This is a genomic window from Xylophilus sp. PBN-3R, assembly GCF_057747805.1.
Map to the genome: position 1 here is coordinate 2335670 of NZ_CM173225.1, position 230686 is coordinate 2566355.

Here is a 230686-nt window from a genome sequence, read left to right on the forward strand (position 1 = left end):
CGACGATGAGTAATGCGAGCGTGCGCCGTTTGATGACGGCGGCGGCGGTGGCTGCTGCGGTGGTGCGTGCTGTTTCGACTTGCCTGGACATCGTTGATCGCCTCGACGTTTTGTCTGCCGCGCAGATCATAGGTGCGGCCTCGTCGAGCTTCTGTTCCGCCCGGTATCGGCACTGCCTGTATCTGGTGGACACTTTCTCCGCGTGCCACGATTCCGGCCACGACCAAACGGAGCAGACATGTCTTGTGATGAACGATTCGACGCGGAAGCAGCCGCCCTGGGTTATCGCTTCGATGGAGAAATAAAGATCGGCGGCAATTACGTGCCGGTCATCCGCGACGGCCCGCTCGTTTATGTCAGCGGCCAGATTCCGCGTGTCGGCGATACGGTGGTCTTCACCGGTGCCGCGGGGTCTGGTGCCACGCTGGAAATGGCCCGCACCGCCGCCAGGGTCTGCGTGATGCGTGCCCTCGCCCTGCTCAAAACTTCTGCCGGCGCGCTGGAAAACATCCAGGCCGTTCCCAGGATCAACGTGTATGTGCAGTCCGCGCCTGCTTTCACCCAGCAGAGCGAGGTGGCGGACGCGGCGTCGGACCTGTTGATCCGGGTGTTGGGGCCGTTGGCGGCGCATACACGGACTTCGGTCGGAGTGGCCCAGTTGCCGAAGAACGCGACGGTCGAGGTCGACATGGTGGTGCGGGTGGTGTGAAGCCAGCACCGTGACATGCCCGGCAATGCACTCAACAAGGTGCGTTTCGATTCTTCGCCGGGCACGACATATGCAGCGGATGGCGACAGCGCCAATGCCTGTTCAGCTCCACCCCCCCGCTGCGCAAAGCACGGGCAGAACTCAAATGCCCGGCAGCATCCAGTCCTCGGCGCGGGCGAACACGCCGTGGCCGCCGAGTTTGCGGAGCGCTACGTCGGACACCCAGCCGATGCGGTCCAGCGTGCGCCGCAACATCTGCAGGCGGTCGACCATGTCGTCGTCGTCCACGTCGTGGATCAGGTTGGGCCGGTCGCGGGACAGGCGGATGCCCGTGCTGGCGAGGACGCAGACTTCATGCAGCAAGGTGCGCAAATCGTCCGTGGCGGTCGGGCCGTCGGGGTCGAAGCTGGGGATGAAATTCGCCGGGTCCGGCGCTGCTGCGGGGGCGGACGGATGGGCTGACCGCTGGGACTCTGGGAACTCGGTGGACGTCGGTTTCATGCTGGCCTCCTGATCGTTGGCACTGCGATGGGAAACCACCGTCATTTCATCGGGAGGATGAAGTGGCGGCGGCTCGAACAGGTTGGCGTACCGCGAGTTTCCGTGGAAAGAACGGCAGGGCGTGAGCCCTCCCATCCGAGCCGCCATAAGCGAATCGAATGAAAAGGCCGCAGTCATGCGGTCGAAGCAGGGTCCGCGGCCTAAGCCACGAAAACTCATCAGGACGCCAATCCTGTTCGCGCGTTTCCGCGCGAGGACGTAATGTAATCGCGATGGAAAAATCAAACAATCCTGACCGAGGCAAAGCACCGATGGACGCACGCCCCGAAAGCAATCAGCGAAGTTAAAAAATTCCAATATCAAATTTCGATTGACTCAGCAATTACCTACAGCTCAGCCGGCAACTTCGCTTGCCTGACATATATAAACAATTGATCTAAAAACCCCCGAGACAATTTGAGCCTCCCTGTTGCAAGTGAGATCAAAACTCGGGGAGAGCTTCGCCGACGCCCCAACTTCCAACCATCAACTAAAGCCTGAATTCTCAAACCAATAAGGTTGTTGCACTCCTCGTCCACCGAGTAATTTAATGAAGTGCCAAAGCTCAATTATTCAATCCAACTCAAATTGAAAATTCGATTGTTTTGCTCGGACGTGCGAGCACCTTTCGATACGTCTTCATTTAATGACGGGCGGACGACAGCTTCATCGCAGATGTGTGTCGCCAAGACCAGGAATTTGGCAAGCAACAATTGAGGCCACCTGGGTTATCGAGTTTCACGTCGCAACCAAGAGCGAACGGCCCTCAACTCATCGACACCGCCTGCACCACAGACCCGCCCGCAGGCACGTCATGCGTCAGCCACACATTCCCGCCGATCGAAGCGCCCTTCCCCAGCGTGACGTTCCCCAGCACCGTCGCCCCGGCGTAGATCACCACGTCGTCCTCCACCGTCGGGTGCCGTTGCAGCCCTTTCAGCAAGGTTCCGTCTTCCGATTTGGGGAACCGCCGCGCGCCGAGCGTCACGGCCTGGTAGATGCGCACCCGCTCGCCGATGACGGCGGTCTCGCCGATCACCACACCCGTTCCGTGATCGATGAAAAAACTCCCGCCGATCCTTGCGCCCGGATGGATGTCGATCCCCGTCCGGCTATGCGCCTGCTCGGCCGCGATGCGCGCCAGCAGCGGCAACCCGAGCCGGTACAGCTCATGCGCCAGGCGGTGGTGAATGATGGCCAGCACGCCGGGGTAGCACAGCAGCACTTCGTCCACGCTGCGGGCGGCGGGGTCGCCTTCGTAGGCGGCCAGCACGTCGGTGTCCAGCAGGCGGCGGATGTCGGGCAGCGCGTCGGCAAACGTGCGCAATGCTTCGGTGGCCTGGGCTTCCACCGCCTCGAAGGCGGTGCCGCTGAATCGGAGTTCGAGCCTCGCCTGGCACAGCAGCGTGTGCAGGGCGGCGTCGAGGGTGTGGCCGACGTAGTAGTCCTCGTTTTCCTGCCGGAGGTCCGGCGGGCCGAGGCGCATCGGGAACAAGGCCTTGCGGATCTTGTCGATGGCTTCGCCGACGGCGTCGGGCGAAGGGAATTCCCTGGCCCCGGTTTCGCGGGGCCGCGATTGCGACGCCCGCCACTCGTTTCTCGCATCGTGCAGTCCCTGCACGATGGCGGCCATGCGCAGCGTGGGCATCGCTTCTTGTCGCTCGTTGGGCTTAGAAGCCCGGCAGCACTGCGCCGTTGAATTCGGTCTCGATGTACTTGCGGATTTCCGGCGACTGGTAGGCCTTCACCAGCTTGCCGACCCAGGGCTGGTTCTTGTCCTGTTCACGCACGGCGATGATGTTGATGTACGGGCTCTTGGCGCCTTCGCGGGCGATGGGGTCCTTCACCGGGTCCAGGCCGCCGCTCTTGGCGAAGTTGGTGTTGATGCCGGCGGCGTCCAGGTCGCCCAGGGTGCGGGGCAGCTGGGCGGCGTCGACTTCGACGAACTTGAACTTGTGCGGGTTGTCGGTCACGTCCAGCGGGCTGACGGTGACGCCGGCTTCGGGGCGGACCTTGATGTAGCCCTGGTCTTGCAGCAGCAGCAGCACACGGGCGCCGTTGGTGGGGTCGTTGGGCAGGCCGACACGGGCGCCGTCCTTCAGCTCTTTCAGGCTCTTGACCTTCTTGGAGTAGATGCCCATGGGGAAGTTGATGGTCTGGCCGACGGACACCAGCTTGTAGCCGCGGTCCTTCACCTGCACGTCCAGGTAAGGCTTGTGCTGGTAGCTGTTGGCGTCCAGGTCGCCAGCGGCCAGGGCGGCGTTGGGTTGCACGTAGTCGCTGAATTCGACGATCTGGAGCTTCAGGCCGTCCTTCTCGGCGACCTTCTTGACCTGTTCCATGATCTGGGCGTGCGGGCCGGCGGTGACGCCGATCTTGATGGCCTTGTCTTGCGCCTGGGCGATGCCGGTGGCCAGCAGGGTGGACAGCACGGCGGCGGTGAGGATGTTTCTGCGTTGCATGGATGAAGACTCTCGTTTTGGGTTGAGAAGGAAACTCGGAAAAATATGGGAACCGGTGCCGGCGCGGCTCAACGGTGACGAAGGCGGCGAACGGCCCAGTCGCCAAAACTCTGCACGGCCTGCACGAAGAAGATCAGCACGACGACGACGGCCAGCATCACTTCGGGCAGAAAACGCTGGTAGCCGTAACGGATGCCCAGGTCGCCCAGGCCGCCGCCGCCGATGGCACCAGCCATGGCGGAGTAACCCGTCAGGCTGACCAGGGTGATGGTCAGCGCGGCCACGATGCCGGGGAAGGCTTCGGGCAGCAGCACTTTCCAGACGATCTGCCAGGTGCTGGCGCCCATGGCCAGCGCGGCCTCGACGACCCCGTCGTCGACTTCACGCAGCGCCACTTCGACCAGCCGGGCGACGAAGGGCGTGGCGGCGATGGTCAGCGGCACGATGGCCGCGCCGGTGCCGATGGACGATCCGGCCAGCAGGCGGGTCAGCGGAATGATGGCGACCAGCAAAATGATGAAGGGCGTGGATCGCACCGCATTGACGATCCAGCCGGTGATGCTGTTGGCGACCGGGTTGGCCAGCAGCGCGCCCTGGTCGGACAGGCGCAGGTACACGCCCAGCGGTATGCCGAACAACGCACCGAGCACGCCCGAGACGCCGACCATGATGATGGTTTCCCAAAGGGAGAACGCGAAGATCTCCATGAACTGCTGGGTGAACAGGACACTGCCGCTCATGCTGCGACCTCCTCGATGCGAACGCCGGCGGCGACCAATGTTTGATGGGCCGCCGCAAGCGATGCCGCGTCGCCGCGCAGCAGCGTGGTGAGGGATGCGAAAGACACACCCTGGATTTCATCGACCTGACCGTGGACGATGTTGACATCCACGCCGAAGCGCCGGGTGAGGTCGGACAGCACCGATTGTTCGGCGTCTTCGCCCAGGAAGGCCAGGCGCAGCAGCCTGGCTTCGCCGGGATGGGCCGCCATGACGGCCCGCACGCGGGCGGTGACCGGCTCCGGCAGCGCTTGCGGAACGACGTCTTCGACCAGGCTCTTGGTGATGTCCTGGCGCGGCTGCAAAAAGATTTCGGATACATCGGCCAGCTCGACCACCCTGCCCGCATCCAGCACGGCGGCGCGATGCGCCAGTTGCTTGATGACCTGCATCTGGTGGGTGATGAGGATGATGGTCAGGCCGAAGTCGGCGTTGATCTGGCGCAGCAACGCCAGGATGGAGCGCGCGGTTTCCGGATCCAGTGCGGACGTCGCTTCATCGCACAGGAGGACTTTGGGTTTGCTGGCCAGGGCGCGGGCGATGCCGACGCGCTGACGCTGGCCGCCGCTGAGTTGTGCGGGATAACGGTCGCCGAGATGGCCCAGGCCGACCAGGTCCAGCAGCTCGCCGACGCGGCGCTTGATGTCGGCCTTGGGTGTGCCGACCAGTTCCAGCGGCAGGGCCACGTTGGCGGACACGGTGCGGGAATCGAGCAGGTTGAAATGCTGGAACACCATGCCGATGTCGCGGCGGGCTGCCCGCAACTGGTCGTCGGGCAGGGCCAGCATGTCGCGGCCGGCCACGAGCACACGTCCGGCGCTGGGACGGGCCAGCAGGTTGACGGTGCGGACCAGCGAGCTTTTACCGGCGCCGCTCTTGCCGATGATGCCGAAGACCTGCGCCTGGGGAATGTCCAGGTCGATGTCTTTCAGCGCGTGTACCAGGCCTTTGGCGGACGGGTAATGAACGCTGACGTTCTGCAGGGCGACAGCGGGGACGGGCGCGCTGGAAGATGAGGATTCGGGGGAGCTAGGTAGCGCGGACACGGGGGGCCTTATGCAAGTCGGGTGACTTTGCGAGGCGGCTATTTTAAGAAATCCTTCTTAAAAGGAAAAAGACTTAATTTTCTGTTGCTAGTGGCGGAAAACGTATAAGAAACCCCGGCAGGTTAACAATTGCCTTCGTTGTAACCATATGCTGGAATCGTCATGCGCTGCTCTTGGCGCGCTTCGAATCAAAACATCATGAAGAACTTCGTTTTCGCCACTGCCCTGGGCCTGGTTCTCGCTGCCGGAGCGCATGCGGCGGAACCGTCGGCACAGCAGAACCTGATGGGCACCTGCAACACCGAAGCCACCGGCAAGAAGGGTGACGAGCGCAAGGCCTTCATGAAGGACTGCCTGTCCAACGGCAAGAAACGCCAGCAGGAAAAAATGAAGATGTGCAACACCGACGCGACCGGCAAGAAGGGCGATGAGCGCAAGGCGTTCATGTCAAGCTGCCTGAAGAAGTAGGTCAGTCGGGCTTGCGGCCGGTGATCATCGCCAGCAGCAGGTTTTCGCGGTGGCGCAGGCTGGTGAAGACGACGCCGGCCACATGCAGCGGCAGCAGCGCCACGACCGTCCAGGCCAGGGTCTTGTGGGTAGTCTCGACCCAGGCCACGCCGAAAAATTCGTCGGTGGTGAACATCCATCCGGTAGCGCAGGTAGCCAGCACGCACGCCCACAGCGCCAGGGCCATCCATCCGCCGAGGGGGTTGTGGCCGACGTGCCGTTCTTCGGTGCCGCGCAGCAGGCGGCGGGCATATGCGGCAGTGGCGGCCGCGCCTTTCACAAAATCCGTGAATCGCGCGTGGCGGCTGCCGATGAAACCCCAGGCCAGCCGCACCACGACCAGTGCGGCAATGCCGTAGCCGACCTTCTCATGCCAACCGCCAGCATGGTCGAGCGTCCACCAGGCGGCGGCGATGCCGGCCGCAACGCCCCAGTGGACGATCCGGACCAGGGGATCCCAGACCTTCATCTGCTGAAATCGCCGGTATCAGCTCTGCGGGACTTCGTGGACTTTCTCGAAGCTCTTGGGGTGAAAGAACACCTCGGCGCGCGCGCCCTTGTCGTCGAAGCCGTAGACCTCGTAGCAGTTGTTGTAGGTCTTGACCTGGCGGACCTTCCAGCCCTTGCCTTCGAGAAACTTCTGCAGTTCCATCTGGCCGCGCCATTCGGTCTTGGGCGTGTCGGGCGTGCAGGTGATGTTGCCGTGCTGGGCGAAGGCGGCGGCGGATGCCAGCGTCAGGACGGCGGCGGCGATCAGGCGGGTCTGGAATTTCATTGGATGTTGGTGCGGCGTGGCGTCGGTCAGACGTCAAGCCACATTCTCAGGAGGTTGTGATAAGTCGAGGTGAGGCCGATCACCGAAGGATCGCCCTCCCCCAGGCTGGCGCCGCTGCGCAGGCGGCGCAGGTGGTTGTCCATATCGAACAGCAGGCGGCGTTGTTCGTCGCTGCGCACCATGCTCTGGATCCAGAAATAGCTGGCGATGCGATGGCCGCGGGTGACGGGTTCGACCCGATGCACGCTGGTGCCGGGGTACAGCACCAGGTCGCCAGCGGCCAGCTTGACGCGCTGTTCGCCATAGGTGTCCTCGATCATCAGTTCGCCGCCGTCGTATTCGTCGGGATCCGAGAGGAACAGCGTGCAGGAGATGTCGGTGCGCACCCGGCCGCCGTTGCGCATGTAGCGCACGGCGCTGTCGACATGGTTGCCGAACGCGTTCGAACTACCGCCGTAGCGGTTGAAAAGCGGGGGCGACACTTGCTTGGGAAGCGCCGCCGAAAAGAAGACCGAATGGCGTTCCAGCCCCTGCAGCAGCAGCTGCTGAACGGCCCGGGTGGCGTCGCAATCCTCGGGCAGCTGCTCGTTGTTCTTGGCCTGCGCCGACTGGCTGCCCGCGGTGATCCGGCCGTCGCCCCAGGGGGCGGTGGAGAGGATTTCACGGGCGCGGGCCACTTCGGCCGGCGTCAGGACATTTTGAACGTGGAGCAGCATGGTCCGAGGATAAGAGACGCCTTGCCGTCAGCCTTGCGCTGGGTCAGAAACGCATGCCGACGGTGGCGAGCACCTGGCGCTTGGGGCCCAGGATGGAGAAGCCGGGGTACAGCTGGTCGCCGTAGGCCTTGTTGCTCAGGTTGCTGACATTGAGCTGGGCATACAGGTCGGGCGTGAACTTGTACTCGGCCATGGCGTCGAAAACCATGTAGCCGGGTGCGCGTGCGGTGGCCTGTGCGGCACCGGTCGTGCCGGCAAGAGCGTTGTTGGTGCTGGCGCCATGGCCGCCGAGTGCAACTCGGAACTTGCCGTCGATCTGGTAGCTGAGCCACACCGCACCGGAACGCTTGGGCGTCAGGCCCACACGCTGGCCGACCGATGCCTGCGAACCGGCAGCCGAACCGGCCTTGTCGATGACGGCATCCGGGATCCAGGTGAGCGAGGTGTAGATCTCCAGCTTGGGCGTAATGCGGCCGACCACGTCGATTTCGACGCCGGTGGAATGGCGCTGGCCCGACAGGGTGTAGGCGATGTTGCCGAAGTCGGCATCGGTGGTGCGTTCGTTGTATTTCTCGCTGCGGAAGATCGCGCCACGGGTCGACAGCTTGCCGTCCAGCCAGTCCAGCTTGGCACCGATCTCGATGTTGCGGCTCTTCTCCGGCGGAGTGTTGGCGTTCTGCGCGTTGGTGAAGCGATAGGTATCGGCCGCCGTGGTGAACGACGTGCCGTACGAGATGTGATACGACTGGGTGCTGGTCGGCTGGAACAGCACGCCGCCACGGTAGGACCAGGGCGAGAAGTCGAAGCCGTTCGATGCGGTGGCGGTGCGCACGGTCGGTTGCGCAGCGTTGCCGTAGGTATAGGACTCGTAGTTGCCGTCGAACTTGTCGTAGCGCACGCCGCCCAGCAGTTTCCACATCGGCGCGATCTGGATCAGGTCTTGTGCGTAGAGGCCGAGCGCCTTGGCCTTGTAGCCTTCGCTCGGGCGGTAGCTCGGCAGCACGTTCAGGCGGGTGCCGTCGTCGTCGTTGCCGACGGTGGTGGAGCCCTTGGCATAGTTGGTGCCGACGGTGCCGAACCCGCCGAAACGGATGGCTTCTTCATGCGACGCATCGATGCCGGCCAGCACTTCGTGGCGCATGCCCCAGACGTCCAGGCTCTTGCTGTAATCGCTCTGCACGTAGGTGCTTTTGAAGCGGTCCTTGCGGGGGGCCAGGCCGACGCGCGTCAGGATGGTGTTGTCGCCGAAGTTGTTGATGGTGGTCGGCTGGCCGTTGGTGGTGCCGATGCGCAGCTGCGACAACCAGGTCTTGCGTTCGAAGACGCCGCTGCGGAACTGGGTGCGCAATTCGCTGCCGTCGTTGAACAGGTGTTTCCAGTTGCCGTGCACGTAGGTGGCGTTGCCGTCGGCGTAGTCCGACTGGGTGCCGTAGAAGGCGCCGGCCTTGACCGGTGGGACGCTGCCGCCCAGGTAGCCGATGCCCGACGGTGGCACGTTGTTGTTGTTCAGGTAGAAGGCGCCGAGGGTGAATTCGTCGGCGGTGCCCAGGCCCCAGCTGTAGGTGGGTGCGATGCCGTTCTTGTCGATGCCCGCGCCGGCGTTGTCGGCGGTGTTGTACATGGCGTTGATCCGAAGCGCGCTGGTTTCGGACAGGCGCTTGTTGAAATCGACGGTGGTGCGCAGGTAACCCAGGGTTCCGGCGCTCACGGTGACGTCGGACTGGTCGGCCAGCAGCGGCTTCTTGGCCACCTGGTTGACCACGCCGCCGGTGGAGCCGCGGCCGAACAGCATGGATGCCGAGCCGCGCATGACTTCGATGCGTTCCACGTTGAAGGTGTCGCGGTCGTATTGCGACGGGTCGCGCATTCCGTCGATCATCAGGTCGCCGGTAGTGGCGATGGGGAAACCGCGCAGGCGGATGTCGGCGTCGGTGCCGTTTTCGGTCGCGGCGAAGGTGATGCCGGCGGTGTAGTGCAGCGCGTCCTTCAGCGTGTCGAGCTTGATGTCGTCGATCAGCTTTTCGGTGATGACGGTGACCGACTGGGGAATGTCGCGCAGTTCCTGCGTGCCCTTGCCGATGCTGGTTTTCTTGGTCAGCAGCGAATCCTTGCCCTGCACGTCGGCCGTGTCGGTCACGGTGACGGGTGTCAGGGTTCCGGCGACCGGCGCGGTCTGCGCCCAGCCGCTGACAGACGCGGCCAGCATCATTGCGCCTAGCGGCAGCAGTGCGTGTTCCGATGCGGATTGGGTAGCCAGCTTGTCAACGGGCTGCGCGATGGTTTTCGCCATGAAAGAAATTCCCCTCGTGTTTTTGATGAACACGTCCCCCCGGGGAGTCCCTCCCCCTGCCTTGGACGCGGGGCGGATTCTAAAAGCGGATGAGAACTAGTCTCAATACTTTATTTGCGAAGGCGATATATTTGTAAGAAAAATGCAACACCACATGCATGCCTTGGCTTGCGAAGGGCTTAACGTCCGGACGCTGGTTGCAGCCGGGCGCCGGTGTATGCGTTGAAACGCCGTGTCAACGGCAGTTCGACCCATCGGTACACCAGCGCACCCACCAGCACACAGAACACCGTTGCCGCCAGACAGAAAATCGCATTCGACGCCGGCAGTCCATCCAGGCCGGCCCGCCGCCAGCCCTGTGCGAACGCCGACAGCGCGATGGGGTGCGAAAGGTAAAGGCTGAACGAAACATCGCCCAGCCGCCGCAGCGCCGGCCACTGTGGCAGACCGCCGGATCGCTCCAGCCACAAGGCGCCGCAGACGATGGCTGCGGCAGGCAGGCCGCCCGCGACGGCGGATGGCAACGGCGGCAACAGGAACTCCTGCAGCGCAAGAGCGGCAAAACCCAAGCCGATCAGCAGCCGGCCCGGGCCGGCCGAACGATTCGCCGCCGACGCCCGGCGCCACCATGCAGCGATCGCCATGCCGAAGACGAACTCCAGCATCAGCGACGCATCCCGCAGCGGCTGCACGTCGGTGCGGGCGAAGACCGGATAGTTCACCAGCACCAGCGCCACGATCGCCACCGTGGTCGCGCCGAAACGCCACCGCGACGGCAGCGCCAGCGCCGCGCCGTATACCAGGTAGAAAAGCATCTCGTAATTGAGGGTCCATCCGACCAGCAGGACCGGCTCCATCCGTCCGGCAGCACTGGGCGTGAAGACGAAGAAGTACGAGGCGACGACGTTCACCCAATCCAGCTGAACCGACTGCATGAGCCGGGGGGCCAGCACCAGCACGGCGACCACCACGCTGGTCAGCAACCAGTACAGCGGCACGATACGCACGATGCGGCGGCGGTAGAACTCCAGCGGTGCCTGCTGCCGGCCGGCCGTGGTGAACCACATCAGGAAACCGCTCAGCACGAAGAAGATGTCCACCCCGCTCGCCGCCCAGTCGGGCCAGTAACCGTGGTAATCCATGCGCTGCAACTGCACGGAAAGGTGGACGCACACCACCATGAGGGCGGCGATTCCACGCAGATACTGGAGGCTGATCAGGGGCATCGGCGGAGCTTAGCTCAGGCCTCCCGTCATTTGCCCTGCCGGCGCAACACGCTGCCGGCGTGCACGTCCCGCGTTTCACCGCGTCGGCAGGCGAGCCTGCCGTTGACATAGACCGATTCGATGCCGGCGCTGACCCGGGTCGGCCGGGCGAAGGTGGCGCGGTCGGCGACCGCGTGCTCGTCGAACACCACCAGGTCGGCGGCAAAGCCGACATCCGCCAGTCCTCGCCCGACCAGCCCGAAATGACGCGCGCTGAGCCCGGTCATCTTGTGCACCGCCGTCTCCAGCGAAAACAGCCGCAGGTCGCGCACGTAATGGCCCAGTACCCGCGGAAAACTGCCCCACAGGCGCGGATGCGGAACAGCATCGTGCGCCAGGCCGTCCGAGCCGACCATGGCCAGCGGATGCGAGAGGATGCGACTGACGTCGGTCTGGCTCATGGCGAAATACACCGCTCCCGCCGGAGCCAGTCTTTCCGCCAGTTCGACCGGGTCGCAGCCACGCTCCTTGGCCAGTTCGAAAAGCGAGCGGCCGGCCACCGACGGATCGCTGCGCGACCAGGTCACCAGCACGTCGTCCGACTGCCGCACACGCGAAGCCAGCAGCATGGTCGACGAAGCGTTGTAGGGATAGCAATCCAGGCACACGCCCTGCCCTTCGGCGGCCTTCTCGATCAGCGCCAGCGTCTCGGCGGACCGTCCGTGGTTCGCGCGGCCCACCAGTTTGTGGTGTGACAGCACGGTGTCGATCTTCAAGGCCCGGCCGATGGCCAGCGCCTCGCGCAGGGCGTCGTCTATGCCGTCGGCCTCGTCGCGGATGTGCATGCTGACGACGCCGCCGAAGTCGCTGAGCGGCGCACCGACGGCGATGACTTCGTCCGCTCCGGCAGCCCGGGCCGGCGGGTAATACAGGCCGGTGGACATACCGAAGGCGCCGGCCCGCAAGGCCTCGGCCAGGTCTGCCGCCATGCGGGCGCATTCTTCTGCAGTGGCGCTGCGGTCGAGCCGGTCCATGTGGCGCACCCGCAGCGTCGAATGGCCGACCAGGCAGGCGGCATTGGTCGCCGGCCCTGCCTGCTGCAGGGCATCGAGGTAGTCGCCGAAACGGTCGAAACGCCAACTGTCCTCGCCCAGCAGGTCGAGCGGTGCGGGCGGCGTGGTGGCGCTGACCAGCGGCGCCAGGCTGATGCCGCAGTTACCGGTCACCACCGTGGTGACACCTTGCGAAAGCTTGGGGTGCGCGCCTTGGGGGGCGTCGAGCAGCAGCCGGTCGTCGTGGGTGTGCACGTCGATGAAACCGGGTGCGACGATGAGGCCGCGGGCGTCTTCATGCTGGCGCGCCGGCTGGCCGGCAAGATCGCCGATCGCGGCGATGCGGCCGCCGGACACCGCCACATCGGCACGACGGCGGTGGCCGCCGCTACCGTCTATCAGCGTGCCGCCTCCGATGATCAGGTCGAACATGCGGCGTCCCTCAACCGACCTGGGCGCCGGAACGCTTGACGACCGCCGCCCAGACCGGGGTTTCCCGGGCGGCCCGCTCGAACAGCGCTTCCGGCGGGCCCTGCGTGGTTTCGAAACCGATCGCGGCATATTTGTCCCGGATGGCCGGCTGGGCCAGGGCAGCGTTGACGGCGGTATTGAGCTGCTGGACGACGGCCTTCGGCGTGGCGGCCGGCACCACCAGCCCGCCCCAGGCCACCACGTCGTAGCCGGCCACGCCGGACTCGGCGACGGTCGGGATGTCCGGGAACAGCGGGCTGCGCCTGGCGCCTGTGACCGCCAGCACCTTCAGCCGGCCCGCCTGGATGTGCGGCGCGATGGAACTCAGGTTGTCGAACATCAGGTCGACCTGGCCGCCCATCAGGTCCTGGATGGCCTGCGGGCTGCCCCGATACGGCACGTGGACCATGAAGGTGCCGGTCATGCTCTTGAACAGCTCGCCGCCCAGGTGGCCGGTGGTGCCGCTGCCGGCTGATCCCATGCTCAGCACGCCCGGCCTGGCCTTGGCCAGCGCGATCAGTTCCCGCACCGAGTTCACGCCCAGGTCCTTGCGAACCACCAGTGCGTTCTGCACGAACCCGAGCAGGCAGATCGGCGCCAGTTGTTTCTCGGGGTCGTACGGCAGCTTGCTGAAAAGCGCCTTGTTGATGGCTAGGGTGCCGACGTTGGCGTAAGCCATGGTGTAGCCGTCGGCAGGGGCATGGGCGATGTCGCTCATGCCGATATTGCCGCTGGCGCCCGGCTTGTTGTCGACGATGAAGGCCTGGCCCAGGCTGCGCGCCAGCTCGCCGGTGATGACACGGCAGATGGCGTCGGGCGACCCACCGGCGGCCGACGGTACGACCAGGCGTATCGCCCGTTCGGGATAGCCCGCCGCCCGCGAGAGCAGCGGCAGCGCGGCCATGGCGGTAGCCGGAACGGCGCGCAGCAGATGGCGGCGCGACAGCGGTGATGTGACGAACTGGCGGGTCATGGCGGAAGTCCTTTTCATCGGGCGGGAGTGGTTGGATGGCGGGATGATCTGGCGTCGGACAGCGCTTGGACAAACCACGATTTTTGGGATTACCATGTGGTTTCCTCATGCGCCATAACGGCCTTCCTGGATCGTTATAGAAGTCTTGATGCACCGAACGTGTGCTTTTCTCATGCACCAATATGTTTAGGGCGCCGTCCACCATGTCGTTGCTGTGCCTGGAGGCCAGCGCGCGGCTGCGATCGTTCACCGCTGCAGCGCAAGAGTTGCACCTGACGCAGGGCGCGGTCAGCCGACAGATACAGGCGCTCGAAGAACGGCTCGACGTGAAACTCTTCACCCGCCGTCGCGAGGCATTGGCACTGACCGATGCCGGGCGTTATTACCTGGGAGAAGTGGCCCCCCTGCTGCAGCGGCTCGAGCGAGCCACGGCCAACGTGATGGCGCTGAAGGGCCGCGGCGGATCGCTGTCGCTTTCGGTAGGTGCATCGCTGGGTGCGTATTGGCTGATCCCGCGACTGCCAGACTTCACCCGCGCCCATGCAGAAATAACGCTCAACCTCGGCACACGGGTCGGCCCGGTCGATTTCGGTGCCATGCCGGTCGATGCGTCGCTGGAGTTCGGCGACGGTCGGCGTCCGGGCCTGCATTCGGACTTCATCCTGCCGCTGGAGCTCTCGCCGTATGCATCCCCGCAATGGGTGGTGCAACACGGTGCACGGGTCGATGCCGCGACACCCAAGGCCGCACTCATCCAGCACAGCACCGTGCCCGACGTGTGGAACGAATGGTTCGAACAGAACGGCATCGCCGACGCTGCCGGCAGTGATGGACCGCGCTACGAAATCATGTCGATGGCACTGAATGCCGCCGTCGCCGGCATGGGTGTTGTGCTGCTGCCGCCTTACATGGGCGACGACATGGTGGCAGGCGGAAGGCTTCAGCGCCTTTCGGAGCAACTGTGGCGGTCGAGCAAGGGCTATTACCTCACCTATCCGGAAGAGTCGGCGCAGATGAAATCGCTGCAGACCTTTCGTACCTGGCTGCTGGCGCAGGGACGCCTGCCGACCGGCGCCTGACGGCCTTCAACAAACTGTATCAAGCAGGCCTAGCCTCGCGCGCGACCACACCCACAACAGAAAGCCCGCGATGACAACCCTTACGTTCCCGTTGCCTTGCCTTGAAGTTCATCACACCAGGGTCAGCCGATCATCGCCTTCAGCTCGGCCACTTCGGCGCGCAGTGCCTCGTTCTCGGCGGTGAGTTCTTCGACCCGGCGGCGCAGGCCGAGCACCATGCCCGCCGCCTGGTCTTCCGCGGCAGCGGTATCGCTGTGTGCCATGCCTTCTTCGGAACCGTCATCGCGCGGCTTGCGTTTGGCGTCACGCACCCTCTTGGCGGCCTGCTTGAGTTCGTCCTTGCCGCCGGTCGCCGCTGCCACCTGCTCTTCCGGGGGCAGGCTGCAAATGGCGGCGGCCGTGTTGATCGACACCGCGCCGGAACGAACGGCGGCGACAAGTTCCGGCGCGGCCTGTTTCTGGATCTTCTCGATGGCGGCGACCTGGGCGCTACTCAGGCGTGCGGCCTTGGCGACGGCCTGGCGGCTGTCGAGTGCGGGCGCCGCGGGAACCGGGACGACGACGGGGTTGATGACGGCTTCAGTGCCCCCACCGTCCCACGGGGCTTCGTTGCTGGCAGCCGAAGCCGGTGTATCGAGGACCGGCGCGGGCGCGGCCTTGCGGTCGGATTCGATCTGCTTGCGGCGCAAGGCGAGCACGCCACGCTGGAAGTCCGAGACACTGCGTCGTCCCAGGTGCTGGTCGATCATCCACAGGTGCACATCTTCGATGCTCTTGAACCGGGTGTTCTGCACCGTGTTGAACGGCAGGCCGTGTTTCACGCAGATGCCGTAACGGTTGTGGCCGTCGATCAGCAGATCGCCCCACAGCACCAGGGAGTCACGGCAACCTTCTGCCAGCAGGCTGCGTTCGAGGGCGGCGTGTTCGTCCTCGGTCAACGGGTCGATATAGGCTTTGAGTTCTTCGTTGACAACGATATTCATGGGAGCAGCAGGCAAATAGGCGCGAAAGGGGCGGCATTCTATCCACCCGCCGTATCCGCCAGGCGATGCATCGCCCGAATATCAAATCGGGTCGAGACCGAATTCCTCGCGGGTGACCGGCTCGCGGAAAAACACGCTCAATGTCATCGCGTCGAGGTTGCCGTAGTTCAGGCCTTCCTGCATTTCACCGTCCCGGAATTCGAAGCGCTTGTTATAGCTGGTGTATTGCTCTTCGAGGTTGAAGAACCACCGGTGGTCGTCATAGTCGGTGTCCTGGAACGGACCCATCTCGGTATACATGTGCCCCTGCGCCGGGGTACCGAAACGAATCGACAGCTCGGCGATGCGGCGTGCACATTCGGCCATCAGGTCGTCGTCTTCCCAGTCGAGATCACACTCGAAGGCCTTGCGTCCGCAGGTGCGGTCTTCCGGCACGAATTCCGTCCAGATCCAGTTGGTCATGTGACCTCCAAACGATGATGTTGCAAATTTTGACATACGTAAAATCTTCGTTTGTAGGGCGCAGCCGACTCCCATCGCGGGCGCAGTCCCTCGAAATGCAGCGCTGACGGCCGTGGAACGAAATGCGAAATGGCCCCACCATGAACCCATGAACCACGATGAAGCCCGTTCCCTGCCTTTCCGACTCGATGCCCTGGTGCTGGTGTGCAAGGCCTGCGGCAAACGCAGCAGCGGTCCGGCGAGGAGTGGAAAACCCAAGAAAGTCGCAGCGGCATTCAAGGATGCGGGCAAGGCCGCACGCCTGAAGACACGTGTGGTGATGACCAGTTGCATGGGCTTGTGCCCCAAGAACGCCACGGCGGTGGTGGTGACGGGAGACAAGCGAGGCACCGCACAATTCGCGGTGGAAGACCGGCAGCAGGTCGAAAACCTGCTGCCGAGGAAAGCAGGGGAACCGAACGGGGATTAATCGACGCTGGCGCCGGACTCTTTCACCACCTTGGCCCATTTGGTGGTTTCGGAGCGGATGTAGGCGGCGAACTTATCCGGGGTCTCGCCGACCGGCACTCCACCCTGGTCCATGATTTTCTTCTTGAGGTCGGTGGTTTCCATGGCCTTCAGCAAGGCATCGTCGATGCGCTTGATCACGGCCGGCGGGGTGTTGGCGGGTGCCAGCAAACCGAACCATGAACCTGCATCGAAGCCGGGCACTCCGCTTTCGGAAACCGTTGGCACGTCCGGCAGTTCAGGTGATCGGGCAAGTGTGGTGATGGCGATCGGCCGCAGCTTGCCGGCGCGGACGAAGGCGATCGACGACGGCAGGTTGTCGAACATGATGCTGGTCTGTCCGGCGATCAGGTCGGCGAGAGCGGGTGCGCTGCCCTTATAGGGAATGTGCTGCATCTTCACCCCCGTGAGCACCTTGAACAGTTCGCCGGCCAGGTGGATCGAAGTGCCGTTGCCGGACGACGCGAAGGTGAGTTTGTCCGGGTTGGCCTTGGCATAGGCAATCAGTTCGGGCACGGTCTTGAACGGCTGGGAAGTGTTGGCGACCAGCAGGTTCGGCACGTTGGCCACACGCGAGATCGGCGCGAAGTCCTTGATATGGTCATAGGGCATCTTCTTGTAGAGCGATGCATTGATGGCGTGGGTGCCGACCGTTCCCATCACCAGGGTGTAGCCGTCGGCCGGCGCCCGCGCCACCGCCTGCGAACCGATGTTTCCGCCAGCGCCCGGGCGGTTGTCGATGATCACCGGCTGACCCAGTTCCTTCGACAGTTCCAGGCCTGCGAGGCGGGCCACGATGTCGGTGGTGCCGCCAGCGGGGAACGGCACGATGATGGTGATCGGCCGGCTGGGCCAGGTTTCCTGGGCCGTTGCGGCACCGCCCGGAAACATGGAACCCAACATCACCAGCGTGGCAGCGGCGGTGAAGGAGATGGCTGAAAGCGCCTTGCGACGCGGCAGGCTTGAATGGAAAGGCATGGCTTGACTCCGTAGGTTTTATGCAGCGGACTTTTCGGCTCCGCACCCGTCGGATTATGGTGAGCCATGCCGCTTCGATAGGCCGGACTTCCCCCCGTATTTGCCCTGAGCACGCCATGCGTCGGTCGATCGATCCTCGGCAGGATCGGCCAAAACGTGTTTAATTGTTAACGCAAACCGACGAGAACCTGACTCCCGGCACCAATTTGGGATCATGTTCGAAGATACTTAGGTTTGTTTCTGTTTAAAACATCTGCGGGGGTTTGTGTATGGTTTTGCTTCGGTTGATCGCCCTTCTGATCCTGGTGGTCTACGGTTACGTTGCCGGTGTCGGTTCAACTACACCGGCCGGTACCGCCGAGACGATCATCTTCTATCTGGCACTGCTCGGCCTCTACCTGTTACCGGCCTATGAAGCCAACCGTCGCAAACATCCCAGTTTCCTACCCATCGCATTGATCGACGTCTTGCTGGGCTGGACGGTGATCGGATGGATCGGCGCCTATGTCTGGGCTCTGCGCATGCCCGACCCTGTGGTGGCCGAAGAAGAAAACGTGGACAGCCCCTACTCCGTGGTCGATGAACCTGCTTCGCGTTATCCGGCGAATTCGACGGCGGAAGCTCTGCGCGAACTGGCCCGCCTGCATGAAGAAGGCGCCATCAACGAAGAGGAATTCGCGGCTGCCAAGGCCCGTGTGGTCGCACCGCGCTGACGGTCAGGCCGGGCCGCAGGGCCCGGAACCTTGCCCGAACGCAGAAGAAGACGTTCCCGAACGGGCAATAAAAAAGCCGCTGAAGACTCAGCGGCTTTTTACTTGTTTGGTGCCCAGGAGAGGACTCGAACCTCCACGATGTTACTCGCTAGTACCTGAAACTAGTGCGTCTACCAATTCCGCCACCTGGGCATTTCAGGGAAGACACGATTCTATACCGAAAAAAACACCGCTTTCAAACCATGCCGATGTGATCCGCAAATTTCTTCAGCCGGGCCGAGAAGTGCTTTTGGCGATGGTGAACAACATAAAAACGCCGGCTGAGGCGGGGCAAGCTCGTCTGCAGCACCGCCAGCCGACCCAGTGTCACCAGGTCCTGCACCGCACAGGCCGACAGGCAGGCCAGGCCCATGCCTTCGGCGGCTGCCTGCTTGATGGCCTCGGTACTTCCGAACTGCAATGAGCTTTCCAGGTGATGCAGGTGCGGCAGCAACGCGTGCTCGACCGCCTCGCGCGTGCCGGAGCCGGGTTCGCGCTGCAACCACCTGGCAGCATGCAAGGCCGCAAGCGGCACACGTCCTTGCGTGCGGATCGGATGCGACGCAGCGCACACGATGACCAGGTCGTCGTCGCGCCACGGCACCACACGCAGCTCCGGCTCGTGACACGGGCCTTCGATCAGGCCGAGGTCCACCTCCAGCCGCGCCACGGATGCGGCGACCTCGCGTGTGTTGCCGATATCGACCTCGATGGCGGTAGCCGGCGAGTCGCGCTGGTAACTGGCCACCAGCGACGGCAGAAGGTAATTGCCGATGGTCGTGCTGGCGGCCACACGCAGGCGCGTGCTGGCCAAGTCCGCACCACCGAACAGGTTTTCCAGCTCTTGCGCCGCGCCCAGCAAGCCGCGCGCCTGGGACAGCACGGCCCTTCCGCTGTCGTTCAGCAGCAGCCGTTTTCCGATGCGGTCGAACAGTTGCGCACCAAGCAGTGTCTCGAGTTCTTTCAGCGCGCCGCTGGTCGCCGATTGCGACAGGGCGATCTGCTCACCCGCCGCACTGGTGCTGCCGGTGTCGGCGACGGCAACGAAGATGGTCAGTTGTCTGAGAGTCAGGCGCATGGACCTGATTATCGGTTTCTCAGGTCGATTTGATCCAGACAATCTGTTTGTCGGATATAGCCGTCTGGCTCACAGTCGCGGCATAAGCTTATTCAAAAAAGAATGCGCCACGCCATGCATGCCGTCCCCGTCCCCTCGCCCGCCTTTGACGCCAACGTGTTCCAGAGACTGCTGCCCGGGCTGCTCATGACCGGCGCCATCGCCGCGCTGTCGATCTGGGCAGCGCAGACCGGCTGGCTGCAGACACGCGGCATCAGCGCGCTGACCCTGGCCATCGTGCTGGGCATGGTGGCGGGCAACAGCGTCCATGGCCGGGTGGCGAACACGGCCGCACCGGGTGTGCAGTTTTGCAAGGCCCGCCTGCTGCGGCTGGGCATCGTGCTGTACGGGCTGCGGCTGACCTTCCAGGACATCGGCGATGTCGGCTGGTCGGGCGTGGCGATCGATGCGCTGGTGTTGTGCAGCACTTTCGGCCTGGCGTGTTTCATCGGGATCCGGGTTTTCGGGCTGGATCGCAATACCGCCATGCTGATCGGTGCCGGCAGTTCCATCTGCGGCGCGGCTGCGGTCATGGCCGCCGAGCCGGTGGTGCGCGGCCGGGCGGAACAGGTGATGGTGGCGGTGGCGACAGTGGTGGTTTTCGGCACGCTGGCCATGTTCCTCTACCCGGTGTTATGGCAGCTGAATCAGCAACACCATCTGGTGCCCATGTCCGAACAGGCGTTCGGCGTCTTCACCGGTTCGACCGTCCACGAAGTGGCCCAGGTGGTGGCGGCCGGGCGGGCGGTGGGCGAACACACGGGCGACACGGCGGTCATTGCGAAGATGGTCCGGGTGATGATGCTGGCACCTTTCCTGCTGCTGCTGTCGGCCTGGATCGCCCGCCATCGCAGTGCCGACCACCTTCCGGGCACCTCCGGCGGCGGGATTGCCATTCCCTGGTTCGCCCTGGGTTTCGTCGCGGTCGCCGGCCTGAACTCGCTGGCGCTGCTGCCGAAGGTCGTGGTGCATGCCGTCACCGAGATCGACACGGTGCTGCTGGCCATGGCCATGGCCGGCCTCGGCCTGACCACACAGGTCTCGGCCATCCGAAAGGCCGGCGTGAAACCGCTCGCACTGGCCGCCGTACTGTTCGCCTGGCTGGTCGGCGGCGGGCTGCTCATCAACTTCGGCGTGACGGCCCTGCTCGGCTGAACAGATCGGCGGCGCCGGTCAGCGGGCTTCGAACTGCCGGTGCACCGATTCGGCCACGTGCAGGAGCTCCTGCCGGCTGTCGCCTGACGAAATGGCGTAGCCGAAGTCCCTGTCCACCCAATAGAACACGTTGACCGCGCCGTCCTTCCCGAAACGGAAAGCCGTCTCCCGCCCCGCGTCCTCCCGGGTGACATACAGCGTCAGCCGCTGCCCCTGGGCCGAGCCGAACATGAACTGCGCCACCGGCCCCTTGCCGCCCGGCAGCAGCCGACCGCCCATCAGCGTGTAGCCCAGCGCATGCAGGTCCGGCACTCGCACCGCGCTGCCCAGGCGTTTGGTCAGCCAGGTGACCAGCGCCTGTTCCTGGTCGGCGCCCACCTCGACCGGCCGCCTGGCGTCCGGTGTGTAGACCACATGCGCCACCGCGGCGCGCTGGGCAAAACCGGTCAGGCGGGTGCTGCTGCCGGACAAGGCAAACCTCACGGCCCCACCGTCGACCGCGCCGCGCATCCACCAGGCCGATCCGCCACTGATGACGGCGACGGCCAGGCCGGCGGCCAGCGCACGCCAGGGCCAGGCCCGGTGCGCGGCAGTGGCGCCGAGCGGTATCTGCAGCGGCAGCGGTTCCGCCAGCACCGGGTCGAGCCAGTCCTTCAGCGCGGCGTTCTGCACCTTCCAGTCCTCGACCTGCTGGCGGACTTCGGGATTGGCCTGAAGAAAGGCCAGCACCTCGACTTGCCGCTCGGCCGGCAGCTGACCGTCGACGTAGGCATGCAGTTCGGCTTCGGACAGGGGCGGTGATGTGGAGGGGCGTGGGTCGTCCATGTCATTTGATCCTGCGCAGGGCGGTTGCCGCGGTCGCCTGTGGCACGCGACCCTGCAGTTCGTGGCGCAGCTTTTCGCGCGCCCTGGCCAGCCGCGACATCACCGTGCCGATGGGCACGCCCAGCACCAGGGCTGCTTCGGCATAAGGCATTTCCTCGACCGCCACCAGCAGCAGCACCTCGCGCTGTTCGGCAGGCAACCGCTGCAGGGCGCGGTCGAGGTCGCGGACCTCGATGGCGTCGGACTGTTCGGCGCGCTGCGCGATTTCGGGCAGGTTTTCACCCGCGCTGTCTTCCGGCCGGGCGCGCCGCGAACGGGTGCCGTCGATGAAGTGGTTATGCATGATCCCGAACATCCAGGCGCGGATCTCGCCACGTTTCTGCCAGAGCGAAAACCGGCTCCAGGCGCGTTCGAGCGTGTCCTGCACCAGGTCGTCGGCCAGTGCGTTGTCGGCCAGCAGTCCGCGTGCATAACGCCGCAGGCTGGGGATGCAGGCAACGATGGCGGCTTCGTCCTGGGCGCGCATTGGAGGGTGGTCGTGGGCAGACGTCGGGCGACACCTGGACGGCGTCGGGTTTGTGCAGCATAGACGCGCCGGCCCGCCGGTTTATTCCGCCAGCGGTGGAAAATCGCCGCCATGCAAAGACTCCCCTTCGCCTACATCGCCAAATGGCTGCTGCTCGCCTGCATCGTCGCGGCCTGCGCGGGCACGGCATCGGCGTTCTTTCTTTGGGCGCTCGATGCCGTTACCGCCACCCGCGAGGCGCACCGGCGGATCGTCTGGCTGCTGCCCCTGGCGGGATTCGCCGTCGGCTGGATCTACTGGAAGCTGGGCAGACTGGTGGAGGCCGGCAACAACCTGCTGATCGACGAAATCCACGACCCGAAGAAAATGATTCCGCTGCGGATGGTGCCGCTGGTGCTGGGCGGCACGCTGGTGTCGCACCTGTTCGGCGCGTCGGTCGGCCGCGAAGGCACTGCCGTCCAGATGGGCGGTGCGCTGGCCGACCAGCTCAGCCGCATTCCGCGCCTGTTGCCTGGCGACCGCCGCATCCTGCTGATGGCCGGCATCAGCGCCGGTTTTGCCTCGGTCTTCGGCACGCCGCTGGCTGGCGCCATCTTCGGGCTGGAGGTGCTGGCCATCGGGCGGCTGCGGTCCGACGCCTTGTTTCCGTGTGTCGTCGCTGCCATCGTGGCCGACCAGGTGGGCCTGGCCTGGGGTGTGCATCACACCCATTACACGGTGCTGGAAGTGACGCCGGTCGGATGGTGGAGCGTGACCGCCGTGCTGATCGCCGGCGCGCTGTTCGGCCTGGTCGGCCTGCTGTTCGCACGGGCCACACACGCCACCGGCGCAATGATGAAACGGGCGATCAAATACCCGCCGTTGCGGCCCCTGCTCGGCGGCCTGGTGATCGCGGTGGCGGCCTGGGGGCTGAATGGCTACCGTTACATCGGCATCGGCATCCCGACCATCGTCGAATCGTTCCAGCAGCCTGTCGCCGCCTGGGACTGGCTGGGCAAGCTGGCCTTCACCGTGGTGTCGCTGGGCACCGGATTCAAGGGCGGCGAAGTGACGCCGCTGTTCTACATCGGCGCCACGCTGGGCAACGCGCTGGCGCCGCTGCTGCACCTGCCGTTCCCGATGCTGGCGGCCATCGGTTTCGTAGCGGTATTCGCCGGGGCGGCCAACACCCCCGTCGCCACCATCGTGATGGCGGTCGAGTTATTCGGCACGGCCATCGGCCCGCTGGCGGCCATCGGCTGTCTGGCGGCGTACCTGTGTTCAGGCCATTCCGGCATCTACCGGGCGCAGCGCATCGACGGCAGCAAGTGGCGTGCCGATCAGCCGGAGCCGCCGCCGCCCAGCACGCGGTAGAGCGTCACCCGGTTGTCCAGTGCGGTCAGCCGGGTGGTGATGAGCGTCTGCTGCGCGCTGTAAAGCGTCCGCTGCGAATCGAGCGCGGTCAGGAAAGTGTCGATGCCGCTGGTGTAGCGGGCGTTGGCCAGGCGGTAGCTGTCGGCCGCCGCATCGACCAGGGCCGACTGCGCGGACAGCTGCTCGGCCATGGTGCCGCTGCGAGCCAGGGCGTCGGCGGTTTCCTGGAATGCCGTCTGCACCGCCAGTTCGTAGGTCGACACATACAGCGACTGCTGCGCCTGCGTGTAAGCCAGGTTGGCCTTGTTCGCACCACCGTCGAAGATAGGCAGCGTGACTGCCGGCGCCAGCGACCACACCGTCGCCGCGCCTCCGCTGAACAGCGATGCCAGCGCGGTGCTGGCAACGCCGCCCGCCGCCGTCAACGACAGCCTGGGGAAAAACGCGGCCCGCGCCGCGCCGATGTTGGCGTTGGCCGACCGCAGCTGATGCTCGGCCTGCAGCACGTCAGGCCGCGCCAGCAGCACATCGGACGACAGTCCCGCCGGCACGTCTGCCAGCACCACGCCGTCTGTCGCGGGCAATGCAGCCGGCAGCAAGGCATCGGCCACCGGCGAGCCGGTCAGGAGTTCGAGTGCATTGCGGTCCTGCGCAATGGCCGTGGTGGTGCTGGCCAGGTCGGCGCGGGACTGCTGGTAGACGGTCTCTGCCTGCCGTACATCGACCCGGGACGAGACGCCCGAATCCAGCCGTTTTTGCGTGACGGTCATCGAGCGCCGGGCGCTTTGGAGCGTCTGCTCCGCCAGCGCCAGCCTGCTGCGGTCCGCGCCCAGCGCCAGCCAGGCACTGGCGGTTTCGGCAATCAGGCTGATGCGGGCGGCGCGGCCGGCTTCCTCGGTGGCGAGATAGGTTTCCAGCGCAACATCCGACAGGCTGCGCACCCGGCCGAACAGGTCGACCTCGTACGAACTGACGCTGAGACTGGCGCTGGCGGTCTGGGCCTGCACCGCACCGCCTCCCGTGGCGGCGGTGCGGGCCCTTGTGCCGCTGACACCGGCATTGACCGTCGGCAGCAAGGCGGCCCGCTGCACCCGGTACAGGGCACGTGCCGACTCGATGTCGGCGACCGTCTTGCGCAGGTCGCGGCTGTTGGCCAGCGCCTGGGCGATGACCTGGCGCAAGCGGTCGTCCAGCACGAACTGCTGCCACGGGATGTCCGCCGCCGGCGTGGCGGCCGCTGCCACCGGCGCATACGCCGCGCCGGTGGGCCACGCATGCGGCACTGGCGCTGCAGGGCGCTCGTAGGTCGGGGCCATAGAACTGCAGGCGCCGAGCGACAAGGCCAGAAAAGCAGCCAGCGAAGAAACGATCGGTTGGTTTTTCATGGCTGGGTCGCCTCCGCATTGGTGTTGTCTTTCGCCTCGTGGCTCTTCGGCCCACCGAACATCTTGCGCACCAGCACAAAGAACAGCGGCACAAAAAAGATCGCCAGAACCGTGGCGGTAACGGTGCCGCCCACGATGCCGGTGCCGATGGAAATGCGGCTGTTGGCACCCGCACCGCTCGACAGCGCCAGCGGCATCACACCCGCGATGAAGGCAAGCGAGGTCATCAGGATGGGCCGCAGCCGCAGCCGTGCGCCCTCGATGGCCGAAGCCACCAGTTCCTTGCCGCCCAGGTAGGCGGCCTCGGCAAACTCCACGATCAGGATCGCGTTCTTGGCGGACAGCCCGACGGTCGTCAGCAGCGCCACCTGGAAGTACACATCGTTTTCCAGCCCGCGCAGCGTGGCGGCTGCCACCGAGCCGACCACGCCGAGCGGAATCACCAGCAGCACCGACAAAGGCACCGACCAGCTTTCATACAACGCCGCCAGGCACAGGAACACCACCAGCACTGAAATGGCGTACAGCCTGGCGGTCTGGCCGCTGGCCAGCCGTTCCTGGTAACTCAGGCCGCTCCAGGCGAATCCGGTGCCGGCCGGCAGCGCCTTGGCCAGGGTTTCCATTTCGTCCATCGCCTTGCCGGAGCTCACGCCATCACTGCCGGAGCCTTGCAAGGTGTAGCTGGCCAATCCGTTGTAGCGCGCGAGGCTTTCGGGGCCGTAGGTCCACTGAGTGGTGGCGAAGGCCGAGAACGGCGTCATGCCGCCCGCGTCGCCGCGCACCCGCCAGTCGTCGATGTCTTCCGGCCGCGAACGGAACGGTGCGTCGGCCTGCACGTAGACCTTCTTCACCCGCGCACGGTCGATGAAGTCGTTGACATAGGCTCCGGCCCAGGCAGAACTGAGCGTGGCGTTGATGTCGGCCAGCGACAGGCCGAAGGAAAACGCCTTGGCCTGGTCGACGTTCACCTTCAGCTGCGGCGTGTCTTCCAGGCCGCCGTTGCGCACGGCACTCAGTTGGTCGTCCTTGCCGGCATTGGCCAGCAGCTGGTCGCGAAGGGATTTCAGCGTGGCGCGGTCGGTGCCGGCCTTGGCCTGCAGCTGGAATTCGAATCCGTTGGACTGCCCCAGGCCCTGGATGGCCGGCGGATTGAGCGCGAAGACCTGCGCGTCTCGCACCTTGGACAAGGCTCCTGTCGAACGGGCCGAAATGGTGTCGGCGCGGTTGTCGACACCCGAGCGTTCGGACCAGTCCTTCAGCGACACGAAGGCCATGCCGGCGTTCTGCCCGCTGCCGGCGAAGTTGAAGCCCGCAATGGTGAATACGGCTTCGGTGTTGGCCTTCTCGTTGACCAGGAACTGGTTCTCCACCGACTTGGCCACCTCGAGCGTGCGGGCCACCGAAGCACCGACCGGCAGCGTGTATTGCACCATCGCCTCGCCCTGGTCTTCATTGGGCAGAAACCCCGACGGCAGCCGCAAGAACAGCACCGCCAGCGCCGCCACGATCAACCCGTAGAACAGCATCCAGCGCAGCGGCGTCTTGAGGATACGGGTGACACGACCCTCGTAGCGATGCAGCAGGCGGTCGAAGCTGCGGTTGAACCAGCCGGCAAAACCGCGCTGGCCGGCATCCTGCCCGTGTGGCTCGAGCAGCGTGGCGCACAGGGCCGGCGTCAGCGTGAGCGCGATGACCACTGACAACGCCATCGAAGCCACGATGGTGATCGAGAACTGCCGGTAGATGACACCGGTCGAACCAGCGAAGAAGGCCATCGGCAAGAACACCGCCGACAGCACCGTGGCGATGCCCACCAGCGCGCCGGTGATCTCGCCCATCGACTGGATGGTGGCGTCGCGCGGCGAAAGCTTCTCTTCGCGCATCAGGCGTTCGACGTTTTCGACCACCACGATGGCGTCGTCCACCAGCAGGCCGATGGACAGCACCACGCCGAACATCGTCAGCGTGTTGATGGAATAACCGAACAGCGACAGCACACCGAAAGTGCCCAGCAACACCACCGGCACGGCGATCGCCGGGATCAGCGTGGCACGCCAGTTCTGCAAGAACACGAACATCACCACGACCACCAGCGCGATGGCCTCGAACAGCGTCTTGACCACTTCCTCGATAGAGATGCGGATGAACTTGGTGCTGTCTTTGGGGTAGGCGACCTGGTAGCCGTCCGGCATGCCGCGCTGCAGGTCGGTGACCACCGCCTTGACCCGGGTCGCGGTCGAAAGCGCGTTGGCGCCGGGTGCCAGTTGCACCGCCACACCCGATGCCGGATGGCCGTTCAGCCGGGTGACGTTGTCATAACTTTCGCTGCCCAGTTCGACCCGGGCGACATCACGCAGCAGCACCGTGGCGCCGCTGGTGCCGTGTTTGACGACCACCTGCTCGAACTGCGCCGGTGTCTGCAGCTTGGACTGCGCGGTGACAGTGGCATTGAGCTGCTGCGCGCCCACCGTCGGAAGCCCGCCGATCTTGCCGGCCGACACCTGGGTGTTCTGCGCCTCGATGGCGCTCTGCACGTCCGAAGGCATCAAGCTGTAGGCGGCGAGTTTGTTGGGGTCCAGCCAGATGCGCATGGCGTACTGCGAACCGAAAACCTGCACGCCACCCACGCCGTCGACCCGCGCGATGGGATCCTGCAGGTTGCTCACCAGGTAGTCGGAAATGTCGGTGGCGCTGGCCTTGTCGTTGATGTCGTAGAGGGCGGCGATCAGCAGGAAATCGGTCTGCGACTTGGTGACGGTGACACCCAGCGTCTGAACCGCCTGCGGCAGCCGGGTCAGCGCCTGCTGCACCTTGTTCTGTACCTGCACCTGGGCGGTGTCGGGGTTGGTGCCCTGCTGGAAGGTGACGCTGATGCTGGCACTGCCGGCCGAACTGCTGGTCGACGAGAAATACAGCAGGCCGTCGAGCCCGGTGAGCTGCTGCTCCAGGATCTGGGTGACGCTGTTCTCGACCGTTTCAGCCGAGGCACCCGTGTAGGTGGCCGAAATACGCACCGTGGGCGGCGCCACGTTGGGATATTGCGCGACCGGCAACGAGAAGATCGACATCGCGCCGGCCAGCATGACGACGATGGCGATGACCCAGGCAAAGATGGGCCGGTCGACGAAAAAACGGGCGAGCATGGATCAGCGCTCCGTGGTCGTCTTGACCGGTGCGGCCGGTGCGGAAGGCGCCGGCATCGCAGCCCTGGCGCCGGTGAACTCGACCGGTTGCACCCTATCGCCCGCCCTGACCTTGCTGCTGCCTTCCACCACCAGCCGGTCGCCAGCCGCCAGTCCGTCGCTGACCAGCCACTGGTCGCCGATGGATCGCTGGGTGGTGACCGTCACGCTGCGGACCTTGTCCCCGTCACCCACCACCAGGGCGGTTGCCTGGCCCTTGGGGTCGCGGCTGATGCCCTGCTGCGGCGCCAGCAGCGCCTGCGGATCGACCGCCTGGTCGAGCACCGCCCGCACATACATGCCCGGCAGCAGCGTGCCGTCGGGGTTGGGGAATTCGGCCCGCAGCGTGACCGAGCCTGTGGCTTCGTCCACCGCCACTTCGCTGAACTTGAGTTTGCCGGTGCGGGCATAGGCCGAGCCGTCTTCCAGCTTCAGTTTCACCGCCGTGCTGCCGGGCAGCACACCGTCGGCCGACAGCAGCTTGCGCAGGCGCAGCAGCGAGGCGCTGGACTGGGTCAGGTCGACATAGATCGGGTCCAGCGCGCGGATGGTGGCCAGGGCGTCGGTCTGGCTGGCGGTGACCAACGCGCCCGGCGTCACGCTCGACTTGCCGATGCGCCCGGAAATCGGCGCCCGCACCTGGGTGTATTCGAGGTTGATGCGGGCGCTGGCCAGAGCCGCCTTCTGCAGCGCGACCGCCGCCAGCGTCTGCTGGTAGGTGCTGTGGGCGTCGTCGGCATCCTGTCGCGCCACACCCTCGATCTTCAGCAGGTCGGCATAACGTTCGTCCTTCAATCGCGCAGCCGAGACCGCCGCCTGCGCGTTGGCCAGCGATGCGGCCGCCTGGTCCGCCGCCGCCTGGTAGCTCGCCGGGTCGATGACATACAGCACCTGGCCGGCGTGCACCAATGCGCCTTCCTCGAACCTGCGGGCCTTCACGATGCCGGAGACCTGCGGTCGGACATCGCTGGACAGCGATGCCGTGGTGCGGCCGGCCAGTTCGGTGGTCAGTGCCACCGACTGCGCCTTCAAGGTGGTCACGCCCACTTCGACCGGGCCGCGCACGGGCGGTTTTTCATCCTTGCCGCAGGCCGCCAGCAGAAAGCCGGTGCAGGCCAGGGAAACCATGAGACGGGTGCGCCGCTGTGCGCACTTGTGTGTATCGTTCATACCGATTTACTTTTTGGGTGTGAACGTTCATTCTCACTTATCGTTGACATTGTCAAAATTTCGGCAGGGTAAAGACCGTGAAAAAATCTGACATCCCGAGGGTCGACAAGGCAGCCGGGCCGCGCCCCGCCAAGGCCGAGCGCGACGAACTGCGCCGCGCCGAGATCGTGGCGGCGGCCCGCCGCTGCGTGGTGCGGCACGGCTTCCACGCCGCCAGCATGGCCGAGATCGCCGGCGAGGCACGCATGAGCGTCGGGCAGATCTACCGCTACTTCGCCAACAAGGAAGCCATCGTCCACGCCATCGTCGAACGCATCGTTTCGCAGCGCCTGGCCTGGATCGCCGGCACCGCGCGGCAGGTCGATCTGCCGCTGTTGCTGGCCCAGCGCATGTTCGCCGACGAGGCAGTCGAAAAAGAAGATCACGCGTTGCTGCTGGAAGTGACCGCCGAAGCCACCCGCAACCCGGTGGTGGCCGAAATCGTCCGGACCGCCGACCGGCGGCTGCACGAGCAGGCGGTCGAAGCGGTACGGCAGGACCATCCGAAGCTGACGGACGCCGAGATATCGACCCGCGTGGAGTTCATGGCCGTGCTGGCCGAAGGCACCGCCTTCCGCCGTGTCACCGAGCAGCCGGCCGACCCGCTGCTGCTGGCAGCGCTTTATCGCGAGGTCATCGAGCGCCTGTTGCCGGGCAAAATGCCGCCCGTTCGCCGAATCCGGAAAAAGCCATGAGCATCTTCGAAGCCTTTCTCGCCGCCCCTGACAGCCTGGACGTTTTCGACGACCGCCCCTTCGTGGCCGCCATGCTGGCCTTCGAATCCGCGCTGGCGGACGCCCAGCGGGCCGAAGGGCTGGTGCCTGCCGAAGCGGCTGCCGCCATCGCCCGTGTCTGCGCCGACACCGACCGTTTCGACGTCGCCGCCATCGTCGGCGACAGCGGTCGGGCCGGCAGCGTCGCCATTCCGCTGATCAAGGCCCTGAAGGATGCGGTGAAGGCCGAAGCACCGGCCGCCCTGCCCTTCGTGCACCTCGGCAGCACCAGCCAGGACGTGATCGACACCGCCATGGCGCTGCTGATCCGCCGCGCCGTCGAACTGGTGGCAGCCGACCTGAAGACTGCTGCGCTCGCAACCCTGGCGCTGGCCGACCGCCATGCCGCCACCCCGATGCTGGCCCGCACGCTGATGCAGCCAGCCTCGGTCACCAGCTTCGGATTCAAGGCAGCCGGCTGGGCTGCACCGCTGGTGCGTTGCCATACCGGCCTGCTGGCGGCAGCCGATGCCGCGCTGCAGGTGCAGCTGGGCGGCGCGGTCGGCACGTTGGCGCAGATGGCGGGCAAGGGGCCGGCGGTCGCGCGGCGCATGGCCGGCGCGCTGGGCCTGACCGTGCCGGCCGCGCCGTGGCACACCCAGCGCGACCGCTGGGTGCTGCTGGGTTGCGAACTGGGAGTCATCGCCGGATCGCTCGGCAAGATCGCCGGCGACATCGCGCTGATGAGCCAGTTCGAACTGGGCGAGGTGTCCGAACCCAGCGAGGAAGGCCGCGGCGGTTCGTCCGCCATGCCGCACAAGCAGAACCCGGTCGCGTCGATGGTCGCGCTCTCGGCTGCGCACCGCGTACCGCCGCTGGTCTGCACCCTGATGGCGACGATGCCGCAGCCCCATGAACGCGCGCTCGGCCCCTGGCAGGCCGAATTGGCCACCTGGCCTGCCCTGGTGCTGGCGGTGCACGGCAGCGTGCGCGCCATGGCCGGGGCGCTGCAGGGACTGGTGGTGGATGCCGGGCGCATGCGGTCCAACATCGACGCCCTGCGCGATCGCATTCCGGCGTCGGCCGCGGACGAATGGTTCGCGCCGGCGCTCGCCGAAAACGCCGGGGCCATGGCCCTGGAACAGGTCGCGCGCCTGCGGACCGAACTAGGCTGAAAAACCATTCAATCGAAGGGACTAGACATGACAGACAAACAAGCCATCCCCACCGCCTACGAAGCCGGCCTGCTCAACCGGCGCCGTGTTCTGGGCGATGCCTGGGTCGACAAGTCGCTGGCCAACCGCAGCACCTTCAGCGCGGAGTTCCAGGAAATGATCACGGTCCACGCCTGGAACGACATCTGGGGCCGGCCCGCGCTGGGCGACAGGACCCGCCGGTTCATGGTGTTGTCGATGATGCTGGGTATCCATGCCTACGAAGAGTTCGCCATGCATGTGCGCGCTGCGATCGACGGCCCGGAAGACTCGCGCCTGACGCCCGACGACATCAAGGAAGTGATCCAGATGGCCGCCATCTACTGCGGCGTGCCGGTGGCCAACCATGCATTTGGCATTGCCAGCAGCATCCTGCGCGAGAAGGGCCTGCTGGAGCCGTATCAGCCCTGAGCCACCGGCCGCCGCCGCGGCCTGGGCGGTGCCGCTTCTGCACGCAGCAGCACCGACAGCGCGTCGACCGCCACCGACGCCGCGCCTTCCCGCCGCCGCAGAAGGCCGACCGCTTCTTCGGTGCCGGCGCTATCCAGCCGCAGTCGCATCAGGCTGCCGTTGGCCAGGTCGTCCTGCACCGCCCCGATGGGCGTAACCCAGACCGCGTCCGACCGCAACACCATGCCGCGCGCCACTGTCATGTCGAGCGTCTGTGTCACCGCTTCGGGCATCGCCAGACCGTGCGCCACCACCAGGCTTTCGGTGTTGTGTCGTGGCACCGTGCCCTCGGGGTACACCACCCATCCGTGCTGCAGCACCACCTTCAGTCCCGGCCGCCGGCCCGCCAGCGCATGGCCGGCGCGAACCACGAACACCAGCGGTTCGATGCGGAGCAACTCGAAACTCAAGGCTTCCATCAGGCTCGGGTCGCTCATGCGGCCGACCACCAGGTCGAGCGCACCGGCACGCAGGTCGTCGAGCAGGCTGTCGTTGGCGCCGACCCGCACGTCCAGCTGCAGGCCCGGCAACTGATCGCGCAGCTTGACCAGCGCTGCCGGCAACAACGACTGAGCCGCGCTGGGCAGGCTGCCGACCCGCAGCCGCTGCGAACCGCCCGCCACCGCAGGCCTGAAAGCCGCTGCCGCAAGCTCGACCGAGGCCAGCATCTGCAAAGCGTGGGCCAGCAGTCTTTCGCCTGCCACCGTCAGCCCGCGAATGCCGCGCCGGCCGCTGTCGGCTCGCTCCACCAGCGGCTCGCCGGCCAGCGTTTCCAGTTCGGCCAGGATGCGCGACACCGCCGGCTGGCTGATCGCCAGCCGCTCGGCCGCGCGAGCCAGGTGACGCTCCTGCGCAATGGCCACCAGGCAACGCATGTGGCGCAGTTGCAGGCCACGGGAAAAAGCGTCAGGAACAGGCTTGTTCATCAATTACCAGAACGTATTGAAATCAGCAGATTCCTCAATTTACAGCATGGAGATGCCGCCTTAGAGTGCCGCCCATGAACACGATGACAGACCCACTGAAAGCCGCCGAACCGACACTGTCGCCGCGCGACTGGCCCAGCCATCCGCAGCACATCTACACGGGCTACGCCAGCACCGCCAAACGCGGGCCGACCCAGCCGCTGGTGCCCCTTAAGGCAGCCATGGGCGAGATGCGCCAGCCGGTCTACGGCAACGGCGACATCGGTGCGCTGGACCACGACCTGACTCGCAACGCACAACGCAACGGCCAGCCCATGGGCGAACGCATGGTGCTTGCCGGCCAGGTGCTGGACGACCGCCGCCGCCCGGTGCGCAACACCCTCGTCGAGATCTGGCAGGCCAATGCCGCCGGCCGCTACGTGCACAAGGGAGACCAGCACGACGCGCCGCTGGACCCCAACTTCCTGGGTGCCGGCCGCTGCCTGACGGACGACGAAGGCCGCTATCGCTTTTTGACCATCAAGCCCGGCGCATATCCGTGGGGCAACCATCCCAACGCCTGGCGGCCGCAGCACATCCACCTGTCGCTGTTCGGTGAGCATTTCGGTAGCCGGCTGGTCACCCAGATGTATTTCCCGGGCGATCCGCTGATGCAGTACGACCCGATGATCAACGGCACGCCCGAACATGCCCGGAAACGCCTGGTATCCGACTTCGACCTGAACCTGACCGAGGAAAACTACGCGCTCGGCTACCGTTTCGACATCGTGCTGCGTGGCGCCGAAGAAACCCCTTTCGAGAACCGCTGAAATGATGCACGGACAAGAAACCAACTTCGGCCAGACTCCTTCCCAGACGGTCGGCCCCTACTTCGCCTACGGCCTCACGGCCGTGCAGTACGCCTACGACTTCGGCCAGGTGTTCGATTCGGTGCTGGCGCTGGACGACGCCCGCGGCGAACGCATCCGCCTCGAAGGGCGGGTGTTCGACGGCGACGGCAAGACCGTTTTCGATGCACTGATCGAGATCAGCCAGCCCGATGGCGAAGGCACTTATCCCGACACGGTCGCCGATGCGCAGCGCCTGGGTTTCCGTGCCTTCGGCCGCTGCGGCACCGGCACCGATGCCGGGCACCGCTTCCACTTCAAGACGGTCAAGCCTGGAGCGGAAGCCGCCGGATCCGCTCCGCACATCAACCTCGTCGTCACCATGCGCGGCCTGCTGGTGAATGCCTTCACCCGCGTGTACTTCGACGACGAAACCGCAGCCAATGCCGCCGACCCGGTGCTGGCCAGCGTGCCCGCGGCCCGGCGCGACACACTCGTCGCGCGCCGCACCCGGCGCGGCGGCGAAGTGGTCTACGTCTTCGACATCCACATGCAGGGCGCCAAGGAGACCGTCTTCTTCGACCTTTAATTTCCGATATCACGCTCAATCTCGGCGACTTCCCATAAAAAATCCGGAGACAACACCCATGACGAATTCCCTCGGCCGCCGCGCCATCCTTCAGGCCGGCCTCGGCCTTGCCGCCACTGGCGCAACGCCCTTCGCTGCTTCTTCCGCTTTCGCGCAGGACCCTGCCTTCCCCACCCGCCCGGTGCGTCTGATCAACCCGTTCCCGGTGGGCGGCGGCCCCGACGGCACGGCACGCCTGGTGGCAGACCGCCTGAGCCGCACCTGGGGCCAGCCGGTGGTGGTCGAGAACCGCCCGGGCGGCAACGGTTTCATCGCCATCGACGCATTCAAGCGCGGTGCAAAAGACGGCCACGACATGATCCAGCTGGACAACGTGCACCTGGCCGCCTACCCCGCGCTGTTCAAGAAGCTGCCCTATGACGTGGCAACCGACTTCGATCCCCTGCTGCCGCTGTTCCGTACCTATTTCTTCGTCACGGTGCCGTCCACCAGCCCATACAAGACCATGGGCGACCTGATCGCCGACGCCAAGGCCAACCCCGGCAAGCTCAACTACGGCTCATGGTCGGTCGGCAACCCGGTTCACCTGGGCTCCGAGCTGCTGGAGGCACGCACCGGCACCGACATGGAACACGTCATCTACAAGGAGACCACGCAGCTCTACACCGCCGTGGCCAACGGCGAGCTGTCGTTTGCCCTGGGCAGCAGCGGCACCGCCGGCCCGCTGTACAAGGCCGGCAAGATCCGCCTGCTGGCCGTGGCCGCGCCGCGCCGGGTGGCAGGATTCGAGTCGGTGCCGACGGTGGCCGAATCGGGCGGCCCGAGCGACTTCGAGGTCATCGGGTGGAACGCCATCGCGGTGCCGCGCGGCCTGCCCGCTCCGGTCACCGACAAGATCCGCCGTGACATCGCCGCCGCGCTGGCGACACCCGAGACCAAGGAGAAGTTCGCCAGCTTCGGCTATGAGCCCTTCCCGGTCAGCCGAGAAGAATTCGCGCGTTTTCTGCAGAACGAACAGAAACGCTTCGGCGATGTGATCCGCAACGCGAAGCTGTCGCTCGACTGACTTCCCCAAGCAGCTTCAAAAGGCCGCTGGTTCGTTGCAGCGGCCCTTTTCTGCAGGTTGAAGAGCACATGGTCGCGAGACCACGAATTCGTCCTACATGATTTCGACCACCGGGGTCTTCTCCCGGTCTCGCGGGCTCGGGATACTTCAGCGCATGAGCTCCCACGACTGGTCCTACACCGTTCACCATGATTTCCAGCATGCCGGCGGCCCGGATGGTGCTTCGTTGGTACCTGCCACGCCACTTGCCCGTTGGTCGGCCGGCCAGACCGGCAACGTCGCCCGCCGGCACGAACGTGCGCGGTACGCCGGACAGGCGGCGGCGGTGTTGTTGGGGGTGGTCGGCGTCTGCTCCGCCATCGCGCAGTTCGTCTTTGGCTGAAATTTTTCCCGCTTTGGTTTCAGGAACCGCCGCTGCCCCAGCAGCGACCCATCTGGCCTGGAACCACGCTGTCGAACTGACGTGTCACCCGTCCGTCCTGAACCTGCATCTCCGACACATCCATATCGAGCATGGTCTCGATCAACGGGCCGTCCGGCTCTCGTGAAAAACCAAGCTTGAGTCCCCGGTCGCGCACGATGGACGCCAGCAGGACCTGGAAATCGGCGTCCACACCTTGCCGGTATTGAAGCGATCCGCCGTGGGCCGGCCCTGCCGGCAGCGGCTGTTTTATCCGCATGCCATTGACGGGTTGAACCGAGATACGAGCCGGCGCGTACCCGGCCGCTCCAGGCCGCAGGCCGTCATACAAAACGCCACTCCATCCATAGAACCCGCCTTGCTCGTTTTGCGACGCCGAGAAACTGCCCTTCAACTGGATCGCTCGACCGTTCGACGGGTCGCGGGCGATCACCAGGAATTCAAAACCGCAGCGCCGCACCACGTGTTCCTGTTCGGTAGGAAGGTTGCGCACATACACCGTGCCCCTGACCTTTTCGAGCATCGACGACTCGTCGTTCGCCGGCTGGGCAAACGAAAGTGCGGGCGCTATCAGCAACGCGCCGAATAGAGGTTTGACGAGGTCGCTCCGGAGGTGAATTTGCACGTGTGTCGATGAGATGACCATCAGCCCGATGGTCGCGCGCCCAGACGAACCCACGCAACATTTGTTACAAAATTAAACAATCATCCTCATGTCCATAGGAAGCCGCTTCGGCGCTCGCCCGACTTATCCAGCGAACTTGTGGAGAACTCTGTTGAAAGCCCGGTTGGAAACGTCCGGAATCCGCGCCGGCATTGGCTCCGGACACGATGCCCACGAAAATGGCACCGGCCTTCACCTGCCCTGCTCGCCAACCTGACGCCCACCGCTGGCGGAGAAAAGCGCGCGCACCAGGTCCGACTGGGTGAGGATGCCGACCAGTCGGCGCTCTTCGTCGATTACCGGAATATGGTGATGCCCGACCTGCGAGAACAGTGGCACCAGGTCGGCGACCGGGCGTGAGAGGCTGGCCACCCTCACTTCCCGCGTCATGATTTGCCCCACCACTTCAGGCTGTTCCGAATGCAGCAACCCGCTGCGCTGCACCAGTGACCTGATCCTTTCCCTCAGTCCTTCCGGCTGCGCTACGCCGGCATGGCGGAGAAAGTCGGCCATCGAAACGATGCCGACGATGCGCCGAGAACGGTCGGTCACCGGCAGCGCCTTGATGTGCCGGGCCTGCATCAGCGCCCATGCTTCGTCGAGCCCGGTGCCGAACTGCACGGCCAGCGGATCGGGCGTCATCACGTCGACGCAACGCAGACTTCCGAATCGCCGCTCGTAGGCTGCGGCCTCGGCCCGCTGCAGCAGCTGTTCCAGGTCACCACGGCTGACGTCCAGCATCTGGTCGTAGTGCGCCAGAGCCATATCGAGGTCGGCGGCGGTGAAACGCGACCGATCGCTGGCTCCCGTGGCCGGCAAGTGCGGATAGGCGCGGCCGGTCAGGCGGTTGCATGCGACGCCGGCCAGCAGCATCAGTACCGAATTGAGCAGCACCGGAAACAGCACGAAGGACAGGCCGACACCGCCCATCGCGCACAGCAGGGCCGCGGCGCCGCCCGGCGGATGCAGGCAGCGCAAACGGAACATCAGCCCGATGGCCACGGCCACCGCTACCGCCCCGGCCCATGCGGGGTCGGGAATCAACATCGCAGACAAGGCGCCCACCAGGGCCGACAAGGTATTGCCGCCCACCACAGGCCAGGGCTGGGCCAGCGGACTGGACGGCACGGCGAACACCAGCACGGCGCTGGCGCCCATCGGAGCCACCAGCCAGGGCGCCCCACCCGCCGGCGCCATCCAGCGGCACAGCAGGCCGGTGACCAACACACCGAGGCCGGCACCCAGCAGGGCCCTCCAGCGTTCGCGGCGATTCACCGTCATTGGTGCGGGCCACCAGGACCTTGCCATTTCCAGCCACTGCCATGGCCGGCCGCTACCATCGTCTTTCGTGTTCGATGCCAAGACCTGTCTCCGCTGCATGCCCATGGGGCCGTTTTTCGATGCCGGGATTGTCCCCCTCGATCCAGCGCGTACGCAGGACCGAAAGTTCGGCGCGCCGGCCGGACCGGACGACAGGCTCGCACCCCCCACCTAAGGAGGATGCGCGGAGCGGGAAGGTCTCCTAACCTTGCCCGGGGTGCTGCACGGCGCCGCCCGCTCTCCGGCCTGCGCAAGCTGCAGGCCGCCTGTCATCCGTTCCCATTCAAGAGGAATCGCATCATGTCCAACCCCAAGCTCGAAGTCCTGACTCCACGCAACAGCCAGCTGATCTTCATCGACCACCAGCCGCAGATGGCTTTCGGTGTGCAGTCGATGGACCGCCAGGCCATGAAGAACAACGTGGTCGGCCTGGCCAAGGCTGCCAAGGTCTTCAACGTTCCCACCACCATCACTACCGTGGAAAGCGAGTCCTTCTCCGGCTACACCTACCCGGAACTGCTCGATGTCTTCCCCGGGCACAAGGTGCTGGAACGCAGTTCGATGAACTCGTGGGACGATCAGAAAGTGCGCGACAGCCTGGCCGCCAACGGCCGCAAGAAAGTCGTCGTCGCCGGACTGTGGACCGAGGTCTGCAACACCACCTTCTCGCTGTGCGCCATGCTCGAAGGCGACTACGAGATCTACATGGTGGCCGACGCCTCCGGCGGCACCTCCAAGGAAGCCCACGACTACTCCATGCAACGCATGATCCAGGCCGGCGTCGTGCCCGTGACCTGGCAGCAGGTGCTGCTGGAATGGCAGCGTGACTGGAAGAACCGCGAGACCTACAACGACGTGATGGCCATCGCCAAGGAACACTCCGGCGCCTACGGCATGGGCGTGGACTACGCCTACACCATGGTTCACAAGGCACCGCAGCGCACGTCCACCCAGCATGAGGTGCTGGCACCGGTGCACGCCCCGGTCGCGGGCTGATCGGCGAGGCACCCTCCGGGGTGCCCGAACCAGGAAGGAAGACCCTTGACCGTGCTTTCCCTGATCGCCGTCGTGGACGACGACAGTTCGGTGCGTATGGCCCTAGGCCGGCTGCTGCGCTCGGCCGGCCTGCAGGTTCAGATGTACGGCAGCGGTGACGAATTGCTGGCCGACCCCCGCCTGGCCGCCGTCGACTGCGTGGTGAGCGATATCCGCATGCCGGGCTTCACCGGCTTCGAACTGTTCGGCGCCCTGCGATCACGCGGATTGCAGACGCCGCTGATCCTCATGACAGCCTTTGCCAAGGACGGCGACGAACAGCGCGCCCGGCTTGCCGGCAGCGCGTGTTTTCTGCAGAAACCGTTCACCGAGGCAGAGCTGATGCACTGCATCGAGGAATCGCTGGCGCGGCGCCGGCGATCGGGCTGACAGGGCCTGGGCCCGCCTCCCCCTTCCGGGCGATGGCGGCGCACCCCGCATGCGCCGCCGCCAGGCGCCGATAGCGGACATCATTTCTGCCGCGTACCCGATACGACAGCCCTCCAATCTCCTAGGAAAACCACATGAAGAATTCTGCACTGATCCTGTCCCTGGCCGCCCTGCTGACCGCCGGCACCGCGTTCGCCCAAACCGCCGGAACCACCGGCGACGGCGAAAAAGGCGCAGGTACCGCCGCGGCCGGCAAGAAGGCCAGCAAGGCCGACCGCGCAGCCGCACGCAAGCAGCGCAGCACCGACATGGCCGCAGCCAACAAGGCCGGCGAACTGAAGGTCTACGGCGAGACCCGTGTGCCGGCGAACGCCCGGTAGGAAACGGCCGGGGTGGCCGCTGCGCGGCCACCTTGAATACCATGGCGGTTTTCTCCCTAGACCGCCACACCCATGTCGCTGCAGACCGCCCTCGACGATCACCTGGCCGGCAGGCTCGAGCAGGCAGCCCGCGCCTATGTCGCTGCGCTGGCTGAAGACCCCGCCCAACCCGTCGCCCTCCACTACCTGGGCATCTACCTGCACCAGGTCGGGCGGCACGAGGAAGCCACGGAGAAACTGCGTCGAGCCTCTGCCCTGAGGCCCGACAACGCCGACTGGCACAACGATTTCGGCAACGTGCTGTTTGCGCTGGAACGTTTTGACGAAGCCTCGCGTTGTTATGCCGAGGCCGCGCGATTGCTGCCCGACGACCACGCCGTCTGGACCAGCCTGGGCACCGCCCACCTCGAAACCGGCCGCATCGCAGAGGCCCGGGCCGCACTGGAACAGGCGGTGCGACTGTCTCCCGACTACATCCCCGCCATGCAGCAGCTGGCACGACTGCACACCGCCACCGGCGACAACCTGGCGGCCTCGCGCTGGCAATGCCGGGTTTTCGTGCTGCCGCCTCTGGAAGGCAAGTCTCACGAGATGCTGGGCAAGGCCTTCTACATCCTCGAACGTTATGCCGAGGCCGCCCAGTCCTATCGGCAATGGCTTCAGCAGTCGCCCGGCAACCCCATCGCCCAGCACTTGCTGGCGGCCTGCGCGCAATTCGGCATCCCTGTGCGCGCGGCCGACCGTTATGTGGAAGCCCATTTCGACGCCTTCGCCGAGATGTTCGATGCCAACCTGGTGGAAAGCCTGTCGTACCGCGGCCCGCAACTGATAGGCGAAGGCCTGGCGCTCATCGCCGCGCCGGCTCGCCAGTTCGACGCGGTCGACCTGGGTTGTGGCACCGGGCTCTGTGGACCGGTGCTGGAGCCCTACTGCCACCGAATCGTAGGACTGGACCTGTCCGCCAGGATGCTCGAGAGAGCCGCCGCCCGAGGCAGTTATTCGGAACTGCACAAGACCGAAATCGGTGCCTGGCTCCAACGCAACCCGGCCTGCTGCGACCTGGTCGTGGCCGCCGACACCCTGATTTACGTAGGCGCACTGGGAACGCTGCTCGGCCAAGTCGCCCGGGCGTTGCGCGATGACGGCCATTTCGTCTTCACCATCGAACGCGCGCTGCCGGAGGATGCCGTGGCCGAAGGTTTCGGCCTGCATGCCAGTGGGCGTTACCGCCATCGGCAACAAGACGTCGAGAGACTGCTGCAGTTGAACGGCCTGTCCGACCTGCACTGCAGCCCGCATCCCTTGCGGACCGAAATCGGCGAGCCGGTGGCCGGGCTGCTGTTTGTTGCACAAAAACGGGCGAACGTCTGAGGCCGCGAAACAGAGGCGCAGAAACGGCGGGCAAAGGTGTGCGCGGACACTCACATTCCGCCTGATGCGAACGCACCACCCTCGAACCCACTAAACGCTTGGATGGTCTCGCGTCCACATCCGAAAATCCGGCTCCATGCCGAACCCTCAATGGCCCGATGCCCAAACGCCGTCACGTGCCACCCGGCGACGTATCCGGTTGCGCCAGGATTTCGAGGATTCGGTTGTGGCCAGCGATCTCGATGAGGAGGATGTTTCGTTGCAGCCGGCATTGGCGCCGGCAGCGCCGCGCGTGGTGGCAGCGGTTCCGCTCGACTCGCATTTCCGGCGTGAGCAACTGTTGCGCACGCTGGCTCTCCCACCTGCGGTCCGCCCGCCACCGAACGTCAGCCGACCGGAACTGTGGGCCGAGGCCGAACAGGACAACCCAGGCCTGCTGTCACGTATTTTCCGCATGGTCGCCATCGCCGCCACGATCGTGGTCTGCGGCCTGGTGCTGACCAAGGGCCTGGCCGAGATGGTCTGGGAATTCGTCGGCCACTAGGGCCGGCGCCTCTGCGGCTAGTCGAAAAGACCGGGCTGTACCGATCGGCAGGACAGGATGTCGCCCACGCGGATCACCCCGCCCTGCAGCACCCGGGATGTCATGCCGCCATGGCCGCGCAGCGCGTTGTAGGCGCCCGGCCCCAGCAGTTCTTCCATCTTCGAGCAGGGCTCGCACGGCCCGGTCAATTCGAGCACCACGTCGGCGCCGATGGACAGGTGCAACGGAGCGTCCTTGAACAGTGCCCGGGCCGCCATCAGGTTCAGGCCTGACACCAGCAGATTGCGCCGCAGCAGCGATCCGTCGAGCGACGGGCGGCGCAGAAAACCGGCCACGGCCGGCAGATGTTCGGCCTGGATCAGCGTGACCTGCCGTTTGCCGCCCACCGTCACCGCCTGCATGCTCCGGTCGCCCTCCAACCCCTTGCCCGCCACGGCCAGCACCGACGCCACGGACACCGTCGGCACACGCCGCGCCGGCCGCAGCCAGATGGCCTCCAGCCGGCCCTTGAAAGGAAATTGAGCCGTCAGCTCACGCAGGTTGCCCGCGCCAGGAGAAAACGCCATGACCGTTCAGGTCTGCGGTGGCAGAGCCGAGCCGGGCTGAGGCACCTCGGCGTCGGCCTTCGGTGTCTCCACCGGCTCGGGCGGCTTGGCCGGAAACTGCCCGGCGGACCGCAGGCGCACGAGCGTTTCGAACAGCAAGGCGCTCTTGACCGCGTAGCTCTGGCGCGGCGAAGACACCGCACCGCTGGCCGCGAAGATCAGCCGCTCGTTCTCGACGCTTTCGAGGAAGACCTTGGGCGGCGGCTCGCTCAGCACGCCGTCATGCGACTGGAAGACCGCCAGCATGATGTCGCGCACCTTCATCACGTCGGCATCCAGCGCCATCGGCAACTTGAAGGACACCTGGCCCAGCGGATTGGCCAGCGTCACGTTGCGGACGATCTTGGTGATGAATTCCGAGTTGGGCACGATCACCGTGGACCGGTCGCCCATCTGGATCTCGGTGGCCCGCACATTGATGCGGCGGATGTCGCCCTCGACACCCGACAGCGATACCCAGTCGCCCACCTTCACAGGCCGCTCGGCCAGCAGAATCAGGCCCGACACGAAGTTGGACACCACTGCCTGCAGGCCGAAACCGATGCCCACCGACAAGGCACTGGCCACCCACGCGATACGTTCGAGTCCCAGCCCGATCGCCGATAGCGCGAAGGCCAGCGCGGCCACCGTGCCTACGAATCCCAACAGCGATGTGGCGGAGTCGCGCATGGCGACATCCAGGCCGGTGGTCGGCAGGTAACGGTCACGCAGCCAGCGCTGCAGCAGCCGCACACCCACGGTGGCAGCGATGAAGACAAAGATCGCCTGCAGCACCGCGGCCGGCTGCAGCCGCAGTTCGCCGATGGCCAGGCCGTCGCGCAGTTGCCCGGCGCGCTGCAGCAATTCGTCGGGTCCCTGGCCGAAAGGCGCCATCACCAGCACCAGGCCGAACAGCACCACCGCCAGTCGCGACACCGCCGACAGCAGCACACCTGCCTGGGCGCGCACACGCAGACCCGGGTCCTCGGCCATGGCGGCTGCACCGCCGACTGGGGTGAATGCAGCGGTGAAGGCGTCGTCCAGCAGAGCCGCCAGCAGGTATGCCACGGCACCCACCGTGCCGCTCCAGACGATCTGCTTCACCATGAAACCACCCAGCGCCACGAAACCCACCAACAGGCAGATCACACTCACGCCGAGCACCAGCGCGATGGCCCCCAGCGCGACGCTGGTCCAGGGCAGGCGCGCCAGGTGCTGCGCGGGTTTGGCCGGCAGCGCGGGTGCGTCCTTCACCGCAGCGGCCGCGGTCACGGTCACGGCAGATGCTGCGTCGGCCAGTCGTTCTGCATGGCGTACCCGGCGCACCCGGATCAGGATCGACACCAGCACCAGCGCCAGCACCAGGGTGTAGATGCTGTCGAGCGCCACCGTGGTGGCGAGTGCGCCGTTGGCCAGCACCGCCAGCTGCTCGAGTTCCCAGCCGATGACGATCACCACCGCCAGGATCAGCGGATGCCGGCGCAGCGACAGTGCCATCGCGTCGGAGAGGGGCGGCAAACGCCAGGACGGTTTGTGGGCGGCCAACAGCGCACGGCCCAGGCCCCACAGGAAAGCCGCGAAACACACCATGCCGACGGTACGTGCCATGAGGCTGTCCAGCGCTTCGCTCGGGGTGCTGCCCCAGCCGATCCCCAGCCGGATCAGGTGCGCCACGACACCAGGCACGACGATCGCCAGCAGCGCCCGCAAAAGCGCCAGCAGGGAACGGCGGAGCCGCCCTGGCGGCACCCGGCTCGACGCGAAACGCAGCAACTTGCGGCCGGCCCATTGCTGGAGGAAGAACAGGCCCATGGCCAGCGCCGCGAAACCCACCCACACCGTCCAGGGCGTGGTGGATGCAGTGGCGGCAATGGTCCGGCCGATGACCTGCACACGCACCCAGTCGCGCGGCACGCCCAACCGCAGTTCCTGCCAGAAGGGTGCGGCCAGCATCGACGAAGTGCGTTCGCCGATCTGCGCATTGAACTGCGACCGGCGCCGCACGGCCACCGCGTCGGCCGCCTGCGCACTTTCGACCGACAGCAGGCGCGCCAGCTTGACTTGCGAGTCGAGTTGCTTGCGCTGCTTTTCGAGCGACGCACGCTGCGATGCGATGTCGGGCGCTTCGGTGGCGCCGGCCGCGGGCGCCGGCCCGAGTTCGGCCAGGCGCGCGGTGACGTTGGACAGCGCGGGGTCGAGCGCGGTAGCCGCCTGTTCCGCCGCGGCCTGGGTCTCCAGCGCCCCGGTCCTCAGGGTGGCCAGCGTTGCATCCGCTATCTCGGCATCGCTGCCGATCTGCTTCTGGATGGCGGTGAGCTGGTCGCGCGCGGTGTCCAGGGAGGCCGCAGCCGCAGCCGTGTCGTCGCTCGGCGATGCAGCGAAACACAGGCTTGCGCCCAGCAGGGCGACGGTGCAGGCAAGTTTGCGCAGGAATCTATGGGTCAAGGCAGGCGGGCCGGGTGGCGTTCAGGAAAAGTGAAGCATTGTCACCATAGGAGTTGACTGGGTGCGTATCAGGATGAAGTCCGACGCGGGACCACCCATTAACCTGGCTAGCATCCGACACCACGGCACCCCGCCGTGGCCGATTACAGCCAGAGCCCCCAACGGGCCATTCCATGAAATCCAACGCCGTAGAACAAAAAACATTCATCCTGCTGCTGATCGGCGTCACGCTGGCCTTCGGCTGGATCCTCTTTCCCTATTACGGCGCAGTCTTCTGGGGGGCCATCCTCGCGATGTTGTTCCGCCCGGTCTTCCGCTGGTTGCGAAAGCGTTTCAAGGGGCGTGAAAACCTTGCCGCGCTTGCCACGCTGAGCCTGATCCTGGTGATCGTGATCCTGCCGACCGCGCTCATCACCGCCTCGCTGGTGCAAGAGGCGACCACGCTATACGCCAAACTGCAGTCGGGCCAGATCAACATCGGCAGCTACCTGCAAGAGATATTCGATCACTTGCCCCAATGGGCCATGCGCCTGCTGGACCGCTTCGGCGTCGGCGACATGGGCGCCCTGCAGGCCAAGGTGATGGACCTGGTGAACCAGGGCGGCCGCAACCTCACCGCGTCTGCCATCAATTTCGGCCAGAACACCTTCGACTTCCTGGTGGGCTTCACGGTGATGATGTATCTGCTGTTCTTCCTGATCCGGGACGGCGGCGAACTGTCCGTGATGATCCGCGACGCGATTCCCCTCGAAGAACGCCACAAGGGCAAACTGCTCGGCAAGTTCACCACCGTGATCCGCGCCACCGTCAAGGGAAACATCGCGGTCGCCGTGGCGCAGGGTCTGATCGGCGGCGTCACCTTCATCGTGATGGGCATCCACGGCGCGGTTCTGTGGGGCGTGCTGATGGCCTTCCTGTCGCTTTTGCCCGCAGTCGGTGCGGCCATCGTCTGGGCGCCGGTGGCCCTCTATTTCCTGGCGACCGGCGCGATCGTCAAGGCCCTGATTCTCATCTTCGTCGGTGTATTCGTCATCGGACTGGTGGACAACATCCTGCGTCCGCTGCTCGTCGGCAAGGACACCAAACTGCCTGACTACATCGTGCTGATTTCCACCCTGGGAGGCATGGCGCTGTTCGGGCTCAACGGCTTTGTCATCGGCCCGGTGATCGCGGCCATGTTCATTGCGGTCTGGGACATCTTCGCCACCGCCCGGGACGACGCACGCTCCAATCCGCCGGCAGCGGTGACCGTCGTCCCACCGGTCGAGGAACGGGAATCCGCGCCACGGCTTCCCTGACAGTCGCTGACCTTTGTTAACGGCGCGCTACAATTTGCGCCGCTCGTCCCGGCGGTCCCGGGGCGAGACCGCTAGGGGTGTTGCATCGGACGGGCCAACCGCCAGGATCCGATGCGACTGAGAGAGTCCCTTGGAACCTGATTGAGGTAATCCTCGCGCAGGGAAAGCGTGTGCCACAGACCGCCCTGCGCCCTGCCCCCTCTTCATCGATTGCCGGACAGTGCCGTTGCGGGCCGTTTGCGGTCGCCTGCCGTCCCTGCCACACGTTTGTTCGAAGGCACGACGATGGCAGTTTTTTCACTTGATTTCTTTCCGCGGGCTCCGTTGGCCCATGCGTCCCTGGCTTTCCTGGCGCTCGCCGCCCACGCCGCCCAAGCGCAAGGTCCGGCGCCCGCCGAAACGCTCGACGCGGTGACCGTCAATGCTTCGCGCAGCGCGCCGCAGGCCGACGTGACCGGCTTCGGCGAAATTCCGCTGAGCGAAGTCCCGATCTCGGCCACCGTGGTTGATCAGCAGATGCTGCAGACCAGCGGCGCTCGACGCCTGGCCGACCTGACCCGTTTCGATTCGTCCATCAGCGACGCCTACGATTCCCCGGGTTACTGGGACTTCGTCAGCATCCGGGGTTTCGTGCTGGACAACCGCTTCAACTACCGCCGCGAAGGCTTGCCGATCAGCGCCGAAACCGCAATCCCTCTGGACAACAAGGAGCGGGTGGAAATCCTGAAAGGCACCAGCGGCATCCAGGCAGGCACCAGCGCGCCCGGTGGCCTGGTCAACTATGTCGTCAAGCGGCCTGGCGACCGGGACATCCGCGAAGTGCGGGTGGAAGCCACATCTCGCGCCAGCCTGCTGGGGGCCGCCGACATCAGCAGCCGTTTCGGCGAAAACCGCCAGTTCGGCCTGCGCCTGAACGTCGCCCAGGAACGCCTGCGGCCGCAACTGCGCAACCTGGACGGCGAACGCAGCCTCGCCGCGCTGGCCGGCGACTGGCGCATCGGCGGCGACTCGGTACTGGAAGCCGAACTGGAATGGAGCCACAAGTCGCAGCCCAGCCAGCAGGCCTTCAGCCTGCTGGGCAACAAGCTGCCGGCGCCGGTCGATCCGCGCCTGAACCTGAACAACCAGCCCTGGTCGCAGCCGTCGGTCTTCGACGCGCTGACCGGGACCGTGCGCTACACCAAGGCCATCGGCACCGACTGGCGCTGGAGCGCACAAGTGGGCCAGCAGCGCCTGAAGAGCCAGGACCGGCTGGCCTATGCCTTCGGCTGCGGCAAGGAAGGCAACTACGACCGCTTCTGCTCCGACGGAACCTATGACCTGTACGACTTCCGCAGCGAAAATGAACGGCGGGTTCAACAGGCAGCCAACCTGGCCGTGGCCGGAAAACTGCTCACCGGCGCCGTGCGGCACGACCTGAGCGTGGGCCTCACCGCCAGCCGGGTGCGCAACCGTTTTCAGGACCAGGCCTACAACTATGTCGGCGAAGGGAATGTGACCGGCACCGCCGTCACCACCGCCGACCCGACGCTGACCGACAGCAATACCAACCGCGACGAACACACGCTCGAGCTGTCGCTGCAGGACGCGGTGCGCTGGAACGAGCGTTTCACCACCTGGCTCGGCGTGCGGCAAACCCATCTTTCGCGCGAAAGCGTACGCACGGACGGCAGCCGCCCCACCCGCTACGACCAGGACCTGACCACGCCCTGGGTCGCCGCCAGCTACGCATTCATGCCCGGCCGACTGGTCTACGCCAGCTACGGTCAGGGCGTCGAATCGCAGATCGTGCCCAACAAGGTTTCGCAGTACGCCAACGCCGGCCAGGCGCTGCCGGTGCTCAAGTCTCGCCAATGGGAACTCGGCCTGAAGGGCACAGAGCGCGGCTGGTCGTGGCAGACCGCGTATTTCCGCATCCTGCGGCCGGTGACCAACCTGGACGCCTGCGCCAACCTGGGCATCAGCCCCTGCACCGGCGCCAACGACGGCGAAGCCGAACACCAGGGCCTGGAAGCCAGTGGCCAATGGACACAGGGTCCGTGGCGGCTGATGGGCGGCGTGACCGTGATCGACGCCAAGCGCCGCAACAGCATCCAGGACCCGAGCCTGAACGGCAGACATCCGACCAACGTGCCCAAACAGACGGTGCGCGCCCAGGCCGGCTGGAAGGTGCCGGGCATGGAAGGTCTGGAGCTGAGCGGCGGACTGTCATATGAGGGCCGCCGCGACGTCACCGCCGACAACAGCATCGAGCTGCCGAGCTGGACACGCCTCGACGCCGGCCTGCGTTTTGACCAGCGAACTGCCGGCGGAACCACCGTCACCTGGACCGCCAGCGTGGACAACCTCGCCGACCGCCGCTACTGGCGCGAGTCGCCTTCCCAGTACGGCCATGTGTACCTTTTCCCGGGTGCGGCAAGAACTTTTCGCATCGGAATGCGAGCGTCTTTCTAACCGGCGTTTTTTCTGTATATAATTTGAGGCTGTTCTGTTCCTCGATAGCTCAGTTGGTAGAGCGCCGGACTGTTAATCCGTAGGTCCCTGGTTCGAGCCCAGGTCGAGGAGCCACAAAACATGATCACGCTGTCAGGCAATGCCTGGCAGCCGCCGCCCGTCCATCGAAACGGGCAGGTGTGCCGCTTACGTTCCTCGATAGCTCAGTCGGTAGAGCGCCGGACTGTTAATCCGTAGGTCCCTGGTTCGAGCCCAGGTCGAGGAGCCACTCTCAAGGCCGCCCAGTCGCGATCCGCAGGATCGCCGACTCGGCGGCTTTTTCTTTGCCATTGAAAATGGCCCTCGCCTTCGGGGCCTGCGGGCTTCAGCAGCGGACCAGCGCCTGCCGAACCTGCTCGTCGGCCTTGCCCTCGGGCGCAAACCAAGAAAGCAGCATCAGCATGCCGATGGCACGGGCGGGGGTGTTGTTGACCACCTTTTCGCCCAGCACGCCGTAGACGGCCGGAAGCGCCTTGTCACGCAAAGCGAGCAGCATGGCGCTGGTCTTCTGGCCCTTGAGGAAATCGCGCATGGGTGCGATCTGGTCGGGAACGAAGACGCCGATTTCGGCGCCATAACGCAGGGCCTGCGCAATGAACGCAGAACCCATTCTGGAATGGTTCAATGGCGAATAGGAACCGTCATAAAAAGCGACCCAGCGCCGATAATCCAGTTGCGTTTCTTTGCCATATTGCCTTGCGCGCCAATATCCCCAAGCGCACAAAACAGCGGAACCAGCGATAACAATCTCCACTCCAGCCTCGTTTCCATGATTCGTTGATGTCGGCGAATTATGCCTTGGCCGGTCCCTCGAGGCGAGAGGGTTTTCTAAGATGTCGCCGGGCAGACACATACCCGCCGGCAAACAGCCGATAACGTCGATTTCCCTGGAATTTCAAAGGTTTTTTGTGGTGATCCACCCGATCGATCCCGGACCGCACGGTTTCCGGGATTATGTCCAATTAATCTTTTGGCATTATCTGGCCAACGACGAATCCACCGGCAATCGTTTCCGTCATTTGCAAATTCAAAACGATTCCAAACATCCGCATGAATTCGACGGAACATGAAACGCACCCCGGCGTTTCAATCCAACGATTTCCCTTCATGCAGATATCCCGCCTGTTTCTCGGCTTGTCACTGGCCGTCCTGCCCTTCGCCGTTTTTTCCCAAACCTCAAAACCGGTGGAGGGCGGCACCCTGACCTATGCGCTGGCCGCAGAACCGGCGCGCCTGGTGTCGTTCCTCGACACCAACACCGATGCACGCAACATCAGCGGCAAGATCACCGAAGGCCTGCTGCGCTACGACGCGGCCTTCCAGCCACAGGGCTTGCTGGCCACCAGCTGGCAGGTCAGCGCCGACGGCCTCACCTACACCTTCAGGCTGCGGCCCGGTGTCAAGTGGCACGACGGCCGCGATTTCACCGCCGAAGACGTCCGGTTCTCGCTCCTGACCCAGAAGAAACAGGGGGCGCGCGGCCGCATCACGCTGGCCAACCTGGAACGCGTCGACATACCCGACCCTCTCACCGCCGTGCTTGTGCTGAGCAAACCGTCGCCCTTCCTGATCCGGTCTTTCTCGTCGGCCGAACTGCCCATCGTGCCGGCGCACCGCTACCGCGATGTCGAGCCGCTTGCCAGCGTCAACAGCAATGCGCCCATCGGCACGGGCCCGTTCATCTTCGAGCAGTGGGTGCGTGGCAGCCACGTGCTGCTGAAGAAGAACCCGGACTACTGGCGCAAGGGTTTCCCGCACCTCGACCGCCTCGTGTTGAAGTTCACGCGCGACCCGGCGGCCCTGGCCGCCGCCATCGAGACCGGCGAAGTGGATGCCGCCCTCGGCGTCGGCCTGGCCGAACTCGACCGGCTGTCCGCGCTGCCCAACCTCAGGGTCGACAACACCTACGACGCCTTCCTGAACAACGCCCTGTTCCTGGAGTTCAACGTCGACAGCCCGATCCTCGCCAAACCCCAGGTACGCCACGCCATCGCCCAGGCCATCGACCGCAACTTCATCCGCGACTCCGTCTACTACAAACGTGCCGAAGTCGTGAATTCTCCAGTGCCACGGGTGCTGGCCGACTACTACGACGACAGCACCTTCCGCTACCCGTTCGACATCGCCGCCGCCAACCGTCTGCTCGACGAAGCCGGACTGCCCAAGGGCGCCGACGGACAGCGTTTCGGACTTCGCCTGAGTTTCCTGCCGGGCCAGCAATTCAAGCGCAGCAGCGAATACGTTCGCATCGCGCTGGCACGTATCGGCATCCGGGTCACGGTGCTGGACGGCGACGCACCGGCCTTCCTGAAACGGGTCTACACCCATCGCGATTTCGACATCAACCTGAACGGACTAGGCCGGCTGTTCGACCCGACCGTCGGCGTCCAGCGTATCTACTGGGGCGACGGCGTTCGAAATCCGCTGATCTGGGTGAACGCCGCCCACTACGACAACCCGCAGGTCGACACGCTGTTCCGCCAGGCGGCCACGGAGCAGGACGCCGGCAAACGTGCTGCGCAGTTCAAGGAAATCCAGCAGATCGTCGGCCGCGACCTGCCGGTTCTTCCGATCGTCACCGTGCAGTCGGCGCTGGTCTACAGCAGCCGTGCACACCAGCTGACCAACAGCATCGACCTCGCCGGAGGAGACCTGTCGGACGCCTGGATCGAACCACGCAAGTGACCGGCAAACATCGCCATGACAACAGACGACACACCCGAAGCCAGCTACATCGAAACACTCGATGCCCTCAGTTTTGCCAGCGCCCGAGAACAGGCCGAAGCATTGGCCGACGGCCGGGTTTCGGCAGCCGAGCTGCTGGAACACACGCTTGCCCGCATCGCACGATTCAATCCGGCCATCAATGCCATCGTCCATTTCGACGCCGAAGCTGCCCGCGCCGCGGCAAGGGTCGCCGATGCAGCGCTGGCCCGCGGTGAACGTCGTCCCTTGCTGGGCGTGCCGATCACCGTCAAGGAATCGTTCGACGCCGCCGGCCTGGTCACCAGCGGCGGCGATCCGGCCCATGCCGACAACCGTCCCGCGCAGGACTCGCCCGCCGTGGCCGGCCTGCGCGAGGCCGGCGCCATCATTCTCGGCAAGAGCAATGTTCCGCTGGCCAACGCCGACCTGCAGAGCTACAACGCGGTATACGGCGTCAGCCGCAACCCTTGGGATCTGCGGCGCACGCCGGGAGGTTCTTCCGGTGGATCGGCGGCGGCGTTGGCTGCAGGCCTGGTGGCCCTGGAACTCGGCACCGACATCGGTGGATCGATCCGCATACCCGCTCACTTCAACGGCGTGTACGGCCACAAGACATCGGCCGGGCTGATCACCCTGCGCGGCACCGGTGCGCCCGGCGGCCGCATCGCCGACCGCGACCTGACCGTCGCGGGGCCGCTCGCGCGCAGTGCCGGCGACCTGGAACTGGCGCTCGAACTGTTGATCAACCGCGAGCCGCTGGCCGCCAAGGCGTGGAAGGCAACGCTGCCACCGGCACGGCACACCGCATTGAAGGATTTCCGGGTTCTGCTGCTCGATCAGTGGCCGGGTACCGCCCGAAGCCGGCACGAATCACAGGTGATCGGACGGGTCGCCGAACGCCTGGCCACGCAAGGCACGAAGGTGGCACGGCTGGCCGATCTGCCGGCCGGACCGCTGCCGGATCTGGAATTGCAGCACCGCGTCTACCGCAGCCTGCAGGGTTCGTCGCTGGCCAAGCCGCCGGCACTGAGCGACGCGGCTCAGGCCAGGCTGGCCGCGCTGGCACCCGACGACGACAGCGCCGACGCCGCATGGCTGCGGGCATCGACCCTGCCGCATACCGAATGGCTGCGTTTCAACGAGACCCGCTTCCAGCTCCGTCATCAGTGGGAACGGTTCTTCGAACACTTCGATGTGGTCGTCACACCCGTCGCTCCCCTGCCCGCGTTCGAACACCAGCACGGCCTGCCGAAGGATGCGCGGCTGTTCCCGGCGGCTTTCGACGGCGGTGAGCGGCAGCTGAGTTTCCTGGAATTGTTCTATTGGGCCGGCCTGCCGGTCTTGCCCGGTCTGCCGGCCACCAGCTTTCCGGTCGGACTCGACGAAACCGGCCTGCCGATCAGCGCACAGGCGATGGGGCCTTACCTGGAAGACCGCAGCACCATCGCCTTCGCGGGTCTGCTCGAAGCGATCTACGGCGGTTATGTGGCGCCGCCCGGTTACCGGTGGACCGACCGGGCAGCCGACTCAAAAACGGGCGCCGGTTGAAACGCGCACCATGTTCTGCGCGGTGAAGTTCACCTTCGGGTCCAGCGCCGCCTTGACGAACCAGCGCTGCCATTCGTAGTTGAAAGACACGCCGGCACGGCGGACGAAACGGTCGTCCACCGTGCCCTGCTTGGCAAGGAGGTCCACCGTGAAACGTTCGCCGTCGGACAATTCGTTGCGCCAGATGAGGTGCAGGTTCTGCTGGTCCGGATTCAGCCGGTTGTCGCGCACGAGTTGCAGCACCACGCTGTCGGCGTCGTCCCATCGGTAGCCGCCGTAAAGGGTGATCGAGTCGTTGGGATCGAAGTTCAGGTTGGCGTAGTTGCGCAGGTTGGTACGGCCCAGACCGCCACCTGCAAACCAGGTGGTGCCGGTCTCCGCCGCCAGGCTGCCACCGACAAAGCCGCCGGACGCCACCTGCAGCGAAGGCAGCAGCCTGACCGACCCCACGCCGTAGACCGCATCCCAGCCCGCGCGCGGCTGCGAAAAACCCATCGCCGGAGAACGGTAGTAACCGAGCCACACATGGTTGCCGCCGCCATAGCCGTAACGCAGATTCACGTCGAGGCCTGGGCCGGCAGGCAGACCGCCGCCCGACACGTTGTAGATGCCGGTCGACAGTTTGAAGGGTGTGTCGTCCGCCGATGCGGCCGGTGGCACGATGGTGGCGCCGGGGATGTCGGCCGTGGCTGCGCAGACAGTCTGGCAACAGGCGGCCGCCAGAAGCCCGGCAGCGGCAGCGGCGATGGCGGAACGGCTCGGCACTGGCAATCAGGCCGTCAACAGCTTGCGGCTCGGAGCCGGCACTGCCACCGGTGTCGCCAACCGCGCCGCGACGGATTCCTCGGTGCGGAAATGGTCGATGAGTTCACCCAGCCGAACCGTCAATTCCCGCAGGCCTTCGGCAGCGGCGGCCGATTCTTCGACCAGCGCCGAGTTCTGCTGCGTCATGCGGTCGAGCTCCTTCACCGAACCGCCGACCTGGGCGATCTCGTCGTCCTGCTGGGCCGAGCTGGACCGGATCTCGGCAATGGCGCCGGTCACCCGGTCGACGCTCTCGACGATGCGCTGCATGCCGTTGCCGGCCTCGCGCACCAGGCTGGAGCCGACGTCCACCTGTTCGATGGACGATGCGATGAGGCCACGAATTTCCTTGGCTGCCGCCGCCGAGCGCTGTGCCAGCGAACGCACTTCGCTGGCCACGACGGCAAAACCACGGCCCTGTTCGCCCGCGCGCGCGGCTTCGACGGCGGCATTCAGGGCGAGGATGTTGGTCTGGAAAGCCAGGCCGTCGATCACGCCGGTGATGTCGCCGATGCGTTTGGACGCCGACGAGATACCGTCCATGGTGGAGACGACCTTGGACACCGCAGCGCCGCCTTCGGCCGCGGCATCGGATGCGGAACTGGCCAGCGACGTGGCACGCTCGGCCGCCTTGGCCGACTGGTGCACGGCCTGCGTCAGTGTGTCGAGCACGGCGGCGGCGCTCTGCAGATTGCTGGCGGTGGTTTCGGTGCGGCGCGACAGGTCCTGGTTGCCCGCGGCGATTTCGCCCGCCGAAGTGCGGATGGAATCCGATGCGTCGCGGATGCCGCCGACGATCTCGCGCAGCCGGGTTTGCATCAGGCCGATGGACTGGAGCATGCGGCCGACTTCGTCGCCACGGTCGGAAGCCGCGACAGACGAGAGGTCGCCGCCCGCGATGTTTTCGGCGGCACGCACCGCCTGGCCCAGCGGCACGGTGATGGAACGGGTGGTGCGCACCGCGATCACCACGCTGAGCAGCACGGCGGCCAGCGCGAACACCGCCAGCGCGGTCAGGCCCTGCCGGCGTGCGGTGCGGGCTTCTTCATAGGCGGTCTCGCCGCGCTGCTGCTGCATCTCGATGAGCGCGATGACGGACTGGTTCCATTCCTCGATGCGGGGCCGGATCTTTTCGGTGATGAGCTGGGTGGCTTCGGGTGCGGCGCCGTCCATGCCGAGCTTGGCGGCGTCGAGCACCAGGGGCACGGTGCCGACCTGCGAAGCCTTGATCCTGCGCAACTGGGCGATCTCGGCTTCGGCCGGGCCTTCCTGCTGGGCCAGCTTGCCGTCCAGTTCCTTGCTCAGGCCGTCGTAGGCCTTGAGCGCGCCGTTGATGCGGGCCATTTCGGCATCGAGTTCGGGCAGGGTCTGCAGCAGCGCCATGTTTCGGATGCCGACCGACACGTCTCCCAGGTGCTGCAGCATCTGTGTGGCGGTGCGGGTGTTGCGGTTGCCCACTTCCACGATGGACTGCATGGCGGCCTGCAGACGCATCTGCTGCCAGCTGACAAGTGCCACGACGCCCAGCAGCAGCAGGCAGACGATGGCGTAACCGGAACCCAGGCGTGCGCCCAGTGACGAAGATCGAATCATGTTTTCCCTCTGACCCTGAAGGCTGCCCGCCGCACGCGAAAATGTCGGCTCGGTCAGCACCCGGATGAAGTCAGTACAAGCACAGGTCGTGCCGAGCGCTCAAAACCGCCGATGCTGCCATGAAAGCGTGACGTTTTGTCCGCCAGAAACCACAACACAACACTCCATGTCCCTTTCCCGCCTGCGCACCGAATGGTGTCCCAGCGTTCCGCGCGAACTGATGGCCGGCGCCGTCGCAACCTTCGCGCTGATCCCTGAAGTCATCGCCTTTTCTTTCGTCGCCGGCGTCGATCCGGCGGTCGGGCTGTTCGCCTCGTTTGTCATCGGCATCGTGATCGCCTTCACCGGCGGCCGGCCGGCGATGGTGTCTGCCGCGGCCGGCTCTGTCGCCCTGGTGGCGGCACCGCTGGTGCACGCCCACGGCTTGCCCTATCTGCTGGCGGCAGGGATGCTGGCAGGCGTGGTGCAGATCGCCTTCGGCCTGCTGCGGCTGGGCGTGCTGATGCGTTTCGTGTCGAGCTCGGTGCGCACCGGTTTCGTCAATGCGCTGGCGGTGCTGATCTTCTCGGCGCAACTGCCGCATCTTCAGGCCGATCATGGCGCCAACACCGCGACCTGGGCGTTGCTGACGCTGGGGTTGGTGATCATCTACCTGCTGCCGCGCCTGACCCGGATGGTGCCGTCGCCGCTGATCTGCATCGTGGCGCTGACGCTGCTGGCCCAATGGCTGCACCTGCCGGTGAACACCGTCGCAGACCTGGGGCATTTACCGGATGCGCTGCCCGCCTTCGGCTGGCCCGCCGTGCCTCTGGACCTGGAAACCCTGCGCCTGATCGCCCTGCCCGCCTGCGCCATCGCCATGGTGGGCCTGCTCGAATCCATGATGACCGCCAGCGTGGTGGACGAACTGACCGACACCCCCAGTTCGCGCAACCGCGAATGTTCGGGCCTGGGCATCGCCAACGTGGCGGCCAGCCTGTTCGGCGGCATCGCCGGCTGCGGAATGATCGGCCAGACCGTCGGCAACGTGCGCTACGGCGGCCGTGGCCGACTGTCCACGCTGTTCGCCGGCGCCTTCCTGCTCATCCTGATGGTGTTGCTCAAGCCCTGGGTGGCGATGGTGCCGGTGGCGGCGCTGGTGGCCATCATGGTGATGGTGTCGGCATCGACCTTCGACTGGCGTTCGCTGCGCGCCCTGGTGCGCCACCCGCGCACTTCGAGCGTGGTGATGCTGGCGACGGTGCAGATCACCCTGGTGACCGACAACCTGGCGGCCGGCGTTGCGGTCGGTGTGCTGCTGAGCGGAGTGTTCTTCACCTTCAAGGTGTCCCAATTGCTGGCGGTGCAGGTGTACGACGAAGGCGATTCGCTGCGCTACGAGGTGGCCGGTCAGGTCTTTTTCGCATCGGCGGAAATCTTCGTCGATGCGTTCGACATCCGCGATGTGAAGCAGCGGCCGGTGACCATCGACGTATCGCGCGCCCACTTCTGGGACATCACCGCCATCGCCGCGCTGCAAAAGGTGTCGGACCGGCTGAGCAAACATGGCAGCGTGGTCGAGATCGTCGGGCTGAACGAGGCGAGCGCCGGCCTGATGCTCAGGCGAAACAACGCGCCTGCCGAAAATTCGGCCGGCTGAACCCTTTTCGCGACTGCTGGCAGAGGCGATGCCGCGTTTTCCGGTGCGGCCCGGGTCCGGCGTCACGATGCCGGCCTCCAGCACCAACTGGCCGGACCTACTTCACCTGGGGCTTGCCCAGCTTGCGCGCCAATGTCCGCCGGTGCATGCCCAGCCGGCGGGCGGTCTCGGAGATGTTGAAGCCGGTCTCGGCCAGGGTCTGGTGGATACGTTCCCATTCCAGGGTCTTGATGGAGGTCGAGCGGTTGCTCACCTCCACCTCGGCATTGCCCTCGGCCCGGCCGAACGCGGCCTCGATGTCGTCGGTGTTCGACGGCTTGGCCAGGTAATGGCAGGCACCCAGCTTGATGGCCTCCACGGCCGTCCCGATGCTGGCGAAACCGGTCAGGACGACGATGAGCATCTCGTCGTCGTGCGCATGCAGCGCCTGCACGCAGGCCAGGCCCGATGCATCGCCGTTCAGCTTGAGATCGACCACCGCATAACCGGGCGAATGTCCGGCCAGCAGGGCGATGGTTTCTTCCAGGCTGGCGGCATGCAGCACCTTGTAGCCGCGCCGCTCGAACGAACGCCCCAGGGTGCGCGCAAAGGCGGCGTCGTCCTCGACGATCAGCAGCTGGCGGTCGTCCTCGTCGTCTTCGATTTCCATCGCGATATTTTCAGCCGACACGTCCTTCGCCCTCCTTCAGGGTGATCGCCGCCAGCGGCAGCGTGATGACCACCACGGCGCCGCCCTGTGGCTGGTTGCCCGCCATGACATGGCCGCCAAGGGTGCGCGCCACGCTGACCGCCAGAAAAAGGCCCAGCCCTCCGCCGGATCGGCCCTTGGTGGTGTTGTACGGCTTGCCGAGTTGCGCCAGCACCCTGGGCTGGAAGCCGGGCCCGGCGTCGGTCACGGTGAGCTTGAGGCTCCCGGCATCCAGCACCGCCTCGAGTGCAACCCGGCCAGGCGATGCCTCCAGGGCATTGTCGAGTACGTTGCAGACCATCTGCTTGAAGGCGGTGTCGGACACCATGGGCAGGTCGTGGTCGAGCCGGTTGTCGTAATCGAAACCGGTGACCGCGCGGGTGTCGCGCCACTCTGCCACCAGGTCGTCGATGAAGGTGTTGATGGTGGTTTGCTGCGACGACTCGCCACGCGCCTCGCCGGCCGCCAGCAATATGCCGCTGAGGATGGTTTTGCAGCGCTGCACCTGCACCTGCATTTCGCCGACCTCCTGGAGCAGTTCGGGGTCGTCCTTGAAAGCCGGCATGCGGCGCCAGTCACCGAGGATCACCGCTAGAGTGGCCAGCGGCGTGCCGAGTTCGTGCGCCGCGCCGCTGGCCAGCAGGCCGATCCGCACCACGTGTTCCTGCTCGATGGCGCGGTCGCGCAGGCCGGCCAGATGCGAATCGCGATCGCGCAGGTTGCGACCGATGCGGCTGATGAAGATCACCAGGAGCCCGGCATTCAGGACAAAACACACCAGCATGCCCTGGATGTAGGGGCTGTACAGGCCGCGGTCGTGGTCCGGCGGCAAGGCCAGCGGCCGGCCGAACAGGGCCAGCCCGCCGACACAGACCATCGTGACGACGACCATGGTCCACACCGACCACGGCTTGAGCAACACCGCCGCGAGCGTGACCTGCAGCAGGTACAGAAAGGTGAAGGGGTTGGTCGCGCCGCCGCTCAGGTAGAGCTGCACGGTGAGCATGCCGACATCCACCAGCAGGGCCAGAAACAGTTCGTCGTTGGTGACCTCGCCGCGCGAACGCCATCGCCAGTGGCTGGCCAGATTGAACACCACCAGAAAAGCCACCACCGCCGCCATGTGCGCCAGCGGCAACCGGATGCCGTACAACAGGTGCGCGGCCCCGATGGTGATCACTTGGCCGAACACCGCGATCCAGCGCAACTGGATCAGCTGATGCATGTTGGCCAGCCCGGTCGCCTCTTCGAGGCTGTCCAGCCCCGCAGCGGGTGCGGGGTGCAGGACGGGGCTGGTCGGTGATGTCATCGGCCGGTTTTCAACGCGTGCGGCGTGCCCGCTTTTCCTCGCGCAGCCAGATGCCGGCGCCGATCAAGGTCAACAGCGCCATGCCGAACCACGTGAGCGCATAGACCAGATGGCTGTTGTGGAAAGAGACCACGGTCAGCCCGCCGATGGGCGCGGTCGGCACCGCCCAGGCACCGGCGTCGGCGTCGATGAAATACGGGGCGACACGCAATTCATTGCGCGCTGCGGCAATGGCCGCGACGTCCCGCGAGAACCAGCGGTCGCCGGCGGGATCGTTGCTACGCAGAAAGCCGCCGCCGGGCTCGCTCAGGCGCAGCAGGCCGGTCACGCTGACCAGGCCTTGTGGCACGGCACCGCCATGGGCGGTCAACAGCCGGTTCTCGGCTGGCACGAAACCACGGTTGACCAGCACGCTGTTGCCGTCTGCCAGGCGCAGCGGTGTCATCACCCAGAAACCCGAACCCTTTTCGGTGACGGCCTGCACCAGGGTTTCCTTGTCGTGCAGAAACTCGCCGGAAAGGCTGACATGGCGGTATTCGTCGGCGGCCGCGGTGACAGAAAACCAGCTGTCTGGCCCGGGGGCCGGCGTGGCGGGCGCATGCACCCGCTCTTCGACCCGCTCGATCAGCGCCAGCTTCCAGGTGCGGCGCTGCACCTGCCAACTGCCCAGCAGGATGAACGCCACGAAAGCCGCTAAAAAAAACACCGCCAGCGAGGCGGTGACGAGGTTGGAGCGCGGAGCGCGCACGCTCCGCGGATTCGACTCAATGGCCATCAGGGCATGTTCTTCATGTCGTGGGCACTGACCGGCATCATGTTGGCGTTCATGTGGAACATGACCCACAACGAACCGCTCAGCGTGATCGCGACCACCACGATGGTGAAGATCAGCGCCAGCATGTTCCAGCCGCCTTCCGAGCGGGCGTTCATGTGCAGGAAATACACCATGTGAACGACGATCTGCACCGCGGCAAAACCCAGCAGCACGATGGACGTGGTGTGCGAATCGTCGAAGAACTTGGTCATCACCAGCCAGAACGGAATGGCGGTCAGGATCACCGACAGGATGAAACCGATGGCATAACCCTTGAAGGTGCTTTCGGCGTGGCCGCCACCGTCGTGGCCGTGGTCGTCGTGGCCGCCATGGTCGCCGTACAGCGCGTGGCCGTGTTCGTCGATCATGCTGTCCGCGGGGCGGACGTGCTGCCCGTGGGCGAAATGGTTTTCCGTGTAGGCGCTCATGCCAGCGATCCCATCAGGTAGACAAAGGTGAAGACGCCGATCCAGACGACGTCCAGAAAGTGCCAGAACATCGACAGGCACATCACGCGGCGCTTGTTCTCGCGGGTCAGGCCGTGTTTGCCGACCTGGAACATCAGCACCACCAGCCAGACCAGGCCGAAGGTGACGTGCAGGCCGTGGGTTCCGACCAGGCCGAAGAAGGCCGACAGGAAAGCACTGCGTTGCGGGCCGGCGCCTTCGTGGATCAGGTGAGCGAACTCATACAGTTCGGTGCCCAGGAAGGCCAGGCCGAACAGGCCCGTGATGCCCAGCCAGAGGATGGTTCCCCGAATCTTCTTCTGCTGCATCTGCAGCACGGCGAAACCGTAGGTGATCGATGAGAACAGCAGCATCGCCGTGTTGAACGCCACCAGCGGCAGTTCGAACAGGTCCGCACCGGAAGGGCCTGCCGCGTAGCTGCGGCCCAGCACACCGTACACCGCGAACAGGCAGGCGAAGATGAGGCAATCGCTCATCAGGTAGAGCCAGAAGCCCAGCAGCGTGCCATTCTCGACGTGCTGCTCTTCCTTCAGATAGAAGACGGGCTTGGCGCCCGAATCCGACGGGCCGATATGGGCGCCGTGAGCGCCGTGGTTTGCAGTGATCTCAGACATGGGCAGCCAGCAGTCGGGTACGTTCGGCTTCCACGCGGACGACGTCGTCCGCAGAGATGTGGTAGTCGCGCTTGTAGTTGAAGGTATGCACGATGACCGTGACGATCACCGCCACGAAGGCGACGATTGCCAGCAGCCACATGTGCCAGATGGCGGCGAAACCGAACACCGTGGACATGCCGGCCAGCGTGATGCCGGCCCAGGTGTTCTTGGGCATGTGGATGGCGATGAAACCTTCCAGCGGACGGACGTAGCCACGCTTCTTCATGTCCCACCAGGCGTCGTTGTCGTGCACCACCGGGGTGAAGGCGAAGTTATAGGCAGGCGGAGGCGATGCGGTCGACCATTCCAGCGTGCGGCCGCCCCAGGGGTCGCCGGTGGTGTCACGCAGCTTGGCGCGGTCCTTGTAGGTCATGACGAACTGCAGCAGCATGGCGCCGATGCCACCGGCGATCAGCACCGCACCGAAGGCGGCCAGCACGAACCAGATACGCAGCGACGGATCTTCGAAGTGGCTCATGCGGCGGGTCACGCCCATCAGGCCGAGAACGTACAGCGGCATGAAGGCGAAGTAGAAGCCGACGAACCACAGCCAGAAGGAAACCTTGCCCCAGAACTCGTTGAGTTTGTAGCCGGTCGCCTTGGGGAACCAGTAATTGATGCCGGCGAAGACGCCGAACACCACGCCGCCGATGATCACGTTGTGGAAGTGGGCGATCAGGAACAGGCTGTTGTGCAGCACGAAGTCGGCCGGGGGAACGGCCAGCAGCACGCCGGTCATGCCGCCGATGGTGAACGTGACCATGAAGCCGACCGTCCACAGCATGGGCAGCTCGAAGCGGATGCGACCGCGGTACATGGTGAACAGCCAGTTGAAGATCTTTGCCCCGGTCGGGATCGAGATGATCATCGTGGTGATGCCGAAGAACGAGTTGACGCTCGCACCGCTGCCCATGGTGAAGAAGTGATGCAGCCACACCAGGTACGACAGGATGGTGATCACGACGGTGGCGTACACCATCGAGGCATAGCCGAAGATGCGCTTGCTGCTGAAGGTGGCGACGATCTCGGAGAACACGCCGAACACCGGCAGCACCAGGATGTACACCTCGGGGTGGCCCCAGATCCAGATCAGGTTGACGTACATCATGGCGTTGCCGCCGAGGTCGTTCGAAAAGAAGTTGGTGCCGACGTAACGGTCCAGCGACAGCAGCGCCAGCACGGCGGTCAGCACCGGGAAGGCGAACACGATCAGCACGTTGGTGCAGACGGCGGTCCAGGTGAAGATGGGCATCTTCATGAGGGTCATGCCGGGAGCGCGCATCTTGACGATGGTCACGAGCAGGTTGACGCCGGACAGCAATGTCCCGATACCCGCTATCTGCAATGACCAGATGTAGTAGTCGACTCCCACGTCGGGGCTGTAGGCGATGCCGGACAGCGGCGGATAGGCCAGCCAGCCGGTACGGGCGAATTCGCCGACGAACAGCGAAGCCATCACCAGCACCGCGCCGCTGACCGTCATCCAGAAGCTGAAGTTGTTCAGGAACGGGAAGGCCACGTCGCGGGCGCCGATCTGCATCGGCACCACGAAGTTCATCAGGCCGGTCACGAAGGGCATGGCCACGAAGAAAATCATGATCACGCCGTGGGCGGTGAACACCTGGTCGTAATGGTGCGGCGGCAGGAAACCGTTGGCATCACCGAACGACAGCGCCTGCTGGGCCCGCATCATCAGCGCGTCGGCGAAGCCGCGCAGCAGCATGATGATGCCGAGGATCATGTACATGATCCCGATCTTCTTGTGGTCGATGCTGGTGAACCACTCGCGCCACAGGTAGCCCCAGACCTTGAAGTACGTCAGCGCGGCCAGCAGCGCAAGGCCGCCGAGCATCACGCCGATGAACGTGATCAGCAGGATCGGTTCATGGAAAGGAATCGCCTCCCAGGAGAGGCGGCCGAAGATGAGCTTCGTTATGTCTAGGTGTTCGAACATCGTGGGTCCGGATGCGGCTTCGCGAGAAACAGGAAAAAACTGCGGTCGGCGCTGGGCTCGGCTTACAGCGGCTGGGGGGCCAGTGCGGCGCCAGCCGGGTCGGCTGCGGTGCACATCGAGGCGACATAGGTGCGGGCAGGTTTGCCCATCACCCCGCTGACCAGCGGCGGCATCGCCACCGAACCGGCCAGATTGGAAGCACCCGGCAGGCTCAGGCCGCCGTTGGCGTCGATGGCCATCATGTCTTTCATGCACATGCGGTTGGCTTCGACGCAGCGGTTGACGATCGCGTCGAACAGGTCGGGCGCCACGGAGGCGTAGTGGCGCACCGGGTCACGTTCGCTGGGACGTTCGAGTTCGAGATAGCCGGGGCGGTCCAGCGATTCCTTCGAAGTCTTGGCGGTCGCCACCCATTTGTCGAAGTCCGCCGTGCTGAGGCCGTGGAACTTGAAGCGCATGTGGGAGAAACCCGCGCCGCTGTAGTTGGCGGAGAAACCTTCGAACTCGCCGGGCGCGTTGATCACGGCGTGCAGCTTGGTTTCCATGCCCGGCATGGCGTAGATCTGGCCGGCCAGCGCGGGAACGAAGAACGAGTTCATGACGTTCGATGCGCTGATGCGGAAGGTGATCGGGCGATCGACCGGCGCTGCCAGTTCATTGACGGTGGCGATGCCTTGTTCCGGATAGATGAACAGCCATTTCCAGTCCAGTGCCACGACATCGACTTCCAGCGGCTTGGTGCCGGTGGGCACGCCGCGGCCGGCATCGATGCGGTCGAGCGGGCGATACGGGTCCAGCGTGTGGGTGCTGATCCACGTGATGGCGCCCAGCGCGATGATGATCGCCAGGGGAGCCGACCAGATGATCAGCTCGAGGCCGGTCGAATGGTCCCAGTCCGGCTCGTATTGCGCGTCCTTGTTGGTGTGGCGGTAGCGGTACGCGAAAACCAGGGTCAACACGATCACCGGGATGATGATGAGCAGCATCAGTCCGGTGGAGATGAGGATCAGGTCGCGCTGTTGCATCGCGATATCGCCGGAGGGCTTCATGACCACGGCGTTGCAGCCGGCCAGCAAGGCGACGGCCGACACCAGGATCAGTGCACTGAGTTTTTTGAGGAATGGCATGCCGGACTAGGGGAAAAGAGGCTTTGCTAGGGAAAACACCGGGAATTTACAACGGAATGTTATCTGACGGCTATTGGACGTTTTGTCCTATACCGGGTTTGCCCTCCTGAACCGCATGCTCCGGGAGGTATAGCCTGTATTAAAACTTCGAAAAGAGGAGCGCGATGTCCACCATCACGATGCCCGCAGGGGCCCACCATGAACCATCGTCCACACAGATGGAGCGCGACCTCCAGAACCGCCATGACGACCACGACGGCATCGCACCAGGCGAGATCGCCATCGGCGTGGTGATAGGACGCACATCCGAATATTTCGACTTCTTCGTCTATGCCATCGCCTCGGTGCTGGTGTTCCCGGTGGTGTTCTTTCCTTTCGAGGCGCGGCTCGAAGGCACCTTGTGGGCTTTTGTCATCTTTTCTTTTGCCTTCATTGCGCGCCCTTTCGGCACCCTGGGTTTCATGGCGCTGCAGAAACGTTTCGGCCGCGGCACCAAACTGACCGTGGCCCTGTTCTTGCTGGGCATCTCGACGGCGGGCATGGCATTTTTGCCTGGTTACACCAGTCTGGGCTTTACTTCGATCGTGCTGCTGGCGGTGTTCCGTTTCGTGCAGGGTATCGCCCTCGGCGGCGCGTGGGACGGCCTGCCCTCCCTGCTGGCCTTGAACGCACCCAAGGAAAAACGCGGCTGGTACGCAATGCTCGGCCAGCTGGGAGCGCCCATCGGCTTCTTGATTGCGGCCGCCCTGTTCGTCTTCCTGCACGCCAACCTGGGTCCGAAGGATTTCTTCGAATGGGGATGGCGTTACCCGTTTTATGTGGCTTTCGCCATCAACGTGGTTGCGCTGTTCGCCCGCCTGCGCCTGGTGGTGACCGAGGAATACACCAAGCTGCTGGAAGAACGTGAACTCGAACCCACCAAGGCCGGCGAGATGTTCCGCACCCAGGGCTACAACGTTTTCATAGGCGCCTTTGCCGCACTGGCCAGTTATGCGCTGTTCCACCTGATCACCGTGTTCCCGCTGTCGTGGATCACGCTGTATTCGGACCAGACCGTGAACGAGGTGCTGTCCATCCAGATCGTCGGCGCCATGCTTGCGATTCCGAGCGTCATCGCTTCGGGCATGATCGCCGACCGTTTCGGCCGCCGCAACACGCTGGGTGCGCTGGCAGTCGCCATCGCGATCTTCAGCTTCTTCACGCCGATGGGCCTGGGCGGCGGGCGCATCGCGCAGGACGCCTTCATCCTGGTCGGTTTTGTGCTGCTCGGCCTCTCGTATGGCCAGGCAGCCGGCGCGGTGACCGCCAATTTCGCGGCCCAATACCGCTACACCGGTGCCGCGCTGACTTCCGACCTGGCCTGGTTGATCGGTGCCGCTTTCGCACCGTTGATCGCTCTCGGTCTGTCGGCTCACTTCGGCCTGGTGTTCACCACGGTTTATCTGCTGTCCGGCGCCCTCGCCACCCTGGCAGTGCTGGCGCTGAACCGCCGGCTTGAAATCAGGGACTGAGCGTCCAGGTCCCGGCCCGGTAATCCGGGGCTCTCGCAAGAGGGCCCCGGATTTTTTCTGGCCGGTCAATCCTGGCGTCTGGCCAGCGAACGATCGTCCATCAGTGCCTCGATGGCACCGACTTCCCGCCTCAGCAGATCCGCCAGCGAAGAGCGCCGCGGTTGCTGCATCCGCGAGTTGATGGCCGCCACCGAGATGACCGCATCGACCCCGCCCTGGCCGCCCCTGATTCCGACGGCCAGCGCCGACATTTCAGGCAGCACCAGTCCTTCGCTGAATCCGTAGCCGTTTTCACGGGTGGTGGCGATCCAGTTCCTGATCGACACGCTGTCGAAACGCGGCCACCGCTTGAGCGCCTCTTCGTGCCGCACGAGGTTGCGTTCGACATCGTCGTCACGCATCGCCGCCAGCAGGACCAGGCCATTCGCGCCCAGGCCAAGCGGCCGCACGTCCCCCACGTTCAGGGTGAGCGTCTTGATCGGGAAAGCCCCTTCGCGCCGCCCCACGCAAACGGCGAAGTCGCCGCTGCGCGCCGTCAGGAACACGGTGTCGCCGGTCTCTTCGGCCAGCCGTTCAAGGCTGGCGGTGGCCGCGGGAATCACATCGAAACGCACGGACGCCGCCTGGCCCATGCTGTAAAGCTTGAAGGCCGGGTAGAACAGCCTGTGCACGTTGTCGTAGTCGATCAGGCCGGAGGTGCGCAGCCCGCCGAGCAGGCGGTGGGCCGTAGGTTTGCTCAGGCCGACGGTAGCCGACAGCGCGCCCAGCGCAATGCCGGACACCGCATGGCCGACGACTGCGTCCAGGAGGTCAAGGGCCCGGTCCAGGCTCTGGGTGGGCGAGCCGATGGAGGTGACATCCTTCCGGTGGACGACCGCTAAACGTGCGTTGTCTGACATGGTGCGAGAACAGTGCTAGAAAAAGTAACAACCATCCTCTCACTTCGTCAGTCCGTCAGAAATGGTCCATTCGGATGCATCTCCACCGTACGCCGATTCGTCCGGGAGCCGGCCTCAGTCGACCGTGATGTTGTTGGCCTTCACCAGCGCGGCCCACTTGCCGATCTGCGAGGTCAGGAAAGACTTGAACTCGGCCGGTGAGTTGCCGACCGGCTCGATACCCAGTTCCAGCAGGCGCTTGCGGGTCTCCGGCTGCTTCAGGGCGTCCCGCACCGCGGCAGAAACCTTGTCGATCACCGGCTGGGGTGTGCCGGCGGGTGCGAAGAATCCGTTCCATTCCTGAAGTTCGAATTCCTTGTACCCGCTCTCCTTGACCGTCGGCACATCGGGCAGTGCAGACATGCGGGTGGTGCCGGTGGTGGCCAGGGCGCGCAGCTTGCCGGCCTTGACGTACGACAGGCCCGATACCGGGTTGGCGAAGTACGCCGAGACCTGGCCCGCGAGCAGGTCGGTAATGGCCGGCGCGCCGCCCTTGTAGGGCACGTGCACCCATTCGATCTTCGCGTCGCGCTTGAGCATTTCGGCAGCAAGGTGGGCCGCCCCACCGGCGCCGTAGGACGCATAGTTCAACTGGCCGGGATGGGCGCGGGCATAGTCGACCAGCTCCTTCAGGGACTTGTACGGAGCCGCCTCCGGAACCACCAGGATGTTGGGCATGTTGATGGCCTGCGAAACCGGCACCAGGTCCTTCACCGGGTCGAAAGGCAGCTTGCGCAGCACCGCGTTGACGGCATACGGGAATGCGTCGAACAGGAAGGTATAGCCGTCCGCAGGAGACTGGATAACCGCCTGCGCAGCCAGCACGCCGCTGGCGCCGGGGCGGTTCTCCACGATGATCGGCTGGCCCAGCAGCTGCGACAGCGGCTGCGCCAGCAGGCGGGCATTGGCATCGGCACCGCCGCCGGCCGCATAGGGCACCACGATGCGGATGGGCTTGTTCGGATAGGCCTGCGCCGAAACGCCGAACGAGGCCAGCGCCAGGCATGCGCCCGACACCGCCACGGCCAGCAGCCGGCGGCGTCCGCCAAGGCGGGATTGGTAAGGTCGGTCCATATTCTTATCTCCTTCTGTTGATGAAACTTCAATTTCTCCAGACGCTTTCCGCCGTCCTGCGGCACGGCTCCTTCGTGGCCGCGGCCAAGGAGGTCAGCTTGACCGCCAGCGCCGTCAGCCTGCAGATGCGGCAGCTGGAAGACTATTTCGGCCAGCCGCTGTTCGACCGTTCGGCGCGCCAGGTCAGGCCGACGCCTTTTGCCCTGGAGATCGCCGACACACTCAATCAGACCGTCGACACGCTGGAAGCCCTGCGCAGCCGCAAGGGTGTGGCCGTCACTGGCCGCATCCGGCTGGCGACTGTCGAATCGGTTCAGGTGGCCATGCTGCCCGGCGTACTGCAAAAGCTGCGCGAGCGGGCGCCCGGCCTGGAGATCGCCATCTCCAAGGGTCTGTCTTCGCCCCTGATCGACGATGTGAAGGCCGGCCGCGTGGACGCCGCAGTGCTGGTGCAGCCGCAGTCCGGCGGGTCCAGCCGGCTGAGCTGGTTTCCGCTGGCGCGCGAGGTGATGGTGATGATCGCGCCGCCCACCGCGCGCCTGGCGCCACCGGCCGAGTTGCTGCGCCGTTATGACTGGATCCGCATGGACCCGGCCACCACCGGCGGCCGCATCGCCGCGCAATATGTGCAGCGCATCGCGCCACGCCTGCGCTGGGCCTTCGACCTGCCGGGCACCGAGGCCATCGCGGCCATGGTTTCGGCCGGCCTGGGGGTTTCGGTGGTGCCGACGCTGCGCAGCGAACTGCTGGTCGCCTATCCGATGCTGCAGGTGCCGCTGGGACGCGGCGCACCGCAGCGGCAACTGGCCATGGTCTGCCGGCCGGCCGATGCCGACAGCCGGCTGATGCAGGTGGTTCTGGAAGCGTTTCAAGGGGCGGCGCAAAAGCGGTACGGCGAGGACGCGATCACGCCTCAGAAACCGTAAAGCGCGGCAGCGTTGTCGACCAGGATGCGGCGGCACAATGCGCCGTCGCCGATACGTTCGGCCCATTCGTCGAGCATGGCGGCGTCATCCGGCTTGACTGTCTTTTCGGTGGGATGGGGCCAGTCGCTGCCCCACAACAGGCGCTGCGGCGCGCGTTTCGCCCAGGCCCGCACCACATCCCCCCGGCTGTCCGGCCGGCCCGGATCGAGATAGGTGCCGGACAACTTCACCCACGCCCGCCCGGCATCCAACATTCCGGCCACGATGCCGAAGGCCGCATGCGCAGCGCCTTCCGGATGCGGCAGCCGCGCCATGTGGTCAAACACAACGGTGCAGGGCAGCCGTTCGATGAGGGCTGTTTGTTCCACGATCTGGTCGGCACGCCAGTGCAACTGCACATGCCAGCCGAGCGGCGCGATGCGGCGGGCCAGCGGCTCGACCATGTCGAAGCTGGTGACCGAAGTCTGAGGGTCGAACAGGGTGAAACGAATGCCCCGTATGCCACCCTCGTCCAGTTCACGCAGCGTGGCGTCGGAAACATCCGGGTGCAGCACCGCGACGCCGCGGGTGTGGTCCCTGCCCAGCTGTTCGATGGCGTCCAGCGTCACCGCGTTGTCGGTACCGTAGACGGTGGGCGTGACCACTACCGTGCGACGTGTGCCCAGCCGTTGCTGCAGCTTCCGGTAGTCCGCGGCGCTGGCGTCGGCCAGAGCCCGCGACGGGTCGCCGATGTTGGCAAAACGGTGGTCGTAGATGTGGATGTGTGCATCGCAGGCATCGGCGGGCGTGCAGAAGCGCGGCTTTTCCGTGCCGGCGGAATGCGGGACGTTGGTCATTCGGCCTGCCCTTTGGCGGCCTCGGCCCGCAGCTCGGCACCGTGCTGGTCCATGGTCGGCGCGGCGAACGGCAGCGGCCCGGGCGTGCGGTCGAAGGCGATGGCCCGCGTAAAACCGCGGTAGCTGCCCAGAACCGGATGTTCGAAGGTCGTGATCAGGTCTTCGGCCTGGTTCTGTTCGAAATCGAACATGTCTTCGACCGTGCGGGCCGCGGCGCAGGGCACCTCTTCGCCGAACAGGGTTTCCCATTCGAGGGCCGACCTCTGCGCCAGCGCGGCATGCAGGCGCGGCACGATTTCGTCCCTGTGTTCAGCACGCTTGCGCACCGAGTCGTAGCGGTCGGTGGCCAGCAGTTCGTCCAGGCCGGTCTTCTCGCAAAGGGCGCGCCAGAAATGCGCGGTGTTGGCCGAGATGTACAGGTGCCCTTCGCGCGTCGGATGGATGCCGGTGATGCCGCCGGAACGCATGTCGCGGCCCACCTCGCGCGGCTCGTTTTCGGCCCACACCAGGCGCGCCGACTGCATCGCCAGGGCCGAGCGCAGCAGCGAAACGCCAACCTGCTGGCCGCGCCCGCTCTTCTCGCGCTCGTACAGGGCAGACGACACGCCGGCCGCCACCATCGACGCAGCGTAATAGTCGACCACCGAGCCATAGAGGATCTGCGGCGCCTTGCCGGCCGGCGCCTGCATGGCGCACATGCCGGTCATCGTCTGCAGCACCTGGTCGTAGCCGGCCTTTTCGCGCAGCGGGCCGGTATCGCCGTAACCCGTGACGGCGCAGTAGATGAGCCGCGGATTGACCGCGGAAAGGCTCTCGTAGTCGATGCCCAGCCGTGGCGGCACGCTGGGGCGGAAGTTGTGCACCAGCACGTCGGCCTTGCGCACCAGGTCCTTCAGCACCTGCAGGTCTTCCGGTTTCTTCAGGTCGAGCACCAGGCCGCGCTTGCTGCGGTTGACACCGATGAAGGCGCGGCTTTCGTCGGCCAGCGTGGATGGATATTTGCGCAGGTTGTCGCCGACCGGCGGTTCGATCTTGATGACGTCCGCCCCCTGGTCGGCCAGCAATGCACAGCCGTACGGACCGGCGATGTAGGCGCTGAGGTCGAGCACCCGGACACCGGCGAGCGGGCCTTTTGCGGGATTTGGAATGGTTTCTTGCATGAGAGTGTCGGATTGAGGAGTTCAGGCGCTCGCCAGGCCCAGCTTCACCGCCGTATCGACGATGGCGCGTGCGCGTTTCAGGAACGGCGCGTCGATCATCCGGCCGTCCACCACCCAGGCTCCGATCGCGTTCGACTCGGCGGCCCTGGCGGCATCGACCACCTTCAGAGCATGCGCGATCTCCTCGTCGCTCGGCCTGAACGCGGCATTGGCCAGCGCGATCTGGCTGGGATGGATGCAACTCTTGCCCAGGAAACCGAGGCGGCGTGCCATGCCGGCTTCGGCGGTGTAGCCATCGGTATCGCGCACATCGGCGAATGCGCCGTCGTAGGCGAACACACCGGCCTCGCCGGCCGCCATGCGGATGGCGAACATCACCTGGCGCACCGTGTCGGGGTCGCGGCGGGCGATGCCCAGCGGCTCGAACAGATCGCCCAGTCCCATCTGCAGGCCGGCCACCCGCGGGTGTGCGCCGGCCAGGGCCGCGGCGTTGCGCAGCGCACGCGGGGTTTCGATGTTGAGCAGCAGGCCGACCGGCTGTGTGATGGCGTTGTCCCGCTCGGCCTTTTCGAGTGCGGCCACGGCCGCCAGCACGTCGTCGCTTGTCTCGGGTTTGGGCAGGTTCAGCAGGTCCAGTCCCGGCCGCACCACCGCCGCCAGGTCAGGGACGAAGTGCGGGGTGTCGAGCGGATTCACCCGCACTATCAGCACCTTGCCGCGTTTGATCGCCGGGTCTGAAGCCCGGGCCAGGAAGTCACCCAGCAGCTGGCGCGCCTCGGCCTTGCGGGGCTCGGCCACCGCGTCTTCCAGGTCGAACGACAGCGCATCGGCCTCGCCGGCCAGTGCCTTGTCGAACAGTTCCGGGCGCGAACCGGGCACGAAAAGTTTGCTTCGCATGGGACATGTCTCCTTCGATGGGCGCCAGTGTCCACTGCCGACCGCCAGCCGAGCAAAAGAAAACCTTGCCTTTCGATTGCTGAAACATCATCGATTCTCGGCAGCAGCCTGCCTACTATCGGCATCCAACAAGGAGACAACAGCGCCATGCCCGAAAACCGCCTGCCCAAATTCCGTCTTGCCTCTCGCCGCGCACTGATCTGCGCCGCATTGGGTGCAGCCGCCCTGCCCCCGGCATTTGCCCAGGGCGCCTCCTACCCCAACCGGCCGGTCACGCTGATCGTCGGCAGCGCCGCAGGCGGCTCGAACGACGTATTCGCCCGCGCCATCGGCAAACGGCTGCAGGACGCGCTGGGCCAGCCTTTCCTGGTGGACAACCGCCCGTCCGGCGGCGGCATCATCGCCAACAACATCGTGGCCCGCGCACCGGCCGACGGCTATCAGCTGGTGGTGGTTTCATCGACCTTCACCACCGGCGCGGCCATCCGAAACAACCTGCAGTACGACGCTATCAAGGACTTCAAGCCGGTGGCCATGCTGGCCCGCGGTCCGCTGCTGGTCACGGTCAACAAGGACACGCCTTACAAGTCCATCCAGGACCTGGTGGCCGCCGCCAAGGCCAACCCGAGCAAGCTGAACTACGGCAGCTCGGGCGCCGGCAGCATCAACCAGTTCGCGACCGAAATCTTCGCGGACGCTTCGGACACCAGGCTGACCCACGTGCCCTACAAGGGCATGGGCCCGGCCGTCACCGACCTGCTGGGAGGCCAGATCGACATGCTGGTGGCCAGCGCGCCGTCCATCCTGTCGCAGGTCAAGGCGGGCAAGGTGCGCGCCCTGGCGGTCACCACGGCGCAGCGTTCGCCGGTCGCGCCCGACCTGCCCTCGCTGGAACAGTCCGGCTACAAGGGTAGCGCGGTCGACCTGTGGTGGGGTGTGCTGGCGCCGGCCGCCACGCCGCAGCCGGTGATCGACAAGCTGAATGCCGAGATCAACAAAATCATCCAGTCGGAAGACATGAAGGCCTTCTTCCTGAAGGAAGGCGCCGAGCCGCTGGTCATGAAACCGGCCGAGTTCGGCAGCTACCTGTCGAACGAGATCACGCGCTGGAAGGCGGTTGCCAAGAAAGCCGACATCCAGGCAGATTGATGACAAGCCGCAGCGCTACGCCGAACCGCACGGATCTGCGGGACGGCAGTGGCGACGGCGGCCGGTCCGACCCAGCATGCGGCTTTTCAGACCGAAGGCCGTCATGTCGTTTCCCGCTTATTTCAAGAACCCGTTCACGCCGGAGACCAAGGGCGCCGCCGTTCCGGATCACCAGGTCACCTACACGGCGACGACGACCCACCAGGCTGCGGCCTCGCGTCAGGGCATGCCGCCGGAAGACGTCACCGACGGCCAGCCCGCCACCTACGGCTATGCCAACGCATCCGCCATGAACTGGAAGGCCGACATGCCCGAAATGGCGCCGGCCTGGGCAGCCATCCAGATGCTGTCGGACGCCGCGGTCCTGAATTCCGACTTCGGTGCCATCGATGCGCGCAACGAGCTGATGGCGTTTTTCGGCATCAAGCGCGCAGAGATCGACCGCATGCGCGGAGCGGACGGCGCCCCCCGCGAGCAGCAGAGAACCATCGACGCGATGAGTGCCTTCGCGGCATCCCCCAACCCCGATCCAGCCTTGCTGGACGGCCGCAATCCTCCCTTCAACCTGATGAACGTACTGGCGATGATCGATCAGGGAAACGTCAGCGGATGCAGCGCCTTCCTGGCGCCTGTCATGACACTCCTGGTTTTGCGCAAGGCGGGCGCAGGCAGTCGCTACGACGCGGCGGTCCTCGCGCAACATTCATCTGCCTTCGCGCCCTTGAAGCAGTCGTTCGCCAACTCGGGCGATGCCCAATATGCCGCTACCCAGGCCCGGCGGCATGAATTCCTGAAGAGCTCCGCCGACTGCCAGGACATCTACCGCCAGCTGCACCCCACCCGCACGCCTGCCGGTGCCGGTCACCTCGCCGAACCGGTGCAACAGGCCCTGGCCCAACTGGCCGACGCCTATCGCCGGGACATGGGCGTGCAGCAGAAGGGAGAAATCGTCGACACGCTGGAGTCGGTTTTCGGAGTGCGCACCGAGTCTCCCGAGGACGTCTCGCGAACGTTGGAGCAACTGCTGATGTGGTACGAGAACCCTACCGGCAACAACGCTCCGCCGCCGCCAGCACTGTTGATGGGCCTGGTATCCCCTCTGGGCTGGTACGCATACCAGGACGAGAAATGCCTGCGTGAGGGACGTATCGTCAAACATACGCTCACCGGCCACCCAGCCCTTCCGGACGCGCTGTGCGCAGCGCTGATGCACTACCTGCCCGCACGGCCGCCATCGTTGAGCCTGATCGGCACCGAGGTGCCGCCCGCTCCGCTAGCCGGCCACGGCGGACCCGCGGCAACGCAGCTCCACCAGCTGCTGGCATCGGCCCCCCGGCCCGGTCCGCGTCGGCTGGCCCAACTGATCGAACGCGCCATCGCCCTGAGCGGTCCGCCGTGGATCGAACGAATCAAGAACAATCACCTGGCGGCGCCGGCGATGAGCGCCGAGTTGCAGCAAGGCGTCGCCGACCCGGTGCAACGTGAAGCCTTCGACCAGGCGCTGACGGCACTGACCGATGTCATGCAGCAGGTGGTGTCCGGTTCCGACCCGCTGTCGCGCGCCTTCATGCTCGACCTCTACCGTGCGCTGGGTGTGGCAGCGTCCGATTCCAGCCGCGCCGCGCGCCTGAACACCGTGTTCTTCAAGCATCCTGAAATCAGCGCCGCGAGTGCCCAGCAACTGACCGAACAGTTCGCGCAACGCATGGTCGCCCACGGATACAGCGAAGCGCAATCGACCGCATTGCAGGCAACCGCCCGCCAGTTGCGGCCTCACTGGAACGACAGCGCGAACACCCATCTGCGGGTGCGGCAGGCGCATGAAAAATCACTCGATGCAGTGCTGGAACAGGAGATCGCCAAGGCCGCCAGAAAGCCTGCCGATCACCCCTGTCGGCTGGGATTGGCTTCTGCGGCGCAGATGCTCGAATCGCTGATCACCCGACATGGCCTGAGCGACGAATTGCTCGGGAAACTGGGCCGCGACCTCCGCCAGCTTCAGCTGTACGGCAGTGTCACCACCCGGACCCAGATGGAATCCAGGTACGGCGAACTGCTGCACCAACCCAACGGCTCGCTTGCCGGCGTGACGATGGCGGCGGCGATCCGAAAACTCTGCAGCGCCATTTCCACACATCTCGCCCAGGCGCCGGTCAGTATTGCCGACGCGGTGTCTACCGCTTTCGCAGCATACGGCGGTGGCTCGCTGCCGACACCGGAGCTCCATCAGCTGCTGCGGTATTTCTGGCGCCTGGACGGAACCATTTCCGCCGGCACGGCGACGGCGTCCCTGTGCGAATTTCTGGACAAACTCAAGGACCAGCGCTGCATTTCCGGGGCCGGTGACATCGACATCTCGAAGGTCTGCGAATTCAACAATGCGAGCCGTGAAGCCATCGTCGGGGCGCTGACCGAACGTGTACCGGGTTTCGGTGTCATGTACGCCAACGCCCTGGAAGGCACAACCGGACAGGACTATGAGGCGGTGGTGGCGACGATGCAGGCGGCGCTGGACGGCTGGCACATGCCCGAGCGCAGCTACTGATACCTCGACGACCGCGGTCAGCCGACCCAGCGACGGGCGTTGTGGAACAGGTGCATCCAGGGGCTGGACTGCGACACGTCGCCACCAGTCCAGCTCATCTGGATGTTGCGCGTCACACGTTCCGGATGCGGCATCAGCGCGGTGAAGCGGCCATCCGGCGTCGTCACGCCGGTCAGGCCGCCGGCGCTGCCGTTCGGGTTGAACGGGTACTGCTCGGTCGGCTGGCCGGTGTGGTCCACATAACGCATGGCGCCGATGGCCTGGGCCGCATCGCCACGGTGCGCGAAGTTGGCATAACCCTCGCCGTGCGCCACCGCGATCGGCAGGCGCCAGCCTTCCATGCCCTGCAGGAAGATGCTGGGCGACTTCAGCACTTCGACCATCGCCAGGCGGGCCTCGAAACGCTCGCTCTGGTTGGTGGTGAACCGCGGCCAGGCAGATGCGCCCGGAATGATGTCGGCCAGTTCGGCAAACATCTGGCAACCGTTGCAGATGCCCAGGCCGAAAGTGTCGGCACGGCCGAAGAAGGCTGCGAACTGCGCCGCCAGTTCGGCGTGGAAGGTGATGCTGCGGGCCCAGCCGATGCCGGCGCCCAGCGTGTCGCCATAGCTGAAACCACCGCAGGCCACGACGCCCTTGAAGTCTTCGAGCTTTGCACGGCCGGTCTGAAGGTCGGTCATGTGGACGTCGACCGATTCGAAGCCGGCGGTGTCGAAGGCATAGGCCATTTCGACATGCGAATTGACGCCCTGCTCGCGCAGGATGGCGACACGCGGACGCGCCAGGCCGACCACTGCCGGAGCTTGCGGCATCACCGACGCATCGGCAGGCACCGACCAGTGAAGGCCTGTGTCTTCGGCCACGCCAGCGGCAGCGTGCTCGCTGTCTGCGCAGACCGGGTTGTCGCGCTCGCGGTTGATCTGCCAGCTGACGCTGTCCCACACCTGCTGCAGGTCGAACAGGCTGGCACTGAACACCGACCTGGTGTCGCGCCAGATTTCCAGCTTGCCCTTGCCTGCTTCGATGGAAGAGCTGGCGGGGCGGGTCTTGCCGACGAAGTGGCTGTGCTTGGACAAACCGAAGCTGCGCAGGGTCTGCATGACCTCGTTGCGCTCGGAGGTGCGCACCTGCAGCAGCACGCCCAGTTCTTCGTTGAACAGCGCCTTGAGCGTGAGTTCCTCGCGGCGGGCCGAAACCTGCTGCGACCAGTTCTTGGCGTCGCCGTATTCGGCGCGGCTGTCGGAAATGCCATCGCCTTCGGTGACCAGCATGTCGACATTGAGCGACACGCCGACATGGCCGGCGAAGGCCATTTCGGCAGCGGCCGCGAACAGGCCGCCGTCGCTGCGGTCGTGATACGCCAGGATGCGGCCCTGCGCACGCAACGTATTGACCGCATCGACCAGGCGCACCAGGTCCTGTGCGTCGTCCAGGTCGGGCACCTGGTCGCCGCTCTGTTCCAGCACCTGCGCCAGGATCGAACCCGCCATGCGGTGTTTGCCGCGGCCCAGGTCGATCAGCACCAGCGTGGTGTCTTCGGTAGTGGCGTCCAGTTGCGGTGTGAGGGTATTGCGCACATCGGCCAGGGTGGCGAAGGCGGTGACGATCAGGCTGACCGGCGAACTGACTTTCTTGGCTTCGCCGGATTCATCCTTCCATTGCGTGCGCATCGACAGCGAATCCTTGCCGACCGGGATCGAAATGCCCAGTGCCGGGCAGAGTTCCATGCCGACGGCCTGCACGGTGGCATATAGCGCTGCGTCTTCGCCGGGTTCGCCGCAAGCCGCCATCCAGTTGGCGGACAGCTTGACGCGCGGCAGCTCGATGGGCGCAGCCAGCAGGTTGGTGATGGCCTCGGCCACCGCCATGCGGCCCGACGCAGGGGCATCCAGCGCGGCCAGGGGCGTGCGTTCGCCCATGCTCATCGCCTCGCCCGCGAAACCGGCGTAGTCGGCCAGCGTGACGGCGCAATCGGCCACCGGCACCTGCCACGGGCCGACCATCTGGTCGCGGTGGGTCAGACCACCGACCGTGCGGTCGCCGATGGTGATCAGGAAACGTTTCGACGCGACGGTCGGGTGCGACAGCACCGCGATGGCGGTCTGCTGCAGGTCGACGCCGGTGAGTTCCAGCGGCTTGAACTGGCGGGGTTGTGTCCTGACGTCACGGTGCATCTTGGGCGGCTTGCCCAGCAGCACGTTCATCGGCATGTCGACCGGTGGTTTTGCTGCGTCTTGCGCATCGGCGAGCACCAGCTGGCGCTCTTCGGTGGCCACGCCGACGACCGAGAACGGGCAACGCTCGCGTTCGCAGAAGGCCTTGAAGGTTTCCAGCGATTCCGGCGCGATGGCCATCACGTAACGCTCCTGGCTTTCGTTGCACCAGATCTCTTTCGGAGCCAGGCCGGATTCTTCCAGCGGCACGTCGCGCAGGCCGAAACGAGCACCACGGCCGGCGTCGTTGGTCAGTTCGGGAAAGGCGTTCGACAGGCCGCCGGCGCCGACGTCGTGGATCGCCAGGATCGGGTTCTTTTCGCCCAGCATCCAGCAGTGGTTGATGACCTCCTGGGCCCGGCGTTCGATTTCGGGGTTGCCGCGCTGCACCGAATCGAAGTCGAGCTCGGCGGCGTTGGCGCCGGTCGCCATCGAGCTGGCCGCGCTTCCGCCCATGCCGATCCGCATGCCCGGGCCGCCCAGCTGGATCAGTAGAGAACCGGCCGGGAATTCGATCTTCTTGGTCTGCGATGCGTCGATGCTTCCGAGGCCGCCCGCGATCATGATCGGCTTGTGATAACCGCGGCGGATGCTGTCGGCGTCGCTGGTGATGGTCTGCTCGTATTCACGGAAATAACCCAGCAGGTTGGGACGACCGAACTCGTTGTTGAAAGCGGCACCGCCCAATGGGCCCTCGGTCATGATCTGCAGCGGGCTGGCGATGTGTTCGGGTTTGCCGTAGGCGCCTTCTTCGGGCCAGAGCCTGGACACGGTGAAGCCGGTCAGGCCGGCCTTGGGTTTGCTGCCGCGGCCGGTGGCGCCTTCGTCGCGGATCTCGCCGCCCGCGCCGGTCGATGCGCCCGGGAAAGGTGAGATGGCGGTCGGATGGTTATGTGTCTCGACCTTCATCAGCACGTGCTGAAGCGAGGTGCGGCGTTCATATGCCGGAGACCTGTCGTTCGACTGACCCGAAGCCACGAACAGTTCGCGTTCCTGGCCTTCCATCACCGAGGCGTTATCCGAATAGGCGATCACCGTATGCTGCGGCGCCAGCTTGTGGGTGTTGCGGATCATGCCGAACAGGCTGTTCGCCTGGGCCACGCCGTCGATAGTGAATTCGGCGTTGAAGATCTTGTGGCGGCAGTGTTCGCTGTTGGCTTGCGCGAACATCATCAGCTCGACGTCGGTCGGATTGCGGCCGAGTTTGGTGAAGGCATCGACCAGGTAGTCGATTTCGTCTTCGGCGAGCGCCAGCCCGAACTGCCTGTTGGCGGCCACCAGCGCGGCGCGTCCGCCGGCCAGCACATCGACCTGCTCCATGGCGGCGGCTTCGATCTCGGTGAACAGCGCCTGTGCGGCGGCGCGGGTCGGCACCACCGATTCGGTCATGCGGTCGTGCAGCAAGGCGGCCACGGCCTGCAACTGTGCGGCGTCCAGCGAGGCGCTACCCAGCAGCGGCGCCTTCAGGGCGATGCGGTATTCGACGATCCGTTCGACCCGGCGCACGGCCAGGCCGCAGTTGTGGGCGATGTCGGTGGCCTTGGAAGCCCAGGGCGACACGGTGCCGAAACGTGGGGTGACGACTACCAGCGCGCCGTCGTCAGGGCCTGCGTAAGGCTCGCCGTAGGTCAGCAGCGCGGCCAGTTGTTGCTGCTGGGCGGCATCGGGCGCCGCATCGGACGCCACCAGGTGCACGAAACGTGCGGCGATCGCGGTGATGCGTGGATGCACGGCCTGGAGTTGCGGCAGCAGTTGGCGGGCGCGGAAGTCGCTGACGGCGTTGCCGCCTTCGAAGAAGCTGATGTGCTGAGTCACTGTGTGTCGCTTGGTGTGCGCGTGAGGATCGCGTTGGCGGCCGGCCCGTCCGCTGACTGGGGGCGGGCCCGAAAGCCGGCGATTTTACCCATAGCCGCGGTGCGCCCACCGCCCGCGTGGCTGGCGGCCCGCAAGCACGATGGGATAATTCTGTCCATGAGCATCAACATCAAGAGTCCCGAACAGATCGAGGCCATGCGCTACGCCTGCCGCCTGGCGTCGGAAGTGCTGGACTACCTCACGCCGCACATCCAGGTCGGCGTGACGACCAAGGAAATCGACCGGCTGGCCGCCGAATACATGCGTGACGTGCAAGGCACCGTGTCGGCCACCATCGGCTATGCGCCCCCCGGTTATCCGCCCTACCCGGCCCACCTCTGCACCTCCCTCAACAACGTGGTTTGCCACGGCATTCCCAATGAGAAGCCGCTGAAGAAGGGAGACATCATGAACGTGGATGTCACCGTCATCACCAAGGACGGCTGGTACGGCGACAACAGCCGGATGTACCTGCTGGGCGAATGCACCAATGCCGCAAAACGCCTGGTGCAGACCACCTACGAAGCCATGTGGCTCGGCATCCTGCAAGTGAAACCCGGCGCACGGCTGGGCGACATCGGCAACGCCATCCAGAAGTTCGCCGAGGGCAAGGGCTACACCGTGGTGCGCGAATTCTGCGGCCACGGCATCGGCCAGAAGTTCCACGAAGAACCCCAGGTGCTGCACTACGGGCGCCCGGGCACGCTCGAGGAACTCAAGCCCGGCATGATCTTCACCATCGAACCGATGATCAACGCCGGCAAGCGCGACATCAAGGAGTCGGGCAACGACGGCTGGACCATCGTCACCAGGGACCGCAGCCTGACAGCCCAGTGGGAACACACCGTGCTGGTGACAGAAACCGGCTACGAAGTCCTCACCCTGTCGGCGGGCAGCCTCGCACCGCCAGACTTCGTGACTGCCGCTCCGGTCGCCGCCGCCGCCTGATCCTTTCCAAAGCACCGCCGCCGATGTCCGCAACGCCCTCCCTGACCACCGTCACCCCGGACTTCGCGGCGCTTCGCGATGCCTATCGTCGCGACAAGGCGGCCTTGCTCGAAAAGGAAGCCACCGGCAATTCGGTGCGCCGCACCCAGCCGCTGCTGCGCAAGCTGGCGTTGCTGGCAGACGAGCTGCTGACCCAGCTCTGGAGCCGCGCCGGACTGCCCGAAGACTTCGCCTTGCTGGCCGTCGGCGGCTACGGCCGGGGCGAGCTGTTTCCCGGCTCTGACATCGACGTGCTGGTGTTGTGCCCCGACAAGACCGACTGCCACGCCGAAGTCACCGTCAGGCAGAAGATCGAAAGTTTCATCGGAAGCTGTTGGGACGCTGGCCTGGACATCGGTTCCAGCGTGCGGACCACCGCCGAATGTGTGGCCGAATCGTCGCGCGACATCACCGTGCAGACGGCCTTGCTGGAATCACGCCGCATCGCCGGCAATGCGCGGCTGTTCCATCGTTTCCGCCGCGACTTCCGCGAGGCGCTCGACCCGCGCGCCTTCTTCAGCGCCAAGATGCTCGAACTGCGCCAGCGTCACCACAAGTTCCAGGACACGCCTTATGCGCTGGAACCCAACTGCAAGGAATCGCCCGGCGGGCTGCGCGACCTGCAGACCATTCTCTGGGTGGCGCGCGCCGCCGGTTATGGCGAAAACTGGGATGCCCTGGCGCACAACGGGCTGGCCACCGCTCTGGAGGTCAGCCACATCAAACGCAACGAGGCGCTGCTCAACCTGATCCGCATGCGTCTGCACCTCATCGCCCATCGCCGGGAAGACCGGCTGGTGTTCGACCTGCAGACGGCGGTGGCCGAATCCTTCGGTTATCGCTCGCAGGCACCCGACGGATCGCGCCTTGCCATGCGCGCCAGCGAAGCACTGATGCGCCGTTATTACTGGGCGGCCAAGGCAGTCACCCAGGTGGTGCAGATCCTGCTGCTGAATATCGGCGAACGGCTCAACCCGACCAGCCACGCGCTGATCCCCATCAATGAACGTTTCTTCGAAAAAGGCGGCATGGTCGAGGTGGCGAGCGACGACCTGTACCAGCGCGAACCGCATGCCATCCTCGAGACATTCCTGGTGTACGAAGCCGGCGAGGGCCTGCGGGGCTTGTCGGCCCGCACCCTGCGTGCGCTATACAACGCACGCAACCACATGGATGCGTCGTTTCGCCGCGACCCGGTCAACCGCAAGCAGTTCCTGAGCATCCTGCAGCAGCCCAAGGGCCTGACCCATGCGGTGCGCCTGATGAACGACACCTCGGTCCTGGGCCGTTACCTGCGGGTGTTCCGCAACATCGTCGGGCAAATGCAGCACGACCTGTTCCACGTCTACACGGTGGACCAGCACATCCTCATGGTGCTGCGCAACATGCGGCGGTTCTTCCTGCCGGAACACGCACACGAATATCCGTTCTGCTCGCAACTGGCCGCCGGCTGGGACAAGCCCTGGGTGCTGTACGTTGCCGCGCTGTTCCACGACATCGCCAAAGGCCGCGGCGGCGACCATTCCGAGCTGGGGGCGCGCGACGTCGCGTCGTTCTGCAAGGAACACGGCATCAACGAGGAAGACACCGAGCTGATCAAGTTCCTGGTGGCCGAACACCTGTCGATGAGCCACACCGCGCAGAAGGCCGACCTGAGCGACCCCGCGGTCATCGCTTCCTTCGCGCAGCGGGTCGGCAACGAGCGTTACCTCACCGCTCTCTACCTGCTGACGGTGGCCGACATCCGCGGCACCAGCCCCAAGGTCTGGAACGCCTGGAAAGGCAAGCTGCTGGAAGACCTCTATCGCTACACCCTGCGCACGCTCGGTGGTCGCGCGCCCGACCCAGACGCCGAGATCGAAGCCCGCAAACGCGAGGCGCAGGTCATGCTGGCCCTGCACGCCGAGCCCTTCGAAGGCCACCGCAATCTGTGGAACACGCTGGACGTGAGTTACTTCATGCGCCACGACGCCGGGGACATCGCCTGGCATGCACGCCAGCTGTCGCGCCATGTCGAGGCAGCAAAACCTGTTGCAAAGGGCGATCCGGCCGATGCCCGGCCGGCCACCTTCGAACGCGCCATCGTCCGCGCCCGCCTGTCACCCCTGGGCGAAGGCCTGCAGGTGCTGGTCTACACACCCGACGCGCCCGACCTGTTCGCCCGCCTCTGCGGATACTTCGACCAAGCGGGGTTCAGCATCCTCGATGCCAAGGTGCACACCGCCAGCAACGGCTATGCGCTGGACACCTTCCAGGTAGTGACCGATGACATGCAGGACCACTACCGCGAGCTGGTCACCATGGTCGAGACCGACCTGGTGCAGGCCTTGCAGCAAGGCGGCCCGCTGCCGCCGGTGGCGCGCGGCCGGGTGTCTCGCCGGGTACGCAGTTTTCCGGTGGCGCCGCGGGTGGACATGCGCCCCGACGACCGTGCCCAGCGCTGGCTGCTGACCGTGTCGGCCAGCGACCGCATCGGCCTGCTGTATTCCATCGCGCGTGTGCTGGCGCATCACAAGCTCAACCTGCAGTTCGCCAAGGTCAGCACGCTCGGCGAACGGGTGGAAGACACCTTCTTGCTGGAAGGTGCGGCGCTGCAGAGCAACCGTTCGCAGGTGGAAATCGAAAAGGAACTGCTGGCCGCGCTGGCCCAGTAAGGGCGGCGCGGGTGAGGCGTTCTTCAGCTGCTGGCCAGCCGCTGTTCCACCCAGCGGCCGTAACGCGAAAGACCGAAACACAGCAGCCAGTAGACGAAACCGATGAATAGGTAGCCTTCCAGGTAGAAGGCCCGCCACACCGGATCGCCGCCCAGCGCCAGACCCAGCGCGCCGGTCAGTTCGAACAGGCCGACCACCGTCACCAGCGAGGTGTCCTTCAGCGTGCCGATCACCACGTTGACAATGGCCGGCACCGTCAGCCGCAAGGCCTGCGGCAGCACGATGTCGCGCTGCACCGCCCAGCGCGAGAACCCCAGCGCCATGGCCGCATCGACCTGCCCGCGCGGGACCGCCTGCAGGCCGCCGCGGATCACCTCGGCCAGATAGGCGGCCACGAACAGCACCAGGCCGATCAGCACCCGCATCAGCACGTCCGGACGCCAGCCTGCAGGCCACAACAACGGCAACAGGAAGGATGCGGTGAACAGCACCGAGATCAGAGGCACGCCACGCACCAGTTCGACATAACTGGCCGCCAGGGTGCGAACCGCCGGCCAGCGCGAACGCCGGCCCAGTGCCAGCAGCAGGGCCAGCGGAAACGCGAGCGCCAGCCCGGCCACCGCCAGGCCGATGGTCAGCGGCAGGCCACCCCATTGCGCCGTCGGCACGACCTGCAGGCCCCAGAGGCCGCCCCGCATCAGCACGCCGCCGATGGTTACCACCACCAGCCACGCCAGGGCCAGCCAGGGTTTCCAGGCACGCGGCCAAGCGCTCAGCAAGGTGACCGCGGCCAGCAGCGCGGCCGCCACGGCGGGGCGCCATTGCTCGGCATAGGGATAACGGCCGAACACGATGGGCCGCCACTTTTCGGCGACCACGCCCCAGCAGGCACCGGTCGCCGCACGACAGGCTTCGGCATCTGCGCGGAACACTGCATCCGCCACGCCCCAGCGCAGCAGATGGCAGGTCACCCAGACACCCAGCATTCCCACCAACGCCGTGGCCGCCAGGCGCAGCGGGCTGCCGAACAGGTCGGCACGCAGACCGGCGCGGTTCATGCCCAGCCCCGCAGTGCCACGCGGCGGTTGTAGAGATTCATGCCCAGCGATATCAGCAAGGAAAGGCAAAGATAGACCGCCATCACCACTGCAATGCATTCGAAGGGGCGGCCGGTCGCGTTCAGGGAAGTGTTGGCGACGGAGACCAGTTCGGGGTAGCCGATGGCCACCGCCAGCGAAGAATTCTTGACCAGGCTCAGCACCTGGCTGGTCAGAGCGGGCACGATCAGCCGCATGGCCTGCGGCAACACCACCAGCCGCATGACCTGGTACGGGGAGAGGCCCATCGCACGCGCCGCCAGCACCTGGCCGTTGCCGACCGACTCGATGCCGGCCCGCACGATCTCGGCCACGAATGACGCGGTATACAAACCCAGTGCAAGGGTGATGGACAGATATTCCGGGCTGAGCGCCGCGCCGCCGGACACACCGAACAGCGTGCGCTCCGGGTATTCGAGCGACCATCCGCCGTCGATATGAACCGGCCACGGCATCGAGAGGCCAGCCTTGCCCAGCGATACGCCGGGCAATACCTGGATGGCGTTTTCCGGATCGGGCAGCAGATGCGTCAGCGCGAAGTACAGCAGCAGCAGCTGCACCAGCAGCGGCACGTTGCGCAGCGTCTGCACATACAGCGAGGCCAGGCCGCGCACCAGCGAATGTCGAGTGAGCCGGCCGATGCCCAGCAAAGTGCCCAGCAGCACAGCGATGACGGTGGCCGGCACCGCCGCGCGGATGGTGTTCACCAGCCCGGCCAGGAACGCCTTCCAGAAGGGCTGTGTCGAATCGAAGTCCAGCCAGCCTTCGGAAATCTCGAAACCCGCTGCATCACGCAGGAAATCGAACCCGGCGTGCACGCCGCGCGCGCGAAGTGTCGAGAAGGCATGCTGGAGAAGAGAACCGACCGCCAGGGCGATGACGGCCAGGATGACGGCCTGCAACAGCAGGGACGCATGTCGGCGAAAAAAGCTCATGGGGCAGGATCATGACCCAGATGCGGCGCACGACTGCAACCGTCAGGATGCGGTGCATCTGGCGATGGCAGCGCTGATCAGCATGTTGCGCGCCATGCCGGTGAGGTCGCCCGCGGCGCCACCGAAGGTTTCCGGCACGCAGGTATCCAGAACCGCGCTGGCGATGGCCCTCTTCTTTTCGCCTTCTTTTTCCTGCCCGAAGCCGGCGTGATTAACCAGTTTGCCGACCAGCCGGTTTTCCAGTTCATCCATCACGATGACCCGGAAAAGAGACCAGAGTTTGTCGATGTAGGCCATTCGCAGTTCGTCACTTTCGCGGCATTCCAGCAGTGGCCGTATCGGATTATTGACATTGACATATAAACCGCTCGCGCAGCGGGTCGGGTAATGCGGATGGTTGAACTGAGCCTGCGTCTGGAAAGCCATGTTGCGATTGGCCGGATTGCTTCTCAACAAATACATGTGGTGCAGATTCAATGCCGTGGACGGGCTGTTGCCGACCAGGTAGAGGCCCCAATAAAATGACTTGTTCCTGATCAGGCCCGCCACTTGCGGCTCCAACAGACTCTGCTGTTGTTTAACCGCCTTGGCGATAGCCGATGGCAGCAGAAAGTTCTGCGCATGTTTCAGCCCGACTTCCCGGACATTGCCGGTGGTCGCATCCAGCTGCAGCATGCTGGCCCTGCCGATCGACGGGACACACGCCAGCAGATTCGCCATGGGCGGGGGCGTATCCAGCTTGCCGCATGCCCAGTCCAGAACCGCCTGCATCGTCGCGTCCACTTCCGTGGCGGTGACATTTTCCGGCGGAATGGCCAGATAATCCGAAATGGCATCAGCGAGCGAAGTCTTCAAAGGCAAACGCCATTCCGGATTGATCTCCACCACCAGGTCAGCCATTTGCTCCAGGGTAAGCCTGGACAACTTTTTCATGGCCACCGCATCCGAATCGCCTTGAAGTTCACGAACCATTGTCAGGGTACGTTGATTACCAGGGCACTGCAGCCCATTGTTTTCGAATAACGAAGCATTCTGCTGAACCGCGCCGGAGTGCTGCAACCGTGCCAGTGTCCGACGGGCCAGCTCCTTCACATGTGCCAGGTGGTCGGCCTCGCTGCGGACCACACCGATAGCCGAACGTGAAAATTGATATTCCGCGCTGCATTTCAACCGGCATTGCTGCACACGGTGGACGAGCGGTGCCGCATCGACAACCATCCCGCTGTTTTGCTGCCGTTTGAAATCGGCCAGTGCGGTCAGGCAGGCGATGATGTTCTTTCGCACGAAATATCTCTCATGCGGCTCGAATAAGTCTTTCAGCCTGAATGCCTCGATCAGCATGGCGGGTGTGATGACCGAAGATCGATTGCTGGCATCGATCACCCTGGACGGATTTTCCAGGGTCTTGCCGGCCAAACCCAATACCATCGCGGCACCGGGGGTTTCGATCGTGGAGGGATTCAGGAAACGGCGGACATCGATCATCGACACGCCGCCCGCCCACGTTTTATCTTGCGGGCCTATATTGAAATAGGCTTCCATCCGCGGCAAGGCGGCGATAGCGTTATCGAATGAAAACAGATCCTCCATCTTTTCGACGATATCGCCGAATTCCCGTTGATCGGCACTCGCGGCGGCGGCATTTTGGAGTGAGGTGGAATCCACATGGGCATCGATATTTCCAACTCCGAAATCCTGTGGATGCGAGCCGATTTCGAAGTCCATCAATTGGCCGACCAAACCGCCGCTGCCAGCCACGTCATGACCACCGAAATTCTGGATTGCCGCCGGCAGGTTATGGCCGCCGAAATCGATGACCGGCGCTAGCGCGGCTTCCGAATAAGCGACCGCCGGATCGAATCCACCCCAGTTGTATGCATCGAACATCGTCATGCCCCTTGAAAATCGCCATTCTCCGGCGACGGGGCATGCCGGAAAGGCTGAACCGCGAAGGATTCGAGCCGATCCGAAGCGACGAGAAAAACAGGCCCGCCTGCGGATTACCTCACCGGCAATGCATACATCAGGCCGCCCTGGTTCCACAAACGATTAGCGCCACGCGGGAGTTTCAGTTCGGATTTACTGCCGACATTACGTTCAAACATCTCGCCGTAATTGCCGACCGCCTTCACCGCCTTGTATGACCAGTCCCTGGGCAGACCCAGCAGCTTGCCCATGTCGTCGCCGGTGCCGAGCAGGCGCATCTGCGCGGGGTCCTTGCTGCTGCCTTTCAGGCTATCGACATTGGCCTGCGTGATGCCGGCTTCTTCCGCCTCGATCAGCGCATTGGGCACCCACTTGACGATCGCGAACCATTCGTCGTCGCCGCGCCGTACCAGCGGAGCCAACGGCTCCTTGGAGATCAGTTCGGGCAGCACGATGTAGTCGTCCGGGTTCGGTGCTTCCTTGTTGCGCAGGGCGGCCAGGGCCGACGCGTCGGTGGTGAAAGCCTGGCAACGCCCTGCGAAGAAGGCCTTGTAGGAAGCCTCGAAACTTTCGAACACCAGCGTCTTGACCGGTATGTTCTGCGCCCGCGACCAGTCGGCCACGTTCTTCTCGTTGGTCGTTCCCGACTGGGTGCACACGGTGGCGCCCTTCAACTGTTTTGCACTGGTCACCTTGAACTTCTTCGCGACCAGGAAACCCTGGCCGTCGTAGTAAGTGATGGTGGTGAAGTGGAAACCCAGCGACGCATCACGTGTGAGGTTCCAGGTGGTGTTGCGCGCCAGGATGTCGATCTCGCCGGACTGCAGCGCAGCGAAGCGCTGCTGCGCATTCAGCGGCACATATTCAACCTTGTCGCCATCACCCAGCACCGCGGCAGCCACGGCTCGGCAGGTGTCGGCATCCAGGCCCGACCAGTGGCCCTTGGCATCGGGCGCCGAAAAACCGGCCAGGCCGGTAGTGACACCGCACTTGACGGTGCCCCGCTGCTTGACGGTATCGAGCGTCTTGCCGGCCAATGCCGGCGTCGACAGGACGGCCGCCGCCAGTGCGACGGCAACCAGGGCGAATTGTTTGAATTTGATGGTCATCTTTGTGCAAGGTTGGCGAGTGGTCAGTCGTCGGTCGCCGGGTCAAGGCCCGGAAACAACACCTCGGTGAATCCGAAACGGGTGAAGTCCCGCACCCGCATCGGGTACAGCACACCGATCAGGTGGTCGCATTCATGCTGCACCACGCGGGCGTGGAAACCATCGACGGTGCGGTCGATGGGCTGGCCTTCGGGGTCGAAGCCGGTGTAGCGGATGCGTTGATGGCGTGGCACCACGCCGCGCAGGCCTGGTACCGAAAGGCAGCCTTCCCAGCCCTCTTCCATCTCCTCGTCGAGCGGGGTGATGACCGGATTGATCAGCACGGTGCGGGGCACCACGGGGGCGTCGGGATAACGGGGAATCGGCTCGCCGCTGCCGAAGATCACCAGTTGCAGGTCGACGCCGATCTGAGGGGCAGCCAGGCCCGCGCCCTGCACTGCCGCCATGGTCTCGAACATGTCGGCGATGAGCGTCTGCAATTCCGCAGTGCCGAACCGGGTGACCGGCTGGGCGACCCGTAGCAGCCGCGGATCGCCCATCTTGAGGATTTCACGAATGGTCATGGAGCCAATTATGGCTCCCGACAACGGGCAACCTAAGACCGATCCGCGCGCCGTTGGTCGTCGTCGCGACGTTGCTGCGCAGCCTCGTCGTCGTCTTCTCGCCGTTGCTGCTTTACATCGTCGGCCCTGGACTGCGCAGCCCTGGTGTCTTCCTGGCGCAGGGTGTCGTCTCGCAAGGCTGTGGCCTGGGAAAGCTCTTTTGTATCGTGGGCCCTGAAAAGGGCCTGCCTTTGAAACAAGTCCTGCTGGAGTCGCTGCATCCGGACCGCGTCCTGATGGCCGGCCGGAGCCGGGTCTGGTTCCGGTTGCGACATGCCGGACAGATCAGCCGATGCAAACCTCCCGGCGTCGTAAGACGGAAACCCGCGGGCAAAATCACCGCCGGCAAGGTGCTGCTCGAATTGGTCTAGATGCCCCGGGCCAGGCATGCCGACCCACAGGCTCTCGAGCTGCCGGATATTGATTGCCATGTTGCGGCTCACCATGCGGTCGATGAGGCCTGAAAGCATGTGAGGCTGATGAAGCAGGAATTGTGCGCCGGGGTTTCCGCGCTCACCCATGGACATCAGCCGCTGAAGCGACATGTGCTGCCGCCGCAGGTCCCTCATTTCGGCGATCAGGTGCTGGATCGCCGACATCATCTGCGCCAGCTGCCCGCTGGAATCCGACGCTGGACGGCCGGCATCGAGCGTGGGGACGAAGGCATAGGCGCCGTGCCGTTGCTCCTGTTCGCCATGCTGTTCCTGCGGACCTGGCGGGTTCTGCTGCATGTACTGGTACATCGACTGCAGGTCCTGATAGTCATAGGACCGGCCGCCGGCACATGCCGAATGCGGGTTGCTGCCGCGCCGCCGGACCGCATCCCGGGCACGGGCGACCCAGCCGCCGTTCGACAGGAAAATTCGCGCGGCGTGTTGTACCTGCGGGCTGTACAGGCTGTCGCTGTTGCAGGCCATCATGACCAGTTCGGCACCCTGGACGACGCCGCCTTGGCGATATCCGGCCACTCCCGAAAGGATGTCGATGCTGCGTAGCAGCTCGACATGGCCGGGTGCCTGCGCTGAAGGTGTCTGACCGGACGGCGTGGCCAGCGGGATGACAGCGCCGGTGGTGCCGGCAGGGCCGGCGGGCTGACGATTTGGAAACATAAAAGCCCTTCAAGTCGGATGGTTCCAAGTTAAAGGGCTCGTCAGGCCAGATGCCCGTTCAAAACGAAGCCAGGTGCGTGGCTTGCGAAGCTTGAGCGGTCCGGGAAATTCCGGGGTTCAGCGCCAATAACGGCCGCCACCACCCCACCGACCGTAGTACCCGACCGAAGGCGACACCACGACAGGGGCCGGTGCGTAATAACCGCCACCGCCGTAGCCGGCTCCGTATCCCGGGTATGCCGGTGCGACCACACAACCGGAGAGCAGCAGGACGGCAGCGCCCGAGGCGGCAGCGATGGCGAGACGAAAAATGGAACGCATGGCGGGATCTCCAGGTATGAATGCCTATTCAACGCCTGTTGGAGCGGCAACGACGACAGGCAATCCCTGAAAGCAGTTAACGCGGGGTAAAGCGCGGCAACAAAAAACGGTCGGCGAACCGGGTTCAGGGCGCGGCCAGCAACTGCCGAAGTCCGTCCTCGTCCAGCACGGTCAGGCCCAGGGCCTGGGCCTTCTCCAGCTTGCTGCCGGCGTCGGCGCCTGCCACTACGTAGTCGGTCTTCCTGCTGACCGAACCGGCTACCTTCGCGCCGGCCGCCTCCAGCAGGTCCTTCGCTTCATCCCGGCTCAAGGCGGGCAAGGTGCCGGTCAATACCACCGTCTTGCCGGCCAACGGCAACTGGGCGCGGGGCGCGGGTGCGCCCTCTTCCCAGGTGACGCCGGCGGCGCGTAGCTGCTCCACCACTTCGCGGTTGTGCGGCTGGGCGAAGAAAGTGTGGATCGACGCCGCCACGATGGGCCCGACATCCGGAACCTCCAGCAGTTGCTCCACGCTGGCGTCCATGATGCTGTCGAGCAGACCGAAATGCCGCGCCAGATCCTTGGCAGTGGCTTCCCCCACGTTGCGGATACCGAGGCCGAACAAAAAGCGCTGCAAGGTGGTGTGCTTGGATTTCTCCAACGCGGCCACGATGTTCTGCGCCGACTTGTCGGCCATGCGCTCCAGCGCGGACAGCTTGGCCACGCCGAGCTTATACAGCTCGGGCAGAGTCCGGATGATGCCGGCGTCCACCAGTTGTTCGACCAGCTTGTCGCCCAGTCCCTCGATGTCCATCGCACGGCGCGCGGCGAAATGCAGCAGCGCTTCCTTGCGTTGCGCCGGGCAGAACAGGCCGCCGCTGCAGCGGTGGTTGGCCTCGCCCTTGGGCCGCACCACCTCGCTGCCGCAGATCGGGCAGGTGGCCGGCATGTGGAAGTTGGGCACGTAGGCCGCACGCGGGCCGGGCACACGGCCGACCACTTCGGGAATCACGTCGCCAGCACGGCGGACGATGACCGTGTCGCCCACCCGCACCTGCTTCTTGCGGATCTCGAACAGGTTGTGCAGCGTGGCATTGGTGACGGTGACGCCGCCGACGAACACCGGCGCCAGCCGCGCGACCGGAGTGAGTTTGCCGGTGCGGCCGACCTGGATGTCGATGCCGCCCATGGTGGTCATCTGCTCCTGCGCCGGGTACTTGTGGGCCACCGCCCAGCGTGGCTCACGCGACTTGAAACCGAGTTGCTGCTGCATCGCGCGGTCGTTGACCTTGTAGACCACGCCGTCGATGTCGAAGGGCAGCGCGTCACGTTTCGCAGCGATGGACTGGTGATAGTCCGACAGGCCATCGGCCCCGCACACCACCGCGCTGTCGGCATTGACCGAAACCCCCATGGCACCCAGCGCGGCCAGGCTGGCGGCGTGGGTCGCGGGAAGTTCCCAACCCTGGATTTCGCCGAAGCCATATGCGAAGAAAGACAGCGGCCGTTGTTTGGCGATGTTGGAGTCCAGTTGCCGCACCACACCGGCCGCTGCGTTGCGCGGGTTGACGAAGGTCTTTCCGCCGGCCTCGCGCTGGCGTTCGTTCAGGGCGTCGAAATCGTCGCGCCGCATGAAGACCTCGCCTCGCACTTCCAGCACCGACGCCGGGCAGTTACGCAGGCGTTTCGGGATGGCCTTGATGGTGCGGATGGTGTGGGTCACTTCTTCGCCGGTTTCGCCGTCGCCGCGGGTGGCGGCGCGCACCAGCAGGCCGCCTTCATAACGCAGGTTGATGGCCAGGCCGTCGAACTTGAGCTCGGCGGTGTATTCGACCTGCGGGGCGTCCTGCGTCAGGCCCAGCAACTTGCGCACCGATGCATCGAACTTGCGCGCGCCTTCCGGTGTGGTATCGGTCTCGGTGTGGATCGACAGCATCGGCAGCACATGGCGCACCGGATTCAGGCCCTCAAGAACCGCACCGATCACCCGCTGCGTCGGCGAATCGGGCGACAGCAGGTCGGGATGCTCGGCCTCCAGTGCCTGAAGGCGCTGGAATACACGGTCGTATTCGGCGTCGGGCACGGTGGGCGTGTCCAGCACGTAGTACTGGTGCGCCCAGTCGTTCAATTGCCGGCGCAACGCTGCGACTTCATCCGCCGGCAGCGGCGTTTCCTTCGAATGTGCCAAGTCTTTCACCCGAACAGGCGCCGGGCCTGGATCGAGCCGGCCGACAGATCACGCCCATCCAGCGTGTCATACAGTTTTTCAAGATCGAGCCCGATGGCGTCGAGGGACTCTTCGCGCAGCGGCTGGCCGTTCTGGTCGGTCACCACGCCGTCCATCGAGGCGGCCAGCAGCAGGCCGACTTCACGCAGGCGCATGAAGGGCTGTTCGGCACGCTGCACCTGCGAGACATCCAGGCTCAATGCCACTTCGCGGATGGCCGACTGTGCCGGGTCGTCCGCCAGCGCGGCCTGGGTGTCGAAGGCCAGCGACAGGATGGCCGGCATGCCCGCAGTCGAAGCCGGCAAGGCCATGCGGCCGGGGATGGTGCCGGCCACGAACCCCAGGCGCGCGGCGTTCTGCTGGATGTAGCCCGGACTCCATGCGGCGCCGCGGGCGCGCAGGACGAAGGCCAGTTGTGCATCGTGGTCGCTGGCGAACTGGTCGAGTTCGCGGGCGCGCGCCACTTCGTCACGCATGTCCGGAAAGTCGGCCGCCGCATTGATGGTGTCGGCAAAGGCCTGCGCCTTCACCACGAATTCCGAATATTCGATGTCGTTCAGCGCGCCGGTGCGGTTGGCCAGTTGCACCCCGGCCTGGAAGGCCCGGTAGCGCTGGCCGGCGACCGGAGTTTCCCACTGGCCGGTCGCATCGTTGCGGCCTTCGATGGCGAAGGGTTTGCTGCCGGCACGGCGGGTCGGCGGCATGGCGGCCAGCGCGGCGTCGCCCGACACGGCGCCGTCGAGCGCCATCGGCACGATGCTGTCGATCAGCGCATCCAGGCCCGGGCGCCGCTCCGGCGTCGGCAAGGCCATCGACTGCAGCCCGGGTTCGCCGCCGTCACCTTCGAGCCGGCCGCTGCCGTCAAAACCGGGCTCCTGGCGGACGGCCGGATCGCCGGACTCCACCGCCTGGGCCGGATCCGCCTGCTTGGGCGAATTGCGGCGATTGGTCCAGGCGCTGTGGCCGATGATGGCCAGCAGCACCACGGCGCCGGCGATGGCAAGGCTCATCTGCAAAGTGCTCATGCTCGAATGAATGCTTTCGTTATGTTGGCGATGGGAGGCGCATCAGACGGTCGCCATGGTGAGGGCGGACTCCATGTCCACCGCCACGATGCGTGACACGCCCTGCTCCTGCATGGTGACGCCGATCAGCTGTTCGGCCATTTCCATCGCTATCTTGTTATGGCTGATGAAAAGAAACTGTGTCTCTTTGCTCATGCTGGCGACCAGCTTGGCATATCGCTCGGTATTGGCGTCGTCCAGCGGCGCATCGACTTCGTCGAGCAGGCAGAACGGCGCGGGGTTCAGCTGGAAGATGGCGAACACCAGCGCGATCGCGGTCAGGGCCTTTTCGCCGCCGGACAGCAGATGGATGGTCTGGTTCTTCTTGCCGGGCGGCTGGGCCATCACCTGCACGCCGGCGTCCAGCACCTCGTCGCCGGTCATCGTCAGCTTGGCGTTGCCGCCGCCGAACAGTTCGGGGAACATGCGGCCGAAGTGGCCGTTGACTACGTTGAAGGTGCCGACCAGCAGCTCGCGGGTTTCGCCGTCGATTTTCTTGATGGCGTCTTCGAGTGTGGTCATCGCGTCGACCAGATCGGCCGTCTGCGCATCCAAAAATGTCTTGCGTTCGCGTGCGACGCCCAGTTCTTCCAGCGCCGCCAGGTTGACCGCGCCCAGCGCCGCGATTTCGCGGCTGCCGCGGTCGATCTCGCCCTGCAGGCCCTGGATGCGCACGTTGCCTGCGACGACCGAAGCCCCGACGGCCTCCAGGTCGGCGCCGGCGTCCGCCAGGAACTGGCTGTATTGCTCCAGGCCCAGGCGGGCGGCCTGTTCCTTCAGCTGGAATTCGGTGATGCGCTGGCGCAGCGGGTCGAGTGCGCGTTCCAGCTGCAGGCGGCGTTCGTCGCTGGCCCGCAATTTGGTGGTCAGGTCGTCGTACTCGCTGCGCTGGGCGGCCAGGGCGGCTTCACGCTCGCTCTTCAGATCCAGCGCCTGCTGCAGGCCACCTTGCGCCGCCGCGTCGGACAGGCGCACCAGTTCTTCACGCGCCCTGAAGTCCTCGTCGGCCAGCGCGGTCGCCTGCTGGGCCGAGGTGTCGATGGCGCGACCCAGTTCGGCCCGCCGTGATTCGAGGGTGCGGCGGGCGAAAGCGGCCTCTTGCGCCCGACGTTCGAGGCTGCGCTGCTGTTCACGGGCTTCGGTCAGACGGCGTTCGGCCTCGATCACCTTTTCGTCGAGCGCAGCGTGGCGTTCCTGCGTATCGGCCAGTTGCATGTCGAGTTCTTCGAAACGCGCCTCGGCCATCACCCGGCGTTCCTGCAATTCGTCCAGCTGACCATCGACTTCGGCCAGGTCGCCGGAAATCTGCTCGGCCCGCGCCCGGGTCTGTTCTGCCAATTGCGACAGGCGCAGGGTTTCGACCTGCAATTCATGTGCCCTGCCCCGGCCTTCGGTGGCGTCGCGCCGGGCTGCCACCAGGCTCTGGCTGGCTTCGGTGTACTGGGCCTCCGCGCGGATAGACGCTGCGCGCGCCTCTTCGGCGATGAAGGACTGGGCGCGCAACTGCTTGTCCAGATTCTCGATTTCCTGGGCCCTTGCCAGCAGGCCGGCCTGCTGAGAATCGGGCGCGTAGAAACTCACGCCGTGGGCGGTGACGGCATGGCCGCCCTGCACAAAAATGCTTTCGCCCGCGGCCAGTTGGCTGCGCAACGACAGCGCGGTGTCCAGGCTGTCGGCGGTGTAGCAGCCGGACAGCCAGTCGGCGAACAGGGCCCGCTGGCCGGCGTCCGACAGACGCAGCTGGTCGGCCAGCCGTGGCAGCGTCGCCGTCGGTTCGGGCAGGCCGGCCAGCGGCGGGCTATAGAAAGCCAGTCGGGCCGGCGGTGCATCGGAAGCAAAGGCTCGCACTGTTTCGAGTCGCGAAACTTCCAGCGCGCCCATTCGTTCGCGCAACACGGCTTCCAACGCGTTTTCCCAGCCGGGCGTGACCTGTATCCGGGTCCACAAGGCGGCGAGGCCATCCAGACCGTGGCGCGCGAGCCAGGGTTGCAACTTGCCGTCGGTGCGGACTTTTTCCTGCAACGCCCGCAGCGCCTCGGCACGCGCCGACAGGTCGGACTGGCGCGCCGATTCGCCGTTCAGCTGCTGCTGGCGGGCACGGCGTTCGTCGTCCAGGCGCGGCAGGTTGTCCTGCAGGTCCTGCAGCCGGGCTTCGGCTTCGGATGCGTTTTCTTCCGCGGCGGCCAGTTGCTCCTGCAGATTGGCCAGCCGCTGTTCGTCGGGTGCTGCCAGCGCATTGCGGTCGGCGGCCAGCCGTTCGCGGCGACCACCCAGTTGACGGGATTGTTCTTCGATGCTGCGCTGCTCGGCAGCCAGCACCTGGATCTGCTGCTGCACCTGCGTGACTGCGCCGCGCTGCGCGCCGGCCCGCTGCTGCGACTGGCGCAGCACGTCTTCCAGGTCGGGCAGGCGCATCGCCTGTTCTTCGACCTGGGCGGCCAGCAATTCGGCCTGCTCATCGGCGGTTTCGCCTTCCGCCAGCAGGTTCTCGAGCTCGACCGTCGCGTCTTCGCGCCGGGTGTTCCACATGGCCAGCTGTTCGGCCAGTGCGACCAGCCGTGCCTGCACCCGTTGCCGGCCTTCGATGACGAAACGGATCTCGGCTTCGAGCTTGCCGACCTCGGCGCTGGCTTCGTACAACGAGCCCTGCGCACGGTTGACCTGGTCGCCGGCGGCGTAATGCGCCTGCCGCACGGTTTCGAGGTCGGCTTCGACATGGCGCAGGTCGGCCACGCGGGATTCGAGATCGTTCATCGCCTGCTGGGCGTCGGCATGGATACGCGCCTGTTCGGTCTCGCTTTCGGCGCGTTTCAGAAACCACAGCTGATGCTGGCGCAGGGTGACGTCGGCATTCAGGGTGTTGTAGCGCTGGGCCACCTCCGCCTGCTTTTCGAGCTTTTCGAGGTTGCTGTTCAGCTCGCGCAGGATGTCTTCGACGCGGGTCAGGTTCTCGCGCGTGTCGGAAAGCCGGTTTTCGGTCTCGCGGCGGCGTTCCTTGTATTTGGATACTCCCGCCGCCTCTTCGAGGAACAGCCGCAGTTCTTCGGGCCGCGACTCGATGATCCGGCTGATGGTGCCCTGGCCGATGATGGCGTAGGCACGCGGGCCCAGGCCGGTGCCCAGGAACACATCCTGCACGTCGCGGCGGCGCACCGGCTGGTTGTTGATGAAATAGCTGCTGGTTCCGTCGCGGGTCAGCACGCGTTTGACGGCGATCTCTGGGAAACGCGCCCAGGATCCGCCTGCGCGGTGGTCTTCGTTCGAGAAGGTGAGCTCGACACTGGCCCGGCTGGACTGCTTTCGGGTGGTCGTGCCGCTGAAGATCACGTCCTGCATCGACTCGCCGCGCAGTTCGCTGGCCTTGGATTCGCCCAGCACCCAGCGCACCGCATCCATGATGTTGGACTTGCCGCAACCGTTCGGCCCCACCACGCCCACCAGCTGGCCGGGCAGCAGGAAGTTGGTGGGTTCGGCAAAGGACTTGAAGCCCGAAAGCTTGATGGAGTTGAGGCGCACGGCAGAGGGAGAAAACAGCGCTGCGCAGGCAGGCGAACGGGGTTGCGATGATACCGGGCCAGGCGTGGTTCGGACCGGGGAGCATGGCTTCGCCTGGTCCCGTCGGGTGACGGGGGCACTGGCTAGATTGGCCTGTCACTCCCGACAAACGTCTCACATCCACGAAGGCCTTCCCATGCTCAAGCCTGCCAGCACCGCCATCCAGGGTGCGCCATCCACGCCCTTCATGCCCCGCCCGGACGAGACCGGACGTCGCAACGCCTCGATGTATGCGATGGATACAGGCCAGACGCTCCTCGACGGGCTTCCGGCCTCCGGCAGCTGGAGCGAGGGAGTGGTGATGCGGTATTACGCCGCGTGCACCGTAGACGACTCGAATACCGGCCCCGGTTCGTCGGTCGATGTGGCAATGTTGCACAGACGCCTGGCCGAATGGCACGCCGGCCGCACCCAGGACCCGACGCAGCTCGGCGATCAGCAGATGGTTCAGGACCTCCAGTCGGCACTGATCGCCGCCGTGACGATCGGCATGGCCCACAGCGTCGAGATGATGCTGCTGGCTTTTTCGAATCATCCGCTGGTGCGCGTGTGTGCGGTGTCGCATCCCTACGTGCTGGCCACCTTCATGGAAAGCGTTCTGAAGCGCCTGGCCGGCGTCGAAGACCCTGACCCGCAGAACCGCACCGGCATCCGCTACCAGGAAAAGATCATCGCAGCGCTGCTCAACTGGAATTCGGTCCAGCCCGCGCTCGACACCGTGGTGAAGACACCGCTGGCGCGCTGCCTGAAAGTGCTGGCCACAGCGGTGATCAGCGCGGTGCGTGACGGTGCGGAGCGGTCCGAAACCCGGTCACTGCTGCAAGACCTGCCGGCGGACGCCCCACCCGGCCCGACCAAACTCACCGCGAGCGAAACCCTGTTCATCAACTGCCTGATGTGCTGGCTGCGCAATGTCGGCGTGGACCTGGTCCGCCAGGTGGTGCGCAGCGGTGGCGACGCCGCCCTGCCTGCCACCGGACCGGTGGCGCAGAGCACGATCGAACGGTTCGTGCGGCCGGTCTTCCTGGGACAGCAGGTGCCGGGCGGTCTGCCCGCCACGGCCATCTCGGTGCAACCGGCCCTGGCAGCGGCTGTAAGTCCGACAAAACCTGGCGGGCTGCAGGGATCCCGCACGGATGAAATCCTGCAGCAGTCGCACGACCTTTTCTGAAGCCTTTGCCGAAGCCTGTCCGAGGCCCCTCAGCGCAGGCGGTAACGCAGCTTGCGGCCGCCGGTCACCGTCGAATCCAGCGCCAGCCACTGCCCGTCCGCGCCATACCAAAGCTCCAGCGGGCTGTCCGGGCCGGCCAGTTTCCAGCGTTTGGCAGGCACGGTTTCGCCGCGGGCCTGAACCGGCTGGTCGGCCAATGGCGAGACCGCCACCGTGACGTATTCGCCAGTCTGCACATTGAGCAGCCGGGGCTGCGACAACATGGCCGGATTCCAGTAACCGAAACCCATCACGCAGCCCGGATAGCTGGCCACCCCGCGCGACGAGGTCACCCGCAGGCCGGCACCGTCGACGGGCTCGGCATCCACGTTCAGGACGGTTCCGTCGTCTTCGGTGCGGGCGCGCACGTTCTCCAGGCATCCGTTGCGCCAGACTTCGTCTGCCTCGTGGCGATAGCGGTAGGCGGTGAAACCCAGCACTTTCACATCGAAGCGTGCCCGGCTGCGAACCGCCGTGCGATCACCCTGGGTGCTGACGGCGAAACGATGTTCGCCGATCGGCTTGCCATCCAGCGACACGTCGAAAACCCATTCGCGGACCGTCTCTGCAGCAGTTGCCGTGCATGCCGCCGCCACCGAAAAGGCCAAAATGCCGGCCTTCATCACCGCCCCTTCGACGAACGTACCGGACCCGGGAAAAAAGCATTGGTGCGCGCAATGTAATCACGGTATTTGGGCCGGCGTTCGCCGATGTCGTGTTCCAGCAGCGAGACGCCCGACACCTTCAGCAGCAGCACCGTCATGACGATCGGCGACACCAGAGCCCACAGGCCGCCCCAGCCCGCACCCCCCAGGCCCAGCAGGAAGATGCCCCACCAGGTGCAGCATTCACCGAAGTAGTTGGGATGGCGCGAATACCGCCACAAGCCCTTGTCCATCACCTGCCCCTTGTGCGCGGGATCGGCCAGGAACCGGCTGAGTTGCGCGTCCGAAACCGACTCGAACACGATTCCGAAAGCCGCCAGCGCAATGCCGAGCAAGTCCATCAGGCCGAAAGGCCGGGGCTCCGAAAAAGCGGCGAACAGGGGCGCCGCAACCGCCCACGCCAGCACCGCCTGCAGGGCGAAGACCAGATACAGGCTCTTGAAGGCGAAGTTAGGCTGGTTGCGAGCTCGGATGGCCTGGTAACGCCGGTCTTCCCCATGCCCCCAGTTGCGGCGGGTGACATGCCAGGCCAGGCGTATCGCCCAGGCGAGCAGCAGCGGAATCACCCAGCCGGCGCGTGGCATCGCGTCGGGCAGCAAGGCCGCATACACCACGCCCGGCGCGGCGATCATCGGGCCCCAGCTGCGGTCGACCAGGCTCACATCGCTGCGCACCAGGCTGGCCAGCCAGGTCAGGAATGACAACAGCGCCGCTGCCGCCAGACCCCAGAGGGCGATCTGAAAACCGCTCATGGGTTGTGCCCGTCGCTGGCGCGTTTTTCGAAGAGGTAGTGCGACACCCACCATTGCTGCCCGCGGTCATAACCGAACAGTTCGGCCACCGCCATGAAGAACACGCGCCAGCGCTGCCGCCACAATTCGGCATCGTCGCCATACGCAGCCTGCAGGACCGGCGTCAGCTCATCACGCGCGGCGTCCATGTTGGCCAGCCAGGCATTGGATGTCCGTTCGTAATGGGTGCCGTCCCAGCGCCAGCGGCGCACCAGCTGCAGGTCGTCCTGGAACTGGGCTGCCATGTCGTCGCTGGGCATCATTCCGCCCGAGAAAAAATAGCGGCTCATCCAGTCCGTCTCGTCCTTTTCGACGAAGGCGTAAGGCACCGAGCGGTGGGCGAAAACATGCATGAAGAACCGCCCTCCCGGCACCAGCCAACGCGCCACCCGGCCGAACAGTTCGGGCCAGTTGCGCATGTGTTCGAACATCTCGACCGACACGATGCGGTCGTATCGCTGTTCGGTATCGAACACATTCATGTCGCGGGTCAGCACGGTGACGTTGCACAGGCCGCGCTTCTGCACCTCGCTCTCGATATACGCACGCTGAGACGCCGAATTCGACACTGCGGTGATCAGCGAACCCGGATACTTCTCTGCCATCCAGAGGGTGAGCGAACCCCAGCCGCAACCCAGTTCGAGAATGCGCTGGCCGTGTGCCAATCCGGCTCTGTCGCAGGTGGCCTCGAGTGCGACACCCTCGGCCTGCTCCAACGACATCACGCCTTGCGGCCACCAGCATCCGCTGTATTTTCGGTTGGGCCCGAGGACGGCACCGAAGAAGGCGGCGGGCACCTCGTAATGCTGTTCGTTGGCCTTTTCAGGCACCAGCGCCAGTGGCGCGCGACGCACTTCGTCGAAGAAGGCCGTAGCGCGCTCAGCCGCCTTTTCAGCGTCGCCGACCTCGATCTCTTGGAGACGTTCGCCCAGCAATCGGCGAATGCCGGCACGGACCACCGAATCGGGCAGCTTGCCCTGCTCAGTCCAACGAATGCCCAAATCGGCGATGAAACCCATCCGCTCGCTCCCGGTTAACTGTATCTACCGGTAGCTTACGCAGCACTTCGTGTTTCGGATGTGGGACATCGGCGCGCAAGGCACGCCAGACGCGCCGGATTCAAGCCGCGGGTCTGCCTTTCAGCATCACCGGTTTGCTGTGCCAGATCTCGTCGGTGTACTGCGCGATGGTCCGGTCGGAAGAAAACGGCCCCATGCCAGCCACGTTGAGGATGGCCTTGCGGATCCAGGCCTCGGGTTCGCGATAGAGGGCATCGACCCTGTCCTGCGCTTCGACATAGGCGCCGAAGTCGGCCAGCAGCAGGTACTTGTCGCCCCATTCCACCAGGGTGTCGAAGATCTGCTGGTAACGCGACGGCTCGTCCGGCGAGAAAACCCCGTCGCGGATGGCGTCCAGCACCCGCTTCAGAACCGGGTTGCCGTTGTAGAGGGTGCGCGGCTGGTAACCCGCGGTGCGCAAGGCTTCGACCTCCGGCGTGGTGTTGCCGAAGATGAAGATGTTGTCCATGCCCACGCTCTGGCTCATCTCGACGTTGGCGCCGTCGAGCGTGCCGATGGTGAGCGCGCCGTTGAGCGCCAGCTTCATGTTGCCGGTGCCCGAAGCCTCGGTGCCGGCGGTGGAAATCTGCTCCGACAGATCTGCCGCTGGGATGATGATCTCGGCCAGGCTCACGCTGTAGTTGGGCATGAAGACCACCTGCAGCCGGCCCCTCAGGCGTTCGTCGTTGTTGACGACGGTCGCCACGTCGTTGATGAGACGGATCACCAGCTTGGCCATCGCGTAGGCCGATGCCGCCTTGCCGGCGAACACCACCACACGCGGCACATGGTCGCCTTCGGGGTCGTCCAGGATCTGCTGGTATCGCGCCACGACATGCAGAAGGTTGAGCAATTGGCGTTTGTATTCGTGGATGCGTTTGACCTGCACGTCGAACAGCGCGTCGACGTTCAGTTCGAGCCCCATGTGTTTCTGCACCCAGGCGGCCAGACGCTGTTTGTTCTGGCGTTTGGTCCGGCCGAAGGCCGATGCGAAAGCCGGTTGAGTGGCCATCGGCTTGAGGGCTTCCAGCTGCGACAGGTCACGGCGCCAGCCGCGGCCGATGCGCTGGTCCAGCAGCGCGGCCAGCGGCGGGTTGGCCTGCGCCAGCCAGCGGCGCGGCGTCACGCCGTTGGTCTTGTTGTTGAAACGTTCGGGGAACACCCGGGCGAAGTCCGAGAAGATGGACTGCACCATCAGGTCGGAATGAAGAGCCGAAACACCGTTGACCGAATGGCTGACCAGCACCGCGATATAGGCCATGCGCACCCGGCGTTCGCCACCTTCGTCGATCAGCGACAGCCGGCGCATCAACTCGGTGTCGTGGCCGTGTTCGTGGGCCACCGTGGTGAGGAACTTCGCGTTCATGTCGAAGATGATCTGCAGGTGGCGCGGAAGGATCCGGCCCATCATGTGCACCGGCCAGGTCTCCAGCGCCTCGTGCATCAGCGTGTGGTTGGTGTAGCTGAAGATGCGCTGGCAGTTGCCCCATGCGGTGTCCCAGTCCAGGCCATGTTCGTCCAGCAGCAGCCGCATCATCTCCGGCACCGCCAGCACCGGGTGGGTGTCGTTCAGGTGGATGCTGATCTTCTCGGACAGCGCGTCGAAGTTGTCGTGGGTGCGCAGGTAGCGGTGGATCAGGTCCTGGCAGCTGGCCGAACAGAAGAAGTATTCCTGGTGGAGCCGCAACTCGCGACCCGACTCGGTGGAGTCGTCCGGGTAGAGCACCCGCGACACGTTCTCGGACAGGTTCTTGCGTTCGACCGCCTCGCGGTAACTGCCGCGGTTGAATGCGCCGAGGTCGATCTCTTCCGTTGCCTTGGCCGACCACAGGCGCAGCGTGTTGGTGGCTTCTGTGCCGTAGCCGGGCACGATGCTGTCGTACGCCATGGCCAGAACGTCGTGTGTGTCGACCCAGCTGGCACTGCCGAAGTCCTGGCGGTCTTCCACCCGGCCGCCGAATCGCACCCGCCACACGACTTCCGGCCGCTGGAATTCCCAGGGGTAGCCGTGGGTCAGCCAATAATCGGGCGTCTCGACCTGCTGGCCCTCGCGGATGGCCTGCTTGAACATGCCGTATTCATAACGGATGCCATAACCGAAACCGGGTACCGCCAGCGTGGCCATCGAATCCAGGAAACAGGCCGCCAGCCGGCCCAGGCCGCCGTTACCGAGCGCCGCGTCGGGCTCCAGGTCGGACAGCTGGTCCAGGTCGACACCGAAATCGGCCAGTGCCTGGCGCATGGTGTCCTGCATCTCGAGCGCCAACAGCGCATTGGTGAAAGTGCGGCCGATCAGGAATTCCATCGACAGGTAATACACCCGCTTGACGTCCTGTTCGTACTGGGCGCGGGTGGTCGCCATCCAACGCTCGACCAACTGGTCGCGCACCGCGAGTTGCACCGCATGCAACCAGTCTTCGGGTTTGGCCGCGGCCGGATCCTTGCCGACCGCATAGATCAGCTTGTTGGCAATGGCGCGTTTGAAGTCCGCGACTCCGTGATCGGGGTGGTCGTATTCGAAACTCTTGAGACCGGTACGGAAAGGCATGGGCGTGCTCGCTGCGAGTGGCTGAAAAACAGGGGCGATCTTGCTACAGACGGCGGGACGATGCGATCGCCCGAAGGCATGCATCAAACGTGCCTGCCGCTGCGCAGAAAGACTGTCAGCCCATCTTCGGCTGGCCGTTCGAAGCGGTCAGCCCACCATCCACCGGCAGGTTCACTCCGGTGATGAAACTCGCGTCGTCGCTCGCCAGGAAAGCGATGGCCGCGGCTACTTCGCGCGGCTCGCAGGGCCGGCCCAGGGCGATGCGCTCGTCGAATCTGGAGACCAGCGCCTTGTCTTCCTGCATGTCGTCCGTCATGGGCGTGCGGGTGAAACTGGGACACACCGCATTGACCCGCACGCCGGCCAGCCCGTGGTCCAGCGCCATCGACCGGGTCAGGTTGACGATGGCACCCTTCGAAGCGTTGTAGGCAACCGCGGCCCAATCCCCGCCCAGGCCGGACACCGATGCGGTGTTGACGATGCTGCCCCTGGTCTTCAGCAGTTCCGGCAAGGCGGCACGTGCGCAATGGAAGACGCCGCCGACGTTGGTGTCCAGCGTCTTCTTCCATTCGGACAGGCTGACATCGACCACCGATCCTTCGGCGAACACGCCCGCGTTGGCCACCAGCACGTCGAGGCGGCCGTAGGCGTGGACAGCGGCCTCGACCAGGCGTTTGCAGTCGCCGAATTCGGCCACGTCGGTCACCTGCACCAGCGTGCGTTCCTTCGGCAGCGTGGCGGCCACCTTCTCGAGCTTGGCTGCGGTGCTGCCGGCGAGCACCACACTTGCACCCTCTTCCGAAAACCGTCGCGCGGTGGCTTCGCCGATGCCCGAGCCCGCGCCGGTGATGATCACTACCTTGTTGTTGAATCGCTGCATGCATGCTCCCGTGAAAATGCGTGAGCCACCCATTCTGTGGAGGCCGGTGGCCGGGGCTGTATCCATACGCTGCGGGGGTGTCCGCATGTCCCGGATAATCAGGCTCCATGAATCCCCTGCTTTCCCGCCTCCAGCCCTATCCCTTCGAGCGGCTGCGGCAACTTTTCGCCGATGCCACCCCACCCGCCGGCCTGCGCGCCATCAGCCTGGGCATCGGCGAACCCAAACACCCGACCCCGCCCTTCATCCAGCGCGCGCTCGCCGATGCGGCTTTGTCGCCCACCGGCGGGCTGATGGGCTACCCGCCGACCGCTGGCGACCCGGCCCTGCGTGCATCTTTCACCGGCTGGCTGAAGACGCGCTACGAGCTCTCGCTGGACCCGGCAACGCAGGTGCTGCCGATCAACGGTTCACGAGAGGCGCTGTTCGCCTTCACCCAGACCGTGGTCGATGCTTCGGCCGACCGGCCGGTCGTCGTCTGCCCCAATCCGTTCTATCAGATCTACGAAGGCGCAGCGCTGCTGGCGGGCGCCGAGCCGTACTACGCACCGAGCGATCCGGCCCGCAACTTCGCGGTCGACTGGGACAGCGTGCCGGATGAGGTCTGGGCGCGCACCCAGCTGGTGTTCGTGTGTTCGCCCGGCAACCCGACCGGTGCGGTGATGCCGCTGGCTGAATGGGAGAAGCTGTTCGCCCTGTCGGACCGCCACGGTTTCGTGATCGCCTCCGATGAGTGCTACAGCGAAATCTATTTCCGTGACGAACCTCCGCTGTCCGGCCTCGAGGCCGCCGCGAGGCTGGGCCGCACTGGTTTCCCGCGTCTCGTCTCATTCACCAGCCTGTCCAAACGCAGCAACGTGCCGGGCCTGCGCAGCGGTTTCGTGGCGGGGGACGCAGCGCTGATCAAACCCTTTTTGCTGTACCGCACCTACCACGGCGGCGCCATGAGCCCGGTGGTGGCCAGCGCCAGCATCGCGGCTTGGGGCGACGAAGAACACGTCAGGGAGAACCGGGCGCAATACCGCGCCAAGTTCGCACAGGTGACACCGGTTCTGGCGCAGGTGCTCGATGTCGCCCTGCCCGACGCCGCCTTCTACCTGTGGGCCGGCATCCCGGAGCGTTTCGATGGCGACGACGCCGCCTTCGCCCGCGAGCTGTACGCACAACAGAACGTCACCGTGCTGCCTGGCAGCTACCTGGCCCGCGAGGCACGGGGCTTCAACCCCGGCCGCGGCCGGGTGCGCATGGCGCTGGTCGCGGAAACCGCCGAATGCCTGGAAGCGGCGGAACGCATCGTGGCCTTCGTGCGCGGCGCGGCCTGAATCCACCCGAAACCGTCCAGTTAGGAAAGACACGGCCATGGCAATGATGGAACGCATCCTGCGGTTGATGGCGGAAAAACACGCATCCGACCTGTACCTGTCGGCCAACGCGCCAGCCACGCTGCGCATCAACGGCGACTGCATCGCCATCAACAACCAGCCGCTGCCCTACGACGCACCCAAGAACCTGCTGGCCGAAGTGCTGCCCGCGGTACGCATCGAAGAGCTGGAGGAAGTCGGCGAACTCAACGTCGGTTTCGCCATGAAGGACGTGGGCCGGTTCCGGGTCAGCGCCATGCGCCAGCGCGGCTCGTTCGCGGTGGTGATACGGCATATCCACGGCGAGATTCCGCGCCTGGAAACACTCAACGTGCCGACCGTGCTGGGCGAACTCATCATGGAACGCCGCGGGCTGCTGCTGATGGTCGGCTCGACCGGCGCGGGCAAGAGCACCACGCTGGCGTCGATGATCGACAGCCGTAACGAAAGGCATGGCGGCCACATCCTGACCATCGAGGAGCCGATCGAGTTCCTGTTCCGCAGCAAGAAATCGGTGGTCAACCAGCGCGAGATCGGGGTCGACACCGCATCGCTGCAGATAGCCCTGAAGAACGCGCTGCGCCAGGCGCCGGACGTCATCCTGATCGGCGAGATCCGTGACCGGGAAACCATGTCGGCGGCGCTGGCCTATGCGCAGTCGGGCCATTTGTGCCTGGCCACCATGCACGCCAACAACAGCTACCAGACGCTGAACCGCATCCTGAGTTTCTATCCCGCCGAAGTGCGGCCGACCATGCTGGGCGACCTCGCGACGGCGCTCAAGGCCATCGTGTCGCAGCGCCTGCTGCGCACCACCGCCGGCGTCCGCATTCCGGCGGTCGAAGTGATGATGAACAACACGGTCATCAGCGAACTCATCGAGCGCGGCGACTTCTCGGGCGTGCAGGAAGCGATGGAAAAATCCATGGTCGAAGGCGCGCAGACCTTCGAACAGGACATCGCGCGCCTCATCCACGAAGGCCGCATCAGCCGCAAGGAAGGCCTGAGCCAGGCCGACTCTCCGACCAACCTGCTCTGGCGGCTGGACAACGACTTCGACGTGGCGCGCCGAGCCGCCACCGAAGCCAGCCTGCAGGCCGAGGCCGACCCGGTCGGCCCGACGTTTACCGACATCGTTCTGGATATCAAGCTTTGACTCCTACCCTGCTGCTCACCGAAGAGCTGATTTCGCGCCCATCGGTCACGCCGGACGACGCCGGCTGCCTGGAAATCCTGGAACGCCGGCTGGCGGCTTCCGGGTTCGTCAACGAACGCATGGACAGCGGCCCGGACAGCTTCCGTGTCAGCAACCTGTGGGCGCGTCGCCCCGGTGCCACGCCCGACGCGCCAGTGCTGGTGTTCGCCGGCCACACGGACGTGGTGCCGACCGGTCCGCTGGAGCGCTGGAGCCAGGCGCCCTTCGTGCCGACGCATCGCGAGGGCCGCCTGTACGGACGCGGCGCGGTGGACATGAAGTCGTCCATCGCCGCATTCGTCGTGGCGGTCGAGCAGTTCATCGCCGCCACGCCCGAATCGCCGATCGCCATCGCCCTGCTGCTGACCAGCGACGAGGAAGGTCCGGCCGTGGACGGCACCGTCGCCGTCTGCCGCGCGCTCCAGGACCGCGGAGAGAAGCTGGACTGGTGCATCGTGGGCGAACCCACTGCCGTGCAGCGCACAGGCGACATGGTCAAGAACGGCCGGCGCGGCAGCATGAACGCCAGGCTGACGGTGCGCGGCATCCAGGGCCACATCGCCTATCCTCAACTCGCACGCAATCCGATCCACCAGGTCCTGCCGGCGCTGGCCGAACTGGCCGCCATCGAATGGGACAAGGGCAACGATTTCTTCCCGCCGACGTCCTGGCAGATCAGCAACATCCACAGCGGCACCGGCGCGACCAACGTGATCCCGGGCGAGGTGGTGATCGACTGCAATTTCCGCTTCTGCACCGAATCCACATCGGACGGACTGAAGACCCGCGTGGCGGCCGTGCTCGACCGCCACGACCTCGAATACGACATCGTCTGGACCATCAGCGGCCAGCCCTTCCTGACCACGCCGGGCGCGCTGGTCAATGCGGTACGTGACGCCATCCGCGCCGAGACCGGCATCGAGACCGAACTGTCCACCACCGGCGGCACCAGCGACGGCCGTTTCATCGCGCGCATCTGCCCGCAGGTGATCGAATGCGGCCCGCCCAACGCCATGATCCACAAGATCGACGAATACATTGACGTCGCCGAACTGGCGCCCCTGACCGCCATCTATCGCCGCACCCTGGAGAACCTGGCGCAGCGGACGCTGTCGGGAGCGGCGCGGTGAAAGTCATCACCTGCATCGAGGCCGCCGCACGCCGGCTGGAAGAAGCCAAGGTCGGTTTCGGCCACGGCACCACCAACGCATTCGACGAGGCCGCCTGGCTGGTGCTTTGGCGTCTGGGGCTGCCGCTGGACGAGCTCGACGAGGTCGAGCAACGCGACGTGACCGAAGCCGAATCAGCGGCCATCGACGAACTGCTGCACGAACGCATCGCCAGCCGCAAGCCCGCCGCCTATCTGACCCGCGAGGCGTGGCTGCAGGGCGTGCCCTTCTACGTCGACGAACGCTCGATCGTGCCGCGCAGCTTCATCGCCGAACTGATCGCCGACGGCGGTTTCGACGAATGGCTCGGCGACCACACCGAACGTGTGCTGGATCTCTGCACCGGCAACGGCAGCCTGGCCGTGCTCTGCGCCATGGCATGGCCCGAAGTGACGGTAGACGGCGCCGACATCTCGGCCGATGCGCTGGCCGTGGCCCGCATCAATGTCGACCGCCACGCACTGGCCGACCGCATCACGCTGATCGAGTCGGACGGCCTTTCGGCCACGGCCGGTCCCTACGACCTGATCGTCTGCAACCCGCCCTACGTCAACACCGCCAGCATGGCCGCGCTGCCCGCCGAATACCAGGCAGAACCGGTGCTGGCGCTGGCTGGCGGCGACGACGGCATGGACTTCATCCGCCGCCTGTTTGCCGAGGCGCCCGCACACATGACCGAACACGCGGTCCTGGTGCTCGAAATCGGCAATGAACGACCTTTCTTCGAGGCCGCCTTCCCACAGTTGCCCGTCGCCTGGCTGGACACCAGTTCCGGCGACGACCAGGTGCTGCTGGTGGACCGCGCCACGCTGGTTTCGCCTTTCTTTTTCGGCGATTCCAGCCACTGACCCCACATGATCAATCTAGTCAACATCACCCTGCGCCGCGGCGCCAAAGTCCTGCTCGACAAAACCTCGGCCACCTTTCAGGCCGGCGAAAAAGTGGGGCTGGTCGGACGCAACGGCGCCGGCAAGTCGACCCTGTTCGCACTGCTCAACGGCACGCTGCACGAAGACGGCGGCGACCTGCAGATGCCCGGCCATTGGCAGATGGCGCAGGTCGCGCAGAACATGCCCGAAACCGACGAATCCGCCACGGCCTTCGTGCTGGAAGGCGACACCAGGCTGGCCGCGCTGCAGGCCGCGCTGAAAGTGGCCGAGGACTCCGAAGACGGCATGGCCATCGCCCACGCCTATACGGACCTGGCCGACGCCGGCGTGTACGACGCCGAATCGCGGGCGCAGGCGCTGATCCTCGGACTTGGCTTCCGCACCGACCAGCTGCAGCAGCCGGTCAACAGTTTTTCCGGCGGCTGGCGCATGCGCCTCCAGCTGGCCCGTGCGCTGATGTGCCCGTCCGACCTGCTGCTGCTGGACGAACCCACCAACCACCTGGACCTGGACGCGCTGGTGTGGCTCGAAGGCTGGCTCAAGACCTACGCCGGCACCATGGTCGTCATCAGCCACGACCGCGAATTCCTGGATGCGGTGACCAACGTCACGGTGCACATCGACCACGCGCGCCTGACCCGCTACGGCGGCAACTACAGCGCCTTCGAAACCCTGCGGGCACAACAGCTCGAACTGCAGGCCAGCGCTTTCTCGAAGCAGCAGGACAAGGTCGCCCACCTGCAGAAGTTCATCAGCCGCTTCAAGGCGCAGGCCAGCAAGGCCAAACAGGCGCAGAGCCGGGTCAAGGCGCTCGAACGCATGGAGAAGATCGCGCCGGTGCTGGCCGATGCCGACTTCACCTTCGAGTTCCGCACGCCGGGCAACATTCCCAACCCGATGCTGTCGATCAGCAATGCCGACTTCGGTTACCCCGGCGAGGAAGGCGCACCCCCGACCACCATCCTGAAGAACGTCAGCAAGTCGGTCCTGGCCGGCCAGCGCATCGGCATCCTCGGCGCCAACGGCCAGGGCAAGTCGACCTTCATCAAGACGGTCGCCAAGGACCTGGGCGCCGTCGCCGGCACCATCACCGAAGGCAAGGGCCTGCGCATCGGCTACTTCGCACAGCAGGAACTGGATGTCCTGCGGCCGGAAGACAACCCGCTGGTGCACATGATCCGCCTGGCGCGCGAACTCGGCTCCGATGCCAAGGAACCCTCCCGCGAGCAGGATTTGCGCAGCTACCTGGGCACCTTCAACTTCAGCGGCGACATGGTGATGCAAGCCGTCGGCACCATGAGCGGCGGCGAAAAAGCCCGGCTGGTGCTGGCCATGATGGTCTGGCAGCGCCCCAACCTGCTGCTGCTGGACGAGCCCACCAACCACCTGGACCTCGCCACCCGCGAAGCCCTGGCCATGGCCCTGAACGGCTTCGAAGGCACGCTGATGCTGGTCAGCCACGACCGGGCGCTGCTGCGTGCGGTCTGCGAGGAATTCTGGATGGTCGGCCGCGGCAAGGTCGAGCCCTTCGACGGCGACCTGGACGAATACCAGCGTTATCTGCTGGACGAGGCCAAGCGCCAGCGCGAGGAAGCCAAGGCGGCTGCCAGCGCACCAGCCAAGGTCGCCGCACCGGCGCCCGCACCGGCACCGGTCAGGGAAACGCCGCGCCGCAATCCGGCGTTGCTCAAGCCGCTGCAGAAAGAGCTGGCCACCGTCGAGGCCCGCATTGCGGCCATCGAGAAGGACCGGTCGGCGCTGGAAGCGCGCCTGTCGCAGTCGCTGCCGCCCGGCGACATCGCGGATGCCGGTCGAAAATTGAAGGTGCTGGCCGACGAAGCAGCCACGCTGGACGAACGATGGCTTGCGCTTTCTGGCGAGATCGAGGCTTTCGACGCCTGAGTGTCCGGGATGAAGTGACGATCGACGGCAGTCGGCGGTACGCTTGTGCTTTTGAAGCAAAAGCAAAGAGACCATGCAACTTTCCGTCAATCGTTTCAAGGCCGCCCTGGCCGCCGGCCAGCAGCAGATCGGCCTGTGGTCGACCATCCCGTCGCCTTTCGTTTCCGAACTGGTCGCCAGCGCCGGATTCGACTGGGTACTGCTGGACACCGAACACACGCCCAGCGATGTGCCGCAGATGGTCCAGCAGTTACAGGCCACCGCCGCCGCGATAACCGCAGAAGGCGCGCCGCCCACCGCAGCCGTGGTGCGGCCGGCCTGGAACGATCCGGTGCTGATCAAGCGTTACCTCGACATCGGCGCGCAGAACCTGCTGCTGCCTTTCGTCCAGAACGCCGACGAAGCCCGCGCGGCGGTTGCCGCCACGCGTTATGCGCCCAAGGGCATCCGCGGCATGGGCGGCTCGACCCGGGCATCCAACTTCGGCCGCACCAGCGACTACATCGCCCGCGCCGACCAGGAACTGTGCCTGCTGGTCCAGGTCGAGACCCGCGAGGCGCTGGATGAAATCGAGGCGATTGCCGCCATCGACGGCATCGACGGCATCTTCATCGGACCGTCGGACCTGTCGGCCAGCATGGGCTACCCGGGCCAGCCACGGCACCCGGATGTGGATGCGGCCATCGACGACGCCATCCGCCGCATCCGCGCCAGCGGCAAGGCGCCCGGCATCCTCATGACCGACGAAATCCGTGCGCGCGAATGCTTGGCGCTGGGTGCCCAGTTCGTGGCGGTGGCGCTGGACCTGCTGTTGCTGCGCAACGGTCTCGACAGTACCTCCGCACGCTTCCGGAAATCTGCCAACCAGGTTCCATCTTCAACGCAGACCTACTGATATTGGGAATGAAACAGGGGATTACCCACCCAAGCGGATAAACCCCCGTTTCATCTTGGCGAGAAACAACTTCTGGTCTTGAGATAATCCCATCTGCATTACAGATATTTTTGACAGAAAAGTACCGATCAGACCCTGTCAGCCCGGCGAGGCTTGCAACCTGCTTGCATCTGGTCAGCGCCCAATGGACGACGCTCCAGTAACGATTGGTTTTGACCCGCATTAAAGGAGAATTACACACAACTTACACCACGCCTGTTTTAGGTAACATTCGTTCTCGACCACGCCAGAAATGAGATTATTTTCCTTGCCACATTTTTGCGCGAATGGATTATGAATCGCTCTGCAGCCGACATTTTCCACAGTGAACCGGCGAACCGAATGGCTCCGAACGGATGCACCGATGTGCAGATAAAACATGGCGAATGCAAACAGGATCAAACAACACGCCGCCGGCCTTCCCGCCATCCAGGCTGAACCCGCTGGCCACGCGTTCACTGACGCCTGCCCGACCGACATTTTCTTTTCGGTGCCGCCGACCCATCAGCACCATCGGCCGATCTATTTCAATGCGCCCGAATTCGGTTTCATCGATCAGCTGCTCGACATCGGCGGCGGCGCGGGCGAAGTGGCAAGTCTGCTGAAGCAGCGGCAGCCACGGCTCAAGGCAACCGTTTTCGATCTCGTACCGGTCTGCAATCGTGCGCTCGACTGGTTCTACGAGCAAGGACAGTCCGCCGACCTCGGTGTGCATCCGGGCGATTTCTTTTACGACCCGCTGCCCTCGGGTTTTGCAGCGGCGCAGTTCGTCCATGTGCTTGAGCTTTTTTCTTCCGAACAGATCCTGTTCCTACTGAAGAAGGCTTTCGATTCACTGCCGCGCGGCGGCAAGCTGTTCATCTATGGCCACGCCTGCGATGAAGAGAGGCAGCCGATGAAGGAGTCTTCATGGTGCCTGCCGGCGTTCACATTGTTCGTCACCGGCGCCAGCCGCCTCTACGCAGTCAGCCAATACATGCGGTGGCTGCGTGTGGTCGGTTTCTCGCGCATCAGCTACCGGCACGACGGCGCCCGCACCCTGTTTCTGATGGCCATCAAATGAGCATTCCCGCAATTCATCCCTATGCCTTGCCGGATGCGGCGTATCTGCCGGCCAACCGGGTGCCCTGGCATCCGGAGCCCGGACGTTGCGCCCTGCTCATCTGCGACATGCAGCAGTATTTCGTGGATTTTTTCCAACCCGACCAGAAACCACTGCCAGGCATGCTGAGGCATATCGCACGGCTGGCGGGTCGATGCCGGCTGCTGGGCGTTCCGGTCATCTATGCGGTGCAACCGGGCACGCAGGCGCCATGCGAACGCGGCCTGCTGGGGCATTTCTGGGGCCAGGGCCTGAGCGCGGCGCCACCGGCGGGCGCCGACATCGTGGCAGCCCTGTCACCCGAGCCGGGCGACACGCTGATCCACAAACGCCGCTACAGCGCCTTCCACGGCTCCAGCCTGTTGCACGAATTGCGGCGCCAGGGCCGTGACCAACTCATCGTCTGCGGGCTCTACGCCCACATCGGCTGCCTGACGACCGCACTGGACGCATTCATGCACGATGTGCAGCCTTTCCTGGTCGCCGACGCCATGGCCGATTTTTCGGAGGCCGACCACCGCATGGCACTGGTCTACGCCGCGCGCCGCTGTGCCGCGGTGCTATCCACCGGCGAACTGCTGGCGCGGCTCGATGCCTGGCCGCCCGAGACCGCGTTCAGCCGATGTCCAGTTCGGGATAGCAGCGAAAGATTCCCTGCTCATTGAAATCGATGCGGCGTTCGCTGCGCAGGTAGGCCGCCACCTTGGGCAGGCTGGCTACGCGGTCGCGCAGGCGGACCACGTGGGGGGCCTTGGCAAGCGCGCTGGCGGTCGCCTTCGGAAATGCGTACTTCAGCCCTTCGACCAGCTGGAACAACGACAGGTCGGCGTAGCTGAGCTTGCCGGCCACCAGATGCCGCTGGCCGGCCGGGTTGCGGGCGATGATGACCTCGAACCACTGGATGAACTTGGGCAGCCGGTCGCGGCAGAACTCGGTGGCACGGCGCAGCGCCTCGGGTTTCTGGTCTTCGTAATAGGCGCCGATGCCGACCGGATGGTGGGTGTCGTGGGCTTCCACCACCATGTCGGCGATGGTCAGCTGGATCTGGTGGGTCCACACACGCGATTGCTCGCTGCGTGCCACCAGCTTCAACTCGGGCGCCAGGTACTGCAGGATGGCGGCCGTCTGGCCGACCAGCAGCTCGCCGTCCCTGATGTAAGGCATGGCGAAGGGTGGATGGATCTGCTTGCGGTCAGCCATCAGCTTCTGGCTGGTGGCCAGTCCTTCGCCGTTGGCACCACGTGCCACGTCTACATACGGAACGCCGGCAGCTTCCAGCGCCAGTCGCACAAATTCGCCACGACCCTGAATGGTCGGCCAGTAATGAAGTTCATAAGCCATGCTCGAAATGTAGCCTGGAGCCAGAGTCGCGCGGGTCGGCTGTAGTCTCCCCGTCCGAGCCCCGTTTGCAGACGCGCCTTCTTCTGCCTTCCGGTTTTGCATGAAACCTGCGGGCCGCCATCTACGCCATCTCCGGAGCCGCCAACGGCAGCAGCGGCCTGGAGCCGGTGTCCGAGCGGCTGCTCGACCTCGCCAATCACGCCCACGTCTGCTGCCCTGCACCACCGCCGCAGAAGCTGGACGAAGGCCTCCTCAGCGCACGTTTGGTGCGCCTGGGCAAACCGCCGCCGCTGCCGGAAGGCCGGCGCGAAACACCCGCAGCGGCCGCCTGGCGCACATATCACCCAGCATCGGTGGGCCCCCGCGCACCCATCCACGGCAACGGTCAGCGATCTCCGACTTACAGCTGCACGCCCTGCATGTAGCTGTCGAAACGCGCTTCGGCAAAACGCGACCACAGCAGCTGGTCCTTCTGGAAGGTGCGGTAGTCGGCGTAGATCTTCTTCCAGTCCGGATTGCTGTTGTCGAGGCCGGCGTAGACCTCCATGGCGGTCTTGAACGAAGCGTCCAGCACGGTCTTGGGAAAGGCAAGTACCTTGGTCTTGGCGCCCACCAGCTGCTTCAGCGCCGTCGGATTGCGAGCGTCGTAGCGGGCCTGCATCACCACGTGGGCTTCGGATGCGGCCGATTCGACGATGGCCTTGTATTCGGGCGTCAGCGCGTCGTATGCCTTCTGGTTGACCAGCAGGTCGAGCTGCAACGCACCTTCCCACCAGCCGGGGTAGTAGTAGTAAGGGGCGACCTTGTTGAAGCCGAGCTTCTGGTCGTCGTAAGGGCCGATCCATTCGGCGGCGTCGATGGTGCCTTTTTCGAGCGACTGATAGATCTCGCCGCCGGGGATGTTCTGCGGTACGCCGCCCATCTTCTCGATGACACGGCCGGCAAAGCCGCCGATGCGGAACTTCAGGCCCTTGATGTCTTCAGGCGTCTTGATTTCCTTGCGGAACCAGCCGCCCATCTGGGCGCCGGTATTGCCGCAGGGGAAGTTGACCGCGTTGTACTTGGCATAGAACTCCCGGGTCAGCTTGAGGCCGTTTCCTTCGAACATCCACGACGTGAGCTGGCGGGAGTTCATGCCGAACGGAATCGCCGCGCCGATGGCGAAGGCTTCGTTCTTGCCGAAGAAGTAATAACCGGCGGTATGGGCGGCCTCGATGGAGCCTTGCTGCACACCGTCGACCACACCGAATGCGGGCATCAGTTCGCCGGCCGCATGCACGCTGACCTGGAACTTGCCGCCGGTCATTTCGCCGACCTTCTTGGCGAAGGTTTCAGCACCGCCGTAGATGGTGTCGAGCGACTTGGGGAAGCTCGATGCCAGGCGCCAGCGCACGGTCGCCTGAGCGTGGACCGCCGGGGCTACGCCGGCTGCGAGAACGCCGGCGATGCCAGCGTTTTTGATGATTGAACGACGATCCATGAATGCCTCCTGCTGTTGACGCAAGTGTGTTTGCCGGGCGCTTGCGCTTGACGCCTCGGCAGGCATTCTAGGAATCGATGTAACCGTGGCTCTGTCGGGTTTTCCCAGGTTGGAGGCGCGTCTTCAGCTTTCTGCAAGCATGCCGGCGCCGCCACCGAAACGCCGCTGTATCGACGCCTGGATGCCCGCCGCATCCAGGCCGGCCTGCGACAGCAGCCGGGCCGGGTCGCCGTGTTCGATGAACACGTCTGGCAACCCCAGCTGCAGCACCGGCCGCACCACGCAATGCGCCTGCAGGGCTTCGGCGACGGCGCTGCCGGCACCGCCCATCAGGGCGCCCTCTTCCACCGTCACCAGCGATTGGTGGGCGGCGGCGACCTGGAGCAGCAGCTCGGTGTCGAGCGGCTTGGCCCAACGCATGTTGACCACCGTCGCGTCCAGCGTTTCAGCCACTTCCAGGACCGGATACAGCATGGTGCCGAAGCTCAGGATGGCGATACCGCTGCTGCCCTGCCGGCGGATTTCGCCCTTGCCGTAAGGCAGTCCTTCGAGCGACGCCAGCGGCACCGCACCCACGCCGGCACCGCGCGGGTAACGCACGGCCACCGGATGGTTCTGTGCATAGGCGGTGGTCAGCAACTGGCGGCATTCGCGCTCGTCGGCCGGGCAGGCGACGGCCATGTTGGGAATGCAGCGCAGGAACGGAATGTCGTAAGCGCCGGCGTGGGTGGCACCGTCGGCGCCGACCAGACCGGCGCGGTCCAGCGCGAACACCACCGGCAGGTTCTGCAAGGCGACGTCGTGCACCAGTTGGTCGTAGCCGCGCTGCAGGAAGGTCGAATAGATGGCGACCACCGGCTTCAGGCCTTCGCAGGCCATGCCGGCGGCGAACGTGACCGCATGCTGTTCGGCGATGCCGACGTCGTAGTAGCGGTCGGGGAAACGGCGCTCGAACTCGACCATGCCCGAACCCTCGCGCATGGCCGGCGTGATGCCGACCAGCCGGGTGTCCTGCGCGGCGGTGTCACAAAGCCACTGGCCGAAGATCTGCGTGAAGGTGGGTTTGGACGGCGTGGCCGACTTGACCAGCCCGACGGCCGGGTCGAACTTGCCCGGCCCGTGATAGGCCACTGGGTCGGCTTCCGCCAGTTTGTATCCCTGACCCTTTTTGGTGACCACATGCAGGAACTGCGGACCGGGCAACTGGCGCAGGTTCTCCAACGTGGGGATCAGCGATTCGAGGTCGTGGCCGTCGATGGGCCCCACGTAGTTGAAGCCGAACTGCTCGAACAGGGTGGCAGGCACGACCATGCCCTTGGCATGTTGCTCGAAACGCCGGGCCAGTTCGAACAGCGGCGGCACCGCACGCAGCACCGACTTGCCGACGTTCTTGGTAGCCGAATAGAAACGGCCGCTCATCAGCTGCGCAAGGTAGCGGTTGAGGGCTCCCACCGGCGGGCTGATCGACATGTCGTTGTCGTTCAGGATCACCAGCAGCCTGCCGTCCAGCACGCCCGCGTTGTTCATCGCCTCGAAGGCCATGCCGGCCGTCATGGCGCCGTCGCCGATGACGGCGATGGCGTGGCGGTCCTCGCCCTTCTGTTTGGCGGCCATCGCCATGCCCAGAGCCGCCGATATGCTGGTGGACGAATGGGCGGTGCCGAAGGTGTCGTATTCGCTTTCGGCACGCTGCGGAAAACCCGACAGGCCACCCTGCTGGCGCAGCGAATCCATGCGGTCGCGGCGACCGGTGAGGATCTTGTGCGGATAGGTCTGGTGGCCGACGTCCCACACGATGCGGTCGCGCGGCGTGTCGAAGACGTAGTGCAGCGCCACCGTCAGTTCGACCGTGCCGAGGTTGGAACTCAGGTGGCCGCCGGTGCGCGCCACGCTTTCCAGCACGAAGCTGCGCAATTCGGTGGCCAGTGCCGGCAACTGGTCGCGCGGCAGGGCCCGCAGGTCCGCCGGACTCTCGATGCGCGACAGGATCGAAGCGACAGGCGGGCCAGCGGGTGGGGCGGCGGGTGAAGTGGCCGGCGCGTTGCCGCCGGATTCGGGGGTATCGAGGGACATGGTGTCTGGTTGCCTGTTGTTCTTGTCTTGCGGGCGATGGCCTAGAAGCTGCGGTCCATGACCAGGCCGGCCAGGGCGGCCAGGGCACGTGTATCCGGCAGCCCGCTCTGCTGCAGGGCGGCCATGGCGGCGCCGTGCAGCTGGCGGGCGCGTGCACGTGCGCCATCGAGGCCGAGCAGCGACACGTAGGTGGGTTTGTCCGAAGCAGCATCCTTGCCGGCGGTCTTGCCCAGCGTGGCCGAATCGGCGGTGACATCCAGGATGTCGTCCACCACCTGGAAAGCCAGGCCCAGCGCGGCGCCGTAGGATTCGAGCGATCGCAGCGCAGGCGCCGACGCGTTTCCGCAGGCCGCACCCATCGCCACACTGGCCTGCAGCAAGGCACCGGTCTTCAGGCTGTGCATGTGCCGCAGGGCCGATTCGTCCAGCGCCAGGCCGACGCTGGCCAGGTCGATCGCCTGGCCGCCGGCCATGCCGCTGCGTCCGGCGGCCCGGGAGAGCCGGGCGCACAGCCGCGCCTGCAGCGCGAGGGCGATCGAATCATCCGACGGCGTGATCCATTCGAAAGCCAGGGCCTGCAGCGCGTCGCCCGCAAGCAGGGCGCCGGCTTCGCCGAACTTCACATGCACCGTGGGTTTGCCGCGTCGCAGAACGTCGTTGTCCATGCAGGGCATGTCGTCGTGTACCAGCGAGTAGGCATGGATCAGTTCGACCGCGCAGCCGGCGCGCAGGGCGGCGGCATCCAGGGACGTGGAGGCGGCCGGGTCGGTGTCGTGCGAAGCCACTGCGGCCCGCGCCGCCAGCGCCAGCAGCGGACGCAGCCGCTTGCCGCCGTCCAGCACCGCATGACGCATGGGTTCGTTCAGCGATTCGAGCGAAGGCGCGATGCCCTCGGTCAGCCAGCGCTCCAGGGCCGGCTCGATCAGCGCCAGGCAATTCGCGGTCCAGCCGCGCAGGTCGAATGTCATCTCGGGAACGGTGGGCGCCTTGAGCATTTGCAGCAGCGGTCGCTTTGTGGGGAAAAACCGCCGATTTTAGGCTGGCGCAGCCCAACACCGGTAACGGCTGAAGGACAAAGCGCCGCCCTTCGTTTGCGACAGCCCCCCCCGGCTACAATCCGGGCCTTGAACGCCGGCCCTGGTGCCGGCGTTTTCATCTCCGCGTCTATCAAGAGCCTCTCAGCGTTCTCATCGCCTACAGCTTCCTATCAGCGCGTTTTTCCTCCTCGTCATCTCTCCCTGTGGGGAGTCTTTAGGTCAGGTCACCCATGTCTGATTTAAGTCTTCGACTGCAGCAGGCCGCAAGCCAACTTCCCGTAGCCGCGTATTTCGATGAAGCGCTTTTCCAGCGCGAGAAACAACGCCTGTTCCAGCAAGGACCACGCTACGTCGGCCATACCCTGTCAGTGCCCGAAAAGGGCGACTACTACGCACTTCCCCAAGAAGGAGAAGGGCGCGCCCTGATCCGCACCCAGGACAACCGGGTCGAACTGGTGTCCAACGTGTGCCGCCACCGTCAGGCCGTCATGCTCCAGGGTGGCGGTTCGCTCAACACCACCGCGCCCGGCCACGCCGGCGGCAACATCGTCTGCCCGCTGCACCGCTGGACCTACGACCGCCACGGCCAGTTGCTGGGCGCGCCGCATTTCGCCGAAGACCCCTGCCTCAACCTCAACAACTACCCGCTGCAGGAATGGAACGGGCTGCTGTTCGAAGCCGGCCACGCAGGCGACCGCGACATCGCCTCCGACCTGGCGCAACTGGGCCCGCGTGCCGATCTCGACTTCACCGGCATGGTCCGCGACAAGGTCGTGCTGCATGAATGCAACTACAACTGGAAGACTTTCATCGAGGTCTACCTCGAGGACTACCACGTCGGCCCCTTCCATCCCGGACTGGGTTCGTTCGTCACCTGCGAAGACCTGCGCTGGGAATTCGGCAACGACTATTCGGTGCAGACCGTCGGCGTGGCCAACCGCCTCGGCAAGGCCGGCAGCCTGGTCTACCAGCGCTGGCAGGAACAGTTGCTCAACTGGCGCAAGGGCGTGCCGCCGAAATACGGCGCCATCTGGCTGACGCTCTACCCGCACATCATGGTCGAGTGGTACCCGCACGTGCTGACGGTGTCGACCCTGCACCCGGTCAGCCCTACCAAAACGATGAACATGGTCGAATTCTTCTATCCCGAAGAAATCGCCGCCTTCGAGCGCGAGTTCGTCGAGGCGCAGCAGGCCGCCTACATGGAAACCTGCGTGGAAGACGACGAAATCGCCGAGCGCATGGACGCCGGCAGGGCCGCCCTGCTGAAACGCGGCGACGACGAACGCGGCCCCTACCAGAGCCCGATGGAAGACGGCATGCAGCACTTCCACGAGTGGTACCGCAAGGCGCTCGGCCCCCTGCCCGATCTGCGCTGATCCGCATCCAGGAAAACATCCGGCCCAGGCCGGATTTTTTTCGTCCGCGATCCGCTGCGGCGGGCTTCGAATCCTTCAAGAAAACGGTCAGTGCGGTCCTACAACCCCACAAACGATAAGGCTGGCGAAAACCGCGGTTATCCGGCGATCACAGCAGGTGACGCCCCTTCGTGAAGCAGGTACAGGAGCTTCATCTCCTGTAAGGCAAATTCCTACAAGGACGACAAGAAACCAGACATCGCGGATGACGCTTCCCCGACTTAATTTTCTATTGGCCCATCTTCACAATCCATTTCATCGGATCGAGCGCTGGACAACCTGTCAAAGCAGCTTGCGAATCCGGCCTTCAAAGGTAATCAACATGACCCGCGAACAAATGCTTGCCGAGATCCGCGAAGCCAACCTGACCTATCTGATGCTTGCCCAGAACCTGGTGCGTATGGACAAGGCAGAAGCCGTCTTCCGCCTCGGCCTGAACGAAGAAAGCGCGGACCTGCTGGCCACCCTGTCGGCAGCCCAGATCCTCAAGCTGGCATCGGGCAACACCCTGCTGTGCCGATTCCGTGTCGACGACGAAATGGTCTGGAGCCTGCTGACCAACCACACGTCGAACAAGGTGGGCAACGAAGCCACCAACCGCCTGCACGCCAACATTCTGATGGCAGGCCGGGTCTCCGAAGTCCTCTGACCCGCCGACTCCGTTTCGTACCGCCCCTTCCGTCCAGAACCCAGGAGCCCCACATGACCGCCACCGCCGCAGCAGCCACCGCCCCCGTCGTCAAGAGCGTCCTCAACGAGTCGCGCCAGATCGAACGTGCCGCCACGCTGATCCGAATGGGTGCCCGCATGCAGGTCCTGGAATCGGAAACCTCGCTGTCGTACGAACGCCTGATCCGCCTGTACAAGGAAATCGCCGGCAAGTCGCCGTCGAAGGGCCAGTTGCCCTTCTCGACCGACTGGTTCCTGACCTGGCAAGAGAATGTCCATTCGTCGCTGTTCCTCAACATCTACGAATACCTGTCAAAGGGTGCATCCCTGGATTCCGTCGAAGTGCTGACCAAGGCCTACCGCCTGTACACCGAGCAGGTCGAAGCCGCCGAGATCGAAGCCCTGCTGTCTTTCACCCGCGCCTGGCGCCTGGTGAAGTTCGTCGATGCCAACATGCTGGCCCTGACCCAGTGCGCCAAGTGCAATGGCAAGTTCGTCACCGAGCCCTACGAGAACGCACGCCACTACCACTGCGGCCTGTGCAACCCGCCCGCCCGTGCCGGCAAGAGCAAGGCCGCCGGCGCGCTGATGCTGAACTGAGCGAGTTGCCGGTGTCCGCCTACAGGGAGACACCATGCGGAGCATCAGAATTTCGCCGATGCCACCGCCTGCCCATCCTGTTGAAGCCCTCCCCGCCGTCGAGCCGGTCGACGTACCGCCCGGCGCGGTACCGATCCGCGGCGCAGAGACCATCGCCCTGCGCCTGCCACCGCCCGCCGACGGCGACCCCGACGCACCGCGTATCCTGATCCAGACCCCTGTCAACGTGCGCAGCATCGCCCTGGTGGTGCTGGCATCGCTGGCCAGCCTGCTCGCCCTGCGCTGGGCTGCCGCCGTATTGATTCCCCTGCTGCTGGCGCTGCTGGTGACCTATGCGCTTTCGCCCATCGTCGAGGGGCTGACACGTTTCAAGGTGCCGCGCGCCCTGAGCGCCGCCGTGCTGCTGCTATCCATCATCGGCGGTATCGTCGGCACGGCCTACTGGCTGAGCGACGATGCGGCCGATCTGGTCGATTCGCTGCCGGTCGCTGCCCGCAAGCTGCGCGACACCATGGCCGACCCCGCCGCCGGCCCAAGCACACTCGACACGGTGCAGGCTGCGGCCGCCCAGCTCGAACAGGCGACGCAGCGCCCGGCGCTGCCGACGCGCGGCATCACCCGCGTGATCGTGGAGCGTGCACCCTTCAACATCCGTGACTACCTGTGGACCGGCACCGTCGGCCTGGCGGGCTTGGCCGGCCAGATGACGGTGGTGCTGTTCCTGACCTTCTTCGCCTTGTGTGCAGGAGACACCTTCCGGCGCAAGCTGGTGAAGATCACCGGACCCAGCCTTACCCGCAAGAAGATCACGGTGGAAGTGCTGGACGAGATCACCGGGCAGATCCAGCGTTACCTGCTGGTGCAGTTGCTGATGAGCCTGCTGGTAGGCGTGGCGACCTGGCTGGTGTACTGGGCGCTGGGGCTCGAATACGCGCCGGTCTGGGGCATCGCTGCCGCGGTGCTGAACCTGGTGCCCTATGTGGGCTCGACGGTGGTGACCGGCGGCTCGGCGCTGGTCGCCTTCCTGCAATTCGGCACACCCAACATGGCGCTGACGGTGGGCGGCGCATCCGTGCTGATCCACATTGTCGTCGGCCAGTTGCTGACACCCTGGCTCACCAGCCGTGCCAGCAGCATGAACCCGGTGGTGGTGTTTGCCAGCGTGCTGGTATGGGGCTGGCTGTGGGGCGTCTGGGGCCTGCTGCTGGGCATTCCGGTGATGATGGTCATCAAGGCCATCTGCGACCGGGTGGAAGACCTCAAGCCGGTCGGCGAGCTGATGAGTGCCTAGCCAGCGGATCCAGCACTTTCGTCAGAACCAGTCGCGTCGTCCGTTCAGCAATATCGAGGAATCGACCTTCTCGATGTCGGTCCTGCCGCAGAAGGCCATGCTGAGGTCGAGCTCGCGGTGGATGATCTCCAGCGCGCGTGCGACGCCGGCCTGGCCGTAGGCACCCAGGCCGTAAAGAAAGGCCCGGCCGATCAGCACACCCTGCGCGCCGAGGGCTCGCGCCTTCAGCACGTCCTGACCGCTGCGCACGCCGCCGTCCATCCACACCTCCATCTCCTTGCCGACCGCATCGACGATGCCAGGCAGCGCAGAAATCGACGAAGGAGCCCCGTCCAGTTGCCGCCCGCCGTGGTTGGACACGATGAGCGCATCGGCGCCGCTGTCGACCGCATGGCGCGCGTCTTCCGCATCCATGATGCCCTTGATGATCAGCTTGCCGCCCCAGCGGCGCTTGATCCATTCGACGTCGCCCCAGTTGAGTTGCGGGTCGAACTGCTGCGACGTCCACGCCGACAGCTTCGACAGGTCTGTGACGCCGTCCACGTGGCCCGCGATGTTGCGGAAGGTGCGGCGCGGGGTCTGCAGCATGTTCCAGCACCAACGGGGTTTCGTGGCCAGGTCGAGCAGGTTGCGCAGCGTGGGTTTGGGCGGCGCACTCAGGCCGTTGACGATGTCCTTGTGGCGTTGCCCCAGGATCTGGAGGTCGACCGTCAGTTGCAGCGCACTGACGTTGGCCGCCTTGGCACGGTCGATCAGGCGTTCAATGAATCCGCGGTCGCGCATCACATACAGCTGGAACCAGAACGGATGGCGGTCGGTGGCTTCGGCCACGTCTTCCAGCGAACAGATGCTCATGGTCGAAAGGGTGAACGGAATGCCGAAGGCCTTGGCCGCACGTGCCGCCAGGATTTCGCCATCGGCATGCTGCATGCCGGTCAGGCCGGTCGGTGCGATGGCCACCGGCATGGCGACCGGCTGGCCGATCATGGTGCTGCGGGTGCTGCGGTTTTCCATGTTCACCGCGACCCGCTGGCGCAGCAATATCTTCTGGAAATCGCTTTCGTTGGCGCGGTAGGTGCCCTCGGTCCACGAGCCGGAGTCGGCATAGTCGTAGAACATCTTCGGCACACGCCGACGGGCCACGCGCTGGAGCACTTCAACGTGGGTGATCTTGCTGAGGTCGGTCATGCGGTCAGTGTCTGGTGGAATGGACTCGCCCGGCATGGTAGCCGCGGCGCGGCCGGCGTGGCCTGAAGAAATTTCCGGCCGGCGCAAAACTATTCAGGCGCGTGTGGTGACGGATCCGGCCGCGCGGCAGAAGGTGCCACACGGTGTCCCGCCAGCTGTTTGTCGGCATGCTCGCCGATCTGGCCGTCATAGAAATGGAAACGGTTCTTGCCCGCGCGCTTGGCGCTGTACATGGCGGCGTCGGCATGGCGAGCCAGCATGTCGAAGGTGTCGCCGTCGTCCGGATACATGGCCACGCCCAGGCTGGCGGTGACGTGCAGCAAGTGTTCGCCGATGCGGAAAGGCCGCGCCGCCAGCTCGACCAGCTTGGCGGCCAGCAATTGCGCCGCGGCGCGGGTGTGCACCGTCGGTGCCAGTACCACGAATTCATCGCCTCCCTGGCGCGACAGCGTGTCCGACGCCCGCAGCGCCTGGCCCATGCGCTGGGCGAATTCGACCAGCACCGCATCGCCGGCGTCGTGTCCCAGCGAATCGTTGATGTCCTTGAACCCGTCCAGGTCCAGGTACATCAACACAAGCCGCCCGCGTTCGCGGGCGGCACGCGACAGCGCCTGCTGCGCCCGGTCGAACAGCAGCACCCGGTTGGGCAGGCTGGTCAGGGCGTCGTATTGGGCCAGATGCGACAGGCGCAGCATCATGGCGCGGGCGGCGGTGACGTCGCGAAGCACCATCACCGCGCCGACTGTGCGGCCTTCGCGGTCGCGGATGGGGGCCGCGGTGTCCTCGATGTCGAAACGCAGTTGACGCCGGTTGACCAGGCTTGCGCTGGGCGATGGCCGGACGATATGGTTTTCTTCCAGCACCTCGGCCACGGGATTGCGGATGGGCTGCTGGCTCTCGCCGTCATAGAGCGGGATCACCTCGGCTACGTCGCGGCCGATGGCCTCGGCCGGCTCGAAGCCGCTCATCGCCTCGGCGACCGGGTTGAGGTAGGTGACACGCCCTTCGCCATCGGTGCTGATGACCGCATCGCCGATGGATGCCAGGGTGACGCGGATACGTTCCTTTTCCTCGAACAACAGGTCTTCGGCGGTCTTGCGGTCGGTGATGTCGGTGGCCTGCACGAAGACGCCCTGCACCACGCCCTCGTCGATATCCGGCACGAAGCTCACCATCATGTGGCGGCGCCGGCCATCGCCGTCGTTGACCGGCGTTTCGAACTCCTGCCGTTCACCGGCCAGCGCCTGGTAGAAACGCGCCTCGCTGGATCCGACCAGCCGCTGCCCCTCGATCAGTCCGCCGACCGGCTCACCCTCGGCATTGGTATTGACACCCAGCGTGGTCATGTAGCGGCTGTTGGCGAACCGGATCATCAGGTGCTTGTCCCAATACGCCACCATGGACGGCAGGCCGTCGAGGATGGTGCGCAGGTCACGCTCGGCGTTGCGCAGACGGTAGGCGGTGGCCTGCCGGGTTTCCAGCTCACGGATGAGCAGCCATGCCAGCGCAACGCAGCCGACCATCAGGGTCAGCGTGATGAGGCCCTGGCCGATGGTGCGCTGCCGCCAGCCGGCGTAGGCCGTGTCGGTGGCCTGGGCCACGGTGATCACCAGCGGATAACGAACGAAGCGCTTCATGACGTAGTAACGATTGACACCGTCGACGCCGGACGGGCTCTCGAAATTGTTCTCGCCTTCCAGGAAACGCCTGAAGATCTCGGTCCCGCGCAAGGACTGTCCCGGCGTCGCCTGGTCCGGCGGATAACGGCTGAGCACCGCCCCGTCGTCGCGCAGCAGGGTAATGCGGCCGCCCTCGCCCAGGTTCACCGCGTTGAACAGTGTTTCGAGGCTGCTGACTTTCAATGCGAGCGTCACCACTCCGCCGAAGCTGTGGTCGGATCGGTCGATGCGCCGGGTCAGTATCACCACCGACTGGTTGTCGAGCTTCGATGGCAGCGGCGGGCTGATGAACAGGCCGGGGTCGAGATTGTCGCGGTGGTGGATGAAATAAGGCCGGTCAGCCAGCGAAACCGCCCGATCGACCAGTGACCGGTTGGTGCTGAGGATGACCGTGCCGTTGCTGTCGGCCACCGTCACTGTCGAGATGCCGCTGCCTTCTACCGCCTTGTCGAAAACCACGCGCTGGCGGATGGCGTCGGGCAGCGCCATCACCTCCGGGCTGGACACCGCCTCACGCACGCCCAGCATCGAACGGTCATAGAAATCGAGGGTGCGGCGGATGTTTTCCTCGACCGTGTTGGCCAGGTTGCCGTTGGCGTGGCGCATGTTCTGCGTGACGTCGTGGCGACCGTCGAGGACCACCATGCCGAACAGCGCGGCAATGGAAATGATGGGCACCAGGGCCAGCAACGCGAAGGTACGTCGAAGAGACGAAAACATAGGCAGCCAGGGCCGCGCGGGGGCGCAACCATGAGCGCATCTTAATAAGGTCGCAACACCTGCACACCGTGAATACCAGCGCTTTCAGGTGGAGCAATGTTCGCGCGACCATCCCGCCGTGGTTTCAGGGCCTTACGCCGGCTCCCCGCACCTCTACCTGGACCGCATCCATTTCGCGGCCGGTTCGGTCTGCCACACTGATCCGGTGCCGACCGGGCCAGGGCAGCCACTGCTGCCTGGCACCGCGGCCCAGCGGCTTGCCGTCGATGCGCCACTGCAGCGTATCTTCGCCCGTGGCCTGGAGGCTGAGCCGCTGGTGGGCGGGCGGAATGTCCGGGTCCAGCGCGACGATGGTGCCGGCCGTCGGCGACAAGATGCGGGGCGTGGCGTCCTTCGCGCTGGCACCGTCGTCGGCAAGCGCGAACACCTTCTGCTGGGTTCCGGCCAGGAACCATTCGGAACGGTCGGCCTCCAGTCCCGGTCCGAAATGCACCGCCTGCTGCACCAGGCCGGCCGGCGGCTGCGGCGGACGACCGGGCCGTGAGCGGTGCAGGTAGTTCATCACCGCAGCCCAGATCGGTGCGGCGCCCGAAACACCGCTGACATCCCACATCGCGCCGCCGCCCGCATTGCCGACCCAGACACCGACCGTGTAGCGCTGCGACCAGCCGACCGCCCAGTTGTCTCGCATGTCCTTGCTGGTGCCGGTCTTCACCGCCGTCCAGAAGCGGGTGGCCAGCAGGCTGTCGGTGCCGAAGGTGCGGGCACGGGCGTTGCGGTCGGACAGCATGTCGCCCACGATGAAGGCCGCACCGGCGTCCATCGCACGGACCGGCGTCGGCGTCGACGCGCCCTGCCCCGCCAGCATGTGTGTGGGCGATGCCAGGCCGCCGTTGGCCAGCGTGCGATAGGCGTTGGTCAGTTGCAGCAGCGACACCTCGGCGCTGCCCAGCGCCAGGCTGTACCCGTAATAGCCGCCGGACTCGCGCAGCTCCAGGCCGGCCGCGTGCAGCTGGTTGAAGAAGGCGTCCGGCGAGACCATGACCAGCGTGCGCACCGCCGGCACGTTGAGCGATGCCGCCAGCGCGGTGCGCACCGACACATGGCCCTTGAAACGCCGGTCGTAGTTCTGCGGTATGTAAAGGCCGCCGGCGGTCGGGATCTGCTCGGGCGAATCGAGCACCAGCGATGCGGCGGTCAGCCGGCGTTCGGCAATCGCCTCGCCATACAGAAAGGGCTTGAGGGTGGAACCGGCCTGTCGACGCGCCAGCACGCCGTCCACCTCGGCCGCCTGACTGAGCTCGCCCGACGAACCCACCCAGGCCAGAACCTCCCCGCTGCGGTTGTCCAGCACCACCACCGCGCCGTCTTCCACGTTGCGACCTTTCAGCTCGCGCAATTGCTGCAGGAGGGTCTGGCGGGCAAAACGCTGCAGCGGCGCCGACACCGTGGTGCGCACCACCGGGCCGGCGTCCGCGCCTGCCTGGCGCAGCGCCTGGCGGGCGAGGTGCGGCGCGATGCCGTCTTCGGCCGCGAATGCCTTTTGTTTCAGCGCGCCCTCGGCGAACATGTCCAGCGCGATGCAATCCGGCTTGCTGCCGGGCGAGGACTGCTGCATCACGTCGCAGGCGCGCCGGGCTACCGCCGCGCGGCCGGCGTTGGGTGAGCGCACCAGGGCCGCAGCCAGTGCGGATTCACGTTCGTCGAGCCCTTGCGGTGCCTTGCCGAACAGGGTGCGGGACAGGGCGTCGATGCCGACGATCTCGCCCCGGAAGGGCACGGTATTGAGGTAGGCCTCCAGGATCTGGTCCTTGCGCCAGCTGTGCTCCAGCTGTTCGGCGGTCGCCGCCTGCCCGATCTTCTGCAACATGCCCCGTCCGCCGCCGCGCCGCAGGCTGTCGTCCAGCAGGCCGGCCAGTTGCATGGTGATGGTCGAGGCACCCCGCGTGCGGGTGTTCCACAGGTTGCCCCAGGCCGCAGCCGACACGGCCCGCCAGTCGACACCGCTGTGTTCGTAGAACCGCCGGTCTTCCGACAGCACCAGCGCGGAACGCAGTGCCGGCGACACATCGGCCAGCGCCGTCCAGTCACCGCGCCGCACCTGCATGTCGGTACGCACCCGCTGCAGCAGCTCGCCGTCCGGTGCCACGACGCGGGTGTCGGACGGCCGCCAGTCGCGCCGCAGCTCGTCGAACGTGGGCAAGGCCTGGGCCGCGGGCGACAGGCAGAGTCCGGCGGCAAGCCCCAGCCCGGACAGAAGGCTACGCAGGCACATGCACCGTCGCCTTAATGTGTTTGAGGTTGGTCACGATGGTGAAACTCATCAGCACCAGCAGGCTCCAGGCGGGCCACTTCTGCACGTGCACGGCGGCCCAGACCACCCGCTGGTGGGGGTAGGCCCACAGGCCGAAGAAGGTGCCCATGTTTTCTGCCAGCCATAGGAACAAACCCACCAGCACCAGGCCCATCGAAAGCGGCATGCGGCGGTCGACCCGCCACGGCCTGAAGACGATGGTCGCCCGCGCATAGAGTCCCAATGCGGCGGCCGCCAGATACCCGCGGTAGTCGCCGATGAAATGGTGGGTGAAGAAGTTCAGGTAGATACAGGCCGCGACCACACCCGCCAGCAGGTACGGCGGATGGTGCTCGATCCGCATGTCGAGCGCACGCCAAGCCTGGATGATGTAGCTGCCGACAGCGGCATACATGAACCCCGCGAACAGCGGTACGCCCAGCACCTTCGACCAGGCAGGTTGCGGGTAGGCCCACGAGTGGATGGAGGACGAAGTCTTGAACACTTCCAGCATGAAACCCAGCAGGTGGAACAACGATACGGCCTTCAGTTCGTCCCAGGTCTCCCGCCCGGTAGCCAGCATCCATGCCTGTATGCCCAGGGCGATCGCCAGCAGCACGTCGTAGCGCGCCAAGCCGAAGAGGCCGCCACGCGGGACCAGCACCACCGCCACGAAGAGCAGCCCGGCAAAAAGGCAGGCGCGGGCCTCTTTCCAGCCGAACATCAGCAGCTCGAAAGCGGCGGCGGCCGAGCGACCCCGCGCAGATCGCAGGGCGGTGTCTATCGCGTGGCCTCTACCTGCATGCGGGCGTTGGGCGTCTCGCCGAACATCTCCGGCGCATACAGGGCCTCGACCCGGGTGGCCGGCATGGAGAACGCACCGACATTGTTCAGGCGGACGGTGTATTCGACCTTGAACCGGCCCTTGGGCACGTATTCGTAATACGCGCGCCAGGACTCGAAGCCCTTCTCTTCATAGGCCGGCGTGGCAGCGTCGAAGCCCGAACCGCCCTTCTTCTCGCCCTGCGTGGCGATCTGCGAATCACGGCCCAGACCGCTGCCGAGGATGGTCGCGCCGCCGGGCACCGGGTCGGTCAGGGCGACCCAGGTCATGTCGGCGGATGCATCGACTTCGAGGGTCACGCGCAGCACGTCGCCGCGGGTGAGCACGCCTTTGATTGCCTGCTCGACAGGCGTGACCGTCTTCTTCACGGTGTAGCCAGCGGAGAAAGGCTGGGTGCGCGGCACCGCGGCCAGCGACTGCACGGTGAGCCAGGGCTTGCCACTGCCCTGCTGGCTGGCTTCGAGGGTGCCGCTGCCGTTTGCAGCAGGCCAGGGCAGGAACATGTCGTTGTTGCGGCGCTCGCCGTTCGCGGCCTTTTCGACCTTGCTCCAGTCGACTGCAGCGGCCACGCCGCCCAGGCTGGCGCGGGTGGTGCCGGCGACGGGGGTGGATTCGAACCGGGCGGAGAACCGCTCCAGCGCGAGGCCGCCCCACAGATTGGCGGTGGTGGTCTGCCAGGCACCGTTCTTCTGGCGTGCGATGAAACCGGTGGCGATCTTCGGCAGGTCGTCATTCCAGGCCGGATCGTCCATCACCGCCAGCATCAGCTTGGCGCTGTTGGCGTCCCCATTTGCCATCAGCCACCACCAGTAGTCGTCGCGTTCGGTGCTGAAGACCAGCCGGGTGCCCTGGTAGGAAAGGCGTGCCCGCAGAACCTGCTGGGCCTCGGCCAGCCGCTCGGCACGCTGGGGTATGTCGGTCACCCGCCGCAGGATGTTCAGCCAGTCGATCACCGCATGGGTAGGCCACTGGTTGGGACTGACGGTGATGCTGCCCAACTGCCGGCCCTGCGCCCGCCCGTAGCGTGACAGTGCCTCAAGTGCCGCGAGCTTGCGAACGTCCAGGTCTTTCTGCGGACTCCAGAAATCACGCTGGATACGCCCTTCGACGAACGCAGCCAGGCCGTTCAGCATGGCATCGCGCGATTCGGCCGGCAGCGCGAACTCGGGGTGCATGGCAGAGGCTTCGTGGGTGGCGGACAGCACGTAGGCGGTCAGGGTGTCGCTACCCCGAGCGCCCTGCTCCTCACGCGGTGGAAAGTAGCTCGCCAGGCCATCGCTGTCGAGATAGGTGGGCAACGCGGCGGCCACCGACTTCCACATGGCGCCGTCCGCCAGGCCGACGGCCTTGCTGGTCTTCTGCTCCAGGCAGGCGAAGGGGTAGTTGGCAAACCAGTCACGGACCGCCGGCAGGCCTTCGGCCAGTCGCGGTTGCAGCGACAGCTTGAGGCCGCCGCGTTTTGCACCCAGGGCCGGCAACGCACCTGCAGGCGCCGCCACGTCGAGGGTGAACCTGCCGTCGAGCTGCTGCATGGTCGCCTGCTGCACCGTCACCGGCACGGCCGGCACCAGACGCTGCCGCACCCTGAGTGCATCGCGGGCCGGCGCGGCGCCGGAGGTTTCACGCACCGCGATATCCCACTGCAGGGATTCGGTGCGCGCCGCCGCCTGCTGTTCGGGTGCGATCGCCTCCCAGAAGATCTCGCGCGCTTCGTTGGGCGGGATATCCACCGTCTGCGCGGGCAGTTCCAGCGGCGGCGCCTTGGCCGTGGCCTCGACCTTCATGGCGCGGCTGGTGGTGTTGCGCAGCGTGACCTGCGCCCGGAAGCGGTCGCCCTCGCGTACCAGGGGCGGCAGGCCGCTGATGATCTGCAGGTCCTGGGTCGCGCGGATGGTGGTCTGGCCGGTGCCGAAAAGCCCGGTGCCGGCATCCGCCACGGCGACGATGCGGAAGCTGGTTAGCGCATCGTTCAGCGGCACCTCGACCGTCGCCCTTCCCTGAGCGTCCAGCACCACACGGGGGTTCCACAGCAACAGTGTGTCGAGCAGTTCTCGGCTTGATGCATGTCCGCCACCGCCGCCCGCCGGCACCGCCTTGCGGCCGAAATGGCGGCGGCCGACGATGTCCATCTGCGCCGTGGACATCTGCACGCCCCAGGCGCGGCGCTGCAGCATGGCGTCGAGGATGTTCCAGCTGTCGTTGGGCATCAGTTCGAGCAGTGCCTGGTCGACCGCTGCCAACGCCACTTCGGCACCTGCCGCCGGCTTGCCGTCAGGCAGTTTGCCGGTGACGGTGACCATTGCCTTGCCACGCACGGCATAGCTCGTTTTGTCCGCCGCCACCTGGACGTCGATCCTGTGGGCCTGGGTGCCTACCTTGATCTCGGCCATGCCGAACCGGAAGGCCGGTTTGCTCAGGTCGACCAACGCCGTGGGCGCCACCCAGTCGCGGCCCTCGAAACGGAACGCCGACCACCATTCACGCGGTGCCCGGTAGCCCCAGGTGAAGAAGCTGTACCACGGCACCTCGCGCAGCCGGCCGCGCAGGGCCAGCACGCTGATGTAGACGTTCGGCCCCCAGCCTTCCTTCACCTTGACCTGCAGCGTCGGGTCCTGGCCGTTGAGTTGGACCACCTGGGTCTCGACGATGCCTTCGCGTTCGATAGACACCAGCGCGGTGGCGAACCGGAAGGGCATGCGCACCTGCAATTTCGCGGTTTCGCCAGGCTGGTAGGTCTTTTTTTCGGGCAGCACATCGATGCGATCGTTGTCTTCGCCGCCGAACCACAACTCGCCCTGCCTGGTGACGTAAACCGAACCGGCGGCCTGGATGCTGTTGCCCGAGCCATCCTTGGCCGTCACCACCAGCTCGACCTCGCCCGCCTGCTTCAGGTCGGCCTCGCAGCCCAGCAGGCCGCGGTCGTCGCTCTTGCCGCTGCAGACTTCTCCCAGGTCCTTGGTCTCGGTCTGGTTGTCGTAGGTGTAGAAGCCGCCGACCATCCGTTTCCGGCTGCTGGTGGTGATACGCGCGGTGGCCTTCACCGACAACGCCACACCCGCGCGTGGTTTGCCATCCAGACCCAGGGCCAGTGCCTGGAACTTCATGGTCCTGGCGGTCGACACCCAGCCTTCGGTCTTGATGCCCGCGATGACCGATGCCGGCCACAAGGTGCTGGTGCTGCGCAGGGTCTGCAGTTCACCGTTGGGGTCTGCATACAGCGCCTCGAGCAGCAGCTCACGCGGCTGGGTGGCGGCCGGCAGGTTGGCGATGCTGACCTTGCCGGCGCCGTTGCGGTCGAGTGTCACCGGCAGCTTGTCGGCGACGACCCGCGCATCGTCTGCAGCCTGAGGGGTTTCCTCGCCGTTCTGTTCGTCTTCGCCCGCAGGTCCGCTGCGGCGCTGTCTCGGCGCGTCGAAGCTGAAACCGTCGAAATCCGGAAAACTCAACGCCTTGCCCCGAACCACGGCGGACACCCGCACCGGCAGGTTGGCCGCACCGCCGCCGGCGACATAACTCACCTGCAACTGCGTGGGCACCGTGTCGACATGCACCAGAGGTTTGCTGTCCGCGGGTCCGATGCGACCCGAGAGAACCGGCAGGCGGAACTCTTCCACCCGGAAATTGCCGGTGGAGAGCACCAGGCCGCGGGTCGGGTCGTTCTCGGCGTAGTCCCGGCCGCCCTGCGCCGTCTTTTCATAGACCAGGTTGACGCTGTAGCTGCCGAGCTTTGCGGCGGGCGGCAGGCTCAGGCTGCTTTCGGCGCTGCGGCCGCCGGTGCCGGTAGTGCGCCAGGTGAGCGGCTGCGAATATTCCTGCCCGCTGCCGTCATGGGTGATGACCACCTTGGCCGGCAGCAACGCGGGCACACCGAAACCGGCGAGTGATTCGCTGCGCATGTAATGTTTCATCGACACGGTTTCGCCGGCCCGCAGCAGCGTCCGGTCGAACACCGTGTGGGCGCGCAGGTCGGGCAAGGCGGCGCTGCTGGTCGGCACGTTGAAGCGCCAGGGCTCGATGCCCCGGCTGGAATCGCTCCAGACAAAACTCATGTCGTCGGCACCCGCCACCCGGGCCCGGGCGCTCACGAAATAGGCGCGGCGGTAGGCCCAGGCGTCGCCGTTCTTCGCGCACTGGCCGGGCTGCGGCGACAAGTTTTCGAACCGCGCGATACCCGATCCGTCGGTGCGGGCCTGCGCCACTTCCTTGCCGCTGCAGTCTGACACCCGCACCACGGCGTCGGCCACCGGCCGTCCCTTGTCGAGGGTGGTCACCCAGGCCAGCGCATTTTCGCGGCCGAGCTTGAAGTGCACACCCAGGTTGGTGACCAGCGCGGTGGTGCGGACATACATCGGCCGGTCGGCTCCGTAACGTTGGTCCAGCAGGGCCGCACCCAGCCGCGGCGAGGCGATCTCGACCACATGGAAACCGGGATCGAGCGGAATGCCGATGACTTCGAACGGTCGCGGGTCGCTCTGTTCCGCCGGCTGCGGCAAGGCCAGAGCCTGAACGCCCGGACGACCGGCCAGCAGCGACACGCTGCGCGACTCGACGCCGTCGATGTCCTGCACCTTGGGCGGCAAGGGGCCTGACACATCACGTGCCGCCTGCTTTCGATCGACCGTGGTCTCGTCGTAACGCTGCACCTTGGCCAGCCAGCCGATGATGTCCGCGTCGGATTGCGGCCGCAGATCGGTCACGGTGCCCTGGCTGGCCGGCCGGCCGGGCGCCAGTCCCTTCACGCCGAGCGAGGCCTCCACGTTGCGCAGCGTGACCGGCAGCATCGCCTTGCCGGTCTTCTCGCCGTCCGGCTCGGCGAACCTTTCGATGATGCCGAACGCCGAAGCCGGAAACTTGGCAAGTGGCGGCAGCGGGCCGGTCGACACCTTCAGGGGAAACGCAGCGGCGTTCTTCAGCTTGCGACCGTCGGCATCCTGCATGTCGGCAGGCAGCTGCAGCGTGAAAACAGCGCGTTCGCCGAAGGGTCCGGGAAATTTGAGGGACTCGACCACACTGTCGTCCGGTGCCTCGGCTTCGTCGAAGGTGGGTGCCATGGCGGCACCGCTTTCGGGCTTCAGCCTGATCTGCGCGGCCAGCTTGCGGTTGACCGATGCGTTGAACTGCAGTGTCAGCGGCCGGATCGGCATGCAGGCTGCCTGGGCGTTCTCACGTTCGCAGCCGAAGGTAGCCTGGAAGGGATCGCGGACCTGGTATTGCCAGCGTTTCTCGACGCTGTTGGCGATTCCGCTCGGCGTTGCGACGCCCTTCCCGAACACCAGGCTCACATGTGCCGCTGGCGGCAGGGTGCGGTTGCAGGCCACGGTCGGGAAACGCAGCGGCGCGGCATCGGCCTCCTTGGCGAAATACCGGGTCTTCAACAAGGCCTGGCGTTGTGCGCCGTCGATCAGACGCACCGGCACACGTTCGCCGATGCCTTCGACCGAACACCACAGGTTGGCCAGCAGGCTTTCGGTGGTGGCTGCACCGGTCAGCCTCAGGATGAAAATCTGCTGTTCGTCGATACGCTCATGCGCGCCCGGCTGGATGTCGGTCACCGCCGGCCCGCCGGTGTTGAACTTGAAGCTCAGTGGCGCGGACAAGGCATCGCCCGATGGCGAGCGGAAATCAGGTTTGGCAACCGCCGTGCAGCGCTGGCCCGGGCCGAGGTCTTCGGCGAAGTCGAAAACCCAGCGCCGGTCGCTCAGCCAGCGGCCGGTGATCGCCGGAGTGCCACCGCCTTCGCATTGGAGGACCAGCGGAGCGGCTGCGGCCGCATCGCCGAACTTCACCGCCGGGCCGTCGAAAGTGGCGGTCACCTGCCGTATACGCGCCACCTCGCCCTGGGGCGAAAAGCTGCCGACCTTCAACGCCTGGGCCGCACCCGCAGCAACCAACAGAAACCCAAGGGTCATGGCCCGGATCAAGAATCGGCTGGATTGCACGGGGCGCCTCCTGTTTTTATGGAGCCGAAAGCCTACCCGCAAATCCACAAGACCCTCGAACCGTTCGTCAGCTGGACGCTGCGACAATCGCGTCCTCGCCGAATTCCGCCCGCCAATGCCGCCTGCCGCTCCGCCAGCCAACTCCAGCCGCCGCTGGGAAATAGACGCCCTGCGCGGCCTGATGCTGGTGCTGATGACCCTCACGCACCTGCCCACGCGGTTGACCACGCCGCTGGGCCAGCCCTTCGGTTTCGTGTCGGCGGCCGAGGGTTTCGTGTTGCTTTCGGCCTATATGGCGGGCCTGGTCTACGGCCGGCTCGCCTGGCGCAAGAGCGTCGGCGAGATGGAGGTAGCGTTCTGGAAACGGGCGCTGAAGGTGTACTGGTGCCAGGCCGCCACCCTGGCTTTCCTGTTCACCGTCATCGCCTTCATCGGCGTGAAGGTCGAGCAGACCGCCGTGACCGACCTGATGTCCTTCTACCTGCAGCGACCGTTCGTCGCCCTGGTGTCGGGCCTGCTGCTGATCTACGAACCGCCGCTGCTGGACATCCTGCCGCTCTATGTGTTGTTCATGCTGGTCAGCCCGTGGGTGCTGGCCCTGGCCCTGCGGCACGGATGGGCGCCGGTGATGATCGTCAGCGCTCTGCTGTGGGTGCTGGCGCAGTTCGGCCTCGGCGAATGGATCTACGACGCGACTTCGGCTTTCGTGCCGATGCCGGTTCCCTTCCACGAGACCGGGTCCTTCGCCACCTACGGCTGGCAGTTCCTCTGGATGATGGGCTTGTGGATGGGCGCCAGCCGCAACGACCCCAAGGCGCCGCCATTCCGGTTTCCGAACATGGTGCTGGTGGCTGCGGTGTTTGTCGGCGTGACCTGCATGGTGTGGCGCCACAAGGTCGGCCAGGCGCCGTTCGAGGCCAACGAAAAGCTCAACATGCTGTTCGACAAGTGGATGCTCGGCCCGCTGCGCCTGCTGGACCTGTTCGCGCTGACCATCCTCACCATCCGTTTCGGCCCCGCCCTTACCCGCCGGTTGCCGCGCCAGCATTACCTGGAGACCCTCGGCAAGGCGTCTCTGCCGGTGTTCTGCGCACATCTGGTGATCGTGCTGCTGACCCTCACCCTGTTCGGCGCCAGATTCGACCGGCCCTGGTGGCTGGATTCGCTGCTGCTGATCTTCTGTTTCGTGGCCCTGTATGTGGTGGCGCGGGTCAGTTTGTGGATCGACAAACCGCAGGAATAGACAGGCCGAGAATTTAGTTGGTCGAAGCCGGGCCGCAGGTCGAGTCGACGGCGCCTGAGGGTTTGCCAGCCCTCAAGGCCTGGCCACCGCGTTGGGCATGTCCCGTTCATTACGGACATGGACCGAGAAACTCACCAAACACGGCGGCAAACGGCCGCCCGGCGGTCAAGGTCGGTAAACCGCCTTCATCGTGTTCAGCGGCGCATGCACGACGACTGGCGCTGCGTTGGCCAACGGCTGCGGCGCAGCAGAAACCGGTGTTCCCAAAGTCGCCGGCAACTGCGCCGAGAGCAATGGCACGCCGACCTCGCCCGCCGGCGGCATGACATGCGAGCCAACGATGGCGGTCCAGAGCGCATAACCCGAGTCATTCATGTGCAGGCGGTCCGGCCCGAACAGTTCGGTGCGCGGCGCGCCGCTGCTGTCGAGCATGGCGGTGAAGACGTCGATATAGGCCGCATTCGGAAGCGACTTGACATATGCCGACAGGAGCCCGTTTGCTTCACGAATCCTGGGCATCAGCGAAGCGCGCGACGGACTCGGCTTGATGGAGATGTACGAAATGCGCACATTCGGCATTTCGCCACGCACAGTTTCTACAAAACCCTTGAAGCTCTCCAGCACCTGTTGTGGACTGCGGCCTTCTGCCAGGTCGTTATCGCCGGCGTAGACCAGCACCTGCTTGGGTTTGTACTGCAGCACCAGCTGACGGGCGAAATATTGGCAATCGGCCATCGTCGAACCGCCGAAGCCGCGGTTGATGACCGGCAGGCTGCGGAAATCGTCCGCAAGATGCGACCACATCCGAATGGTGGAACTGCCGACGAAAAGCACCCCGTCGGTCGCAGGTGCCCTTTCACGGTCGGAGGCAGCGAAAGCCGCCATGCTCGACTGCCAGCGAACCTGCGGGCCCGGAATCACCCGCGACAGCGGATTCATCGACGACATGCCAAGGCTGTCTGCTTCGAAAAGGCCAGCCGCCGCCGACCCGTTCGCCGCCGCCAGACCCGCCACGGCGAGGGACAGCGGGGCGATGCGTTTCAAGGTGCGGCGAGCGAGGCGTCGAATCTGCATGGCGTCTTTTCAGAGTGGAGCGAAGCGGTTTTGACCAGGTCGGCTAGGTAAGTTCCCCGGCTGACATCGGCTTACGACCGGAAACGTGGAGCGATTCACAAAACGTGCCAGGGCTGCATCGTCAGGGCAGAAGCAGCCACCGGGAGCGGTATTTACCCGAAACAACCCTCCACGGCAGCCGCCTGTTCAACCGACCCTGACCGGCACGAAGATTTTTTCTTCGCCCCTCTGGATCAGCAATGCCACTGACTTGCCTGCACCAGCAACCACGTTACGGACCTGCTCAACGCTTCTGGCGGGCGTGCCGTTGACGGCCAGGAGCACGTCTCCGGCCTGCACACCAGCCACTTCTGCGGGTCCGCTGGCGTCTTCGATGAGCAGCCCGGCTGCAATGCCGGACTCGGCTTTTTCATCTGCCTGCAACGGGCGGAGTGCGAGCCCCAACTTCCCCTGGCCCGGGGCCGAACCGTCGGACGCAACAGCAGCCTGTTTGTCGGAAACATTCGCCAGTGTCGCAGTCACCTCGCGGTTGCCGCCCTTGCGCCAGACTTCCAGTTTCACCTTGTCGCCAGGCGCGGCGAGGGCGATGGCGGCCGGCAGGTCGGCGGACGACACCACCGGTTTGCCGTCGACCTTGCGGATCACGTCGCCGGATTCAAGGCCTGCCTTGTCGGCCGCCCCACCCTTCTCGACGCTGGACACCAGTGCACCTTCGGGCGATTCGAGCTTGAACGAGTCAGCCAGCGCCTGGTTGACCTCCTGCACCACGACACCCAGCTTGGCGTGTTCTACCTTCCCGTGCGCCACGATTTGCTGCTCGATCTTGCTGGCAAGGTCGATCGGAATGGCGAACGACACACCCTGGTAACCGCCGGTACGGCTGTAGATCTGCGAATTGATGCCGACCACCTCGCCCCGGGCGTTGAACAGCGGACCGCCTGAATTGCCGGGGTTCACCGCCACATCGGTCTGGATGAACGGCACCGAACTGTCGTCCGGCAGGGCCCGGTTCTTTGCGCTGACCACCCCGGCAGTGACCGTGTTTTCAAAACCGAACGGCGAGCCGATGGCCAGAACCCACTCACCGACCTGCAGGTCGGCGGTGCTACCCATCGTCACGACCGGCAGATCCTTGCCGTCGATCTTCAGCACGGCGATATCGGTCTTGGGGTCGCTGCCCAGCACCTTGGCGCGGTATTCGCGGCGGTCGGTCAGCTTGACCGTGACTTCATTCGCATCCTTCACCACATGGGCGTTGGTGAGAATGATGCCATCGTGGCTGACGATGAAACCGGAGCCTTCACCACGCATCTGCTGGATGTGCGGGCGGGCCTTTCGGCCGGGCGCCTGTCCTTGCTGTTGCTCCTGGAAACGCTTGAAGAATTCGAAGAAGGGATCCGTGGGTGCCCCATCGTCACCGCCCGAGGTGTCGGAAACCTTGGTGGTGCCGATCACGCTGATGTTGACAACGGCCGGGCCGTAGCGTTTGGTGATGGTCGAGAAGTCTGGCAGTGCGATGGAAGCGCCGGGTGCGGCGGCCAGCACGGCCGGTGCGGGTTGGGCGGCGCTGCGTGTGTGCAACGCACCGACCGCGGAGACACCGGCACCGCCGATGGCGCCGGCGGCCAGCAGGGCCACCACCAGGCGTGTGGGCGAACGAAGAAGGTTGTCAGGTGACGGCATGGCTTTTGAACTCCGTAGGACGCCGACATGGCGCGACAGGCGTGATGCTGATCACGATTGCTTAGGCCTTCCTTAGAAATTCGATGCAGGTGCAGTCGGACTGCAACCTAATTTTTGTATTGATCTGAAATAATCGTCACCGTTAGGGCACTGCGCAACATCCGCGTGAAACGGATCGGCGCTTTGCTGCGTAGGTAAAAAGTGCCGCCGGAGTCCTGGCAACACAGGCCCACCGGCCGGCACCGATCGACGGTTTCATGCTTGCAAAGGTTTTATGCGCGAGGAAAAGGGGTTCACCCTCATCGAAGTCATCGTCAGCATCGCCATCGTTTCCATCCTCGCCGCCATAGCCGTTCCCTCTTACCGTTTCGTCATCAATAGCACCCGGGTTTCCAGTGACATGAACGCGCTGGTCGGCACGCTTCAGTTCGCGCGCAGCGAGGCCATCCGGCGCGGCTTGAGTGTCACGGTCTGCGCATCGGCCAACAGCACCGCCACCACCAGCGGTGTGCCCTCGCCCACCTGCGCCACTGCGGCCAACTGGCAGGTCGGCTGGGTGGCCTTTGTGGACTTGAACAACAGCGCCTCGTTCGACACCGGCGACACCGTGGTCGCCGTCCAGGGGCCACTGGAATCCCGGAACACCTTCGTCGCGAGCAACACCACCGTCGCGCTGCGTTTCAACCGGGAAGGTTTTCTGGCGGACCAGACCGCCTCGGTGATGCTGACGCTGACACCTCCGACCAATGCGGCAGCACAGAAACGCTGCCTGTCGATCAGCCGTCTGGGTCGCCTGACACCACTGAAACCCGGCATCGGGAACTGCTGATGGACACGACCCTCTTTTCAGTCAACCGTTCGCGCCCGGCCAGAGGCTTCAGCCTGCTGGAAGTGCTGGTGGCGCTGGTGATTATTTCGGTCGGCCTGCTGGGTGTCGCCAAGATCCACGCGCTGTCGATCGGCAATACGCGGGTTTCGGGCTCACGTGCGCTGGCAGCCATCTATGCCGGAAGCCTGTCGTCGGCCATGCACGCCAATCAGGCGTTCTGGCAATCGAACACCCTGGCGCCGGGCAGCTACGGTGTCAGCAGCAGCAGCATCGGCGCCACGCCGACCGTCACATCCTCGCCCGCTGCCGTGTCGGCCGAAACCGCCAACTGCGCCTATTCCGCCAGCAACACTTCGCCGCCCGCCTGCACGCCGACTCAGATGGCTTCGCACGACCTCCGCACCTGGGGCACCAGCCTGCAGCAGTTGCCGGGCGGCCAGGGCGCGGTGACCTGTGCCTCGACGTCGCCGAACCCGGTCACCTGCACGATCACCGTCACCTGGACGGAAACATACATCGCGGCCAACCAGTCCACCGTGAACAGCAGCACCAACCAGGCCGCGTCTGCCGCCTTCACCGCACTGGTGCAGCCATGAAAAGCACGTTTCGACGCCCCTTCTCCGGCCTTCGCCGGCACGCCGGTTTCACCCTGCTGGAGACGCTGATCGCGCTGGGCATCGGCGCTTTCCTGCTGGGCGGCATCGCCGTGGTGATGGGCATCACCCGCCAGAACTTCAACGCCCAGGCCGGCCTCGGACAATTGCAGGACGACCAGCGCATGGCCGTCAACATGCTGGTCACGGTGATCGAACACGCCGGGTATTTCTACAACCCGCAGACGCAGACCGTCAGCAGCGCTTTTCCCGCGACGACCCAGTTCACTTCGCCGGCCCAGTCGATCACCGGCACCAGCGGTTCGGGCAGCACGACAGACACCGTGAGCGTGCGCTACGTGCAATCTCCCACCGGAAACACGAATTCGGATTTCATGCAGGACTGCAACGGGGCAGTGAACAGCGGGACGTCGGTGAACACCTTCAGCCTCAGCAGCAGCGGCGAACTCAGTTGCGCGGTCGGTAGCCAGACGGCCCTGCCTCTGGCGTCGGGCATCAGCGCTTTCTCGGTGTTGTACGGCGTGGATCTCGACGGCGACAAGTCGGCCGACCAATACCTGCCGGCGTCTTCCATGACCACCGATTACTGGGTGGCGGTGGCATCCGTCCAGGTCAGCCTGGCGTTCACCAATCCGCTCGACAGCAGCAAGCCGATCCGTGTCGTACGGGTCATCAACCTGATGAATCAAGCATGAAAGCGTACCGAAACCAAGGCTCGCAACAAGGCATCGTGCTGGCGACCGCCTTGATTATCCTGATGGTCATGAGTGTGCTGGCGGTCAGCATGATGCGCAATTTCGGTTCACTCGAGCGCATTGCCGACAATACCCGCGACAAACAACGCGCATTCAATGCCGCGCAAAACACCCTCCAATATGCCGAATGGTGGTTGACCCAGGGTAACGGCAGTGCCGGTTCGCCCTGCGCCAGCACTTTGAGTACCGCCAACGCAAGGGTATGTTCCAACGCGCTGGTGAGTAACACCGCCACCAGTACCCAGGCGGTGATCTCGGTGATTCCCTGGAAGACATCCGGAGGAACAGAACTGGGCGTCAATTACACCCCGCCCAATATGACGGTTTCGACTTCGGGCACGGTCGACCAATATGCGGCCAACCCGCGCTGGTATGTCACTTCGCTGGGCATCGACCCGACGGCAACGCTTCAGCTTTATCAGGTCAGTGCCGTGGGGCAAGGTGGTGGTTCTGACGCGGTCGCGGTAGTCCAGAGTGTCTATGCACTCAAGAGCAATATTATCGACGCAGGAGGCCTTTGATGCGGTTCTTTTCGGTGGCGGCCTGGGCCGTCGGTAGTATTTTCATCATGCATTCTGCCCAGGGGCAGAACCTGACCGTCAGCGAGGATTTCACCGGAGCCGGCGCCAGCAAGAAATGGCTTGCGCTGAACGGGGCATGCCTCACAGCCGGCGATGCAAACGGATCCATTCCCGCCTGCGGTGCAAAGGATTATAAAAACGTCACGCAGGTGGGCGGTGTTTCCGGAACCATGCCCGACCCCGCCGGTTCCGGCGCATTAAGGTTCACCAACGCCTCGGGAGACCAGACCGGCGCCATCCTCTGGAAAGACGAATTTCCAGCAGGCAGCGGCATCAATATCACTTTTTCCACGATCACCTACGCAGGTAATGGCGCGGATGGCATCAGCTTTTTCCTGACGGACGGCACCCGGGACGTCAAGACCGCCGGCGGCCTCGGCGGCAGCCTGGGATATTCATGCTCGAACGGCAATGCGGTCTATGACGGGCTCGTCGGCGCCTACCTCGGCCTGGGTATCGACGAATACGGGAATTTCCTGAATTACCAGGACAACACATCGACCGGGTCGGGCACCAATGGGCGGGTTCCGAACCGTATCGGCCTGCGTGGTGCCGGCGACGTTTCCTGGGCGGTGCTGAATACTGACAGTCGCTATAGCAAGTATTACCCGGCCAGCAAGCTCAATACCGCCGACCGGATCAAGGCTGCAGTCCAGAAGACCTGCAGCACCGGAAAGGTTTGGGATTACAGCGCCAATGGCGATAATCCATCCAGCACCAACATCACGATTCCATATAACTACAACCTGATCGATGGAAGCCAGGTCACGCTCGATTCAACCAAACTCCCGCTGTCTTTTCCCAGTGCCAAACTTCGCACCAATGCCAAGCAGATCACTTACCAGCTGAAAATCACCCGCGACAATTACCTCAGCCTTTCGTACAGCTATAACGGCGGCACCTACCAGCAGGTGATGAAGGACCAGTCGATCGCCGCCACCAACGGTCCTCTGCCCAGCACCCTCAAGTTCGGTTTTTCCGGTTCGACCGGCGGCGCAAACAATATTCACGAGGTAATGTGTTTCAAGGCCACGCCAGCCACCAAGTCGGCCAGTGCGGCCGGCATGAATATCCAACAAGGCAACGAAGTGAAAACCGGTTCGCAGGTTTATCTCGCGGGCTACAAACAGGATAACTGGTCGGGCCAGTTCACGTCCCAGAACCTGAGCCTGGATACTTCGACCAATCTCGTCGCCATCAACCCGGTCGCCAATTGGGATGCCGCTTGTGTGCTGACCGGCGGCGCCTGCCTGACCATGGGCAGCACTACCGATAATCCGGTGAATGTCACCGTGCAGGCACCCAGTGCACGAACCATGCTGACCTGGGGGCTGAACGGCACCACGCCGGGCGGCATACCCTTCCAGTTTGCAAGCCTTTCTTCCACCCAGAAGGGCGTGATCAACGCCGGCGACTCGCAATCGAATACCAACCGCGTGAATTACCTGCGTGGCGACCGGACCAATGAAGTCGCGGCCACTACCGGCTTCCGCACCCGCGACAGTGTGTTGGGCGACATTATCGATTCAGGCCCTGCATGGGTCGGCCCACCGTCGGCCGGCTATTCGGACACCTGGAACGACAGGACCAACAGCATTACCATTCCGGAGAATGCTGCGACGGCGCAGAAATATTCCGCATTCGTCACCGCTGCAAAAACCAGGCAGAACGTGGTCTATACCGGGGCCAACGATGGTTTTGTCCACGGCTTCCGCACCGGTGCCTACGACGCAGCCGGCAACTTCATCAATACCAGCACCTATCCGAATGACGGAAAGGAAGTTCTGGCGTATATGCCGGCCGAAACGTTTGCCGCCATCCACAGCACCACGGCTGGTATCGACTACGCCAACAAGCTTTATTCACACGCCTACCACGTGAACGCCGTTCCGTATGCCGGCGATCTGTTCTATGCGGGTGCGTGGCATACCTGGCTGGTCGGTGGACTGGGCGCCGGGGGCAACGGAATCTATGCCCTGGATGTCACCGACCCGACCCGGTTTACCGAAGCAAATGCGGCTTCCATCGTCAAGGCCGATTACACCGATTCATCCATCACCTGCGCCAACGTGACCAGCTGCGGGAATTATCTGGGAAGCACCTACGGCCAACCGCAGATTCGCCGGTTCCATAATGGCATGTGGGGTTACGTCTTCGGTAATGGTTTCGACAGCACCAATGGCAAGGCCGGCATCTACGTCGTGACGGTTGATCCGGTCAGCGCTGTGCAGACGGTTTATTTCCTGAATACCAACAGCGGCACCAGCTCTGCCAAGAACGGTATTTCCTATGTCACCCCTGCCGACCTCGACGGCGACCATGTGGTCGATTATGTATATGCGGGTGACATCAAGGGCAACCTCTGGCGCTTCGACCTGACCAGCAACCTGCCCACGGCCTGGACGACGTCGATCTACGGCGGTTCGGCCACCACTCCGAGCCCGCTTTTCACCACCAACGGCAACCTGCCGATCACCACCCGGCCGACCGTGGCCATCGTGCCGGCCAACACCGGCAACGCACGGGTGATCGTCAGTTTCGGAACCGGATACAAAAGCGCCCAGACCGCCACCGCCGCCGCGACCTTCTCCAGCGGCAGCCACCGCCTCTACGGCATCTGGGACTGGGACATGGGCACGGCGACTTCGGGCTGGAACAGCAAGACGTCGAGCGCCACGTTGCGCGCTGCGCTCACCGGCACCAACACGATCAGCGAAAGCACGCTGACGGCGCAGACCATCACCGCCTTCACCACCACCCAACGCGCGGTGTCGAGCAACACGGTGTGCTGGAAGGGATCGTCCGATTGCGCTGCGTCGGGCTCCAACACCAAATACGGCTGGTACATCCTGCTGCCGACGGCATCTGAGCAAGTGATCTACAGCCCCATCCTCTATAACGGCGCGCTGCTGGTGTCGACGTCCATCCCGGCGGCCGCCAACGTGCTGAACTGCAACGACGACACCACCGACAGCGGCTGGCTGATCAACATCTCGCCGGCTTCCGGGGGTGCCTTCAAGCAGTCTTCCTTCACCACGGACTCGAGCGGAAACTTCGGCACGGTGACCATCGGCACCGCCAGTTATGTGCTGAGCGGCATCGCCACCAAGGGCGTCGGCACGCCTTCCATCGTGACGGCCGGCGGTCGCACCAACTACCTGATGCAGACGGCATCGGGCACCGGCACCACCGGCGGCTACAACCCGGCCAGCGGCGCCGTCGGCGCGCGGGTGACCTGGCAACAGATTCGATAAATCAGCTTTCCCACGTTTTTTTCCCATGCCCCACATCAAGCGTCCACGCGGTTTCACCCTTATCGAAGTGCTGGTCGTGGTGGCCATCGTCGCCGTGCTGGCGGCGGTCGCCCTGCCGACCTACAGCAAGCAGATCCGCAAGTCGCGACGCGGCGACGCCAAGATCGCGCTGCTCGACATGGCGGCGCGGCAGGAGCGTTACAACACCACCAATTTCAAGTACACCACCAGCCTGACCGAACTGGGTTATCCCGGGACGTCCAGCACCACATCGATCGCGGTGCCCAGCAGTGGCACGACCTACTATCTGCTCACGGTGACACAACCCTCCGGCGATACCAGCCAGTTCACCGCCACCGCAACGCCGCAGGGCGATCAGGCCAACGACAGTTGCGCGAGCTTCACGCTGAATTACCTCGGGGTACAGGCCCTGGCCGGTAGCCCGGGAAGTTCCGTGGCTGACTGCTGGAAATGAAAAAGCCCCGCGAGGGGCTTTTTCAACCCAGAGAACCCGGGGCGTTCAATGCGCGCCGGCGGCGGCATCGGCGCCGCCGCCTGCGCCCTTCTGCGGCGCATGCGCCAGCCAGACCAGCGGGATCAGCAACATGAACATGATGGCCGACGCATAGAACACATCGTTGGCCGCCAGCATGAAGGCCTGTTGGTCCACCAGCCGATTCATCTGCGCCAGGGCCTGTTCGCTCGTCATGCCGCTGCTTGCCAGACCACCCAGGATTCCGGTCGCCGCGTTGTTGCCCATGCTGATCGAATCGACCAGTTGGGCATGGTGCAGGATGGCCCGGTTTTCCCACACCGTGGTGGCGATGGAGGTACCGAACGCACCGGCGGTGATCCGCACGAAGTTCGACAGGCCGGACGCCGCCGGAATACGGTCCGGCGTGATGCCGGTCAGGGTGATGGTCATCAACGGGATGAAGAACAGCGCCATCGCCACGCCCTGGATCACCGTCGGAACCATGATCACGCTGAAGCTGGCGTTGGTATTGAAGTTCGAGCGCATCCAGAGCACCAGCGCAAACACCAGGAACGCGCCGGTGGCGAAACGCCGCGGGTCGTATCTGGAGATGTTCTTGCCGACCCAGGGCGAAAGCACGATGGCCATAAGCCCCACCGGTGCCAGCACCATGCCGGCGCTGGTCGCGGTGTAACCCATGTACTGCTGCAGCCATAAAGGCAGCAGCACCACGTTGCCGAAGAACAGGCCGTAGCCGACCGACAGCGCCAGCGTGCCTGCCCAGAAGTTGCGCCCCTTGAACAGCGACAGGTCGACTACCGGATGTTTGTCGGTCAGTTCCCAGATCAGGAACGCGATGAAACCCACCACGGCGATCACCGCAAGCGCACAGACGGTGGCCGAATGGAACCAGTCGTTTTCCTTGCCGATGTCGAGCATCACCTGCATGGAGCCGACCCAGATCACCAGCAGGCCGAGGCCGACGGAGTCGATGGGCAACCGGCGGATGGTCGATTCACGTTTGCGGAAGATGGTCCACACCGCGAACACCGCCAGCAGGCCGACGGGGATGTTGATGTAGAAGATCCAGGGCCACGAGATGTTGTCGGTGATCCAGCCGCCCAGCAGCGGCCCCATCACCGGAGCGACCAGCGTCGTCATCGCCCACATGGCCATGGCCAAGCCGGCAAGGGCCTTGGGATAACTCGACAGTAGCAAGGCCTGCGACAGCGGGATCATCGGCCCGGCAACGAAGCCTTGCAGCGCCCGCAGCGCGATCAGCACCGGCATGTTGGGCGCCAGGCCGCACAGCCAGGAGGTGACGACGAACAGGAACACGCTGGCCATGAACAGGCGCACCTGTCCGAAGCGTTGCGAGAGCCAGCCGGTCAGCGGCACCGCGATGGCGTTGGCCACGGCGAAGCTGGTGATGACCCAGGTCCCCTGGTTGGGACTGACACCGAGGTCGCCGGCGATGGAAGGCAGCGACACGTTCGCAATGGAGGTGTCGAGCACGTTCATGAAGGTGGCGGCGGACAGGGCAATCGTGCCCCAGACGCGCGCCGCGCCTTCCAGCGGTGGATACGGCAGCGCCGGACCGGATGGAGAAGCCATGGTGCGCCTGATCAGTGGGCCGTGGCCGAGCCGGTCGCGACCACGTTGCGCATGGCGGCCTGTGCCGCTGCCAGCCTGGCGGGCGAGCCGCCGTTGGCTGCGATCACACGGGCCACTTCTGCGTCGGCACCTTCGTCGAGCGAATGGAACACGCTGGTCTGGGATACCGCGGATTCGCGCGGTGCGTCGGCCAGCATGCGACCGTCCTTCCGGGCGACGTCGACTTCGACGTCCATCGACAGGCCGACACGCAACGGGTTCTGCACCAGTTCCTGCGGATCGAGCGCAATCCGCACCGGCACCCGCTGCACCACCTTGATCCAGTTGCCGGTGGCGTTCTGCGCCGGCAGCAGCGCGAAAGCCGAGCCGGTACCGACGCCCAGGCCGGCGACCTTGCCGTGGTATTCGGCTTTCTTGCCGTACAGGTCGGCGGTCAGGGTGACCGGTTGGCCGATGCGGATGTTGCGCAGCTGCACTTCCTTGAAGTTGGCGTCGACCCACAGCTGCGTGAGCGGGATCACCGACATCATCGGCGTGCCTGCGGTGACCCGCTGGCCCAGCTGCACGGTGCGTTTGGCGATGTAGCCGTCGACCGGTGCGGGCAAGGCGGCGCGCTGGCTGGCCAGGTAGGCCTCGCGCACCTTGCCGGCGGCGGACAGCACCTGTGGATGCTGCTCGACGCTGGTGCCTTCGGTCAGCGACTGGTTGCTGGCCAGCTGTTCGCGGGCGGCGGTGACGCCGGCCTGGGCGGCGGCCATGGCGGTCTTGGCCGTATCGACCACCGCACGGGCGTGGTCCAGCTCTTCTTTCGACACGGCGCCATTGCCGTTGAGCGAAAGGCGACGGTTCAGGTCGTCGTTGGCACGGTTGATGTCGTTCTGCGCCTTCGAGACATCGGCCTGGCGCAGCGCGATCTGCGCGGTGAACTGGCCGTTGTTGGCATACAGCGTGCGCACCTGACGCACCGCCTGGCCCAGGTTGGCTTCGGCTTGTTCGAGTGCCACACGCACATCGGCGGGGTCGAGCTTCACCAGCGGCTGACCGGCCTTAACGAAGTCGGTGTCGTCGGCCATGATGGCCATGACGGTGCCGCCGATCTGCGGCGTGATCTGGATCACGTTGCCCTGCACATAGGCGTTGTCGGTGGATTCGTAGTGGCTGGCGACCATCCACTCGTAGGCGCCCCAGCCGAGGCCGGCGATGACCACGACGGCGGCAAGCGCGGTAAGGCCCTTGCGGCGCTTGGGGTTGGAAGCTTCGGCGGGTGCGGTGGCCGGGGAGGTTTGCGGTGCGTTCATGGAGGGCTCCGGGGGAACGGATTCGGGAATATTCAAAAATCGGGTGGTGAGTCGCGTACCGTGCCTAGTGCACGGCGACCGGGGTGACGGAGGCGAGCCTGGTTTCGCCGGTATAGCCACCGCCCAGGGCACGGATCAGCGAAACCTGGGTATCGAGGCGGCGTGCCGCCAGGTCGACGCCGAGGCGACGCTGGGCCAGCACGGCGCTTTCGGAGGTCAGCACGTTCAGGTAGGTGCCCAGGCCGGCGCGGTATCGCTGGCGTGCGATGTCGTAGGCAGCTTCGGCAGCCGATTGCGCATCGCGTTGCTGCGCCTGCTGCAGGTCGATCGACCTGGCCGATGCGGCCTGGTCGGCGGCTTCGCGCACCGCGTCGATGACGGTGCTGTTGTAGCTTTCGACTGCAGCATCGAAGTCGGCAGTCTTGCCGCGCAGGTTCGCGCGCAGCCGGCCCGAATCGAAGATCGGCAGCCGAATCGCCGGGCCCACGCCCCACTCGCGGCTTGAGCCCTGGGCCAGGTTGTCGAAACCCAGGCTGTTCAGGCCCACGAAGGCGGTCAGGTTGACGTTGGGATAGAACTCGGTCTTGGCCACGTCGATGGTCTTTGCGGCAGCCTCGACGCGCCACCGGGCAGCGGCCACGTCGGCGCGGCGCCCCAGCAGGTCGGCCGGAAGGTTGCCGGGCAGCGCGACTGCGTTGTAGGAAGTCAGCGGCAAGGCCTCCAGATCCTGCATGCCGCGCGGCTGGCCCACCAGTGCGCCGATGGCATTGCGGGTCAGCGCGATCTGCTCGTGCAGCGCTTCGATCTGCTGGCGGGCTTCGGGAATGCCGGCCTGGCTCTGGCGTTCCTCGAGGCGGGTGTCCAGGCCGGCGGTGACACGGTCACGCACCAGCCCCAGCGTCTCTTCGCGTTGCGCCAGGGTGCGCTGCGCCACTTCCATCTGCGCCTGCAGGCGGGCCAGCTGGAAGTAGTTGCGCGCCACGTTGCAGGCCAGCAGAAGGCGGGCCGCGCTGGCGTCGGCCGCGGCTGCGTTGGCGGTGCCCAGTGCGGATTCGAGCGCCGCGCGGTTCTTGCCGAAAAAGTCGAGTTCCCAGCTGCCGGTCAGGCGGGCGGTGCCGATGTTCTGCGTGCTGCCGCCCAGAGGGGTCGGATAGATACCGTTGGCGCTGAAGTGCTGGCGAGTCGCGTCGAGGCTGCCGTTGAGTTGCGGGCCGTCGGCGGCACGCGAGATATCGGCGCTGGCTTGCGCGCGCTGCAGCCGGGCCTCGGCCGACTTCAGGCTGGGGCTGTCGGCCAGCGCCTGGCTGACCAGATCGTCCAGCCGCTCATCGCCGAACCCACGCCACCAATCCGCCGCCATGGCGCCGTCGGCGAACAGGTCGGGCGTGCCGGTGGCAGCGGAGGGCAGACCCAGGGAAACGCCGTCGCGCAATTGCGCCTGCGGCGCGATGCCGGACATGTTGGCGCAGGCCGTCAGGCCGAGTGCCAGCACCAGCGTGCCAAGGTAGAGAGCCACTCCGGCTCCCTGCCCGGTACGTGCCTGCGAGGTATTTTTTTGGTCTTTCATTTTTTGGAACCCTCCGAAACAGAAACAGATGGCGATGAACGAGGCGAGACGGGGTCCGTGTCGCCACCGAACGGCTGTACGTTGACCAACATGCGATTCAAGTAGTCCTTGAGCTGATCGAATTCGGCTTGGCTGAAGCCGGCGGCGGTGATGGCCTGGACTTCGGCGACGAGGTCGGGAATCTGTCGGGCGGCTTCACGTCCCTCTTCGGTCAATTCGAGGTTGACGACCCGCCGGTCCTCCACCGACCGAATCCGGCGGCAGAGGTTCTTGGCCTCGAGCCGATCCAGCAGACGGGTCATGGCGCCGGCATCGAGATGACAACCTCTTGCCAGGGACGCCACGGTGGTATCGCTCGACGTGAAAAGGCGCAGCAGTGGTTTCCATTGCGCATCCGTCAGGCCCAGGGGCTCCATGCGTCGTTCGATTTCGCCGCTGACCAGTGTCACGACGCGGCGCATCAGGTAACCGATGCTTTCTTCAGGTGCACCGACCCGGCAGAAAACCGGCACGAACACAGGTGTCGCAGGCATGTCGGATGTCTTGCTTTCATTCATGCCGTGATGTTATTTGCCTGAGCAACTATTGTCAATGCTTCCTTTGCTTCGCCATTTAATGTCACCACGCCGTAAAGCAGGACGTCGTATCCATACAACGATTTTGTAACCAGAAGCCGCTTGGCTTGATGTGCTTGCTGTTAGGATGCAAAAGCAATAGCCCACCAGCAAAAGTGTCCAAGCCGGAGACCTCTACCCTCGTCGATCTGCGCGACTTACGCCTGGATACGGCCCTCGCTCTCGTCGAACCTGGCGAGGGAGACATGCCGACCATTTCCCAGGAATCGCCCACGCGCTATTTGCAGGACGTGATCGATGGGCTGTGCTCGCTTTCCCTCCGGGATCCGCTGACCGGCCTGGCAAATCGCCGCCAGTTCAGGGCAGCCGTCGATCGTGAGATCGACCGGGTCGCCCGTTCCGGCGAATCCGCTTTGCTGCTGATGCTCGACATCGATCGATTCAAGAACGTCAACGACTCCTACGGCCACGTGGCCGGCGATCATGTGTTGCAGGCCGTGGCCCGCATCCTGACCGCCTGCGTGCGTCCGATGGATGTGTTGGCGCGATACGGTGGCGAGGAATTCGCGATTGTCCTGCCCGGCTGCCAGTCGGCTGCCTTCGGCCAGGTAGTGGCAGAGCGAATCCGTGAAGCCATCGAGGCCGAACCGGTTCAGGTCAGTTCTCAGCTGGCGTTGCCGATCACGGTCAGCATCGGCGGCGCGTTCGCCATGCCGTGGATCCGTTCCACGGCAGCCCTGTGGATCGATCGTGCCGACCACGAGCTCTACCGGGCGAAGTCGCTGGGACGGAACAAGGTTTGTGTGGAAGAGCAGCCCGACAGCACAGTGAGCGCCGACGAAAAAAGCCTGTTGTTCGGGCTGGGTACTGCCGATATAGAGATGGAGGCACCCGCCTCCCCTGATGATGCGTCCGCTAGCGCTGTCTGAAAGCATAAAAGAATGAGCGAAGCGCCGAATCCCTCCTACCCCCGCACCGCTGGCCCATCGGCCAAGGTGCTGGCCGTCACCAGCGGCAAGGGTGGCGTGGGCAAGACCTTCGTGTCTGCCAACCTGGCAGCCGCGTTGGCCAAACGGGGCCACCGCGTGCTGGTCCTCGACGCAGACCTGGGCCTCGCCAATCTCGACGTGGTGTTGAACCTCCATCCGAAGATCACGCTGCACGATGTCTTCACCGGCAAGGCCCACCTGGATCAGGCCATCATTGCCGCGCCGGGAGGCTTCTCGGTGCTGCTCGCCGGCTCCGGCATGGTCGAATATTCGCGCCTCACGCCCGAGGTTCGCAACGAATTCCTGCAGGTCCTGCAAAGCATCATGCCGCGCTATGACGTGGTGTTGCTGGATACCGGCGCCGGCATTTCCGATGTTGTGCTGTTTGCGGTATCGCTTGCGTCCGAGGTCCTGCTGGTAGCCACACCGGAACCCACCTCGTTGACCGATGCCTATGCCGCCATCAAGGTGCTGGCGATGCAGCAGAAACGCAAACAGGTGCGGATGATCGTGAACCAGACCGCCCGCGCCGGCGATGGCCGAGCCATCACCGGCCAGTTGCAGCAGGTGGTCGACCGCTTCGTGGTTCCGGGTGCCGGCCAACCGATCCGCCTGCTGCATCTGGGCGACATCCCTGCCGACCCTGCCGTGCGGGATGCGGTCATGCGTCGTCAGCTGCTGCTGACGCACATGAGCGGATCGCCGGCGGCCCTGGCGATGGGCCAGCTGGCCAACAAACTCGAAGAGGCCGTGCTGCGCAGAAGCACCGTCTGACACCCTACCCCGCTGCCGTGCGCCTTCAGGTGCGGAGCCAGCCACAAAAAAGCCGGCTCAAGAAGCCGGCTTTTTCATGCCCGAACGCCTTTCGGCGCCCGAGGTCTCAGATTTTCCATTTGTCGATCAGCTTGTTCGGCCCGAGGCTGTCGTAGCCTTCGAACGGCTGATGGATCCACGGGTTGGTGGCAAGGAACTCCACCGAATAATCCGGCGTGAAGATCGACACGCCCTTGGTCCAGATCACCGCGCTGCGCAACTCGGTGATTGGCGTGTAGTGCGTCCGCAGGTTGTCCATCACCGAACTCAGCGTGTGGCCCGAGTCGGCCAGGTCATCCACCAGCAGAACCTTACCCGCGATTTCACCGCGCGGAGTGGTGATGAAGCGGGCGATGTCCAGATGGCCGCGCACCGTTCCACCGTCTGAGCGGTACGAGCTGGTCGACATGATGGCCAGCGGCTTGTCGAAGATACGGGACAGGATGTCACCGGGTCGCAAGCCACCACGCGCGAGGCACAGAATGGTGTCGAATTCCCAGCCCGAACGATGCACCTTGATGGCGAGCTTCTCGATGAGGCTGTGGTACTCGTCGTAGCTCACATAAAGGTGTTTGCCGTCTTCGGTCAGCATCGGGAAACTCCTCAAGCCAGGTAGGGGTGGTGCATCAGGATCGTGTGGTCACGATCCGGACTGGTGGAAACCAGTGCGATAGGCACACCAGTCACTTGTTCGATGCGCTGCAGATACAGACGCGCATTGACGGGCAGCTTGTCGAACTCGGTCACACCGACGGTCGAATCGCTCCAGCCGCCCAGGGTCTCGTAGATCGGCTTGCAGCGCTCGATCTCGTCGGCGCCGATCGGCAGGATGTCGATTTGCTCTCCGTCGAGTTCGTAACCGGTGCACAGCATCAGTTCCTCGATGCCGTCCAGCACGTCGAGCTTGGTGATGCACAGGCCGGAAAGGCCGTTGACCTGCGCCGACCGCTTCAGCAGCGCAGCGTCGAACCAGCCGCAACGCCGGCTACGACCGGTGGTCACGCCCTTTTCCGCGCCGACCGTCGACAGGTGGTAACCCACGGTGCCAGGAGTTTCCCAGTCGAGTTCGGTCGGGAAAGGACCGCCGCCGACGCGGGTGCAATAAGCTTTGGTGATGCCCAGCACGTAATGCAGCATGCCCGGACCGACACCCGACCCGGCAGCGGCATTGCCAGCCACGCAGTTGCTGGAGGTGACGTAGGGATAGGTGCCGTGGTCGACGTCGAGCAGTGTGCCCTGTGCGCCTTCGAACAGCAGGTTTGCGCCATCGCGGTGCGCATCGTTCAGTTCGCGCGATACGTCGGCGATCATCGGCTTCAGCAGTTCTGCGTGGATCATCGCCTCGTCGTAGACCGTGGCGAAGTCGATGGCTTCGGCGCCCAGCACCTGGGTCAGCACATGGTTGTGCAGGTCCAGCAGGATGCGCAGCTTGTCGGCGAAACGTTGCGGGTGGCGCAGGTCCTGCACACGCAGGGCGCGGCGGGCGATCTTGTCTTCGTAGGCCGGGCCGATACCGCGTCCGGTGGTGCCGATCTTCGCGTTGCCGCCTCGTTCGCGGTAGGCCTCGCGGGCAATGTCGAGCGCTGCGTGGAACGGCAGGATCAACGGGCAGGCCTCGCTGATGCGCAAGCGAGAACGCACCTCGACGCCGGCCTTTTCGAGCCCGGCGATCTCTTCGAACAGCTTGGCTGCCGACAGCACCACACCGTTGCCGATGTAGCACTTGACGCCCGGCCGCATGATGCCGCTGGGGATCAGGTGAAGCGCGGTCTTCACGCCGTTGATGACCAGGGTATGGCCGGCGTTGTGGCCGCCCTGGAACCGCACAACGCCCTGGGCGCTCTCGGTCAGCCAGTCGACCAGCTTGCCCTTGCCTTCGTCACCCCACTGGGTGCCGACCACGACCACGTTACGACCGGCGACCGGTCCATTCGTCTTGCTCATCTTGGAAATCAGTTCAAAGGGATAACACGGTCCACGATCCGGCCTTGAGGGCCAGTTCGCGGTCGCAGCGGAACTCATCGATCTCGCTTTCGTGGCCCGGCATCACGCAGACCACGGTTTCTCCATCCGCGCGCAAGGCGCCGATGGCGTGCGACAGAGCCGCATCGTCTGACCAGGGCGCGCGGATCGCAGCGCGCAGCGGGCGTGGCTTCACCACCCCCACCAATTCACGCAGATCCAGGCTGAAACCGACTGCTGGCCGGTTGCGGCCGAACACCGCGCCAACCTCGTCGTAGCGGCCACCACGCACGATGGCGTCGCTGGCTCCTGGCACATACATGGCGAACCTCGCGCCGCTGTAATAAGCGTACCCGCGAAGTTCGGCCAGATCAAAACTTGCATTGCCGTGCGGCAGGCTGGCAGCAAGGCGCCGAAGTGCATCGATCGCAGGCAAAACCGCCGGAAAAGAGCTGAGCGCTACAGAGGCCTCGTCCAGCACCGAAGCATCGCCGTACAAACGCACCAGCGCTGCGAGGCCTTCGCGAACCTGAGCCGGGAAATGACGGGTCAGGGCGGCGAGCCCGCTGGCGTCCTTGGCTGCAAGCGCACCGCGGACATCCGAAAGAAGCTCTTCGGAGGCATCGACATCGGCCAGCACGGCGCGCGGAATACGCGCATCCGACAGGTCGATCTGGACCCCGCCCAGCTGCGCAGCATCCAGGCAATCGAGCGCCAGCTGCAGAATTTCGACGTCTGCCTCGATACCTCCGTGGCCGTAGATTTCGGCGCCGAACTGCAGAGGCTCGCGGGTCGCGTGCGGGCGTCCCGGCCGGGTGTGCAACACCGGGCCGCAGTAACAAAGGCGCGTGACGCCTCGGCGATTGAGCAGGTGGGCATCGATGCGGGCTACCTGCTGGGTGGTGTCGGCGCGCAATCCGAGCATGCGACCCGAAAGCTGGTCGACCAGCTTGAAAGTCTGCAGGTCGAGTGCTTCGCCGGTACCGGTCAGCAAGGATTCGAGGTGCTCGAGCAGTGGTGGCATCACCAGCTCATAGCCGTAGCCCCGGGCCGTATCCAGTAGATCACGGCGGAGCTCTTCGATGTGTCGGGCCTCGGAAGGCAGTACATCGGCGATGTGATCCGGAAGGACCCAAGCGGACATGAAGAAAAACAGACGCTGTTAAAAACGTGATTCTACCGGCTTGTGTTTACACATCCGGAAGCAATCACCTTCAATTCAATGCAAGCACCACAACGGCACCAACCCGCAGACCATGATGACAAGTGCAAACAGCCGTAAATCGGTGTCACGCGCCTGGCTCAAACGCACCGGGCTTTCACTCCATTGGTCCGGCGAACGAAAGGACCACAGCCCCCCGATCACCCAGCAGCAGACCGAAGTCCCGTACGAACAAAGCCCATGACTCAGGGTGCGGCAAGACCACGCTTCAGCGCCGTGGTGCTGCAGCAGGAACCGCAGCAGTTGCACCGCTGCCACCGCCATTACGGAAGACACGGAAGAACTCGGATGTCGACGGATCGGCAACCACGACATCGCCCTTCTTGCCCAGGCTGGATTTGTAGGCTTCCAGGCTGCGATAGAACTGCGCGAACTGAGGATCACGACCGAACGCATCGCCATAGACATGCGCCGCCTCGGCATCGCCCTCGCCCTTGATCTTCTGGGCGTCACGATAGGCATTCGCCACGGTGACTTCACGCTGGCGATCGGCATCTGCACGGATCTTTTCGCCCTCGGCTGCGCCGGTGGAACGCAGTTCGTTGGCTACACGTTTTCGCTCTGCTTCCATGCGGCGATAGACGGACTCGGTGATGGCTTCGACATAGTCGACCCGGGTGATACGCACGTCGAGCACATCGACGCCCCAGGGCTTCGCACCCTTGACCCGCTCGAGCACTTCGCGTTTGACCGAGGTCATCAATTCGTCGCGCTTCAGCGAGATCAGGTCGCGCACAGTGCGACGATTGATCTCTTCCTGGAAGGCGTTGCGCACCACACGATTAAGCTGGTTCGCACCTGCAGTTTCGTCGAGACCGACGTTCCGGATGTACTGCGAAGGATCGACGATGCGCCAGCGCACATACCAGTCGATGACGACACGCTGTTTTTCAGCGGTCAGCATCGACTCGGTGTCATTGCTGTCGAGGGTCAGCAGACGGCGGTCAATGTACGACACGTTCTGCAGTGGCGGCGGCAGCTTGAAATGCAAGCCGGGCTCGGAGATCACTTCACGGATCTGGCCGAGGGCATAGACCACACCGAACTGGCGTTGGTCGACAACGAACATCGTCGAACTGGCGAGCGCCAGCAGGACAAGCACGGAGGTAAGGATGAAACCGATTCTGTTCACGACGGATCCCGGGCCACTTGTTGTAATGGACTAGCGCGATTCGCGGTCACGCGAACGCTCGTTGTCACGCGTGCGGACATCGCTCGAATACACCGGAGGCGGTGCAGCATTGCCCGCGGAAGATGTCCCCGCTGCGGCGGGAGTCACGGGGTCGCCGGATGCCGCGGCACCGGTCGATGCCGGCTGGCCCTGCATCAACTTGTCCAGCGGCAGATACAGCAGGTTCGAACCCTGCTTGGAATCCACGATCACCTTGGTCGCATTGGCATAGATGCCCTGCATGGTGTCGAGGTACATCCGGTCGCGGGTGACCTGCGGGGCACGCTGGTACTCGGTCAGGATGGCGCTGAACCGCTGTGCATCGCCCTGGGCCTGCGCGACGATGCGGGCCTTGTAGCCGTCGGCCTCTTCCTTCAGGCGCGACGCGGTACCGACGGCGCGAGGCACCACGTCATTGGCATAGGCCTGCGCATCGTTCTTGGCGCGTTCGCGCTCCTGGCCGGCCTTCAGCACGTCGTCGAACGCGGCCTGCACCTGTTCAGGCGGGCGGACGCCGCCCTGCTGCAGGTTGATGCCGACGATCTCGATGCCCACCTCGTAGCGATCGAGAATGCTCTGCATCAGCGTGCGGACGCGGGGCGCGATCTGGTCGCGCTCTTCGGCCAGCGCCGAATCCATCTTCATCTTGCCGACGACTTCACGTACCGAGCTTTCAGCAGCCTGCACCACGGCCGATTGCGGGTCGCGGCTCTCGAACAGGTATTGCCGAGCGTCGTTCAGGCGGTACTGGACGGCGAACTTGATTTCGACGATGTTTTCGTCCTGGGTCAGCATCGCCGACTCGCGCAGGCCGGTCGAACGGACGATGGTGTCGCGGCCCACGTCCACTGATCGGATGGGCGAGGTGAACACCAATTCATGGCGCTGGATCGGGTATGGCAGGCGCCAATTGATGCCTGCGCCCACGGTCGACTTGTAGCGGCCGAACTGGGTTATCACGCCCTGCTGGCCTTCCTGAACGATGAACACGCCGGTGAAGAGCCACAACACGACCAGCACCGCGGCGACCACGCCGAGCAAGGTGCCGGCATTCTTCATGTCGGGCTGAAAACCGCCGCCGCCGTTCCCGTTGCCGCCGCCGGACGGGCCGCCATTGCGACCACCCTTGCCCCGCAAAAGGCCACCCAGCTTGCGATTGAAGTCGCGCCAGAGTTCCTCGAGGTCGGGCGGCCCCTGGTGGGGGCCCTGGCCACGGGGCCGTTGCTGCTGCTGGTCGGGGTTCGGACGCTGACCTTCGGGACGCGATGCATCCTGACCGCCCTCGTCGCTACGACCCCAGCGGGGATCGTTCAGGTTGAACATGCCCCTGATACGGCCCGGCAGCCCCGCCCATCGCAGGCCTGGTTGTTGGAGAGTCATGCGCGAAGTCTCACTGTGGTGACGCTTTGGAATGGTGGGACGCGATTGTGCCGAAATCACGCGCTCCGTCGGGCAATGGGCCATCGGCCAAGGGGGCCTTCGGCGCACGGTGCGCGGCGACGGCCTCGGTCAATGCGGCGCGCAGCAACGACAGGCCGGAGCCGTCGCGTGCGCTGACGAAGATGCGCGGGACCTGGATCTCTTCGATCTCGTAGGTATCGTTGGCATTCAATGGCTGCCGCTCTTGCGGCAGCGCATCGATCTTGTTGAAGACCAGCAACTGCGGCACGGCGGCCGCGCCGATCTCGTGAAGCACCCGCTGGACCTGTGCAATCTGTTCAGGAAATTCGGGGTTGGCGGCATCAACGACATGCAGCAGCAGGTCAGCGTCGATTGCTTCCTGCAGGGTCGCCTGAAAGGCATCGACCAGCCCGTGCGGCAGGTCACGGATGAACCCTACGGTGTCCGACATCGATACCGAGCCGGCGTCCGGCCCCAGAAACAGCTGGCGCGTGGTCGTGTCGAGCGTCGCGAACAACTGATCGGCTGCATAGGCCCGCGCCTTGACGAGCGAATTGAACAGCGTCGATTTGCCCGCATTGGTGTAGCCGACCAGCGAAATATTGAAGGTTTCGCGGCGCTCGCGCTGGCGTCTTTGTGTACCGCGCTGCTTCTTCACCTTGGCCAGTCGTTCCTTGGTCCGCTTGATGGTCTCACCGATCATGCGGCGGTCGAGCTCGATCTGCTTTTCACCCGGACCGCCGCGTACACCGGCACCGCCGGTCTGGCGTTCCAGATGGGACCAACGGCGGACCAGCCGGGTACTGACATATTGCAGCCGGGCAAGCTCGACCTGCAATTTGCCTTCATGGCTACGTGCGCGTTGCGCAAAAATCTGCAGGATGAGCAAGGTGCGATCATTGACCGGCAGGCCCATGTGGCGTTCGAGGTTGCGCTGCTGCGCCGGGCTCAAGGCCTGATCGAACAGGATTTCGAGCGCACCGTGGTGCTCGGCCAGCATCTTGATCTCATCGGCCTTTCCGCTGCCGACAAAAAGTGCGGCATCGGGAGCCTTGCGTCTTGCGATCACGCGGGCAACAGGCTTGAGACCAGCGGTCTGCGCAAGCAGGCCGAGCTCTTCAAGCTCATTATCAAAATGGGGGAAACCCAGATCCACCCCGACAAGCACCACAGGTGCGAGCGGGAGGTCGGTTGTATCTTCAGAACTCAATGCGCGGCAGTCAGGCTAGGCAACGCGGAAACGCTGACAGAGAAATGCCGCCAGCGGCCCGGCACCCTCAGGCTACGGAATCGTCGGGCGTATCGGCAGTGGAAAAGTTCACTGCGCGGCCCGGAACGATGGTGGAAATGGCGTGCTTGTAAACCATCTGCGTAACAGTATTTCGCAGCAGCACGACATATTGGTCGAATGATTCGATCTGACCCTGCAGCTTGATGCCGTTGACCAGGTAGATCGAGACCGGTACATGTTCACGCCGAAGCGCGTTCAGGAACGGGTCTTGGAGGAGTTGGCCCTTGTTGCTCACGATATTCTCCGTGTTCAAACTATGTTGTTGTAAAACACCACCTTAACACACGCATTCAATGCTTCTGGACAAACACGGCGTAATTCCGTAACAGTCCGCTGCGGTGTAAGGTCAATCGTCTTTTTTGTTAGCGTACGGATTATCCGAAGTCTTCATCTGGATACGCAAAGGGGTCCCGACCAAGTCGAATTCCTTGCGGAAACGGCCTTCCAGGAAACGGATATAAGCCGCCGTCACGTGTTCCAGCGAATTGCCATGAATGATGATCACCGGCGGATTCATGCCACCCTGGTGGGCATAACGCAGCTTGGGACGGAACATGCCGCCGCGTTGCGGCGACTGGAACTGCACGGCCTCCAGCAGCAGACGCGTCAACACCGGCGTGGACATCTTGCACATGGCAGCGCGGTGGGCCTGGCCGATGGCGTCCCACACCGGACCGAGGCCCTGGCGCTTCTTGGCGGAAATGAACAGCAGCGCGGCGAACTTCAGGAAAGGCAGGCGCGTCTCGATCGACCTCTGAACCAGCTCACGCTGATAGGCGTCCACCGCATCCCACTTGTTGATGGCGACCACGACCGCACGGCCGCTTTCCAGGATGTAGCCGGCGATATGCGCATCCTGGTCGGTGACTCCCTGCGTCGCATCTATCAGCAGCAACACGACGTTGGCGGACTCGATGGCCTGCAAGGTCTTGACGACCGAAAACTTCTCGATGGCCTCGAAGACCTTGCCCTTGCGTCGCAGGCCTGCGGTGTCGATCAGTTCGAACTTCGTGCCGTTGCGCTCGAAAGGCACCGAAATGGCATCGCGCGTCGTGCCGGGCATGTCGAACGCCACCAGACGCTCTTCGCCGAGCCAGGTATTGATGAGGGTCGACTTGCCGACGTTGGGCCGGCCGGCAACGGCCAGCTTGACGACGCCATCTTCGGCACCCTCTTCGTCTTCATCGTCTTCCGGCAGATGCAGGGTGTCGATGGCAAGCTCGATCAGGTCGCGGACGCCCTGCCCGTGGGCAGCTGAAACGCCATGGACTTCGCCGAGGCCGAGTTCGAAGAACTCGACCAGCTGGACGCCTTCACGCATGCCCTCGGCCTTGTTGGCCGCCAGCACGCAGGGCTTGCCCAGGCGCCGCAGGTACTTCGCGATCTCGTGGTCTTGCGACGAAACGCCAGCCCGGGCATCCACGACAAAAACGACGACATCGGCCTCGGCCACGGCCTGACGTGTCTGTTTGGCCATCTCGTGAAAGATGTTGCCGTCGACCGCATCGGGTTCGAAGCCGCCGGTGTCGATGACGATGAACTCGCGACGACCCAGGTGGCCGTTGCCGTAATGCCGGTCGCGGGTGAGGCCGGCAAAGTCCGCCACGATGGCATCGCGCGACTTCGTCATGCGATTGAACAGCGTGGACTTGCCGACGTTGGGGCGCCCTACGAGCGCGATGACCGGTTTCATGCAACAGATCGGGCCTGAAGCCCTGTGATTTTCTTATTCGGGAACGAAGCCGAAGACACCGCCATTGGCAGTGACCACGACCAGCGTGTCGCCCACGACGACCGGCGCGACGGTGATGGCGGAGCCATCGGTATTGAGGCGGTTGACAGCAGAGCCGTCTTCCCGCGAAAGCATGTGGACCAGGCCGGCTTCGTCGCCGAAAGCGACCGAGCGACCGAGCACCAGCGGAGCGCTCAGGTGGCGATAACGCAGGCGTTCGACGTTCCATGCACGTTCACCGTCGGCGCGATTCCATGCGACCACGGTGCCGTTGGATTCGGTGCCGTACAGCCGGGCTTCGTCGCCGTCCACCCCGGTGAAGCCGGATGCCGGACGTGCCCAAAGCAGCTGGCCGCGCGATGCATCGACACAGCCCACGGTGGACTGGAACGCACGGGTGCAAACGATGTTGCCGTCACGCGCGGTGCGACCGACCAGGTCGACCAGGCGCTCGATGTCGTTGGTGCCGCGGGTCACGGCCACCGGGGCTTCCCAGCGCACCGAACCGTTGGTCGGGTTCAGGCCCACCATGCGGCCTGCCAGACCTGCCACCAGCGTGTCGCCCACCGCCAGCAGCACGCCGCCGTGGCGCAGCACCAGCGGTTCGCCGGTGCGTTGTTGCTGCCACAGGCGCTGACCGGTCTTGCCGTCGTAGGCCGAAACCGAACGGTCCGCGGTCATGACGAAAACACGCTCGCCCGCCACGAAGGGGGTGGTAAAGCCCTCGGCGGGCAACTTGCTGCGCCAGATCTCGCGACCACCCGCGAAGGCGACCAGGTCGTTTTCCCGCGTGATGACCGCGGTGGTGGTGCCGTCACTGCCGACACCAGCCGAAAGTGGACCGCCGGCGCTGGCACGCCAGAGTTCGCGGCCGTTGCGGGCGTCGATCGAAACCACGGTTCCGTTGTCGCTGGCAAGGCTGACGTTGTCGCCGTTGACTTGCGGCGACAGCGAAAAACCTCCTGCTGCCGGAATCTTGGCAGTCCACGCCTGGCGCACCGGCACCTTGACGATGTTCGGCCCCAATTCGGCAGGCTTGGGCGGCGGCGTGCCGCCGAAAACGTTGCGCAGCGACGAAGGCATCATCGAGCAACCACTGACCGCCAGGACAGCGGCGGCAGTGGCGGCCCAGGCGGCCGTACGCAGAGCAGAAGGAAGGGTCACACGATTCACGAAACAGCCTCCGTACCGGCGCCCGTGGCGGACGCGGAAGCGCGCGGATCGACTCCGAGCGCGTTGAGTTTGACTTCCACCAGGCGGCGATATTCGGACTGGGCGTCCAGGCCCTTCCATGCGGTCGAATACGCAGCAATGGCTTCGGTGCTCTTGCCCTGCAGCGCCAGGATGTCGCCCCTGCGGTCGGCCACCAGGGGAGCGAAGGCGGGGGGCAGGTTCACATCGAGTTGTTTAAGCGCCTCGTCGTATGCCTTCGCATTGAAAAGAATCGCGGCGATGCGGAGGTGGGCGATGGCCTGCAGGCCATCGTCGCGACCCTTATCCGCGACCCAGGCCAGCGCGGCCTTGGCGCCATCGGTGTTGCCCTTGTCGAGCATCACCTTCGATGCAGCCAGGCCAGCCTGCTGCGCATAGGCGGTACGGCCGAACTTCTCGCGGATGTCGCTGAAGGCGCGCTCGACGCGGGCGGCGTCGCCGGCCTGTGCCGCGCGTTCGACTTCGTCGTAAAGCACGGCCGACTGGGCGGCCTGGCGGCGATCCCAGAAGTTGTAGACGTTCCAGCTGGCGAAGCCCAGGGCGACCAGCACCACGATACCCGTGATGAGGGTGCCCCAGCGGTCCCAGAGATGCTTGATCTGGTCGAGCTGTTCTTGTTCTTCGAGGTCGAGATGAATGGCCATGAAATGCTTGGTTTCGCTGCGCTGATTAAGCGCGGGATTGTAGGCTGGCGCCCCACGTGTCGATCGCATCGAGACGCTCCAGACGCTGAGCGCCGGAACCGTCTCGCAGCGACTTGACCGTGACTTCGCCACGTGCCAGTTCGTCTGCTCCGAAAACCAGCGCGAAAAATGCGCCGCTGGCATCGGCCTTCTTGAACTGCGACTTGAAACTTCCCATTCCCTCGCCCGCACCGGCATGCATCTGCACCGATACGCCGGCCCTGCGCAGCGCCTGCAGCACAGGCACGACCCGAGGCAGGGAGGCAGCGTCGGGGATGACGGCGTAGGCATCCAGCGCAGGAGCGGCAAGCGCCGCCTGCTGCGTGGCGACCAGCTCGAGAACACGTTCGATGCCCATTCCCCAGCCGACCGCCGGCGTGGGTTTGCCGCCCAGCACTTCGAACAATCCGTCGTACCGGCCGCCACCGCAGAGCGTGCCCTGCGAACCCAGCTCGTCGGTGATGAATTCGAAAACCGTGTGAGAGTAATAGTCGAGGCCCCGCACCAGGCGCGGGTTGACCGTCCAGGGCACATCGCAGGCCGTGAGCAGCGCCTGCACGGTTTCGAGATGGGTGCGCGACGCATCGCCCAGATAGTCCAGCAACTGCGGCGCCCGGCCGACCATTTCCTGCATCGCCGGATTCTTGGTGTCCAGGATGCGCAGCGGATTGGTGTGCAGGCGACGGCGTGCGTCTTCGTCGAGCAGGTCGGCATGTGCCTCGAAATGCTGGATCAGCGCGGCCCGATGGGCTTGCCGCTCGGCCGGCACCCCCAGGCTGTTGAGTTCGACACGCACGTTACGCACACCCAGTTCCTGCAGCAGCGTGTGCACCAGCAACATGACTTCGGCGTCCATCTCCGGACCGGCGAAACCCAGTGCCTCGACCCCCAGCTGGTGGAACTGGCGATAACGACCACGCTGTGGACGCTCGTGGCGGAACATCTGGCCGATGTAGTAGAGACGCTTGCCGCCGTCGTAGGTCAGGTTCTGCTCGATGGCGGCGCGCACCACGCCGGGCGTGTTTTCGGGGCGCAGCGTGAGTTCCTCACCATTCAGCCGATCCTGGAAGGAGTACATCTCCTTTTCGACGATGTCGGTGGTCTGGCCGGTGCCGCGCACAAAAAGCGCGGTCGGCTCGACGATGGGGGTGCGGATATTACGAAATGCATAACGCGCCATCAGGTCGCGAACCTTGGCTTCGAACCATTCCCACCGCGCCGAATCCGGCGGCAGGATGTCGTTCATGCCCTTGACTCCCGCCAACCGGGAAACCTTGGCCGCAGGGCCGCCGGCCGCTGTCGCGGCAATCTTGTTTTCAGACATGTTCAGAGATCAGACTGCCGCCACGGTGGACGGATTGCCGAAGCGTTTTTCGATATAGCGCTCGACGAGCTGCTGGAATTCGGAGGCGATGTTCTCGCCCCGCAGGGTCAGGGCCTTCTCGCCGTCGATGAAGACCGGAGCGGCCGGTGCTTCGCCCGTACCCGGCAGGCTGATGCCGATGTCGGCATGTTTGCTTTCGCCGGGGCCATTGACGATGCAGCCCATCACCGCGACCTTCAGGCCTTCGACGCCCGGATAGGTCTTGCGCCACACCGGCATCTGCATGCGCAGGAAGTCGTCGATCTGCTTGGCCAGTTCCTGGAAGGTGCTGCTGGTGGTGCGACCGCAACCAGGGCAGGCCGTCACGCTCGGCACGAAGACACGCAGACCGACAGCCTGCAGAATTTCATTGGCAACCACCACTTCCTGGGTGCGGGCCTCGCCTGGCTGCGGTGTCAGCGACACACGGATGGTGTCGCCGATTCCCTCCTGCAGAAGCACGGACAGCGCCGCGGTCGACGCCACCGTGCCTTTGGTGCCCATGCCCGCTTCGGTCAGGCCCAGGTGCAGCGGGTAGTCGCAGCGGCGCGCGAGTTCGCGGTAGACGGAAACCAGGTCCCGCACGCCGCTGACCTTGCACGACAGGATCACCTGCTTGCCGTCCATGCCCATGCGCTCGGCCAGTTTTGCGGAGTCGATGGCCGAGGTGATGAGCGCTTCGTACATCACCTGACGAGCTTCCCAGGGGCGTGCGCGGCGGCTGTTCTCGTCCATCAGCGAGGCGAGGAGTTCCTGGTCGAGGCTGCCCCAGTTCACGCCGATACGCACCGGTTTGTTCCAGCGCAATGCCGCGTCGATCATCTGGCCGAACTGCTTGTCGTGCTTGTCGCCCTTGCCCACGTTGCCCGGGTTGATGCGGTACTTGGACAGTGCCTCGGCACAGGCCGGATATTCGGTCAGCAGCCGGTGGCCGTTGTAGTGGAAGTCGCCGATCAGCGGCACGTCGATGCCCATGCGGTCGAGCTGCTCGCGGATGTAGGGAACCTGGGCTGCAGCTTCCGGCGTATTCACCGTGATGCGCACCATTTCCGAACCGGCGTTGGCCAGATCCTTGACCTGGATCGCGGTGCCGATGGCGTCGACCGTGTCCGTGTTGGTCATGGACTGCACCCGCACCGGCGCATTGCCGCCGACGGTGACCACACGCGGGCCCCAGGTGACCTCTGCCTGGCGCGAACGACGCGGCGGCGGATGCGCCACCTCGATCGGGGTCGCATCGGCGAAGGAGGAAAAGGAATCGGATGAAAGATCGGACATGGCGGTCACTTGACCTCGAAACGGGCTACGTTGTTACGGGTGATCGTGCCCAGGTCGAACGCCTGTCCGCGCACCTGCACCGTGGTGGCGCGGGCGTTACCGACCACTACTGTCAGCGGCGGAGTTCCGGTAGCGTTCAGAGGTGATCCGGGTTTGATGATTTTTTCGAAAACGGTAGCGCCACGGCTGTCGGTGACACGCACCCAGGACGAATCGGTGGCTTCGAAAGTGAGCAGGCCACCAGCGGCCGGCGCATCGACCGGTGCTGCCGCAGCAGTGGCGGCAGCCGGCGCCGCCGCGGCCGTCGGCCCGCCTGTCGCGACATTGGGCGAAGGCGCCAGCACCAGTGCTGACGAAGAATCGGCCTTGCCCGCGTCCGCAGAAGCGCCACGGCTCGATTCGGGTCCCATGGGCGCGACCGCGGCGACGGGTGGTTCGGTCGGCGCCGGCGGCGTGTCGCCCACCCCGCCCACGGGCTCATGAACGGCCTCGGACGAGGTCGAACCATGCAACGCCTGCATCCACTCGCCCAGGCGCTCGGAAGGCACGAACATCAGGCCGGCTGCGGCCAGCAGCAGCACGATCACGACCCACACCACGGGATGACGCATGCCGCCGCCCAGGCTGACCAGGCCGGCCGTGGACGCGGAACTGGTGCGGAACGTTCCAACGTCGGGTTTGGTTTCCTGCGTGGTCAGCCGGCCGGGCACCTTCTGCGGCAAGAGCGCCAGAACGGGTGCGGAATCGATCTTCAGCGCGCGGCAGATGCTGCCGGCCAGCGCCCGAACGAAAGGCGGGTCTGGCAAGAGGTCGAAACGCTCGGCTTCCAGCGCCTCAAGCCTGGCTACCGGCACTTTCAGGGCAACCGCAAGGGAAGCGATGTGCACGCCTGCAGCCTCCCTCGCCGCGCGCAGCATGGCACCGGCGCCGGCACCGTGATGTCCACCCGCCACGGCCTGATCCGTCTCACTCATCGAAAGCCCCACGATCGAAAGACGCAGCCTCCCGCGACTGCGGGAAACGTTTGCGCAGTTGTTCGCCCAGCTGCGCCAGCGCAACGTTGTCGCCCAGGCGACGCTCCACACGCATGCCCAGCCACAGGGACTCGGATGTCGCGTATTCACCGTTGTTGACGCGGCGGATATAGAAACGCGCGCGCACCATGTCGCCGTGCTTGAACTGCATGTTGGCGAGTGTGTAGCCGACGATCGGATTCGCGGGATCGAGTTCGTAGGCGCCCTGCAGTGTCGCCTCCGCCTGCGCCGTGCGCCCGGCCCGGATCTGGCAGAGGCCTTGTGTCATCAGCGTCTTGGGACGATTGGCGTAGCCCGGCATGGCGGCTGCCTGGCTGAACAGCCGGTCGGCCTCGTCGTAGCGTTTCTGCTGGCACATCAGCCAGCCGTGGTTCTGCAGCGTGTCCGCGTCACGCGGGTTGAGGCTGGTCGCCCGCCGGAAACTCTCGGATGCCAGGTCGTAGTCGCCCAGGCGCATGTATATCAGCCCACGCAGGCTGTATGCGGGTGCGTAGTCGGGATCGGCGGCGATCGCCTGCTTGACCTCGTCCAGCGCGACCGTGGCTTTGTCGCTTTCAAAATAACCGGAGGCCAGTTCGATGCGGATACGGGCCCGGCGGCGAGCCGGTGACTCGTCGGAAGCGGTGATCGGCTCGGATCGACTGACTTCGCTGCGGCTGATGTCTGCACCAGTCTGTGTGGTGGTCACCTTCTGGCTGACACAACCTGACAGCAGGGCGACGGAGATCGCCGGCAAGGCCAGCAACATCAGGATTCGGGAACGCAGCTTGGAAAGTTCGATCATCGAATCAGGACTCCCGGATGGCGCTGACCGGCACCAAGGGGATCGTTCGCTGGCGCGCGATGCGTTCGCCGACCCGGGTGCGATCCTTGACGTCGCCGGCCAACTGGCCGCACGCAGCGTCGATGTCGTCGCCGCGGGTCTTGCGGACGGTGGTGATGATGCCGTGGTCGCTAAGCCGCTTGGCAAATGCCACCACCCGTTCGCGCGGCGAACGCTTGAGGCCTGACTCGGGGAAGGGATTGAATGGAATCAGGTTGAACTTGCAGGACAGGCCCGCGCCCTTGCCGTGTTCCTTGACCAGGGCGGCCAGGCGGTCGGCATGTTCGGGCAGGTCGTTCACGCCGTCGAGCATGCAGTACTCGAAGGTGATGAAGTCGCGCGGTGCGAACTCCAGATAACGACTGCAGGCGTCCAGCAGTTCGGCTATCGGGTATTTACGGTTCAGTGGCACCAGGTTGTCACGCAGCGAATCGATGGGCGCATGCAGCGACACGGCGAGCGCCACCGGGCAGTCCTGCCCCAGGCGATCCATCATGGGGACCACACCCGAGGTCGACACCGTGACACGACGGCGCGACATGCCGTAGGCATGGTCGTCGAGCATGGTGCGAAGCGACGGCACCAGGGCCGTGTAGTTCTGCAGGGGTTCGCCCATGCCCATCATCACGACATTGGAAACCACACGATCGGTACGGCCCAGGCGCTTGCGCAACGCGTGCTCGGCATACCAGAGCTGGCCGGTGATCTCGGCTGTGGTCAGGTTGCGGCTGAAGCCCTGGTGCCCGGTAGAGCAGAAACGGCAGTTGACCGCGCAGCCGGCCTGCGACGAAATGCACAAGGTGCCGCGGTCGTCTTCGGGGATGAACACGGTTTCGACCGCATTGCCGTCACCCACGTCGAACAGCCATTTGACGGTGCCGTCGGTGGACACATGTTCGGCCACGACCGGCAGGGCCCGCACTTCGGCGATGCCCGGAAGTTTTTCGCGGAGCGACTTTGCGAGGTCGCTCATCGCGGAGAAATCGGAGGCACCGCGCTGGTGGATCCAGCGGAACAACTGGGTGGCGCGGAAGCGCCTCTCGCCCAGTTGCTCGCAGAACGCGGCCAACCCGTCGAGATCGAATTCGAGCAGATTGACGAGATTGTTCATTCGGTGCGACAACCGCTTAGCGGCTGTAGATGCCCATGGACGGGAAGAAGAAGGCGATTTCCTGGGCAGCGGTTTCAGCTGCGTCGGAACCGTGGACGGCGTTGGCGTCGATGCTGTCGGCGAAGTCGGCGCGGATGGTGCCCTTGTCGGCCTTCTTCGGGTCGGTGGCGCCCATCAGGTCGCGGTTCTTCAGGATCGCGCCTTCGCCTTCGAGGGCTTGCACGAACACCGGGCCGGAGATCATGAAGCTGACCAGGTCCTTGAAGAAGGGGCGTGCAGCGTGCACGGCGTAGAAGGCTTCAGCTTCGGCTTGCGACAGCTGGGTCAGGCGGGCAGCGACGACCTTCAGGCCGGCGGCTTCGAAACGGGAAACGATCTGGCCGATGACGTTCTTTGCAACGGCGTCGGGCTTGATGATGGAGAGAGTGCGTTCGATTGCCATGTTTTTCCTGGATGTGGATGGTTCTGGATGCTGGAATGAATTTTGCCAACTCGGCAAAACCCGCTATTTTAGCCTGGGCGTCAAGCCCCTTTCATGACCTCAGCGGCCACGGCCACGCGGACCCGCCGGCTTGGCGCGTTTTTGCTCTTCGCGCTGGCGTTTCAGGCTGTCGCTGCCGATGTACCCGACCGAAGTCTTGAGCGGATCCGGCTGGCCGTCACCCTTCTCGTTTCGGGCCGCCTCGACCCGCGCGGCATTCTTGTAGCCACCTTTCGGGCCTGCCGGACGCATGCCGGCACCCTGCCCTGCCCCGGCGCTGCCGCCCTTGCCGAACGCCCCGAAGATGCGGCTCGGAGCCGGTGCGCGGCCACCGCCCTCGCGCCGACCTGTCGTCACCGGCTTTTCGACACGGGGCTCGCGCGGCATGCCGGCGGCCTCCATCAGCGAGGCGATGTCGCGTTCGTCGAGCTCCATGAAGGAGCCGCGCTTCAGGCCGCGCGGCAGCATCATTGCGCCGTAACGGATGCGGATCAGGCGGCTGACCGCATGGCCCACGGCTTCGAGCATGCGGCGCACTTCACGGTTGCGGCCTTCGGAAATGGTCACCCGGTACCAGGTGTTGGCGCCTTCGCCGCCACCGTTTTCGATGGAGCCGAATTGCGCCATGCCGTCTTCCAGGCGCACGCCGTCGAGCAGCTTCTGTTTTTCCTCGTTGCTGAGCGCGCCAAGCACCCGCACCGCGTATTCGCGCTCCAGGCCGAAACGCGGATGCATCAGGCGGTTGGCTATCTCGCCGGAACTGGTCAGCAGCAGCAGGCCTTCGGTGTTCAGGTCCAGTCGGCCTACGGACTGCCATTTGCCTTCGCGCAGGCGCGGCAGGCGGCGGAACACGGTCGGGCGGTTTTGCGGATCCTCGTGGGTCACCACTTCGCCGGCCGGCTTGTGGTAAGCGATGATCCGCGGCGGCGGCGGCTCGATGCGCACCCGCACCGGCTTGCCGTTGACCTTGATCTGGTCGCCGTACTGAATACGCTGGCCGACGTGGGCCGGTTCGTTGTTGACGTGGATGCGGCCTTCGGCGATCAAGGCTTCCATCTCGAGGCGAGAGCCCAGGCCGGCCTGGGCCAGCACCTTGTGCAGCTTGGGCGAATCCTGCTGCGGCTGCAGCACCCGCTTGGCCGGTGCAGCCTCTGCATCGTCCGGCAGCTCTTCGGCATCGACATCGAATGCGCCGGATACGACGTCATCGAAACGGATGGCCTCGGCCAGTGTCCCGGCGGAGGGTTGCGCGGCCGTTGCGGGCGCGTCGCCCTGCGGCCGGTCGTCTTCGGGAATGGAGTCATTCATGGGAGGCCTTGGAGTCGTCGCCGTCTTCGGCGGTTGCCGCTGGTTCGGGAGCGGACGGGGACGTAAGTTCAAAAACGGGAGCGTCCGGCGCTTCCACGGCGGGCGTACCCGACCCGACAGAAGCGTCCGGCGCCGCCGGGATTTCAGGCGGCAGGTCATCGATCGACAGGCTACCTTGCAAGAGGTTGTCGCCCTGCTCCGCCAATGCGGCGCGCAGGGCCTTTTCTGCGGCGGCACCGTCGGCCAGCGGCAACTGGTCGAGCGAGGCAAGCCCCAAGTCGTCCAGAAATTGCTTGGTGGTGGCGAACAGTGCCGGCCGGCCGACGGTTTCCTTGTGGCCGATCACCTCGATCCAGCCACGGTCCTCGAGCTGCTTGACGATCAGGCTGTTGACCACCACGCCGCGGATGTCTTCCATGTCGCCCCGGGTGACCGGCTGGCGGTAGGCGATGATGGCCAGGGTTTCGAGCGTCGCACGGCTGTAGCGCGGCGGCTTCTCAGGATGCAGCCGGTCCAGGAATTCGCGCATGTGCGGCCGGCTCTGGAAGCGCCAGCCCGTCGCCACCTGCACGAGCTCGACGCCGCGCTGTGTCCAGTCGGCCTGCAGGTCTTCCAGCAACTGGCGCACCGTGTCGGCACCCAGGCTGTCGGCGAACAGCAGGCGAAGCTCGCGTAGCGGCAATGGCTGAGGCGAGCAGATCAGGGCGGTTTCGAGGATGCGTTTCGCATCCGACGTATTCATGGGTCGGGGCGCTTTCGGGTGGCGTTATCACAACGGGATGGCAGCCTGTGGCTGCCGCTGGCCAAGCACGTGTTCGATTCAACGCGACTGGCCGAAGGGCCGGAGACGGCGCGCACTGCGAACCGAAACGGCGATGAGCCGCGCCCGCAAGGCCCCGAGGCGGGGCGGCCTCAGGCGGGCTGTGGCGGATTGTAAGCGAGGCCCCACGCATCCAGCGCAGTCAGCATGTCGGCCGGCGGCGCCACCTCGAAAGCCAGCTCCCGTCCGTCGACCGGATGGGAGAAAGCGAGGCGGAAGGCATGCAGGGCCTGGCGTGTCATGCCGGCCGCCGGCGCGCCGCCATACAGGGCGTCGCCCAGCAGGGGATGACCGATGGAAGCCAAGTGCACCCGGATCTGATGGGTACGGCCGGTGCCCAGCACACATTGCAGCCAGCAGCCTTCCTCGGCGTTCTCCAGCAAGTGGAAACGGGTGTTTGCCGTCTTGCCGGAATTCCGCGCCAGGTCGACCACCGACATGCGCAAGCGGTTGCGCGGATCGCGGCCGATGGGCGAATCGACTTCGCGTTCGCCGTGCCCCACCCAGGGACGATGGGCCAGCGCCAGGTACTGGCGGCTGACCTCGCGCACCGCGATGGCCTCCACCAGCGCATCCATCGCACGGCGGGTACGCGCCACGACCATCAGTCCGCTGGTGTCCTTGTCGAGCCGATGCACGATGCCCGCACGCGGCAGCATGGTGGCCGCGGAATCACGCGCCAGCAGGCCGTTGAGCAAGGTGCCGCGCCAGTTGCCCGGCGCCGGATGCACCACCAGGCCGGCCGGCTTGTTCACCACCAGCAGATCCTCGTCTTCGTAGACGATGTCGAGGTCCATCGCTTCCGGCAGAAAGGCCTGGCTTTGCGGCGACGGCCGGAGGTCGATCTGCAGGCGGTCGCGGGCGCGCACCTTGCCCGACGCCTTGGTGACCACGGCTCCGTTGTTCTGGATGTCGCCGGCCGCGATGCGCTGCTGCAGATAACTGCGCGAGAACTCGGGTGCGGCGACGGTCAGGGCACGGTCGAGCCGTTCGCCGTGCAGCTCGACCGGAACCATGAAATCCCGCGATTCGCTGACGGCGTCTGCCGGTTCGGCGTCTGCGTCGTGATCATGGTCGATGTCCGCCGCCAATTCCACGTCGGGCGTGGCGTCGGTGTCGGAGGGCGTGGGGTGCGCCGATATAATCCCGGAGGTTTTTCTCAAGAGGTTGCCTGTCATGCGTCAAGTGAAATTATCGTCGTTGCGCAACAGCGCTCGCCTTACCCGCCAGATCGCGGTGATCGGTGCGGCAACCCTGGTCGCAGGCCTGGTCGGCTGCGCATCGACGGCGGACGACCAGACCGCGGGCTGGAGCCCGAACAAGATCTACTCGGAAGCCAAGGACGAGGCCGCGTCGGCCAATTACGACAAGGCCGTGCCGCTGTACGAAAAGCTCGAAGGCCGCGCCGCCGGCACGCCACTGGCTCAGCAGGCCGAGCTCGAAAAGGCTTACGCCCAATACAAGGGCGGCCAGCAAGCCCAGGCCACCGCCACGCTGGACCGGTTCATCAAGCTCCACCCCGCCAGCCCTGCACTCGATTACGCCTACTACCTGAAAGGCCTGGTCACCTTCAACGACGACCTTGGCCTGTTCTCCTTCATCTCGCGCCAGGACCTGTCGGAGCGCGACCAGAAGGCGGCCAAGGATTCGTTCGAGAGCTTCAATCAGCTGGTCACCCGCTACCCGGATTCGAAGTACACGCCCGACGGCCGCCAGCGCATGACATACATCGTCAACTCGCTGGCGCAGTACGAAGTGCACGTCGCCCGTTACTACTACAGCCGCGGCGCCTATGTGGCGGCCATCAACCGTTCGCAGATCGCCATCGCCGGCTACACCGGTGTGCCGGCCATCGAAGAAGCCCTGTACATCCTCATGCAGTCCTACGACAAGCTCGGCATGAACGATCTGCGTGACGACACCAAACGTGTGATGGCGGCCAACTATCCGCAAAGCGCCTACGTCGCCAACGGCTTCCAGAAGGCCAGCGACCCGTGGTGGAAGCTCTGGTGACCCAGCCAGCAAATCGCGCAGGCTACCAGTCGTAGTCGCCGAAGTCGGTGGCCGGCTCGGGTGGTGGCGGCCCGCCCAATGCGCTCAGCGCCCACTCGAATTCATGCTGGCTGGCCAGCAGGCGCATCGGTGGCAAGCCGGCCAACAGCCGCCGGCCATAAGGCATGCCGGTCAGCCGGGTATCGCCCACCACCAGGATGCCGCGATCGTCCTCCCGGCGGATCAGTCGGCCCGCGCCCTGCTTCAAGGCCACTGCGGCTTCGGGCACGAAGTAATCCTTGAAGGCGCTTCGCCCCAGCTGCTCCAGTCGCTGGGCACGGGCTTCCACCAGCGGATCGTTGGGCGGCGGAAACGGCAGCTTGTCGATCACCACCAGCTGCAGCGCTTCGCCCGGCACGTCGACACCCTCCCAGAACGAAGCCGAGGCCACCAGCACGCAGCCCGGCCGGCCACGCGTGTCGCCCTCCCTGAAACGGTCGAGCAGCATGCTTTTGGTGCCCTGTCCCTGCACCAGCACCTCGACAGCGCCCTTAGGACCGAAGTGCTTCTGCAAGGCTTCGCCGACGGTGCGCAGGGCGCGCAGCGTCGTGGTCAGCACCAGCGTCCGGCCGCCCAGGGTTTCGACCGCGCCGGCCACCATGCGCGCCAGCGCCGGCCCGTGGTTGGGATCGGAAGGCTTCGGGAGGTGGGGCGGCACGTAGATGGACGCCTGGACCGCGTAGTCGAACGGGCTTTCGACTTTCAATATCCGTGCGTCCTGCAGGCCGCAGGGCTCGGTGAACCAGCTCAGTTGCGGGTCGTCGCCGAGCGTCGCAGACGTGAATATCCAGGCTCGCGGCCGGGCCTTGGATTCGGCTCCCGACTGGTTTTCATCCGCAGGCGGCGCCAGCAGACGCTCACGCACCGACTGCGCGATGTCCAGCGGTGACTCGACCAGCCGCAGATGTTGCGCCGTGACATCCGCCCAGCGGACCGAGCCCTCGGTGCAAGGACCGGCAAACACGGCGACGCGGCGACGCAGTTCGGCCGCCCGCTCATGAAGGCGCTTGAAGTCGGGCGACATTTCGCTGGCAGTCTCGAGCGCTTCCTGCGCAGCTGCAAGCGCCCCGTCGATCTGCGCCAGCGCCGACGCCCAGGCAGTGCCGTCGACCCCTTCGGGCTCGACGCCCGTCCAGCGCAACTTGCTGCCCGGGAAGGCCTGCCCCGCGGCCAGCCGCAGGTCGCGCCCTGCGCGTTCGATGGCGCCAACGAACACCGGCCAGTCGATCAGGCCGCGCGCCAGCTGCAGGCCGGTGGCCAGCATGTCGCGGCCGAAATCGACCACCTGCGCGCTGCCCATCTGCAGGCCCAGAAACTGCACGCCCGTTTCGTTGAGCTGGTGCGCCTCGTCGAATACCGCCACCCGTACCGACGGCAGCAACTCGGCCATGCCGGATTCGCGCACCGCCAGGTCCGCGAAGAAAAGGTGATGGTTGATCACCACCACATCGGCGGCCAGCGCATCGCGACGGGCGACGTTCACATGGCAGCTGCGAAATTGCGGGCATTGCGCACCCAGGCAGTTATCGCGAGTCGAGGTGATGAGCGGCATGACCAGCGAACGTTCGTCCAGGCCGGGCATCTCCACCAGGTCACCGGTCCGGGTGGCCTGCGCCCATTGCTCGACGCGGGCCAGGATGCGCTCGACGGTGCGGTCGCCACCGGCATCGCCCTGGCGCGCGACCTCCAGCCTCTGTTGGCAAAGGTAGCTGCCGCGGCCCTTGAGCAAGGCGGTGCGCAGCGGCAGGCCCATCGCCGCCACCAGGCGCGGCAGGTCGCGGCTGAAAAGCTGGTCCTGCAGGGTTTTGGTGGCGGTGGAAAACAACACCTTCTCGCCGCTGAGCAAGGCCGGCACGAGGTACGAAAAGGTCTTGCCGACGCCGGTGCCCGCCTCGACCACCAGCACACCACCGTCGCGAATGGTTTCGGCCACGGCGAGCGCCATGTCGCGCTGGCCTTCACGCGGACGAAACTGGTCGGCGGCGCGCGAAAGCCAGCCGTCCGGAGCAAAGGCGTCGGCTACGGCGGCCACCAGGCCGGAGCCGTCTGCAGAGGGTTCGAAAATCACGAGGAATGCGGCTTGCAGGCCGTGGGGCGCACCGCGACCAGGCGGACACGAAGACGATAAATACACATGGGGAAACGGCGTGCCGGAAAGCAGCGTCGCCGATGATAAAGTCTGCTGCGGTCCGCCGCGCCTCTCTTCATGTCATCCCACTTCCGACTTACCGGTGCCACCGGCACCCACCAGGGCGATCGTGCTTATCAGCAAGATCGCGTCGCACTGCTGTCGCATCCGCGCTTCAACGGTTGCCTGCTCGGCGTCGTGGCGGACGGCATGGGCGGCCGCAGCGGCGGTCGAAAGGCTTCCGACCAGGTCATCCTCACCGCGCAACAGCTGTTCGATGCCTACGTGCCCTATCAGGACGACGCACCGGCCCTGCTCAAACGCATGGCGGAGGAAGCCCACCTGGTGATCGGCCTCATCGCCATATCGGCCGAACAGGAGCCCCACAGCACGGTGGCCGCGTTCCTGGTCAATCCGCGCGGCGACTGCCACTGGCTGCATGCTGGCGACTCACGCATCTATCACTTCCGCGGCCGCAACCTGGTGAAACGCACCAGCGATCATTCCTATGTGCAGGGCCTGGTCGACAAGGGCGAGATCACCGAAGAAGAAGCCCGCACCCATCCCAAGTCCAACATCCTGGCGAGCTGCCTCGGCACACCGGACGAACCACCGCTCAGCCAGCACAGCATCGCCCAGTTGCAACCCGGCGACTGCGTCATGGCCTGCAGCGACGGCCTGTGGCATTACTTCGACAACTTCGAGATGGGCGCGGCCCTGTTCGACCTGCCGCCACGTGACGCCGCGCAGGCGCTGGTGTCCGGCGCACGCCGCCGTGCCCGCGGCGGTGGCGACAACCTGTCGCTCGCGGTGGTCCGCATGGAGCCGCCGGAAAACGAAACGCCGGCCCTTCGCTGAGCAAGCGCCGGCGGGTCTGCCCGCCGGATCAGCGGATGGGTACCGTAGGCGACGGCGCCGACGGCGTCTCCGGCAGCGGCTGCGCCGGCGGCTTGTCTTTTCTTTCGGCAGCACGGCGTGCCTGCGCTGCACGCCGCTCGGCAGCGGCCTGCTGTTTGGCCTCGTACTGTTCGCGCTCGCCGGGCGCTGCCGCGGCGCGCTGGGCCTGGTCTGCCAGCGCCTTCTGCTGCGATTGCTGGGCGCTGCTGCGGTTGGCCTGGGCCCGGGCGGCGTTGCCGGGGGCGGCGGCGGCACGGTCGGCATTGCGCTGGTCCGCCTCGGCCTGGCGTTTGCCGGGTGCGTTCGATTCGGCCCGCTGTTGTGCGCGCGCCTGGTCCTGCAACGACGTCACTCTTTGTTCTTCCATGCGTGCCTGGCGCTCCTGTTCGTGGCGCTCGCGGTCGCCCGCCCGGACATCGATGTCGCGATGATTGAGTTCCGTCAGCTGGGGCCGGTAACGCGCCCGCACTTCGAGCAGGCAGTCCGACACCGCAAAACGCTGATAACAGCCGGCCTCTTCAGCCGACTGGAGAGCGGTGACACGGGTCCGGTCGGCTTCGATTTGCGCTGCGAGCTGGCTCACCACTTCGGGCTCGAGTGGTGCGGCGCGCGGTCGGATGCCGGTCGGGATTTCCGGTAAAGGCGTATGAGTGCAGCCGGCGGCCAGCGTGCCGAGCGCCAGGGCGAACCACATGGTTTTCGCAGAGAAAAACGGGACTTTCATGTGATTGCAGTATCGACGAGCCGGCGCTCGAGGGCCAGAAATTCGGCCGACTGCATCTCGGTCAGCCGCGACACGGTCCGCGGGAACTCGTGCGACAGCGGGCCTTCGGTATAGAGCTCTTCCGGCGGCACGGCAGCCGACATGATGAATTTCACCCGACGGTCATACAACACGTCGATCAGCCAGGTAAAACGCCGCGCTTCCGACGCCATGTTCACAGGCATGTGCGGCACGTTGGACAGCAGCACCGTATGGAACTGGGTGGCGATTTCCAGGTAGTCGTTCTGGGAGCGCGGGCCACCGCAGAGTGTGCGGAAGTCGAACCACACCACGCCACCGGCCTTGCGCCTCGCCTCGATCTGGCGTGCCTCGATGGTCATCACCGGACTCTCGTCGTGGGTCTCGGCGATATGGTCGAACGCCTGGTTCATCTCCGCATCCGTCTCGGGACCCAGCGGAGTGAGATAGAGCTTGAGTTTTTCGAGCGTTCGTCGGCGGTAGTCGGTGCCGTTGTCGACGTTGACTACTTCCATGCGCTCGTTCAGCAGTGCGATGGCCGGCAATATGCGGTCGCGGTGCAGGCCGTCCGGGTAGAGCCCGTCCGGCTTGAAATTGGACGTGGTGACAAAACCCACCCTGTTGTCGAACAGCGCGACCAGCAGCCGGTGCAGGATCATCGCGTCGGTGATGTCCGCGACGTGGAATTCGTCGAAGCAGATCAGCTGGTAGCGCTCGGCCATGCGTTTGCCGAGCTCGTCCAGCGGATTCACCGTGCCCTGCAAGCCGACCAGCTCGCGGTGCACTTCCCGCATGAACTCATGGAAATGCAGCCGCACCTTGCGTTCGATGGGCACGGCGTTGAAGAAGCAATCCATCAGGAAGCTTTTTCCCCGCCCCACCCCGCCGTACATGTACACGCCACGCGGAATATCCGGTTTGCCACCGAACAGCCGGCGCAGCGTGCTGGACCGCTTGTTCTCGAAGGCGGTCCATTCGTCGGCACAGCGTTGCAGCGCCTCGACGGCGCGCAGCTGGGCCTGGTCGGCCACGAAGCCCCGTTGCTTTAGTTCAGCCTCGTAGGCTTCGCGGACGTTCACCGGCTTAGAAGTTCAGCGTGCGTTTGTCGACTGCCAGGGCTGCTTCCTTGGTCGCTTCCGACAGCGACGGGTGGGCGTGGCAGATGCGGGCGATGTCTTCGGCGCTGGCCTTGAACTCCATCGCCACGACGGCTTCGGAAATCAGTTCGCTCGCCGACGGGCCGACGATGTGCACGCCCAGGATTTCGTCCGTGGTCGCATCGGCGATGAACTTGACGAAGCCGGTGGTGTCGCCCAGCGCGCGGGCGCGGCCGTTGGCCAGGAAGGGGAACGAACCCGCCTTGTAGGCCACGCCGTCGGCCTTGAGCTGTTCTTCGGTCTTGCCGACCCAGGCGATCTCGGGGCTGGTGTAGATGACCCATGGCACGGTGTTGAAGTTGACGTGACCGTGCCGGCCCGCCATGCGTTCGGCAACCGCCACGCCTTCTTCCTCGGCCTTGTGCGCCAGCATCGGGCCGCGAACCACGTCACCGATGGCCCACACGCCCGGCAGGTTGGTCTTGCACTCGTCATCGACCACGATGGCACCGCGCTCGTCCAGCTTCAGGCCGACGGCTTCGGGGTTCAGGCCGATGGTGTTGGGCACACGGCCGATGGAAACGATGAGCTTGTCTGCATCCAGCGTCTGGGCTTCGCCCTTGGCGTCGGTGTAGGCGATGGAAACGCCGGCTTCCGATGCCTTGATTTCGCCGACCTTCACGCCGAGGTTGATCTTCAGGCCTTGTTTATCGAAAGCCTTCTTGGCTTCCTTGGCGACCTGCTGGTCGACCGCGCCCAGGAAAGTGGGAAGGCCTTCCAGGATGGTCACTTCGGCACCCAGGCGTCGCCACACCGAACCCATTTCGAGGCCGATGACACCGGAGCCGATAAGCGCCAGCTTCTTGGGCACGGCGCCCAGGCGCAGCGCGCCATCGTTGGACAGCACGTTGACTTCGTCGAACGGGGTGCCGGGCAAAGCACGGGCGTTGGAGCCGGTGGCCACCACCACCTGCTTGGCGACCAGGGTCTCGGGCTTGTCGCCGGCGACAGCGATCTCGTAGCCGCCGTCTGCGGCTTTCACGAACGAAGCACGACCGTGGAAAAAGCTGATCTTGTTCTTCTTGAACAGGTACAGGATGCCGTCGTTGTTCTGCTTGACGACGGTGTCCTTGCGGCCGATGAGCGTCGGCAGGTCGAGCTCGACGCCGGACACCTTTACGCCGTGTTCGGCAAGGTGCTTGTGCGAGAACTCGAAGTGCTCGGACGATTGCAGCAGTGCCTTGGACGGAATGCAGCCGACGTTGGTGCAGGTGCCGCCGGGTGCGGGACCGCCTGCCGCGTTCTTCCACTCGTCGACGGCCGCGACCTTGAAGCCGAGTTGTGCAGCACGGATGGCCGCGATATAGCCGCCGGGGCCGCCGCCGATGACGATGACGTCGAATTGTTGGGACATGAGAATTCCTTGGATGACCGATGTGACAAGGCCCCGGGTCACGTAACGCGAGCGCTGCGGCTGGCGATACGGCGCGGGGCCCAGGGTTGGCTGCTTAGATGTCGAACAAGAGGCGCGAAGGATCTTCCAGCGCATCCTTCATCGCGACCAGGCCCAGCACGGCTTCGCGGCCGTCGATGATGCGGTGGTCATAGGACATCGCCAGGTAGTTCATCGGGCGGATGACGATCTGGCCGTTTTCGACGACAGCGCGGTCCTTGGTGGCGTGCACGCCCAGGATGGCCGACTGCGGCGGGTTGATGATGGGAGTGGACATCATCGAGCCGAAGGTGCCGCCGTTGGAGATGGAGAAGGTACCGCCGGTCATGTCGTCGATGCCCAGCTTGCCTTCCTGCGCCTTCTTGCCGAATTCGGCGATCTTCTTCTCGATGTCGGCGAAGCTCATCTGGTCGGCATTGCGCAGGATGGGCACCACCAGGCCGCGTGGCGAACCGACGGCGATGCCGATGTCGAAATAGCCGTGGTACAGGATGTCGTTGCCATCGACCGAGGCGTTCAGCACCGGGTATTTCTTCAGCGCGTCGACCGCGGCCTTGACGAAGAAGGACATGAAGCCCAGCTTCACGCCGTGGGTCTTGGTGAAGTTGTCCTGGAAGCGCTTGCGCAGCTCCATCACCGGAGCCATGTTGACTTCGTTGAAGGTGGTCAGGATGGCGTTGGTCGACTGCGATTGCAGCAGGCGCTCGGCGATGCGGGCGCGCAGGCGGCTCATCGGCACGCGCTGTTCAGGACGCTCGCCCAGGTCAGCGGACTTTGGCGAGGCGACTTGCGCCAGCGCTGGCTTGGCAGCAGGAGCGGGTGCAGGTGCAGCGGCGGGCTTGGTGCCGGAAGCCACGGCCGACAGCACGTCGCCCTTGGTGACACGGCCGTCCTTGCCGGAGCCGGACACATCGCCGGTCGACAGGTTGTTGTCTGCCAGCAGCTTGGCTGCGGCAGGCATGGCGACATCGGACTTGGCACCACCGGTGGCGGCGGCGGCAGCAGCCGGTGCTGCTGCGGGCGCGGGTGCTGCGGCGGCCGGTGCCGGAGGAGCAGCGGCCGGTGCGGCGGAAGCCGAAGCGGCGCTGTCGATCTTGGCGATGACCTGGCCGGAAACCACGGTGCCGCCGTCGCCCACCACCAGTTCGGTCAGCACGCCGGACGAAGGCGCCGGCACTTCGAGCACGACCTTGTCGGTTTCGATCTCGATCAGGATTTCGTCGGCGGTCACCGACTCACCGACCTTCTTCTTCCAGTTGAGCATGGTGGCTTCAGCCACGGACTCGGACAACTCTGGGACTTTGACTTCAAAAATGGCCATGGGATTCTTTCGGATGTTTCTTCGAATGGGCGGGGCCCTGGGCCCCGCTGCTCTTACTTGGTCAGCACAAAGCCCTTGAGCTTGGAAAACGCACCTTCGACCAGGGCCTTCTGCTGCTCCTGGTGCAGATGCGAGTAACCCACTGCCGGCGATGCGGAGGCGGCACGGCCGGAATAACCCAGCTTCTGGCCGTCGAGCATGTTCTCGTGGATGTAGTGCTGCACGAAGAACCAGGCGCCCTGGTTCTGCGGCTCGTCCTGCGTCCACACGATGTCGGTCGCGTTGGGGTACTTCTTCAGCTCGGCGGCAAAAGCCTTGTGCGGGAACGGGTAGAGCTGCTCGACACGCAGGATGGCGGTGTCGTCATGGCCCTTGAGTTCGCGCTGCTTGGCCAGGTCGTAGTAGACCTTGCCGGAACAGACCACCACACGCTTGACCTTGTCGGCCTTCAATTCCTTGCTTTCCGCGATGACGGTGCGGAAGCTGCCGTTGGTGAACTCGGACACCGGCGAGGTGGCGTCCTTGTTCCGCAGCAGCGACTTGGGCGTCATGATGATCAGCGGCTTGCGCAGGTTGCGCACCATCTGGCGACGCAGCAAGTGGAAGATCTGGCTGGCGGTGGTGGGCTGCACCACCTGCATGTTGGTGTCGGCCGACAGCTGCATGAAGCGCTCGAGGCGAGCCGAACTGTGCTCCGGACCCTGGCCTTCGTAGCCGTGCGGCAGCATCAGCGTCAGGCCGTTGACGCGGCCCCACTTCACTTCGCCCGAGGCGATGAACTGGTCGATGACGACCTGCGCACCGTTGGCGAAGTCGCCGAACTGGGCTTCCCAGATCACCAGGGTGTTCGGGTCGTTCGACGCATAGCCGTATTCGAAGCCCAGCACGGCTTCTTCTGACAGGATCGAGTCGATCACGACGAACGGGGCCTGGTTGTCGGCCACGTTGTTCAGCGGCACGTAGGTGCCGACGTCGAACTTCTCGCGGTTCTGGTCATGGATGACCGAATGGCGGTGCGTGAAGGTGCCTCGGCCGCAGTCTTCGCCCGACAGGCGGATCGGGTAACCCGAAGCGACGAGCGAAGCGTAAGCCATGGTTTCGCCCATGCCCCAGTCGACGTTGACGTCGCCACGTCCCATGGCTGCGCGGTCGTCGTACACCTTCTTGACCAGCTGGTGCGGAGTGACGCTGGCGGGGATCGCGGTGACCTTCTCGGCCAGGCGCTTCCACTCGCTTTGAGGGATGGCGGTTTCGCCGGCGTCGGTCCACTTCTTGCCCAGGTACGGGCTCCAGTCCACCGCGTATTTGCCCTTGAAGTTGGTCAGCACCGGGTCGATGGTGTGTTTGCCGGCTTCCATGGCTGCACGGTAGGCCTTCGACATGTCGTCGCCCAGCGTGTCGCCCAGGCCTTGCGCGGCCAGCTTGTCGGCGTACATGCGACGGGTGCCGGGGTGGGCAGCGATCTTCTTGTACATCAACGGCTGGGTGAGCGACGGCGTGTCCTGCTCGTTGTGTCCCAGCTTGCGGAAACAGATGATGTCGATGACGACGTCCTTGGCGAATTCCATGCGGAATTCCAATGCCAGCTGGGTCGCCATGACGACGGCTTCAGGGTCGTCGCCGTTCACGTGCAGCACCGGTGCCTCGATCATCTTGACGATGTCGGTGCAATACAGCGTCGAGCGGCTGTCGCGCGGATCGCTGGTGGTGAAGCCGATCTGGTTGTTGATGACGATGTGGACCGTGCCGCCAGTGTGATAACCGCGGGTTTCGGCCAGCGCCAGCGTTTCCATGATGACGCCCTGGCCGGCGAAGGCGGCGTCGCCGTGCACCAGCACCGGCAGCACCTGCTTGCCTTCGGGGTCGCCACGGCGGTCCATGCGGGCGCGCACCGAACCTTCGACCACCGGGTTGACGATTTCCAGGTGGGAAGGGTTGAAGGCCAGCGACAGGTGGACCGGGCCGCCGGCGGTGCTCACGTCCGAGCTGAAGCCCTGGTGGTACTTCACGTCGCCGGAAGGCAGGTCTTCGGGGGCGGTGTGGTCGAACTCGGCGAACAGGTCGGCGGGCAGCTTGCCCAGCGAGTTGACCAGCACGTTCAGGCGGCCGCGGTGGGCCATGCCGATGACGATTTCCTGCACGCCCTTGGCGCCGGCGTCCTGGATCAGCGCGTCCATCGAGGCGATGAAGCTTTCGCCGCCTTCCAGCGAGAAACGCTTCTGGCCGACGTACTTGGTGTGGAGGAAACGCTCCAGGCCTTCGGCGGCGGTCAGGCGGCCGAGGATGTGTTTCTTCTGCTCGACGTTGTAGCTGGGCTTGGCACGGCTGGTTTCCAGCTTGGTCTGCCACCAGCGCTTCTGGTTCTGGTCGGTGGTGTGCATGTACTCCGCGCCGACCGTGCCGCAATACGTTTCACGCAGTGCGTTCAGCAGGTCGCGCAGGGACATGGTGTCCTTGCCGAAGAAGGTGTTGCTGGTGTTGAAGACCGTTTCCTGGTCGGCGTCGGAGAAGCCGTAGAAGGAAGGTTCGAGTTCGGGGATGGCGGGGCGCTCGGTGCGCTTCAGCGGGTCCAGGTCGGCCCAGCGAACACCGACATTGCGGTAAGCGGCGATCAGCTGCTGGACCGCGGTGCGCTTGCGACCGAGTTCAGAGTCCGCGCCACTGGCCACCACCACACGGGTGCCGCCCTGCTTTGCGCGCTCGGCGAAGGCATTGACGACGGGAAGATGGGGAACGTCTCGGGAATCACTGCCGTCGGCGGCTGGCACATGCTGCAGCGCGTCGAAGTAATCGCGCCAGTTGTCGGGCACGCTGCCGGGGTTGGCAAGGTAGTTTTCGTACATCTCCTCGACATACGGCGCGTTGCCGCCGAAGAGGTAGGTGTTGCCTTGATAGGCGTTGTAGACCGATGTCTCACTCATGGGGCGCTACTTTCGTTTTCCTCTGGAAAACCTTAGCTGGTTTGAAACCTTCCGCGACACGGCTGAACCGATTGGCGGATGCGACTGTGGCTGGAAGGGGCCTTGGTACGGGCGGCATTGTGCCACTGAACACTTACATATGACCTGAAGAGCGGTGAGACAAGGGTTACGAAACAACACGGCGACCCCTGCCTGCTTGGGCGTCACGGTTTCCGGGTGTCTGCCACGCGCTGGAGTTCAAGCCGCAGCTGCACCACCTGCTCGCGGTTGTTGAGCATGTGGCGGATCTTGTCGACCAGCTGTTCCTGGCGATAGGGTTTGCTCAGCAAGGCCACGCCGGCGTCCAGACGGCCGCCGTGCACGATGGCATTCTCGGTGTAGCCCGAGGTGAACAGCACCTCGATGTCGGGCTGCAGCACCCGCGCGCGTCGCGCCAGTTCGGGGCTGCGCAGGGGGCCGGGCATCACCACGTCGGTAAACAGCATTTCGACCGGTACGCCGCTTTCGAGCACGGTCAGCGCGCTCTGGGCGTCGGCCGCCTTCAGCACGCGATAACCCAGGCCGCTCAGCGTCTCGACCACCGATTCGCGCACCTGCGCGTCGTCTTCCACCACCAGGATGGTCTCGGTGCCGCCCAGCATGTCGAATTCCGTACGGGCCGCGGCCATGGCAGGCTCGGCGGCCATCGAGCGCGGCAGATACATCCGGATGGTGGTGCCGTGACCGGGTTCGCTGTAGATCTTTACGTGGCCCTCGCTCTGCTTGATGAATCCGTAGACCATCGACAGCCCGAGCCCGGTGCCCAGGCCGTCCGCCTTGGTGGTGAAGAAAGGCTCGAAGGCCCGCTCCATCACCTGCGCGCTCATGCCGGCGCCGGTGTCGGAGACGGCGATCATCACGTATTGCCCCGGCGTCACCTCGCTATGCTGGGCGGCGTAGTCGTCGTCCAGGCTGGCGTTACCGGCCTCGATGGTCAGGCGACCGTTGCCGGCCATGGCATCACGCGCATTGATGGCCAGGTTCAGCAGTGCATTTTCCAGGAAGGCCGGATCGACCAGGCTGTTCCACAGCCCGCCGCCGACCACGGTTTCGAGCTCGACCGACGCACCGAGCGCCCGCCGGAGCATGTCGTCCATCTCGCGCACCAGACGGCCTACATTGACGACCACCGGCGCCAACGGCTGTTTGCGTGCAAACGCCAGCAGGTGCGATGCCAGCCGCGCCCCGCGGTCGACGCCGGCCAGCGCGGCCTGCACGCGGCGGGTTCCGGCTTCGTCGTTCTGAAACACGCGGCCCAGCAGCTGCAGATTGCCGGCGATCACCTGCAGCACGTTGTTGAAGTCGTGGGCCACCCCGCCGGTCAGTTTGCCGAGCGCTTCCATCTTCTGCGACTGCAGCAGCGCATGTTCGGCCACCCGGCGCTCCGCTTCGCTGCGCTGCAGGGCGCTGGTGCGCTCGACGATGAGGAATTCGAGCTGGTCGCGGTGACGCTGCAGCTCCTGCTGGGCCAGGCACTGCTCGGTGACGTCGTGCCCCTGCACGAAGATGCCGGAAACCGTGCCTCCGTCGTCGAAAACCGGCTGGTAAAGCAGGTCGACGAAACGTTCCTCCAGCGGCGCATCGGGCATGCGTTGCAGCCGCATCGGGTATGCGCGGGCGGTAAAACGTTCACCGCTCTCGAAGATCCGGGCCAGCATGACATTCACGCCCTGCCCCACAAGCTCCGGCAGCACCTCATGCCGCGGGCGACCGACGATGTCGCGTCGGCCAATCAGCGCCAGGTAGGCCTCGTTGGCCATTTCGTAGACAAGCTGCGGCCCCCGCAGCACGCAGATGAATCCCGGCGCCTGCTCGAACAGCTGGCGCAGGTCGCCCGCTTCCTCGGTCAGCGCCCGGTTGCGTTCCTGTACCGATTCGGCCCGCTGCAGCACACGGGATTCGAGAACCACGGAATCGGCCTCGTCCTGGCGCCGCTGAAGGGCGCGCAGCCGCTGCAGCTCGGAGACGTCCTCGGTGTGCTGAAGCAGGTAGCGCACCTCGCCGTTTTCGTCGAGCATCGGTGTGTGGGTCGCGCTCCAGAAACGCTCCTCGAAGACCTTGCCGTGCGGCGTTTCCCGCCAGATGCCGTAGCGGATGAGCGGCAGCGCATCACGCCGCCGCTGTGCCACGGCGCGTTGCAGCGACTCGCGCAGCATCACCGTGCTTTCATCCTCTGTGCCGTCCTCGGTGCTGGGGAACGCGTCGAAAATCGAACGCCCTCGCAACTGCTCCATCACTCGACCGGTCACGTCCAGATAGGCCTGATTGGCGCCCAGGATGCGGAAGTCCGGCGACAGCACCAGATAAGGATTGGGCGATAGCTCGAAAAGGGCTGCGAAATTCAGGTTCTGCACGCGGAAAACTCCAGGGATTGCGCATTGTAGAAACAGTAGCAACTGCCGCCAGGAACGGGAGAAAAGTGACAATCGCAGGGATGCCCAAGCGCCTTCCCGGCCCCTTACTAACGGGTCCAAGGCAAGGGTGCCCTTGCGGCGCAGTTCTCGACCAGGGCAGCAGCGTGGCTCTGAATGAAGGCCGGCATGACCCGTTTCGTCTGCACCGGCGACATGCCTGCGCGCCCCATGGCGAAGCAGTCGATTGAGACAACGAAGATGGCAGGCCGACCGTTCGAATCGTCGCCCCGAACCTGCTGCGCGCCGGGTACGGACTTTTCACCGCCCACAAGCTGGTGATGGACGAAACCGCCTCGCCATCCGACCACGCCGGCCCTTGCAGCGCAAATAACTGCCACGGCCCCTGCTGGGCAGCATTTCGGGTCAGGGCTTGGCCAGGCCCCAGCGCGCCATGGCAGCGTCGTCGGACACCCGTGCATCGACCCATCGGGCACCATCAGGTGTGCTTTCCTTTTTCCAGAACGGCGCTGCGGTCTTGAGGTAGTCCATCAGGAATTCGCAGGCCTGGAACGACTGGCCGCGGTGCGCCGAACTGACCGCCACCAGCACGATCTGGTCCTGCGGCATCAGCGGGCCGATGCGGTGGACCACCCGCGCTGCGCGGATGTCGAAGCGCTGGTGGGCCGCGTCGATCATGGCTTCGATCGATTTCTCGGTCATGCCGGGGTAATGCTCCAGCTCCATCGCAGTCACCTTCAGCCCGTCGCTGCGGTCACGCACGGTGCCGACGAAACTGCAGATGGCGCCCACACCGCCGTCGCCGGCGCGCAACCGGGTAATTTCAGCGGAAAGATCGAAATCGTCGGACTGGATGGATACGCGCGCACGGGTCATGGAATGCTTTCAGCCACCGGTCACCGGCGGGAAAAACGCGACTTCGCAGCCGTCGGCCAGCGCGCTGTTTTCGGTTTGCAGCATCAACTGGTCGACTGCCACTCGCACGGCACGTCCGCGCGCCAGGCCTTCCGCCCAGCCGCCGCCGCGGGCGATGAGCTCGTCGCGCAGTTCGGATGCCGTGGCCGCCTGCGTCGACAGGCTTTCGCTGCCAGTGCCGACCGCCTCGCGTACGGATGCAAAAAACCTCAATCGAACGGTGATCGCCTTGCTCATGACAGCAACTCGGAAAATGGCAGGAATCGCACCAGGTCGCCCGACGCGATGGGGGAATGCGGCGGGTTGTCCACCAGACCGTCGCCCCACACCATCGAGGTCAACACCCCCGAACCCTGGTGGGAGAACAGTTCCAGTCCGCCCGAAGCATTGCGGGCCACACGCAGGAACTCACGGCGCGGGTCGGCCTTGGGCCAGTTGAAGTGCGCCACCGTGGGCAGCGGGTCGGGCCGGTAACGCGTGGCACCCTGCAGCTTGAGCACGAACGGCCGCACCATCAGCAGGAACGTGACGAAACTCGACACCGGATTACCCGGCAGACCGATGAAATGCGCGCCGCCGACCTTCCCGTATGCAAAGGGCTTGCCGGGTTTCATGGCCATCTGCCAGAGAGTGAGCTGGCCCAGGGCCTGCACCGCGGGCTTGACATGGTCTTCTTCGCCGACCGATACGCCGCCGCTGGTCAGCACCAGGTCGTGGGCCTGTGACGCGGTGCGCAACGCGGCGATGGTGGCGTCGTAGTTGTCGGGCACGATGCCCAGGTCGGTGACCGCGCAGCCGAAACGCTCCAGCAAACTGCGCAGCAGAAATCTGTTGGAGTTGTAGATGGCGCCGGGCGGCATGTCGGCCGGCGCCTTGTCACCCGGCATGACCAGTTCGTCGCCAGTGGAAAACAGGGCGACCCGCGGACGGCGCGCCACTTTCAGCGTGGCACGGCCGATGCTGGCGGCCAGGCCCAGCGCCGCCGGACCCAGTCGGGTGCCGGCAGCCAGCACCACCGAACCCCGCGCCACGTCTTCGCCGGCACGGCGGATGGCGTCGCCCGCCGGCGGCACCCGGTCGATGCGGACCCGGTCACCGTCGAGCGCGGTGCAATGCTCCTGCATGACCACCGCATCTGCACCCGCCGGAACCGGCGCACCGGTGAAGATGCGCGCCACCGTTCCGGCGTCGAGCGGCTGCGGCGCATGGCCGGCCGCGATGCGCTGCGACACCGCAAGCACGGTGCCTTCGACCGGCACGTCGGCGAGGCGGATGGCATAACCGTCCATCGCGCTGTTGTCGTTGGGCGGCACCTGAAGTTCGGAGACCAGGTCTTCGGCCAGCACGCGGCGGTCGGCGTCGAAGGTCGAGATGACCTCGAAGGCCGCTTCGTCCGACAGCGGCACCGCATGCGACAGCAGTTCTGCCAGGGCATCGTCGAGCGCGGTGAGGGCCTTGCGAGGCGCACCGCCGGAAACGGGTTGTGCAGGTGTGTTCATGGTCTCGTGGCGGGCGTTTGATAGGTGAACGACTCGGCGTTGTGGCGCATCCATGCGGCAACCTCGGCGGGCCTGGTCCAGTCGAGCAGCGGCAAGGCCGTGGCGACAGGCAGAAGATCCTGGCGATCGGTGCAGACCGCGCGCACCTGCGGGTCGACCGGATAGTGCGCGGCATGCCCGTCGAAGTCGGCCGACGGCGCGCGCCAGACCTCGATCTTCGGCAGGTCGCTGCCCCGGAACCCTTCGACCAGCACCCAGTCGAGGCTGGGATGAAGTTCGGCGATCAGTTCGTGCGCCGTGGGTTCGTGCTGCGCGGCATATTCGCGCATCAGTGCCAGCCGCATGTCGGATGCCACCAGAACTTCGCGCGCGCCCGCCTTGCGGTGGCGCCAGCTGTCCTTGCCGGGCTGGTCCACGTCGAAACGGTGGTGTGCATGTTTGATGACACCGACCGTTTCGCCGCCGGCCACCAGCAGCCTGATGACCGCCTCGACCAGGGTGGTCTTGCCGGAGCCGGAATAACCGGCAAAACCCACGACCTTCAAACGATGGCCTTCACGCGCAGTGTTCGACGATGTACTGCTGCACCGCGGCCGCTTCGGCCGGCAGGATGGTGACCCGCTTGGGCAGCGCCTCGATGCCATCGAACTGGTGCGGACGATCCGGCTCCTGGTGCAGCGCCTCGACGATGGTGGCGGCGAATTTCACCGGCAATGCGGTTTCAAGCACGATCATCGGCACGCCGGCCTGCTTGAGCGGGCGACCGACCTTCACCCCGTCGGCGGTGTGCGGGTCGATCATGGTGGCGTGGTGTTTCCAGGTATCGCGGATGGTTTCCAGCCGGTCTTCATGGCTGCTGCGGCCGCTGGCAAAACCGTACTTGCCGGCGGCATCGACGAAAGATGCGTGTTCGTCGAGGGCGAAGTAGCCTTTTTCGTTCAGCTCATCCGAGAACAGGCGTTTGGTTTCGGCGCCGTCGCGGCCCAGCAGGTCGAACACGAAACGTTCGAAGTTGCTGGCCTTCGAAATGTCCATCGACGGGCTCGAAGTCTCGTGCGTGTCGGCGCTTGCGCGCACCCGGTAGATGCCGGTGCGGAAGAACTCGTCCAACACGTCGTTCTCGTTGGTGGCCACCACCAGCTTGTCGATCGGCAGGCCCATCATGCGGGCGACATGGCCGGCGCAGACGTTGCCGAAATTGCCGCTCGGCACGCAGAAGCTGACCTTGCGAGGCTCGCCGCCGGGCGGGGTCGCGGGCGTGGCCTGGAAGTAGCCGGCGAAGTAATAGACCACCTGGGCCAGCAGCCGCGCCCAGTTGATGGAGTTGACGGTGCCGATGCGGTAGCGGCGCTTGAAGTCCAGGTCGTTGGACACCGCCTTGACGATGTCCTGGCAGTCGTCGAACACACCTTCGACCGCCAGATTGTGGATATTGGCGTCCTGCAGGCTGAACATCTGCGCCTGCTGGAAAGGGCTCATGCGGCCACGCGGGCTGGTCATGAAGACCCGAACGCCCTTCTTGCCGCGCATGGCGTATTCGGCCGCGCTACCGGTGTCACCCGAGGTGGCGCCCAGGATGTTGAGCTCTTCGCCACGGCGTGCCAGTTCGTATTCGAACAGGTTGCCGAGCAGCTGCATCGCCATGTCCTTGAAAGCCAGCGTGGGTCCGTTGGACAGTGCCTCGAGATAGAAACCGTCTTCGAGTTCACGCAGCGGCACGATCTCGTCGGTGCCGAAAACGTCCTTGGTGTAGGTGCGCAGGCAGAGCTTGTGCAGCTCTTCGGCCGGGATGTCGTCGATGTAGAGCGACAGGACTTCGAAGGCCAGTTCGGCGTAGCCCCGGGTCGCATAAACCGTGCGCCATTTTTCCAGCGTGGCGGTGTCGATCTGCGGGTACGACTCCGGCAGGTAGAGCCCGCCGTCCGGCGCCAGGCCTTCCAGCAGGATTTCGCAGAAATGCTTGCGGTCGGCATGACCGCGGGTGGAGATGTAGAGCATGGTGTTGAAGCCTCGATGACTCGGACGGGGCCGGTCAGGCCAGTTCTTCCTTGCGGATACGGACGATGGGTGCCAGCACGGTATTCAAGGCCTGAATCTGTTCCAGCACCGAGTTCATCGTGCCTTCGCGGGTGTCGTGCGTGAGGATGATCAGGTCGGTCTGCGGACTGCCCTCGCCGCGGACTTCGTCGGACTCGCGCTGCAGCACCGCGTCGATGCTGATACCGGCGCCGGCCAGCAGGCCGGTGACGGTCGCCAGCACGCCGGCCTGGTCGGCCACCCGCAGGCGCAGGTAATAGCTGGTGACGACCTCGCTCATCGGCAGCACCGGCACGTCGCTCATTTCATCCGGCTGGAAGGCCAGGTGCGGTACGCGGTTCTCCGGATCAGCGGTGTGCAGGCGGGCGATGTCGACCAGGTCGGCGATCACAGCGCTGGCAGTGGGTTCGCTGCCAGCACCCTTGCCGTAATACAGCGTGGTGCCGACGGCGTCGCCCTGCACCATCACCGCGTTCATCGCGCCTTCGACATTGGCCAGCAGGCGCTTGGCGGGGACCAGGCTCGGGTGCACACGCAGTTCGATGCCGTCGGCGCCGCGCTTGGTGATGCCCAGCAGCTTGATGCGGTAGCCGAGCTGTTCGGCATAACGGATATCGGCCGCACCCAGCTTGGTGATGCCCTCGACGTGCGCCTTGTCAAACTGCACCGGGATGCCATAGGCGATGGCCGACATCAGCGTGACCTTGTGGGCGGCGTCCACGCCTTCGATGTCGAAGGTGGGATCGGCTTCGGCATAACCCAGGCGCTGCGCTTCTTTCAGCACTACGTCGAAGTCCAGGCCCTTGTCGCGCATCTCGGACAGGATGAAATTGGTGGTGCCGTTGATGATCCCGGCGATCCATTCGATGCGGTTGGCGGTCAGGCCTTCACGCAGCGCCTTGATGATGGGAATGCCGCCGGCGACCGCCGCCTCGAAAGCCACCATCACGCCCTTGCGATGCGCGGCCGCGAAGATCTCGGTGCCGTGCACCGCCAGCAGCGCCTTGTTGGCTGTGACGACATGCTTGCCGGCCTCGATGGCTTCGAGCACCAGTTGCCTGGCGATGCCATAACCGCCGATCAGTTCGACCACGATGTCGATCTCGGGATTTGCCACCACCAAACGGGCGTCATCGACCACCGTCACGCCCTCGCCCACCGCTGCACGTGCGCGTTCGGTGTCCAGGTCGGCCACCATGGTGACCACGATGCCACGGCCGGCGCGACGACGGATTTCTTCCTGGTTGCGCTTCAGCACGTTGAAGGTGCCGCTGCCGACGGTGCCGATGCCCAGCAGGCCTACTTGAATCGGTTTCATGAAATGGATGCGCTCAATGCAAAAGAAGGGTGTTCAGGCGTGGCGGCGGCGGTAGCCGTCCAGGAAACGTGCGATGCGGGCGACCGCCTCGCGCAGATCGTCTTCGTGCGGAAGGAAGACGATGCGGAAATGATGGTTGCCGGGATAGTTGAAACCGGACCCCTGCACCAGCATCACGCGGGTCTCGTTCAGCAGTTCCAAAAAAAACTGGCGGTCGTCCGCTATCGGGTACATGTCCGGGTCCAGACGCGGAAACATATACAAGGCCGCCTGCGGGCGATTGCAGGTCACGCCGGGGATGGCGGTGATCAGCTCGTAGGCCAGGTCGCGCTGGCGACGCAGCCGGCCGCCGGGACCGACCAGTTCGTTGATGCTCTGATAACCGCCCAGCGCCGTCTGGATGGCCCACTGGCCGGGCACGTTGGCGCACAGCCGCATGTTCGAAAGCATGGTCAGGCCCTCGATGTAATCCTGCGCAGAACGTTTGTCGCCCGAGATCGTCATCCAGCCGGCGCGATATCCGCAGGAGCGGTAGCTCTTGGACAAGGAATTGAAGGTGAGGGTCAGCACGTCTTCGCTCAGCGAGGCGATCGCGGTGTGCCTGACGTCGTCGTAAAGCACTTTGTCGTAGACCTCGTCGGCAAAGATCAGCAGGCTGTGCTCCCGGGCGATGGCGATCAGGCCCAGCAACAGCTCATCGGAGTACAGCGCACCCGTCGGATTGTTCGGGTTGATCACCACGATGCCCTTGGTGCGCGGCGTGATCTTCGCGCGGATGTCGGCCAGATCGGGCATCCAGCCGTTCGCCTCGTCGCACAGGTAATGCACCGGCGATCCGCCCGACAGGCTGGTGCAGGCGGTCCACAGCGGGTAATCGGGCTTCGGCACCAGCAGTTCGTCGCCGTTGTCCAGCAGCGCGTTGGTAGCCAATGCGATCAGTTCGGAAGCCCCGTTGCCCAGGTAGACATCATCGAGCGTCACGCCTTTCACGCCCTGCTGCTGGGTGTAGTGCATCACCGCCTTGCGCGCGGCGAAGATGCCCTTGCTGTCGGAGTAACCCGCCGACTGCGGCAGGTGTCGGATCATGTCCTGCTGGACTTCCTCGGGCGCATCGAAGCCGAACGGCGCCAGGTTGCCGATGTTCAGCTTGATGATCTTCTGGCCTTCTTCCTCCATTTCCTTCGCGCGGTCCATGATCGGACCGCGGATGTCATAGAGGACGTTGGCCAGCTTGGCGGATTTATGGATAGCCTTCAAAGTCCCTCCGGCGGTAACCGAAACGCGGCGAAACCTACAATTTGACCACAGTCGCACGACCGGCACCCGGACCTGCCGGCAGGCAGGCTTCAACACCTGTTCCGGCGCGCTTGCACTTCCATTCATACTTCTTTTTGCTCCCCTTCGAGCGCCCGCCCATGAAACTCCAGCCCGATAGTTTTGACGTCCAGTCCATCCGCGCCTATGGCCCAGGCTGGGTGTCCATCGAGGCCGACACTATTCATGCAAGCCTGGTGATCAGCGCATCGGGAGAACGCATCGACTGGCCGTGCGCCAGCTTCGACGACCTCACCGCGGAACACTTCGCGCGGCTCGCCGAACTGGATGCAGAGGTGGTGATCTTCGGTAGCGGCAAACGCCTGAGGTTTCCGCCTACCGCCTGGCTGAAGCCACTGATCGCCAAACGCGTTGGACTTGAAACCATGGACACCGCAGCGGCCTGCCGAACCTACAACATCCTTGCCGGAGAAGGCCGGCGGGTGGTGGCTGCACTGGTGCTGGAAGCCGACTAGATACGGGTAAACACAGGCCGCCGTAAGGGGGCTTTTTCGCCGACCGCAGGCAGGGACGCGAGTGGGTGTTAAAATGCTGGATTGCTGCCGCGCGAGCGAGCGCCTTTAAGAGCTCTTGCGAGAACTCTTCGAGGCATTTGCTGCTCGGCATTCCAACGGCACATCCCGTCACAGGAAATAGAACTCACATGGCGATCGTTGTCAACAAGCCCATTCCCGAATTTGAAGCAGTCGCGACGAACGGAATCAAGGTTTCCAACACCTCGCATGCCGGCCAGACGGTGGTGTTGTATTTTTATCCCAAGGACAACACGCCCGGTTGCACCACGGAAGCTATGCAGTTCCGTGATCGCTACAAGGACTTTGTCAAGGCTGGTGCCACCGTCTTCGGCGTATCGCGCGACAACATGAAGTCGCACGACGAATTCAAGGCCAAGGTCGAACTTCCGTTCGAACTGATCGCCGACACCGAAGAAAAAATGTGCCACATGTTCGGTGTTGTCAAAAACAAGATCATGTACGGCAAGAAGGTCAAGGGCATCGAACGCAGCACCTTCCTCGTCGGTCCCGACGGTGTCCTGCGTGCCGAATGGCGCGGCCTGAAGGTACTCGGCCACGTCGATGAAGTGCTCGCCGCGGTCAAGGATCTCAACCGCCAGGCAGCCTGAGTCCCACCGGCAGAGCCTGAAATTCAGCATCGACGACCCTCCCCGGACACCCTCCGGCGGTCGTGCATAATGAATTCATGCAGCAGGTCATCACCTCCGCGCTCCTCCACGAAAGCCGTCCGGTTTACCTGACGGCTTTTTTGTTTTGGTCGATTTTTCCCTAGCGAGTTGAACGCCCATGCCTTTGCCTTCCGCCCCCGCCAAGCGCGCAGCCGTACTGCCCAAAGAGGCATTTGCCACCACCCTGGCGGACCGTCCTGCCGGCAAGCCGGTGCAAGCCGCGACCCGACAACCCGAAGCGGTGGCCGAAGAGCGTGCACCGGCACCGGTCAATTTGCGCCCAGTTGCAGCCAAGGCACGTAGCCGCACCCGATTGGCAGCCGAGCCGCAGGCCGAGATCGCCGCATCGGCACCGTCTACGCAGGTCGCATCCCTGTTCAGAGCCGAAACCGCACCGGGCGCCGCACCCGCCGCACCCGCCGTCCAGGCTCGTCTGCCGGAGCCGGTGGAAAACCGCGCACCCGCCACACGCGGTCGTGGCGGCAAGGCCAGCATTCCCGCAGCAGCTCCTTCAGCGGCCCCGGCGCCCATGCCGCCACCTCTCGCCAGCCCGCGCAAGCCGCGTCGTGCCACCAACACCCCGAGCAAGCTGTTCGTACTCGACACCAATGTGTTGCTGCACGACCCGATGTGCCTGTTCCGTTTCGAGGAGCACGACATCTACCTTCCGATGATCGTCCTGGAAGAATTGGACGGCCACAAGAAAGGCATGACCGAGGTCGCCCGCAACGGCCGCCAGACCAGCCGGACGCTGGATGCGCTGGCCGGCGCCCAGGGTGCCGACATCGCGCTCGGCCTGAAGCTCGACACTACCGGCCATCGGGAAGCCGGCGGCAGCCTGTTCTTTCAGACGGAGGCGCTCGACTATCCGCTCCCGGCCGCCCTGCCCCAGGGCAAGGCCGACAACCAGATCCTGGGTGTGGTCGCAGCCCTGCGAGCCAAACTCTCCCCGCGCGAAGTCGTGCTGGTGTCGAAAGACATCAACATGCGTGTCAAGGCTCGAGCCCTGGGCCTGGACGCCGAGGACTACCAGAACGACAAGGTCATCGAAGACGGAGACCTTCTGTATTCAGGCGCGATGGCCCTGCCGGCAGACTTCTGGGCCCGTCACGGCAAATCGGTCGAAAGCTGGCAGCAGGGCGGCCACACCTACTACCGTATCAGCGGCCCGGTGGTGCCCAGCATGCTGGTCAACCAGTTCGTTTATTTCGAGGCCCCGGGCGAAACCAGCCTGTACGCCCGCGTCACCGAAATCCGCGAGAAAACCGCCGTGCTCCAGACCCTCAAGGACTATGGCTCGGCCAAGAACAACATCTGGGGCGTCAACACCCGCAACCGCGAACAGAACTTCGCGATGAACCTGCTGATGGATCCCGAAGTCGACTTCGTGACCCTGACCGGAACGGCAGGCACAGGCAAGACCCTGATGGCTCTGGCCGCAGGCCTGACACAGGTACTGGACGATCGCCGCTACACCGAAATCATCATGACCCGCGCCACGGTGAGCGTGGGCGAGGACATCGGTTTCCTGCCCGGCACCGAGGAAGAAAAGATGGGCCCCTGGATGGGCGCACTGGACGACAACCTCGAGTTCCTGGCCAAGGGCGACGGCGGCGGTGCCGGTGAATGGGGCCGTGCCGCCACCAACGAACTCATCCGCAGCCGCATCAAGGTAAAGAGCCTGAACTTCATGCGCGGCCGCACCTTCCTGAACAAATACGTGATCATCGACGAGGCGCAGAACCTGACACCCAAGCAGATGAAAACGCTGATCACCCGCGCCGGCCCTGGCACCAAGATCGTCTGCATGGGCAACATCGCGCAGATCGACACACCCTACCTCACCGAAGGCTCCTCCGGCCTCACCTTCGCGGTCGACAAGTTCAAGGGCTGGCCGCACGGCGGCCACATCACACTGGCGCGCGGCGAACGCTCAAGGCTGGCCGACTTCGCCAGCGAGGTGCTCTGAACATGTCGATGTGGCTGACAGCCCTGAAACTGGTGCCCTGGGACGACGTACTCAAGTCGACCCCGGGCCTGGTGCGCCAGGCAAAACAACTGTTCAAGTCGAGCAAGTCGGGCCAACCGCCAACGGCCAGCACCGACCTTTCCGCGCAGGCACTCAACGGCCGCGATCATCAGGCCGTGGCCGAGGCGGTGCAGGCGCTGCTGCAGCGGGTTCACCTGCTGGAAGAAGAACAGCGCAAGTCCGCGGCTCTCATCGAGTCGCTGGCCGAGCAGCACGAAATGGTGGTGCAGACCATGGGCGCCCTGCGCGCCCGGGCGAAGCTGCTGACGGTGCTCTGCGGGTTGCTTGTGCTGGCCGTCGTCGGTCTGCTGACCTGGGTCAGCAGACACTGAACGGCTTCTGCCGGATCAGTAGAGGTCGGCGCCGATACCGCCGCCCGCCAGGCTTTCGAAACGGGTCAGCGGTTTCAGGAAGGCCAGCTTGACCGTTCCCGTCGGGCCGTTGCGCTGCTTGCCGATGATAACTTCGGCAACACCCGGCTCCTTGCTGTCCTTGTTGTAGTAGTCGTCGCGGTAGATGAACATGATGATGTCGGCGTCCTGCTCGATGGCGCCGGACTCACGCAAGTCACTCATCATGGGTCGTTTGTCGGTACGCTGCTCCACGCTGCGGTTGAGCTGCGACAACGCGATCACCGGGCATTGCAACTCTTTCGCCAGCATCTTCAAGCCTCGCGAGATTTCACCCAATTCGGTTGCCCGGTTGTCGGAGCCGGATGAATTCGAACCGCTCATCAGCTGCAGGTAATCCACCACGATCAAACCCATCTTGCCGCACTGGCGCGCCAGGCGACGGGCATTGGCACGCAGCTCGCTGGGCGTAAGGCCGGGGGTTTCATCGATGTGCAGGGAAATGGTGCGCAGGCGCTCGATAGCTTCGGTCAGGCGCGGCCATTCCTCGTCCGACAATTTGCCGGTCCGCAGATGCCCCTGGTCGATACGGCCGATGGAGCCGACGATACGCACCGCCAGCTGCGCCGCACCCATTTCCATCGAAAAGATGGCGACCGGCAGGCCTTCGTTCAGCGCCACGTGTTCGGCGATGTTGACCGCGAATGCGGTCTTGCCCATCGAGGGTCGCGCCGCCAGCACGACCATGTCACCCGCCTGGAGGCCGGATGTCATGCGGTCCAGGTCGATGAACCCGGTGGGCACACCGGTCACATCGTTGTCGTTGTCGGCCATCTCCTGGACGCGGTCCAGCAGATCGACCACCAGGGTGTCCATGCTCTGGAAACCCTGCTTCATGCGTGAGCCTTCTTCGCCGATCTTGAAGATCTTCTGCTCGGCCTGGTCGAGGATCTTGGCTACCGGCACACCCTGCGGATTGAAGGCCGTCGTAGCGATTTCGTCGCTGGCGCTGATCAGCTTGCGCAGGATGCCGCGCTCACGGACGATTTCCGCATAACGACGGATGTTGGCCGCGCTGGGCACATATTGCGCGAGCGAATTCAGGTACGTCAGGCCACCCACCTCGTCGGCCTTGCCGATGGTCTGCAACTGCTCGAAGACGGTGATCACATCGGCCGGCTTGGAAGCATTCACCAGCTGGGCGATGGCCGTGAATATCAGCCGATGTTCATGTCGATAGAAATCGACATCCTTCAGCAGATCACCCACCCGATCCCAGGCGCCGTTGTCCAGCAGCAATCCGCCCAGCACACTGGACTCCGACTCGATCGAGTGCGGCGGAATCCGCAGCTTGGCGACTTCCGTATCGGTGTCGTCGTGCGAGTTGTGGCTGGAGAGTTCGGGAATGGCGGACATGGGCGTTCTATGGAATTACCGGATGCTACGGTGGAAGACACCAAATAAAAAGGCCGCCCGGAGGCGGCCTTGAACCGAAGGGCTGAAACGCTTATGCGGTTTCGCCGTAGACGGTCACGGTGACTTCGACGACCACGTCGGTGTGCAGGGCAACCGAAACGGTGTTGTCACCAACGGTCTTGATCGCGCCGTTCGGCAGACGGATCTGCGACTTGGCAACCTTGAAGCCTTCTTTTTCCAGGGCATCGGCGATGTCCTGGTTGGTGACCGAACCGAACAGGCGACCGTCGACGCCGGCCTTCTGGGTCAGCTTGAAGGTCTTGCCTGCCAGCTTTTCGCCTTGGGCTTGCGAGTCGGCCAGCTTGGCAGCCGCGGCCTTTTCGAGTTCGACGCGCTTGGCTTCGAATTCGGCCTTCGCCGACGCGGTGGCACGACGTGCCTTGCCGGTAGGGATCAGAAAGTTGCGGGCGAAGCCGTCCTTGACCTTGACGATGTCGCCCAGGTTGCCGACGTTGACGACCTTGTCGAGCAGAATGATTTGCATGACAGAGGCTCCTTAGATCTTGTGCTGGTCGCTGTACGGGACCAGGGCCAGGAAGCGGGCACGCTTGATGGCGGTGTTGAGTTGACGCTGGTAGATCGCGCGGGTGCCGGTAAGGCGTGCGGGAACGATCTTGCCGTTTTCGCCGATGAAGTCACGCAGGGTGTCGACATCCTTGTAGTCGATTTCTTCGACGCCGGCGACGGTGAAGCGGCAGAAGCGCTTGCGGCGGAACAGCAGCGATTGGGTGTTGCGCTTTGGACGCTTGTCCTTGTTGAAACGTTTCGGTCCGGGCATGGTGGACTCCTGAAATTAAATCTGTTGAAAATCCTGAACGTGGAACACGACGCTCCTGCCGTTTCGCGGGGTGGCAATGAAGCCGGTGAACCGCCAGAGGCTGCCGATCTCGTGACCGGCCAACCTGTCGGCTAGCGCACCAATGGCAACGGCTCGAATCTCTGCTTTGACTTCACGCTCCAGACCGGCTTCGGCGGCGCGCGAGGCATGTTCAAGGCGGAAGTCCAGTGCGGGCAGCCCGGCGGGCGTATAGCGCAAAGGTTTGGCCTCTGAAATGCTGGCAGTGATGGTCAGGCGGTTGTCCACTCCCTCGGGATGACTGGCTGGGATGACGTAGCGCAGCGCGTCTGCTTAGGAACGGTCGCCGCGATCGCCGCGGTCAGCACGGTCGCCACGGTCCGGGCGCTCGCCACGTTCGCCGGCAGCAGCGAATTCAGCTTGCTGTTGCTTGCGGGCTTCTTCGCGCTCGACGGTCTTCATCATGGACGAAGGAGCGGTGTCGGCCTTCTTGCGCAGCACGGTCAGGTGGCGCAGAACGGCATCGTTGAACTTGAAAGCGTGTTCCAGTTCAGCCATCACGGCCTGGTCGGCTTCGATGTTGATGCACAGGTAATGGGCCTTGGCCAGCTTGTTGATCAGGTACGCCAGTTGACGACGGCCCCAATCCTCGACACGGTGGACCTTGCCACCGCCGGCAACGATCATGCCCTTGTAGCGTTCCAGCATGGCTGGCACTTGTTCGCTCTGGTCCGGATGGATCAAGAGGACGATTTCATAATGACGCATAGACTCTCCTTGTGGATGGGCTCTTTGTCTGCACATGCAGAACACCCGGGTGGCAGTCGCCCGCTGCGTCTAAAAGCGGTACGACAAGGCAAAGCCCACGAGTATAGCTGCCAATTGAATTCGCCACCATAAAATTGTGCGGAGCCCCGGCAATGCGGCCCGTTTCAAAACCCGTTCTTAAAAAAATCCTGGCGCGCCCTTGAAAAGGCACGCCGCGTCCCGAGTTAGCGCGCGTGCCATTCAATTTCCGCCGATCCCCAAAGAAGATGAGCGAACACAACCCAAACCCAAATCCGTCCGAAGCCCAGAGCCCGGAAGAAGTCGAAGCCGCCCTGCACGCCAATTCGGCCGATGCCTTGGCCCAGGCGCAGAACGAACTCGCCGCCCTGCAGGCAAAAAGCGCCGACTTGGCCGACCAGTTCCTGCGCGCCAAGGCGGAGGCTGAAAACGCCCGTCGCCGCGCCGAAGAAGAAATCTCCAAGGCGCGCAAGTTCGGCATCGAGAGTTTTGCCGACAGCATGCTGCCGGTGGTCGACAGCCTGGACGCCGCGCTGAACGTCAAGGAAGCCACGCCCGAACAACTGCGCGAAGGCGTCGAAGCCACGTTGCGCCAGCTGGTCGCCGCACTCGAGCGCAACAAGGTCATGACCATCGCTCCGGCCGCCGGGACCAGGTTCGATCCGCATCAGCACCAGGCCATCAGCATGGTGCCGGCCGAACAAGAGCCCAACACCGTGGTGGGCGTGCTGCAAAAAGGCTACCTCATCGCCGACCGCGTGCTGCGTCCGGCGCTGGTGACGGTCGCCGCCCCCAAATAAAAAACACGGCGCCATCCGGCGCGGATACCGTCGAGGGACGGCCGCATTTTCAATGAGCGCAGCCTCTTGAATCGCGCAAAGTTATCCACAACTCGACGACAAGCAAATTTTTTAGATCAGGAGAAATTCACATGGGCAAGATCATCGGTATCGACCTGGGCACGACCAATTCGTGCGTCGCCATCATGGAAGGCAACACCACCAAGGTGATCGAGAACGCAGAAGGCGCTCGCACCACGCCTTCGATCATCGCGTACCAGGAAGACGGCGAGATTCTGGTCGGCGCTTCCGCCAAGCGCCAGGCCGTCACCAACCCGCGCAACACGCTGTACGCCATCAAGCGCCTGATCGGCCGCAAGTTCACCGAAAAGGAAGTGCAGAAGGACATCGACCTGATGCCTTACAAGATCGCCGCAGCCGACAACGGTGACGCATGGGTGCAGGTGCGCGACAACAAGCTGGCTCCCCAGCAGGTCAGCGCTGAAATCCTGCGCAAGATGAAGAAGACCGCCGAGGACTACCTGGGCGAAGCCGTCACCGAGGCTGTGATCACGGTGCCCGCGTACTTCAACGACGCGCAGCGCCAGGCCACCAAGGACGCCGGCCGCATCGCCGGCCTGGATGTCAAGCGCATCATCAACGAACCCACCGCCGCGGCGCTGGCCTTCGGCCTCGACAAGAACGAAAAGGGTGACCGCAAGATCGCCGTGTACGACCTGGGCGGCGGCACCTTCGACGTCTCCATCATCGAGATCGCCGACGTCGACGGTGAAAAGCAGTTCGAAGTGCTGTCGACCAACGGCGACACCTTCCTGGGCGGCGAAGACTTCGACCAGCGTGTCATCGACTTCATCATCACCGAGTTCAAGAAGGATCAGGGCGTCGACCTGTCCAAGGACGTCCTGGCCTTGCAACGCCTGAAGGAAGCCGCCGAGAAGGCCAAGATCGAGCTGTCCTCGTCCGCATCGACCGACGTCAACCTGCCTTACATCACGGCTGATGCCAGCGGCCCGAAGCACCTGAACATCAAGCTGACCCGCGCCAAGCTGGAAAGCCTGGTCGACGAACTGATCGAGCGCACCATCGCCCCCTGCCGCATGGCCATCAAGGACGCCGGCATCGCCGTGGGCGACATCCAGGACGTGATCCTGGTCGGCGGCATGACCCGCATGCCCAAGGTTCAGGAAAAGGTGAAGGAATTCTTCGGCAAGGAACCCCGCAAGGACGTGAACCCCGATGAAGCCGTCGCCGTGGGCGCCGCGATCCAGGGCCAGGTGCTGTCGGGCGACCGCAAGGACGTGCTGCTGCTGGACGTGACGCCGCTGTCGCTGGGTATCGAAACCCTGGGTGGTGTCATGACCAAGATGATCACCAAGAACACGACCATCCCGACCAAGTTCGCACAGACCTTCTCCACCGCCGACGACAACCAGCCGGCCGTCACGATCAAGGTCTTCCAGGGCGAGCGCGAACTGGCCGCCGCCAACAAGTCGCTGGGTGAATTCAACCTGGAAGGCATCGCACCGTCGCCGCGCGGCATGCCGCAGATCGAAGTGTCGTTCGACATCGACGCCAACGGCATCTTGCACGTCGGCGCCAAGGACAAGGGAACCGGCAAGGAAAACAAGATCACCATCAAGGCGAACTCCGGCCTGTCGGAGGACGAGATCCAGAAGATGGTGAAGGATGCCGAGCTGAACGCCGAGGACGACAAGAAGAAGGTCGAACTGGTGCAGGCCCGCAACCAGGCCGAAGGCGCTGCCCATAGCGTGCGCAAGTCGCTGACCGAGCATGGCGACAAGCTCGAAGCGTCCGAAAAGGAAGCGATCGAAGCCGCCATCAAGGCTCTGGAAGAAGCCCTCAAAGGTGAGGACAAGGCCGCCATCGACGAAAAGAGCGCCGCGCTGATGACCGTCAGCCAGAAGCTCGGCGAAAAGATCTATGCAGCCGAACAGGCAGCAGCGGGTGCCCAGCCCACCGGCGACCAGCCGCAGGCACAGAACACCGCTACCAGCCCGCCGGCTGACGACGATGTGGTCGACGCCGAGGTGAAGGAAGTCAAGAAGGGCTGACCCCCTGCGCCAGCAAGCCGGCCGCCGTGGAGAAATCCATGCCGGCCGGCTTGTTGACGTTGAGGCTTCCTCCAGACGCTGCCGCCATGAAGACCACCCGACTCGAAGCTTTCAGCGACGGCGTGATCGCGATCATCATCACGATCATGGTGCTCGACCTGAAGGTGCCGCGCGGATATGGAACCTTCACCGAGCTGCTGCACCTGTGGCCGGTGTTCCTGAGCTACGTACTTAGCTTCATCTACGTCGGCATCTACTGGTGCAATCACCATCACCTGATGCAGACGGTGCAGCGGGTCAACGGCGGCATCCTGTGGGCCAACCTCCACTGGATGTTCTGGCTTTCGCTGATGCCGTTCACTACCGCCTGGATGGGTGAAAACGAGTTCAGCCGACAGTCTCTGACGCTCTACGGAGCCAACCTGCTGATGAGTGCGATGGCATGGATGCTGCTGGAACGCACCCTGATCCGCGAACCGGCCAACCGGCAGGTGCTGGCACGTGCCATCGGACGCGACTGGAAAGGCAAGGTGTCGCCGCTGGGCTACCTTGTCGGCATGGCGCTTGCGTTCGTCAACCCCTGGCTCTCGGGTGCCCTCTACGTGGTGGTGGCGCTGTTATGGCTGGTGCCTGACAGGCGCATCGAGCGCACCCTTCAACAAGAAAACATGGAACGCTGATGGCGACCAAACGCGATTACTACGAAATCCTCGGCGTGGCGAAAAACGCCAGTGAAGAGGACATCAAGAAGGCCTATCGCAAGCTTGCGATGAAACACCACCCCGACCGCAATCAGGGTGACTCGGCCAAGGTAGCGGAAGAGAAATTCAAGGAAGGCAAGGAAGCCTACGAGATGCTCTCCGACGCGCAAAAACGTGCAGCCTACGACCAGTACGGCCATGCCGGCGTCGATCCCAACATGCGCGGCCCCGGCGGCGCCGGCGGCGAAGGTTTCGGCGGTTTTGCCGAGGCCTTCGGCGACATCTTCGGCGACATGTTCGGCCAGGGCGGTGCGGGTCGAGGCCGTGCTGGCGCCGGGGGCGGCCGCCAGGTCTACCGCGGCGGCGATCTCAGCTACGCCATGGAGATCACGCTGGAAGAAGCGGCCAAGGGCAAGGAAGCACAGATCCGCATCCCCAGCTGGGAATCCTGCGAGGTCTGCCACGGCTCCGGCGCCAAGCCCGGCACCAGCGCCAAGACCTGCCACACCTGCAACGGCCAGGGCAGCGTTCAGATGCGCCAGGGTTTCTTCAGCGTGCAGCAGACCTGCCCGACCTGCCACGGCACCGGCCGAGTCATCCCCGAGCCCTGCACCGCATGCCACGGCAAGGGCCAGGTCAAGAAGCAGAAGACGCTGGAAGTGAAGATTCCGGCAGGCATCGACGACGGCATGCGCATCCGCAGCGTCGGCAATGGCGAGCCCGGTACCAACGGCGGCCCGGCCGGCGACCTGTACATCGAGATCCGGGTGCGCAAACACGACATCTTCGAGCGTGACGGCGACGACCTGCACTGCCAGGTCCCGGTGAGTTTCATCACCGCCGCGCTAGGCGGCGAGATCGAAGTGCCCACGCTTGCCGGCAAGGCGGCCATCGACATCCCCGAAGGCACCCAGGCGGGCAAGCAGTTCCGCCTGCGCGGCAAGGGCGTCAAGGGCGTTCGCGCCAGCTATCCGGGCGACCTGTATTGCCACATCGCGGTCGAGACACCGGTCAAGCTCACCGAACACCAGCGCAAGCTGCTGCGTGAACTGGAAGATTCACTGAAGAAGGGTGGCGCCAAACATTCCCCCAGCGGCGAAAGCTGGACCGACAAACTGAAGAACCTCTTCAGTTGAACGAAGCCGGCCCGCCGTTTCCGGCGAGCCGAGTCATCGCAAACGGAGATGACGGCGGGTGAAATTGCTGGGAAAATAGTCGGATCATCGCAAAAGGCGATGCCCGATGAAAAACTCAGAACGCAATTTCGCCCGCCGAATCGATCTCACCTCGCTGCAGCTGTTTGTTGCAGTCTGCGAGCTCGGAAGCATCGGGCGCGCGGCAGAACGTGAATTCATCGCGGCATCCGCCGTCAGCAAACGCCTGGCAGAACTCGAAGCCACCGTCGATACCGCCCTCCTCTCGCGCCACAGCCGCGGCGTCACCCTGACACCTGCCGGCGAAAACCTTCTTCACCACGCCCGCGCCGTGCTGTTCGGGCTCGAAAAGATGCAGGGTGAACTGAGCGAATACGCCCAGGGCGTTCGCGGGCACATCCGCATCCACGCCAACATATCGGCCATCGTGCAGTTCCTGCCGGAAGACCTGGGCAGTTTTGTCGGCCGCCATGGCCAGGTCAAGATCGACCTGGAGGAACATCTCAGCGCCGAGGTCGCCCAGGCCGTGCGTGAAGGTGCCGCCGATGTCGGTGTCTGCCACTACGCATCCACCGACGGCGCGGTGGATTCACTGCAGAGCCAGGCCTATCGCGAAGACCGTCTGGTACTCGTCGTGCCGCAAGGCCACAGGCTCGCAGGCCGTGGCGAATGCCCCTTCGCCGACGCGCTGGACTACGACATCGTCGGCCTGCATGCCGGCAGCAGCATCAGCCTGGCCATGCAGCGCGCCGCCGTCGGCGCGGGTCGGCCGCTCAAGCAGCGCATACAGGTCACCGGCCTCGACGCCATGTGCCGCATGATCGACAACGGCCTCGGCATCGGCGTGTTGCCGGACCGCGCATTTGCCCTGATGCGAGGCGTCGGCGCGTTGCGCTGCGTCAGCCTGCAGGACGACTGGGCCCGCCGCGAACTCCGCCTGGTCGCCCGGGACTTCAATGCCCTGCCCGTCACCGCACGCATGCTGGTCGAACATCTCACGACACCGGCGGCCGCATTGACGGCAGCCGCCTGAGCACCAAATCACCCACGAAGAACCAAGACAGGAAAGATCGCCATGGGACGCACCCTCTACGACAAGATCTGGGACGAACACGTCGTCCATACCGAAGAGGACGGCACCGCCGTTCTCTACATCGACCGCCATCTGGTGCATGAAGTCACCAGCCCCCAGGCTTTCGAAGGCCTGCGCCAGGCCGGACGCAAGGTCTGGCGTGTCAGCTCCATCGTGGCCACCGCCGACCACAACACGCCGACCACCGGCTGGGAACAGGGCTACGACGGCATCACCGATCCGATCAGCAAGGAACAGATCACCACGCTGAACGACAACATGGAGAACCTCGGCGCCGCCGCGTTCTTCCCGTTCATGCACAAGCGCCAGGGCATCGTGCATGTCATCGGCCCGGAAAACGGCGCCACCCTGCCCGGCATGACCGTGGTCTGCGGCGACAGCCACACATCCACCCACGGCGCTTTCGGTGCACTGGCGCACGGCATCGGCACCAGCGAAGTCGAGCACGTCATGGCAACGCAGACCCTGCTCGCCAAAAAGGCCAAAAACCTGCTGATCAAGGTCGAAGGCAAGCTGCCCGCCGGCTGCACCGCCAAGGACATCGTGCTGGCCATCATCGGCCGCATCGGCACCGCCGGCGGCACCGGCTACACCATCGAATTCGCCGGTTCGGCCATCCGGGCGCTGAGCGTCGAAGGCCGCATGACCGTCTGCAACATGGCCATCGAAGGCGGTGCCCGTGCCGGCCTGGTCGCGGTGGACGACAAGACCATCGCCTACCTCAAGGGCCGCCCGCTTTCACCGACCGGTGTGGAATGGGACCAGGCCGTCGCCTACTGGAAGACGCTGCATTCCGACGCCGACGCGGTGTTCGACGCCGTCGTCGAACTCGACGCTTCGCAGATCGTTCCGCAGGTCACCTGGGGCACTTCGCCCGAAATGGTGCTGGGCATCGACGCCCGTGTGCCGGATCCCGACAAGGAAAAGGACAGCAACAAGCGCGGTGCCATCGAACGCGCGCTGACCTACATGGGCCTGGAGCCGGGCAAGCCGATCAACGACATCCTGATCGACAAGGTGTTCATCGGCTCCTGCACCAACAGCCGCATCGAGGACATGCGCGAGGCCGCTGCCGTGGTGAAGAAGCTGGGCCAGAAGGTTGCCAAGAACGTCAAGCTGGCGATGGTCGTGCCGGGTTCGGGTCTGGTGAAGGAACAAGCCGAACGCGAAGGCCTGGACGTGATTTTCCGCGCCGCAGGTTTCGAATGGCGCGAACCCGGTTGCTCGATGTGCCTGGCGATGAACGCCGACCGCCTGGAGCCGGGCGAACGCTGCGCATCTACCAGCAACCGCAACTTCGAAGGCCGGCAAGGCGCCGGTGGCCGGACCCACCTGGTCAGCCCGGCGATGGCAGCCGCAGCCGCTGTCCACGGCCACTTCATCGACATCCGCCAATTCGCCTGATCGCGGAGATACCGACATGCAGAAATTCACCGTACACAAGGGTCTCGTCGCGCCGATGGACCGCGAGAACGTCGACACAGACGCCATCATTCCCAAGCAGTTCCTGAAGTCGATCCGCAAGACCGGCTTCGGCGTCAACCTGTTCGACGAATGGCGTTACCTGGACCACGGCGAACCGGGCCAGGATCCGGCCCTGCGCAAACCCAATCCGGATTTCGTGCTGAACCTGCCGCGCTATGCCGGCGCGTCCGTGCTGCTGGCACGCAAGAACTTCGGCTGCGGCTCGAGCCGCGAACACGCACCCTGGGCACTCGACCAGTTCGGTTTCCGCACTATCCTGGCCCCGAGTTTTGCCGACATCTTCTTCAACAACAGCTTCAAGAACGGCCTGCTGCCGATCGTGCTGCCCGAGGCCACCATCGCCCAGCTGTTCGACGAAGTGGCCGCCTTCCCCGGCTACCAGCTGACGGTCGACCTGGAGCGCCAGGTGATCGTCAAGCCGCAGGGCGAGGAGATCGCGTTCGACGTCAACGCCTTCCGCCGTTATTGCCTGCTGAACGGCTTCGACGACATCGGCCTGACGCTGCGCCACAAGGACAAGATCAAGGCCTTCGAAGCCGAGCGCCTGACAACCAAGCCCTGGCTGGCCCACACGATGGTCGGCGCCTGAACGGCGTCCGATTCAACTGCAAATACAGACTTCAAAAGACATGACCCAAAAGATCGCAATCCTGCCGGGTGACGGCATCGGCCCGGAAATCATCGCGGAAGCCGTGAAGGTGCTGGAGGCGCTGAAGCTCGACATTTCGATGGAGTCCGCCCCGGTCGGCGGCGCGGCTTATGAAGCCAGCGGCCATCCGCTGCCGGAAGCCACGCTGGCACTGGCGATGGCGTCCGACGCAGTGCTGTTCGGCGCCGTCGGCGACTGGAAATACGACACGCTCGACCGCCCGCTGCGCCCCGAGCAGGCCATCCTGGGGTTGCGCAAGCAGATGGGCCTGTTCGCCAACTTCCGGCCGGCGATCTGCTACGAACAGCTGGTGGGCGCTTCCAGCCTGAAGCCTGAACTGGTCGCCGGCCTGGACATCCTCATCATCCGCGAGCTGACCGGCGACATCTACTTTGGCCAGCCGCGCGGCCGCCGTGTGGCCACCGACGGTCATTTCCCCGGTTCGGAAGAAGCCTTCGACACCATGCGCTACAGCCGCCCGGAAATCGAACGCATCGCGCATGTGGCCTTCAAGGCGGCGCAAAAGCGCGGCGGCCGTGTCACCAGCGTCGACAAGGCCAATGTGCTCGAGACCTTCCAGCTGTGGAAGGACGTGGTCACCGAAGTCGGTCAGCAATATCCGGACGTGAAGCTCGACCACATGTATGTCGACAACGCCGCGATGCAGCTGGTGAAGGAACCCAAGAAGTTCGACGTGGTGGTCACCGGCAACATGTTCGGCGACATCCTGTCGGACGCCGCCGCCATGCTCACCGGCTCCATCGGCATGCTGCCGTCGGCCTCGCTCAACGACCGTCAGCAAGGCCTGTACGAACCCAGCCACGGCAGCGCACCCGACATCGCCGGCAAGGGCATCGCCAACCCGCTGGCGACCATCCTCAGCGCGGCCATGATGTTGCGTTTCTCGCTGCAGCAGCCGGCCGCAGCCGATCGCATCGAAGCCGCCGTCCAGAAGGTTCTGGCCGATGGGCTGCGCACCGCCGACATCTACAGCGAAGGCACCATCAGGGTGACGACCGTGCAGATGGGTGATGCCGTGGTGAAGGCGCTGACCGCCTGAACTTGACAGTCAGCGCGCCCGGACGCAGTTGCGGCCGGCGCGTTTGGCATCGTACAGCGCCTGATCCGCCGAACGCAGCAGTCCCGACGGATCGGCCAGGCCCTTGCCGTCCGGGCTCCAGCTGACCAGGCCCAGGCTAACCGTGACGATGCCCGCCGGTGCATCCGGATGCGGCAGGCGCAAGGCCTCGATCGCCGCACGCGCCTGCTCGGCCACCTTGACGGCGCCTCGCGCATCGGTCGCCGCCAGCACCAACACGAACTCTTCGCCGCCGTAGCGGCTGACCAGATCGCCCGGCCGCCGCACCTCGAGCGCCAGTGCGCGCGCCACCGTCCGCAGGCAGGCATCGCCCGCCAGGTGACCTTGCGTGTCGTTGTAGGCCTTGAAGTGGTCGACATCGACCATGCAGACCGACAGCGTCTGGCTGTCGCGCTGCGCCCGGGCAATCTCGCGCGCGAGCCGTTCATCCAGGTAACGGCGGTTGTAGAGGCCGGTCAGGTAGTCCTGCCGGGCATACAGCTCCAGGCGCTCGTTGGCATCGGTCAGTTGCTGCTCGGCCAGCTTGCGTGCGGTGATGTCCATCCATGCCATCGAGAGGCCGGCCACCTCGCCGCGGGCGTCGCGCAGCACATGCGGCGTGGCATAGAACCAGCGGCCCTTCCACTCGAATTCATGGCTCGGCATGGCTGTCCCGCCGTTGGCGTCGGCGAGCTGGAAGTCTTCCTGCATCTGCGCCACGGCCACCGGCATCACGTCGGCCATCAGCAGGCCGGGAACATCCGCTGCCGGATGGCCCAGCAGCAGCCCCATCGCCTGATTGGCCATGACGACCGTGCCGGACCGGTCGACCGTGCACAGCGCCACGGGTGCGCTGTCGTACACCGCTTCCAGTTGCAGCACCCGTTCGCCGAGCGCCGAGATGTCGCGGTCGATGCCCCGATAGCCACGCAACTGGCCGTTCGTGTCGAACAGCGGAACGCCGCTGGTCTCCAGCACCACGATGCTTCCGTCCGGCCGCTGGTTGCGATTGACCAGGCCCGAGAAAGGCCGGGCGACCGCAACGATGGCGCCGAAGGCCTGCCCCACCCGCGCCGCCTCCGCGGGCGGCATGAAGTCGAACGGCGTCTTCCCCAGCACCTCTTCAGGCGGGCGTCCCAGCAGCGCCATGACCATGGCTGAGCAATAGGTATAGCGTCCCTGGGCATCGACCTCCCAGATCCAGTCGCTGTTGTTGTCCAGCAGGTCGCGGAGGTGGGCGATATCGTCCTGGAAGACGGGCATTAACAAGGAGCCGACTGATGCGGGCATGACATGTAACCTGGTCGGGTGGGCGGCGGAAAAATCCAGGCGGCACTATAAAACCCGGTTACCTGACGAAACCTGACCGGTGATGCGAGAACGCTACGCCGGCCGGTAATTGCCATCCCCTATAATCCGCGACCATGTTTGCCGCTCGCCCGTTCCCCCTGAACACCGCCCCCGCCGTCACGGCCGGCGTGGCCCAGCGCGCAATCACCACCAAAACCACGACCATTAAGGGCTGATCCAGCCTGGTTCGTCGTGCGCCCTCCCTGGCCAAGACGAGCCAGGCGAATTCAGTCCGGTCGAGTCTTTTTTCACCGGTTTCTTCACTGAGGGTTTTCGAAAATGAGCAAGTTGGTAGGTCTGGTCGGTTGGCGCGGCATGGTCGGCTCGGTGCTGATCGATCGCATGCAGGCAGAAGGTGACTTCGACGTCATCGAGCCGGTGTTCTTCTCCACCTCGAACGCCGGCGGCAAGGCCCCGGCCCAGGCAAAGCTGCACACCACCTTGCAGGACGCCCATGACATCGAGGCACTCAAGAAGTGCGACATCGTCATCACCGCCCAGGGCGGCGACTACACCACCGACATCTTCCCCAAACTGCGCGCTGCCGGCTGGACCGGCTACTGGATCGACGCGGCATCCACGCTGCGCATGAAGGACGACGCCGTCATCGTGCTCGACCCGGTCAACGACGACGTGATCCAGCGCGCGCTCGACAAGGGCGTCAAGAACTACATCGGTGGCAACTGCACCAACTCCATCCTGCTGATGGGCGTCGGCGGACTGTTCAAGCAGGGACTGGTCGAATGGGTCAGCTCCATGACCTACCAGGCGGCCTCGGGCGGCGGTGCCAACCACATGCGCGAACTGCTCAAGGGCATGGGCGTGGTGCATGACGCGGTCTCCGAAGAACTGCTGACGCCCTCTTCCGCCATCCTGGACATCGACCGCAAGGTGGCCGCGACCATCCGCAAGGACGTGCCGACAGAATTCTTCGGTGCACCGCTGGCCGGCGGCCTGATCCCCTGGATCGACGCCCAACTGGAAAACGGCCAGTCCAAGGAAGAGTGGAAGGGCCAGGCCGAGGTCAACAAGATCCTCGACACCGAAAACGTCATCCCGGTCGACGGCCTGTGCGTGCGTATCGGCGCCATGCGCTGCCACAGCCTCGCCCTGACGCTGAAGCTGAAAAAGGACCTGCCGCTGTCCGAGATCGAATCCATCATCAAGGCGGGCAACCCCTGGGTGAAGTGGGTGCCTAACGACCGCGCCGTCACGGTGAAGGAACTCACGCCGGCCGCCATCACCGGCGGACTCGAAGTGGGTGTGGGTCGCGTGCGCAAGCTGAACATGGGTGGCGAATACCTGTCGGCATTCGTCATCGGCGACCAATTGCTGTGGGGCGCCGCCGAGCCGCTGCGCCGCATGCTGCGCATCCTGCTGGCACGCTGACCGGCACGCCCGGCCTCAGCCGCGTTGCCGTGTCACAACGGCTTCCGGCAGCCAGGGCGTCGCTCGTGCGTCGCCCGCCACCGGTCGGGCTGTTGTCTTGTCACTACAAGGGCAATGGTGCTATGGTGCCCAGCGCCCGACTAACGTCAGATTTGACGATGCCTGATGAGAATAATGAATCGCACCGCTGAGGAATCTGGCGGCATTGCCGGACGAGCCGCTGCCACGAGCGCCCTGATATTGATGGGCGCGCTGGTGGCCGGCCCGGCACAAGCCCTGACGCTCGGCGGCATGACCGTGCAGTCGAATCTGGGCGAGCCGCTGCGGGCGCAGATCCAGGTATCGGACCTCACTCCAGCAGAGGCAGCGTCGCTGACCGTCCAGAGCGCTTCGCCTGCAGCTTTCCAGGCAGCGGGCATCGAATACAGTGCGGCCCTCGCGGGCATGCAGGTCACGGTGGAGCGCCGCAGCGGCAACCAGGCCGTCGTGCGCATCGCCGGCAACCGCCCGGCCAACGAACCCTTCGTCGAAGTCCTGCTGGAAGCCAGCTGGGCCGGTGGCCGCCTTTCGCGCAACTACACCGTATTGCTGGACCCGCCGCCAGCCGCGCAGCGCAACCAGCCCGCCGCGCCCCTCGCACCGCAGATCGCGCCCGCACCGCAGCCCGCGCCAGCCATCGTTTCAGCGCCTGTGCCGGCGCCCTCCCCCGCTCCGGTCACCGCGCCACTGCCAGCCCCGGCCCCGGTCGCCCCACGACCGGTGCCGCAGCCGCGATCGCGCGTTGCTGCACCGGCAACCGCCACAGGCCAGACCACCGTCCGCCCCGGCGACACCGCCGGCGGCATCGCCGCACGTACCAAGTCGCCCAACGTATCGCTCGACCAGATGCTGGTCGCCATGCTGCAGGCCAACCCGGACGCCTTCGTCAACGGCAACGTCAACCGCCTGCGCTCGGGCGCGGTGCTCAACGTCCCGTCCGAAACCGATGCCGCAGCGACACCCGCACCCGAAGCACGGCAGATCGTCATCGCCCAAAGCCGCGACTTCAACGAATTCCGGCGCCGTTTGGCTGCCGGAGCGCCGTCGGTGGCCAGCGCCGCCCCGCAGCGCCAGGCCAGCGGAAGTGTCCAGACCCAGGTCGAGGACCGACGCCCGAACGCCGCCGCGCCTGATCGGCTGACGCTTTCAAAAGGCGCGGCCAACACACAGGCCGCCGCCGAAGCCGAACGTGTGGTCCGCGCAAAACAGGAAGCCGACAGCCAGCAACGCCTGGCCGAGTTGTCGCGCAACGTGGACGAGCTCAACCGCCTGGGAACCACCGCGGGCAGCAGTGCCACACCGGTCGCGCCGGTCACGGCACCACCAGCCGCACCTCCGGCGCCGGCGCCTGAAGCGGCTGCTCCAGCGGTACCCGCCGCCACGCCGGCCCCCTCTCCCGCACCCGCACCCGCGGCAGCGCCGGCAGCCCCCAAACCCGCCGCGCCCATCAAGGCGCCGGTCGCGGTGCCGGAATCCAGCGCTTCCTTCCTCGACGACAGCCCGCTGGGCGATCCCAAGGTGCTGGGTGTCGTCGGCTTGCTGGTGGCCCTGGTTGTGGCCCTCGTTTCCTATCGTGTGGTGCGTCGCCGTCGCGGTATTTCGACCGACGCCGGTTTTACCGACAAGAAGAACCCTGACTCCTTCTTCGCCGACACCCGCGGCGAACATGTCAACACGCAGGACGGCGGCCCGTCCACGCTTGCGACCTCGTATTCGCCGAGCCAGCTGGACGCCGGCGGCGAAGTCGATCCGGTGGCCGAAGCCGATGTCTACCTGGCTTACGGCCGCGACCTCCAGGCTGAAGACATCCTGAAGGAGGCCTTGCGTACCCAGCCTGAACGCACCGCCCTGCACGCCAAGCTCGCAGAGATCTATGCGAAACGCAAGGATGTCGCCGCCTTCAACACGCTCGCCGGATCGGCCCATCGCCTCACCGGCGGCGTCGGTGCCGACTGGGAACGTATCCAGGCGCTGGGAGAAGAAATCGACCCTACCAACGCGCTGTTCCGCAGCCCCGGTGCCGGCATCGGCGCTGCTGCCAGCATCAGCGCCGCGGCGGTCGCGGCCCTGGCGGCCGAGCCGGCTCCGCAGGCGGAACCCACCTTCGAGCCCGAGCCGGAACCTGTCATCGAAGAAACGCCCGATATCGGCCTCGACTTCGATTTCGACGAACCGGCTGTCGCAGCCACACCCGTGCACGAGGCGCCGATTGAGTTGCCGCCGTCTCTCGACCTCGACTTCGGTGCCTTCACGCCCGATGCCGCCGTTCCGCCGGCTGTTGCTCCGACGGCAGCCCCTCCGAGCAACGGCGAACCCGACTTCGGCCTGGACTTCAACCTCGACGACGACCTCGACTTCGACACGCCGGCTCCGGCAGCCGACGCCGAACCGATGCCGTCGCTGGACCTGAGCAGCTTCTCCCTCGACCTCGACCAGGACGAAGATGCCGAGCCAGCGCCATTGCCACCGCCGGCACCGGCACCGGCACCGGTCGCATTACCGGACTTCGAGGAACCCGTCGCCGAAGAACCGCTGCCCGACACGGACCTGCCAGATGTCGCACCTGACGACGCGCTGGCAACGAAGCTGGCACTGGCCGAAGAATTCAACGCCATCGGCGACGTCGACGGCGCGCGCCACCTGATCGAGGAAGTCATATCCGAGGCCAGCGGCAGCGTGCGCGACCGTGCCGAACGCATGCTGTCGTCGCTCCAGTGAAACCGGGTAAGCGGGTTTGAGGATCGCCCTCGGCGTTGCCTACGACGGCCGGCCCTACCAGGGCTGGCAGAGCCAGCGTTCGGGCCTGGCCGTCCAGGACAAGCTCGAAGCCGCGCTGGCTTCCTTCGCCACCGTTCCCGTGACGACCATCTGCGCCGGCCGCACCGATGCCGGTGTGCACGGCCTCATGCAGGTGGTGCATTTCGACACCGACATAGACCGCGCAGAAAGCTCCTGGGTGAGGGGCACCAACCGCTTCCTTCCACCCGACATCGCGGTGCAATGGGCGCAGCCGGTGCCGGAAGAGTTTCACGCACGATTCGTCGCCACCGGTCGCCGTTATGCCTACGTGCTGCTCGAATCGCCAGTGCGCCCGTCCATCGAATCCGGACGGGTCGGCTGGTCTTTTCGTCCGCTCGACGGCGATTCGATGTCGGCTGCCGCGCGCCAGTTGCTCGGTGAACACGACTTCAGCTCGTTTCGTGCGTCTTCCTGCCAGGCGAAGTCACCCGTCAAGACCCTGCGCCGGCTCGACATCAGTCGGCGTGTCGCGCCGGACGGGCAATCGGCTTACTGGCGTTTCGACTTCGAGGGCAACGCCTTCCTGCATCACATGGTGCGCAACATCATGGGATGTCTCGTCGCGGTCGGCCAGGGTGCGCAATCCGCCGACTGGATCCGCGAGGTGATCGCCGCCCGTTCGCGTGACGCGGCCGCACCCACCTTCTCGCCCGACGGCCTGTATTTCCTGGGCCCGGTCTACGAGGATCGCTGGGGCTTGCCGACCCGCACCGCCGCCTATGATTGGATTCCATGAATCCCGCCCCCACCCCTCAACGCACCCGGGTCAAGATCTGCGGCCTGACCCGCGAACAGGACCTTGACGCCGCCATCGACGCTGGCGCCGATGCCGTCGGTTTCGTGATGTATACGAAGAGTCCGCGCCATGTCAGCGCGCACCGCGCCGCCGAGCTGTCGCGACGTCTGCCTCCCTTCGTCACGCCGGTGCTGCTATTCGTCAATGCGTCTGCTGACGAGGTGGCCGGCGCGCTGGAACAGGTACCTGGCGCGATGCTGCAGTTCCATGGTGACGAAACCCCGAACGACTGCCTGCAGGCATCGCGGCAAGGGCGGATTCCGTACCTCCGTGCTGCACGTGTGCCGCTGGGCACTGGAGCCGTGCCGCCTGACCTCGTAAAATACGCTGCCGATTTCGCCCAGGCCCGTGGCCTGCTCCTCGATGCCCATGTCGAGGGTTATGGCGGCGGCGGAAAGACATTCGATTGGTCACTTCTTCCTCCAAGCGTCGACGCTCACCTCGTCTTGAGTGGTGGACTCACGCCTGCAAACGTGGGCGAAGGCATCGCGGCCGTGCGATCGCTCGGTAGATCGCTCGCGGTCGACGTGAGTTCCGGCGTCGAGATGTCCAAGGGCATCAAGGACGCCGAAAAGATCCGCCAGTTCATCGAGGCCGTCCGCCAGGCGGACGCCCGCTTCTCTCTTCCATCTTCCTGATCCGAACCGCGGCCCGTCGCCCGGTCGGCTCCAGACCGAGGTTTCCATGTCCACCATCCCCTATCAGCAGCCCGATGCCAGCGGCCATTTCGGCATCTACGGCGGTACCTTCGCCAGCGAAACCCTGACCCACGCCATTCGCGAACTGCGTGAGGCCTATGCCAGATACCAGCACGACCCGGCCTTCCTCGAAGAATTCCACTACGAGCTGAACCACTTCGTCGGCCGCCCGTCGCCGGTCTACCACGCGGCACGCACCAGCCGGGAAATCGGCGGCGCGCAGATCTACCTGAAGCGCGAAGATCTGAACCACACCGGCGCCCACAAGATCAACAACGTGATCGGCCAGGCGATGCTCGCCAAACGCATGGGCAAGCCGCGCATCATTGCCGAGACCGGCGCCGGCCAGCACGGCGTGGCCACCGCTACCATCTGCGCCCGCTACGGCTTGGAATGCGTCATCTACATGGGCAGCCAGGACGTCAAGCGCCAGAGTCCCAACGTCTACCGGATGAAGCTGCTGGGCGCCACCGTGGTGCCGGTCGATTCGGGCAGCAAGACCCTCAAGGACGCACTCAACGAAGCCATGCGCGACTGGGTCACCAATGTCGAGAACACCTTCTACATCATCGGCACCGTCGCCGGCCCGCATCCTTATCCGATGATGGTGCGCGACTTCCAGAGCGTGATCGGCAACGAATGCCTGGAGCAGATGCCGCAGTTCCTGGACGGCGGCCAGCCCGACGTGGTGATCGCCTGCGTCGGCGGCGGCAGCAATGCCATGGGCATCTTCCACCCCTATATCCCGCATGAGAGAACCCGGCTGATCGGCGTCGAGGCCGCGGGCGAAGGCCTGGACAGCGGCAAGCATTCCGCCAGCATCCAGCGCGGCAGCCCGGGCGTGCTGCATGGCAACCGCACCTATCTGCTGCAGAGCGACGACGGCCAGGTGATCGAAACCCACAGCATCAGCGCCGGCCTGGACTATCCGGGCGTCGGCCCGGAACACGCTTATCTGTCCGACATCGGCCGCGCCGAATACGTCGGCATCACCGACACCGAGGCGCTGTCGGCCTTCCATCACCTGTGCCGCACCGAGGGCATCATTCCGGCGCTGGAATCCAGCCACGCCGTCGCCCACGCCATGAAACTCGCCGCCACCATGCGCCCCGACCAATCCATCCTGGTCAATCTTTCGGGCCGCGGCGACAAGGACATCGGCACCGTCGCCGATCTCTCCGGCGAGGACTTCTACGACCGCCCCTCCATGCGCGGCCATGTCGTCAAGGGCGCCGACGCCGCCGAAACCTCTGGCGCCAAAGGCGTGGGAACCCAAGCATGAGCCGCATCGCCGCCACCTTCGAAAAGCTGAAGGCCGAGGGCCGCAAGGCGCTCATCCCCTACGTCACCGCAGGCTTCCCTTACGCCGACATCACGCCTGACCTGCTGCACGGCATGGTCGACGCCGGCTGCGATGTCATCGAACTGGGGGTCCCTTTTTCCGATCCCATGGCCGACGGCCCGGTCATCCAGCAGGCCGGTGAAAAAGCGCTGGCGATGGGGATCGGCACCGTTCAGGTGCTGGAAATGGTGAAGATCTTCCGCACTCGCAACGTCACCACGCCCATCGTGCTGATGGGTTACGCCAACCCGGTCGAGCGCTACAACGGCAAACACGGCGCTGGCGCCTTCGTGCGCGACGCCGCCGTGGCCGGAGTCGATGGCGTTCTCATCGTCGACTACCCGCCCGAGGAAGCAGCCGAGTTTGCAGCCCAGTTGCGTGCACAGCAGATGGATCTCATTTTTCTGCTGGCTCCCACCAGTTCGGACGAACGGATGGAGCAGGTCGCGCGACTCGCCACCGGTTATGTCTACTACGTGTCGCTCAAGGGCGTGACCGGTGCCGGCCACTTGGATACCGGCGCGGTCGAAGCCATGCTGCCGCGTATCCGGCAGCATGTCTCGATCCCGGTCGGCGTGGGTTTCGGCATCCGTGACGCGGCCACCGCAAGGGCTGTCGGACGGGTCGCGGACGCGGTCGTCATCGGCAGCCGGCTCATCCAGCTGATCGACGGACAGCCTCGAGAAAGCGTCGTTCCGGTAGCCCGGGAATTCCTGGCTGGTATCCGCCAGGCGCTGGACACGTAAAATCGGCACATTCGGTTGCGTCTTGCGGGGCGTAACCCTTGTCTCATTCTGGGCCGTTCCTGTTCGGCCCCACCGGAGAACCGACCATGAGCTGGCTAGAAAAACTGCTACCCCCGAAGATCGCCAAGACCGACCCCAACGAGCGTCGCCAGGTCCCCGAAGGCCTGTGGATCAAATGCCCCAGCTGCGAAACGGTGCTCTACAAGACAGACCTGGAACACAACCAGAACGTCTGCCCGACCTGCGGCCACCATCACCGTATCGGTGCCCGCGCCCGCCTGGATGCTTTCCTGGACGCCGAAGGCCGTTATGAACTCGGCCAGGAAGTCCTGCCGGTCGACGCACTGAAGTTCAAGGACAGCCGCCGCTACACCGAACGCTTGAAGGAAGCCCTCGAAAGCACCGGCGAAACCGATGCCCTGATCGTCATGGGCGGCGCCGTCCACAGTGTCAACGTCGTGGTCGCTGCCTTCGAATTCGACTTCATGGGCGGCTCGATGGGCAGCGTGGTCGGCGAACGTTTCGTGCGCGGCGTCGAAACCGCCATCGAACAGAAGGTGCCTTTCATCTGCTTCACCGCCACCGGTGGAGCGCGCATGCAGGAAGGCCTGCTGTCGCTCATGCAGATGGCCAAGACCAATGCCGCCCTGACCCGGCTGGCCAAGAAGGGCCTGCCCTACATCAGCGTGCTGACCGACCCGACCATGGGCGGCGTGTCGGCCGGGTTCGCCTTCGTGGGTGACATCGTCATCGCCGAGCCACGCGCGCTGATCGGTTTCGCCGGCCCGCGTGTGATCGAGTCCACCGTGCGTGTGACGCTGCCTGAGGGTTTCCAGCGCGCCGAGTTTCTGCAGACCAAGGGCGCGGTCGATTTCATCTGCGACCGCCGCCAGCTGCGCAAGACCGTCGCCAGTTCGCTGGCCATGTTGCAACGGCAACCTGCAGACGCCGTCGACTGACCGGTCTTCCGGTCAAGAGAAAAGCGGCGCCTCCATGAGGCAGCCGCTTTTTTTGTGGGTGCGGTGGTTCAGAACCAGCCCAGCACTTCGCCCTGCAGTGCGCCCAGGAGCATGCCGACCACCTGCAGGATCAGCAGCAGCACCAGCGGCGACAAGTCGAAACCGCCTAGCTGAGGCAAGGCCCTGCGCAGCGGCAGCAGCAGCGGTGCACAAAGCCGGTCGATCACCGGCATCACCGGCGAATGCGGCTGTACCCAGCTCAGGATCGCGTAGATGACCAGCAAGGCGGTGAAAACCGAGATGGCCAGTTGCGCCACGCCGAACACGGCGATTACCGCCAACATGGCCGGGTTGGAACGGGCGCCGAGCAGCGCCCATAGCAGCAGCAGCTTGACCAGCACCAGCAGATAGGCCGACAGCAGGCTGGCCGTGTCCCAGCCGGCTACGGACGGCACCACACGCCGCAGCTTCAGCACGATCCAGTCGGTCAGCGCCATCACCAGGCGTCCGAACGGGTTGCTGAAAGGCACGCGCTGGCGTTGCATGGTCAGGCGCACCAGGCAGGCGCCGCCGACGACAGAGACGAGGGCGTCCAGCAAAAAGGAAACGATCTGGTACAGCAGCATGAATACATCCGGAATGGCAAGGTGGGCACGCGCCGGGCGGCGACGGCCGTGGGATGATAGTCGGCCATCGAGAGCCACCATGCAGACCGAACCCAGCCTCAGGGCCCTTCCCATATTCCCGCTGTCCACCGTGCTGTTTCCGGGCGGCCTGCTGCCGCTGAGGATTTTCGAGGTGCGCTATCTCGACATGGTCCGCCGCTGCCACGACGAAGGCACGCCGTTCGGTGTGGTCGCACTGATCGCCGGCAACGAAGTGCGCCAGGCAGGCGGCGCGCGCGAGGTCTTCCATGACATCGGCACCCTCGCCCGCATCGACAGCTTCGAAAGCCTGCAACCCGGTCTGGTGATGGTGCGGTGCACCGGCACCCACCGGTTTCGCATCGATCGCCGTGAGCAACTGCGTCACGGCCTCTGGCTCGCCGACGTACAGACCATCGCCGACGACATCGCGGTCGAAATTCCGGAAGACCTGCGGCCCGACGCCGAAGCGCTCCTGCAACTGATCGAGACGCTGCAGCAGCGCATCGACGTACCCGAAGCGCCGCCCCTGCCGCTGGCACCGCCCTATCGCCTGAACGACTGCGGCTGGGTGGCCAACCGCTGGTGTGAGCTGCTGCCGTTGCAGACCGAACTCAAGCACCGGCTGATGGCCCTGGAAAACCCGGTAGTGCGACTGGAACTGGTGGGCGACATCCTCGCCCGCAACGGCGTGGCATGAGCCTGTCGGGCCGCGCGTTCAGGCAATTTAGAATCGGGGGCTGTCCCTTCCGGGACCTCCCCCTTCATTCGACAAGCCTCGCGCCCCTACATGTCCGAAAACACCGCACCGCCAGCCGCCGCTCCCGCTCAGGACGAAAACCAGCTCATCGCCGAACGCCGCGAAAAGCTGCGCACCCTGCGCGCCAACCAGGCGGCCGGCGGCGGGGTCACCTTCCCCAACGACTTCAAGCCGGCCGACCGCGCAGCAGCCTTGCAGACCGCACACGGCGCCGCCGATGCCGAGGCGCTCGAAGCCCGGCCGGTGCAGGCCAGCGTGGCCGGCCGCATGATGCTGAAGCGGGTGATGGGCAAGGCGAGCTTCGCCACCCTGCAGGATTCCACCGGCCGCATCCAGCTCTATGTCACCCGCGACGCGCTCGGTGAACAGGCCTACGCCGACTTCAAGAAGACCGACCTCGGCGACATCCTCGGCGCCGTCGGCACGCTGTTCAAGACCAAGACCGGCGAACTGTCGATCAAGGTGACCGAACTGCGCATGCTTACCAAGAGCCTGCGCCCGCTGCCCGACAAGTTCCACGGCATGGCCGACCAGGAGACCAAGTACCGCCAGCGTTATGTCGACCTGATCGTGGACGAGGCGGCCCGCACCCGTTTCGTGGCGCGCAGCAAGGCAGTCAGCGCCCTGCGCGAATTCATGGTCGCGCACGACTTCCTCGAAGTCGAAACGCCCATGCTTCACCCCATCCCGGGAGGCGCCAACGCAAAGCCATTCGAAACCCACCACAACGCGCTCGATCAGCAGATGTTCCTGCGCATCGCGCCCGAGCTGTACCTCAAGCGCCTGGTGGTGGGCGGCTTCGAACGGGTGTTCGAGATCAACCGCAACTTCCGCAACGAAGGCATCTCGGTCCGGCACAACCCCGAGTTCACCATGATGGAGTTCTACGCGGCCTACTGGAATTACCGCGACCTGATGGACTTCACCGAAGCACTGGTGCGCGATGCAGCGCAGAAAGCCTGCGGCTCGCTGGAGATCAGCTACGGCGGCAAGCCGGTGGACCTGTCGCAACCCTTCCAGCGACTGACCATCCGTGAAGCGATCCTCAAGTACACCGAGGCGACCGAAACCAACGTGGACGATGCCGCCTGGCTGACGGCAGCGGTTCGCAAGCTCGGCCTGAGCGAAGAAAAAAACCGCCTGTCCGGCCGTACGCTCGCCAGCCTTCAGGTGCTGTACTTCGAGGAAACCGTGGAAGAGAAGCTCTGGCAGCCGACCTTCATCATGGAACACCCGACCGAGATCAGCCCGCTGGCCCGCGCCAACGACGAGCGCCCCGAAGTCACCGAGCGTTTCGAGCTCTACATCACCGGCCGCGAATTCGGCAACGGCTTCTCCGAACTGAACGACGCCGAGGACCAGGCCGCACGTTTCCAGGCGCAGGTTACCGCCAAGGACAGCGGCGACGACGAAGCGATGTACTTCGACCATGACTTCCTGCGCGCCCTCGAATACGGCATGCCACCCACTGGCGGCTGCGGCATCGGCATAGACCGCCTGATGATGCTGCTGACCGATGCAGCCAGCATTCGCGACGTGATCCTGTTCCCCGCACTTCGCCGCGAAAGCTGAAGACCACGGCGACAGGTGTCCGGTGTCGGCCCGGGCACCTTCGGCGCACAGGGCATCGGCGCGCAAGTCACGGTCCGGCCCCGGCTGACGCGCCCTATCTTGAAAGACTCTTCTTTCAGGACTTGCCATGTTCAATCGATTTCTGGACCGCAACTTGCAGCGGATCAACCGCCATCCGGGCCAGGGTGGCGACAGCCGGGCCCGGCAGCGCGACACCGCCACAAGCGGTACGCAGACCACCCCGCCGCAGGCCAGCCCGCTGCTCGACCCCCTTAGGACCGATACCGCCGGCCAGGCACAGGCGAAACCGACGGGCCCGCTGCAACGCCTTCGCGAATTCTTTCAGCCGGCGCATACCGGCCGCAGTGACAGCGCGCCCTTGACGGCGAGCGCGACAGCGGCGTCAACGGCCGAAGATGCCCGGCACCCGCTCATCACCCGCTTGGTCCACCGTATCAAGACCTGCGAACCGGCCTGTGCCCCTGCCTTGATCGCCGACCTCCGCCAGGCGATGCATCTGGGCGACACGGCTCCCCGGCTCGCGGTTCCCGCCGTGCGGGAGATGCTGGCCTCGAACGACTGGATCGACTTGGTCGCGGAAGGCCGACTGGACCTGGCCTCGCTACTGTCCGTGATCGGCAAGGTCACGGATCTGGCGGAGCGCAGGGCGCTGATGGGCGCCATCGAAGCCGCAGTGGCGGTGCGTCAGCAAACCGACCATAACTTTGCAGATCGCATGAACGATCGGCTCGGCGTGCCCGCCGCCCCTCCGAAAATGGTGGCCGACGCGGTGCAGGCAAAAGTGAACGCATTGCATGAGAACCCGGAGTCAAGGCGGCACATCGACTCCGTCATCAAGATGTTCGGAAAGCTGGGAACCGGCACCGTGCCGGCGCAAGCCATCGCAGCGAACCTGAGCAAGCTGCTCAACCGCATGAGCTTCTTCGAGGATATTTCGCCAGAAATGCAGGCACAGGTCATGCCTTGCCTCATCGAGAACCTGCTTTTCCATGGCGATATCGCCATGGCTCACGCCCGTGTGGCGCGGGAAGGCGCCGCAAGGGCGCGCGACTATTTCCTGCTGCTGCGCAATGACGCCGGCAGCACGCCGCATTCGGTGCCGCTCAAGACGCCCTGGTCATGCCGTCTGCTGCATGCTTGCATCGACGAGGAATGGCTGATGCGCCGGTTGGCCGCGCCCGATGCCTACGCAGAGATCGTGCCCATCAACCACCGGTTCGGCAGGTTGACCCGGGAGGGCGGCCTGAACCGCATCGAACAAGATCTGCGAAAAACCATGGCCGAGATGGAGTCCGCCGGATTCCTGCAAGCATCTACACTGGCACAGCTTCGCGTCTGCCTGCCCGCCATGCTGGAAGCCATGTACATGCAGAATTGCAAGGTTTGGGGCGAAGCGCCGACCAGTGCCCGCGGCCCATGCCGCCCGGCACCTGACGCGGCAACGGCATTCACTCGCGCACAGCTGGTACAGCAGCTGAATGCGATGTCCCCCGTCACGCGGGCGCAGCTCATGCAAGACCTGCTGGCATTCTTCCGCAACGGCACCATGGCAGTCGAGGGCGATGCTTTCATCCAGCAATACGGCGACCAGATTTCCGTGGTCCTGAGTGACTCGAAACTGGCTCGCGCCGTGCTGGCTCACCTCAAGCTGTCAGCTTCCGAAGGTGCCCACTGAACCGGCATGCTCAGACCACCACCGGCTCCGGCTCCAGCCGGATACCGAAGCGCTCATAGACGCTGGTCTGGATCGCCTTGGCCAGCGTCATCACCTCGCCGCCGGTCGCCGCACTGGCCGGGTCGCTGCCGCCGCGATTGACCAGCACCAGCGCCTGCTTTTCGTAGACACCTGCATTGCCGACCGACTTGCCCTTCCACCCGCAGGCGTCGATCAGCCAACCGGCCGCCAGCTTGATGCTGCCATCGGCCATCGGGTAATGCACGATGCCCGGCTCGCGGGCGATGATGTCGGCGCACTGCTCGGGAGATACCGTCGGGTTCTTGAAGAAGCTGCCCGCATTGCCGACCACCTTGGGGTCGGGCAGCTTGGCCCGCCGGATGTCGCATACCCATTCGAAAACCTGCCGGGGCGTGGGTTGTGCCACACCCTCTTCCACTCGCCGCCGCTCCAGGTCGAGATAACCCAGTTCAGGTTTCCAGGCTTTTGGAAGCAGAAAACGCACACGCAGGATGAGCGCCCGACCCGCCAGACCGAAGTCGCCCGGAGCCGCTGCCACGTGCTTGAAAACCGAGTCGCGATAACCGAAGGCACATTGCGCCGCGTTCAAGGAGAAAGCCTGGCCCGTGACCAGATCGATGGCGTCCAGCGAATGAAAGCGGTCCTGCAGCTCGACCCCGTACGCCCCGATGTTCTGCACGGGCGATGCACCAACGGTACCGGGGATCATGGCCAGGTTCTCCAGGCCCGCAAAACCCTGCGCCAGGGTCCAGGCCACCACCGCATGCCAGTTCTCGCCGGCACCGGCCTCGACGACCCAGGCCTTGTCGGTTTCCTCGACCAGGCGATGGCCGGGCACCTCGACCTTGAGCACCACCGGGCGCACATCTCCGGTCAGGACGATGTTGCTGCCGCCGCCGAGCACGAACTTGGGTGCAGTGGCCAGTTCCGGGTCGGCCAGCACAGCCCGCACGTCGGTTTCTGACGTCACACGCACGAGGCGATGGGCACGGGCGACGATGCCGAAGGTGTTGTAGCCCTGCAGGGGGACATTGCGCTCTGTTTGCATCGCCTGATTTTCTCACCCGCGTCACGGGTATCGCCGGCTTCGCCAGAGCGGAAACGGTGTTATTTCTGGAATAACATCCAGTGCATTCGGGTTTGCTGTAAACCCCGTTCCCGTATTTTGAGTTTTGGAGATTCCATGCCTTCTTTCGATGCCGTTTGCGAAGCCGATCTGGTCGAGGTCCGCAACGCGGTAGACAACGCCGCCAAGGAAATCGGCACGCGATTCGACTTCAAGGGCACGTCGGCCGCCATTGAGCTGAAGGACAAGGAAATCACCTTGTTCGGCGATGCCGACTTCCAGCTCGACCAGGTGGAAGACCTGCTGCGCAACAAGCTCACCAAACGCAACGTGGATGTGCGTTTTCTCGACAAGGGCAAGGTCGAGAAGATCGGCGGGGACAAGGTCAAGATCGTCATCAAGGTGCGCAACGGCATCGAGAGCGAACTCGCCAAGAAGATCCAGCGCCTGATCAAGGACAGCAAGATGAAGGTCCAGGCGTCCATCCAGGGTGATTCGGTGCGGGTCACCGGCGCCAAACGCGACGACCTTCAGGCCGCCATGGCCCTGCTGAAGAAGGACGTGACCGACGTGCCGCTGTCCTTCAACAACTTCCGCGATTGAGCCTGCCCGGCCCAGCCGCCCAGCCAGCCATTCACCGTCGCCCATGCCGACGTCCATCGTCCAGCTACCCAACGCGATTCCCCTTCCTCATGAAGGCGGAAGCGAGGACCTGCTCGGCCTCTGGTCCGACCTGGAAAGCGGCCTGTCGATGGTGCTGGCCTATCCGCAGGCGGCGCACGAGTTTCCACACAAGATCCTGCAGTACGACCAGTGGATGCAGACCCTGGTGCGGCAGGACGGCGACACCGCCCTTTACCTGCTGTTCCAGTTGGCGTCCACCTCTTCCGTGGGGTACAGCGCATCGCACGCACTGGTCTGCGCGACCCTGTGCCACATGGTCGCGGTCGAACTGCGGCTGAACCCTCCCGAGCGGGATGCGTTGGTACGCGCAGCCATGACGATGAACATCGCCATGACCCAGTTGCAGGACGAACTGGCGCTTCAGGCCGAGAAGCTCAGTCCTGTGCAGCGGGCCATCGTCAACCGCCATACCGAAGAAGGCGCACTGCTGCTGCGCCGGCTTGGCGTGTTCGACGGAATGTGGCTGCAGCTGGTGGAACATCACCATGTCGAATCCGACGGCAGCAACCGGTCGCCGGCCTGGAGCAGCCTGGCCCAGCCGTTGCAACTGCCGCACATCCTCGCGGCCATCGACCGCTACGCGGCCATGATCAGCCCGCGTGCCAACCGTAGCGGCCGTACCGCCAGCGACTCCGTCGGCCTGCTGGTCGATGCGCGTGACGGCGGTTACCTGGCCACCATCGGCCATGCGCTGCAGCGGGCCATCGGCCGCTTCCCGCCCGGCAGCTTCGTACGACTGGCAAGCGGCGAAACCGCCGTCGTCGTGCAGAACGGCCAGCGGATCGAGACACCCGACGTGGCGGTGCTGCGGGACAGCGAGGGCAAGGTTCTCAAGCAGCCCCGCCTGCAGGCCCAGGCCACCGAAATTCGCGAATCCCTGACCCACGACCAGGCCGCGTTGCCGCACGGCTATCTGCGCCTGTTGCAGATCGGCGTGCGGGCGCGCCGGGTGTTCAAGGGCTGAGGCCAGCCGGCTTCCCACGCGGCGTTCCGACACGACTGTCAGTGCCCGGCTGACACGCCTGGCTGACAGGCGCTCTTATTTTCCCGCATGGTGACCTGTCGGCTGTCACCGGAAAAGAAAGAGACGCCATGGATGCTGTGATCGCCCAACACAAACCGCGTACGCGGACAGCCGCACCCAGCCTCAATCCCTGGTCGGCGTGGGCAGCGCCGCAACAGGGGCCTTCCGACCACCGATGGCACCTGACCACACCCGAACAGCTGGCGACCGCTTCTAGCCGCATCGTGATGGTGTCTCCAAGCAACGCATGGTGGGTCCTGGGTGCGACGGTGGAGAGCTTGGCGCGGCATGGGCATCCGGTGCTGCTGATCGAGGTGAACACCCTCCCGGTGGTTAAACTCGGACAAGCGTCGACGCCACGCCGCCCCACCAGCTTCCCGCACCAGACCTTGCGATTCGAGCTGTCTACCGACACCGCGGTTCAGCATGAAAAAGCGCTGGCCGAATGGTTGCCGGTCGGTTCGGGCGATACCGTCTTCGTGCCGTGGCGGCACGACGGCCCATCGGAGCACGAGGCCTGTGCACGCGCCACCCTGGCGGCCTGCCGCACCGTGAATGCGCGATGCATCGAATACCCGGTCCGAGCGCTGGATCCTGCGGACCGTGCCCACCCGAGGTTGCGGAGGAGCGTGCTTCAGTGCATCAGGCTCGGCCAGTCCGGCATGGCGCCGGCAGCCTGCGAATGGACCCTTGCCTGAAGCGCTTCATTCCTGGGTGACGGCGGCCGGCGCAATGCGCGGAAGCCAAACACGGAAGGTCGATCCTTCACCGGGCGTACTCGAAAGCGAGATACGTCCGCCATGCGCCTCGACAATCTGGCGGCCGATGAACAAACCAAGTCCCAGCCCGGCAGACACCTTGTTGTCCACCGCACGTTCGAACTGCTCGAATATGCGCTGCTGGTCTTGGGGCGCAATGCCGCGCCCCTGGTCCTGCACTGCGATTTCCACGCCACCTTCCTGCTCCTGCAGGCAGACCTTCACCGGTTTGGCAGGGCCATAACGGAAGGCGTTGGTCAGCAGGTTCGCGACCACCTGCTCGATGCGGAATTCATCCAGTTCCACCTGCAGGCCTTGCGGCGCTTCCAGGGTCAGCGGGCATTCGGCGGCAGCGGCCTGGTGGCAGAAGCCTTCGACGATGGTGCGCAGCAGTTGCGCCATGTCGAACCTTTTCGGCGTTATCGACAAGGTGCCGCGCTGCAGCCGGGTGACATCCAGCATGTCGTCGATGAGCCGGATCATCGCCTGGATCTGCCTTTCGTCGCGCTCCACCATGGCCGCCAGCGGTTCGGGTGCGAACGCGCCGAGGTTGTTGCGCTTGAGGTGCATCTTGCGCACCTGGGCTTCCAGGAAAAGCGTGTTGAGCGGCGTGCGCATCTCATGCGACACCATCGACATGAATTCGTCGCGCATGCGGACCGCTCGCTCGAGTTCGTGCTGGGTCGCCTGCAGTTCGTCGACCAGCAACTGCTGGCGGCGACGCGCGTCCTCGAGCTCGTCGACCTGAGTGCGCACCGCCCGACGTTGCCGCCAAAGATCGACGAAAACCGTGACCTTGCCGCGGACCGCATGCGGATCCAGCGGCTTGTGCAGGAAGTCGACCGCACCTGACTCATAGCCGTGGAAGGCGTAGTCTCGTTCGTGGCCAGCGGCGCTGACGAAGACGATGGGAATGTGGCGGGTGCGTTCCGTGCCGCGCATCAGCTCGGCCAATTCGAAACCGTTCATGCCGGGCATCTGCACATCCAGGATGGCCAGCGCGAATTCGTGCTGCAGCAGTTGTGTCAGGGCAGCATCGGCGGATTGGGCTTGATGCACCACGATGCCGTCCTGTCGGATCAGCGCATCCAGCGCCAGCAGGTTCTCGGGCAGGTCGTCGACGATGAGGATTCGGGCTTCGGTCAGCATGGAAGGCAAGTTCGAGAAAACGGGTCGGCGTTCAATGGGACGGGCCAGTGGTGTTTGAAGCATTTTGTCGGCCACCCAATGTGAGCAGAAGGCGCTGCAGGCCGTCGAGCGGCAGGACGTAGTTCGGTGCGTGCAGGTCGATGGCAGCCTGCGGCATGGTGGGTATCTGAGCGTCCGCCGGGTCCTGTACCGCGGTCGTGCCACCCAGCGCCGAGACAGTCGCCAGGCCCGCGGCGCCGTCCTCGCTGGCTCCCGTCAGGAGCATGGCGAACAGGCTGGTGTCGTAGGCATAGGCGGCCGATTCGAACAACACGTCGATGGACGGCCGTGAATACAGCACCGGCGGGTCGCAGCTCAGCGAAAAGGAACGGTCGGATTCCAACTGGAGGTGATAGCCCGGAGGTGCGAAATACAGCGTGCCGGGCACCACGGGCATCTTGTCGACGGCCTCCAGAACCGGGATGGGCAGCCGCATGGCGAAAAGCTCGGCCAGGCCGCTGTCGTGGTCTTCAGGCATGTGCAACACCACGAAGATGGGCAGCCGGTAGCCCACCTCGAGTACCGAGAACAGGCGCAGCAGGGCACCCACGCCGCCGGCGCTCGCGCCGATGGCGATGGCATCGATACGGCGCGCTGGAACTGTCGATGACCGCATGTTTTTCATCAGCGTTTGCGGTAGATGCGCTCTTGCCGCACCAGCGGCTCGAACGCATCGGCGTGGGCTGAAAAGTCCAGCGTTTCCTTGCTGCCCAGGCCGAGGAAACCGCGCCTGCACAGCGACTCCGCAAACAGGCCGAAGGCACGGTCCTGGAGGCGCCGGTTGAAGTAGATCAGCACGTTGCGGCAAGAGATGAAATGCGTCTCGGAGAACACGCTGTCGGTCGCGAGGCTGTGATCGGCGAAAGTGATGTGTTCCCGCAGCGAACGGTCGAACAGCGCGCCGTCGTAGGCCGCGGTGTAGTAGTCCGACAGGCTGCGCTGGCCGCCCGCCTGCCGGTAGTTGGCGGTATACGACTGCATCCGGTGCAGTGGGAAGATGCCCTGCCGCGCGCTGTCCAGCGAATGCGGGTTGATGTCCGTCGCATACAAGATGGTGCGTTCGAGCAGGCCTTCCTCGCGCAGCAGGATCGCCATCGAATAGACCTCTTCGCCGGTGCTGCAACCGGCGATCCAGACCTTGATCGACGGATAGGTGCGCAGCACCGGCACCACCTGCTGGCGCAGGGCGAGAAAGTACGCCGGGTCGCGGAACATCTCGCTGACCGGCACGGTGAGATATTGCAGCAGCCGGTGGAAGGCGCCGGGGTCGTGCAGCACCTTTTCCTGCAGGGCGGACACCGTCGCGCAATCGAACTGGGTCAGCGCATAGAGCACCCGGCGACGCAGCGAGGCGCCCGAGTAGTCACGGAAGTCGTGGTTGTACTTGAGGTAAATGGCTTCGACGAGCAGCCGCAGTTCGATCTCGACGTTGGCATTGGCATTGGCCTGGCCCCCCTCCGCCGAATCGTCGGATGTACCCGCGCCGTACACAGTCACCGGAGGCATCAGACCGCTGCCCTTTCCATCTTCGGCATCCACACCCGAAGCAGCGAGAACAGGCGGTCCAGGTCCACCGGCTTGGCCAGGTAGTCGTTGGCGCCCGCCTTCAGGCACTGGTCCTGATCGTCCTTCATGGCTTTGGCGGTCACGGTGATGATCGGCAGCTTGGCCCAGGCCGGGTTCTGGCGGATGCGGCGGGTGGCTTCCAGGCCGTCCATCTCCGGCATCATCACGTCCATCAGCACCAGGTCGATGTCGGGGACCTCGGCCAGACGCTCCAGCGCCTCGCGGCCGTTTCGGCCCACCTCGACGAAGGCGCCCTTATGTTCGAGGGCGCTGGTCAGGGCGAAGATGTTGCGCACGTCGTCGTCGACCAGCAGGACCTTGCGGCCCTCGAAAACCTTGTCACGGTTGCGTGCAGTGCGCAGCATGGTCTGGCGCTCGTTCGACAGTTCGGCCTCGACCTTGTGCAGGAACAGCGTCACCTCATCCAGCAGGCGCTCTGGCGAACGGGCGCCCTTGATGATGATGGAATGCGAATACCGCATCAGTTCGGCCTCTTCCTCGCGGGTGAGGTTGCGGCCGGTGTAGACGATGACCGGAGGGAACGAACAGATCTCCTCGCTCGACATGCGCCGCAGCAACTCGTTGCCGGTCATGTCGGGCAGCTTCAGGTCGATGATCATGCAGTCGAAGATCTGGTCGCGCAGCAGGTTCAGGGCCTTGCTGCCCTCGTCCACTGCGGTGATCTCGACGTCGTCGTCGCCGATCAGGTGGACGATGCTTTCGCGCTGCAGCTTGTCATCCTCGACCACCAACACCCGCTTGACCTTCTGGGTCAGCTTTTCCTCGAGTTTGATGAAGATGTCCTTCAACTGGTCACGCGAGGTGGGCTTCATCGCATAACCGATGGCGCCCATGTGCATGGCGGTCTCGGTACGGTCCTGCGCCGAGATCACGTGCACCGGAATATGCCGGGTCGCCGGATTTTCCTTCAGCCGCTGCAACAGCGACAGGCCGGGGCCGTCGGGCAGCGACATGTCGAGCAAAATCGCGTCGGGCGCATGCGAACTGGCGAGCGTGAAACCGTCTTCCAGACCGTGCGCCACCAGGCAGCGGTAGCCGAGTTCATGCGCCAGGTCGAACAGGATGTGGGCGAACTTGGTTTCGTCTTCCACCACCAGCACCACCCGCGCACCGCCGCCATCCGCACGGGCCGTTTCGCGGTCGTCGGCGAAACTGGGCGCGGGCACCGGACTGCGCAAGGGCGCCGGTGCGGGCGTGGTGACACGCGGTGCCATCGCAGGCGAGGAAACCGGTGCGGGCGAATGGCTGCCGGCGATCGAAGGCGTTGCGGACGATGGGCCCGGCGGACTCGCCAGCAACGGCGCCTGGTAGCTGGCCGGCAGCGTCAGGGTGAAGGTGCTGCCCTCGCCCAGCGTGCTTTTCACGGTCAGGGTGCCGCCCAGCAGATGGGCCAGGTCACGCGAGATGGTCAGGCCCAGGCCGGTGCCGCCGTAGCGGCGGCTGGTGGTCCCGTCGGCCTGGCGGAATGCTTCGAAGATGCTGTCCTGCTGGTCCGAACCGATGCCGATGCCCGAGT

The 230686-nt window shown here is 64.9% G+C and carries 199 protein-coding genes, 3 tRNA genes and 1 riboswitch (2 of these 203 cut by a window edge); of the genes, 82 read left to right on the plus strand and 120 right to left on the minus strand.

Annotation, left to right across the window (positions count from 1 at the left end; genetic code table 11):
• Positions 1 to 91, minus strand: the 5' end (the start) of a protein-coding gene (locus AC3ANW_RS11180) for a serine hydrolase domain-containing protein (protein ID WP_488345243.1). It extends 1499 nt beyond the left edge of the window; 91 of the gene's 1590 nt are visible here — the first part of the coding sequence; the start codon lies at positions 89 to 91; its stop codon lies beyond the left edge, outside the window.
• 147 nt (positions 92 to 238) lie between these two features.
• Here AC3ANW_RS11180 and AC3ANW_RS11185 point away from each other — a divergent pair, with 147 nt between their 5' ends.
• Entirely contained in the window at positions 239 to 709 is a 471-nt protein-coding gene (locus AC3ANW_RS11185; RefSeq protein ID WP_488345244.1) for a RidA family protein, read from the plus strand.
• Positions 710 to 850: 141 nt separating this feature from the next.
• Here the strand turns inward: AC3ANW_RS11185 and AC3ANW_RS11190 are convergent, their stop codons facing one another.
• The 5 genes from AC3ANW_RS11190 to AC3ANW_RS11210 all read right to left on the minus strand — a co-directional run bounded on the left by AC3ANW_RS11190 (position 851) and on the right by AC3ANW_RS11210 (position 5536).
• The gene (locus AC3ANW_RS11190) at positions 851 to 1210 is read right to left on the minus strand and encodes a hypothetical protein (protein ID WP_488345245.1); all 360 of its coding nucleotides are present in this window, start codon (positions 1208 to 1210) and stop codon (positions 851 to 853) included.
• Positions 1211 to 2015: 805 nt separating this feature from the next.
• Entirely contained in the window at positions 2016 to 2897 is an 882-nt protein-coding gene (epsC, locus tag AC3ANW_RS11195) for a serine O-acetyltransferase EpsC (protein WP_488345246.1), read from the minus strand.
• Between the two features lie 22 nt (positions 2898 to 2919).
• Entirely contained in the window at positions 2920 to 3711 is a 792-nt protein-coding gene (locus AC3ANW_RS11200) for a MetQ/NlpA family ABC transporter substrate-binding protein (RefSeq protein ID WP_488345247.1), read from the minus strand.
• Positions 3712 to 3779: 68 nt separating this feature from the next.
• Complete coding sequence (locus tag AC3ANW_RS11205; protein WP_488345248.1) at positions 3780 to 4451, minus strand: methionine ABC transporter permease; 672 nt, start codon at positions 4449 to 4451, stop codon at positions 3780 to 3782.
• Entirely contained in the window at positions 4448 to 5536 is a 1089-nt protein-coding gene (locus AC3ANW_RS11210) for a methionine ABC transporter ATP-binding protein (RefSeq protein ID WP_488345249.1), read from the minus strand. The genes AC3ANW_RS11205 and AC3ANW_RS11210 overlap by 4 nt, the downstream gene beginning before the upstream one ends.
• A gap of 198 nt (positions 5537 to 5734) precedes the next feature.
• Here AC3ANW_RS11210 and AC3ANW_RS11215 point away from each other — a divergent pair, with 198 nt between their 5' ends.
• The gene (locus tag AC3ANW_RS11215) at positions 5735 to 6004 is read left to right on the plus strand and encodes a PsiF family protein (RefSeq protein WP_488345250.1); all 270 of its coding nucleotides are present in this window, start codon (positions 5735 to 5737) and stop codon (positions 6002 to 6004) included.
• 1 nt (position 6005) lies between these two features.
• On the opposite strand, the gene AC3ANW_RS11220 is transcribed toward AC3ANW_RS11215, so the two are convergent.
• The 7 genes from AC3ANW_RS11220 to AC3ANW_RS11250 all read right to left on the minus strand — a co-directional run bounded on the left by AC3ANW_RS11220 (position 6006) and on the right by AC3ANW_RS11250 (position 13543).
• Positions 6006 to 6512, minus strand: a complete 507-nt coding sequence (locus AC3ANW_RS11220; protein ID WP_488345251.1) for a cytochrome b/b6 domain-containing protein — start codon at positions 6510 to 6512, stop codon at positions 6006 to 6008.
• Positions 6513 to 6530: 18 nt separating this feature from the next.
• Entirely contained in the window at positions 6531 to 6818 is a 288-nt protein-coding gene (locus tag AC3ANW_RS11225) for a PepSY domain-containing protein (RefSeq protein ID WP_488345252.1), read from the minus strand.
• Positions 6819 to 6844: 26 nt separating this feature from the next.
• Entirely contained in the window at positions 6845 to 7534 is a 690-nt protein-coding gene (locus AC3ANW_RS11230; protein ID WP_488345253.1) for a Fe2+-dependent dioxygenase, read from the minus strand.
• A 43-nt stretch (positions 7535 to 7577) separates the two neighbouring features.
• The gene (locus AC3ANW_RS11235) at positions 7578 to 9824 is read right to left on the minus strand and encodes a TonB-dependent receptor (protein ID WP_488345254.1); all 2247 of its coding nucleotides are present in this window, start codon (positions 9822 to 9824) and stop codon (positions 7578 to 7580) included.
• Positions 9825 to 10003: 179 nt separating this feature from the next.
• Positions 10004 to 11050 carry an acyltransferase family protein gene (locus AC3ANW_RS11240; protein WP_488345255.1) on the minus strand — a complete coding sequence of 349 codons (1047 nt, stop codon included), beginning with the start codon at positions 11048 to 11050 and terminating at the stop codon, positions 10004 to 10006.
• A 26-nt stretch (positions 11051 to 11076) separates the two neighbouring features.
• Entirely contained in the window at positions 11077 to 12513 is a 1437-nt protein-coding gene (locus AC3ANW_RS11245; protein ID WP_488345256.1) for an N-acyl-D-amino-acid deacylase family protein, read from the minus strand.
• Positions 12514 to 12523: 10 nt separating this feature from the next.
• Positions 12524 to 13543: a Bug family tripartite tricarboxylate transporter substrate binding protein gene (locus tag AC3ANW_RS11250; protein WP_488345257.1), complete on the minus strand. Its 1020-nt coding sequence runs from the start codon at positions 13541 to 13543 to the stop codon at positions 12524 to 12526.
• A 185-nt stretch (positions 13544 to 13728) separates the two neighbouring features.
• Between AC3ANW_RS11250 and AC3ANW_RS11255 the strand changes: the two genes are divergently transcribed.
• Positions 13729 to 14604 carry a LysR substrate-binding domain-containing protein gene (locus tag AC3ANW_RS11255; RefSeq protein WP_488345258.1) on the plus strand — a complete coding sequence of 292 codons (876 nt, stop codon included), beginning with the start codon at positions 13729 to 13731 and terminating at the stop codon, positions 14602 to 14604.
• Positions 14605 to 14726: 122 nt separating this feature from the next.
• Here the strand turns inward: AC3ANW_RS11255 and AC3ANW_RS11260 are convergent, their stop codons facing one another.
• Positions 14727 to 15587, minus strand: a complete 861-nt coding sequence (locus tag AC3ANW_RS11260) for a plasmid replication/partition related protein (protein WP_488345259.1) — start codon at positions 15585 to 15587, stop codon at positions 14727 to 14729.
• A gap of 81 nt (positions 15588 to 15668) precedes the next feature.
• Complete coding sequence (locus AC3ANW_RS11265) at positions 15669 to 16049, minus strand: hypothetical protein (protein ID WP_488345260.1); 381 nt, start codon at positions 16047 to 16049, stop codon at positions 15669 to 15671.
• 148 nt (positions 16050 to 16197) lie between these two features.
• Here AC3ANW_RS11265 and AC3ANW_RS11270 point away from each other — a divergent pair, with 148 nt between their 5' ends.
• Positions 16198 to 16518 (plus strand): hypothetical protein, encoded by a 321-nt coding sequence (locus tag AC3ANW_RS11270; RefSeq protein ID WP_488345261.1) that lies wholly within the window; start codon positions 16198 to 16200, stop codon positions 16516 to 16518.
• On the opposite strand, the gene AC3ANW_RS11275 is transcribed toward AC3ANW_RS11270, so the two are convergent.
• Positions 16515 to 17534 (minus strand): Bug family tripartite tricarboxylate transporter substrate binding protein, encoded by a 1020-nt coding sequence (locus AC3ANW_RS11275; RefSeq protein WP_488345262.1) that lies wholly within the window; start codon positions 17532 to 17534, stop codon positions 16515 to 16517. The two genes, AC3ANW_RS11270 and AC3ANW_RS11275, sit on opposite strands and share 4 nt — an antisense overlap.
• A gap of 284 nt (positions 17535 to 17818) precedes the next feature.
• Between AC3ANW_RS11275 and AC3ANW_RS11280 the strand changes: the two genes are divergently transcribed.
• On the plus strand, positions 17819 to 18247 hold the full coding sequence (locus AC3ANW_RS11280; protein ID WP_488345263.1) for a superinfection immunity protein: 429 nt from the start codon (positions 17819 to 17821) through the stop codon (positions 18245 to 18247).
• Positions 18248 to 18354: 107 nt separating this feature from the next.
• Here AC3ANW_RS11280 and AC3ANW_RS11285 read toward each other — a convergent pair.
• Both AC3ANW_RS11285 and AC3ANW_RS11290 read right to left on the minus strand, forming a co-directional pair.
• Positions 18355 to 18439 (minus strand) — tRNA-Leu (locus AC3ANW_RS11285).
• Between the two features lie 43 nt (positions 18440 to 18482).
• Complete coding sequence (locus AC3ANW_RS11290; RefSeq protein ID WP_488345264.1) at positions 18483 to 19364, minus strand: LysR family transcriptional regulator; 882 nt, start codon at positions 19362 to 19364, stop codon at positions 18483 to 18485.
• 114 nt (positions 19365 to 19478) lie between these two features.
• Between AC3ANW_RS11290 and AC3ANW_RS11295 the strand changes: the two genes are divergently transcribed.
• Positions 19479 to 20558 (plus strand): YeiH family protein, encoded by a 1080-nt coding sequence (locus AC3ANW_RS11295; RefSeq protein WP_488345265.1) that lies wholly within the window; start codon positions 19479 to 19481, stop codon positions 20556 to 20558.
• An 18-nt stretch (positions 20559 to 20576) separates the two neighbouring features.
• Here the strand turns inward: AC3ANW_RS11295 and AC3ANW_RS11300 are convergent, their stop codons facing one another.
• Positions 20577 to 21383: an anti-sigma factor family protein gene (locus tag AC3ANW_RS11300; protein WP_488345266.1), complete on the minus strand. Its 807-nt coding sequence runs from the start codon at positions 21381 to 21383 to the stop codon at positions 20577 to 20579.
• A gap of 1 nt (position 21384) precedes the next feature.
• A complete protein-coding gene (locus AC3ANW_RS11305; protein WP_488345267.1) occupies positions 21385 to 21909 on the minus strand; it encodes an RNA polymerase sigma factor in 525 nt (174 codons plus the stop codon).
• Positions 21910 to 22020: 111 nt separating this feature from the next.
• Here AC3ANW_RS11305 and AC3ANW_RS11310 point away from each other — a divergent pair, with 111 nt between their 5' ends.
• Positions 22021 to 23262, plus strand: a complete 1242-nt coding sequence (locus AC3ANW_RS11310) for a voltage-gated chloride channel family protein (protein WP_488345268.1) — start codon at positions 22021 to 22023, stop codon at positions 23260 to 23262.
• On the opposite strand, the gene AC3ANW_RS11315 is transcribed toward AC3ANW_RS11310, so the two are convergent.
• The 3 genes from AC3ANW_RS11315 to AC3ANW_RS11325 are packed head-to-tail and all read right to left on the minus strand — an operon-like array spanning position 23229 to position 28999.
• Complete coding sequence (locus AC3ANW_RS11315; protein WP_488345269.1) at positions 23229 to 24647, minus strand: efflux transporter outer membrane subunit; 1419 nt, start codon at positions 24645 to 24647, stop codon at positions 23229 to 23231. The two genes, AC3ANW_RS11310 and AC3ANW_RS11315, sit on opposite strands and share 34 nt — an antisense overlap.
• Entirely contained in the window at positions 24644 to 27790 is a 3147-nt protein-coding gene (locus tag AC3ANW_RS11320; protein WP_488345270.1) for an efflux RND transporter permease subunit, read from the minus strand. Before AC3ANW_RS11320 ends, AC3ANW_RS11315 begins: the two co-directional genes overlap by 4 nt.
• Before the next feature lie 3 nt (positions 27791 to 27793).
• Positions 27794 to 28999, minus strand: coding sequence for an efflux RND transporter periplasmic adaptor subunit (locus AC3ANW_RS11325; RefSeq protein ID WP_488345271.1), 1206 nt, complete (start codon positions 28997 to 28999; stop codon positions 27794 to 27796).
• Between the two features lie 77 nt (positions 29000 to 29076).
• Here AC3ANW_RS11325 and AC3ANW_RS11330 point away from each other — a divergent pair, with 77 nt between their 5' ends.
• Genes AC3ANW_RS11330 through AC3ANW_RS11340 form a run of 3 tightly spaced genes read left to right on the plus strand, consistent with a single transcriptional unit; the run spans position 29077 to position 31376 of the window.
• Positions 29077 to 29733, plus strand: a complete 657-nt coding sequence (locus tag AC3ANW_RS11330; protein WP_488345272.1) for a TetR/AcrR family transcriptional regulator — start codon at positions 29077 to 29079, stop codon at positions 29731 to 29733.
• On the plus strand, positions 29730 to 30926 hold the full coding sequence (locus tag AC3ANW_RS11335; RefSeq protein ID WP_488345273.1) for a lyase family protein: 1197 nt from the start codon (positions 29730 to 29732) through the stop codon (positions 30924 to 30926). Before AC3ANW_RS11330 ends, AC3ANW_RS11335 begins: the two co-directional genes overlap by 4 nt.
• 27 nt (positions 30927 to 30953) lie before the next feature.
• Entirely contained in the window at positions 30954 to 31376 is a 423-nt protein-coding gene (locus AC3ANW_RS11340) for a carboxymuconolactone decarboxylase family protein (protein WP_488345274.1), read from the plus strand.
• Here AC3ANW_RS11340 and AC3ANW_RS11345 read toward each other — a convergent pair.
• The gene (locus AC3ANW_RS11345) at positions 31367 to 32341 is read right to left on the minus strand and encodes a LysR substrate-binding domain-containing protein (RefSeq protein WP_488345275.1); all 975 of its coding nucleotides are present in this window, start codon (positions 32339 to 32341) and stop codon (positions 31367 to 31369) included. The genes AC3ANW_RS11340 and AC3ANW_RS11345 overlap by 10 nt on opposite strands.
• An 83-nt stretch (positions 32342 to 32424) precedes the next feature.
• Between AC3ANW_RS11345 and pcaH the strand changes: the two genes are divergently transcribed.
• From pcaH to AC3ANW_RS11365, 4 genes are all read left to right on the plus strand, one after another.
• A complete protein-coding gene (pcaH, locus tag AC3ANW_RS11350) occupies positions 32425 to 33150 on the plus strand; it encodes a protocatechuate 3,4-dioxygenase subunit beta (protein ID WP_488345407.1) in 726 nt (241 codons plus the stop codon).
• Between the two features lies 1 nt (position 33151).
• Positions 33152 to 33757 carry a protocatechuate 3,4-dioxygenase subunit alpha gene (gene pcaG / locus AC3ANW_RS11355; protein WP_488345276.1) on the plus strand — a complete coding sequence of 202 codons (606 nt, stop codon included), beginning with the start codon at positions 33152 to 33154 and terminating at the stop codon, positions 33755 to 33757.
• A gap of 58 nt (positions 33758 to 33815) precedes the next feature.
• Positions 33816 to 34823 (plus strand): Bug family tripartite tricarboxylate transporter substrate binding protein, encoded by a 1008-nt coding sequence (locus AC3ANW_RS11360; protein ID WP_488345277.1) that lies wholly within the window; start codon positions 33816 to 33818, stop codon positions 34821 to 34823.
• Positions 34824 to 34977: 154 nt separating this feature from the next.
• On the plus strand, positions 34978 to 35205 hold the full coding sequence (locus tag AC3ANW_RS11365; protein WP_488345278.1) for a hypothetical protein: 228 nt from the start codon (positions 34978 to 34980) through the stop codon (positions 35203 to 35205).
• A 19-nt stretch (positions 35206 to 35224) separates the two neighbouring features.
• Here the strand turns inward: AC3ANW_RS11365 and AC3ANW_RS11370 are convergent, their stop codons facing one another.
• Both AC3ANW_RS11370 and AC3ANW_RS11375 read right to left on the minus strand, forming a co-directional pair.
• Positions 35225 to 35869 (minus strand): hypothetical protein, encoded by a 645-nt coding sequence (locus AC3ANW_RS11370; protein ID WP_488345279.1) that lies wholly within the window; start codon positions 35867 to 35869, stop codon positions 35225 to 35227.
• A gap of 231 nt (positions 35870 to 36100) precedes the next feature.
• Positions 36101 to 37189, minus strand: coding sequence for an HPP family protein (locus tag AC3ANW_RS11375; RefSeq protein WP_488345280.1), 1089 nt, complete (start codon positions 37187 to 37189; stop codon positions 36101 to 36103).
• Between the two features lie 339 nt (positions 37190 to 37528).
• Between AC3ANW_RS11375 and AC3ANW_RS11380 the strand changes: the two genes are divergently transcribed.
• The 5 genes from AC3ANW_RS11380 to AC3ANW_RS11400 all read left to right on the plus strand — a co-directional run bounded on the left by AC3ANW_RS11380 (position 37529) and on the right by AC3ANW_RS11400 (position 40948).
• Positions 37529 to 38224, plus strand: a complete 696-nt coding sequence (locus AC3ANW_RS11380) for a hydrolase (RefSeq protein ID WP_488345281.1) — start codon at positions 37529 to 37531, stop codon at positions 38222 to 38224.
• A 51-nt stretch (positions 38225 to 38275) separates the two neighbouring features.
• Entirely contained in the window at positions 38276 to 38653 is a 378-nt protein-coding gene (locus AC3ANW_RS11385) for a response regulator transcription factor (protein WP_488345408.1), read from the plus strand.
• 134 nt (positions 38654 to 38787) lie between these two features.
• Positions 38788 to 39033 carry a hypothetical protein gene (locus tag AC3ANW_RS11390; protein WP_488345282.1) on the plus strand — a complete coding sequence of 82 codons (246 nt, stop codon included), beginning with the start codon at positions 38788 to 38790 and terminating at the stop codon, positions 39031 to 39033.
• Positions 39034 to 39105: 72 nt separating this feature from the next.
• Complete coding sequence (locus AC3ANW_RS11395) at positions 39106 to 40404, plus strand: tetratricopeptide repeat protein (protein WP_488345283.1); 1299 nt, start codon at positions 39106 to 39108, stop codon at positions 40402 to 40404.
• A 136-nt stretch (positions 40405 to 40540) separates the two neighbouring features.
• Positions 40541 to 40948: a hypothetical protein gene (locus AC3ANW_RS11400; protein ID WP_488345284.1), complete on the plus strand. Its 408-nt coding sequence runs from the start codon at positions 40541 to 40543 to the stop codon at positions 40946 to 40948.
• A gap of 17 nt (positions 40949 to 40965) precedes the next feature.
• Here the strand turns inward: AC3ANW_RS11400 and AC3ANW_RS11405 are convergent, their stop codons facing one another.
• Both AC3ANW_RS11405 and AC3ANW_RS11410 read right to left on the minus strand, forming a co-directional pair.
• On the minus strand, positions 40966 to 41514 hold the full coding sequence (locus AC3ANW_RS11405) for an MOSC domain-containing protein (RefSeq protein WP_488345285.1): 549 nt from the start codon (positions 41512 to 41514) through the stop codon (positions 40966 to 40968).
• Positions 41515 to 41520: 6 nt separating this feature from the next.
• Positions 41521 to 43977 carry a DUF3772 domain-containing protein gene (locus AC3ANW_RS11410; protein ID WP_488345286.1) on the minus strand — a complete coding sequence of 819 codons (2457 nt, stop codon included), beginning with the start codon at positions 43975 to 43977 and terminating at the stop codon, positions 41521 to 41523.
• A 173-nt stretch (positions 43978 to 44150) separates the two neighbouring features.
• On the opposite strand from AC3ANW_RS11410, the gene AC3ANW_RS11415 reads away from it, so the two are divergent.
• The 4 genes from AC3ANW_RS11415 (at position 44151) to AC3ANW_RS11430 (ending at position 47997) form a co-directional block, all read left to right on the plus strand.
• The gene (locus tag AC3ANW_RS11415) at positions 44151 to 45275 is read left to right on the plus strand and encodes an AI-2E family transporter (RefSeq protein WP_488345287.1); all 1125 of its coding nucleotides are present in this window, start codon (positions 44151 to 44153) and stop codon (positions 45273 to 45275) included.
• Positions 45276 to 45338: 63 nt separating this feature from the next.
• Positions 45339 to 45457: riboswitch (TPP riboswitch) on the plus strand.
• A 103-nt stretch (positions 45458 to 45560) separates the two neighbouring features.
• A complete protein-coding gene (locus tag AC3ANW_RS11420) occupies positions 45561 to 47729 on the plus strand; it encodes a TonB-dependent siderophore receptor (protein ID WP_488345288.1) in 2169 nt (722 codons plus the stop codon).
• A 38-nt stretch (positions 47730 to 47767) separates the two neighbouring features.
• A tRNA-Asn gene (locus AC3ANW_RS11425) sits at positions 47768 to 47843 on the plus strand.
• Between the two features lie 78 nt (positions 47844 to 47921).
• Positions 47922 to 47997 (plus strand) — tRNA-Asn (locus AC3ANW_RS11430).
• Between the two features lie 96 nt (positions 47998 to 48093).
• On the opposite strand, the gene AC3ANW_RS11435 is transcribed toward AC3ANW_RS11430, so the two are convergent.
• Positions 48094 to 48522, minus strand: coding sequence for a hypothetical protein (locus AC3ANW_RS11435; RefSeq protein WP_488345289.1), 429 nt, complete (start codon positions 48520 to 48522; stop codon positions 48094 to 48096).
• A 157-nt stretch (positions 48523 to 48679) separates the two neighbouring features.
• Between AC3ANW_RS11435 and AC3ANW_RS11440 the strand changes: the two genes are divergently transcribed.
• The 3 genes from AC3ANW_RS11440 to AC3ANW_RS11450 are packed head-to-tail and all read left to right on the plus strand — an operon-like array spanning position 48680 to position 52022.
• Positions 48680 to 48838, plus strand: a complete 159-nt coding sequence (locus AC3ANW_RS11440; RefSeq protein ID WP_488345290.1) for a hypothetical protein — start codon at positions 48680 to 48682, stop codon at positions 48836 to 48838.
• A gap of 37 nt (positions 48839 to 48875) precedes the next feature.
• Positions 48876 to 50453 carry an ABC transporter substrate-binding protein gene (locus tag AC3ANW_RS11445; protein ID WP_488345291.1) on the plus strand — a complete coding sequence of 526 codons (1578 nt, stop codon included), beginning with the start codon at positions 48876 to 48878 and terminating at the stop codon, positions 50451 to 50453.
• A 15-nt stretch (positions 50454 to 50468) separates the two neighbouring features.
• The gene (locus AC3ANW_RS11450; RefSeq protein ID WP_488345292.1) at positions 50469 to 52022 is read left to right on the plus strand and encodes an amidase; all 1554 of its coding nucleotides are present in this window, start codon (positions 50469 to 50471) and stop codon (positions 52020 to 52022) included.
• Here the strand turns inward: AC3ANW_RS11450 and AC3ANW_RS11455 are convergent.
• Positions 52002 to 52787 carry a hypothetical protein gene (locus tag AC3ANW_RS11455; protein ID WP_488345293.1) on the minus strand — a complete coding sequence of 262 codons (786 nt, stop codon included), beginning with the start codon at positions 52785 to 52787 and terminating at the stop codon, positions 52002 to 52004. The two genes, AC3ANW_RS11450 and AC3ANW_RS11455, sit on opposite strands and share 21 nt — an antisense overlap.
• A gap of 6 nt (positions 52788 to 52793) precedes the next feature.
• Complete coding sequence (locus AC3ANW_RS11460; RefSeq protein ID WP_488345294.1) at positions 52794 to 54419, minus strand: methyl-accepting chemotaxis protein; 1626 nt, start codon at positions 54417 to 54419, stop codon at positions 52794 to 52796.
• A gap of 166 nt (positions 54420 to 54585) precedes the next feature.
• Between AC3ANW_RS11460 and AC3ANW_RS11465 the strand changes: the two genes are divergently transcribed.
• Positions 54586 to 56058 carry a SulP family inorganic anion transporter gene (locus AC3ANW_RS11465; RefSeq protein WP_488345295.1) on the plus strand — a complete coding sequence of 491 codons (1473 nt, stop codon included), beginning with the start codon at positions 54586 to 54588 and terminating at the stop codon, positions 56056 to 56058.
• A gap of 97 nt (positions 56059 to 56155) precedes the next feature.
• On the opposite strand, the gene AC3ANW_RS11470 is transcribed toward AC3ANW_RS11465, so the two are convergent.
• The 7 genes from AC3ANW_RS11470 to cyoA form a co-directional block, all read right to left on the minus strand.
• Entirely contained in the window at positions 56156 to 56707 is a 552-nt protein-coding gene (locus AC3ANW_RS11470; RefSeq protein ID WP_488345409.1) for a response regulator transcription factor, read from the minus strand.
• A gap of 10 nt (positions 56708 to 56717) precedes the next feature.
• Positions 56718 to 58055 (minus strand): ATP-binding protein, encoded by a 1338-nt coding sequence (locus AC3ANW_RS11475; RefSeq protein ID WP_488345296.1) that lies wholly within the window; start codon positions 58053 to 58055, stop codon positions 56718 to 56720.
• A 10-nt stretch (positions 58056 to 58065) separates the two neighbouring features.
• Positions 58066 to 58830 (minus strand): SURF1 family protein, encoded by a 765-nt coding sequence (locus AC3ANW_RS11480; RefSeq protein ID WP_488345297.1) that lies wholly within the window; start codon positions 58828 to 58830, stop codon positions 58066 to 58068.
• Positions 58830 to 59237: a cytochrome o ubiquinol oxidase subunit IV gene (gene cyoD / locus AC3ANW_RS11485; RefSeq protein ID WP_488345410.1), complete on the minus strand. Its 408-nt coding sequence runs from the start codon at positions 59235 to 59237 to the stop codon at positions 58830 to 58832. The genes AC3ANW_RS11480 and cyoD overlap by 1 nt, the downstream gene beginning before the upstream one ends.
• 56 nt (positions 59238 to 59293) lie before the next feature.
• Positions 59294 to 59950, minus strand: coding sequence for a cytochrome o ubiquinol oxidase subunit III (gene cyoC / locus AC3ANW_RS11490; protein WP_488345298.1), 657 nt, complete (start codon positions 59948 to 59950; stop codon positions 59294 to 59296).
• The gene (cyoB, locus tag AC3ANW_RS11495) at positions 59943 to 61946 is read right to left on the minus strand and encodes a cytochrome o ubiquinol oxidase subunit I (RefSeq protein ID WP_488345299.1); all 2004 of its coding nucleotides are present in this window, start codon (positions 61944 to 61946) and stop codon (positions 59943 to 59945) included. Before cyoB ends, cyoC begins: the two co-directional genes overlap by 8 nt.
• Positions 61947 to 62008: 62 nt before the next feature.
• Complete coding sequence (gene cyoA / locus AC3ANW_RS11500; protein ID WP_488345300.1) at positions 62009 to 63073, minus strand: ubiquinol oxidase subunit II; 1065 nt, start codon at positions 63071 to 63073, stop codon at positions 62009 to 62011.
• A gap of 218 nt (positions 63074 to 63291) precedes the next feature.
• On the opposite strand from cyoA, the gene AC3ANW_RS11505 reads away from it, so the two are divergent.
• Positions 63292 to 64584, plus strand: a complete 1293-nt coding sequence (locus AC3ANW_RS11505) for an MFS transporter (RefSeq protein WP_488345411.1) — start codon at positions 63292 to 63294, stop codon at positions 64582 to 64584.
• Positions 64585 to 64649: 65 nt separating this feature from the next.
• On the opposite strand, the gene AC3ANW_RS11510 is transcribed toward AC3ANW_RS11505, so the two are convergent.
• On the minus strand, positions 64650 to 65483 hold the full coding sequence (locus tag AC3ANW_RS11510; RefSeq protein ID WP_488345301.1) for an IclR family transcriptional regulator: 834 nt from the start codon (positions 65481 to 65483) through the stop codon (positions 64650 to 64652).
• Between the two features lie 114 nt (positions 65484 to 65597).
• The gene (locus AC3ANW_RS11515) at positions 65598 to 66596 is read right to left on the minus strand and encodes a Bug family tripartite tricarboxylate transporter substrate binding protein (protein ID WP_488345302.1); all 999 of its coding nucleotides are present in this window, start codon (positions 66594 to 66596) and stop codon (positions 65598 to 65600) included.
• A 20-nt stretch (positions 66597 to 66616) separates the two neighbouring features.
• Between AC3ANW_RS11515 and AC3ANW_RS11520 the strand changes: the two genes are divergently transcribed.
• Entirely contained in the window at positions 66617 to 67522 is a 906-nt protein-coding gene (locus tag AC3ANW_RS11520) for a LysR family transcriptional regulator (RefSeq protein ID WP_488345303.1), read from the plus strand.
• Here AC3ANW_RS11520 and AC3ANW_RS11525 read toward each other — a convergent pair.
• The 3 genes from AC3ANW_RS11525 to AC3ANW_RS11535 are packed head-to-tail and all read right to left on the minus strand — an operon-like array spanning position 67510 to position 70415.
• A complete protein-coding gene (locus AC3ANW_RS11525) occupies positions 67510 to 68358 on the minus strand; it encodes an amidohydrolase family protein (protein ID WP_488345304.1) in 849 nt (282 codons plus the stop codon). The genes AC3ANW_RS11520 and AC3ANW_RS11525 overlap by 13 nt on opposite strands.
• Complete coding sequence (locus tag AC3ANW_RS11530) at positions 68355 to 69518, minus strand: CaiB/BaiF CoA transferase family protein (protein WP_488345305.1); 1164 nt, start codon at positions 69516 to 69518, stop codon at positions 68355 to 68357. Before AC3ANW_RS11530 ends, AC3ANW_RS11525 begins: the two co-directional genes overlap by 4 nt.
• A 21-nt stretch (positions 69519 to 69539) precedes the next feature.
• Positions 69540 to 70415 carry an HpcH/HpaI aldolase/citrate lyase family protein gene (locus AC3ANW_RS11535; protein WP_488345306.1) on the minus strand — a complete coding sequence of 292 codons (876 nt, stop codon included), beginning with the start codon at positions 70413 to 70415 and terminating at the stop codon, positions 69540 to 69542.
• 147 nt (positions 70416 to 70562) lie between these two features.
• Here AC3ANW_RS11535 and AC3ANW_RS11540 point away from each other — a divergent pair, with 147 nt between their 5' ends.
• Positions 70563 to 71564, plus strand: coding sequence for a Bug family tripartite tricarboxylate transporter substrate binding protein (locus AC3ANW_RS11540; protein ID WP_488345307.1), 1002 nt, complete (start codon positions 70563 to 70565; stop codon positions 71562 to 71564).
• A gap of 103 nt (positions 71565 to 71667) precedes the next feature.
• On the plus strand, positions 71668 to 74109 hold the full coding sequence (locus AC3ANW_RS11545; protein WP_488345308.1) for a hypothetical protein: 2442 nt from the start codon (positions 71668 to 71670) through the stop codon (positions 74107 to 74109).
• Positions 74110 to 74126: 17 nt separating this feature from the next.
• Here the strand turns inward: AC3ANW_RS11545 and purL are convergent, their stop codons facing one another.
• The gene (purL, locus tag AC3ANW_RS11550; RefSeq protein ID WP_488345309.1) at positions 74127 to 78137 is read right to left on the minus strand and encodes a phosphoribosylformylglycinamidine synthase; all 4011 of its coding nucleotides are present in this window, start codon (positions 78135 to 78137) and stop codon (positions 74127 to 74129) included.
• A gap of 156 nt (positions 78138 to 78293) precedes the next feature.
• On the opposite strand from purL, the gene map reads away from it, so the two are divergent.
• Both map and AC3ANW_RS11560 read left to right on the plus strand, forming a co-directional pair.
• Positions 78294 to 79124: a type I methionyl aminopeptidase gene (gene map / locus AC3ANW_RS11555; RefSeq protein ID WP_488345310.1), complete on the plus strand. Its 831-nt coding sequence runs from the start codon at positions 78294 to 78296 to the stop codon at positions 79122 to 79124.
• Positions 79125 to 79147: 23 nt separating this feature from the next.
• Entirely contained in the window at positions 79148 to 81817 is a 2670-nt protein-coding gene (locus AC3ANW_RS11560; RefSeq protein ID WP_488345311.1) for a [protein-PII] uridylyltransferase, read from the plus strand.
• Between the two features lie 23 nt (positions 81818 to 81840).
• Here the strand turns inward: AC3ANW_RS11560 and AC3ANW_RS11565 are convergent, their stop codons facing one another.
• The 10 genes from AC3ANW_RS11565 to smc all read right to left on the minus strand — a co-directional run bounded on the left by AC3ANW_RS11565 (position 81841) and on the right by smc (position 95702).
• Positions 81841 to 82875, minus strand: a complete 1035-nt coding sequence (locus tag AC3ANW_RS11565) for an amino acid ABC transporter permease (protein ID WP_488345312.1) — start codon at positions 82873 to 82875, stop codon at positions 81841 to 81843.
• Positions 82872 to 83849: an ABC transporter permease subunit gene (locus AC3ANW_RS11570; RefSeq protein ID WP_488345313.1), complete on the minus strand. Its 978-nt coding sequence runs from the start codon at positions 83847 to 83849 to the stop codon at positions 82872 to 82874. Before AC3ANW_RS11570 ends, AC3ANW_RS11565 begins: the two co-directional genes overlap by 4 nt.
• Positions 83850 to 83891: 42 nt before the next feature.
• On the minus strand, positions 83892 to 85736 hold the full coding sequence (locus tag AC3ANW_RS11575; protein WP_488345314.1) for a hypothetical protein: 1845 nt from the start codon (positions 85734 to 85736) through the stop codon (positions 83892 to 83894).
• A gap of 113 nt (positions 85737 to 85849) precedes the next feature.
• Positions 85850 to 86884 carry an amino acid ABC transporter substrate-binding protein gene (locus AC3ANW_RS11580; RefSeq protein WP_488345315.1) on the minus strand — a complete coding sequence of 345 codons (1035 nt, stop codon included), beginning with the start codon at positions 86882 to 86884 and terminating at the stop codon, positions 85850 to 85852.
• 23 nt (positions 86885 to 86907) lie between these two features.
• Complete coding sequence (def, locus tag AC3ANW_RS11585; RefSeq protein WP_488345316.1) at positions 86908 to 87447, minus strand: peptide deformylase; 540 nt, start codon at positions 87445 to 87447, stop codon at positions 86908 to 86910.
• A gap of 32 nt (positions 87448 to 87479) precedes the next feature.
• A complete protein-coding gene (locus tag AC3ANW_RS11590) occupies positions 87480 to 88454 on the minus strand; it encodes a hypothetical protein (RefSeq protein ID WP_488345317.1) in 975 nt (324 codons plus the stop codon).
• Between the two features lie 258 nt (positions 88455 to 88712).
• Entirely contained in the window at positions 88713 to 88916 is a 204-nt protein-coding gene (locus AC3ANW_RS11595; protein WP_488345318.1) for a hypothetical protein, read from the minus strand.
• A 124-nt stretch (positions 88917 to 89040) separates the two neighbouring features.
• Positions 89041 to 91092 carry an NAD-dependent DNA ligase LigA gene (ligA, locus tag AC3ANW_RS11600; protein WP_488345319.1) on the minus strand — a complete coding sequence of 684 codons (2052 nt, stop codon included), beginning with the start codon at positions 91090 to 91092 and terminating at the stop codon, positions 89041 to 89043.
• The gene (locus AC3ANW_RS11605; RefSeq protein ID WP_488345320.1) at positions 91089 to 92147 is read right to left on the minus strand and encodes a cell division protein FtsZ; all 1059 of its coding nucleotides are present in this window, start codon (positions 92145 to 92147) and stop codon (positions 91089 to 91091) included. Before AC3ANW_RS11605 ends, ligA begins: the two co-directional genes overlap by 4 nt.
• Before the next feature lie 42 nt (positions 92148 to 92189).
• Positions 92190 to 95702, minus strand: coding sequence for a chromosome segregation protein SMC (smc, locus tag AC3ANW_RS11610; protein ID WP_488345321.1), 3513 nt, complete (start codon positions 95700 to 95702; stop codon positions 92190 to 92192).
• 175 nt (positions 95703 to 95877) lie between these two features.
• Between smc and AC3ANW_RS11615 the strand changes: the two genes are divergently transcribed.
• Positions 95878 to 96912 (plus strand): hypothetical protein, encoded by a 1035-nt coding sequence (locus AC3ANW_RS11615; RefSeq protein WP_488345322.1) that lies wholly within the window; start codon positions 95878 to 95880, stop codon positions 96910 to 96912.
• 29 nt (positions 96913 to 96941) lie between these two features.
• Here AC3ANW_RS11615 and AC3ANW_RS11620 read toward each other — a convergent pair whose 3' ends face one another.
• The 5 genes from AC3ANW_RS11620 to budC all read right to left on the minus strand — a co-directional run bounded on the left by AC3ANW_RS11620 (position 96942) and on the right by budC (position 102893).
• Positions 96942 to 97574, minus strand: coding sequence for a DUF6134 family protein (locus AC3ANW_RS11620; RefSeq protein WP_488341002.1), 633 nt, complete (start codon positions 97572 to 97574; stop codon positions 96942 to 96944).
• Positions 97574 to 98368: a DUF1295 domain-containing protein gene (locus AC3ANW_RS11625; RefSeq protein WP_488341003.1), complete on the minus strand. Its 795-nt coding sequence runs from the start codon at positions 98366 to 98368 to the stop codon at positions 97574 to 97576. Before AC3ANW_RS11625 ends, AC3ANW_RS11620 begins: the two co-directional genes overlap by 1 nt.
• Complete coding sequence (locus AC3ANW_RS11630; protein WP_488341004.1) at positions 98365 to 99426, minus strand: SAM-dependent methyltransferase; 1062 nt, start codon at positions 99424 to 99426, stop codon at positions 98365 to 98367. The genes AC3ANW_RS11625 and AC3ANW_RS11630 overlap by 4 nt, the downstream gene beginning before the upstream one ends.
• 100 nt (positions 99427 to 99526) lie before the next feature.
• Complete coding sequence (locus AC3ANW_RS11635) at positions 99527 to 102013, minus strand: glycogen/starch/alpha-glucan phosphorylase (protein ID WP_488341005.1); 2487 nt, start codon at positions 102011 to 102013, stop codon at positions 99527 to 99529.
• Positions 102014 to 102128: 115 nt separating this feature from the next.
• Complete coding sequence (budC, locus tag AC3ANW_RS11640; RefSeq protein WP_488341006.1) at positions 102129 to 102893, minus strand: meso-2,3-butanediol dehydrogenase; 765 nt, start codon at positions 102891 to 102893, stop codon at positions 102129 to 102131.
• Positions 102894 to 103000: 107 nt separating this feature from the next.
• Between budC and dapC the strand changes: the two genes are divergently transcribed.
• The 8 genes from dapC to AC3ANW_RS11680 all read left to right on the plus strand — a co-directional run bounded on the left by dapC (position 103001) and on the right by AC3ANW_RS11680 (position 112111).
• Positions 103001 to 104215 (plus strand): succinyldiaminopimelate transaminase, encoded by a 1215-nt coding sequence (gene dapC / locus AC3ANW_RS11645; RefSeq protein WP_488341007.1) that lies wholly within the window; start codon positions 103001 to 103003, stop codon positions 104213 to 104215.
• A gap of 37 nt (positions 104216 to 104252) precedes the next feature.
• Entirely contained in the window at positions 104253 to 105410 is a 1158-nt protein-coding gene (locus tag AC3ANW_RS11650) for a PilT/PilU family type 4a pilus ATPase (RefSeq protein ID WP_488341008.1), read from the plus strand.
• On the plus strand, positions 105407 to 106579 hold the full coding sequence (gene dapE / locus AC3ANW_RS11655; protein WP_488341009.1) for a succinyl-diaminopimelate desuccinylase: 1173 nt from the start codon (positions 105407 to 105409) through the stop codon (positions 106577 to 106579). Before AC3ANW_RS11650 ends, dapE begins: the two co-directional genes overlap by 4 nt.
• Positions 106576 to 107466, plus strand: a complete 891-nt coding sequence (prmB, locus tag AC3ANW_RS11660; RefSeq protein ID WP_488341010.1) for a 50S ribosomal protein L3 N(5)-glutamine methyltransferase — start codon at positions 106576 to 106578, stop codon at positions 107464 to 107466. Before dapE ends, prmB begins: the two co-directional genes overlap by 4 nt.
• Before the next feature lie 6 nt (positions 107467 to 107472).
• On the plus strand, positions 107473 to 109410 hold the full coding sequence (locus tag AC3ANW_RS11665; protein ID WP_488341011.1) for an ABC-F family ATP-binding cassette domain-containing protein: 1938 nt from the start codon (positions 107473 to 107475) through the stop codon (positions 109408 to 109410).
• A 73-nt stretch (positions 109411 to 109483) separates the two neighbouring features.
• Complete coding sequence (locus tag AC3ANW_RS11670; RefSeq protein WP_488341012.1) at positions 109484 to 110305, plus strand: HpcH/HpaI aldolase family protein; 822 nt, start codon at positions 109484 to 109486, stop codon at positions 110303 to 110305.
• A 418-nt stretch (positions 110306 to 110723) separates the two neighbouring features.
• Entirely contained in the window at positions 110724 to 111407 is a 684-nt protein-coding gene (locus tag AC3ANW_RS11675) for a methyltransferase (protein ID WP_488341013.1), read from the plus strand.
• Complete coding sequence (locus tag AC3ANW_RS11680; RefSeq protein ID WP_488341014.1) at positions 111404 to 112111, plus strand: isochorismatase family protein; 708 nt, start codon at positions 111404 to 111406, stop codon at positions 112109 to 112111. Before AC3ANW_RS11675 ends, AC3ANW_RS11680 begins: the two co-directional genes overlap by 4 nt.
• On the opposite strand, the gene AC3ANW_RS11685 is transcribed toward AC3ANW_RS11680, so the two are convergent.
• From AC3ANW_RS11685 to AC3ANW_RS11700, 4 genes are all read right to left on the minus strand, one after another.
• Positions 112062 to 112787, minus strand: coding sequence for a glutathione S-transferase (locus AC3ANW_RS11685; protein ID WP_488341015.1), 726 nt, complete (start codon positions 112785 to 112787; stop codon positions 112062 to 112064). The two genes, AC3ANW_RS11680 and AC3ANW_RS11685, sit on opposite strands and share 50 nt — an antisense overlap.
• 400 nt (positions 112788 to 113187) lie before the next feature.
• Positions 113188 to 114267 carry a TRAP transporter substrate-binding protein gene (locus tag AC3ANW_RS11690; RefSeq protein ID WP_488341016.1) on the minus strand — a complete coding sequence of 360 codons (1080 nt, stop codon included), beginning with the start codon at positions 114265 to 114267 and terminating at the stop codon, positions 113188 to 113190.
• A 123-nt stretch (positions 114268 to 114390) separates the two neighbouring features.
• Positions 114391 to 116340, minus strand: a complete 1950-nt coding sequence (gene dxs, locus AC3ANW_RS11695; protein WP_488341017.1) for a 1-deoxy-D-xylulose-5-phosphate synthase — start codon at positions 116338 to 116340, stop codon at positions 114391 to 114393.
• 41 nt (positions 116341 to 116381) lie between these two features.
• Positions 116382 to 117335, minus strand: a complete 954-nt coding sequence (locus AC3ANW_RS11700; RefSeq protein ID WP_488341018.1) for a polyprenyl synthetase family protein — start codon at positions 117333 to 117335, stop codon at positions 116382 to 116384.
• Between the two features lie 272 nt (positions 117336 to 117607).
• Here AC3ANW_RS11700 and AC3ANW_RS11705 point away from each other — a divergent pair, with 272 nt between their 5' ends.
• The 4 genes from AC3ANW_RS11705 to AC3ANW_RS11720 all read left to right on the plus strand — a co-directional run bounded on the left by AC3ANW_RS11705 (position 117608) and on the right by AC3ANW_RS11720 (position 121355).
• Positions 117608 to 118756, plus strand: coding sequence for an aromatic ring-hydroxylating oxygenase subunit alpha (locus tag AC3ANW_RS11705; protein ID WP_488341019.1), 1149 nt, complete (start codon positions 117608 to 117610; stop codon positions 118754 to 118756).
• Between the two features lie 361 nt (positions 118757 to 119117).
• Positions 119118 to 119444: a flagellar transcriptional regulator FlhD gene (gene flhD, locus AC3ANW_RS11710; protein WP_488341020.1), complete on the plus strand. Its 327-nt coding sequence runs from the start codon at positions 119118 to 119120 to the stop codon at positions 119442 to 119444.
• A 53-nt stretch (positions 119445 to 119497) separates the two neighbouring features.
• Positions 119498 to 120064 (plus strand): flagellar transcriptional regulator FlhC, encoded by a 567-nt coding sequence (flhC, locus tag AC3ANW_RS11715; protein ID WP_488341021.1) that lies wholly within the window; start codon positions 119498 to 119500, stop codon positions 120062 to 120064.
• Positions 120065 to 120098: 34 nt separating this feature from the next.
• On the plus strand, positions 120099 to 121355 hold the full coding sequence (locus AC3ANW_RS11720) for an AI-2E family transporter (protein ID WP_488341022.1): 1257 nt from the start codon (positions 120099 to 120101) through the stop codon (positions 121353 to 121355).
• Positions 121356 to 121376: 21 nt separating this feature from the next.
• Here the strand turns inward: AC3ANW_RS11720 and AC3ANW_RS11725 are convergent, their stop codons facing one another.
• The 5 genes from AC3ANW_RS11725 to AC3ANW_RS11745 all read right to left on the minus strand — a co-directional run bounded on the left by AC3ANW_RS11725 (position 121377) and on the right by AC3ANW_RS11745 (position 133988).
• Entirely contained in the window at positions 121377 to 122543 is a 1167-nt protein-coding gene (locus tag AC3ANW_RS11725) for an alpha-hydroxy acid oxidase (protein ID WP_488341023.1), read from the minus strand.
• 89 nt (positions 122544 to 122632) lie between these two features.
• On the minus strand, positions 122633 to 124942 hold the full coding sequence (locus AC3ANW_RS11730; protein ID WP_488341024.1) for a bifunctional diguanylate cyclase/phosphodiesterase: 2310 nt from the start codon (positions 124940 to 124942) through the stop codon (positions 122633 to 122635).
• A gap of 124 nt (positions 124943 to 125066) precedes the next feature.
• Positions 125067 to 127217, minus strand: coding sequence for a penicillin-binding protein 1C (gene pbpC, locus AC3ANW_RS11735; protein WP_488341025.1), 2151 nt, complete (start codon positions 127215 to 127217; stop codon positions 125067 to 125069).
• Positions 127204 to 127959 (minus strand): DUF817 domain-containing protein, encoded by a 756-nt coding sequence (locus AC3ANW_RS11740; protein WP_488341026.1) that lies wholly within the window; start codon positions 127957 to 127959, stop codon positions 127204 to 127206. The genes pbpC and AC3ANW_RS11740 overlap by 14 nt, the downstream gene beginning before the upstream one ends.
• A gap of 56 nt (positions 127960 to 128015) precedes the next feature.
• Entirely contained in the window at positions 128016 to 133988 is a 5973-nt protein-coding gene (locus AC3ANW_RS11745) for an alpha-2-macroglobulin family protein (protein ID WP_488345412.1), read from the minus strand.
• A 145-nt stretch (positions 133989 to 134133) separates the two neighbouring features.
• Between AC3ANW_RS11745 and opgC the strand changes: the two genes are divergently transcribed.
• Entirely contained in the window at positions 134134 to 135261 is a 1128-nt protein-coding gene (gene opgC, locus AC3ANW_RS11750; protein ID WP_488341027.1) for an OpgC domain-containing protein, read from the plus strand.
• Between the two features lie 165 nt (positions 135262 to 135426).
• Here opgC and AC3ANW_RS11755 read toward each other — a convergent pair whose 3' ends face one another.
• Together AC3ANW_RS11755 and AC3ANW_RS11760 are read right to left on the minus strand one after the other, a co-directional pair.
• Positions 135427 to 136335, minus strand: a complete 909-nt coding sequence (locus tag AC3ANW_RS11755) for an SGNH/GDSL hydrolase family protein (protein WP_488341028.1) — start codon at positions 136333 to 136335, stop codon at positions 135427 to 135429.
• 186 nt (positions 136336 to 136521) lie between these two features.
• Complete coding sequence (locus AC3ANW_RS11760; RefSeq protein WP_488341029.1) at positions 136522 to 138018, minus strand: Do family serine endopeptidase; 1497 nt, start codon at positions 138016 to 138018, stop codon at positions 136522 to 136524.
• A 274-nt stretch (positions 138019 to 138292) separates the two neighbouring features.
• On the opposite strand from AC3ANW_RS11760, the gene AC3ANW_RS11765 reads away from it, so the two are divergent.
• Genes AC3ANW_RS11765 through AC3ANW_RS11790 form a run of 6 tightly spaced genes read left to right on the plus strand, consistent with a single transcriptional unit; the run spans position 138293 to position 144526 of the window.
• Complete coding sequence (locus tag AC3ANW_RS11765; protein ID WP_488341030.1) at positions 138293 to 138847, plus strand: GspH/FimT family pseudopilin; 555 nt, start codon at positions 138293 to 138295, stop codon at positions 138845 to 138847.
• On the plus strand, positions 138847 to 139443 hold the full coding sequence (gene pilV, locus AC3ANW_RS11770) for a type IV pilus modification protein PilV (protein WP_488341031.1): 597 nt from the start codon (positions 138847 to 138849) through the stop codon (positions 139441 to 139443). The genes AC3ANW_RS11765 and pilV overlap by 1 nt, the downstream gene beginning before the upstream one ends.
• A complete protein-coding gene (locus AC3ANW_RS11775) occupies positions 139440 to 140156 on the plus strand; it encodes a PilW family protein (protein ID WP_488341032.1) in 717 nt (238 codons plus the stop codon). The genes pilV and AC3ANW_RS11775 overlap by 4 nt, the downstream gene beginning before the upstream one ends.
• The gene (locus tag AC3ANW_RS11780; protein WP_488341033.1) at positions 140153 to 140737 is read left to right on the plus strand and encodes a pilus assembly PilX family protein; all 585 of its coding nucleotides are present in this window, start codon (positions 140153 to 140155) and stop codon (positions 140735 to 140737) included. Before AC3ANW_RS11775 ends, AC3ANW_RS11780 begins: the two co-directional genes overlap by 4 nt.
• Positions 140737 to 144051, plus strand: a complete 3315-nt coding sequence (locus AC3ANW_RS11785) for a pilus assembly protein (RefSeq protein WP_488341034.1) — start codon at positions 140737 to 140739, stop codon at positions 144049 to 144051. The genes AC3ANW_RS11780 and AC3ANW_RS11785 overlap by 1 nt, the downstream gene beginning before the upstream one ends.
• Positions 144052 to 144076: 25 nt before the next feature.
• Positions 144077 to 144526, plus strand: coding sequence for a type IV pilin protein (locus AC3ANW_RS11790; RefSeq protein ID WP_488341035.1), 450 nt, complete (start codon positions 144077 to 144079; stop codon positions 144524 to 144526).
• A 45-nt stretch (positions 144527 to 144571) separates the two neighbouring features.
• Here the strand turns inward: AC3ANW_RS11790 and AC3ANW_RS11795 are convergent, their stop codons facing one another.
• The 4 genes from AC3ANW_RS11795 to AC3ANW_RS11810 form a co-directional block, all read right to left on the minus strand.
• The gene (locus AC3ANW_RS11795; RefSeq protein ID WP_488341036.1) at positions 144572 to 146140 is read right to left on the minus strand and encodes a DHA2 family efflux MFS transporter permease subunit; all 1569 of its coding nucleotides are present in this window, start codon (positions 146138 to 146140) and stop codon (positions 144572 to 144574) included.
• Positions 146141 to 146151: 11 nt separating this feature from the next.
• Positions 146152 to 147438: an EmrA/EmrK family multidrug efflux transporter periplasmic adaptor subunit gene (locus tag AC3ANW_RS11800; protein WP_488341037.1), complete on the minus strand. Its 1287-nt coding sequence runs from the start codon at positions 147436 to 147438 to the stop codon at positions 146152 to 146154.
• A 64-nt stretch (positions 147439 to 147502) separates the two neighbouring features.
• The gene (locus tag AC3ANW_RS11805) at positions 147503 to 149005 is read right to left on the minus strand and encodes an efflux transporter outer membrane subunit (RefSeq protein WP_488341038.1); all 1503 of its coding nucleotides are present in this window, start codon (positions 149003 to 149005) and stop codon (positions 147503 to 147505) included.
• Positions 149002 to 149538 carry a MarR family winged helix-turn-helix transcriptional regulator gene (locus AC3ANW_RS11810; RefSeq protein WP_488341039.1) on the minus strand — a complete coding sequence of 179 codons (537 nt, stop codon included), beginning with the start codon at positions 149536 to 149538 and terminating at the stop codon, positions 149002 to 149004. Before AC3ANW_RS11810 ends, AC3ANW_RS11805 begins: the two co-directional genes overlap by 4 nt.
• 197 nt (positions 149539 to 149735) lie before the next feature.
• Here AC3ANW_RS11810 and AC3ANW_RS11815 point away from each other — a divergent pair, with 197 nt between their 5' ends.
• Together AC3ANW_RS11815 and AC3ANW_RS11820 are read left to right on the plus strand one after the other, a co-directional pair.
• Positions 149736 to 150509 (plus strand): GGDEF domain-containing protein, encoded by a 774-nt coding sequence (locus tag AC3ANW_RS11815; RefSeq protein WP_488341040.1) that lies wholly within the window; start codon positions 149736 to 149738, stop codon positions 150507 to 150509.
• Between the two features lie 12 nt (positions 150510 to 150521).
• A complete protein-coding gene (locus tag AC3ANW_RS11820) occupies positions 150522 to 151343 on the plus strand; it encodes a MinD/ParA family protein (protein ID WP_488341041.1) in 822 nt (273 codons plus the stop codon).
• A 106-nt stretch (positions 151344 to 151449) separates the two neighbouring features.
• Here AC3ANW_RS11820 and AC3ANW_RS11825 read toward each other — a convergent pair whose 3' ends face one another.
• From AC3ANW_RS11825 to AC3ANW_RS11920, 20 genes are all read right to left on the minus strand, one after another.
• On the minus strand, positions 151450 to 151974 hold the full coding sequence (locus AC3ANW_RS11825) for a phosphoribosyltransferase (RefSeq protein ID WP_488341042.1): 525 nt from the start codon (positions 151972 to 151974) through the stop codon (positions 151450 to 151452).
• Between the two features lie 11 nt (positions 151975 to 151985).
• Positions 151986 to 153326: an adenylosuccinate synthase gene (locus tag AC3ANW_RS11830; RefSeq protein ID WP_488341043.1), complete on the minus strand. Its 1341-nt coding sequence runs from the start codon at positions 153324 to 153326 to the stop codon at positions 151986 to 151988.
• A 13-nt stretch (positions 153327 to 153339) separates the two neighbouring features.
• Positions 153340 to 154488, minus strand: coding sequence for an ATP phosphoribosyltransferase regulatory subunit (locus tag AC3ANW_RS11835; RefSeq protein WP_488341044.1), 1149 nt, complete (start codon positions 154486 to 154488; stop codon positions 153340 to 153342).
• A gap of 75 nt (positions 154489 to 154563) precedes the next feature.
• Positions 154564 to 154881, minus strand: coding sequence for a DUF2065 domain-containing protein (locus tag AC3ANW_RS11840; RefSeq protein ID WP_488341045.1), 318 nt, complete (start codon positions 154879 to 154881; stop codon positions 154564 to 154566).
• On the minus strand, positions 154775 to 155698 hold the full coding sequence (gene hflC / locus AC3ANW_RS11845; RefSeq protein WP_488341046.1) for a protease modulator HflC: 924 nt from the start codon (positions 155696 to 155698) through the stop codon (positions 154775 to 154777). Before hflC ends, AC3ANW_RS11840 begins: the two co-directional genes overlap by 107 nt.
• A 30-nt stretch (positions 155699 to 155728) precedes the next feature.
• On the minus strand, positions 155729 to 157117 hold the full coding sequence (gene hflK / locus AC3ANW_RS11850; RefSeq protein WP_488341047.1) for an FtsH protease activity modulator HflK: 1389 nt from the start codon (positions 157115 to 157117) through the stop codon (positions 155729 to 155731).
• Positions 157118 to 157127: 10 nt separating this feature from the next.
• Positions 157128 to 158348 (minus strand): GTPase HflX, encoded by a 1221-nt coding sequence (gene hflX, locus AC3ANW_RS11855; RefSeq protein ID WP_488341048.1) that lies wholly within the window; start codon positions 158346 to 158348, stop codon positions 157128 to 157130.
• Between the two features lie 67 nt (positions 158349 to 158415).
• Entirely contained in the window at positions 158416 to 158664 is a 249-nt protein-coding gene (gene hfq / locus AC3ANW_RS11860) for an RNA chaperone Hfq (protein ID WP_488341049.1), read from the minus strand.
• A 111-nt stretch (positions 158665 to 158775) separates the two neighbouring features.
• A complete protein-coding gene (der, locus tag AC3ANW_RS11865; RefSeq protein ID WP_488341050.1) occupies positions 158776 to 160122 on the minus strand; it encodes a ribosome biogenesis GTPase Der in 1347 nt (448 codons plus the stop codon).
• A gap of 33 nt (positions 160123 to 160155) precedes the next feature.
• Positions 160156 to 161247, minus strand: a complete 1092-nt coding sequence (gene bamB / locus AC3ANW_RS11870; protein WP_488345413.1) for an outer membrane protein assembly factor BamB — start codon at positions 161245 to 161247, stop codon at positions 160156 to 160158.
• An 83-nt stretch (positions 161248 to 161330) separates the two neighbouring features.
• Positions 161331 to 162017, minus strand: a complete 687-nt coding sequence (locus tag AC3ANW_RS11875; protein WP_488341051.1) for a YfgM family protein — start codon at positions 162015 to 162017, stop codon at positions 161331 to 161333.
• 25 nt (positions 162018 to 162042) lie between these two features.
• The gene (hisS, locus tag AC3ANW_RS11880; RefSeq protein ID WP_488345414.1) at positions 162043 to 163302 is read right to left on the minus strand and encodes a histidine--tRNA ligase; all 1260 of its coding nucleotides are present in this window, start codon (positions 163300 to 163302) and stop codon (positions 162043 to 162045) included.
• 87 nt (positions 163303 to 163389) lie between these two features.
• Entirely contained in the window at positions 163390 to 164697 is a 1308-nt protein-coding gene (ispG, locus tag AC3ANW_RS11885) for a flavodoxin-dependent (E)-4-hydroxy-3-methylbut-2-enyl-diphosphate synthase (protein ID WP_488341052.1), read from the minus strand.
• Between the two features lie 5 nt (positions 164698 to 164702).
• Positions 164703 to 165671, minus strand: coding sequence for a RodZ domain-containing protein (locus tag AC3ANW_RS11890; RefSeq protein ID WP_488341053.1), 969 nt, complete (start codon positions 165669 to 165671; stop codon positions 164703 to 164705).
• On the minus strand, positions 165664 to 166515 hold the full coding sequence (gene pilW, locus AC3ANW_RS11895; protein ID WP_488341054.1) for a type IV pilus biogenesis/stability protein PilW: 852 nt from the start codon (positions 166513 to 166515) through the stop codon (positions 165664 to 165666). The genes AC3ANW_RS11890 and pilW overlap by 8 nt, the downstream gene beginning before the upstream one ends.
• 4 nt (positions 166516 to 166519) lie before the next feature.
• Positions 166520 to 167665: a dual-specificity RNA methyltransferase RlmN gene (gene rlmN, locus AC3ANW_RS11900; protein WP_488341055.1), complete on the minus strand. Its 1146-nt coding sequence runs from the start codon at positions 167663 to 167665 to the stop codon at positions 166520 to 166522.
• 16 nt (positions 167666 to 167681) lie between these two features.
• Positions 167682 to 168107, minus strand: a complete 426-nt coding sequence (ndk, locus tag AC3ANW_RS11905) for a nucleoside-diphosphate kinase (protein ID WP_488341056.1) — start codon at positions 168105 to 168107, stop codon at positions 167682 to 167684.
• A 99-nt stretch (positions 168108 to 168206) separates the two neighbouring features.
• Entirely contained in the window at positions 168207 to 169454 is a 1248-nt protein-coding gene (locus AC3ANW_RS11910; RefSeq protein WP_488341057.1) for a pseudouridine synthase, read from the minus strand.
• On the minus strand, positions 169447 to 170196 hold the full coding sequence (gene scpB, locus AC3ANW_RS11915) for an SMC-Scp complex subunit ScpB (RefSeq protein WP_488341058.1): 750 nt from the start codon (positions 170194 to 170196) through the stop codon (positions 169447 to 169449). The genes AC3ANW_RS11910 and scpB overlap by 8 nt, the downstream gene beginning before the upstream one ends.
• A gap of 170 nt (positions 170197 to 170366) precedes the next feature.
• On the minus strand, positions 170367 to 171437 hold the full coding sequence (locus AC3ANW_RS11920; RefSeq protein ID WP_488341059.1) for an RluA family pseudouridine synthase: 1071 nt from the start codon (positions 171435 to 171437) through the stop codon (positions 170367 to 170369).
• A 13-nt stretch (positions 171438 to 171450) separates the two neighbouring features.
• On the opposite strand from AC3ANW_RS11920, the gene AC3ANW_RS11925 reads away from it, so the two are divergent.
• Positions 171451 to 172287 carry an outer membrane protein assembly factor BamD gene (locus AC3ANW_RS11925; RefSeq protein ID WP_488341060.1) on the plus strand — a complete coding sequence of 279 codons (837 nt, stop codon included), beginning with the start codon at positions 171451 to 171453 and terminating at the stop codon, positions 172285 to 172287.
• A 22-nt stretch (positions 172288 to 172309) separates the two neighbouring features.
• Here the strand turns inward: AC3ANW_RS11925 and yoaA are convergent, their stop codons facing one another.
• Positions 172310 to 174394 (minus strand): DNA repair helicase YoaA, encoded by a 2085-nt coding sequence (yoaA, locus tag AC3ANW_RS11930; protein WP_488341061.1) that lies wholly within the window; start codon positions 174392 to 174394, stop codon positions 172310 to 172312.
• A gap of 138 nt (positions 174395 to 174532) precedes the next feature.
• On the opposite strand from yoaA, the gene AC3ANW_RS11935 reads away from it, so the two are divergent.
• Complete coding sequence (locus AC3ANW_RS11935; protein WP_488341062.1) at positions 174533 to 175312, plus strand: PP2C family protein-serine/threonine phosphatase; 780 nt, start codon at positions 174533 to 174535, stop codon at positions 175310 to 175312.
• Between the two features lie 28 nt (positions 175313 to 175340).
• Here the strand turns inward: AC3ANW_RS11935 and AC3ANW_RS11940 are convergent, their stop codons facing one another.
• The 13 genes from AC3ANW_RS11940 to AC3ANW_RS12000 all read right to left on the minus strand — a co-directional run bounded on the left by AC3ANW_RS11940 (position 175341) and on the right by AC3ANW_RS12000 (position 192322).
• A complete protein-coding gene (locus tag AC3ANW_RS11940; protein WP_488341063.1) occupies positions 175341 to 176075 on the minus strand; it encodes a hypothetical protein in 735 nt (244 codons plus the stop codon).
• Entirely contained in the window at positions 176072 to 177172 is a 1101-nt protein-coding gene (zapE, locus tag AC3ANW_RS11945; RefSeq protein WP_488341064.1) for a cell division protein ZapE, read from the minus strand. Before zapE ends, AC3ANW_RS11940 begins: the two co-directional genes overlap by 4 nt.
• 4 nt (positions 177173 to 177176) lie before the next feature.
• Entirely contained in the window at positions 177177 to 178604 is a 1428-nt protein-coding gene (gene lpdA / locus AC3ANW_RS11950) for a dihydrolipoyl dehydrogenase (protein ID WP_488341065.1), read from the minus strand.
• A 94-nt stretch (positions 178605 to 178698) separates the two neighbouring features.
• On the minus strand, positions 178699 to 179964 hold the full coding sequence (odhB, locus tag AC3ANW_RS11955) for a 2-oxoglutarate dehydrogenase complex dihydrolipoyllysine-residue succinyltransferase (RefSeq protein WP_488341066.1): 1266 nt from the start codon (positions 179962 to 179964) through the stop codon (positions 178699 to 178701).
• Between the two features lie 53 nt (positions 179965 to 180017).
• The gene (locus AC3ANW_RS11960; RefSeq protein ID WP_488341067.1) at positions 180018 to 182885 is read right to left on the minus strand and encodes a 2-oxoglutarate dehydrogenase E1 component; all 2868 of its coding nucleotides are present in this window, start codon (positions 182883 to 182885) and stop codon (positions 180018 to 180020) included.
• Positions 182886 to 183088: 203 nt separating this feature from the next.
• Positions 183089 to 185278 carry a PAS domain-containing protein gene (locus AC3ANW_RS11965; RefSeq protein ID WP_488341068.1) on the minus strand — a complete coding sequence of 730 codons (2190 nt, stop codon included), beginning with the start codon at positions 185276 to 185278 and terminating at the stop codon, positions 183089 to 183091.
• 423 nt (positions 185279 to 185701) lie between these two features.
• On the minus strand, positions 185702 to 186172 hold the full coding sequence (locus AC3ANW_RS11970; RefSeq protein ID WP_488341069.1) for a molybdenum cofactor biosynthesis protein MoaE: 471 nt from the start codon (positions 186170 to 186172) through the stop codon (positions 185702 to 185704).
• Positions 186173 to 186181: 9 nt separating this feature from the next.
• Complete coding sequence (gene moaD, locus AC3ANW_RS11975) at positions 186182 to 186448, minus strand: molybdopterin converting factor subunit 1 (RefSeq protein ID WP_488341070.1); 267 nt, start codon at positions 186446 to 186448, stop codon at positions 186182 to 186184.
• Positions 186445 to 187710 carry a molybdopterin molybdotransferase MoeA gene (locus AC3ANW_RS11980; RefSeq protein WP_488341071.1) on the minus strand — a complete coding sequence of 422 codons (1266 nt, stop codon included), beginning with the start codon at positions 187708 to 187710 and terminating at the stop codon, positions 186445 to 186447. Before AC3ANW_RS11980 ends, moaD begins: the two co-directional genes overlap by 4 nt.
• Positions 187707 to 188255, minus strand: a complete 549-nt coding sequence (mobB, locus tag AC3ANW_RS11985) for a molybdopterin-guanine dinucleotide biosynthesis protein B (protein ID WP_488341072.1) — start codon at positions 188253 to 188255, stop codon at positions 187707 to 187709. Before mobB ends, AC3ANW_RS11980 begins: the two co-directional genes overlap by 4 nt.
• 10 nt (positions 188256 to 188265) lie before the next feature.
• Positions 188266 to 189708 (minus strand): threonine synthase, encoded by a 1443-nt coding sequence (thrC, locus tag AC3ANW_RS11990; RefSeq protein ID WP_488341073.1) that lies wholly within the window; start codon positions 189706 to 189708, stop codon positions 188266 to 188268.
• Between the two features lie 34 nt (positions 189709 to 189742).
• Positions 189743 to 191065: a homoserine dehydrogenase gene (locus AC3ANW_RS11995; RefSeq protein ID WP_488341074.1), complete on the minus strand. Its 1323-nt coding sequence runs from the start codon at positions 191063 to 191065 to the stop codon at positions 189743 to 189745.
• Positions 191066 to 191098: 33 nt separating this feature from the next.
• Positions 191099 to 192322, minus strand: coding sequence for a pyridoxal phosphate-dependent aminotransferase (locus AC3ANW_RS12000; protein ID WP_488341075.1), 1224 nt, complete (start codon positions 192320 to 192322; stop codon positions 191099 to 191101).
• A 158-nt stretch (positions 192323 to 192480) separates the two neighbouring features.
• Between AC3ANW_RS12000 and AC3ANW_RS12005 the strand changes: the two genes are divergently transcribed.
• The 4 genes from AC3ANW_RS12005 (at position 192481) to AC3ANW_RS12020 (ending at position 195944) form a co-directional block, all read left to right on the plus strand.
• Complete coding sequence (locus AC3ANW_RS12005; protein ID WP_488341076.1) at positions 192481 to 192855, plus strand: Mth938-like domain-containing protein; 375 nt, start codon at positions 192481 to 192483, stop codon at positions 192853 to 192855.
• A gap of 188 nt (positions 192856 to 193043) precedes the next feature.
• Positions 193044 to 193523 carry a peroxiredoxin gene (locus AC3ANW_RS12010; RefSeq protein ID WP_488345415.1) on the plus strand — a complete coding sequence of 160 codons (480 nt, stop codon included), beginning with the start codon at positions 193044 to 193046 and terminating at the stop codon, positions 193521 to 193523.
• Between the two features lie 178 nt (positions 193524 to 193701).
• Positions 193702 to 195552: a PhoH family protein gene (locus AC3ANW_RS12015; RefSeq protein WP_488341077.1), complete on the plus strand. Its 1851-nt coding sequence runs from the start codon at positions 193702 to 193704 to the stop codon at positions 195550 to 195552.
• A 2-nt stretch (positions 195553 to 195554) separates the two neighbouring features.
• Positions 195555 to 195944 carry a hypothetical protein gene (locus tag AC3ANW_RS12020; RefSeq protein ID WP_488341078.1) on the plus strand — a complete coding sequence of 130 codons (390 nt, stop codon included), beginning with the start codon at positions 195555 to 195557 and terminating at the stop codon, positions 195942 to 195944.
• A 15-nt stretch (positions 195945 to 195959) separates the two neighbouring features.
• Here AC3ANW_RS12020 and dnaB read toward each other — a convergent pair whose 3' ends face one another.
• The 5 genes from dnaB to rpsF form a co-directional block, all read right to left on the minus strand.
• Positions 195960 to 197378, minus strand: a complete 1419-nt coding sequence (dnaB, locus tag AC3ANW_RS12025) for a replicative DNA helicase (protein WP_488341079.1) — start codon at positions 197376 to 197378, stop codon at positions 195960 to 195962.
• A gap of 91 nt (positions 197379 to 197469) precedes the next feature.
• Positions 197470 to 197922, minus strand: coding sequence for a 50S ribosomal protein L9 (gene rplI / locus AC3ANW_RS12030; RefSeq protein ID WP_488341080.1), 453 nt, complete (start codon positions 197920 to 197922; stop codon positions 197470 to 197472).
• 12 nt (positions 197923 to 197934) lie between these two features.
• Entirely contained in the window at positions 197935 to 198216 is a 282-nt protein-coding gene (rpsR, locus tag AC3ANW_RS12035; protein ID WP_160554545.1) for a 30S ribosomal protein S18, read from the minus strand.
• A 15-nt stretch (positions 198217 to 198231) separates the two neighbouring features.
• A complete protein-coding gene (gene priB / locus AC3ANW_RS12040) occupies positions 198232 to 198522 on the minus strand; it encodes a primosomal replication protein N (RefSeq protein ID WP_488341081.1) in 291 nt (96 codons plus the stop codon).
• Positions 198523 to 198567: 45 nt separating this feature from the next.
• Positions 198568 to 199002, minus strand: coding sequence for a 30S ribosomal protein S6 (gene rpsF, locus AC3ANW_RS12045; RefSeq protein ID WP_488341082.1), 435 nt, complete (start codon positions 199000 to 199002; stop codon positions 198568 to 198570).
• Between the two features lie 266 nt (positions 199003 to 199268).
• On the opposite strand from rpsF, the gene grpE reads away from it, so the two are divergent.
• The 8 genes from grpE (at position 199269) to leuB (ending at position 208034) form a co-directional block, all read left to right on the plus strand.
• On the plus strand, positions 199269 to 199820 hold the full coding sequence (gene grpE, locus AC3ANW_RS12050; RefSeq protein ID WP_488341083.1) for a nucleotide exchange factor GrpE: 552 nt from the start codon (positions 199269 to 199271) through the stop codon (positions 199818 to 199820).
• A gap of 131 nt (positions 199821 to 199951) precedes the next feature.
• On the plus strand, positions 199952 to 201892 hold the full coding sequence (gene dnaK, locus AC3ANW_RS12055) for a molecular chaperone DnaK (protein WP_488341084.1): 1941 nt from the start codon (positions 199952 to 199954) through the stop codon (positions 201890 to 201892).
• 86 nt (positions 201893 to 201978) lie between these two features.
• The gene (locus tag AC3ANW_RS12060; RefSeq protein WP_488341085.1) at positions 201979 to 202572 is read left to right on the plus strand and encodes a TMEM175 family protein; all 594 of its coding nucleotides are present in this window, start codon (positions 201979 to 201981) and stop codon (positions 202570 to 202572) included.
• A complete protein-coding gene (gene dnaJ, locus AC3ANW_RS12065; protein ID WP_488341086.1) occupies positions 202572 to 203729 on the plus strand; it encodes a molecular chaperone DnaJ in 1158 nt (385 codons plus the stop codon). Before AC3ANW_RS12060 ends, dnaJ begins: the two co-directional genes overlap by 1 nt.
• 106 nt (positions 203730 to 203835) lie before the next feature.
• Positions 203836 to 204780, plus strand: coding sequence for a LysR family transcriptional regulator (locus AC3ANW_RS12070; RefSeq protein ID WP_488341087.1), 945 nt, complete (start codon positions 203836 to 203838; stop codon positions 204778 to 204780).
• A 42-nt stretch (positions 204781 to 204822) separates the two neighbouring features.
• Positions 204823 to 206244, plus strand: coding sequence for a 3-isopropylmalate dehydratase large subunit (leuC, locus tag AC3ANW_RS12075; protein WP_488341088.1), 1422 nt, complete (start codon positions 204823 to 204825; stop codon positions 206242 to 206244).
• A 16-nt stretch (positions 206245 to 206260) separates the two neighbouring features.
• Positions 206261 to 206914 (plus strand): 3-isopropylmalate dehydratase small subunit, encoded by a 654-nt coding sequence (leuD, locus tag AC3ANW_RS12080; RefSeq protein WP_488341089.1) that lies wholly within the window; start codon positions 206261 to 206263, stop codon positions 206912 to 206914.
• A 40-nt stretch (positions 206915 to 206954) separates the two neighbouring features.
• Complete coding sequence (leuB, locus tag AC3ANW_RS12085) at positions 206955 to 208034, plus strand: 3-isopropylmalate dehydrogenase (RefSeq protein ID WP_488341090.1); 1080 nt, start codon at positions 206955 to 206957, stop codon at positions 208032 to 208034.
• A 9-nt stretch (positions 208035 to 208043) separates the two neighbouring features.
• On the opposite strand, the gene AC3ANW_RS12090 is transcribed toward leuB, so the two are convergent.
• Positions 208044 to 209342, minus strand: a complete 1299-nt coding sequence (locus tag AC3ANW_RS12090; protein WP_488341091.1) for a sensor domain-containing diguanylate cyclase — start codon at positions 209340 to 209342, stop codon at positions 208044 to 208046.
• A gap of 339 nt (positions 209343 to 209681) precedes the next feature.
• Here AC3ANW_RS12090 and asd point away from each other — a divergent pair, with 339 nt between their 5' ends.
• From asd to accD, 7 genes are all read left to right on the plus strand, one after another.
• Complete coding sequence (gene asd, locus AC3ANW_RS12095) at positions 209682 to 210791, plus strand: aspartate-semialdehyde dehydrogenase (RefSeq protein WP_488341092.1); 1110 nt, start codon at positions 209682 to 209684, stop codon at positions 210789 to 210791.
• A 174-nt stretch (positions 210792 to 210965) separates the two neighbouring features.
• The gene (locus tag AC3ANW_RS12100; protein ID WP_488341093.1) at positions 210966 to 213548 is read left to right on the plus strand and encodes a motility hub landmark protein FimV; all 2583 of its coding nucleotides are present in this window, start codon (positions 210966 to 210968) and stop codon (positions 213546 to 213548) included.
• Between the two features lie 16 nt (positions 213549 to 213564).
• Entirely contained in the window at positions 213565 to 214365 is an 801-nt protein-coding gene (truA, locus tag AC3ANW_RS12105) for a tRNA pseudouridine(38-40) synthase TruA (RefSeq protein WP_488341094.1), read from the plus strand.
• Positions 214362 to 215063 (plus strand): phosphoribosylanthranilate isomerase, encoded by a 702-nt coding sequence (locus AC3ANW_RS12110; RefSeq protein WP_488341095.1) that lies wholly within the window; start codon positions 214362 to 214364, stop codon positions 215061 to 215063. The genes truA and AC3ANW_RS12110 overlap by 4 nt, the downstream gene beginning before the upstream one ends.
• A gap of 46 nt (positions 215064 to 215109) precedes the next feature.
• Positions 215110 to 216405: a tryptophan synthase subunit beta gene (trpB, locus tag AC3ANW_RS12115; RefSeq protein WP_488341096.1), complete on the plus strand. Its 1296-nt coding sequence runs from the start codon at positions 215110 to 215112 to the stop codon at positions 216403 to 216405.
• The gene (trpA, locus tag AC3ANW_RS12120; protein WP_488341097.1) at positions 216402 to 217211 is read left to right on the plus strand and encodes a tryptophan synthase subunit alpha; all 810 of its coding nucleotides are present in this window, start codon (positions 216402 to 216404) and stop codon (positions 217209 to 217211) included. The genes trpB and trpA overlap by 4 nt, the downstream gene beginning before the upstream one ends.
• A gap of 86 nt (positions 217212 to 217297) precedes the next feature.
• Positions 217298 to 218170 carry an acetyl-CoA carboxylase, carboxyltransferase subunit beta gene (accD, locus tag AC3ANW_RS12125; RefSeq protein WP_488341098.1) on the plus strand — a complete coding sequence of 291 codons (873 nt, stop codon included), beginning with the start codon at positions 217298 to 217300 and terminating at the stop codon, positions 218168 to 218170.
• A 68-nt stretch (positions 218171 to 218238) separates the two neighbouring features.
• Here the strand turns inward: accD and AC3ANW_RS12130 are convergent, their stop codons facing one another.
• Positions 218239 to 218793 (minus strand): YggT family protein, encoded by a 555-nt coding sequence (locus tag AC3ANW_RS12130; protein WP_488345416.1) that lies wholly within the window; start codon positions 218791 to 218793, stop codon positions 218239 to 218241.
• A gap of 82 nt (positions 218794 to 218875) precedes the next feature.
• On the opposite strand from AC3ANW_RS12130, the gene AC3ANW_RS12135 reads away from it, so the two are divergent.
• The 3 genes from AC3ANW_RS12135 to AC3ANW_RS12145 all read left to right on the plus strand — a co-directional run bounded on the left by AC3ANW_RS12135 (position 218876) and on the right by AC3ANW_RS12145 (position 222842).
• Positions 218876 to 219514 (plus strand): LON peptidase substrate-binding domain-containing protein, encoded by a 639-nt coding sequence (locus AC3ANW_RS12135; protein ID WP_488341099.1) that lies wholly within the window; start codon positions 218876 to 218878, stop codon positions 219512 to 219514.
• 90 nt (positions 219515 to 219604) lie between these two features.
• Positions 219605 to 221146 (plus strand): lysine--tRNA ligase, encoded by a 1542-nt coding sequence (lysS, locus tag AC3ANW_RS12140; protein ID WP_488341100.1) that lies wholly within the window; start codon positions 219605 to 219607, stop codon positions 221144 to 221146.
• 154 nt (positions 221147 to 221300) lie between these two features.
• A complete protein-coding gene (locus AC3ANW_RS12145) occupies positions 221301 to 222842 on the plus strand; it encodes a hypothetical protein (RefSeq protein ID WP_488341101.1) in 1542 nt (513 codons plus the stop codon).
• A gap of 10 nt (positions 222843 to 222852) precedes the next feature.
• Here the strand turns inward: AC3ANW_RS12145 and murB are convergent, their stop codons facing one another.
• The gene (gene murB, locus AC3ANW_RS12150; RefSeq protein WP_488341102.1) at positions 222853 to 223911 is read right to left on the minus strand and encodes a UDP-N-acetylmuramate dehydrogenase; all 1059 of its coding nucleotides are present in this window, start codon (positions 223909 to 223911) and stop codon (positions 222853 to 222855) included.
• Between the two features lie 135 nt (positions 223912 to 224046).
• Here murB and AC3ANW_RS12155 point away from each other — a divergent pair, with 135 nt between their 5' ends.
• The 3 genes from AC3ANW_RS12155 (at position 224047) to AC3ANW_RS12165 (ending at position 226335) form a co-directional block, all read left to right on the plus strand.
• Positions 224047 to 224532, plus strand: coding sequence for a YajQ family cyclic di-GMP-binding protein (locus AC3ANW_RS12155; RefSeq protein ID WP_488341103.1), 486 nt, complete (start codon positions 224047 to 224049; stop codon positions 224530 to 224532).
• Between the two features lie 43 nt (positions 224533 to 224575).
• Complete coding sequence (locus AC3ANW_RS12160; RefSeq protein ID WP_488341104.1) at positions 224576 to 225577, plus strand: HD-GYP domain-containing protein; 1002 nt, start codon at positions 224576 to 224578, stop codon at positions 225575 to 225577.
• A gap of 128 nt (positions 225578 to 225705) precedes the next feature.
• A complete protein-coding gene (locus AC3ANW_RS12165) occupies positions 225706 to 226335 on the plus strand; it encodes a hypothetical protein (protein ID WP_488341105.1) in 630 nt (209 codons plus the stop codon).
• Positions 226336 to 226341: 6 nt separating this feature from the next.
• On the opposite strand, the gene AC3ANW_RS12170 is transcribed toward AC3ANW_RS12165, so the two are convergent.
• The 4 genes in view from AC3ANW_RS12170 to AC3ANW_RS12185 are tightly spaced (at most 31 nt apart) and all read right to left on the minus strand, a layout consistent with a single transcriptional unit that may run on beyond the window.
• On the minus strand, positions 226342 to 227544 hold the full coding sequence (locus AC3ANW_RS12170) for a hybrid sensor histidine kinase/response regulator (RefSeq protein ID WP_488341106.1): 1203 nt from the start codon (positions 227542 to 227544) through the stop codon (positions 226342 to 226344).
• Between the two features lie 31 nt (positions 227545 to 227575).
• Positions 227576 to 228199 carry a chemotaxis protein CheB gene (locus AC3ANW_RS12175; RefSeq protein WP_488341107.1) on the minus strand — a complete coding sequence of 208 codons (624 nt, stop codon included), beginning with the start codon at positions 228197 to 228199 and terminating at the stop codon, positions 227576 to 227578.
• An 8-nt stretch (positions 228200 to 228207) separates the two neighbouring features.
• Positions 228208 to 229089: a CheR family methyltransferase gene (locus AC3ANW_RS12180; RefSeq protein WP_488341108.1), complete on the minus strand. Its 882-nt coding sequence runs from the start codon at positions 229087 to 229089 to the stop codon at positions 228208 to 228210.
• Positions 229089 to 230686, minus strand: partial view of a response regulator gene (locus tag AC3ANW_RS12185; RefSeq protein WP_488341109.1) — the final stretch only. Its footprint extends 1933 nt past the window's final position; only the last 1598 of its 3531 coding nucleotides appear in the window; its start codon lies beyond the right edge, outside the window; the stop codon is at positions 229089 to 229091. Before AC3ANW_RS12185 ends, AC3ANW_RS12180 begins: the two co-directional genes overlap by 1 nt.

Excerpts from the sequence above, each read along its gene's own strand:
- AC3ANW_RS11185 (WP_488345244.1), top strand. The coding sequence starts at position 239 with ATGTCTTGTGATGAACGATTCGACGCGGAAGCAGCCGCCCTGGGTTAT.
- AC3ANW_RS11190 (WP_488345245.1), bottom strand. The coding sequence starts at position 1,210 with ATGAAACCGACGTCCACCGAGTTCCCAGAGTCCCAGCGGTCAGCCCAT.
- epsC (WP_488345246.1), bottom strand. The coding sequence starts at position 2,897 with ATGCCCACGCTGCGCATGGCCGCCATCGTGCAGGGACTGCACGATGCG.
- AC3ANW_RS11200 (WP_488345247.1), bottom strand. The coding sequence starts at position 3,711 with ATGCAACGCAGAAACATCCTCACCGCCGCCGTGCTGTCCACCCTGCTG.
- AC3ANW_RS11205 (WP_488345248.1), bottom strand. The coding sequence starts at position 4,451 with ATGAGCGGCAGTGTCCTGTTCACCCAGCAGTTCATGGAGATCTTCGCG.
- AC3ANW_RS11215 (WP_488345250.1), top strand. The coding sequence starts at position 5,735 with ATGAAGAACTTCGTTTTCGCCACTGCCCTGGGCCTGGTTCTCGCTGCC.
- AC3ANW_RS11220 (WP_488345251.1), bottom strand. The coding sequence starts at position 6,512 with ATGAAGGTCTGGGATCCCCTGGTCCGGATCGTCCACTGGGGCGTTGCG.
- AC3ANW_RS11225 (WP_488345252.1), bottom strand. The coding sequence starts at position 6,818 with ATGAAATTCCAGACCCGCCTGATCGCCGCCGCCGTCCTGACGCTGGCA.
- AC3ANW_RS11230 (WP_488345253.1), bottom strand. The coding sequence starts at position 7,534 with ATGCTGCTCCACGTTCAAAATGTCCTGACGCCGGCCGAAGTGGCCCGC.
- AC3ANW_RS11235 (WP_488345254.1), bottom strand. The coding sequence starts at position 9,824 with ATGGCGAAAACCATCGCGCAGCCCGTTGACAAGCTGGCTACCCAATCC.
- AC3ANW_RS11240 (WP_488345255.1), bottom strand. The coding sequence starts at position 11,050 with ATGCCCCTGATCAGCCTCCAGTATCTGCGTGGAATCGCCGCCCTCATG.
- AC3ANW_RS11245 (WP_488345256.1), bottom strand. The coding sequence starts at position 12,513 with ATGTTCGACCTGATCATCGGAGGCGGCACGCTGATAGACGGTAGCGGC.
- AC3ANW_RS11250 (WP_488345257.1), bottom strand. The coding sequence starts at position 13,543 with ATGAAAAGGACTTCCGCCATGACCCGCCAGTTCGTCACATCACCGCTG.
- AC3ANW_RS11255 (WP_488345258.1), top strand. The coding sequence starts at position 13,729 with ATGTCGTTGCTGTGCCTGGAGGCCAGCGCGCGGCTGCGATCGTTCACC.
- AC3ANW_RS11260 (WP_488345259.1), bottom strand. The coding sequence starts at position 15,587 with ATGAATATCGTTGTCAACGAAGAACTCAAAGCCTATATCGACCCGTTG.
- AC3ANW_RS11265 (WP_488345260.1), bottom strand. The coding sequence starts at position 16,049 with ATGACCAACTGGATCTGGACGGAATTCGTGCCGGAAGACCGCACCTGC.
- AC3ANW_RS11270 (WP_488345261.1), top strand. The coding sequence starts at position 16,198 with ATGAACCACGATGAAGCCCGTTCCCTGCCTTTCCGACTCGATGCCCTG.
- AC3ANW_RS11275 (WP_488345262.1), bottom strand. The coding sequence starts at position 17,534 with ATGCCTTTCCATTCAAGCCTGCCGCGTCGCAAGGCGCTTTCAGCCATC.
- AC3ANW_RS11290 (WP_488345264.1), bottom strand. The coding sequence starts at position 19,364 with ATGCGCCTGACTCTCAGACAACTGACCATCTTCGTTGCCGTCGCCGAC.
- AC3ANW_RS11295 (WP_488345265.1), top strand. The coding sequence starts at position 19,479 with ATGCATGCCGTCCCCGTCCCCTCGCCCGCCTTTGACGCCAACGTGTTC.
- AC3ANW_RS11300 (WP_488345266.1), bottom strand. The coding sequence starts at position 21,383 with ATGGACGACCCACGCCCCTCCACATCACCGCCCCTGTCCGAAGCCGAA.
- AC3ANW_RS11305 (WP_488345267.1), bottom strand. The coding sequence starts at position 21,909 with ATGCGCGCCCAGGACGAAGCCGCCATCGTTGCCTGCATCCCCAGCCTG.
- AC3ANW_RS11310 (WP_488345268.1), top strand. The coding sequence starts at position 22,021 with ATGCAAAGACTCCCCTTCGCCTACATCGCCAAATGGCTGCTGCTCGCC.
- AC3ANW_RS11315 (WP_488345269.1), bottom strand. The coding sequence starts at position 24,647 with ATGAAAAACCAACCGATCGTTTCTTCGCTGGCTGCTTTTCTGGCCTTG.
- AC3ANW_RS11320 (WP_488345270.1), bottom strand. The coding sequence starts at position 27,790 with ATGCTCGCCCGTTTTTTCGTCGACCGGCCCATCTTTGCCTGGGTCATC.
- AC3ANW_RS11325 (WP_488345271.1), bottom strand. The coding sequence starts at position 28,999 with ATGAACGATACACACAAGTGCGCACAGCGGCGCACCCGTCTCATGGTT.
- AC3ANW_RS11335 (WP_488345273.1), top strand. The coding sequence starts at position 29,730 with ATGAGCATCTTCGAAGCCTTTCTCGCCGCCCCTGACAGCCTGGACGTT.
- AC3ANW_RS11340 (WP_488345274.1), top strand. The coding sequence starts at position 30,954 with ATGACAGACAAACAAGCCATCCCCACCGCCTACGAAGCCGGCCTGCTC.
- AC3ANW_RS11345 (WP_488345275.1), bottom strand. The coding sequence starts at position 32,341 with ATGAACAAGCCTGTTCCTGACGCTTTTTCCCGTGGCCTGCAACTGCGC.
- pcaH (WP_488345407.1), top strand. The coding sequence starts at position 32,425 with ATGACAGACCCACTGAAAGCCGCCGAACCGACACTGTCGCCGCGCGAC.
- pcaG (WP_488345276.1), top strand. The coding sequence starts at position 33,152 with ATGATGCACGGACAAGAAACCAACTTCGGCCAGACTCCTTCCCAGACG.
- AC3ANW_RS11360 (WP_488345277.1), top strand. The coding sequence starts at position 33,816 with ATGACGAATTCCCTCGGCCGCCGCGCCATCCTTCAGGCCGGCCTCGGC.
- AC3ANW_RS11365 (WP_488345278.1), top strand. The coding sequence starts at position 34,978 with ATGAGCTCCCACGACTGGTCCTACACCGTTCACCATGATTTCCAGCAT.
- AC3ANW_RS11375 (WP_488345280.1), bottom strand. The coding sequence starts at position 37,189 with ATGACGGTGAATCGCCGCGAACGCTGGAGGGCCCTGCTGGGTGCCGGC.
- AC3ANW_RS11380 (WP_488345281.1), top strand. The coding sequence starts at position 37,529 with ATGTCCAACCCCAAGCTCGAAGTCCTGACTCCACGCAACAGCCAGCTG.
- AC3ANW_RS11390 (WP_488345282.1), top strand. The coding sequence starts at position 38,788 with ATGAAGAATTCTGCACTGATCCTGTCCCTGGCCGCCCTGCTGACCGCC.
- AC3ANW_RS11395 (WP_488345283.1), top strand. The coding sequence starts at position 39,106 with ATGTCGCTGCAGACCGCCCTCGACGATCACCTGGCCGGCAGGCTCGAG.
- AC3ANW_RS11400 (WP_488345284.1), top strand. The coding sequence starts at position 40,541 with ATGCCGAACCCTCAATGGCCCGATGCCCAAACGCCGTCACGTGCCACC.
- AC3ANW_RS11405 (WP_488345285.1), bottom strand. The coding sequence starts at position 41,514 with ATGGCGTTTTCTCCTGGCGCGGGCAACCTGCGTGAGCTGACGGCTCAA.
- AC3ANW_RS11415 (WP_488345287.1), top strand. The coding sequence starts at position 44,151 with ATGAAATCCAACGCCGTAGAACAAAAAACATTCATCCTGCTGCTGATC.
- AC3ANW_RS11420 (WP_488345288.1), top strand. The coding sequence starts at position 45,561 with ATGGCAGTTTTTTCACTTGATTTCTTTCCGCGGGCTCCGTTGGCCCAT.
- AC3ANW_RS11445 (WP_488345291.1), top strand. The coding sequence starts at position 48,876 with ATGCAGATATCCCGCCTGTTTCTCGGCTTGTCACTGGCCGTCCTGCCC.
- AC3ANW_RS11450 (WP_488345292.1), top strand. The coding sequence starts at position 50,469 with ATGACAACAGACGACACACCCGAAGCCAGCTACATCGAAACACTCGAT.
- AC3ANW_RS11460 (WP_488345294.1), bottom strand. The coding sequence starts at position 54,419 with ATGATTCGATCTTCGTCACTGGGCGCACGCCTGGGTTCCGGTTACGCC.
- AC3ANW_RS11465 (WP_488345295.1), top strand. The coding sequence starts at position 54,586 with ATGTCCCTTTCCCGCCTGCGCACCGAATGGTGTCCCAGCGTTCCGCGC.
- AC3ANW_RS11470 (WP_488345409.1), bottom strand. The coding sequence starts at position 56,707 with ATGGAAATCGAAGACGACGAGGACGACCGCCAGCTGCTGATCGTCGAG.
- AC3ANW_RS11475 (WP_488345296.1), bottom strand. The coding sequence starts at position 58,055 with ATGACATCACCGACCAGCCCCGTCCTGCACCCCGCACCCGCTGCGGGG.
- AC3ANW_RS11480 (WP_488345297.1), bottom strand. The coding sequence starts at position 58,830 with ATGGCCATTGAGTCGAATCCGCGGAGCGTGCGCGCTCCGCGCTCCAAC.
- cyoD (WP_488345410.1), bottom strand. The coding sequence starts at position 59,237 with ATGATCGACGAACACGGCCACGCGCTGTACGGCGACCATGGCGGCCAC.
- cyoC (WP_488345298.1), bottom strand. The coding sequence starts at position 59,950 with ATGTCTGAGATCACTGCAAACCACGGCGCTCACGGCGCCCATATCGGC.
- cyoB (WP_488345299.1), bottom strand. The coding sequence starts at position 61,946 with ATGTTCGAACACCTAGACATAACGAAGCTCATCTTCGGCCGCCTCTCC.
- cyoA (WP_488345300.1), bottom strand. The coding sequence starts at position 63,073 with ATGCCATTCCTCAAAAAACTCAGTGCACTGATCCTGGTGTCGGCCGTC.
- AC3ANW_RS11505 (WP_488345411.1), top strand. The coding sequence starts at position 63,292 with ATGGAGCGCGACCTCCAGAACCGCCATGACGACCACGACGGCATCGCA.
- AC3ANW_RS11510 (WP_488345301.1), bottom strand. The coding sequence starts at position 65,483 with ATGTCAGACAACGCACGTTTAGCGGTCGTCCACCGGAAGGATGTCACC.
- AC3ANW_RS11515 (WP_488345302.1), bottom strand. The coding sequence starts at position 66,596 with ATGGACCGACCTTACCAATCCCGCCTTGGCGGACGCCGCCGGCTGCTG.
- AC3ANW_RS11520 (WP_488345303.1), top strand. The coding sequence starts at position 66,617 with ATGAAACTTCAATTTCTCCAGACGCTTTCCGCCGTCCTGCGGCACGGC.
- AC3ANW_RS11525 (WP_488345304.1), bottom strand. The coding sequence starts at position 68,358 with ATGACCAACGTCCCGCATTCCGCCGGCACGGAAAAGCCGCGCTTCTGC.
- AC3ANW_RS11530 (WP_488345305.1), bottom strand. The coding sequence starts at position 69,518 with ATGCAAGAAACCATTCCAAATCCCGCAAAAGGCCCGCTCGCCGGTGTC.
- AC3ANW_RS11535 (WP_488345306.1), bottom strand. The coding sequence starts at position 70,415 with ATGCGAAGCAAACTTTTCGTGCCCGGTTCGCGCCCGGAACTGTTCGAC.
- AC3ANW_RS11540 (WP_488345307.1), top strand. The coding sequence starts at position 70,563 with ATGCCCGAAAACCGCCTGCCCAAATTCCGTCTTGCCTCTCGCCGCGCA.
- AC3ANW_RS11545 (WP_488345308.1), top strand. The coding sequence starts at position 71,668 with ATGTCGTTTCCCGCTTATTTCAAGAACCCGTTCACGCCGGAGACCAAG.
- map (WP_488345310.1), top strand. The coding sequence starts at position 78,294 with ATGAGCATCAACATCAAGAGTCCCGAACAGATCGAGGCCATGCGCTAC.
- AC3ANW_RS11560 (WP_488345311.1), top strand. The coding sequence starts at position 79,148 with ATGTCCGCAACGCCCTCCCTGACCACCGTCACCCCGGACTTCGCGGCG.
- AC3ANW_RS11565 (WP_488345312.1), bottom strand. The coding sequence starts at position 82,875 with ATGAACCGCGCCGGTCTGCGTGCCGACCTGTTCGGCAGCCCGCTGCGC.
- AC3ANW_RS11570 (WP_488345313.1), bottom strand. The coding sequence starts at position 83,849 with ATGAGCTTTTTTCGCCGACATGCGTCCCTGCTGTTGCAGGCCGTCATC.
- AC3ANW_RS11575 (WP_488345314.1), bottom strand. The coding sequence starts at position 85,736 with ATGTTCGATGCATACAACTGGGGTGGATTCGATCCGGCGGTCGCTTAT.
- AC3ANW_RS11580 (WP_488345315.1), bottom strand. The coding sequence starts at position 86,884 with ATGACCATCAAATTCAAACAATTCGCCCTGGTTGCCGTCGCACTGGCG.
- def (WP_488345316.1), bottom strand. The coding sequence starts at position 87,447 with ATGACCATTCGTGAAATCCTCAAGATGGGCGATCCGCGGCTGCTACGG.
- AC3ANW_RS11595 (WP_488345318.1), bottom strand. The coding sequence starts at position 88,916 with ATGCGTTCCATTTTTCGTCTCGCCATCGCTGCCGCCTCGGGCGCTGCC.
- AC3ANW_RS11605 (WP_488345320.1), bottom strand. The coding sequence starts at position 92,147 with ATGAGCACTTTGCAGATGAGCCTTGCCATCGCCGGCGCCGTGGTGCTG.
- AC3ANW_RS11615 (WP_488345322.1), top strand. The coding sequence starts at position 95,878 with ATGCTCAAGCCTGCCAGCACCGCCATCCAGGGTGCGCCATCCACGCCC.
- AC3ANW_RS11620 (WP_488341002.1), bottom strand. The coding sequence starts at position 97,574 with ATGAAGGCCGGCATTTTGGCCTTTTCGGTGGCGGCGGCATGCACGGCA.
- AC3ANW_RS11625 (WP_488341003.1), bottom strand. The coding sequence starts at position 98,368 with ATGAGCGGTTTTCAGATCGCCCTCTGGGGTCTGGCGGCAGCGGCGCTG.
- AC3ANW_RS11630 (WP_488341004.1), bottom strand. The coding sequence starts at position 99,426 with ATGGGTTTCATCGCCGATTTGGGCATTCGTTGGACTGAGCAGGGCAAG.
- AC3ANW_RS11635 (WP_488341005.1), bottom strand. The coding sequence starts at position 102,013 with ATGCCTTTCCGTACCGGTCTCAAGAGTTTCGAATACGACCACCCCGAT.
- budC (WP_488341006.1), bottom strand. The coding sequence starts at position 102,893 with ATGCAGCGATTCAACAACAAGGTAGTGATCATCACCGGCGCGGGCTCG.
- dapC (WP_488341007.1), top strand. The coding sequence starts at position 103,001 with ATGAATCCCCTGCTTTCCCGCCTCCAGCCCTATCCCTTCGAGCGGCTG.
- AC3ANW_RS11650 (WP_488341008.1), top strand. The coding sequence starts at position 104,253 with ATGGCAATGATGGAACGCATCCTGCGGTTGATGGCGGAAAAACACGCA.
- AC3ANW_RS11665 (WP_488341011.1), top strand. The coding sequence starts at position 107,473 with ATGATCAATCTAGTCAACATCACCCTGCGCCGCGGCGCCAAAGTCCTG.
- AC3ANW_RS11670 (WP_488341012.1), top strand. The coding sequence starts at position 109,484 with ATGCAACTTTCCGTCAATCGTTTCAAGGCCGCCCTGGCCGCCGGCCAG.
- AC3ANW_RS11675 (WP_488341013.1), top strand. The coding sequence starts at position 110,724 with ATGGCGAATGCAAACAGGATCAAACAACACGCCGCCGGCCTTCCCGCC.
- AC3ANW_RS11680 (WP_488341014.1), top strand. The coding sequence starts at position 111,404 with ATGAGCATTCCCGCAATTCATCCCTATGCCTTGCCGGATGCGGCGTAT.
- AC3ANW_RS11685 (WP_488341015.1), bottom strand. The coding sequence starts at position 112,787 with ATGGCTTATGAACTTCATTACTGGCCGACCATTCAGGGTCGTGGCGAA.
- AC3ANW_RS11690 (WP_488341016.1), bottom strand. The coding sequence starts at position 114,267 with ATGGATCGTCGTTCAATCATCAAAAACGCTGGCATCGCCGGCGTTCTC.
- dxs (WP_488341017.1), bottom strand. The coding sequence starts at position 116,340 with ATGTCCCTCGATACCCCCGAATCCGGCGGCAACGCGCCGGCCACTTCA.
- AC3ANW_RS11700 (WP_488341018.1), bottom strand. The coding sequence starts at position 117,335 with ATGCTCAAGGCGCCCACCGTTCCCGAGATGACATTCGACCTGCGCGGC.
- AC3ANW_RS11705 (WP_488341019.1), top strand. The coding sequence starts at position 117,608 with ATGTCTGATTTAAGTCTTCGACTGCAGCAGGCCGCAAGCCAACTTCCC.
- flhD (WP_488341020.1), top strand. The coding sequence starts at position 119,118 with ATGACCCGCGAACAAATGCTTGCCGAGATCCGCGAAGCCAACCTGACC.
- flhC (WP_488341021.1), top strand. The coding sequence starts at position 119,498 with ATGACCGCCACCGCCGCAGCAGCCACCGCCCCCGTCGTCAAGAGCGTC.
- AC3ANW_RS11720 (WP_488341022.1), top strand. The coding sequence starts at position 120,099 with ATGCGGAGCATCAGAATTTCGCCGATGCCACCGCCTGCCCATCCTGTT.
- AC3ANW_RS11725 (WP_488341023.1), bottom strand. The coding sequence starts at position 122,543 with ATGACCGACCTCAGCAAGATCACCCACGTTGAAGTGCTCCAGCGCGTG.
- AC3ANW_RS11730 (WP_488341024.1), bottom strand. The coding sequence starts at position 124,942 with ATGTTTTCGTCTCTTCGACGTACCTTCGCGTTGCTGGCCCTGGTGCCC.
- pbpC (WP_488341025.1), bottom strand. The coding sequence starts at position 127,217 with ATGTGCCTGCGTAGCCTTCTGTCCGGGCTGGGGCTTGCCGCCGGACTC.
- AC3ANW_RS11740 (WP_488341026.1), bottom strand. The coding sequence starts at position 127,959 with ATGTTCGGCTGGAAAGAGGCCCGCGCCTGCCTTTTTGCCGGGCTGCTC.
- AC3ANW_RS11745 (WP_488345412.1), bottom strand. The coding sequence starts at position 133,988 with ATGACCCTTGGGTTTCTGTTGGTTGCTGCGGGTGCGGCCCAGGCGTTG.
- opgC (WP_488341027.1), top strand. The coding sequence starts at position 134,134 with ATGCCGCCTGCCGCTCCGCCAGCCAACTCCAGCCGCCGCTGGGAAATA.
- AC3ANW_RS11755 (WP_488341028.1), bottom strand. The coding sequence starts at position 136,335 with ATGCAGATTCGACGCCTCGCTCGCCGCACCTTGAAACGCATCGCCCCG.
- AC3ANW_RS11760 (WP_488341029.1), bottom strand. The coding sequence starts at position 138,018 with ATGCCGTCACCTGACAACCTTCTTCGTTCGCCCACACGCCTGGTGGTG.
- AC3ANW_RS11765 (WP_488341030.1), top strand. The coding sequence starts at position 138,293 with ATGCGCGAGGAAAAGGGGTTCACCCTCATCGAAGTCATCGTCAGCATC.
- pilV (WP_488341031.1), top strand. The coding sequence starts at position 138,847 with ATGGACACGACCCTCTTTTCAGTCAACCGTTCGCGCCCGGCCAGAGGC.
- AC3ANW_RS11775 (WP_488341032.1), top strand. The coding sequence starts at position 139,440 with ATGAAAAGCACGTTTCGACGCCCCTTCTCCGGCCTTCGCCGGCACGCC.
- AC3ANW_RS11780 (WP_488341033.1), top strand. The coding sequence starts at position 140,153 with ATGAAAGCGTACCGAAACCAAGGCTCGCAACAAGGCATCGTGCTGGCG.
- AC3ANW_RS11785 (WP_488341034.1), top strand. The coding sequence starts at position 140,737 with ATGCGGTTCTTTTCGGTGGCGGCCTGGGCCGTCGGTAGTATTTTCATC.
- AC3ANW_RS11790 (WP_488341035.1), top strand. The coding sequence starts at position 144,077 with ATGCCCCACATCAAGCGTCCACGCGGTTTCACCCTTATCGAAGTGCTG.
- AC3ANW_RS11795 (WP_488341036.1), bottom strand. The coding sequence starts at position 146,140 with ATGGCTTCTCCATCCGGTCCGGCGCTGCCGTATCCACCGCTGGAAGGC.
- AC3ANW_RS11800 (WP_488341037.1), bottom strand. The coding sequence starts at position 147,438 with ATGAACGCACCGCAAACCTCCCCGGCCACCGCACCCGCCGAAGCTTCC.
- AC3ANW_RS11805 (WP_488341038.1), bottom strand. The coding sequence starts at position 149,005 with ATGAAAGACCAAAAAAATACCTCGCAGGCACGTACCGGGCAGGGAGCC.
- AC3ANW_RS11810 (WP_488341039.1), bottom strand. The coding sequence starts at position 149,538 with ATGCCTGCGACACCTGTGTTCGTGCCGGTTTTCTGCCGGGTCGGTGCA.
- AC3ANW_RS11820 (WP_488341041.1), top strand. The coding sequence starts at position 150,522 with ATGAGCGAAGCGCCGAATCCCTCCTACCCCCGCACCGCTGGCCCATCG.
- AC3ANW_RS11825 (WP_488341042.1), bottom strand. The coding sequence starts at position 151,974 with ATGCTGACCGAAGACGGCAAACACCTTTATGTGAGCTACGACGAGTAC.
- AC3ANW_RS11830 (WP_488341043.1), bottom strand. The coding sequence starts at position 153,326 with ATGAGCAAGACGAATGGACCGGTCGCCGGTCGTAACGTGGTCGTGGTC.
- AC3ANW_RS11835 (WP_488341044.1), bottom strand. The coding sequence starts at position 154,488 with ATGTCCGCTTGGGTCCTTCCGGATCACATCGCCGATGTACTGCCTTCC.
- AC3ANW_RS11840 (WP_488341045.1), bottom strand. The coding sequence starts at position 154,881 with ATGTCGTGGTTGCCGATCCGTCGACATCCGAGTTCTTCCGTGTCTTCC.
- hflK (WP_488341047.1), bottom strand. The coding sequence starts at position 157,117 with ATGACTCTCCAACAACCAGGCCTGCGATGGGCGGGGCTGCCGGGCCGT.
- der (WP_488341050.1), bottom strand. The coding sequence starts at position 160,122 with ATGAAACCGGTCATCGCGCTCGTAGGGCGCCCCAACGTCGGCAAGTCC.
- bamB (WP_488345413.1), bottom strand. The coding sequence starts at position 161,247 with ATGATGCCTTCGTCGCTGCGCAACGTTTTCGGCGGCACGCCGCCGCCC.
- AC3ANW_RS11875 (WP_488341051.1), bottom strand. The coding sequence starts at position 162,017 with ATGGCCATTCATCTCGACCTCGAAGAACAAGAACAGCTCGACCAGATC.
- hisS (WP_488345414.1), bottom strand. The coding sequence starts at position 163,302 with ATGAACGACATCCTGCCGCCGGATTCGGCGCGGTGGGAATGGTTCGAA.
- ispG (WP_488341052.1), bottom strand. The coding sequence starts at position 164,697 with ATGTCCGATCTTTCATCCGATTCCTTTTCCTCCTTCGCCGATGCGACC.
- AC3ANW_RS11890 (WP_488341053.1), bottom strand. The coding sequence starts at position 165,671 with ATGAGTGAGACGGATCAGGCCGTGGCGGGTGGACATCACGGTGCCGGC.
- pilW (WP_488341054.1), bottom strand. The coding sequence starts at position 166,515 with ATGATCGAACTTTCCAAGCTGCGTTCCCGAATCCTGATGTTGCTGGCC.
- rlmN (WP_488341055.1), bottom strand. The coding sequence starts at position 167,665 with ATGAACAATCTCGTCAATCTGCTCGAATTCGATCTCGACGGGTTGGCC.
- ndk (WP_488341056.1), bottom strand. The coding sequence starts at position 168,107 with ATGGCAATCGAACGCACTCTCTCCATCATCAAGCCCGACGCCGTTGCA.
- AC3ANW_RS11910 (WP_488341057.1), bottom strand. The coding sequence starts at position 169,454 with ATGAATGACTCCATTCCCGAAGACGACCGGCCGCAGGGCGACGCGCCC.
- scpB (WP_488341058.1), bottom strand. The coding sequence starts at position 170,196 with ATGAATACGTCGGATGCGAAACGCATCCTCGAAACCGCCCTGATCTGC.
- AC3ANW_RS11925 (WP_488341060.1), top strand. The coding sequence starts at position 171,451 with ATGCGTCAAGTGAAATTATCGTCGTTGCGCAACAGCGCTCGCCTTACC.
- AC3ANW_RS11935 (WP_488341062.1), top strand. The coding sequence starts at position 174,533 with ATGTCATCCCACTTCCGACTTACCGGTGCCACCGGCACCCACCAGGGC.
- AC3ANW_RS11940 (WP_488341063.1), bottom strand. The coding sequence starts at position 176,075 with ATGAAAGTCCCGTTTTTCTCTGCGAAAACCATGTGGTTCGCCCTGGCG.
- lpdA (WP_488341065.1), bottom strand. The coding sequence starts at position 178,604 with ATGTCCCAACAATTCGACGTCATCGTCATCGGCGGCGGCCCCGGCGGC.
- odhB (WP_488341066.1), bottom strand. The coding sequence starts at position 179,964 with ATGGCCATTTTTGAAGTCAAAGTCCCAGAGTTGTCCGAGTCCGTGGCT.
- AC3ANW_RS11960 (WP_488341067.1), bottom strand. The coding sequence starts at position 182,885 with ATGAGTGAGACATCGGTCTACAACGCCTATCAAGGCAACACCTACCTC.
- AC3ANW_RS11970 (WP_488341069.1), bottom strand. The coding sequence starts at position 186,172 with ATGACCCGTGCGCGCGTATCCATCCAGTCCGACGATTTCGATCTTTCC.
- moaD (WP_488341070.1), bottom strand. The coding sequence starts at position 186,448 with ATGAGCAAGGCGATCACCGTTCGATTGAGGTTTTTTGCATCCGTACGC.
- AC3ANW_RS11980 (WP_488341071.1), bottom strand. The coding sequence starts at position 187,710 with ATGAACACACCTGCACAACCCGTTTCCGGCGGTGCGCCTCGCAAGGCC.
- thrC (WP_488341073.1), bottom strand. The coding sequence starts at position 189,708 with ATGCTCTACATCTCCACCCGCGGTCATGCCGACCGCAAGCATTTCTGC.
- AC3ANW_RS11995 (WP_488341074.1), bottom strand. The coding sequence starts at position 191,065 with ATGAAACCGATTCAAGTAGGCCTGCTGGGCATCGGCACCGTCGGCAGC.
- AC3ANW_RS12005 (WP_488341076.1), top strand. The coding sequence starts at position 192,481 with ATGAAACTCCAGCCCGATAGTTTTGACGTCCAGTCCATCCGCGCCTAT.
- AC3ANW_RS12010 (WP_488345415.1), top strand. The coding sequence starts at position 193,044 with ATGGCGATCGTTGTCAACAAGCCCATTCCCGAATTTGAAGCAGTCGCG.
- AC3ANW_RS12015 (WP_488341077.1), top strand. The coding sequence starts at position 193,702 with ATGCCTTTGCCTTCCGCCCCCGCCAAGCGCGCAGCCGTACTGCCCAAA.
- AC3ANW_RS12020 (WP_488341078.1), top strand. The coding sequence starts at position 195,555 with ATGTCGATGTGGCTGACAGCCCTGAAACTGGTGCCCTGGGACGACGTA.
- dnaB (WP_488341079.1), bottom strand. The coding sequence starts at position 197,378 with ATGTCCGCCATTCCCGAACTCTCCAGCCACAACTCGCACGACGACACC.
- rplI (WP_488341080.1), bottom strand. The coding sequence starts at position 197,922 with ATGCAAATCATTCTGCTCGACAAGGTCGTCAACGTCGGCAACCTGGGC.
- rpsR (WP_160554545.1), bottom strand. The coding sequence starts at position 198,216 with ATGCCCGGACCGAAACGTTTCAACAAGGACAAGCGTCCAAAGCGCAAC.
- rpsF (WP_488341082.1), bottom strand. The coding sequence starts at position 199,002 with ATGCGTCATTATGAAATCGTCCTCTTGATCCATCCGGACCAGAGCGAA.
- grpE (WP_488341083.1), top strand. The coding sequence starts at position 199,269 with ATGAGCGAACACAACCCAAACCCAAATCCGTCCGAAGCCCAGAGCCCG.
- dnaK (WP_488341084.1), top strand. The coding sequence starts at position 199,952 with ATGGGCAAGATCATCGGTATCGACCTGGGCACGACCAATTCGTGCGTC.
- AC3ANW_RS12060 (WP_488341085.1), top strand. The coding sequence starts at position 201,979 with ATGAAGACCACCCGACTCGAAGCTTTCAGCGACGGCGTGATCGCGATC.
- dnaJ (WP_488341086.1), top strand. The coding sequence starts at position 202,572 with ATGGCGACCAAACGCGATTACTACGAAATCCTCGGCGTGGCGAAAAAC.
- AC3ANW_RS12070 (WP_488341087.1), top strand. The coding sequence starts at position 203,836 with ATGAAAAACTCAGAACGCAATTTCGCCCGCCGAATCGATCTCACCTCG.
- leuC (WP_488341088.1), top strand. The coding sequence starts at position 204,823 with ATGGGACGCACCCTCTACGACAAGATCTGGGACGAACACGTCGTCCAT.
- leuD (WP_488341089.1), top strand. The coding sequence starts at position 206,261 with ATGCAGAAATTCACCGTACACAAGGGTCTCGTCGCGCCGATGGACCGC.
- leuB (WP_488341090.1), top strand. The coding sequence starts at position 206,955 with ATGACCCAAAAGATCGCAATCCTGCCGGGTGACGGCATCGGCCCGGAA.
- AC3ANW_RS12090 (WP_488341091.1), bottom strand. The coding sequence starts at position 209,342 with ATGCCCGCATCAGTCGGCTCCTTGTTAATGCCCGTCTTCCAGGACGAT.
- asd (WP_488341092.1), top strand. The coding sequence starts at position 209,682 with ATGAGCAAGTTGGTAGGTCTGGTCGGTTGGCGCGGCATGGTCGGCTCG.
- AC3ANW_RS12100 (WP_488341093.1), top strand. The coding sequence starts at position 210,966 with ATGAATCGCACCGCTGAGGAATCTGGCGGCATTGCCGGACGAGCCGCT.
- AC3ANW_RS12110 (WP_488341095.1), top strand. The coding sequence starts at position 214,362 with ATGAATCCCGCCCCCACCCCTCAACGCACCCGGGTCAAGATCTGCGGC.
- trpB (WP_488341096.1), top strand. The coding sequence starts at position 215,110 with ATGTCCACCATCCCCTATCAGCAGCCCGATGCCAGCGGCCATTTCGGC.
- trpA (WP_488341097.1), top strand. The coding sequence starts at position 216,402 with ATGAGCCGCATCGCCGCCACCTTCGAAAAGCTGAAGGCCGAGGGCCGC.
- accD (WP_488341098.1), top strand. The coding sequence starts at position 217,298 with ATGAGCTGGCTAGAAAAACTGCTACCCCCGAAGATCGCCAAGACCGAC.
- AC3ANW_RS12135 (WP_488341099.1), top strand. The coding sequence starts at position 218,876 with ATGCAGACCGAACCCAGCCTCAGGGCCCTTCCCATATTCCCGCTGTCC.
- lysS (WP_488341100.1), top strand. The coding sequence starts at position 219,605 with ATGTCCGAAAACACCGCACCGCCAGCCGCCGCTCCCGCTCAGGACGAA.
- murB (WP_488341102.1), bottom strand. The coding sequence starts at position 223,911 with ATGCAAACAGAGCGCAATGTCCCCCTGCAGGGCTACAACACCTTCGGC.
- AC3ANW_RS12155 (WP_488341103.1), top strand. The coding sequence starts at position 224,047 with ATGCCTTCTTTCGATGCCGTTTGCGAAGCCGATCTGGTCGAGGTCCGC.
- AC3ANW_RS12160 (WP_488341104.1), top strand. The coding sequence starts at position 224,576 with ATGCCGACGTCCATCGTCCAGCTACCCAACGCGATTCCCCTTCCTCAT.
- AC3ANW_RS12165 (WP_488341105.1), top strand. The coding sequence starts at position 225,706 with ATGGATGCTGTGATCGCCCAACACAAACCGCGTACGCGGACAGCCGCA.
- AC3ANW_RS12170 (WP_488341106.1), bottom strand. The coding sequence starts at position 227,544 with ATGCTGACCGAAGCCCGAATCCTCATCGTCGACGACCTGCCCGAGAAC.
- AC3ANW_RS12175 (WP_488341107.1), bottom strand. The coding sequence starts at position 228,199 with ATGCGGTCATCGACAGTTCCAGCGCGCCGTATCGATGCCATCGCCATC.
- AC3ANW_RS12180 (WP_488341108.1), bottom strand. The coding sequence starts at position 229,089 with ATGCCTCCGGTGACTGTGTACGGCGCGGGTACATCCGACGATTCGGCG.